This window comes from Candidatus Thiodiazotropha endolucinida, from assembly GCF_001715975.1.
GTDB lineage: Bacteria > Pseudomonadota > Gammaproteobacteria > Chromatiales > Chromatiaceae > Thiodiazotropha > Thiodiazotropha endolucinida.
Genome location: NZ_MARB01000010.1, coordinates 1 through 164,003, shown reverse-complemented (window position 1 = coordinate 164,003; position 164,003 = coordinate 1). Strand labels below are relative to the sequence as shown.

The window sequence follows — 164,003 nt, the reverse complement described above, 5'->3', positions numbered from 1 at the left end:
CTCTGTCAGGGAGCTATGGATTAAGTTTCACTATGCTTGATGAACCGCCTAGTGCGGACCCGCATGCTAGGTGGTGTGGGGAGGGCGGGTTAGAGACCCGCCCTTACCCGATTCATCAAATAATTAAAACCAGCCGAATAAGTAGTCAATTCCATATTAAATTCGCTTGTATTGGCCTCAAGATTCTATTTCCCGACTCTATTATTCTGTCCTTATCTGTAAATGGCGGCTATTTAGCTCATCCTTTTGTTTTCTCGACCATCATGACATACTTGGAAAGCTTTTTTGCTACTTGCATGGGTAATAAATATGTATAGCATAATCAGTATGTTAGCAGGAAATGAGAATGAATAGGCGCTACAAAATTCTGATTACGATCAGTGAATTAATTCATAGTTCGCAGGTACGCAATTTATACGATCTTTTATCAATTATTGATACGGATGTTTTTGATGTCGAGGTTGGTGCGCTAGCTACAGGCAATGAAGCTCAGGCGGATATTGAGAATTTGGGGTTTGAGGTGTTTCGCCTGAGACTCCAGCCCACACGTGGTTTTACATTAGAGAAATTAATGGATCTAATTAAAGGTCCATTTATTATTAGAAATAGAAAGTATGACTTAGTACATTCATTTTTATACCAATCTCTTTTTACCGAACCATTCTTTTTTAAACTCCTGACAAACTCAAAGTATATTTATACTAAATCCAATTTGGAGTGGAATAATCACCCCAAAAACTGGCATAAAAAATCGCAACTTGCCGACAGGATAATCAGTATCTCAAAGGCTACGGATGAATTATTGATAGATCAGGGGTTTGCTGAAAAAATTAAAAAAATATATTTAGGAATAGATACTGAGTACTTTAAATACTCAAAGGAAAAAGGAGTTAAATTTCGTTTGGATAATGATATACCCGATAATGCGGTTGTCTTCGGTTGTGCTGCACAGTTTATTGAGTTGAAAGAGCATTTAACATTACTCAAGGCATTTGAGAGTTTAGCGGGAGTAAACAAGAATATATATCTTATCTATTGCGGGCCGAATCATAGGAACGACTATTACAACAAATTTAAATCCGAAATGGAGCAGTCCAAATATAGTGATCGTATCAGGGAGTTGGGTTCATTAAGTGATATGCCAAGCTTTTATTCCGCGATTGATTGTTTTGTTCTTCCGAGCAGATTCGAAGCGTTCGGTTACGTTTATGTAGAGGCAATGAGTTGCGGTATTCCTGTGATTGCATGTAGGGCGGGTGGTCCGTTGGAAATTGTTATTGATGGTGAAACCGGTTATTTTTCAGAGGTGTCTGATCCATCGGATTTAGCAAGAAAAATGCTGATTTATCTGGAGAGTGAAGAACTTTTAGAAAAACACGGCAAACAAAGCAGGCAGAGAGCTGTAGAAATATTTTCAAAAGAAACAATGGCAAGAAAAATGATGGAACTATACATAGAGACAATCGAACAATAGAAATCCATCTATCGATTATCCTGCTTTAAAATATTTCTGCAATGATAGATAAAAAAAAGCTATTCAAGAATATCTTTTCAAACTGGGCCAATCTCGGTGTAAATATAGTTATATCGTTTTTTTTAGCGCCATTTATCGTCCATAAACTGGGAAACATTTACTACGGTGTTTGGGTAATTGTTATGCAGTTTACAGGTTATCTGTATCTTTTGGATTTTGGTGTCAGGGAATCAATCATTCGCTATGTGTCAAAGTATAAAACTCAAAGGAATATTGACGAGCTAAATGAGGTACTCAGCTCAGGTCTGATTTTGTATGGTGGAATTGCAGTACTGTGCCTATTGATATCCATTATTTTCTCTTATTCATATCCATATATTTTCGAAGTTGAGAACGTAGATCTATCAACAATAAGCATAGTGGTAATTATTTGTGGCCTGACTATCGCTCAAACAATAGCTTTCAATGTCTTCAATGGCATTTTGATGGGTCTTCAAAGGTATGACATATTCAATAAAATTGGAATAATCTTTGCATTTGTCAGGTTGGGTCTGATTCTCTATTTCCTGAATTTGGGATATGGAATTATTGCACTTTCACTAATACAGTTAATAATCGGGCTTGCAAATAACATAAGTATCTATTTTTACTCAAAACACTTACTTGAAAAAAACAATATCCCGTTTCGCTATTCCAGAACACCGCTAAAAACCAAACTGCCTATTCTTAAAAAATTATACAATTACAGCGTATACGTTTTAATAAACAATCTGGGTCAAAAAGCAATATTTTATACAGATGCGTTGGTCATTGGCGCCTTCTCTTCCGTTGTGTCGGTTACCTTTTATGCTATTGCAGGAAATTTAATTGAGTATCTCCGTCGCTTAATTATGATGAGCAATAGTGTTTTAAATCCGGTGGCAAGTGAGCTGGAAGCAAGCAGCAAAATAGAAAACATAGACAGTTTAATTATAAATGGCAGTAAATTTTCCCTGCTACTGGCCCTTCCGATATGTATTGTATTTTTCTTGCTGGGCGATATGTTTATTGGTATTTGGATGGGGGAGGAGTATGTTGAACGGTCATCAATTGTACTATATATACTTGCATTCAGTACTTTAATAGCGGTACCTCATACAACCATAAGCAGTATATTGTATGGAATAAACAAGCATAAAATAATTGCGAATCTGCGAATATATGAAGCGGTATCAAATCTGGCTTTGAGTGTAGTGTTGATCCACTACTTGGGAATAGCGGGTGTTGCATTGGGGACTGCAATTCCGCAGGCTTTGTTTATGGTGATAGCACTTCCAATTTTGACTAAAAGAGAAGTGAATTTTGATTATAAAAAATATTTAAAGAATGTATATCTATTGCCGTTTATAGCATCTTTGCCTTTTACTGGGTCTATCTATTATATAAGTACAAATTACGCAACCGATTCTATGATTATATTTTTCACTTGGATATTGGTATTATTGCCGATATATATTCTTTCTGTATTTTTAATTTGTTTTAACAACAGTGAGAGAAGTCTGTTCACGAGTTATTTAAATAGAGTGATGATGAGCAGATTTTCCAGAAGAAACAGTTAACAGATTGACAATGATGGGAAATGTAAAAAAAATAATGTATTGCGAGGGTAATACAGACGGTACTGTAGGGGGATCGTTTTATAGCTTGTTGTACCTAACCAGTGGACTTGATAGAACAAAATATGATCCGATGGTTGTTTTCCATGACGAACACTCTCTTTTACCAGAATATCAAAAAGCAGGTGTAAAGACACTTATAGTACCGCCATATAAACCAATAAGTTTAGTCTCAGACAACAAGTATCTAGCCAGGTTGAAAACTATCTTTACAATATTACAGAAACCAGTTAATTTGCTTGGTTACCTGTTGGTTTCAAGTATCAGGAAAAAAAGACTTCTAATAAAAAATAATATCGATCTATTACACTTGAATAATTCCGTTTTACGGAATAATGATTGGATGATTGGCGCATACTTGGCAGGAATACCGTGTATAACACATGAACGGGGTATCAATGATCGTTATCCCCTGATACCAAGGTTATTGGCGGCTAAGCTGAAAGCCATAATAAGTATATCCAAGTCTGTGACTGAGACTTTGAAAAGAAATGGCGTAACCAATGAGAATATTGTAACTATACACAATGGTATTGATCCAAAAGCAGTTAGTGAAAAAATTACAAATCAGGATATTCTAGAAAAACTTGGCTTAAATGAAGATCAACCAATAATTGGCGTGATGGGTAACATCAGGGAGTGGAAAGGGCAGGAGGTCGCTGTCAGGGCAATGCGAAAAATCGTGGATGAGTATCCGAACACTGTATGTCTGCTTATTGGCGATACAGCTAAAGAGGATAATTATTATAAGGATAGATTACATGTACTAATCAGGGAATTAGATTTAGAATCTAACATTATATTTACAGGATATATAAATAATGTATCGGATTATCTCAACATATTGCAGATAGTACTACACACATCCATCAAACCCGAGCCTTTTGGACGAGTTCTGATAGAAGCCATGTCTCTTTCAAAACCATTGGTCGCGGCTGCTGATGGGGCGGTGCCGGAGATCGTCGTAAATGAGAAAACAGGATTAACTTTCACGCCTGGTGACCATGAGTGTCTTGCCGAGTTGGTTATTAAGCTGTTACAGGACAAACAGTATGCAGAAAATCTTGGAAAAGCGGGATATAAAAGATTGCTGGATTATTTTCATATTAATGTGAATGTAGAAAAGACACAATTACTTTATGATAAGATACTGTTAAATCAAATTTAATTCAGATATTGTATGGTCTTAGTGAAAAAACTTTCTGTTTTTAATAGCATGCCACAGAATCACTTTAATCCAAACGGGCGTTGACAGATGTTAGTAAATGCGATGACGGTAGATGTGGAAGACTACTATCAGGTGTCTGCGTTTGCAAAAAATATAGATAAAAGTGAATGGGATAAATACCCTTCCAGGGTTAATACAAATACTAATTGGTTGTTAGAGCATTTTGATGAACACAATATTAAAGCCACTTTTTTTGTGTTGGGATGGGTTGCAGAAAGAGAACATCAGCTAATAAAGCGTATTTCAGATTTAGGCCATGAAGTGGCATGTCACGGTTACAGGCATGACTTAATATATAACCAGACAAAGCAGGTATTCAAAGAAGAAACTATTAAGTCCAAGTCTATACTGGAAGATCTGATTGGTAAGCCGGTGAATGGCTACAGAGCCGCAAGCTACTCAATAACGGCAGATTCGGTCTGGGCAATCGATATTTTGTGCGAGGCCGGGTTTACCTACGATTCAAGTATTTTTCCGATAGTTCATGATCGATATGGTATCCCCAATGCTGAGACCGTTCCACATAAATATTGTACAGATTCAGGAAATGAGATAATTGAATTCCCGCTTTCTACAGTCGGCATTGGTAACAAGAGATTACCAATCAGTGGTGGAGGTTATTTCAGACTTTTTCCCTATTGGATGACGCTGCAAGGATTGAGGATGGTTAATAAAAAGAATATTCCCTTTATATTTTATATGCACCCATGGGAAATCGATGTTGACCAGCCAAGGATTAAGTCCTCACTGCTTTCAGAATTCAGGCACTATCAAAATTTAAATAAGTTTAAGCCAAGGCTTACACGCCTGATAAACCAATTCGAATTTAGCACTGTAGAAGAAGTACTTTATAAATATGGACTACTGAGTAAAGGTTAATATGATATAAAAGACTGGATAATGCATAATTTCGCAACAAGAATAATCAACTCTATCATCAGAAGAGCACAGCATATCATTATATTAATGCGTGCAAGAAAAAAGAGCAGAGAATCCATAAGTAAAAGGGAAGGAAACAATATTCTCGTACTTTGTTACGGTAATATATACCGCAGTCCACTCGCCGAAAATTTACTCAAGAAATATTTTTCATCAGAAACATATAATATTATGTCCGCCGGATTTCATAAGAAAGAGAACAGAACTTGTGAGCCTGAATACCTGCAGATACTTGAAGAGTATGGTTACGATTTGTACGAACACAGATCAAAAACCGTCAAGCCTTCTGATTTGAAATGGGCAGATATCATTCTAATTATGGATAGATACAATTTGGATATGCTAAAAAAAATGGATAGTGATTGTATAAGTAAGACGATATGGATTGGCGCATTTTCAAAAAGAAAAAGTGTAGAAGTGCAAGATCCATATGATAAGGGATACGGCTTTACTCGAGATGTGATAAGCGATATTGAGTTGTGTATTAAGGATATATCTCTAGAGCTATCAAACAATCAGGCAGTTTCTGATAATCGTGCAATAAAAAATCACAATATCTGATGAATTGTCCGATAATAAGTGTTGAGTTGCTGGATTGTTAGATGAATTACATGAATTTTAAAACAAACACCAGTGAACATTATGTAAGACAGTGAATTTGTGACTTTTTTAATTTGTTCATTATATTAAAATACAACCTATAAATATCAACCCAGGCAAATTGTGACGCTGACTACTATGGAAGAAAAGATTGATTTCATTCATATAAAGAATGAAAAAATATTCACGGTTTTCCATATTCCTGATACAACAGATGTTAAAAAGGCATTTGTTTTTATTCATCCGTTTGCAGAAGAAAAATTATGGAGCCACAGAGTTTATGTAAGTTTTGCACGAGAACTTGCCAGCCAAGGCTACTATGTGGCCAGATTCGATTTTAGAGGACATGGTGATAGTGATGGTGATTTTGTAGATTCTACATTTGAAAAGCATATTCAAGACATAGATGGTGTAATCAACCACCTTAAAGTTAAGTATCAAATTAATGACATTAGTCTGTTTGGACTCAGACTTGGTGCTTCACTGGCAACGGCTTATGCCTCTTCTAAAGATGAAATCACAAATCTTATTCTATGGGATCCAGTGCTGAATGGTGAAAGGTATATGCAAGAAATTTTACGTAGTAATCTTGCAGCACAGATGGCATTGAAGGGTAAAGTAGAAATAACCAGAGATGACCTGGTTGAGCAAATGAAATCAGGAAGTCCAATTAACATTGAGGGTTATTTATTGACATATAATTATTACAATCAGCTGTCAGGGCTCGATCTGCTTAGGCTGGATCATAGGAAGTCAATTAACTGCCTGATTAACCAAATAGTACGGAACCCTAAACAACCTCAGAACAAAGCATATGCTGAATTCATTGAAAAATTCAGTGTGAAATCGGAGTTAGTGAAATCACACGAGGAGCAATTCTGGAAGGAAATAAAGACTTTCTATCAATCTGCTGACAATCTGAACTCTTCAACACTATCCTGGATGCATGATTTAAAATGATCTCAACTCCGGTAACCATAAAAAATAGGAACGGTTTAAAATTATACGGAATTCTTGAACAACCTGAAACGACAGTCAAGGATACTGCCATATTGTTACTTTCGCCCGGCATAAAGATGCGGGTCGGACCTCATAGAATGTACAATAAATTATCGAAAGTCCTCGTAGACAAGGGATTTACTGTCTTAAGATATGATTTTTATGGATTAGGGGATTCAGAAGGAGCTTTGGATCAAAAAATCCTTGTCGATGTTTATAACAGTATTCAGAATGGACGGTATATCGATGACACGATAGATGCAATGGACTGGCTTGGGGCTACATATAATATAGATAAGTTCGTCCTAGGTGGTCTCTGTGGAGGAGCTATTACTGGAATGCTTGCGGGAAGTGCGGATGAACGGGTGAAAGGCCTGATAGCGCTTGGCCTAATCAACGTTTTTGAGGGTGGAGAGGATAATTTCTCGAAGTTCGTGACCGAAGGTCAGCTGGAGGATTTGAAAAAAGGTTACATAAGCAAATTAACAGACATAGATTCATGGAAACGTATCATAACACTCAAAAGTGATTTTAGAACAATATTTAAAATATTATTCAAACCGATCAGGGTGATTTCCAATAGTATAAGAGAGAATTTGACCGCCAGCTCGAAGAACAAAATAGAATTTGTACATGATGAATCCAGCAACACAAATCCAAGGTTTGCACCAACGTTCTTTTCAATGTTACAACAATCGAAGAAGATGCTTTTAGTCTATAGTGGAGGCGATAGATTGCTCTGGGAGTTTAAGGAAAAATTCGAAAATATATATAAATCTCATTTATCAGATTATTCACATATATATGAACTACATACTATTCCGGATGCGAATCATATTCTTTCACTATCTGAGTGGGAGGAATCTATGCATAAACTTGTCGAAGAATGGTTACAGAAGAACTTTTAAAAATATATATATTTGAATTTATGCATTCTAGCCAAATTAAGAAATTATATTTATTCTTCCTAAGCGGGGCATGATATCTGATCTTATTTGAGATGAGGTAGGAAAGGGAGGGTATTATTTATAAAGCTTCATCAATCCTTGTCAATTGTGTTTTGTAATATTTGAAACTATCCTTAAAGAATTCTGTAAGGATGCGCCTTGTAGTGTCAAGGTCGGTGCTTATGGGCGAAGAAATAATAAAAACAGTTTCGCTTTTTCGTCCAGATAGCGAGTTCGCTATACCTAGTAATTTGGCAGACAGTTCTTCATGCGTCAATTTGCCATCTATATAAAACCAATTCCAAATAACTCGCTTTTGCAAATACTGATTGGAAACTATAGTTTCAGCAACAGTATATGTTTTACCGCTGTCTAATAATATATCTATTGCACGTGTTTTCACTAGTTCCCAGTTGTCCATATCATATGGAATATTTAAATCACTAATTAACTCTTTACCCTGCGACTGTTTTACGAAAGTGCCGATAAACAAATCTACATTTCCAGATTTATTTGAGTAACTTGTAAATAGATCAAAATCTGATTGTTGCCAGATGGGTCGCCATGATTGAGTTGTTTTAGTCCGATTCCAACCCTGTATTGATGGATTTAATTCGATGGCATTAGTGTCAATATCAGAGTCTGGAGTGGCATAAAGAGGAATTAATAATGGTCCTGTGCTGGAAGCTAGTAGTGACAATACAAATATTGAAATTATTTTAGCCTGACTGGCTGAATTGAAATTTGAACTATTGGCTCGTTTTCGATTTTTCACAACAGAATCACTTGTGTGATTGTCCATATCGATCCTGCCTAAAAAAATCAGGTATGTCATAAAGAAAATGCCAAAAACAGCCCATCCTAGCCAAATATGGTCCTCTAATAGGGAGTGCGTCATATTCGTATAATGACCAGAGAGTACGACGATATATATTCGAATTGAGTTAGACAAAAAGGCTATTAAAGAGGCAAAAAGAATGCATAGAATTGACGCTTTTATTGAGTAGTTGTAATAAAATATATAAAGTGCTGCAGTGGTCACGGCAGCAATTTGATAACGAAGTCCACTACATGTATCTCCTACCTCAAAAATACCCTCGGGAATATGTATATAGTATCCCTCCTGATAGGATGTGTAGCCCGTTAATTTAAGCAGCTTATCAACTAATATGGCGGTTGGTGTTTGTAGAGGCTCAGAAAATAAAAACCATAAGGGTACGGAGCTTAGTAGGATTAATACCGGGAATGAAAGCCGTAGAGTTTGTTTAAAACCAAAAAGGCTATATATATAGAATGATATTATAAGAATAAAAAGAATCTGAGATGCTATTTGTATATATATGGATTCTGAAATATACCAGAATATCCCGAGAAAAATTAAAATCAATGTTGGGAAAGGTCGAAATTCAATATTTAATGTATATCGTTTTAATTTCCACTCATGTAAGAAAAGGTAAAAAGATATAGGAAGTAGCAATAGACCGTGAGAATAGAGACTGTTTTCAGCTATCCAATTATTATAAATACTAATAGTAGTAGTATGATAAAGGATAAATAGTACTAATATTCCCAAAAAAAGCGATAAATCATAAATATAATATTTGCTAGGCGTCGATTTAGACATTTTGAGGACTTACTTTACGGCATTTAATGATTGCACAGTTAGCATGCATATTCGTATTGTAATATTAAAACTTTTTGTTGATCTATTCCAGGCATAATATTAAATGCTGAATATTGTATATGGTTCTTCTTGTAAAATTATAATGGAGGGATCATATTTAAATCTGACTTATTTTCACTATATAATAATTACAAAAAAGGCGTATTGTATTATGTGAATTATAATTCATAGCCGCAGATATCAATTTATGAGACTATATATTCATAAATAAGCAGATATTATTTAACCACAATTAATTTATTGATATGAATATTGACCACATTTGTATAGCTGTTAGATCTATAGACAGGGCTATTCCAAGAATTGCAGATATGTTTGGATATACTCAAAAAACAAGCAAAATCACAAATACACGGCAAAAAGTAAATGTCGTTTTTTTAGAGAAGCAGGAATCGCTTGACATTAAACTGATAGAGCCTTCGAGTCCCGATTCCCCTTTAATTGAAAGTTTAAAAAAGGGAGAAGGGCTACACCACATCTGTTTTAAAACTGAAAAGAGTGTGCCTTTGGATGTGGATATTTTAAAACAGAAGGGGCTTAGAGTGTTGGCGGATGCGGAAAAAGGCGAGGCTTTTGATGATGAGCTGATAGCATTTATGTACGCTGGTTTCGGTTTGAATATAGAGCTTATCGATACTGAGAAAAGAAGGGGGTTAATAAATACTCTAAATAATGATGGGTAAACTTAGCCTAAAATATAATGGTAGTGAGCGAAATAGATAAGTAATAAAATATAATTTCATTCATGATTCTATTTGTTGATTCAAATATGAGATATATTGCACCTAACAATAACTATTTGAATCTTAATATATCAACTTGGAATAATAAATAATGATCACACTTTTCTGGTTATTATTTGTATGTGTTATTTATGCATATTTCCTTTATCCGTTACTCCTGATTGTTGTGGGTAAATATCGCAATAATGAGATTTTAATTAATGATCAGGAATATGAGTTACCAAGTGTTACATTATTATTGCCTGTGCATAATGAATCCGATGTTATTGAGGCAAAATTATCTAATATAGAGAGCCTGGAATACCCAGATAATTTACTAAAAGTCATACTCGTGTCGGATGGTTCCACTGACAACACTGTTGAAATAATCAAAAACTATGAGACTGATTTAAATTTAAAAGTCATAGTTATAGAAAACCAGCAAGGTAAAGCTAATGCCCTCAATCAGGGAATGAATGAGGTTAATTCATCAATTGTGGTGTTTACGGATGCTTCAATAATGCTTGATAAACAATCAATTCATAAAATTGTTGAGCCATTTTCCGATAATAACGTAGGTTGTGTATCTGGCGAGGATCATATCCCTGCGAATCAAGGAGGAGAAGGTCTTTATGGAAAGTATGAATTGTTCCTGCGTAATAAGGAATCAAAAATAGATTCTATAGTAGGAGCAAGCGGTTCATTTTATGCTCAAAGAACACAGCTGATTAAGCCATTTGAGGAAGGTTTGGCACCTGATTTTTTATCTGTTTTAAATACAGTCAATGCGGGTTACAGGGCAATTACTCAACCTCGGGCAATAGGAATAATGAGTGCCTCCAAAAGTACAAGTAATGAATATAACAGGAAAGTTAGAACCCTTTTAAGAGGGATGGCGGCCCTGTTTTCTAACTTAAAGTTATTAAATGCGTTTAAATACGGTTGGTTTTCTGTTTTTTTATTTTCGCATAAATTAATGAGGTGGTTAGTGCCATTTTTTCTGTTAATATTATTGATTAGTAATTATTTCTTAATAGATCAGTTTGTGTATAAATTATTATTTTCAGGTCAGTTATTATTTTATTCATTAGCAATTGTTGCTTTACCACAAAATAGCAAATTAAATAATACGGTAATTGGTAAAATACCTCTATTTTTTACGATCGTAAATTTAGCAATTCTCAAAGCATGGTTCTTGTTTTTTCAGGGTAAACGTCAGGAAATATGGAACCCGACGAAAAGAGAAGAGAATTAACACATCAGAAACCCAAAAATATATATGGCACAATTTCTTTAAAATCTGTAAGGAATTATTTCATTGTAGGTATAAATTATGAAGAGAGAAATACAATAATTGGTAATATTTCATATATGTCTGTTCTGAAAACTTTTAAAGTATTGTTTTTTTACCGACGTTCAGAAAGTATCCTTAAATAGTATAAAGTAATGTAGATATTGAACGCTATGCCTGAGAAGATACTACAAATATTAGATTTGCGAGATTCGCCATGGGTTGACGGACCAGGCAGGACCATCCTGCAGTGTGCTGACATGATAGATCGAAACAAATGTAATATACATATTGGTGCATTTTCCGGAGAAAGTCACAACGATCATGCTTATATGAAAAAGGCAGTCGAACTAGGCTTGGATGTGGTCGCTATAAAAGAAAATAGATCATTTGACAGGACTGTAATAGATCAGATTAAACAGGTGGTGCGAAAAAGGGCGATAGATATAATTCATACCCATGACTTTCGTTCAAATATATACGGACTTATATGTGCGCGAAGTCAGAGACTGCCATTGGTTTCAACATGTCATGGCTGGATATCTAATAATTGGAAGGGAAGACTATATACAGCTATTGATAAATACTTATTGAGATATCATGATCAGATTATAGTGGTATCTGATGTTATGAAAAAGCGTCTTGAAAGGAGTGGAATACAGTCAGATAAGATTCATGTGATTAATAATGCTTTGGTGATAAATGACTACGAAATTAAACGCGAAAATAGTAAATTCAGGAATGAATTAAATATTTCAAAAGATAAAAAAATAATTGCAAGTATTGGAAGGTTGAGTCCCGAAAAAAGACAAGATATTTTTTTAAGTGCTGCTAAGTATCTTGTCGGTAAGAATAGAGATCTGATCTTTCTTATCGTTGGAGTAGGACCGGAAGAAGATGAGCTAAGGGCGCTTGCGAATGAATTGGGTATTTCAGACAAGGTTATATTTTCAGGCTACAGGAATGATATGGTAGACATATATAACGGCATAGATTTGGTCGTTCAAAGCTCAAATACTGAAGGTATGCCAAATGTTGTGCTTGAGTCACTCTTGATGGGTGTTCCAGTGATTGCGACAAACGTAGGTGGCACTGCGCAGATTGCTCAGCATAATGTGAACGGGGTGCTTATAGAATCTGAAGATTTAAGTGCTTTGGAATATGCATTGGAAGAGTATATAAATAATGTAGCAAAGCATAATGAAATGGCATTGGTAGGGAGGAACCATGTCATAGAGAACTTTAACCAGGATGCCAGGGTTAAAAAATTATTCAGTGTGTATGAGAGACTGGCTGAAGAAAATAATAAATAATCATGTTGTATTTAGGCCTGTTATTATCATTATTTCTAGATTACGTTCGGCCCGCTTCGTATGTGCCGATAATTGGTCTGCTTAAAATCAATACAATAATTCCGCTGATTGTTACAATTGGAGCTATATTTTATAATGGCGCGAATGATAATAATAAAATATTCAAGCATCACAACTCTAAGTTGTTTCTTTTTTTTCTGTTTTTGCTTGCGATATCAGTAATAGTTGCTGATGTAACAGAATTTTCATTTAAAATATTTAAACTCGTTTTCGGCTTTATTCTGTGATATTACATCATAATCAAAATAGTAACAGATATCGATAAGATTAAAGGCATATTTATCGTTTTTGTTTTCAGTCATATACTTTTAGTAATTCTCAATCCTGATGTTGTTCTGGATCCCGCGACGAGAACATATATCTCAGGTAATGCATTTCTTGGTGATGGTAACGATTTTTCTCTGTCAGTGTCACTTACTGTACCAATGTGCTTATTCCTTATTATGGATTCAAAGAAAACATTACATAAGGTGATATATATATTAGCGTTATTGGTATTGATATTTGCTATTGTTGGAACTCAGTCAAGAGGTGCATCCCTGGCGTTAATGGGGACGTTCGCTTATCTGTGGTGGATGGGACGCCAAAAATTTCTCGGTATTCTACTGATCGGGGGCGTTTTGATCTCAATACTCGCTTTTGCTCCACCCGTGTATTTTGAGAGGATGAATACGATTCGAAATTATGAATCGGAAGGTTCTGCAATGGGGCGAATAGTAGCATGGAAAACGGCAATCAGGATGGCGACAGCACATCCGATTACGGGAGTGGGAGCAGGACATTTTCCTGTAAAACTAGGTACAGATTTTAGACCGCCTGAGTTCGGCTATGAAAATTTTCCCTGGTTGACGGCGCACTCATCGTATTTCCTGATTCTAGGTGAACTTGGCTTGCCGGGAATAATCTTTTTTCTTGCATTATTGATAGGGAATTACAGAAGAAACAGTAAAATATACGTTTTATCAGGAAAAAGTCCGATTCTATAGAGGATGGTGAAGTATACAATAAATTGTTTTTAATGCTTAATTCAAGCTTGGTTGCATTTGCAATCGGTGGTGCATTTTTATCTGTTACGTACTACCCACATATTTTTGTACTTACGGGATTGTTTGTTTCTACGGAATTTATGTTTAAATCTCATCTTGACAAAATGAGCGAAAATGAAAACCACAAGAAAGAGTAGAATATAAAATAGAGTAAAGATTATGACAGTAAATAATAAAAAGATTAAATTATGTCTACTTCACTCCACTTTACATATAGGAGGAGCGGAAGAGGTCACGGCAAATATCTGTAAAACTATAAACAAAGATGTATTTGATGTAACTGTTTGCTATCTCAAGGAAATGGGAACTATAGGTAATAAAATAGTTAATCAAGGAACGGATGTAATCGGTTTAACAAGGGAAATAAAGAAAAGTAATAAGACGGATTATTTTACCTCTTTGCGGCTTAGAAGTTATCTAAATAGAAAAAATATCGACTTGATTCATTCACACGATGTCCATTCATTGGTAGATGCTTCTTTGTGCAGGTTAACATTGCCATCCATACGTTTTATACATACATTCCATTTTGGTAACTATCCACACAGAGAGCCTGAAATGGCGAAGTTTGAAAGACTTTTCTGGCGAGTTCCAGATATGTTGGTTGCAGTAGCAGAAAAGCAAAAAAATGATGTTTGCAACTTCTATAAAATACCAAGTGAACGGATAACTACAGTATGGAATGGTGTGGATGTTACAAAAATAGAGAAAAACATAGATATCATTGATGAGTACAAAAAAGAAGGGAAAGTAATTATAGGATGTGTAAACACGCTTATAGAACAAAAAGGTATGTTCGACTTGATAAAGGTTTCTAAAATACTCAGGGATAAACTGCCTAATAGATTTGTATTTGTGGTGGCTGGTGATGGGTCACTTAGGACACAATTAGAAGAAAAGATAAAGAAAGACAATCTTGGAAGTTATGTTAAATTGTTGGGATGGGTCGATTCAGCCTCAGCTGTAATTCTCCCAAAAGTGGATATATTTTTTCAGCCTTCACTTTGGGAAGCAATGTCGATGGTCTTGCTGGAAGCTATGGCAGCTAAAAAAGCGATAGTCACAACAAGCGTAGGAGAAACACCAAAAATTATTTGCAGTGCAGACCAGGGAATCGTGGTTGAACCGGGGAATATTGAAAAAATGGCATCATCATTGCAGTTATTGATAGAGCGGGTGTCTATTCGTGAAAAATATGGTTTATCGGCCGGGCTTAGATACCAAGACAATTTTACAGCAGCAAAAATGGCCGCTCGGTATGAAACCCTGTATCAGAAAATAATAAACAAATAGGTATCAGTAATGAAAATTCTCTTTTTGTCGCAAATCATACCTTATCCACCTCATGGTGGAGTTTTGCAAAGGGGGTATAACATCATTCGTGAGATTGGTAAAGATAATGATGTATATCTTCTTGCATTTCACCACCCAGATACAATTGCAAGTCAGTCACTACTCGATGAGAGCATGGTCGAACTGAAAAAGATATGCACTGAAGTACACTATTTTAAATTGTGGCCTAAGCAATCAAAAATGCATAAGTTATTGGCATTTTTCATCTGCTTCTTTTATCCACTGCCTTTTAGTGTTCTTGCCCACAAAAGCAGTGGTTTCAGAGATAAAATGCTCGAAATTATAGAAAAGAACAATATTGATATTGTACATATTGATACGGTTGGACTCTCAAAATACAGGGATTTGGTACAAGACATTCCATGTATTGTAACTCACCATAATATTGAGTCATCTTTGATGGCAAGAAGATCGAAAGTCGAGTCGAATTGGTTTGCAAGATATTACGTTGCAAAACAGTCAGAAAAATTGAGGAATTATGAAGCTCAGGGGAGTTCTAAATACCCTGTCAATGTAATGATGTCCAGCACTGACGCAGACGAATTAAAGGAAATGTCACCTGGTGTAAAGACAGCAATCGTTCCGAATGGAGTCGATATTAATTATTTTGAAGACCGCCGGGAAGTGGAAGAACAGGCAATAATATATACCGGTGGTATGAATATGTTTGCGAATAAAGATGCGGTCATGTACTTGATTAGTGACATTTGGCCTTTGGTAAAAATGAAGATACCCGATATTAAATTTTATATCATTGGGCAGGATCCACCTAGAGAACTGATCAATATTGCTTCTGAGGATAATGGAATTAAAGTCCTGGGGTATGTCGACGACATCAGACCGTTCGTCGCTAAATCTGCCATCTATGTGGTGCCACTAAGGGTGGGCGGCGGTACACGACTCAAAGTGTTAGATGCCCTGGCCCAGGGAAAGGCTATTGTGTCGACATCAATAGGTAGTGAAGGTATAGAGGTTACTGACCGTACAAACATATATTTAGAGGATACATCTGAAGGATTTGCGTCCAGTATCATAGAACTAATCAATGATGATGAAAAAAGAAAAGAATTAGGCTGTCAGGCAAGAAAACTTGCTGAAGAGAGGTATGCCTGGCCTTCTATTGCTGAAGAATTGATTAAGGCGTACAAAAATATAATTCATTAGGTTTAATTGAATCGATATTATGGATACGCCATTCAAGAATCTATATGACGCACTACCAGCCTCAGTGCAGAGTCTTGCGGTAACCGGGTACAGTATACTGTTAGATAGAAAGAGGTATGGAGGTGAATATGAAAAAGTAAAAAGATTTCTTCAAGAAAGTCAGTGGTATAGTGAACAACAACTAATAGAATATCAAAACAAAATGCTTACTCAGCTCATACAATATAGCTATGAGCATGTCGAGTATTACAGAAATTTAATGAGAAACTATAAGCTGAAGCCGTCTGACATAAAAACGACAGATGATCTACAGAAATTACCGGTATTGACAAAGGAACTGATCAAGGAAAAATTTAATTCTTTATTATCTGATGAATTTAAATTTAATAAGGTTGAGAAAGGGCATACGAGCGGTACTACAGGTTCTCCGCTTGAGATTTGCTACAGTAAAAATCTCGTCAATTTTAACTATGCTATGTTAGACAGGCAGTATAGCTGGGCGGGTGTTAATCTTGGGAAGTTTGGTGATAGGGTAGCCGTAATCAGGGGAAATATTATAGTTCCTCTAAATAAATTAAAACCACCATTCTGGAGATATAATTACTACCATAACCAGCTATTGTTATCCTCCTTCCACTTAAAACCTGATAATATCCCGCATTATCTGGATGAGCTTCGCAGGTTTTCACCGAAGACGCTTGATGGTTACCCATCAACTGTTTATATATTGGCAAAATACCTGAAAAACATTGGTGAAAAATTAAAATTAGATACAGTATTAACTTCTTCAGAAACTTTGTACGATTTTCAAAGAGAAACAATCGAAGAGAGCTTTGATTGTAAAGTGTATGATTATTACGGATCAGCAGAACGTGTATTGTTTACCACTGAATGCGATCACCACGCCGGTGGCCACATCGGGATGGAGTATGGTATTACAGAAATATGTGACAGTGGGGGCGGAAAACTAGAGTTCGGAGAAACCGGGGCAATTGTAGCAACATCACTTCACAACTATGCAATGCCCCTTATCCGTTATAAAACTAATGATATGTCTGCCATAAAAAATGATCAATGTGCTTGTGGTAGAGCACACTACCTATTGCATGATGTGACAACAAAAGCTGAAGATACATTGGTTCTTAAGGATGGAAGACTGATATCTCCCTCCGTTCTCACACACCCGTTCAAACCATTAACCTCCATTTTGGAATCGCAAATAGTACAAAAAGATCTGAGTGGTATCACTGTAAAGTTGAGAGTGGATGCGACATTTACTGATGACGATAAGAATGCATTGGTACGTGGCCTGTCAGAACGTTTAGGTAAGGACACTTCAATTAATATACAAACCGTAGACGAACTTGAGCGAACGTCAACTGGAAAATTTAAGTGGGTCATATCAGAAATCGATCTGAATATATAAACAGGATTATACAGATATGTGTGGTATTGCAGGTGTACTTTACTTGGATTCGTCTAAAGCGGTCGATAAAAACAGACTGTCTTCTATGAGAGACGTTTTTACGTATAGAGGCCCTGACGATAGTGGCCTCTATATTTCCGGTGCTGTTGGCCTCGCACACAGAAGGCTTAGTATTATTGGTTTGTCAACCGGACACCAACCGATGGCTGACAACACCAGGAAATACTGGATAGTATTTAATGGAGAAATATACAATTATAAAGAATTGAAGATAGAATTAGAACGGAAGGGTTATAAATTCAATACTACATCAGATACAGAAGTCATTGTTTATTTGTATAAAGAGTATGGTTATGAATGCGTGAATCACCTAAATGGAATGTTTGCTTTTGCTATCTATAACGAAAATGATAAATCACTTTTTCTAGCAAGAGACAGAATGGGCATAAAACCACTCTACTACAGTAAAACAAAAACAGGTTTCTACTTTTCATCTGAAATTAAGGCAATATTGGAATATGGTGATGTTGAGCGCCGAATAAATAATAAATCAATATATGAGTATTTTATGTTTAGGAGCGTGGCCGGTGAAAACACGATGTTTGAAAATGTGTTTTCACTGTTGCCTGGCCATTACATGGTTATTAAAGACAGTAACACACAGATAGTAAACTATTGGAATCTTTTTGATATACCGAAGGACAGCACAATTGATAGATTTGCAGCACTGGAGGGCATTGAGTCACTACTTCAGGACGCAATAAGAATCAGATTAATGAGTGAAGTACCGTTAGGTACTTTTTGTAGTGGTGGGATAGATTCAAGCCTTGTCACAGCAATAGCTGCAGGTATTGCCGGTGACAACATGAATACCTTCTCTGTCGGATTTAATGAAAAAAATTACGATGAATCTGAATACGCAAAACTGGTATCTGATAAATATGGTACAAAACACCACGAACTGGTGCTTAACAGTGATGAATTCGCTAGCCTGCTCAGGCGATCTATAATGCTTAATGACGAACCACTTCATTTCTCAAATTCCGTACATATTCTAGCATTGAGTGAACTTGCCAAGCACAACGTTACTGTTGTATTAACCGGTGAAGGCGCTGATGAGTTATTTCTTGGTTACCCCAGGTACTTGATTCCAGAATTGCTGAATAAAATACGAGGAATATCCTGGATTACATCACCCATTTTAAAAATACTGGCTTCTATAATATCCGACCATAGACTGAAAAAACTGAGTGATTTTTCGAGTTTGGATAAAAATTCGTTGCTGATGCTCAATTCTGCAGTCAATCAAAAAGACGTGGTCGACAGCGCAATGAAACGCAATGGTATAGACAGTCTTGATTACCGTAAATATGTTACCGCATCAATGATGAATTATGAAAAAACCATGGATATGGTGTCGATACAGGATCAACTGACTTACTTGGTATCAATACTCAATAGGCAAGATAAGATGAGTATGGGGGCCAGTGTGGAAGCAAGAGTCCCGTTTATAGATTATAGGCTTGTGGAATTTGCGAATTCTATACCATCACCAGTAAAAATAGAAAAAAATAATACTAAGATGTTAATAAAATTGATCGCAGAAAAATATTTACCTAGAGATCTTATCTACCGCAGAAAATCGGGATTTGGCGTTCCTATTTCCAATTGGATAAAGGAAAAGAATGGTTTAGGTAAAACTGTCAAAGATGTTCTTTACGATACAAAGAGTGATGAAAATATTGACATGGATTTTGTGAGGGATCACTATCAAATGCATGTTACAGAAAAGAAAGATGCTTCAGAGTTACTTTGGACATCTGTTAATTATTTAATGTGGCGGGATATATACAGTGTATAATTCTCGTTTTACGGCTATTTATAATAACCGATTTGAGAAATTTAATGATGAATATGCACAATTCTAATGACGCAGAAAAAACACTGCAACGTCATTCAATCCACGACGAGTGGGTAGATAATTATAGGACACCCGATAACGAAAAATTCTACAATATGGCGTTTGATTTTATAAGAGATTCGTTCGCACAGATAGAGGGTGATACTGTTTTGGATGCGGGGTGCGGTAGTTGTGCAAAATCGAAAAACCTCGTAGATAGAGGATACAAAGTAGTCGGTACTGATCTCTCAGATTCTGCCTTGGAGCTGGCAAGAAAAGGACTGATCGGAACCCGTTATGACAGCGAAATAGAACTCAAGTGTGAGAATCTTACAGAATTATCATTTGAGGATGAATCTTATTCAAAAGTTGTTTGTTGGGGTGTGCTAATGCATATTCCAGAAGTAGACAAAGCAATATCAGAACTATCTAGAATAGTAAAGAAAGGAGGGATTTTGGCAATAAGTGAAGGCAATATGAAATCTGTACAGACAAGAACATTGAGGTTTCTAAAAAATTTATTAGGAAGAGAAAGGGCCGTTGTCAACATCGAGAATGCAGGAATAGAAAATTGGGAAGAAACTGAAGATGGGCGCCTAATGACAAGGCAGGCAAATATAGAATGGCTGATTAATGAATTTCAAAAACATGGAATGGAGTTGCAATCAAGAAGAGCAGGACAGTTCAGCGAGATGTATTGGGTGGTACCTACAACAATTTTAAAAAAATCCATACATTTCATCAACAAAGTCTGGTTTAAATATATAAAATTACCAGGTCCAGCTTTTGGAAATATTTTAATATTCCGCAAAAAAGTTTAAATTTATCCTTAAGGAACATGAGAAAATTATTCTCAACCATTATCAAGCTCACAAAAAAGGTGGTTTCCTACATCTTTTACTACACGGGTGTGACAGGTTATATTCTTAAAAAAAAGCTGTCAAACAAGACCGTTATACTGACGTATCATCGTGTACTGCCCGTCAATCTACGTGATAAAAGTTTTTCACACCAAGCGATTTTGGTGGATCCTGCAAATTTCGATATGCATCTAAGTGTTATATGTGAATATTTTAAAGTCATTGACACTAGAGTGCTGCTTAATGGTGATAAGGAATGTGAGCCAAGGTGTCTCATTACTTTCGATGATGGCTGGCGGGATAACTATGAGTATGCGTATCCTATTCTTATGAAATATAATTGCCCTGCAATTGTATTTGTTCCTCTAGACTATATTTCAACAAATAAAACATTTTGGCAAGAAAAGCTAGGCTATTTAATGTGGCATGCAAGCAAGCTTGACTCAAATAAGTCAAGAGCTTTACTGAATAAATATGGGATTGATGAGATATGCAAGAGTGAAGGATCCAAAAAGCAATCGGCGATAATTGATTATGTAAGATCCTTAAAGGCAAGAACTTATAAGCAACTTGAGGAAATCAAGCAAGAGTTTTTAGAAATAGTTGACTATGGTGATGGATCTTATGTCGATAAACATATGACTTGGGATCAAATAAGGGAATTAGATAAAAACGGTATAGAAATAGGTTCACATGCCTGTAGTCATAAAATACTTACTGAACTTGCAAGGGAAGAAGTAATTTCGGAGTTAGAAAAATCTAAAACATCAATCGAAAATAATCTCCAAGCAGTTGTTAAATCCATTGCATATCCTAATGGAGACTATAATGATGTGATAGGTGATGTGACGAGGAGTGAGGGATATATGTATGGATTCGGTACTGAATTTGGCCATGTGGATGAGAGTAGCAACAGATATAATCTAAAAAGAATCAATATTAATGATACAGTTGCAGATAACAAACCGGTCTTCCTGGCAACACTTATAGGGATATTTTAAAATAATGATGAGTAACCTTCTCAGTGTATTTAAAAGAGTAAATATTGTTTATTGAATTTAAATGGTTATGACAAAGAAACAGATGTTAAGTACAGTAAAATAAAAAATGTACATACTGGAATTCTAGATAAACATGGCCACAAAATGATAAATAAGAATATATCAGTAAAAATCTATAGTACTAATGAAGAAAATTCCAATGAATGGAATGGCTATCTAAAGACCAACGATCAAGCATGCCTATATCAACTTTATGAATGGCAGATTATAAATAAGGGCTATTTCAAACATTCTGTATATAATATTGTTGCTGAAATCAATAATCAAATAGTGGGGGTGCTTCCACTGGTATCGCTAAAAAGTATGATCTTCGGCCACATATTATGTTCAATGCCTTTTGTTAATTATGGTTCCTGCTGTGCAAACTCTACTGAAATTGAAAAAAAGTTGATGGAATATGCATGTGAATTAACAAATAAAATAGGTGCGAAGTATCTTGAAGTGAGAAGTCAAAAGCCTTCTGTCATAAATATGAAGGAATCTAAAAATAAGATATCACTTACAATTAAACTCGATGACGATTATGAAACACTGTGGAATGGATTTAAATCAAAGCACAGGACAAATATACGAAGGGTATATAAGAACGGTATAACAGTTAAGAAAGGTGGAGATGAATTATTGAAGCCATTCTACGAAATACTCTCGAAGTCCTGGAGAGATCTTGGAACACCTATTTATTCTATTGAATATTTCAAAAAAATAACTCAATATTTCAAAAGTGATTATACTATATTTATAGCTTACAAAGATGCTACACCTGTAGCTGCTGCATTTAACGGCTACTATAAAGATATTGTTGAAGGCATGTGGCTTGGTTTGGATAACCAATACAGGCAATATCAACCCAGTTACGTTTTATATTGGGAAATGATAAAAGATGCCTGTGAGAGAGGTTTTAAAACATATCATCTCGGGAGATCGAGTACAGACTCAGGTGGTGAGTCATTCAAGAAAAAATGGAATGCAGATACAAAACAATTATATTGGCAATACCACTCGAATTCCATCGAAAAAATGCCAAATCTAAATCCTTCAAATCCTAAATACAAATATTTGATAAAGATTTGGAGAATATTACCATTGAAAATAACACAAATCATCGGTCCATTAATAGCTAAAAACATCCCATAAGGAATGTTAAGTGTTCAAGTATTTTCCGCCAAGTGGATCACCAATCACAACTAAAGAAATACTGTATTGGTTAGCTTGCAATGCTTTTTTTGTAGATAAGAGGAGGGACATCAATAATCAGTTGAGGGATAGGTTTAATGTTGATCACACTTATCTCTTTACTACAGGACGTGGTGCTATGACCGTACTGCTCAAGTCATTAAAGAAACTGAGAAATAAGGCAGAAATAAATGAAGTCATTATACCGGCATATACATGTTACTCTGTTGCAAGTTCCATCCAGAATGCAGGTTTAAAAGTCAGACTTTGTGATGTAGATCCAAATACATTATCTTACAATCTTACCAAATTACAAAATATGCCATTTGCAAATGTATTGTGCATTATATCAGCGAATTTATATGGCATTCCCAATCAGTTGCAGGAGATAGAGGAGATAGAGGAGATAGCTAGCGAAAATGGCGTTTATATGATTGATGATGCCGCACAATCATTCAATGCTAAATACCTAGAAAGAGAAGTTGGCACATTCGGATCAGTAGGCCTATACAGTTTTGACAAGGGAAAAAATATCACATCAATTGAAGGAGGCGGTATCATTACAAATAACTCGGAATTGGCAGAAATAATAGACAGTTATTACAGCAAAACGCTGGATAATTCTATTAGAGATAACCTGATGACCGCGATTAAGGTTATTATATACTATCTTTTTCTCAACCCATTACTCTATTGGATACCAGCCTCTCTACCTTTTCTGAACCTTGGTAAAACCAGATACGAGGAAATCATCGAGATCAAAAAATATTCACGTCTGGTAGCGCCAATAGCTTTAATGCAAATAAAAAGGTCTAATCAGATAGCAGAAAAGAGGATAGCGAACGGACGATGGTACAAAAATAATATTGTGGTGAGTAAAACAATAAGCAAAATTAATGAATCAGATCACGGCATGCCTGTTTATTTAAGATATCCAATAAAAATAACACAAAAGGAAAAAAGGGAAGCTATCCTAACTCATGCAAAAAGGTACGGAATTACGAAATCCTATCCAAAATCACTTAATCTATTGATAGAAATAGATAAGTTTCTGGTCAATCCTGGTGAGTTCGAGGGTGCTGAAGAGATTTCAAGACAGCTAATTACATTACCAACGTATGCATTTATCAATAATAACGATAGAGAAAATATTAAGAATATCATTGAAGAAATGACAGCATGACTGATGTATAAAAGGAAGTAATGTATAAGCACTTGAAACAAGATATTAGCTATTAAAATATTAATCAAAATATTATAGTAATGAAAAAAATAAAGAATATCTTAGTGACCGACGGCAACAGCAGAGCTGCGCTTGCGGTAACGAGATCATTGGGTTCTAAAGGATATAATTTATTTGTCGGAGAAAGGGTCAAGCCATCATTGGCATCTAGATCGAAGTATTGTATTGATGCAGTTCTATATCCGGACCCTGTAAATGAATATGGTAAATTCTGTCATAAAATAAAGGAAATTATCGATATCTTAAAAATAGATTTGGTAATCCCAGTTACGGATATTTGCATTTTTCCCATCTCAAATATGGTGAAGGATGGGGTAATCAAAAATATAACGCAATTGGCAAATGATAACACGATGAAGTTAGCTGCAAATAAAAGTGAGCTGACGAAGCAGGCAGTAGAGTTGGAGATTCCCGTACCGTTATCACACATAATAGTGTCAAAAAACGACATAGCATTACAGAATCTGAAAATTCCCTATCCAGTCGTCGTAAAGCCATCGCGTTCAAGGGTCATGATAGATGGGAAGTGGATATTTACCAGTGTAACTTATGCAGGCAGTCATGACGAACTGCAATCAATTTTAGAGAAAACGAATAGCGAAGTATTTCCCGTGATTTTACAAGAGAGAGTAAGGGGAAAGGGTATCGGTGCTTTCTATTGTTATGATAAAGGAAGGTGTGTCGCTAAATTTTTACATCGAAGAATTAGAGAAAAGCCACCATCTGGCGGTGTAAGTGTTCTAAGGGAAAGTGTGGAAATAGATCCGGATATAGATAGATACAGCCAAACATTATTAGAAAAAATAAAATGGCATGGCGTGGCAATGGTTGAATATAAATATGATGATGAAAAAGATATACCCTATTTTATGGAAATTAACGGCAGATTCTGGGGATCTTTACAACTGGCAATAGATGCGGGAGTGGATTTCCCAAATATCCTTGTAAATATTTTTCAGAATATAGATGTTGGTGACGCAACGAACTATAAGATAGGTGTTAAAACGAGATGGTTGTGGGGTGATATAGATTTATTGTTAATGTTACTAATAAAAAGCAGAAGCCAATTAAAACTACCCGATGATTATGGTCCCAAATGGAAAGTTATTGCTAACATACTCAAACCATTTAGTAAAAACCAGCATTATGAGGTGCTCAGCATAAAGGATATAAAGCCCTGGTTCCATGAGAGCAGGCAATGGATAAGTAATTTAGTAAAATAACAGGATAATATAAGAAGAATTAATCATCGAAGGAGATGGCATCCTTAAGTTCAATATTAGATAATTCGCCTTCTATTCCTTGTGTATCATAAGCGGCTATCGCAAAAAAATAACTTCCAGCAGTTGGCACACCAATACGGTATTCATCGATTCCAGTACCTTGAATATCAACAAGAAGCTTTAGATTATCATTATCATTGCCATAGTAGACCTTATAACCGGCAATACTGGTTGATATGAGATAACTACCATCTGTTCGTGTTTTAGGAGAAATCCATGAAAGATCTGTGTAAGCAGTAAAGGTAACCGGCTCCTGCGTACCGCCGCCAGAACTACCACCACCGCCGCCACAACCTTGAAATAAAAATGAAAAACTAAATATGCTTACGATAATAAAAAGCTTGTGATACATACGGTGAAGCTCCCTTGATTCTATAGAGACATTAATATCACATAGAATGTTCAGAAATCAGTGAAACATACCCATATAGTAAAAAAATTTCGATAAAACGTAAAAAATACAAAAAAATGGAATATTTAAAAATAAATTAGTGAATTCTAATATTCTGCCGGCCAAATTATGTGTTGATGTTACGTTGAAAATGCGCAACTTTGTTTAAAAAAAGCATATTGTAAGAAAATATAATGTAGATTGAAGAGTTATATTTCACATAACTATTGCGACATTTTCTCCACTACTGTGTTTTTCAGGCAATTCAATTTCTCTTCATCCAGGATTGGTTGATTATCCCTGTCTGTAATAAAAAATATGTCCTCTACTTGTGCTCCGAGAGTGGTTATCTTGGAGTGCTTTAGTCTAATCTTGCACTCGGCGAAAGCCTGACCAACATTCGACAAAAGGCCTGGTCGATCCAATGTGACCAGACGCATGGTTGTTCTTTGCAGTTTTGGTTCTTGGGTAAAATAGATAAACGTCTCGTGATCAAAATGCTTGTTTTTTCGGGGAATGCGCCGAGTTACTTTGAATGGCTGGGTACCTTCCAAGCGAAGGCCGTCAGTGAGTGTGTCAATGATTTCTTCGCTGCGTTGACCTATTTCCACCGGACTGCCATCCTGCTCCAGTACAAGATATGAATTAAGAGAATGACCGTCGGATGTACTCATTACCCTTGCATTGACAATTGATAGTGCCAGTTGATCAAGCAGCGTAGTCGTAACAGCAAAAAGATTATCCCTGTCCAAGCAATAAATCAGCACTTCACTTCCGCCACGCTTTTCCGTCTGGCGCATCTGTATTAAGGGCAGTGCACTTTTTGGAGTATCAATGATTGCCTTCGTATGTCGTTGTATGGCATTTGGAGAGTGAGTGAGGAAGTACTCTTTGGTAAAGGTCGCCCATAAATCACTGATAGCTTCGGTTGGAATATTCTGTAACGTTAATTGATGCAACGCGGCTGATTTTTTTTCATCTATTAACTCATCCTGTGCAAGTGGATTATCCAGTCCTCTGATCAGGGCCCGGCGTGTCGCATTGAACAGGTCACGCAATAGTGAGTCTTTCCAGGAATTCCAGGCCGCAGGGTTTGTCGCTCTACTGTCTGCAAAGGTAAGCAGGTACAAATAAGTCAATCGGTTGAGGTCACCTACAAGTGATGCGAACTCCTGTACCACCTCTGGATCGGTGATATCTTTGCGTTGGGCGGTCATAGACATAACCAAATGATTCCGTACAAGCCAACCGACCAAGTGGCTGTCATATTCACTTAAATGGTGTAACCGGCAAAAATCATAGGCATCGATAGCCCCCAGCTCTGAGTGATTGCCACCCCGTCCCTTAGCAATATCATGAAATATTGCTGCCAAATAAATAAGTTCTTCTTTGGGAAGGGTGCTCATCAACTGGCTGCAGAGTGGGTACTCTTCAGCATACTTTTCCGTGGTCAAGCGCCGCAGATTCCTAACCACCATGAGGGTGTGTTCATCAACAGTATAGACATGAAAGAGATCATACTGCATTCGGCCGACAATATTTTCGAATATCGGTATGTAGACTGCCAGTACGCCATAAATATTCATGCGCCTAAGGGCGCTGGTAATACCAAACGGTTGGCGCAGGATCTCCATAAAAAGGCTTTGTGCGCGTATATCTTGGCGGAATCTTTCGTCTATCAGATAGGTATGATTGCGTACAAGGCGAATCGTACTGGCTCTGACTCCTCTCAACTCGGGATTTTCCTGCATTAACAAGAATAACTCCAAAAGGGCGGTAGGATATTTCTTGAATATATTCTTATGGGTGACTTCGAGAAAGTAGCCGCGTTTTTGAAAGCGTTTATTGACGGAAACCGGTTCACCCAGTTCATTCTTGAAAAGAATATCCTCCTGGAAATGCTGCAGCAGCATTTCATTGAGACGGCTCAACTCCATTACGGTGCGATAGTAGTCGCGCATGAAGCACTCGACCGCCATGTTGGCATGGTCTGCATCATAGCCCAGATATGAAGCGAGTGTGCGTTGATGATCGAAAAGCAATCGGTCGTCGTGGCGGCCGGTAAGCAAGTGGAGCGCGAATCTTACCCGCCATAAATGCTCCTGTCCCTCGATCAGGGTATGATACTCGGCTTCCGTGAGGAAGGCGTGTTCCACCAAGTCATGCAAACTCTTGGTCTTGAAATGGCGTTTCGCAACCCACCCAATCATATGAATATCCCTCAAGCCTCCGGGACTCTCTTTTATGTTCGGTTCCAGGTTACTGATAGTGTCATCGTGTTTGGCGTGGCGAATGCGTTGCTCGTTCCATTTGGCCTCGAAGAAGTCATGGCTGTTCCACATCCGCCCAGGTCCGGTGGCCTCCAGCATTTGACTGAATAGACGTGCCGAACCAACCAGGCGACGGGATTCGATCAGATTGGTCATAACAGTGATGTCTTGATCAGCCTCTCGAACGCAATCGTCAATAGTTCGAACACTGTGGCCGACATCAAGGCCGATGTCCCAGAGCAGGGTAAGAAACTGTGTGAGAGGTTCTTTGAAAGATTCAAACAGATCCTCATGGTCTAGTAGGACTAACAGATCTATATCAGAAGCCGGATGTAACTCACCACGCCCATATCCCCCAACGGCAACCAGGCAGGCTTCAATGGAGATGTCCAGATAGCGATTCCATGCACGGATCAGGATTTCGTCGATTAGCTGAGCGCGTTCGGCGACTAGTTTGCTGATGGGGGTCTGTCCAGTTGAGAAGCGTTCTTCAACACCTTCCTTATAGTGCTTGAGTATGACCTTGCATGGCTGAATGGGAGAGCCATCTTCTGCGAATGCCTGATTCAGTGACGCGAAATCGATCATTATTCAGTCAGTTTGATCCCATGGACGGGATTTTCCGCGCTCTTCATCTCGCAGTGTGAGTACTTCGAAACCATTATCTTTGACCAGTATGGTGTGTTCGAATTGTGCCGAGAGACTACGATCCTTGGTTACCACTGTCCAGCCGTCAGGTTTGAGTTTCACTTGTTGTTTACCGGCATTCACCATGGGTTCGATGGTAAAACACATCCCCGGCTTAAGTTCGACACCCGTACCGGGTTGCCCATAGTGGAGAATTTGGGGGTCCTCATGAAACTCACGTCCGATACCATGCCCGCAGTACTCACGTACAATTGAGTAATTGTAGCCCTCCACATGGGTCTGGATGGCATGACCGATATCACCTAAATGGCATCCGGGTTTGACCTTGTTTATACCGATCCAGAGCGCCTGCTGCGTTACTTCAACCAAACGTTTGGCCAACACCGATGGTTGACCGATACAGAACATTTTACTGGTATCACCGTGGTATCCGTCTTTGATGACAGTGATGTCGATATTGACGATATCCCCTTTTTTCAGCTTCTTCTCTCCGGGTATGCCATGGCAGACGACTTGATTCACCGAGGTACAGATCGATTTGGGGAATCCTCGATAATTGAGCGGTGCCGGGATGGCGTCTTGTTCATTTACGATGAACTCATGACAGATGCGATCCAGTTCCTGTGTGGTCACGCCAGGTTGGACATGAGGAACGATCATCTCCAATACCTCAGCCGCCAGTCTTCCGGCGATACGCATCTTTTCGATCTCTTCGGCGGTTTTTATTGTGATACCCATTTGAAAATGCTTAAAAATCCGGGGAAATGAAGGGGCTAGGGGGGTTCGGCGCGATTGTCGCAACAAGCAGGTTATGGTATAAAACGCCCCGCCGAATCGCAAACGCTTCGGTGTACTAAATCCGCTGTAAGACTTAGGGTATTAACGGCGGCAAACGACACACACATATCGACACATGGGCCTGGGTGCCGGAAGATGTCGTGATTATAAGTAATAATTACTTATAAATCAGTCTCTTATGGTTGGGTCATGGGATATGTGGAGGTATAACCCGATACAATTAGGAGTCACTCATGAGTGAAGTATCAATGCGCCAAATGCTTGAGGCTGGCGTGCACTTCGGGCATCAGACCCGCTATTGGAATCCCAAAATGGGTTCCTACATCTTTGGTCATCGCAACAAGATTCATATCGTCAATCTTGAAAAGACCATGCCACTATTCAAGGATGCGATGAACTTCATCGGGTCCCTCTCCGCCAACGGCGGTAAAGTTCTTTTCGTAGGAACCAAGCGTGCGGCACAGAATGTGATTCGGGAAGAGTCAGATCGTTGCAGCATGCCCTATGTCAACCATCGCTGGTTGGGCGGTATGCTGACAAACTACAAGACCATCAAGCAGTCTATCAAGCGGCTGAAAGAACTGGAGGCCATGTTTGAAGACGGAAGCGTTGAGCAACGCTTCAACAAAAAGGAAACCCTGGGATTGAGCAGAGAGCTGGAAAAGCTCGAGCGGAGCCTGGGTGGAATAAAGAACATGAATGGCCTGCCTGATGCGCTTTTTATCATTGACGTTGGTCACGAGAAAAATGCCGTGGCCGAGGCGCGTAAATTGGGTATTCCTGTTATAGGTGTGGTTGATACCAACAATGACCCTAATGGTATCGATTATGTGATCCCCGGCAACGATGATGCTATTCGAGCAATTCAGCTTTATGTACAAGGGGCTTCTGCAGCCATTCTCGAAGGTCGTGCGAGTGCCGCAACCATGGTTGGCGGCAATGGCAATGAAGAGTTTGTAGAGGTATCGGAAGGCAGTTCCTGAAGCTGTGACTAAGCTCGGGGCTACCGGCTGGCGATTGGTGGATGTCCATATCCCAGCCTCCGCAATTATCAAATTTCAGCTTAATTATTTAAGGTAGACAGACTATGGCGATTACAGCCTCTCTGGTTAAGGAGCTGCGCGAACGTACAGGCGCAGGCATGATGGAATGCAAAAAGGCACTGGTTGAGACCAATGGTGATATCGATGCCGCTATTGAGCAGATGCGTAAATCCGGGCAGGCCAAAGCGGCCAAAAAGGCCGGGCGCATTGCCGCTGAAGGGGTGATTGTCATCAGCTTCAGCGAAGACTGCGGTCAGGCAGCAATGGTTGAGGTTAACTGCGAAACGGATTTTGTCGCAAAAGATGACAATTTCACTTCATTTGCAAAGGCGGTTGCCGAGCGGGTATTGGCTGGTGGGGCAGACGATGTTGCAGGATTGATGGAACTGCCGCTGCACGAGGGTGAGGACACCACAGTGAATCAAGCCCGCGAAGCGCTGGTATCGAAGCTCGGTGAGAATATGAACGTACGTCGTTTTTCCCGTATCCATGCCAGTAGCGGTAAGCTTTCGAGCTATCAACACGGTTCACGCATTGGTGTCGTACTGGAGCTTGACGGTGGGGATGAGGCACTTGGCAAGGATCTGGCTATGCATATTGCGGCTACCAATCCAATCTGTCTCTCTGCTGAGCAGATGCCACAGGATCTGCTCGACAAGGAACGCGATATCGTAACCGCTCAGGCAAAGGAGAGTGGAAAGCCGGATGAGATCGTTGCCAAAATGGTGGATGGTCGTATGCGTAAGTACCTGGCTGAAAACACATTGCTTGGTCAGGCCTTTGTCAAGGATCCGGATACTACCGTGGATAAATTGCTGAAGAGCAACGCCTCCTCGATCATCCAATATACCCGTTTCGAGGTTGGTGAGGGTATTGAGAAGAAACAGGAAAATTTTGCGGAAGAGGTTTTGGCGCAGGCAAAAATGTAACCTGGATATGGATGCAGATGACTGATCTGATTTGCCAGCGCATTCTCCTTAAACTCAGTGGCGAGGCCCTCATGGGCGGAGGGGATTTCGGTATTGACCCTGCTGTCATTCAGCGGGTTTCAGAAGAGATCATGGAGCTGGTGAATGCAGGCATTCAGATCGGATTAGTGATCGGAGGCGGCAATATATTTCGCGGTGCGGGCTTGGCGCAGGGTGGTTTTGACCGGGTACGCGGCGATCACATGGGAATGTTGGCAACTGTCATGAATTCTTTGGCGATGCAGGATGCACTGTCACGGATCGATGGCGATGCTGTGGTGTTTTCTGCGCTACAGATGCCTGATGTGTGTGAGACCTTTACTGCGAGAGGTGCGCGGTGTGCACTGGATGAAGGGAAGGTGGCGATTCTGGCGGCCGGTACAGGCAATCCCTATTTCACGACCGATTCGGCGGCCAGTCTCCGTGCTGTGGAGATAAAAGCCGACTTGATGATCAAAGCGACCAAGGTCAATGGCGTCTATTCGGCAGATCCGGTAAAGGATCCACAAGCTGTCTTTTATCCCAAATTGACTTATGATCGGGCATTAGCGGAAAACCTGCAGGTGATGGATGCCACGGCTATCGTCCTCTGTCGGGATAATGAGGTGCCACTTCGCATCATGAATATTAATGATCCAGGTGCTCTCATGCGTCTGATGCAGGGAGAAGAGATCGGTTCACTAGTGGTATAAAAGGCGGCTGACATGATAGACGACATTAAGAAAGATGCTAATACCCGTATGGGCAAGAGTGTTGAGTCTTTGGTGCATGAATTAGCCAAAGTGCGCACAGGAAGGGCTCATCCCAGTCTGTTGGATCACATTCGTGTAGATTATTACGGTTCAGAGGTTCCAATCAGTCAGGTCGCCAATATCAATGTCGAGGATGCGCGAACATTGACTGTTGTTCCTTGGGAAAAGAACATGGTGGCTGTTGTTGAGAAGGCGATTCTAACTTCCGATTTAGGCCTCAATCCCATGAGTGCCGGCACTGTCATTCGGGTACCCATGCCCCCCTTGACCGAAGAGCGGCGTAAAGACCTGATACGTGTTGTACGCCATGAGGCCGAGGGTGCCAAAGTGGCGATTCGGAACATCCGTCGTGATGCCAACCATGATCTCAAGGATTTGGTGAAGGAGAAGATGATTTCCGAGGATGACGAACGACGGGGTCAGGATGTAATCCAGGGCTTGACAGGTCAGCATATCGGACAGGTTGACGAGCTGTTGGCTGAGAAAGAGAAAGACCTCATGGAAATTTAGCCGGGGCCTGTGCAACGGTTTTTTGGCATAAATTCTGTTTAAGGTCCTAAAATTTGGTTCATCCAACAGGTGAATTCCACCTATACTGAATCAATGTTCATGATTTCAATGCGCACAGGACAGAATTTACCAATCCCAACCCTCACAAAACCTTATTCAAGGAGCCGCTGTGCGGATATCCACGGCGATACGCCAGTAGTAACACTCAACCGGGGATTCTAGGGTAATGACTAACGGCACGACAAAGGAATCTGTACCTGTCGAGAAACGACTGCCGAGGCATATCGCGATAATCATGGATGGTAACGGTCGTTGGGCTAAGAAGCGTGGCCTGCCGCGCTACGCCGGTCATCCTGCAGGGGTGGAAGCGGTTCGTGGGGTGGTTGAGGCCTGTGTCGAACTGCAGATTCCGGTACTGACTCTGTTTGCCTTCAGCAGTGAGAACTGGCAGCGGCCTGAGAAGGAGGTCAACCTCATCATGGATCTATTTCTAAGGTCACTGAAGAAAGAGGTTCGTCGTCTCGATCGGAATCATGTTAAGCTCAAAGTGATCGGTGATCGTAGCGCCTTCGCCACCAATCTGCAGGCTCAGATAGACGAGGCTGAACAGCAGACCGCATCCAATCAGGGCTTGTTGTTACAGGTGGCAGCCAACTACGGTGGTCGCTGGGACATAACACAGGCTGCAAAACGGCTGGCTGAACAGGTACAGAGTGGAGAAATATCGCCAGATCAGATCGATGAGGAGCGTTTTTCCCAAAATCTCTGTATTACCAATCTACCCGAACCGGACCTGTTTATCCGTACTGGCGGTGAACAGCGGATCAGCAATTTTCTATTGTGGCAATGTGCCTATACGGAACTCTATTTCACCGACCTGCTTTGGCCTGATTTCAACCGGAAAGCCCTGGATGAGGCGCTGCACGATTTTTCTCACCGACAGCGACGCTTCGGCCGCACAGGTGATCAGGTCCAGGATCAGACTGCAGAAGCCTCATAAGGCCTTCGATATGAGGTATCGGTCAAATGTCGCTGCCAGTTCGATATCAGGTCGACATGGGGTGCAGTCTACTGGCAACTAACAAGCAAAATGCCGTTCAATCGCCCATGCTGAAACAGCGTGTTATCACCGCCCTAATACTTGCGCCATTGGTTGTCGCAGCGGTATTACTGCTGCCCAACCATTACTTGGCGCTGATCGTCGCTCTGGTGGTTTCAGTCGGAGGCTGGGAGTGGGCTCGGCTGAGCGGCATTGAAACCTCATTCCTGCAAATAGTCTATTCAGGTTCGCTGGTTCTCTGTCTGGCTGCACTCTACTATCTGCTGCCGTCGGCATGGGTACCGGGAGTGATGTTGTTCTCCGTGGCGTGGTGGTTACTCGTCGTGTGGCGCTTGACTCGCTATCACGCCGATCAGCAACACTCCGACAGGTTATTGAAGCGGGCAACTGAAGGTTTTATCGTACTGCTACCTGCCGGGTTGGCGTTAGTCTCGATACACCGTATACCCACCACCGGTCCCGGACTTCTGCTGTTTGTGCTGATACTGATCTGGAGCGCGGATATCGGTGCCTATTTTGCCGGGCACCGCTGGGGGAAACATAAGCTTGCCTCCCAGGTGAGTCCGGGAAAAACCCGTGAAGGTGTCTATGGTGCTATGGCGAGTGCCATGCTTTGTGCGGTTTTTCTCTCTTTTTGGTTGGATGGCAGTTTGGGCCAATCCCTGTTGATCGTATTACTTTGCCTGATTACCATGCTTGCATCAGTGGTGGGGGATCTTTTTGAAAGCCTGATCAAACGTCTACAGGGTGTCAAGGACAGTGGGCAACTGCTACCCGGCCATGGAGGCATGTTGGACCGGATAGACAGCCTCACGGCAGCAGCCCCTGTTTTTCTGTTTGGATTAATCCTTCTGGGAGAAGTGTGATGAAGGGTTTAACCGTACTTGGATCCACCGGCTCAATAGGTGTGAGTACCCTGGATGTGGTTGCCAGGCATCCCGAGAAATATCGTATCATAGCCCTGACGGCCAAAAGTGATGTGGAGGGCATGCTGCGTCAGTGTGAACGTTTCAAGCCCAAAATAGCGGTGATGGCAGATACGGAATCCGCAAATCTGTTGGCTAAAGGCTTAAGTCAAAAAGGTATATCGACTGAAGTCTTATCCGGATTGCGGGGGCTGGAGATAGCAGCCGCTATACCCGATGCCGAAATCGTAATGGCAGCTATTGTTGGTGCGGCGGGGCTGTTGCCTGCACTGGCGGCGGTGCGCGCCGGAAAGCGTTTGTTGTTGGCGAATAAAGAGGCGCTGGTGGTCGCGGGTAGTCTGTTTATGGCGGAAGTGGCGGCCCATGGCGCAGAGATTTTGCCGATCGATAGTGAGCATAACGCGGTTTTTCAATGCCTGCCGCCCGGAGTCGAAGAGAAGTTGACTGCAAGCGGGGTAAAACGCATCCTCTTGACTGCCTCTGGCGGGCCTTTTCGTACCATGCCGATTGAGCAGCTGGCAAGCGTCACTCCGGCACAGGCCTGTGCCCATCCGAATTGGAGTATGGGACGGAAAATCTCGGTTGATTCCGCAACCATGATGAACAAGGGCTTGGAGGTTATAGAGGCGCACTGGCTGTTCGGTGCCGATGCGGAAGAGATTCAGGTAGTTCTGCATCCACAAAGTATCATCCACTCCATGGTCGAGTACGTCGATGGGTCGGTACTCGCTCAGCTTGGCAATCCCGATATGCGAACGCCGATCGCACATGCCTTGGCATGGCCTCAGAGAATTGAATCGGGTGTCGACAGCCTCGATCTGTTCCAGGTTGCACGGCTAGACTTTGATCAGCCTGATCTGCAGCGATACCCTTGCCTGAAACTTGCCTATCAGGCAATTCAGGCGGGCGGCACGGCGAGTGTGATCCTGAATGCGGCGAATGAGGTGGCGGTAGAGGCATTTTTATCGGAGCGCTTGGGTTTTACCGAGATTGCCTCGGTGGTTGACGAGACCTTACAGCAGATGCCGGTTGAAAATGCCGAGGATCTAGGCACATTGCTCGATATCGACAGGCAAGGGCGTGCCGTAGCGGAACAAGTCGTACATAACAGGGTCATAACCAGCGGTATAGGCTAATCATTTTTCAATGGACTCACTACTCTTCACCCTCGTTTCATTCATCGTTGCCCTGGCAATCCTGATTGCAGTGCATGAGTTCGGTCACTTCTGGGTTGCGCGAAAATTGGGTGTCAAGGTGTTACGATTTTCGATCGGTTTCGGCCGAGCCCTGTGGCGACGGACCAGTGTGGTTGATGGTACCGAATATGTGATTGCCGCCATTCCCCTGGGCGGTTATGTGAAGATGCTGGATGAACGCGAGGCGCCGGTGGAGGCAGAGGAGCAGCATCGTGCGTTTAACCGCCAATCACTGGGTGTGCGTAGCGCCATTGTTGTGGCGGGCCCACTGTTCAATTTCCTCTTTGCCATCCTGGCGTTCTGGCTCATTTTCGTCACCGGTGATACGGGCCTCAAACCCATAGTGGGTGAGGTTGAGGGCGGCTCGATCGCAGAACAGGCAGGATTTACCCGAGGTGACGAGATACTGGCGGTGGCGGATCAGCCTACACCGACCTGGGAGAGTGTCGTCTATGTGATGTTGTCAGAAGCGCTCGATACTCCCAACCTTGCGGTCAGGGTGCGTAGTCAGACGGGCATGGAGCACATCTATCGAGTGGCAAGTGATGGTCTCTCCGGGCTGGCAGAGGATGGTATGCTGTTGCAGAATCTCGGACTCACTCCCGATCGACCCACCCTGCCACCTGTCATCGGTGAGGTGCTGGATGGAGAACCGGCTGCATTGGCCGGCCTGAAATCCGGAGACCGTATCGTCACTGTCGACGGTGTCGATGTGGTGGATTGGAGTGATTGGGTCAATTATGTACGCAAGCGGCCGGGCCAGAACCTCGATCTAGAGGTTGACCGCAATGGGGATTATATTGCATTGAGCGTCACCCCTTTGATGATTGAGGGGGATGGGGAGAGCTACGGTCGTATTGGCGCAAGTGTGGATGTGCCCGATGATTTGATGGATGACTACCGGGCTGTTGTCAAATATGGACCGATCGATGCGATAGGCCAATCTCTCTATAAAACCTGGGATCTGTCCCTTTTGATGTTACGGATGCTGGGTAAGATGATCATCGGCGAGGTTTCTGTAAAGAATCTCAGCGGCCCGATTTCAATTGCGGATTATGCTGGTAAATCAGCAAGTTACGGCATCAGCTATTTTCTTAAATTCCTCGCGGTGGTGAGTGTCAGCCTGGGCGTGTTGAATCTGTTGCCGATTCCTGTTCTGGATGGCGGACATCTGTTTTTCTTCCTGATCGAAGGGATCAAAGGCCGGCCGTTATCGGATCAATTTATGGAACAAGGCCAAAAAATCGGATTATTGATCCTATTGGCGATTATGAGTCTCGCCTTCTATGTCGACATAAACCGGTTCCTTGGGTAGATGTTGGCGATTGTCGGAGAGTTTGGGCGGTACTGCCGCATAAAGGCTTTCAGTATCCTGATCAATTAAGATCACTTATACTAACGCGCTGTTTCGCCGCCGTAGTCGTTCTGAGCATGAATCACGCAGAACGGATAATATGAAAAAACACTGTTGTAATTATAGATAATGTCTCTATTTTCCCGGACTTTGATCCTCTTGGCTCTGATGGGTGGACTGCTATTATCCCAGCAGGCTTCCGCCTTCGTGGTCGAGGACATACGGGTAGAGGGTCTGCAACGGATCTCGGCCGGCACGGTATTCAATTACCTGCCAATAAAGACTGGGGATGAGGTCGATGCAGGCAATTCTTCCCATATTATCCGCACACTCTACAAAACGGGTTTTTTCAAGGATATAAGGCTCGAACAGGATGGTAATGTCCTGATTGTGTTCGTCCGTGAAAGACCTGCTATCGCAGAGATAAATATCACTGGAAACAAGGAGTTGGATACAGAGCCATTGATGGCTGGATTAAAGGATATCGGTCTTGCCGAGGGTCGGGTCTTTAAGCGGGCATTACTGGAAAAGGTCGAGCAGGAGCTCAACCGCCAATATTTCGCGCGGGGTAAATATGGGATCAAGATCCAATCAACAGTGACTCCGTTGGAGAGAAACCGTGTGGGTCTGGATATCGAGATATCAGAGGGGCTGACCGCCAGGATCAAGCACATAAACATTATCGGCAATCGGGCCTATGAAGATGACGAGTTGTTGGATAAGTTCGAATTGGGTGTGCCGTCCTGGTATGCCGTCTTCTCCAGCCGCGACAAATATTCCAAACAGGCGCTCTCAGGCGACCTGGAGACATTGCGCTCATTCTATCTTGATCGGGGTTATATCGACTTCAAGATCGAGTCCACCCAGGTATCCATAACACCGGACAAGAAGGATATATACATTACCGTGGTGATCGACGAGGGTGATGTCTTCACCCTCAGCGATATCAAGTTGGCCGGAGACCTGGAACTGAATCCGGAGGAGCTATTTCCTCTAATCCATCTCAAACGGGGGGCGGTCTTCTCCCGTAAAAAACTGACAGCCAGCGCAGACAGGCTGAACCGGCACTATTCCGATGTGGGATATGCCTTTGCCAATGTCAACACCATTCCCGATATTGATCGTGAAAAGATGCAGGTGGCCATCACATTTTTCGTTGATCCGGGAAAAAGGGTCTATGTCCGCTATATCAATATATCGGGTAATACCAACACCCGTGATGAGGTGTTGCGTCGGGAATTGAGACAGATGGAATCAGCCTGGTTTTCCGGTGAGAAGACCCGGCTCTCAAGGGAACGCCTGCAGCGTTTGGGCTTTTTCAGTGAAGTGAATATGGAGACCCCAGCAGTACCGGGCTCCACGGATCAACTCGATGTGAACCTTGCTGTGACCGAGGCTGCATCCGGGCAGTTCAGTGCCGGTGTCGGGTTTACTCAGACCCAGGGAGTGATCTTCAATGCCAGCATCAGTGAAAACAATTTTCTCGGTACGGGGAACCGCTTCAGCGCTGGCTTCGATACCAGCGATGCAACCAAAAAGCTCTCTTTGTCCTATACCAATCCCTACTACACCATTGACGGCGTAAGTCAGGGTTATGAGCTGAGTTACCGGGAGACCGATTTCTCGGAACTGAATATTTCCAGCTATTCCACCGACGTGGGGCGTCTCGGGGTCCATTTCGGCATACCCTTGACGGAATACGACCGCTTTAGATTCAGTCTGGCCTACGAGCATACGACCTTTTTTCTTGGCTCCTCCCCTTCCGATGAGATCGAGGAATTCATAGAAACCAACGGCGATAAATTCAGCGATTTCGAGTTGGTGGGCAGCTGGATTCACGACACCAGGGATCGCGCCATATTTCCCAATCGGGGTAATCGGCAGGTCTTCACCATCGAGACCAACACCCCCGGCAGTGATCTGCAGTACTACCGCGTTAGATACTCAAATGCCCTCTATTTTCAGCTCACCAACTCTCTGACCTTGAAGCTGAATGGGGAGTTGGGATATGGCGATGGTTACGGGGAAGACGATGAGCTGCCATTTTTCCGTAATTTCTACGCCGGCGGTATCGGTTCGGTCAGGGGATTTGAGGAGAATACCCTGGGACCGCAGGACTCCCAGGATGATGCTTTGGGAGCAAATGCTAGAATCGTGGGTCAGATGGAGTTACTCTTTCCCGCCTTTGGCGATGACTTTAAGGACACGGTGCGTGCCGGTTTGTTTGTCGATGTCGGCAACGTATTCGATCTGGCTGGGGATGAGAAGGTCGAGTGGGACCTGTTTAGGGCTTCCACCGGTCTGATGTTATCCTGGTTCTCGCCAGTAGGAGCCCTCTCTTTCAGCTGGGGGTATCCGATCAAAGAGGAAGAGGGTGATGATATCAAGAACCTTCAATTCAGGATTGGTAGTGGTTTCTAAACAGTTAGGGAGTGAATGGGTGAATTCGCTAAGACATATACTACTTGCTTTGACCCTTGGTTTTTTCGTGACCGGCAGTGCTGTAGCCGAGGAGTATCGTATCGGCTTCGTGAACGCCACAAAAGTCTTCGAGGAGTCGCCGCAATACAAATCTGCCAGGGAGCGGTTGCAGACTGAGTTTTCCCGGCGGGAGAAAGACCTGCTCGCTTCCCAGAAGCGGCTGAAACAGCTTGAAGAGAAGCTGCAGCGGGACGGCTCGGTGATGAGCGAGTCCGAGGTCAAACGGCTGGAGAGGGATATTCTCAGTCGCAGCCGCAAGTTGAAAAACGCCCAGACCGAGTTTCGCGAGGACCTCAACCTGCGCCAGAACGAGGAGTTCAAGAAACTCCGTCAGCAGGTGCGCGAAGTGATCCGGGAAGTGGGTAAGAGTGAGAAGATAGACCTTATCGTTTCAGATGGTGTCGTCTATTTCAGTAAAAAGATCGACATCTCAGATAAGGTGTTGGAAAAACTGCGTCAGTTAAAAGCTGAATAAGGTGGTATCAAGATCATCTGGATCCAGTCTCGGAGACCTGGCGGATGCCGTTGGGGCGAAGCTGCTGGGTGATCCAGAAACAATGATCAGAGGGGTTGGGACGCTACAGAGCGCACAATCCGGAGAGATCAGTTTTCTCAGTAATCCCGCCTATCGTAAATATCTTTCAGCGACACAGGCCTCGGCTGTGATCCTATACGAGAAGGATGCCGCCGATTGCCCGACTTCAGCGTTGGTCTCCGATAACCCCTATCTTGCCTATGCCAGAGTGGCAACAAAGCTGTTTCCCCGCAAAACCATTACCCCCGGTATCGATGCCACGGCGGTTGTGGGTCGATCATCGTCGATCGACAGCAGTGCCTGGATCGGGCCCTGTGTTGTGATTGGGGAAGGTGTGACTGTTGAATCTGGAGTCTGTATAGGTCCGGGTTGTGTGGTCGAGGACAATTGCCGGATCGGTGCCGATAGCCGGTTGGTGGCGAATGTGACCCTGTGTCACGACACCCGCCTGGGTCAGCGTTGCCTGATTCATCCAGGGGCGGTGCTGGGTGCGGATGGCTTCGGCCTGGCAAATGACGAAGGGCATTGGGTCAAAGTACCGCAACTCGGTCGGGTACGGGTTGGGGATGATGTGGAAATCGGCGCCAACACCACCATCGACCGCGGTGCGCTGGAAGATACGATCCTGCATGACGGGGTTAAGCTGGATAATCTCATTCAGATTGCCCACAACGTGGAAATAGGCCGGAATACGGCGATGGCCGGTTGCTCGGCGGTAGCCGGATCAACAAAGATTGGAAGCCATTGCACCATCGGTGGTCAAACAGGTCTGGTGGGGCATTTGACGATAGGTGATAATGTGCACTTTTCGGCGGCCACCCTGGCTACCCGCTCATTCATCGAGCCGGGGTACTACAGTGGTAACCTACCCGCCATGGAAAATGGTGCCTGGAAACGCGTGATAGCCCGGCTGCGAAATCTGGAGTCGATGGCAAAAGAGATGAAATTTCTGAAAAAAAACCTGAACAACCAATAATGAGCCGTTGAAATGAATGGCATGAGTAACTGGAGGACAGTTTGATCGCAATGGATATCAACAAGGTGCTGAGCCTGCTGCCGCACCGCTATCCTTTCCTGCTAATCGATCGGGTTCTTGAATACGAAAAGGATGCACGCCTCCTGGCGTTGAAAAATGTTACTTACAATGAACCCTTTTTCAACGGTCACTTTCCCATCCAACCGGTGATGCCGGGTGTCCTGATTGTCGAAGCGATGGCGCAGGCGACCGGTCTATTGGCGATGGAGTCCAATCCGGAAACAGTCAATGAGACGACCATCTATCTTTTCGTCGGTATCGATAAGGCTCGTTTCAAGCATCAGGTGGAGCCTGGTGATCAACTGATCATCGAAGTCGTTCAGACCAAGATGAAGCGAGGTATCGGCTTTTTCACCTGCTCCGCGAAAGTCGAGGATAAAACCGTAGCGACGGCAGATATCATGTGTACGGCACGGGAGATAGGCAGCTGATCGACCCACGCGCAGTTATCGATCCGGATGCCGAGCTCGATGAAGGTGTCAGTATTGGTCCCTTCTCCATCATTGGTGCCGGGGTCAAGATTGCAGCAGGTACCGAAGTCGGCCCCCATGTGGTGATTAAAGGGCCGACCCAAATTGGCCGGGACAACCGGATCTACCAGTTCGCCTCGGTTGGGGAGAATCCCCAGGACGTGAAATATGCCGGCGAGCCGACCATCCTGCAGATCGGCGATCGCAACGTTATCCGTGAATTCGCCACGCTGCATCGCGGAACCGTGCAGGACCAGGGTGTGACACGAATCGGCAATGACAATCTGCTGATGGCCTATATTCATGTCGCCCACGATTGCCTGCTGGAAGACCATATCATTATGGCCAATGCCGCGTCCCTGGGCGGCCATGTGAAGATCGGAAGGCACGCTATCCTGGGTGGATTCACGAAAGTGCACCAATTCTGCCGGGTGGGCGCGCACAGCTTCTCCGGGATGGGGTCGGCTATCAGTATGGATCTGCCGCCCTATGTGATGGCATCGGGGCAACCGGCGAAACCACATGGTATCAACCGGGAGGGGTTGAGCCGCCGTGGATTCAGTGATGAAACTATTCAGCAGATCAAGCGTGCCTACAAACTGCTCTACCTTTCCAAAAAACGTTTGGACGAGGCGCGGGAGGGAATCGACGGGATGCTGAATGAAACCCCGGAGCTTGAGATTCTTTCCGATTTTCTCGGACATAAGGGCCGGGGTATTTTACGTTAGGCCCTCCTACCCTGGCACAGGGGATACACCAGTAGAAAGCGAATGTCTCTATCCCCGTCTATGCAGAACACGCAACAACAGCGCCCGCTGAAGATTGGTATCCTGGCCAATGAAGTGTCAGGCGATCAGCTGGCAGCGGCATTGATCGATGCCCTGCGTGCCCAACGGGCAGATATCGAGTTTGAGGGCATGACAGGACCGTTGATGGAGGCTGCGGGATGCCGCTCCCTTGCCAAGATGGATCCGGTAATGGGGTTTGCCGAGGTGATCGGTCATCTGCCAGGATTGCTGCGCAGCCGTAGAAAACTGGTGGCCCATTTTCTTGACGATCCACCCGATCTGGTATTGGGTGTCGATGCTCCCGATTTCAACCTGGCACTGGAGGCGCAACTCAAAGCGGCCGGCATCCCGACAGCGCATTTTGTCAGCCCAACGGTTTGGGCGTGGCGGCAGGGAAGAGTGAAGAAGCTGCAAAAGGCGGTTGACCTGATGCTCTGCATCTTTGATTTCGAGGTCGATTTCCTGTTGCGACACCATGTGCCGGCAGTCTATGTGGGACACCCCCTGGCGGACCAGATCCCGTTGCAACCCGCCGACCCCGGAGTGATTCGGGATGAATTGGGCCTTGATAGGGAAAAGCCTGTCGTAGCGCTATTACCCGGAAGCCGCATGAGCGAGGTAAGCAGGCTGGCCCGGTTATTTCTGCAGACAGCGTTGTGGCTGCAACAACATAAGCCGGATCTGCAGTTTATCGCGCCGATGGTGGATCAGAAGGTCAAACAGCTTTTTCAGGAACAGATAGAATCGACCGCACCGGAACTGCCGATGATGCTGTTGAACGGCAGGCCAAGAGAGGCGATCCGTTCTGCGGATGTGGTGTTGACCGCATCGGGTACGGCTACCCTCGAGACCATGTTGTTGAAGCGTCCCATGGTGGTGGCCTACCGGCTTTCACCCCTCACGGCCGGGTTGATTCGTCGCTTTAATCTATTAAAAACGCCTCACGTGGCCTTGGCAAATCTGCTTGCGGACAAACCCTACGCGCCTGAATTTATCCAGGAGGCGTGTAAACCTGATGCCATGGGCAGGGCCTTGCTGGATTTTCTCGAAAACCCGATAAAGTGTGGGCAGATAACAAAGGCCTATACGGAGGCCCACAAGAAATTACGCCAAAACGCCGCCCATACCGCCGCCAATGCAGTTCTGGAGATGCTGGAAGATAGTTAGGATCTATCAGTCCGGGCATCACTCATCAATTGATTAGACAGAGGGAGGTTTTTTTGCTCTTATTGTCACATCCGGAAAATTATATATAGAACGCATCAATTTCCAGCGCAGGGATACCGATAGTTAGCGATGGCTGTACTACTCCATGATCTGATCTTCGAATCAGCCACCCGCACTCCGTCAAAGACGGCCTTAAAGTATAAATCGACCTCGCTGACCTATGCCGAACTGGCGCAACAGGTCGGACGCTTATCACGGGCATTCGTCGACATCGGTATCGAGAAACAGGATCGCATTGCGATCTATCTGCCGAAGTGTCTGGAGAATGTCATCGCTATCTTCGCGGCAGCTGCAGCCGGTGCTGTGTTCGTACCGATCAATCCAGCCCTTAAGTCCCACCAAGTGTCGCATATTCTGTTAGATTGCGATGCCAAGGTTCTGATTACTGTACAGGGCAAATGCAGGGCGTTGAATACGGCGCTCGGTTATTGCGTCGATCTGCAGACCGTGGTCCTGATCGATGGAGTGGACAGCGAAGAGGAAGGATTGCACGCCCAGCGTTTGCTTGCCTGGGATGAGCTGATCGCCAATCCAGTCACTCCTCACGGCCATCGCGTGATCGATTCGGATATGGTTTCTCTCATCTATACGTCAGGCAGTACCGGTGATCCGAAGGGTGTGATCCTCTCCCATCGTAATATGGTGACCGGTGCAAAAAGTGTCGCCCAATACCTGAAAAATACCTCATCAGACAGGATCCTGGCCGTATTACCTCTCAGCTTCGACTATGGTATGAGCCAGTTGACAACCGCATTTCTGGTCGGTGCCACTGTCATATTGATCAACTACCTGTTGCCTATGGAGGTACTCAACACCCTTGCCCAGGAGAAGATTACCGGGTTGGCGGCGGTACCCCCTTTATGGAATCTGTTGGTCGAGCTGCCCTGGCCGACTGAGGCCGCATCGAGCCTGCGTTATATCACCAGCTCCGGTGGCGTGGTGCCGGTTGAGACCACAGAGCTGTTACGTCAGGTACTGCCCAATACTGAGATCTTTCTCATGTATGGCCTCACAGAGGCGTTTCGATCGACCTACCTGGCACCGGATCAAATAGATAAAAGACCCACCTCCATCGGCAAAGCCATTCCGAATGTCGATGTAATGGTGTTGAGAAGTGACGGTAGCCCCTGTGCTGTGGATGAACCCGGCGAACTGGTGCATCGGGGATCGTTGGTGGCAATGGGCTACTGGAACGATGTCGAGGCTACCCGGCAGCGTTTTCGGCCTATCCCCAATCGGTTTGATGGCTTGCCCGGCGATGAGCTGGCCGTCTGGTCGGGGGACATCGTCAAGATGGACGGCGAAGGCTATCTCTATTTCTTACGAAGAGATGATGAATTGATCAAAACGATGGGCTATCGGGTAAGCCCGAATGAGATCGAAGAGGTATTCTACCGCACCGGCCTGGTATCTGAAGCGGTTGCATTGGGTATTCCCCACACCACTATGGGTCAATCGATCGTTCTGGTAGCAATCCTCAAAAACGGTTCGGAAGTGACGGAAAAACAACTACTCGATAACTGTAAGCAGCGATTGGCGAACTACATGATGCCGGCCGAAGTTATATTGCGTACCATGCTGCCGACGAATCCCAATGGCAAGGTCGATAGAAAACAGCTTAGAGTGGAGATAATGGCGTCAATATCCGAATGAAGTAAACGTCCGATCGATTTCTGTCTACACAATGAAATTGGGCCTAAGTTTGTAACTCTATATTCAGTGAGTTGGAGCATGTCAAAAGCGTTTGCCCTGGTTGCGGGTGTTGATGAGGTAGGGAGAGGGCCCCTGGCGGGACCGGTTGTCGCAGCTGCAGTGATTCTTCATCCGGAGCGACCCATCGAGGGACTGGCCGATTCCAAGAAACTGAGTGAAAAACGCCGGGAACAACTCTCCCAATTGATCAAGGAACAGGCCCACAGCTGGTGTTTGGGACGGGCTGAAGTGGAGGAGATCGATCGGATCAATATCCTGCAGGCAAGCCTGTTGGCCATGAAACGGGCTGTCGAGGGGCTTCCAAGGATGCCCGGTCTGGCAATGGTGGATGGTAAGCATGCTCCGCGACTGGCATGCAGGGTGGATACGGTCATCGGCGGGGACGCCCTTGTCGAGTCGATCAGCGCGGCATCGATTATTGCCAAGGTGGCGCGGGATCAGGAGATGGTGGAGTTGGACCGCCGCTATCCCGGTTATGGTCTCGCCCGCCACAAAGGCTATCCAACCAAGCAGCACCTGGAAGGGCTGCAAGCCCTGGGCATCACCCCCATTCACCGGCGTTCGTTCGGGCCGGTCAAGAGGCTCATGACCTGAGACCGTTTCGGGGTAGAATAGGCAACTATGGAAGTCCCCTTTGTTCATCTTCGCGTTCACTCCGAGTATTCGCTGGTAGACGGCTTGGTGCGTGTCAAACCCCTGGTCAGACAGGTGGCCGAGACAGGTATGCCGGCAGTAGCCCTGACCGATCAGTCAAACCTCTTCGCTCTTGTTCGATTTTATCAGGCCGCCCTGGCCGCCGGGGTCAAACCGATTGCCGGTGTCGACGCCTGGATTCGCAATCCTGAGGACATCAACACGCCCTTTCGTCTGGTGTTGTTGGTGCAGAACCAGGCGGGCTACAAGAATCTGACGCGTCTGGTATCACGCAGCTACCGCGAGGGTCAGCACCTTGGGCGTCCATTGATGGAGCGGGAATGGTTGAATGGCAACACGGATGGGCTGATAGCACTCTCCGCGGGTCGTCAAGGGGATGTGGGCCGTGCCCTGCTGGCCGGTAACCAGGCAGAGGCGGAGCGGCTGCTCAGTCAATGGTTGGAGCTGTTTGGTGACCGCTATTATCTGGAGCTGCATCGTACAGGCCGTACCGATGAGGAGAGCTGCCTGCATGACAGTGTCGTCCTGGCAGCCGATTACGGTGTTCCCGTCGTGGCCACCAATGATGTGCATTTCCTGCAAGCGGAGGATTTCGATGCCCACGAGGTGCGGGTCTGTATTCATGAAGGCCGCACCCTCGACGATCCGAGACGGCCGAGAAATTACAGCCAGCAGCAATATCTACGCACCCCGGAAGAGATGGCGGAACTGTTTTCCGATATCCCGGAGGCCCTGCGGAATACGGTGGAAATCGCCAAACGCTGCACCATCGAACTGACACTGGGTGAAAACTATCTCCCCGATTTTCCCATTCCCGAGGGGATGACCATCGAGGAGTTTCTGGCAGCTGAATCCCGCAAGGGGCTGGAGTGGCGGCTGCACTCCACCTTCGATACCCAGTGCGCCGACTTTCCGCAACAGAGAAAGATCTACGACGATCGTCTGCAGGTGGAGCTGGATGTCATCAACACGATGGGCTTTCCCGGCTACTTTCTTATCGTTGCCGACTTTATCCGGTGGGCCAAAGACAATGACATTCCGGTGGGTCCCGGTCGTGGCTCGGGTGCGGGTTCACTGGTCGCCTATGCCCTGAAGATCACCGATCTCGATCCCATCGAGCATGAACTGCTGTTCGAGCGTTTTCTTAATCCGGAACGTGTCTCCATGCCCGATTTCGATGTCGATTTCTGCATGGATAAACGCGATCAGGTGATCGATTACGTGGCTCAACGTTATGGACGCGATTCGGTGTCCCAAATCATTACCTATGGTTCGATGGCGGCCAAGGCGGTGGTGCGTGACGTGGGTCGGGTGCTGGGCCATCCCTACGGCTTCACCGACCGTGTGGCGAAGATGATCCCCTTCGAGATCGGCATGACCCTCGACAAGGCGCTGGTGGAGAGCGACGATCTGAAACAGGCCTACGCCACCGATGATGAGGTCAGTGAACTCATCGACATGGCGAAGAAGCTGGAGGGTTGTGCCAGAAATGCGGGCAAGCATGCCGGCGGCGTGGTCATCTCGCCCGGGTTGTTGACCGACTTCACACCCCTCTACTGTGAGGCCAACGGGGAGGGATTGGTTACCCAGTTCGATAAGGATGATGTGGAGAAGGTCGGCCTGGTGAAATTCGACTTTCTCGGTCTGCGCACTCTGACCATTGTCGACTGGGCATTGAAGACGGTGAATGGGGAACGCGCCAGGCAGGGTGAGGAGCCGATCGATATCAATGCCATTGCCATGGATGACGAGGCTTCCTTCAAATTACTCAAGAGTGCCGAGACCACAGCCGTATTCCAGTTGGAATCCCGCGGTATGAAGGAGCTGATCAAAAAACTCCAACCCGATTGCTTCGAGGATATCACCGCTCTGGTGGCGCTGTTTCGACCCGGTCCCCTGCAGTCAGGCATGGTGGATGACTTCATCAACCGTAAACACGGTCGTGCCAAGGTCTCCTACCCGCACCCGGATCTGGAACCGATCCTGAAACCGACCTACGGCGTCATTCTCTACCAGGAGCAGGTCATGCAGATTGCCCAGGTGTTGGCGGGCTATTCCCTTGGAGGAGCCGATCTGCTGCGCCGGGCCATGGGCAAGAAGAAGCCGGAGGAGATGGCGAAACAGGGTGAGATCTTTCGCAAGGGCGCCGTGGAGCGGGGGGTTGAGGAGGAGACCGCCACCTATATCTTCGACCTGATGGAGAAGTTTGCCGGGTACGGCTTCAATAAATCCCACTCCGCCGCCTATGCTTTGGTCTCCTACCAGACCATGTGGCTGAAGGCGCACTATCCAGCCGCTTTCATGGCTGCGGTCTGTTCCGCCGACATGGACAATACCGACAAGGTGGTGCCGTTGATCGAAGAGTGTCGCCGTATGCGGCTCAGGGTCGATGCGCCCCAGGTCAACCTGTCGGAGTATAAGTTTACCGCTACCGATAAAAAGACTGTGGTCTATGGTCTCGGTGCGATCAAGGGGGTGGGTGAGGCAGCCATCGAGGCGGTGATCGATGAACGCAACAGCAACGGTCCCTACCAGGATATCTTCGAATTCTGTCGCCGCATCGATCTGCGCAAGGTCAACCGGCGGGTAATCGAGTCGCTGATCCGGGCCGGCGCCCTCGACGGGCTCGGCGCCAATCGCGCCACCCTGATGATGCAGCTGCCGCTGGCGTTGAAGCTGGCCGAACAGCACAGCGCCATGCAGGCAGTGGGTCAGAACGACCTCTTCGGTATGGGAGATCCGCAACCGGAGGCGGCCAGCCATGCCCAGGTGATACCCAAGGATGTGGACGAATGGGAGGAGGAACAGCGCCTGCAGGGTGAAAAAGAGACCCTCGGTCTCTACCTTACCGGCCATCCCATCGACCGCTATGCCGAGGAGCTGAGCCATATCAGCAGCAGCCGTATAGGCGATCTCAGCCTCGATGGAACGCCGGAAACGGGTCATCGGCGTCGGGGTGTACCGGTGGTGGTGACCGGTCTGGTGGTTAGCGCCAGCCACCGGCAGACCCAACGGGGTCGCATGGGCACCCTGGTATTGGACGATCGTAGCGGACGTATCGAATGTACCCTCTTCAGTGAAGTCTATGAACAACACCGGGATCTGATCGCTGCGGATAATATACTGGTGGTTTCGGGCAGCCTGAACTATGACGAATTCCGCGGCGGACTCAGTATACGTGCCGACAATCTGCTGACCTTTGAGCAGGCACGGTCACACTACGCGGGCCTGTTGAATGTCAGAGTCTCACAAAATGGCCTCCAAGTGGCCGGATTCAGCGAGCAGTTGCAACAGATACTCTCCCCCTTCCGTGGGGGTACCACGGGGATACGGTTGCACTACCAGACAAATGATGCCTGTGGCGATATTCAGCTTGGCAAGGAGTGGCAGGTCACTCCCTCCGATGAGCTATTGCGTCGCCTTGAACAGTTCTTCGGGCCCGGTTCGGTACGGGTCGCTTACCGCCACTCTCAGCAAGTGGGCAGTACTGCAAGCTGCCGACAGGCTGTCCATTGATTTGAGACTGTTATGCAGTGGTATTTGGTTGTGACCGGCGATGTCCGCTGTTTCCTCAATCTGAGGCTGTCCTAACTAATGTGATTCCGGTATATTTCGCGCATGGATCTGAATTTTCTAGAATTTGAACAACCTATCGCCGAACTCGAAGCGAAGATCGAAGAGCTCCGCCTGGTCGGTACCGACAACGAGATCAACATCCAGGATGAGATCGCCCGGCTGGAGAACAAGTGTCAGACCTTGACCGAATCGATCTTCTCCAATCTCAAGCCGTGGGATATCTTGCAGCTCTCACGTCATCCCCAGCGGCCCTATGTGCTCGACTATATCGACCGCATCTTCGATGAGTTCCATGAGCTGCACGGTGATCGGGCCTTTGCCGACGACCATGCCATCGTCGGAGGCGTGGCACGCCTCGAAGGGCGTCCGGTGATGGTGATCGGCCATCAGAAGGGCAGAGACACCAAAGACAAACTGTTTCGTAACTTTGGCATGCCCCGTCCCGAGGGTTATCGCAAGGCATTGCGTCTGATGGAACTGGCGGAGCGTTTCAAGCTGCCGATCATGACCTTCATCGACACCCCGGGCGCCTATCCCGGTGTCGGCGCCGAAGAGCGGGGACAGAGTGAGGCCATTGCCCGCAACCTCAAGGTGATGTCGGGCCTGCGTACCCCGATCATCTGTACCGTGATCGGGGAGGGTGGATCCGGTGGCGCACTGGCGGTCGGCGTCGGCGACCGCATCCTGATGCTGCAATACAGCACCTACTCGGTGATCTCCCCCGAGGGGTGCGCCTCGATTCTCTGGAAGAGTGCGGAAAAGGCGCCTTTGGCCGCCGAAGCCATGGCGATCACCTCGGACCGGCTCAAGGAATTGGGGCTGATCGACGAGATCGTGCCGGAACCCTTGGGCGGTGCCCATCGCGATATCGAAACCATGGCTAAGAACCTCAAGCATGCACTGGTGGAGGGGATGGACAATATCACCAGCATGGCCATCGACAAACTGCTCGACACCCGTTATCAGCGGCTCATGCAGTATGGCCAGTTTTCCGGAGACTGACTATAGGAATGCCTTGTGAACCTCACGGCCACACGGCTGCTTGAGACACTCAGGCAACTACCCAGTGCATCCAGTTGTCATATAGCCCTCAGTGGCGGACTCGATTCCTGCGTTCTGCTCCATCTGCTCGCTGAACTCAGATCCCAACTCCCCTATGATCTTCATGCAATCCATGTGCACCATGGTTTGCAGTACCAGGCCGATAGCTGGCAAACCCACTGTGAAAGAGTGTGCCAGGGCTATGATATTCCTCTGGATACCGTTCGGCTGACACTCAACGTAAACAGTGGTGAAAGTTTGGAGGCAGTGGCCAGGGAGGCCCGCTACCGGGCAATGGCGGAACAGATGGGGGAGGGGGACCTGTTGCTGACGGCCCAGCACCAGGACGATCAGGCGGAGACACTCCTGTTACAACTGATGCGTGGCAGCGGCCCCGCCGGGCTTGCATCGATGCCGCCCCTGACCCACTTCGGCCCCGGCTGGCTGGCACGGCCGCTGCTGACATTTTCCCGCGAGTCGTTGGAAGCGTATGCCGAACATCACAATCTGAGCTGGCAGGAGGATCCCTCGAACAGGGATCAGCGTTTCGATCGAAACTTCATTCGCCACCAGGTCATGCCATTACTCCGTTCCCGCTGGCCGGCTGCCGCCACTACCCTGTCACGGGCGGCTCGCTTAAGCGGTGAACTGTTGATGCTGGTGAGAGAGGAGGCGGAGGAAGACCTGGCCAAGGCCCGCACAAAGGATGTCGATACCCTTTCAATCACGGCATTGAAACAATTTAATTCCATTCGACTCAGGAATCTGTTGCGTCACTGGATCAGCGCCAATGACGCACCTCTGCCAAGTTCCAAAAAACTTGCCCGCATCGTGTGCGAGGCTGTGCATGGCCGTATCGATGCAGTACCGCTGATTACTTGGGAGGATTGGGAGGTGCGCCGTTATCGCGACCGGCTTTATCTCAGTCGCGCCCGGGTTATAGACCTCCCCAACCAGCCGCTGATCTGGTCCGCTGGTGACGAGATGGTCTTGCCGGAAGGTCTGGGCCGGTTGATTGCCCGACCCGGTGAAGATGGGATCTCAGCGGTTCGTTGGCGACAAGGCGAAGTTGAAGTGCGTTTTCGCCGGGGTGGCGAGCGGTGCAAGATATCTGGACGGCCCGGTCACCGGTCTCTAAAAAAGCTGTTCCAGGAGTGGGGGGTGCCGCCTTGGGAACGTGAATATATACCGCTAATCTATCTGGATGGGGAACTGACGGTAATACCGGGGCGTTGTATCTGTAATACGACACATGTTCATCCCGGTGAGCAAACAGTTGTCATTGAATGGGAAAGTGAATCGAATTGGCTTTAATGTAAATTGCAATAAAGTCATACACAGCGTCTAAAACTTATAAACCTGAGTGCGATATTGTTGAAGGCTGTAATTCAAACCGTATACTGATTGTGCAAAGTCCGTGAAGTATGGTGCAATTTGGAGCTGGGGATGTTGTCGCGCCAATTTTTTTTTACAACGCGTAATACGTCTGATTACACTTAGGCCAATTGGACTAGTGTTAACAGGCCCTAATACTGTTTGCATCTGTTTGATGCAGGGTTTATATACATCAATCTGAGTACCTGCAGGATATGGTGATATAGTTGTCAGACTGAGTTGTAAGGTTATGAAATTTTCCAAGGATTTAGTATGGCAATAAGAAGTCATGTCGGGATACTTAAAAAAGGAAAGTCCTTCTGGAATAAATGGAGATTGGAACAAGGACATATAATACCTGACTTGTCATATTCACAATTAACTATTGGTGATTATGCAGGATATGATCTGTCAGGCTGTAATTTTCGAGGAACGAATGCCAGTAGTTCGAATTTTGCAAATGCGAATCTCAAAGACAGTAACTTTTCAAGTTCGATATTGAATCAATGCATATAAAAGCACTATTGAGAAATAAGCACACTATCCATAGCCAGACTTCATAAAGAAGTGGTGCGGAAATGACTGTTTACATAAGTTGATATGATTGAATGATCATCAGTTATTGATGCCAAGATCGGGGACTGTTACGCAAACAAAAAATCGAATAGTCATATTTATGGGCGGATATGACCAACATTACCTGAAAGTTTGGCTGACGGAGGCAATACATGAAGATCCTGGCGGTTGTTGATCTTTCTGAATCGACGGCGAATATAGTGGAAAAGGCAGAAGAGTTAGCAAATGCACTGCTCGCGAAACTATGGCTATTGCATGTTGCAGAGCCGGAACCTGACTTTGTTGGGTATGATGTGGGGCCGCAATCGGTTCGAGATACACTTTCACAGAAATTCCACGACCAACACAGACAGATACAAGAGATCGCCGAACGTATGCGTGGGAATGGCATTGACGCAACTGCACTTCTTGTTCAGGGATCAACGGTCGAAACCATTCTCCACGAGGCCTCCAGGCTTGATGTGGATATGATTGTCATAGGATCTCATGGCCGAGGCGCCATGTATCATCTGCTTATGGGGAGTGTTACAGAAGGAGTTCTTCATGCGGCAAAATGCCCGATCCTTGTTGTTCCAACGCATAATCGGAAATAACGTCAGCAAGATTGAATGAACGCAAAACCCGGGCCCTATGGCCTCGTGTTGCAGGCAGACACAGACACTGTTGTGCAGGTGGGACGTTGGGGCGCCATCGACATAAGACCCGGCTACTATATCTACATTGGCAGTGCATTCGGGCCTGGCGGCGTGCTGGCGCGGGTCTCGAGACATTGCCGGAAAAAGAAGTCAAAGCATTGGCATATCGACTATCTGCGTGAGATAGCAGCACTTGAATCGGTTTGGTACAGCCAAAGGCAGACTCGCCTGGAGCACCGATGGGCAAAGGCGCTGGCAACTTGGGGCAATACAGAACCGGTCCACGGTTTCGGCTGCAGCGACTGCAGCTGCGATTCGCATCTCTTCTATTGCAAAAAGCCCCCGACCCTGGCCGGTTTTGCCAAAATCGTTGGATGTTCGATTACATCATGGTCCTGCGATGAGACCGACCTGTTGGCTGGGGCAGATAGGATGAGTGTTAACAGGCCCTAGTGCAGGAAGTTAAACATCCTATTGCGGTAACGCTTTACCAGATCGCCCTGTCCGCCCAATAATTCGAAGATCCGCAGCATCTCTTTCTGGGCGGCATTGTCGCCATAACTGCGATCATTCTGCAACAGGGTCATGAGCAACTCCAGTGCCCCTTCGTAATCGTTTTCCATAACCTTGTGGGACGCCAGCAGGTGGATCGCCTCGCTGTCAGCCGGATTCTCCTGCAGGCGCTTTTTGAGCTCCTCGATTGGCGGGCTGTCGGCCGTTGTCCGATCGAGTTCAATCCGCGCCAGCATGGAGGCCACTTCTGGCTTGTTCCGCTCCTCATTGGGCAGGGCCCTGAGCAGTTGCTCGGCTTCGTCCAGTTTGCCCGTTGTGGCCATATAGCGGGCGTGGGAAATTTTAACCCGCGGACTTTCAGGATCGATCTCACTGGCCTGTTTGAGTAGGGCGCCGGCACCCTCGGCATCCCCCTGAAGCAGCATGGCATCCACCTGGGCCAACAGGGCGTCGGATTCACGGGGAATGTGCTTGTCGAGAAAACTGCGGATCTCCGCTTCCGGCAACGCCCCCATGAATTCATCCACCACCTGTCCCTGGTGAAACAGCTTGACACTGGGAATGCTACGGACCTGGAAATGGGCGGCCAGTTGCTGTTCCTGCTCGGTATTGACCTTCGCCACCAGGAATTTTCCCTGATATTCATCGGCCAGTTTCGCCAACGTAGGCATCAGGGTCTTACAGGGATTGCACCACTCGGCCCAGAAATCGACCAGCACAGGAACGTGCATGGAGTTCTCCAGTACCAACTGCTGAAAACGGTCTGTCGTGACATCAAAGACAAAGGATTGGTCCGCCATACTGTGAATACTCCTGTGTGTCAGCCCATTAGGGGCGCATTATACTGAATTCAGATCGAAATGGTGGACTTGAAATCTCTAATGTCACGCCCCATTTAATGGAAAAATTCAGAGCATTGGAATCAGTATCATGAGTGAAGCCCTACATATTGTCTGCCCCCATTGCGATGGCATCAACCGGGTTCCAGCCGACCGGCTGCGGGATGGGGCGAAATGCGGCAAATGCCACCAGTCACTATTCGCCGGCCAACCCCTGGCATTGGATGAAGGACGATTCCAACGCCACGCACAGAAAAGTGACATTCCCCTGCTCATCGATTTCTGGGCACCCTGGTGTGGACCCTGCCAAATGATGGCTCCCGCCTTTGAACAGGCCGCCGCTCAGCTTGAGCCGGCCGTGAGGTTGGTCAAGGTCAACACGGAAGAGGCTCAACAGCTGGGGGCCCGCTTCGGCATCCGCAGTATCCCCACACTGATGCTGATGCACGGCGGCAGAGAGGTCGCCCGCCAGGCGGGGGCTATGGATCAGGGGGGTATAGTAAATTGGACCCGTCAACATCTCACACGATAGCAAGCTGCCACAAGATCCATCAATATCATGTAAACAGGATGATGTTTTATGTTACATGATACAGGTATATGAGTATTGCCAGTTGTTATAGCGTGGCGAATAGATGATCCCCCATCTCTATTATCCTCACAAAAGTTGTTGAAAGGACAGTGCTTGATCATGGTCCTGGGCAGATGATGCGCTAAGTTGTATGCTGTACTTTTGGCTGTGCTTGATACGAGGTAAACAATGGCGAATGGTCCTGAAAACGCCAGGAATGGATTCTTCGCCAAGCTGAAATCTGCATTTTCTCAGACCTCCCAATACACGGAGCATCGACTGCAGGAGAGTTTTCTGCTACAAGGCGGCAGTATCCGTGTTCCCTATGAAGATATCCCTATCGAAATCGAATTTGGCAATGATTTTAGGCTTCTGCTCTATGCTGAACAGTCAGTGCATGGAAATAATCTACAGGAGCAACCCGGTTTCCTGCTCATCAATCCGGAACACTATTTCAAAGAGATCAGTGGATTTTTGCGTTTGAGCAAAGGCGATCATCTCATTCTTGGATATGAGGACGAACTGCAGCAGCGTATCTTCAAGTATCCACGTAACCTGGCTAAACGTCAGCTATCGATAATCCATGACGGCGATGCGTTATTGTTTAAAGACCTGGATGCCGATAAGGGAACACGGTTGATCCCGTTGTTGAATGAGAAAGAGAGGCACAGGGCCAACAGAAGACGTTTGGCGAATCTCCAGGAGATACGTCGCATCTTCGGTGGCCCCATCCAACTGCTGCCCCCCGAGGAGGCATTGGCGGACCTCAAGGCAGTTAATGAAATTCTGGAAAAAGAGCCTTTGCGACCGAGAAACGAGCGGGGTATGCCTGGTGGTGTGGTTGAACTGCCAAAAAAGATGATACCTGTCATTCTAGGCGACCTGCATGCTCAGGTGGATAATTTACTCACCATACTGAGTCATAATGAATTTCTCGAAATGATGGGTGACGGAAAGGCAGCGATGGTCTTTTTGGGCGATGCGGTCCATTCGGAAATGGACGGCAAGCTGGCGGAAATGGAGAGTTCACTACTGATCATGGATCTGATCTTTAGGCTCAAGTTATGGTTTCCTCAGCAGGTATTCTATGTGCGCGGCAATCACGACAGTTTTTCTGAAGAGATCGGTAAGGATGGCGTACCGCAAGGCTTGCTGTGGGCCAAGGAGGTGAAACGTGTTCGCGGTGAGGCTTACAAGAAGGCAATGGAGCATTTTTATAAGCTGCTTCCCTATGTTGCGGTATCGAAAGATTATGTGGCCTGTCATGCGGCACCGCCGAAGAGCAAGGTGACAATGGATATGCTGGTGAATGTACACAGTTATCCCAGCCTGATGGAGGAGTTGACCTGTAACCGGCTGTACAGGCCGAATCGACTGGCTGGTTATACCAAAGGCGACGTGAAACGCTTCCGGAGTTCACTCAGCTTGAAACCGGATGCAGAACTTTTTGTCGGACATACCCCATTAACCCGACACGATACCTTGTGGCACAACGTTGGAGGCATCGACCACCACGATGTCGTATTCAGTGGTAATTTTCCCTGGATCGGCCTGTTCACCAGCGTCGCTGGACATATGATTCCGATTCGATATCGTAGCGAACCGCTGTTGTCTGTACTTAATGAACTCCAGGATAGCGATGATTAATCCGAGGTCTTTTATCAATATGCGCAGTTTGTTTCATGAGTAGGCAGAGTGATCATTCGAAAGCGGCCAAGTCGCTTAAAGAAGGGCCTGTCATCTATCAGTCGGAAGATTCTCTGCTCGATGAGGATCGAGTGAAAAAGGACCTCGCTCTGGCTGAACTTAATCATATCTTCAAGCTTTATCTGGCGAAAAAAAGCTCACGCCTCACTGACCTGTCCATATTGGGACAGTTCTCCGTGATTTTCAACGATAGCCGCATGGCGGAATGGCATTGCCTCAATAAGCGTGAACAAAACGATGCGCTCTCGGAGCTGGTGGTATTGCCTGAAGTTTATAATGAGCTGATCGGCAAGATTGGTGAAACCGCAGGGGATGCACAAATAATAAGCTCGATCGTCAAGGATGCCTATCAGAATTCAATAGATAGCTTTTCTCACGCCGCCTATATTCAGCAGAAGTATACGAGCAGATTCCCCGGTTTTAAGGTCATTCTCTATCTCGATCAGAAAAGGAAGCATACGATTTTATTAGTTGTTGATAATGGTTACGGTAAAAATGTCGCCAAGCCAAGAAAATCATACTTGGGTGAGGACATGGACAGCAGCTTGTCCAACAGGATCATCGAGTGGTGTATCAACAAGTTCGGCAAAAGCGAAGATATGGTGGATCGCAGGATCGCCTATACCGGCGGCCAGGGTATGGCCTTGAAAAAAATCAAGATAGAATTGAATCTGGACGTCAATGTGCACTATCTGACTACTGGAGCGGTATTTGAGTTGCAGCTGTCCAATTTTTTCTGAACGATGAATAAACGTATTAAGGAGGCAGGCCTGTTTAACCTTTTTCAACGATCGTTTCGTCTTGTCAGACACCTTTTGAAACGCTCATATCCCCCTTCAAAAAAGAGACAAAAAGATACTGAGCCATCGACACAATCAACGGTGCCGATTCAAGAGAAAGAGCCGCGATCTGATGATGAATCTGTTGGAAAAAACCTCAGATGCATCGTGCTCTCCGATACTGACAATGAAATAGTCTCGGTCAAAAATACATTAGGTTACGCCGCTCTCCTCAATGACCGGGAGGAACTGGCAGATGATCTGAATGGTATCACCCTATTCCACACAGGTGACCTGGGGGATAAAAAAAGACCTGATCCTTCGGTTGTGGATTTCTGGCGTCAGATTCGACGACAAGCGAAGTTGAAAGGAGGACACGTGAAGATAATTGTCGGTAATCATGAACAGGAGATCTGGCAAAAAATCGAGGCCGGCAAGAAAATCAGTCTGGGAACGGGTCACTTGGAGGATTTGAAACTGTTTATTGAATCTATGGATCTGTTTCATCTGGAGAGAGGAATTCTTTTTATTCATGGTTATCCGACGCTGGAGTTTTTACGTACATTGCAACATTATGGTGAGGTGACGGGCAATAATCTGAATCAATTTAATTCGGACCACTATAAGAAAGCCTTCAAAAGACCTGAAGCAATGCAGCTATATGCCTATGCGCGAGACAACAAACAGAAGAATTATCTACTCTATGACGTTAAGGATGCAGCGCAGTATTATAAAAAGCACGGTAAATCGATAAATATGCTTTTCAAGACATTGAAAATAGAATGCGTAATCCACGGACACAGACCGCAACGTTCAGGTGTGCAGATTGACTATGAATTCAGTAAGTGGCTTCCGGATGTAAGAATGATCGGTAATGACACCATGGTGAGGCGTAAGGGATTGGGTGCAACCGTGATTCGATCGGGTGCAGACGGGAATACCGATATTCTGTTCATCAATACCAAAAACAAGTCTAAAAAACAGCGTAAAATCGTATCTGAATATCTTGCTGCCGATCAGAGTGAATATTCAACAGAGATCCGATAACTATCAGGGATATTTTCTCCACCAGGGTTGCTTTGCATTGATGAATTCCTCCCAACGATCATCAAAGGTATCCAGCATTTCATAATATTGACGCGTACGCCAGCCGACCAGGCCTCCGGCATACTCAAGAACTTCATGGTTGTCCTCATTTTCCATCATGATATCCAAAAGATGCTTCATGACCGATACATCGTTCAGGATGCCCAGTAGATCCTGCAATCTTTTCATGTGGCGAATAAAGTCATCCAATCCTTTCAGTACCGGAATGAAAAATTCGGCTGCGTAACGTAGTTTTTTACATTCGATGCGCAGCTTATGCATCTCGTGCGCTGATTCCTTATTCACATGACTGCCGGCTTCCAATACGCCTCGTTCCAGGCTGTCCAGCAACTTACGGGAAAAGGGGACAATATTGGTTGATAAGTTATTTCGGTGTTTAATCTTCAATTCCGCCTGTTCCCACTCCTTACCGTCAATCCATAGAGGAAAATTGTCTTTGAAGTGTTTGTATTGGTCGCTGTCGAGCATGGCGTTGACTTGCAGGTAGGCCTGTTCCCTGTGCTGGTGGGCGATTTGGGTAACCCCCTCTTCCCCCCGAAGCGGCAGTTTGCCTAGTATCGCGCCAAGTCCTTCGTCGATGAAGACATCCAGGTCCCGCGCCATCCCCAACTGACTGGCAAGGTCACGTAACTCGTTGGACCAGGGTTTACTGACTTTGCGAGGAATAGCTGCGCGAAAGGCCGACAGGGCTGAACGCATCCGTCTGAACGCGACCCGTGTTTGGTGTACACCCTCTATGTCGTCCCAGGAACGTGCGCTCTGTTCCCATGCAAGCAGATAATTGTAATTATGTTTGAGAATGATCTGGACAGCTTCGCTGACGGTTTGATCAGTATCGATGGGTGCAGGCGATTTGTTTTTTTTTGTCATTTCTAAAAAACCATTTAGAGAGCAGGTTTCATTCTATGGTGCAGTTATGAAGCAGCCGGGTAACGGCATTATGCTCAAAAGCTGACTTTAGCAGAAAAAAACAGATTAGGTAGTAAATTGTGGATGACGTCCAGATTGTCAAAAATATGTAGCATGATTACGGTTCACGCAACAGAAGAATAATCATCAAGCAGCTACAGAGCAATATCAGGTTCAGGGGAATATGATGTGTGAAATTTAAGGTTCAGCCACGTCCGTCGACGCCATATGCGCCGAACGCGAAACATCGGGTTATCGACGGGTTGAATGGAGAGCAAACCGCAACTGCGGTATGATGCTGACTGATCGATTTGCTCTCGATGACCTCGACTAGTACCGGAGATTGTATTGGCTAACTCACTACAAGATCAGCTGCTCAAGGCCGGCTTAACTGACAAGAACAAAGTTAACAAGGCGAAAAAGGCAAAACAACGCAAGGAGAAAGAGCAGCGACACCGCAAGCAGAAAGCGGAAGACGAAGCCGTGCGTTGGGCAAAACAGGCGAAAGCCAAGGATGTCGAACGGGATCGTGCGCTGAATCAGAAAAAGAATGAGCAGGCGAAGCAAAAAGCGATCGCCGCTCAGATCAGGCAGTTGATTGAGATGAATCGTCTTCCGTTGGATGAGGGCGAGGTCGTTTACCATTTCAATGACGAAAACAAGGTGCGGCGGATTTTTATCACAGACGAGATTCATGGCCAACTGATCGGCGGGCGGCTGGTGATTGTCAAAATAGATGATCGATATGACGTCATCCCTACCGCAGTGGCGGACAAAATCAGCATGAGAAAGCGTGATTGTATCGTTGTACGCAATGATCGTGAACAGCAGGATGATAGCGACGATCCCTACGCTGATTATATCGTACCCGACGATCTGATGTGGTGAGGTCCAATGCTGAGGTTTGCCGGTAAGTTGAAGTTGTAGCTTTTAAAAAAACGGGCACTTCCTGCCATGGTCCTGCCCGATTCGATAGTCGATTGTAGGTTCCAAAAATTGACTTCTTAATACCACTGCGTTTAATGTGGACTTAAACAACAGGGAAGATACCAGGCTTTTTTCATGACGAAGCCCTGATAGAAACAGAATTAACAGGGCGCAGGAAATCGTTTCACTTCTTTGTAACGAGGGCCAATGATGTGGTGGATGCAACAACTGCCGAGGAGCTTGCTCCGAGGTTGACGCTAACCCGTGAGCACATCGTGGAGATCGTCAGCGACTCCGGTGAAGGCGCACAGAAAGCCGGCCAGACCTTTGGCACGGTATCCGCCCGAATGGGCAATGGTGTCTGGACGGTGGAGATCATTCCCGCCGAGATCCAACCCCCCGCACGCTCACCGGCTGGCGCCAGCGGTATCCGGATTCGTCTGGCGTCCCATGCGGTTACCAATATGGGTGATGAAGCCGATATTGTGGTCGCCTTCAACGAACAGGTTCTCTATTCACGCATCGTCAACGGCGCATACAAGGAGGGTACCCAAGTGCTGTTGGAGGATAAATGGCGCGACGACAGCGTGCCTGAAATCCGTGAGCAGTATGCGAAGGCGGTTGCCGAGTTTCGTAGAAACGGCCTGATCGTTCACGAATTACCGATAGAAACGGCCTGTCTGGAGATTACGCCGAATCCCAGGCGTGGTAAGAATATGTTCGTGCTGGGGATGTTGTGCCATATCTATTCGCGGGATGTGGAACTTGCCAAGGGCGAGATCGCCACCACCTTCAAGCGCAAGGGCGACAAGGTGATCGATATGAATCACCGCTTGTTCGACGCCGGTTACCGGTTTGCCGAAGAGAAACTGGGCCTGAGTTACCAGGTTCCAGCGCAGCCGGCAGAGGACATGGAGGGGAAGCGGTATATCGTCACCAATGGGAATACAGCGTTGGGACTCGGGGTGATGGCATCCGGTATGGAGTTGGTTTCCATGTACCCGATTACGCCGGCGACCTCGGCATCCCACTATCTGGCGGATGTCTACCATGAAGTTGGGGGCTTTGTGCATCAGGCCGAGGATGAGATAGCCGCCGCCGGTTTCGCCATTGGATCCTCGTTTGCCGGAAAGACCGCCTGTACCATTACCTCGGGACCGGGATTGGCCCTTAAGACAGAGATGCTGGCATTGGCGGTGATGGCGGAACTCCCCCTGGTGGTGTGTGTCGTGCAGCGGGGCGGTCCATCCACCGGCCTGCCCACCAAGGTAGAGCAGGGTGACTTGCTGGCTGCGCTTTTCGGGGAACCTGGCGATGCACCCAAGGTCGTGATCGCCGCGGCCACGATTGAGGAGTGCCTGCATTTCGTGGTGATGTCGCGACGGCTTGCCGAGGCGTTCCGAACCCCGGTGATACTGCTGACAGACGCGAATCTGGCAACCGGGGTTCAGCCCTACCAGAGACCGGAGCCTAGCCTGGACTGGATGGCGCCGCCGATCGACCAATCGGACTGGGATGAGCATATTCCTCCCTACAATTGGGATTCGGAGAGTGGGCTTTCCCCTCGACCCGTGCCGGGAATGCTAGGTGGCCAATACATCCTCACCGGCCTAGCCCACACCAACCATAGCAAGGTGGCCTACGATTCCGATTCAAATCAGCACGGCGCAAATATGCGCAGCCGGAAATTTGCCGCCCTGGCCAGTACCCTGAAGCCACCCGTCGTGCACGGCGATGATTCAGGCGATCTGCTGGTGGTTGGGTGGGGATCAACCCTTGGCGCCATTGAAGAGGCGGTGGATCGTGCGCGTGCTGACGGCCATCAAGTCTCTTCCCTGCATCTTCGCTTTATTTTACCCATGGAACCCGGGCTGAAAGAGATCTTCAAAGGCTTTCGCAAAGTGATGACGGTGGAGATCAACTACAGCGATGATCCCGATTCGCCGCTGATTACCGGCGAGACGCGCCGTTACGCCCAGCTTGCCCTGCTGTTACGCGCCCATACCCTGATGGATATCGATTGCTGGTCGGTGGTATATGGACACCCGCTGCAGCCGGGAATGATCAAGCATGAACTCGTAAAAAGACTCGAAGCAATGCAAGGAGAGGGCTGATGTTCGGATTGAAAGCTGACTGGTCACTCGAAGTCTTTGAGCGCTATTTCACCATGGGCGACTATGCGGGAGGCGAGGCCCGATGGTGTCCCGGCTGTGGTGATCATGCGGTGCTGACAGCCGCACAAAAGGTCTTGCGCGACGAACAGCAGCGGCCGGAGATGTCTGTATGTGTTTCCGGTATCGGCTGCTCCAGCCGTATGCCCCATTATCTCGGCACATTCGGTTTTCATGGTCTGCATGGGCGTGCACTGCCCGTTGCCTGCGGCATCAAGGCCAGACGGCCTGAATTGGATGTGTGGGTGGCGACGGGCGACGGCGATTGTTTTTCCATTGGCACCGCTCATTGGATCCATGCTCTGCGCTACAACATGGATATGACTCTGATGGTGTTTGACAATGCCATCTACGGCTTGACCAAGGCCCAGACATCCCCCACCAGCCCCCATGGCTTCAAGACCAACACCCATCCTTTCGGTGCCATACTCGAGCCGCATAATCCGTTAACGGTAACGCTGGGTGTCACCAACGTATCTTTCGTGGCCCAGGTGGCTGACTGGAATCCCCCTTTACTCTACGAAACACTAAAAGCCGCATACCAACACAAAGGGACTGGGTTTGTTCGCATTATTCAGCGTTGCCCGGTCTATGCAGACAGTTTTTCAAAGGAGCTGCAGCAGAACCCGGACCGCTTCCTGCTGTTGCAGCATCAGCGGGGAATTCCAGTGGACAAAAGTGTCAGCCGTCAATTCCCCAATCGGACGGAACACGATCCCTCGGATCTGGCCCGGGCCTTCCAGCTCGCAGCAGACAGCGCGAGACTGCCGTTGGGACTGCTTTACCATAACCCGGATGCCCAGTGTTACGAGGATCTGTCGAGTCAGGGTGTGGAGATGACGCCTGAGAAAAGGCTGGAGGGCTTCAACGCAGTGTTGGACCGAATCACTATCTGATCACGAAATCGGGAAAGCTTGACGAACTCCTGATCGCAACGAGAGTTTTTCTGAAATGACAACGATACAAAAGGCCGCAGAGGAGCAATCGACCCAGTTGCCCAGCAATGAATCGGGGCGTGTGCCATCCCTGCCGACGGCAGTCAAGGATGCCCGGGCGACGCGTGAATTGATGTTTCTTCTGCGCCATTTCCACCTGGGTGACCCTGCGGCCAAGGCACAGTTGGAATCGATTGGCGACGACTATCTCCCGGCCTTGCTCGATCCCTATCGCGATACGTCCAGGCTACGCTATGACTACCCGCTGTTCCTTTTTCCTCCCAATACCGAAGAGACCTATCAGACAGCCGAAGAACTTGCCTGTCCCCTTGTGCAATGGCTTCAGGAGGCAGTGGCATCCAATGCACCGGAGGAGGGGAAGGCACGGATTCTGAAACACCATCTGCCCTGGCTGGAACACCATATTCGCAAGCTGTTGCAGCAACGCGAAGGTCCGGTGGATGCCGGAGCGACACTGGCGGAGTCCTGCATCGCGCTACAGACACATCTAGGTCTCGATGAACAGGAAAGAAAGAGACTGGAAGATGACCTGAACCTGTTGCTGCAGTCTGTGCCGGAGGGTGCCCAGCTGTTGGGTTATGGCCGCTATCCCTCGCTCCATCTTCTGATTCATGCGGTACGCAGTCAGTTTCTCCACATGCAACGACGTTTTCAGGAGCGGATCGATGCCTCCATACGCGGCCTGAAGGAGCTCCTCGAAGTCGAATGGATCAAATCCGATGAGTCGATCGAACCCAAGATGGCCCGAGACAGCGTCGGCCTGGGCGGTGAACGCTTCGACCCCGTGATACTCTCCGCGGTGATGGATCATTCCCGGGGCACCCGGTCTATTTCAGAGGAGCGGCGTGAGCGTATCGAACATGCGCTGGAGATCATGCAAGGTTGGCATCCCGACCCGGTGCTGGTCCGTTTCCTGCACATTGGCACGCTGACCGATCCCTGGCTTCAGGAGGTCGATTTCTGCCAGGAGATCACCGATCATGACCCCTGCGCCAAAGCGATGGAGATATTCGATCGTGAGGCTGAGAAGCTGACCTCGATCTACAGTGCGGTGCGTATCGCACAGTTGGAGATCGACGCTATCTACAACCCGGAAATTCACGACCCCTGGTTCGCCAATTTCAGCTGGGAGGCCTTTTCACAAGAAGAGTTGCGAATGGTGCCCTCGGTGATCGCGTTGGGATCGGCCGATCAGGTGGCCGGCGAGGGATTGCGTACCTTTTCCCGGCTGCTCAGCTCGGGGCGGCCTGTACAGATTCTGATCCGGGTGTTGGCGCATGCCGATCCCGGTGCCGGTCTCGAAGGCGATCCACTCAAGAGCTACCGGACCGAATTGAGTTATCTGGGCATCAGTCATCGTCAAGCCGTTGTCGACCAGTCTTCCGCTGCCCGACATCAGCACCTGTTGAAGTGTTACCTGATGGCTTTGGATGCCACCCGCACCAGTCTGCATGTCATCAATACAGGCATGCGTCCACCCGGCAGATTGCTTCCGCTGAATGCCTGGTTGGTGGCTGGCGCTGCCATCGAAAGCCGAGCCCACCCCTTTTTCCGCATCAACCCGGAAGCAGGCGATTCGGCAGCGGTGCGGATGGATTTCAGCGGTAATCCCCAGGCTGATCGGGACTGGCCTTTGCATCCGTTTCAGTACCTGGATGACAACGGCAATAGTGTCACCACAGAACTGGCATTCACCTTTGCCGATCATGCCCTGCTGATCGAGCGTCTACGAGACCATTTCCGACTGATCCCGGCCGGCTGCGATTCAGACGGGCTGTTATCGATACAGGACTATCTGGCCATGAGCCCGGAGGAAGCCTATAGACGTGTGCCGTTTGTATGGGCCATTGACGGCAACGCCATGCTGCACCGTGTGGTGATCTCAAGAGAGCTCGCGCTGGCTTGCCGTGACCGCCTCAACTATTGGCACACCCTGCAGGAGATGGCGGGCGTGCGCAACCGTTATGTCGATATGGCGGTGGAAAAAACCCGGGCGGAGGAGCGTGAGCTAGCCAGCAATGAGCTGGTTCGCGTACAGGCTGCACATGCCGAAGAGGTGGAGCGGGTGAGAAACGAAGCCGCCGGCGAGGCCATGCAGCGACTCACGGATGTGTTGCTTGGCCTGGATGTCGAGGGGGGGCTGCGTCCCGGCGACATACCCTCCGGGCCTGTCGCCATGGGCAGTGATGAAGTGATGCCGGAACAACAGCGCGATGAAGCTGAGGAGAGCGAGCCGCCTGATGAAGAAGAACAAGAGAGCCTAAGCTTTGACGATCCCTGGATCGATACCCCCCTTTGCACCAGTTGCAATGACTGCCTGCCGATCAACCCGCATCTCTTCATCTATAACGACGAGAAGCAGGCCATGCTCGGGGATCTCGGTAATGCCACTTATGCTCAGCTGGTGCAGGCGGCTGAACTCTGTCCGGCGAAATGCATTCATCCTGGGAAGCCCCTCAATCAAGATGAGCCCGATCTGGACTCATTGATTGAACGGGCGGCGCCGTTCAACCAATGAACAGCTTTGTTATCGCACCCGCCATCATGACCGGCATCGGTCTGGTTTTTGCGAGTATCCTGGCGGTGGCTTACAGATTTCTGAAAGTGCAGGAGGATCCCCGGATCGAAGAGACCGAAGATCTGCTGCCCGGTTCAAATTGCGGTGCCTGTGGGCAACCGGGGTGCCATGCATTTGCCGAGCAGCTGGTGCAACTGACGACTTCACCCAGCAAGTGCACTGTAGCAAGCCAGGAGACGATCGACGCCGTTGCTGAACTGCTGGATGTGGATCCGGGGCAGCAAGAGAAGCGGGTGGCGCGACTGCATTGTGCCGGGGGAAAAGGCCAGGCATACCAGATCGCCGAATACAGGGGATTCGAAAGCTGTCTTGCGGCATCCGTGGTTTCCGGTGGCGGCAAAGGCTGTTCCTGGGGGTGTTTCGGCCTCGGTGACTGCCAGCGAGCCTGTAGCTTCAATGCGATCACTACCAATTCAAACGGGCTGCCTGTGGTCGATATCGAGCACTGTACCGCCTGTGGTGATTGTGTGGGTGTCTGTCCAAGGGATCTGTTCGAACTGGTGCCGTTGAGCCAGCATCTCTTCGTACAATGCATGGCGCCCCTTGCCGGTGATATGGCAGTGGCGCTCTGCACCACGGCGTGCGATGCCTGTGAGCGCTGTGTGGCGGATGCGGCGCCCGGTCTGATCCACATGAAGGATAACCTGCCGGTCGTCGACTACTCAGGGGGTGGACCGGCCCATCCTGCGGCGACCTACCGCTGTCCTACCGGTGCCATTCAATGGTTGGAAGGGGGCCAGTTTGCAAACCAGACCCCTTCACGGATTCAGAGAGAGAACCGTTATGCCCGACCTGGTTAATTCGGCTTTACGGTTATTGAAACGCCTGCTTGGGACGCCCTCGCGCACGCAGGGCCCTTATGCGGGCAACAGCACACTGTTGGACGGTAATACGGCCGTGTCTGTATTGGAAGCGGGAATCAGTGAAGGGGCCGGGCTGGGAGCGTCCTATCCGGCACTGACAGCTGACCTGGCCTGGCGCAGTGAACTGAAGCAGCAACGGCTGAATTTCCTGGGTTCACCTGTCAGCATGCAGTCAACAGAAGGGGCACGTGGTGTGCTGGCTGCGAGCATCGGTATGTCAATGAGCGGCGTACGGGCAACCGGCTTTTTATCCGGGCCCGATCTGGCATGCAGCAGTGACCTGTTGACCATCGCCGCCGGTCGCAGGCTGCCGTTAGTCATACACCTCACTGCACGCAGTCTTGCCGGTCACGCACCGGCGCTGGGCAGTGGTCATGAAGCCTTTCATCTGGCGGCTGATTCCGGCTGTTTCCAGTTGATTGCAGCGAATGTCCAGGAGGCTGTGGATTTCTCCCTGATCGTGCGACGCGCAGCCGAGCAGTCACTGGTACCTGGCCTGGTTGGTATGGATGGTGAACAGACAGCGCTGGCACTGCAGGAGGTCAGCCTGCCGCCTCCGAGCTTGGTGGAGCGCTACCTGGGACGGCCGGAAGATCTGATTGCATCCCCGACTGCGGCACAGCAGTTGTTGCTGGGTGAGTCGCGCCGACGGGTAACCCGTTGGCATAACCCTGACCGACCTGTCATGCTGGGTGGACTTCAGGCCCCGGAGGTGTGGGGGCAGGCCAAAGCGTCGGGGCGTGTCTTCTTTGACGATGCGCTATCGGATTGCCTTGATGACGCCTTTGATGTTTTTTCCGAACAGACGGGCCGGCGACATCGATCACTTTCAGCTTACCGGGTTGATGACGCCAAACTGATTCTGGTTGCGCAGGGTGGGGCTATTGAGGTCCTCGAGGCACTGGCAGACTACCTGCGTACCAGCGACCGTTTAAAGGTTGGTGTGTTGGGTGTACGCTGTCTGCGTCCCTTCCCCGCAAAAGAGATAGCACGCTGTCTCGCAGGCGGCGCCAATGTTTGCGTACTGGAGCGCATGGATGTCCCGCTGGCGACAGACCCGCCGTTGATGAGGGAGGTGCGTGGTGCGTTTGACCATGCCGCGGAAAACCATCGATTCGGGCTCGAAACGCATCCGGGCTATCCATCGATAAGCGATAAACAGCGCCCCAGGTTTCTCTCAGCCATATATGGGTTGGGTGGGCTTCCCCTGCGTGGTTCGGATCTGGCTTCACTGTGCAGAAACCTGGATGGGATCAAACAGCAGCAGGTCTATCTGGGCATCAACTTTTCCCAAACATCCAGCGACTATCCGAAACGACAGGTCTTGTTGGACCGTTTACGCCGCAGCTATCCGGGGCTCGAGTCGATGGGGCTCTACGATGAAACCGTCTCACCCGACCTGCGACCGGAAGGCGCACTGACGCTGGCTCTACACCGGTTGTCGGGAGCCGCCGGAGAGGGGTTGATGGTGGAAACGGCAGCCTTCCTGCATCGAATCTTCGGTGGTGGTGTGCGTAGCCGACCGGCGTTGTTCAGCAAATCCTGGAGCGGTGTCTGTAGTGATCGGATCAGCTTCTGCAGCGATGAACTTCGAGATCCCGGAGACGACACCCCCGTGGATCTATCGATACTGGTGACAACTACCGGCATGCAGCGGTTGATGCCGCACCATGGCCTCGTGAAGGGAGGAACCCTGCTTGTGCAGAGCACGCTTCCCGATGAATCGGTTTGGACGCAGCTGCCCAGGGCGGTACGTTCCCACATCAGGGAAAACGGGATACGCCTGTTTAGAGTGGCCCCGACAGAGGAATCCGACTCCCTGCCGAATGAATATCTTTTAGGCGCTGTTTCCGCCGTATTGATCACGACTGAGCGGTTGACGATGACACCACGTCGGTTGCTGAGTCTGCGTGAAGAGCTGTTGGGAGAGTCAGTGGCCGATGTCGATGCCTGTTTGCAGCTTTTCGAAGGGGGCATGAATCAGGTCAGGGAGATCAGCCTGAAACGTCTTCCTCTGATTCCGGCGCGCTCGATTTCTGACGTCGACGATGAAGTCCCGGCCCTGGTTCGCCGATTGGGAAGCCTGGATGATGCCTATGACAGCCTGCCCCGGTTCTGGGATCAGGTCGGGGTATTGTATAAACAGGGCAAGAGCGGTGAGCTGGCGCCTGATCCCTATCTGGCGGTGGCGGCTGTGCCTCCCTTGTCAGCGGGTTTTCGTGATCTGAGCAGGTTTCGCAAGCAACTGCCGCAATTCAATCCGCTGTTATGCACTGGATGCGGCGACTGCTGGTGCGCCTGTCCCGATTCTGTCATCAAGGCCGTCTCGATTTCTCCCGTGCGCCTGATGGATGCCGCAATCCGGTACAGTGGCGCCGAGGCGCTCAGACCGGTGGCCTCGAAACTCGCTGCCGCTATAACTTCACTCTGTCGACAGCAGGAGACACGCTATTCCACACTGGAAGAGATGCTTGACATCAGCTATGACGGGATCAAAGAGAAACTGCCCTTTCCTCAAGACCGCAAACAAGCGATTGCGCAGGGTATTGAGCAATTGCGAAGTGACATGGGCAGTCTGCAGGTTGCTGTCACCAATCCCATGTTCAATGAACCTGAAACAGATAACAGGGGAAGTGGTGAATTATTGGCGCTTGCCGTGGAGCCGGATGGTTGCAAGGGTTGCGGAATCTGTATTCAAGCCTGTGGAGAGCAAGCGTTGCAGCCTATACCGCAAAGTTCGCAATCTCTATCCCGAGCGCGCCGGATTCAGAAGGCGTGGCATGGGTTGCCCGACAGTGAGCTGAATACAATTCGCAGGCTGGCAGAGGATCCGCAAGTCGGTGTGGTGGCCGCCGCCCATCTGGCGCACAGCGCAGGGTTGGCGATGGCCGGTGGCGATGGTGTCGAACCTGGAAGCGGGGCGAAATTGGCGCTGCGCCTGGCCCTTGCCATTGTCGAGGCTCAGCAGACACCGCGGTTTGAATCGTTTCTGCAACAGGTCGAGACAACCCGGGAAAAGATCACCGGATCGATCCGCAGTCTATTGGCGGACGCCCTTCCTGCCGATGACCTGGATGCACTCTCACGTGGCCTGGAAAAGAGCGACGCGAGGCAGGCTGACATGACCAGCCTGATCGGTGAAGCGGAGGATGCCATCAGCAATCAGGTGGATGCAGCCCGATTATGCCGCCTGGTGGATCTGGCGCGTGACCTGATTGATCTCGCCTGGCGACTCAGCAGTGGACGTCAGGATATGGGGCGCTCCAGGGTAAGCCTTGTGCTTTCTCCAGGTGCAGTGGTTGGCTGGGCCGGTAGTTTTCCTCACAACCCCTTCTCGACACCCGTCACACTCGATGCCACAGGTGACGGCGCACAGTTGGCCGCCGGTCTGCTGGAGGGCCAACTGCGGCAGGCGACGGAAGGTTTCGTGCTGATGCGCAAGGCGCGTGCGGAATTGGAGCAGTCCGCGGATGCGGCGCGCCTCTGGTCCGATCTCGAGACAATGACCTGGCGCGATCTCGATGATGAAGAGAGAGCGTTGTGTCCAATCCTGCTACTGGTGGGCGACAGCGGTCAGCTGGCAGGTCACGGCTTAGGCCAGCTGGTCCGGGTTTTGGGTAATGAGCTGCCGATAAAAACAGTATTGTTCGCCGACCTGGATCTGGGGCTTGCAGAACGGACGGGCCTGGAGTCGCCGCTGACCTCGGTGGATGACGTGGCTATCGATTTGGCGCTGCTGTCGCTTGTTCAGCGGGAGTCATTTATTGCCCAGACCTCAATCAGTGATCGGGGTCATTTCGCAGAATGCATCCAGTCTGCCCTGGCCCACAGGGGTCCGGCGCTGGTGCACTTGCATGCCCCGAGCCCCTCGCGACACGGTTTTGCGCCCGATCAGACACTGTATCGCGCCCGGACGGCAGTGATGAGCCGACTCTTTCCCCTGTTCCGATACGATCCGCAAGCGGAAGGTGTATTCGGTTCCCGGATCAGCCTGGATGGTAATCCGGCGCTTACGGAGCCGTGGGAAAAAGATGCCGGGATGGGGGTGTATACACCTGTCGATTGGGCACTCGGTGAGACACGCTTCAGTGGCTATTTTTCACTGCTCAATCCTGACGAGGAAGCTGTCAGGCTTGCAGAGTATCTCGATCTGTCAATCGGGGAGAGAGAAAAGAAGTCGGTTTACGTTGAACTGAACCGGCAGGGGGATGAGGTCCAGCGTTTCAGTATAGACAGGCATATGCTGGAGATCGCCGAGAAGCGGCAACGGACATGGCGCATGCTGCAGGAGCTGGCGGGATTGGTGACGCCATTTACCGCACGGGTGCGCGAGGAGGCGGAAGCAGCCGTGGCTGAAGACCATGAAGAGGCGTTGCAGATGCAGGCGGATAAGTATGAACAACGCATCAGCGATCTGACCAATCAACTCCAACAGGAGACCCGCAAAGCGATGCATGAGCGTCTGATGAGGCTTGCCGGGTATAGGGAATCGGCACAGTAAACACGATATGCCAACGCTCTCCACACTGTTCAAACGCAGCTTCTCACACGGTATTCACCCACAGGAATACAAGCACCGGACCGCCTCCCTGCATACCCAGAGAATGCCCTTTGTAGAGCGCTACATACTGCCGTTGCACCAGCACTTGGGGGCACCCGCGAAGGCGGTGGTGGAGGCAGGGCAACAGGTAGGGCGAGGTCAGCTGATTGCCGAGCCCGGGGCATTCGTATCCGCCAGTCTGCATAGTCCGGTCACCGGCTGGGTCAAGGCCATAGGTAGACGGCGTTTTCCCGGCGGACGATATGAGCAGGCCATCGAGATCGAAGCTGATCTGTATGCCACCCAGCGTCTCGATGTTGAGCAGCCGCCCGACTGGCGGGGACTGTCGCTGGAGGATTTGGTTTCCGTTATTCAACAGACGGGCATCGTGGGGTTGGGAGGGGCTTCGCTTCCCGCGCATGTCAAATACTCTCTGCGTGAAGGTGTGAAGATCAAACACCTGATTGCCAACGGCGCTGAGTGCGAACCTTATCTGACTAACGACCATCGAATCATGGTGGAGCGTCCTGAGGCACTACTGCGGGGCGTTGAGATTCTGCACACCCTGTTGGGGGCCGAGGAGTCCATTCTCGGTATCGAACTCAACAAGCCGGACGCCATCGAGGCCCTGGATAGGCGTATCCCCTCCGACAAGCCGTTCCGTGTAGCTCCCCTGAGGGTCAAATACCCACAGGGGGATTCCAAAATGATGATCAAATCCCTGCTGAATGTAGAGATACCCAAGGGACTGCATGCGGCGGACATGGGTATCATCATGAACAATGTCAGCACCCTTGTCGCTCTCGCCGACTATTTCGAGTCCGGCATGCCCTATATCGACCGTATGGTGACGGTATCAGGGCCCGGTATTGAATATCCCGCCAACCTGATCGTCCCACTGGGTACCCCCGTCCGGGAGGTGCTTCGATTCTGCGGCGGGCTCAAGGAGGATACCAAAGAGGTACTCATGGGGGGTCCCATGATGGGTACTCCCATTGCCAGTCTGGATGCGCCGATCATCAAGTCCAGCTCCGGAATACTGGCCTTTACCGCGGAACAGACAGCTCGTCCGAAGGAGTACCCCTGCATACGCTGTGGTCGGTGTGTCGAGGCATGCCCCTATTTTCTCAATCCGTCCAAACTGGCCCGTCTGGCCAGAGCGCGTCAGTTCGATCAGATCAAACAGGCCAATGTCACGGAGTGTGTGGAGTGTGGCTCCTGTACCTACTCCTGTCCCTCGGGTATTCCCATCGTGCAACTGATACGCAGCGCTAAAAGCGAGTTGCGCGGAAAGCGGGGCAGGCACTGATGAACGACAAGGATCCGAGATTACTGGTGCAGCCATCACCCCTGCTGAAACAGGAGATGACAACGGCTCAGACCATGAAGGATCTGCTGTATGCACTGTTGCCCGCCACCCTGGCTGGAATTTGGCTGTTCGGTCTGGGAGCACTTCTGGTTATTGTGGCGAGTGTCTTGGGGGCGGTGCTTACAGAATGGCTCTTCTCCCCGGGAGACCAGCGATGGCAGCGACTGCTGGATGGCAGCGGCGTGCTGACGGGTCTGTTGCTGGGTCTGACCCTGCCCCCCGCGCTACCGCTGTGGATGGCTTTTCTCGGTGGGGTAGTCTCCATTGGTATAGGCAAGGTGATCTGGGGTGGACTGGGACACAATCTGTTCAATCCGGCCCTGGTCGGGCGGGCCTTTCTGCTTGCGACCTTCCCGAATGCCATGACGACCTGGAGTGTCCAGGCAAGTGGAGAAGGCTTTCTGTTGTGGTATCCCTCCAACTTCGCACTGCCATTCATGCAACCTCACTACGATACGGTATCCGCAGCCACGCCCCTGGGATTGATGAAATTCGAGCAGCAGCCGACCCCGCTGGTCGATTTGGCGTTGGGTAATAGTGCGGGCTGTATCGGCGAGACCAGTGGGTTGTTGTTGCTGGCGGGAGGGATCTATCTGCTGTTGCGTCGAGATATCGATTGGCGTATCCCTGTGGGTATCCTGCTTTCAGCTGCACTCTTTTCGGGTGTGCTTTACGCCATCGATACAGTTCGGTATCCGGATCCTTTATTCACCCTGTTATCCGGGGGATTGTTGCTGGCGGCTTTCTATATGGCGACGGATCCGGTTACATCCCCACTGACCCCGCGCGGCGCCTGGATCTTCGCCATAGGTATCGGGTTGCTGGTTGTACTGATCCGGCTTTTCGGCGGTTTTCCCGAGGGGGTGATGTACGCCATCTTGTTGATGAATGCGGCCACGCCACTGATCGACCGCTACACTCAGCCTCGCGTGTTCGGCAAGGAGTGACATTCAGTTGAATCAGCAGAGCCGACAACAGATGAAGGTCAGTGAACCCGGATCCAGCCGTTTGGTGGCAACCCTTGGCCTTGCAGGTCTGCTATCCGGCCTGATCATTGTCTCCGTATTTGAAGCCACCCTGCCCACGATTACCGCCTATAAGGCGAAGGTTTTGCAGGAGGCGGTATTCAAGGTGTTACCCGGCTCCACGCAACTGCAGCGATTAGTCTACCGGGATGGTCGATTGACACCGGTGGAAGAAGTCGGGAAGGGTGAGGAATTCGTCTTCGGCGGCCAAGATGCACAGGGGGTGCTGGTGGGGTATGCCATTCCCGGATCAGGTCCCGGTTTCCAGGACACCATTCGTTTGCTCTATGGCTATCAGCCTAAGCAGCGCAAGGTGGTTGGCATGGAGATACTCGAGAGCCGGGAAACGCCGGGTCTGGGGGACAAGATCTACAAGGATGCCGAGTTCGTTTCGAATTTCGATGCCTTATCCGTCGAACCGGAAATCGTGACTGTAAAGCGAGGCGCTAAAGCAGCACCGAACGAGGTTGATGCCATCACCGGGGCGACTATCTCCTCCAAGGCGGTGGTGCGGATTATCAACCAGGCGAACCAACAGTGGTTACAGCGTTTCTAGGATTATTGTTCAAACAGGGTGAAGAGCATGCCTGAGAAAAAACAAGACGCTTATCAGGAGTTCATCAAGGGGCTTTGGCGCGACAACCCGGTTTTTGTTCAAGTACTGGGTATGTGTCCCATGCTTGCAGTCACCAACTCTGCGATGAATGCGCTGGTGATGGGAGGGGCGACTTTTTTTGTGCTGGTGGCCTCGAGTTTTTTCGTTTCATCATTGAAAAACTGGATACCCAAACAGGTACGTATCTCCACCTATATCATTATCATCGCCACTTTTGTCACCGTCACCGACTTTACCCTTGAGGCGCTGATGCCAAAGGTTCACAAAGAGTTGGGGGCCTTCATACCCCTGATCGTGGCCAACTGCATGATCCTGGGACGGCAGGAGGCCTTTGCCGCTCGCAACTCGGTGCGTTTCGCCGTGGTGGATGCGCTGGGCATGGCCAGTGGTTTCCTGTTTGCCCTGTTCTCCCTGGGTGCGGTTCGTGAACTACTGGGAGAGGGTGCGCTGTTCGGATACAAACTCTTCAGTGAGAACTTCGAACCCTGGGTGATCATGATCCTGCCACCCGGCGGTTTCATCACCTTGGGCCTTTTATTGCTCTTTTTCAACTGGCTGAAAGAGCGTAAGGACAGACTGGCGCAACAACTGGATCAGATGGAGATTGAAGCGCCATGAACGAACTTGTGTGGATTTTCATCAGCGCCCTGCTAATCAACAATTTTGTACTGGCCTATTTTCTCGGTTTGTGTCCTTTTTTGGGGGTATCGCAGCGATTGGAAACCGCTTTCCGATTGGGCTTGGCCACCATATTCGTGATGCTGATTACCGCATTGTGCGCCTGGCTGCTCAATACCTATATCCTGATTTATGCACCTTACCTCAGGTTGATCAGTTTTATCGTGGTGATTGCCAGCACGGTTCAATTCATCGAGATGGTGATAAAAAAGCTGAGTCCGGGTCTATTCAAGGCATTGGGGATATTCCTGCCCTTGATCACTACCAACTGCGCGATTCTCGGTCTGGCCATCTTCGCCACCAACAAAGGGTATGGATTCATACAGGGTATGACCTATGCTTTGGGAGCAGGATTGGGTTTTACCCTGGCTCTGGTGCTGATGGCCGGATTGCGGGAGGAGACCGAGCTGGCTGAAGTGCCTCGACTGATTAAAGGGACAGCCATGAACCTGATTATTGCCGGAATTCTCTCCATGGCATTCATGGGATTTGCCGGCCTGTTCAGTGCGGCATGACCATATGGATACATTTGTTCGCCATATTGGGATTAGTGGCCTTGTGTGCTGGCTGGGTGGTATTCCAATTGTGGCTGAACGGGCTGGATCCTGAGAGAGAAGCGTCCTCGGACAACTGCGCAGGATGCGGTTCCTGCGCTCATTCCACGTCAAGCCAGAAAGAGCGGGACTAACATCAAGGATCAGAAATCATCCCGCTCCATTTTTCGGTCAAACCGACAATTGTGCAGTTGATGGACTATTGTTTCAGATAAACATCATCTCATTTCGATGAGTGGTGTAGGGCCGGCATGCCGATTCAGGGACAGTATAAAAAGCAGTTACACAATAGTGGACGTCAGATGCCGGTATGGCTCAGTGTGAGGAGGCATTGGAAATTAATGACGACCAAACAATCCGATCATGATAACGATCAACAGCAGCAGGTTGAAGCCAAACCGGGCTCGAGCGATGGTCAGTTAAAGGAGATCATGTGCTGGAAAGATCCTTATAAGGTCTGTAAATGCGAGCATGCGCAGCAGGGCGTCTATTGTGGCCGCTTCCCCATTCCCACGGATTAGTGTCAACAGGCTCTAGCAGGTAAGGATTGCTGTTTCCAGGAAATACGAGGCTTTCCTTCTGTTAAGAGGCCGCGCAACTGTTACGGCACCGCCTCTGGCGGATGCCAACAATACCAAGTCGCCATGAGGAGGAGTCGATATGGGTGCCGGTGTTATACCCTTCTCTCTACATGAAGATGATGTCTGTTTCCTGTTTCAATCAACTTTCAGTGGTCGCAAGACAGGCTATCTGATCGATTTTGGCGGTGGCCTGGGTGAAGGCGAGAGTTTCAGGCAGACCGCAGTCAGGGAATTCGTCGAGGAGACGGAAACCATGTATTTCTCCGACGATCTGCAACAGGCGAGTCGGAATGCCGAAAAGGTCGATCATCAGATTCCAATAGTGGACGCCTTGTTTGAAAAAACCCTCTCGGACCATCCCGATTGGTGGCGCAACAGGGCGCCAGGCAGCCGGCTGCAGCCTAAAATGTGGAGGACCTACTTCATTGAATTTCCGTACCGGGATATCCAAGCGCTGAATCGTGAATGGCAGCAGGACTCGGTGGGCAGATTCAAGAAAAGACGTGAGCTGACGTGGGTGGCATCGGATGAATTGCTTGCCCTCTACGCGAACACACCGGAACGGTTATGGAAGCGTGTGCGCCAGCTGGAAAGTGCGCCGGCGCTCATTCGGTCGATTGTGGAATCCAAGCTTGGGGATAGCTAATCATTGCTCCAGTCCCGCTAGCAGGATGCGGGCATTATTTTCAATACAGACAAGGATACTGATATTACCGATATACTGATTGCCAACAAGATCAAATCCACTGCGGTCAGGGATTAGCAGAGACTCAGGGGGTGTTTTATCTTCGATATGGGTCACAGTCATTGCCGCAGGCCAAGGCCCCGATAGGATAGACAGCCACCTTCGCCATCAGTACAATACCCGCTCAACTATTTCGGGTGTTCTCCTCGATCGACACGCCCGGAACCTACTGATTTACGCATACATTGGGGCAGGCACTTCGTGACCTGCCCCTTTTTGCACGCCTGTAGTGGAGAGACTCTTGAGAAAACCCGCAATTCTGGTCCTGGAGGATGGCAGCCGGTTCAGGGGCGAAGCCATCGGCGCCGAGGGTGAGACCGTCGGCGAAGTGGTTTTCAATACGGCGATGACCGGCTATCAGGAGATTCTGACCGATCCCTCCTATCGCCAGCAGATCGTTACCCTGACCTATCCCCATATCGGCAACACCGGCATCAACCAGGAGGATGAGGAGTCCACCCAGATCCACGCCGCCGGCCTGGTGATACGGGATCTGCCGCTGATCACCAGCAATTGGCGCTCCGAGGAGTCCCTCGAGCACTACCTGCAGCGTCACGGCATCATCGCCATTGCCGGCATCGATACCCGCAAGCTGACCCGTATCCTGCGGGAGAAGGGCGCACAAAACGGCGCAATCATAGCGGGAGACAATATCGATCCCGCCAAGGGACTGGAGTTGGCCAAGGGTTTCCCCGGGCTGAAAGGTATGGACTTGGCGAAGGAAGTCACTACCTCATTACCCTATGAGTGGGCCCAGGGCTCCTGGTCGCTGGAAGAGGGCCATCCCGAGGCACCCCATCCGATCGACGAGAAGCTGCCGTATCATGTAGTGGCTTACGATTACGGTATCAAGCGCAATATCCTGCGTATGTTGGTCGACAGGGAGTGCCGCGTCACCGTGGTGCCGGCGCAGATGTCGGCGGAAGATGTTCTGGCGTTGCAGCCCGATGGGGTCTTTCTCTCCAATGGACCGGGTGATCCGGAGCCCTGCGACTACGCCATCGATGCCATCGGCAAGATCGTCGATACAGGCATGCCTGTGTTCGGTATCTGTTTGGGGCACCAGTTGCTGGCATTGGCCTCCGGCGCCAAGACCATGAAGATGAAATTCGGCCATCACGGCGCCAACCATCCGGTGCAGGATCTGGAGCAGGGCACGGTGATGATCAGCAGCCAGAACCACGGTTTTGCGGTTGACGAGCAGAGCCTCCCCGATCACCTGACCGCCACCCACCGGTCCCTGTTCGACGGTACGCTGCAGGGCATTCATCGCAGCGACAAACCCGCCTTCAGCTTCCAGGGCCACCCGGAGGCCAGCCCGGGACCCCATGACGTGGCGCCGGTATTCAATCATTTTATCGATTTGATGAAAGAAAGAGATTCAAGCCGCGAATAGACGCTAATCACCGCAAATGGACACAAATAGTACGAAAAGGATTTCGGAACGGGTTATTGGATGCGCCTACACCGTCGGTAATGAATTGGGACCGGGATTTCTAGAGCGTGTTTATGAGAAAGCACTATGTGTAGAGATGATTAGGAATGGTCTCGAGGTAGAGCGACAGAAACAGTTGAACGTTACCTATAAAGGGGAAGTTGTTGGGAAGTACTTTGCAGATATTCTTGTTGAAAATTGCCTGTTGCTTGAGGTGAAGGCGGTTGCAAGATTGTCACCAGAACATAAGGCACAAGTCATCAATTATTTAAAGGCAACAGATTTAACTGTTTCGCTGCTCATAAATTTCGGAACACCCAGAACCGAAATTAAACGTATCGTCTGGCGGCATGACGATTCAAAAGTGATTTAGCGAAAATTTGCGGTGATTAGCGTCCATTTGCGGCTAATTTGAGGTTCGACGGTAGATAAATGCCAAAACGTACAGACATAAACAGCATCATGATCATAGGCGCCGGTCCGATCGTAATCGGGCAGGCGTGTGAATTCGACTACTCCGGGGCGCAGGCGTGTAAGGCGTTGCGGGAGGAGGGTTTCCGGGTGGTACTGGTGAACTCCAACCCGGCGACGATCATGACCGATCCGGACATGGCGGATGCGATCTATATCGAACCGATCACTTGGAAGACCCTCGAGCGCATCATCGAAAAGGAGCGGCCGGATGTCCTGCTGCCCACCATGGGCGGACAGACCGCACTCAACTCGGCCCTCGACCTGGTGCGCGAAGGGGTGCTGGAGAAGTACGGTGTGGAGATGATCGGCGCCTCGCGGGAGGCGATCGACAAGGCGGAGGACCGGGATCTGTTCCGCCAGGCGATGCGCAAGATCGGCCTGGATATGCCCCGTTCCGCCATCGCCCACAGCATGGAGGAGGCACAACAGGTTCAGGCCCAGATCGGCTTCCCCACCATTATCCGTCCCTCCTTTACCATGGGCGGCAGCGGCGGTGGCATCGCCTATAATCCGGATGAGTTCGATGAGATCTGCGAGCGCGGACTCGACCTCTCACCCACAAATGAACTGCTGATCGAGGAGTCGATCCTCGGTTGGAAAGAGTATGAGATGGAGGTGGTGCGGGACCGCAACGACAACTGCATCATCATCTGCTCTATCGAGAACCTGGACCCCATGGGCGTGCATACCGGTGACTCCATCACCGTGGCGCCGGCCCAGACCCTGACCGATAAGGAGTACCAGATCATGCGCGACGCCTCGCTGGCGGTGTTGCGCGAGATCGGCGTGGAGACCGGTGGTTCCAACGTCCAGTTCGCGATTAATCCGGAGAACGGGCGCATGATCATCATCGAGATGAATCCCCGGGTCTCCCGCTCCTCCGCGCTGGCCTCCAAAGCCACCGGTTTCCCCATCGCCAAGGTGGCGGCCAAGCTGGCGGTGGGCTACACCCTGGACGAACTACAGAATGAGATCACCGGCGGCGCCACACCGGCCTCCTTCGAGCCCAGTATCGATTATGTAGTGACCAAGGTACCCCGTTTCGCCTTCGAGAAGTTTCCCCTGGCCGACGATCGTCTGACCACGCAGATGAAGTCGGTGGGCGAGGTGATGGCGATAGGCCGCACCTTCCAGGAGTCGCTGCAAAAGGCGCTACGTGGTCTCGAGACTGGGAAATACGGTCTCAACGAGATCCTCGATCTCAACGAAGAGGATGTACGCGACACCCTGGTCAGGGAGATCCGCCTGCCCGGTCCAGAGCGGCTCTGGTATGTGGCCGAGTGCTTTCGCTTCGGCATGAGTCTGGAAGAGATATTCGAGATATGCGCCATCGACCCCTGGTTCCTGGTGCAGATTGAGGAGCTGGTGAATATCGAACGCGAACTCTCCGGCCAGGGATTGGAGGCGCTGGACGGTGAGCGGCTACGCTTTCTCAAGCGTAAGGGATTTGCCGACCGTCGTATCGCCGAGCTGGTTGACAGCAACGAAGCCGAGATTCGTCAACGGCGTCACGATGCCGGCATCCGGCCGGTCTTCAAGCGGGTCGACACCTGCGCCGCCGAATTTGCCACCAGTACCGCCTACATGTATTCCACTTATGAGGAAGAGTGCGAGGCCGAACCTTCGAAGCGGAAAAAGATCATGGTCCTGGGTGGCGGGCCCAACCGCATCGGACAGGGTATCGAGTTCGACTACTGTTGTGTCCACGCGGCCTTCGCGATGCGCGACGACGGTTATGAAACGATCATGGTCAACTGTAACCCGGAGACGGTCTCCACCGATTACGACACCTCGGACCGGCTCTATTTTGAGCCCCTGACCCTGGAGGATGTGCTGGAAGTCATCCATAAGGAACAGCCCGCCGGCGTGATCGTGCAGTATGGCGGCCAGACCCCGCTCAAGTTGGCCAATGACCTCGAGGCGGCGGGTGCGCCGATCATCGGCACCAGCCCCGACTCGATCGATCTCGCCGAGGATCGTGAGCGTTTTCAGCAACTGGTGGAAAAGCTCAACCTCAGGCAGCCGCCCAACAGGACGGCAAGAGATACCGAGAGCGCAGTGCAACTGGCCGATGAGATCGGCTATCCCCTGGTGGTGCGCCCCTCCTATGTGCTGGGCGGACGGGCCATGGAGATCGTCTATAACGAGAACGAATTGCGGCGATACATGCGCGAGGCGGTGAGTGTCTCAAACGATTCGCCGGTACTGCTGGATCGGTTTCTGGATGACGCCATCGAGGTCGATATCGACGCCATCAGTGACGGCAAGGAAGTGCTCATCGGCGGCATCATGGAACATATCGAACAGGCAGGCGTCCACTCCGGAGACTCCGCCTGCTCACTGCCCCCCTACACCCTGTCGGCGGCGGTACAGGATCGTATGCGGGAACAGATGCGCAAGATGGCCCTGGAACTGAAGGTGATCGGGCTAATGAACGCACAGTTCGCGATCAAGGATGACATGATCTATCTGTTGGAGGTCAATCCCCGCGCCTCGCGCACCGTGCCGTTCGTCTCCAAGGCGACCGGTGTGCAGTTGGCGAAGGTCGCCGCCCGCTGCATGGCGGGAACATCCCTCAAGGACCAGGGCATAACAAAAGAGGTGATTCCGGAGAACTATTTTGTCAAAGAGGCGGTCTTCCCTTTTGTGAAATTTCCCGGCGTGGATACCGTACTCGGACCTGAGATGAAATCCACCGGTGAAGTGATGGGGGTCGGCAGGACCTTCGGTGAGGCCTACAATAAGTCGATTATGGGCGCCGGCTCCGTGCTTCCCCAGGGGGGGCGGGCACTGTTGAGTGTACGTAACGCCGACAAGGCGAGGGCCGTGCAGGTGGCGCAGGATTTGATCGATCTGGGTTTTTCCCTGATGGCAACCGGAGGCACCTGTAAAGCGATTCAGGAAGCCGGACTTGAATGCGCACGGATCAACAAGGTGATGGAGGGTAGACCGCATATCGTCGACTCCATCAAGAACCAGGAAGTCAGTTTTATCGTGAATACCACAGAAGGCGCCCAGGCGATTGCCGACTCGGCGGAGATACGTCGTACCGCGCTGCAATACAAGGTCAGCTATACCACCACAATATCCGGTGCCGAAGCGACCTGTCTGGCGCTGAAACAGCTGGATGATCTGAACGTCAACCGACTGCAGGACCTGCATCAATAGATACATTTACGAACAGGCAATACAAGCCGCAAATAGACGCTAGTCACCGCCAATTGACGCAAACATTAGACATTTGAGGGTTACGGGAAATAGATTGCTTGCAATCAAACCTTATCAAATTGATAGTGAGAGATTTCATAGTGCCTATAACCTGAGTGCCACTGAAATAGCCTAATTTTATTGACATTTGCGGATTGAGTATTAACGGTTTTTTTCTGATAGAGAAAGACAGGATTATAGAGGACAGATCCGATGAGTAAGGTACCGTTGACAGCCAAAGGCGCTGCAAAACTGCAAGAGGAACTGAAGCAGTTGAAAATCGTCGAGCGGCCGAAAGTCATCAAAGCTATTGCGGAAGCGAGAGCGCACGGCGATTTGAAGGAGAATGCGGAGTATCATGCCGCCCGTGAGCAGCAGGGTTTTGTCGAGGGACGTATAAAGGATATCGAAGGCAAACTCTCCCATGCCCAGATCATCGATGTGACAAAACTGGATGCCGGCGGGAAGGTGGTATTCGGTGCAACGGTTGTGGTGTTGGAGCTGGACAATGACGAGGAGTTCACCTATCAGATAGTCGGCGATGACGAAGCCGACATCAAGCATGGCCTGGTCTCTATCAGTTCGCCAATCGCACGTGCGCTGATCGGCAAGCAGGAGGGGGATGATGTATTCCTCGAGACCCCGGGCGGGCCGAGGGAGTTCGAGATACTGGAAGTGAGATACGAGTAATAATTAACAATTCAAAATTAAACCACGATTCTATTTTTCTTTTTCTTTGGGTTGGGGCGATAGAAGATAGCCACCCGGCCAATGATCTGCACCAGCTCCGCTGACAGGCGTGCTACGATTTCGCTGCTGAGTGCTTTCCGATCCTCCTTGTCGGCACCCGCCAGTTTGACCTTGATCAGTTCATGGGTGTTGAGTGTGGTGTCGATTTCTTTCAGCACATTTTCACTCAGGCCGTGCTGACCTATGATAACCACTGGCTTGAGGTCGTGGGCGAGTTTTTTCAATGAGCGGTTTTGTGCGGCTGTAAGCGGCATGGTGGACATCTTGTTATCAATGGGGAGGCGGATTCTATATCTTTTCCCCGTCGAGTGGAACATTGAGGCTGGATTAGTGTTAAAGGTTTCTAAGAGAAAAGCAGGCCGCAAATGGACGCGAATCACCGCAAATATGCGCAAATTAAAAAACAAAAGCTTATGAAATCCGGCGATTGAAATAGGCCAAATCCTGATTATTCCCTAAAAGTCGAGAAAAGGGTTCACCAAGCAGTCAACATCTCTCAATGCCAGGTATGCTCTTCGCTATTTTAAGCGTACATTTGCAGTGATTCGCATTCATTTGCTGCTCTAAAATAATAGGTTTTAAGGAATAGGATTCTGTTAAATTATCCAATCCATGCAATTTGTTGTGAAATGAACGCCAATTATCATCTAACCTGTAGGTTATGCAGTCATTAAGGACTCAGCAGTCTCATGAAGCGCAGTAAAAGCAGTCGCCAATGGCTGGACCGTCATTTCAAAGACGAATATGTAAAGCAGGCGCAAAAGGCGGGTTATCGTTCCCGGGCTGCATTTAAGTTACTGGAAATCCAGAAAAAAGATAATATTTTCAAGCCAGGCATGAAGGTTGTGGATCTGGGTGCCGCCCCGGGCGGGTGGTGTCAGGTGGCGCGGGAACTGGTAGGTGAGAAGGGGCGCATCGTGGCGATGGATATACTGCCAATGGACCCCATGGCCGGTGTGGAGTTTATTCAGGGGGATTTTCGTGAAGCGCAACCACTTGAAGAACTGGAAAAATCCCTGGATGGGGAGGCCGTGGACCTTGTAATTTCAGATATGGCGCCCAATGTTACAGGTATAGCAAGCGTTGATCAGCCAAGGGCTATATATCTTTGCGAGCTGGCCCTTGATTTTGCTCGCGAAGTGTTAAAGCCAGGCGGCTGTTTTGTCGTTAAGATATTCCAGGGAGAGGGATTCGACGCTTACCTGAAGGCGCTTCGTCGTGATTTTAAGCGCGTGGTGAGCCGTAAACCCAGCTCATCGCGGGCCAAAAGCCGTGAGGTCTATCTGGTAGCGGGGAACTTTAAGATGGTGTACCGTACCAACCAGTAAGTCCAAAAAATCAGTAATTTGCACAGATAATTAGGGTTTTTTCGGGGTATTATTGAGAAATCGGCCGTGCCGGATGGAGTAAAACCATCCCCCGATCTGCAAATGCCGATATGGAAGATTTAAATCCCGCACGATGACGGGATTGATAAAGAGGTTTTTTGATTTTGAACGACATGGCAAAAAATTTGATTCTCTGGGTAGTGATCGCCATCGTTTTGATGACGGTCTTCAATAATTTCTCAACTACCCAGCCGAAGGCACAACCAATGAACTACTCCGAGTTCATTGTCAATGTGAAATCGGGGCAGGTGAAAGAGGTCGAGTTCAGCGGTAATGGGCGCGATATTACCGGCACATTGACTTCAGGGCAGCGCTTCTCCACCTACAGTCCGGGTGACGACATGCTGGTCAGCGACCTGCTCAATAGTAGTGTTGAGATTAAGGCGAATCCGCCGGAGAAACCCTCTCTGTTGATGAACATTCTGATCAACTGGTTTCCGCTGTTCGTGCTGATCGGTCTGTGGATATTTTTCATGCGTCAAATGCAGGGTGGTGGGGCTGGCCGTGGCGCCATGTCATTCGGTAAGAGCAAGGCTCGGATGTTGAGTGAGGATCAGGTCAAGGTGACCTTCAACGATGTGGCGGGCGTCGAGGAGGCCAAGGAAGAGGTATCCGAGATGGTAGACTTCCTGCGTGATCCGTCAAAGTTCCAGAAACTCGGCGGCAAGATCCCCAAAGGTGTGTTGATGGTCGGTTCCCCCGGTACCGGTAAGACCCTGCTTGCCAAGGCGATCGCCGGTGAAGCCAAGGTGCCGTTTTTCACCATCTCGGGTTCAGACTTCGTGGAGATGTTTGTGGGTGTCGGTGCCTCCCGGGTGCGCGATATGTTTGAACAGGCCAAGAAGCATGCGCCCTGCATCATCTTTATCGACGAGATCGATGCCGTGGGACGGCATCGTGGCGCGGGGCTCGGCGGCGGTCATGACGAGCGCGAGCAGACCCTGAACCAGCTGTTGGTGGAGATGGACGGTTTCGAGGGTAATGAAGGGGTTATCGTGATTGCTGCGACCAACCGTCCGGATGTGTTGGATCCGGCGTTGCTGCGGCCGGGCCGATTTGACCGCCAGGTGGTGGTGCCCCTGCCCGATGTGCGCGGACGTGAGCAGATTCTCAAGGTCCATCTACGCAAGGTGGCTGCATCCGAAGATGTGAAACCCGCTATCATTGCCCGTGGAACACCCGGTTTCTCCGGCGCCGATCTGGCCAATCTTGTGAATGAGGCCGCCCTGTTTGCCGCCCGTGCCAACAAGACCCTGGTTGGCATGGAGGAGATGGAGAAGGCGAAAGACAAGATCATGATGGGTACGGAACGCCGTACCATGGTGATGAGTGAAGACGAGAAGAAACTGACCGCCTACCATGAGTCGGGTCATGCCATCGTCGGCCGACTGGTGCCGTCTCACGATCCGGTCTACAAGGTGAGCATCATTCCCCGTGGTAGGGCACTCGGCGTTACTATGTTTCTCCCTGAGGCTGATCGTTACAGCTACAGTAAAGAACATCTGGAGAGTCAGATCTCCAGTCTGTTCGGTGGGCGTATCGCCGAAGAGCTGATCTTCGGAATCGACAAGGTCACCACCGGCGCTTCCAACGATATCAAGCGTGCCACCGATCTGGCGCGCAACATGGTCACCAAATGGGGCCTGTCGGAGCGCCTCGGCCCGCTGATGTACAGTGAGGAGGAAGAGGAAGTCTTTCTCGGACGCTCGGTGACCCAGCATAAAAACGTATCCGACGATACGGCGCATACCATCGATGAGGAGATCCGCAGCTTTATTGACCGGAACTATGAGCGCGCCGAGAAGATTCTCGACGAGAATCTGGAAAAACTCCATGTCATGGCCAAGGCGTTGATGAAATACGAGACCATCGATACGGAACAGATCGACGACATCATGGCAGGCAAGACGCCACGACCGCCAAAGGATTGGGATGAAAGCGATATCGGTTCTGATGACGATACCCGCCCATCCGGCGAGTCTCCCTCTTCTGATGATGTCTCGGGAACCATCGGCGGTCCCGCCGGCCAGCACTGACAGCTGCTTCTCATTGATTCTCGATTGTGCAGGAAAACAACTGGACCTGGGCTCGCCCCAGGTCATGGGTATTCTCAACCTGACACCCGACTCGTTTTCGGATGGCGGGCGTTTCCTGAATCCTGATGTGGCTTTAAAGCACGCCCTGCACATGGTGGAGGAGGGTGCTGCCGTTATCGATATCGGCGGGGAGTCCACCCGCCCCGGTGCGCAGCCGGTATCGGTAGATGAAGAACTCGACCGAGTTATTCCCATCATAGAAAGGCTGGCGCAGGCCATTCCCGTACCGATCTCCATCGATACCAATAAACCGCTGGTGATGCGTGAAGCGGTTTCTGCCGGTGCCGGCATGATCAATGACGTTATGGCGCTGCGGGAGCTCGGCGCACTGGAGGCGGCGGCCGAGACAACAGTTCCGGTCTGTCTCATGCATATGCAGAGGAAACCGAGAACCATGCAGGATGCGCCGCATTACGGGAACGTGGTGGATGAGGTCAGGCGATTCCTGCGGCAGCGTCTGGATGCGGGCGAAGCAGCAGGTATCGCACGCCACAATATGATAGTCGATCCGGGGTTTGGCTTCGGTAAGTCACTTGAGCATAATCTGATCCTGCTGAAAGAACTGCAGGCGTTGGATGAACTCGCTGCCCCGGTACTGGTGGGGATATCAAGAAAATCGATGGTCGGGTCGATACTCGGGGATCTGCCCGTGAACGAACGACTCATGGGGAGTGTCGCGGCGGCAGTGGTTGCCGTTATGGGAGGCGCCGCTATTATCAGGGTACATGATGTACGTGAAACGGTTGATGCACTCAAGGTGGCGTCAGCGGTCAGATCCGCCATATAGCTAATTGAGGACGGTTTAGTGAGTCGGAAATATTTTGGAACAGACGGGGTGCGCGGACGATTCGGTGAGGGGCCGATCACGCCTGAATTTGTGCTGAAGCTTGGCTGGGCCGTGGGCAGGGTTCTGGGCACAGAGGCCAAAAGCAGGGTGTTGATCGGAAAAGATACCCGTATCTCCGGCTACTTGTTGGAATCGGCGCTCGAGGCCGGTCTGACGGCGGCCGGGGTGAATATCACCTTGCTGGGACCCATGCCGACGCCCAGTGTTGCCTATCTGACCCGGACCCTGCATGCCCAGGCAGGAGTCGTCATCAGTGCATCTCATAATCCCTATCAGGATAATGGTATCAAATTCTTTTCGGCCGAGGGGCTCAAACTCCCGGATGAGCTTGAGACCGCGATCGAGGCGGAGATGGAGAAGCCGTTGTTGACGGTCGACTCATCCGACCTTGGCAGGGCGGAGAAGATGGCGGCGGAAGGTCGTTATATCGAATTCTGCAAAAGCACGATTCCCCTCAAGACCCGCTTCAAAGGCATGAAGATCGTGGTCGATTGCGCCAATGGAGCTACCTATAACATTGCACCCTATGTGTTTGATGAGATGGGCGCGGATGTGATCGCCATCGGAAACCAGCCGAATGGATTCAATATCAATGATGGTGTCGGCTCGACCTATCCCGAACACCTGAAACAAGCGGTGTTGGAACACAAGGCGGACCTGGGCATTGCCCTGGATGGCGACGGCGATCGACTGATCATGGTGGATGATCAGGGCAATGAGGTGGATGGTGATGAAATTCTCTATATCATCGCCTGTTCCAGGATGAGGCATGGTGTGCTCAAGGGTGCGGTTGTCGGTACCCTGATGAGCAATCTCGGACTCGAACATGCGCTGAGGGATCATGGGGTGGTTTTCGAGCGGACCCAGGTGGGGGATCGCTACATCATGGAACGCCTCACTGAAAAAGGCTGGGTGCTCGGTGGCGAACAGTCGGGGCACATCATCTGCCTTGACCGCACAACCACCGGTGACGGGATTATTGCCGCCCTGCAGGTATTGGAAGAGATGTACGCAACAAACAGTACCTTGCGTGAGTTATGTGCCGGGATGAGTAAATACCCGCAAAAACTGACAAATGTCCATCTCGGCAGCCGAAACCCGCAGGAGATCATGGATTCGGAACAGGTGAGACGTTCGGTTCGTGAAGCTGAGGTCGAAATGGGCAGCAGTGGACGAGTTCTGCTCAGGCCCTCGGGTACGGAGCCACTGATACGTGTCATGGTGGAGGGGAATGACGGGACAATGGTTGATGACCTGTCAGACCATATCGCCACCACGGTGAAGGAACTGGTCACCAGCGAGTAAGAAGTGCGAAGCTGAGCGGGTTCGCCATCGATTGAGATTGATTTCAAACCCATTGACCGTTAAGCTAGCGCGCTTTCTTTTGATCGCAGGAGTGAAGGCATGCGTAGACCACTGGTTGCCGGAAACTGGAAGATGAACGGTTCTCTCGAGAGTGTTCGCAGCTTGCTTGACGGCATCGGTCGTGGTGTCGGTGATGTCAAGAGTGCAGAGGTGGCGGTCTGTCCACCCTATATCTATCTACCTGAGGTGGAGAAACTGCTTTCGGGCAGCGATATCGCTTGGGGCGGCCAGGATCTGTCGACAGAGTCGTCCGGCGCCTATACCGGTGAGGTTGCCGCCTCCATGCTCAACGATTTCGGATGCAAATATGTCATCGTGGGGCACTCCGAGCGTCGCACCTACCATGCCGAGAGCGATCAACTGGTGGCAAAGAAATACGCAGTGGCGCGTGCTGCCGGATTGGTACCCATCCTCTGCATCGGCGAGACGCTTGAGGAACGGGAAGCGGGCACCACTAACGAAGTCGTGGCCCGACAGCTCGATGCAGTGATTGCGCTTGAGGGTGTCGATGCCCTGGCTCACGGTGTTATCGCCTATGAGCCGGTTTGGGCCATAGGCACCGGAAAGACCGCTACCCCCGATCAGGCGCAGGAGGTGCATGCGTTCATTCGTTCCCGGGTGGCTGAGAAGAGCAGTGAAGTCGCGGAAGGGTTGCGTATACTCTATGGTGGCTCCATGAAGCCTGGTAACGCCGCAGAATTGATCGGGAAGTCCGATATCGATGGCGGTTTGATCGGGGGAGCCTCCCTGACGGCCGAGGATTTCCTGGGTATCTGTACCGCAGCGGATTGAATTCGTGATAACGGGCCCTATTAGGACATTAAGCAAATGCAAACTATATTGACCGTGTTTCATATCTTCCTAGCCGTTGGCCTGGTGGGATTGATCCTGATACAGCACGGGAAAGGTGCGGACATGGGCGCTGCCTTCGGCAGTGGTGCCTCGGGTACGGTATTTGGTGCCAAGGGGTCCGCCTCGTTTCTGACCCGGACAACAGCCTTGCTGGCGACCCTGTTTTTTATCACCAGTATGGTGATGGCCTATTTTGCTTCCCAGAGAAACGAACAGGTCGGTGTCATGGAGGCACTGGATCAGGCGCCTGCAGTTCAGGTGGAGGAGGTTCAGCAGAGCGACATACCGCCTGTGCCGGTAGAGAGCGACATACCCGCTATTGTCCCGCCAGCTGAGGAGGCGAAGCCTGCGATCGAGGCTGTGCCACCGGTCGAGCCGGTCGAGACGACGACCTCACAAACCGAGGGTGCTGCAACTGCCGAAGAGTCGAAGGAGCAACTTAAGGAGTAAGTGTCGATTAGATTTTTGCCGATGTGGTGGAATTGGTAGACACGCTATCTTGAGGGGGTAGTGGCGAAAGCCGTGCCGGTTCAAATCCGGCCATCGGTACCAACAATGAAAACGGTATTGGGTTATTTCTATCCAATACCGTTTTTTTATGGGTGCAAAAGTATAATAACTAATTGAATTCATTGGGGATATCACTTTCCTTGCTACTTGACACGATAATGCGGCAAAGGATAGACTCCGGGCCTTCCCTGAAATTCGCTTAAAAACATAACGATTGAACGACACGAGGGGGCAGCACACTGATGCTCGAAAACTATCTACCCATCTTGATTTTTCTCTCAGTTGCCTTTGTGATGGGTGGTGTCGTTATAGCACTCGGTTTTCTGTTGGGCACAAGAAAACCCGACGATGAAAAACTCTCTCCCTACGAATGCGGATTCGAAGCATTCGAGAATTCACGCATGAAGTTCGACGTGCGTTACTACCTGGTTGCCATCCTGTTCATCATCTTCGATCTTGAGATCGCCTTCCTCTTTCCCTGGGCTGTGGTATTGGATCAGATCGGTATGGTCGGATTCATCGCCATGATGGTTTTTCTCGTCATTCTCGTCATAGGCTTCATTTATGAGTGGAAGAAGGGAGCCTTGGAATGGGAATAATCGGCCCGGAATCAGGAGAGTATTCACGACTGTTTTTGGAGGTAGATTGTGGGAATTGAGGGTATTCTGGAGAAGGGTGTCATTACCACTTCTGCAGATAAATTGATCAATTGGGCGCGTACCGGTTCGATGTGGCCGATGACTTTCGGCTTGGCATGCTGTGCGGTGGAGATGATGCATGCCGCGGCGGCACGGTACGATATGGATCGCTTCGGCATCATATTCCGGCCCAGCCCCCGGCAGTCGGACGTGATGATTGTTGCGGGTACCCTGGTCAATAAAATGGCTCCCGCTCTGCGTAAGGTCTACGATCAGATGGCAGAGCCGCGCTGGGTAATCTCCATGGGCTCATGCGCCAACGGAGGTGGTTATTACCACTACTCCTACTCGGTCGTAAGAGGCTGTGACCGGGTGGTCCCGGTCGATGTCTATGTACCAGGTTGTCCACCAACCGCCGAAGCACTGCTTTATGGGGTGCTCCAACTGCAGGACAAGATTCGCCGTACCAGTACTATCGCACGCTAAGGTGGAGATAACATGAGCAGCAGTGCACAGAATGGGATGCATGATCGCCTCGATCGGCTGGCGGAGGATCTTACCCGCGCATTTGAAGAGACAGGCTGCAGCGTGGAACGCAGCTGCGGTGAAGTGACGCTGGTGGTGCCGGCAGAACAGCTGAGCGATGTGGCGTTACGACTCAGGGATGGCGAACAGTTCGGTTTTGAGGAGTTGATCGATGTCTGCGGTGTCGACTATTCCAGTTATGGTCAGTCCGAATGGCAAACCGATAGCGCCCCCAATAGCGGATTCGGACGTGGTGTGACACCGCTTGGAGAGTTGGAGTCGATGGAGTCGAATCGCTTTGCGGCCGTCTATCATCTGCTCTCCATCAGCCAAAACACACGATTGCGTTTGCGGGTATTTGTCGATACCGAACAACCGATCGTCGCCTCAGTAGTCCCAGTGTGGCAGAGTGCGGATTGGTTTGAACGAGAGGCATTCGATCTCTATGGCATCCTGTTCGACGGTCACCCCGATCTGCGACGAATTCTTACCGACTACGGCTTTATCGGTCATCCATTCCGCAAGGACTTCCCGCTTATCGGCCAGGTGGAAATGCGCTATGACCCGAATCTGAAGCGTGTCATCTATGAGCCTGTGAGCATCGATCCGCGTACGCTGGTACCGCGAGTGACACGTGATGACAACCGCTATCTCGATGTGGATAGCGCCATGCAGGATGCCAGTGATGCCTGAGATCCATAACTACACCTTGAATTTCGGTCCTCAGCACCCCGCGGCCCACGGTGTTCTGCGCCTGGTGCTTGAGATGGATGGGGAAGTGATCGAACGTGCCGACCCGCATGTCGGTCTACTCCATCGCGCCACCGAGAAACTGGCCGAGAGCAAGCCCTACAATCAAAGCATTCCCTACATGGACCGCCTCGACTATGTGTCAATGATGTGTAGCGAGCACGGATATGTCAGGGCGATTGAAAAGCTGCTGGGTATCGAGGCGCCCGTACGCGCGCAATATATCCGTACCATGTTCGACGAGATAACGCGCATCCTCAATCATCTGATGTGGCTGGGCACCCACGCGCTGGATGTCGGTGCCATGACTGTTTTCCTGTATGCCTTTCGTGAGCGAGAGGATCTGTTCGACTGTTACGAAGCCGTGTCCGGCGCACGTATGCACGCGGCCTACTACCGACCGGGCGGTGTCTATCGGGATCTGCCGGATCAGATGCCCCAATACCAGGCCAGTCAGTGGGTCACCGGACGTGATGTAGAGGCTAGAAACGAGGCCAGGCAGGGATCGTTACTCGATTTCATCGAAGACTTCAGCAACCGTTTCCCTGGGCTGGTGGATGAGTACGAAACTCTGCTGACCGACAACCGTATCTGGAAACAGCGTACAGTGGGCATCGGTGTGGTCTCGCCGGAGCGGGCGATACAGCTCGGTTTTACCGGCCCCATGCTACGTGGTTCAGGGGTGGCCTGGGACCTTCGCAAAAAGCAATCCTATGCCGCCTACGATCAGGTGGATTTCGATATCCCTGTGGGGAAAAACGGCGACTGTTACGACCGTTACCTGGTGCGGATCGAGGAGATGCGTCAATCCAACCGTATCGTCAAACAGTGCATCGATTGGCTGCGGGCGAATCCGGGTCCGGTGATGCTGGATGACAACAAGATCGTCGCACCCTCAAGGAATGACATGAAGGAGGACATGGAAGGCCTGATACACCATTTCAAGCTTTTCACCGAGGGCTACTGCCCACCCGTAGGCGAGGCTTATGCCGCGGTCGAGGCGCCCAAAGGCGAGTTCGGTTGTTACATCATCTCCGATGGCGCCAACAAACCCTATCGCCTGAAGATACGCGCACCGGGATTTCCCCATCTTGCGGCCATGGACGAGATGGTCAGGGGGCACATGCTGGCCGATGTGGTCGCGGTAATCGGCACCATGGATGTGGTGTTCGGTGAAATAGATCGTTAAGAAAGAAAATAGATGACGACAACAACTGCAAATGAAAAAAAGGAACGCTTCACCCCCGAAATCCGGGCGGAGATAGACCGTTGGATCGCCAAATACCCAGCGGAGTGGAAACAGTCCGCCGTAATGGGTGCCTTGATGGTGGTGCAGGACAGTAATGGTGGTTGGCTTACAACGGAGTTGATGGATCAGGTCGCGACTTACCTGGATATGCCGCCGATCGCCGTGTACGAAGTGGCAACCTTCTACTCGATGTACGAGCTGAAACCGGTGGGCAAGCACAAGATCTGTGTTTGCACCAATGTCTCATGCATGACCAACAAATCGGATTTGATCGTGGAGCACCTGGAGAAGAAGCTCGGTATCGGTTTCGGCGAGGTGACGGAGGATGGCCGTTTCTCTCTCAAAGAGGTGGAGTGCCTGGGTGCCTGCGGAGGCGCACCGATGATGCAGATCGGTAGGCAATATTATGAAAATCTGACCCCGGAGATCGTCGATGCGATCCTGGAAGGCCTGGAGTAAACCGGATGGCCAATGAAGTCTGTTTACGAACCTTGGATCTCGAACGCCCCTGGCTGCTTGAGCAGTACCAGAGTCGCGGCGGCTACGAGATGCTGAAGAAGATCCTCACCGAGAAGACGGCCCCTGAAGCGATTATCGAGGAGGTCAAGAAATCGGGCTTGCGAGGACGCGGTGGTGCGGGATTTCCTACCGGATTGAAGTGGAGTTTCATCTCGCGAAATGCGCCGGGACAGAAATACGTCGTCTGCAATTCGGATGAGGGTGAGCCCGGTACCTTCAAGGATCGGGATATTCTGCGCTACAACCCCCACCAATTGATTGAAGGGATGGTGATCGCCGGTTATGCCATCGGTGCGACCCGTGGTTACAACTACATCCGTGGCGAGTTCTGGGAGCCCTACGAGCGTTTCGAGCAGGCCCTGGAAGAGGCGCGGAAAGCGGGTTATCTGGGTAAGGATCTGCTGGGGTCCGGATATGACTTCGAATTGCATACCCATCTGGGTGCCGGCGCCTATATCTGCGGTGAGGAGACGGCCCTGCTGGAGTCCATTGAAGGCAAGAAGGGTCAACCCCGTTACAAACCCCCATTCCCTGCCCATTTCGGCCTCTATGGCTGCCCCACCATTATCAACAATACCGAGAGTCTGGCCTCGATTCCGATGATCATGGAGAAGGGTGGTGAGTGGTTCGCCGATATCGGGGTGAAAAACAGTGGCGGCTCAAAGCTGTTCTCCATCTCCGGCAATATCAATAATCCGGGTGTGTTTGAGATTCCCATGGGTACGCCTTTCTCTGAACTGCTAGCGATGGCCGGTGGCATGAAGAATGGGCACAAGATCAAGGCGGTCATACCCGGCGGTTCCTCCGCCCCGGTGATTCCGGGTGATCAGATGATGGAACTGACCATGGATTATGACACCATCGCCGGTGCGGGTTCGATGCTCGGTTCCGGCGCCGTCATCGTACTGGATGATACCAACTGTATGGTCAAGGTCCTGGAGCGCATGTCCTATTTCTACCACGAAGAGTCTTGCGGCCAATGCACACCCTGCCGGGAAGGCACTGGTTGGCTCTATCGGATCGTGCATCGTATCGAAACCGGCCAGGGCCGCCAGGAGGACCTGGATCTGCTGGATGACGTGGCGGATAAGATCAGCGGCAAAACAATCTGCGCCCTGGGCGATGCGGCGGCGATGCCGGTACAGGGAATGTTGCGCCATTTTCGGCATGAATTTCAGCATCACATCGACCATAAGCGTTGCATGGTCGGGCTTGGCTGAGGTCTTGAAGAGATAGAACACGAAGATGACAGATTCTACAGTCACCATTGAAGTAGACGGCCAAGCATTGCAGGCAGAGGCCGGCAGCATGCTCATCGATGTCACCGATGCGGCAGGTATCCGTATTCCGCGGTTTTGCTACCATAAGAAGCTATCTGTTTCAGCCAACTGCCGGATGTGTCTGGTCGAGGTAGAGAAGGTGCCGAAGCCACTGCCGGCCTGTGCGACGCCGGTCGCTGACGGCATGAAGGTCTTCACCCGTTCCCCCAGGGCGCTGGCCGCCCAGAAGGGGACCATGGAATTTCTGCTCATCAACCACCCGCTGGACTGCCCGATCTGCGATCAGGGTGGCGAGTGTGAACTGCAGGACGTCGCTATCGGTTATGGCCGGGATGTCTCCCGCTATAGCGAGGGCAAGCGTGTCGTGGCGGATAAGAATATCGGGCCGTTGATTGCCACTGATATGACCCGTTGTATCCACTGTACCCGCTGTGTGCGTTTCGGTGATGAGATTGCGGGTATTCGTGAGATGGGGGCCACGGGTCGGGGAGAGCATACCGTCATCGGTACCTACATCGAGAAAAGCGTGGATTCGGAACTCTCCGGCAATGTCATCGACCTCTGCCCGGTCGGCGCACTGACCTCCAAGCCGTTCCGTTTCAATGCGCGGGCCTGGGAGTTGACCCAGGTGGATGCCATAGCCCCTCATGACAGCCTGGGCTCGAATATCAATCTGCATCTGCGTGGCAACAAGGTCATGCGGGTACACCCCAGGGACAATGAGTCGATCAATGAAACCTGGATTTCCGATCGAGACCGTTTCAGCTACGAGGGGCTCTACAGCAGTGACCGTCTGACCACGCCGATGATCAAGAAGGATGGTGAATGGAAGGATGTGAGTTGGGACATGGCGCTGGAGATGGCTGCGGCGAGTCTGGGGGAGATCAAAGCGGCCGATCAGATCGGTGCGTTGGTTTCACCCACCGCGACCCTGGAAGAGCTCTATCTGACACAGAAACTGATGAACGGACTGGGTTGCAACAATATCGACAGCCGATTGCGCCAAGGTGATTTCCGTCTCGACAACAGTCTCAAACGGGTCAACTGGCTGGGTATGAAGATCGGCGAAATCGACAGCCTGGACGCCGCCCTCGTGGTAGGCGGCAACCTGCGCAAGGAGCAACCGATACTGGCTCATCGCCTGCGCAAGGCCGCACTGGCCGGTGCCGATATCCATGTCATCACACCACAGCATCTGGAACTCATTTACAAATCCCGGCAATTGATATGCACGCCGGGTGAAATGGTCAAGCACTTGGCGGCGGTCGCCAAGGCCGCTGGTGTCAAACAGGGAGGCACGATCGGTAAGCTGCTCGACGCAGCCGATGCGAATGAGGATGCCAAGGCAGCTGCCAAGGGACTTAAAGACGGTGATACATCAGCCGTGATGCTGGGGGCCATGGCTCAATCACATCCCGACTTCTCCCTGCTATATTCGCTCGCGGCCACCCTGGCGGAGGCCACTGGCGCCAAGCTATCGATCGTGCCGGCCGCGGTCAACAGTGTTGGCGCGCAGCTGGCCGGTGCAGTCCCCTACCTGCAGGCGGGCGGCAAACCGGCAGAGAGTACCGGCCTGGATGCGTTAGGCATGCTTCAGCAGCCATGCAGCGGTTATCTGTTGCTGGGCGTTGAACCCGGTATGGATTTCCATAACGGCGCACTCTCGCAAACGGCACTGCAGAGCGCAGATATGGTAGTGGCCATCAGTGCCTATACTAGCCCTGAACTGGAAGCCTGTTGCGATATCCTGTTGCCGATGGCGATATTCACAGAGACTTCCGGCACCTATGTCAATGCCGAAGGTGCCTGGCAACAGTGTCGGGGGGCGGTCAAACCGCAGGGCGAGGCGCGACCCGGATGGAAGATACTTCGTGTCCTGGGCAATTTACTGAATCAACAGGGATTCGATTATACCGATCCCGGCGAGATAGGTGAGGAGCTGCGTCTCCTTTGTGAGGATGTGTCGCTGGATAACAAGCTCTCTCCAGCAACGGATCTAGAACCAAGACTCGGCGTGGATGGTCTGCAGCGTGGCGGTGATACGCCGCTCTATGCAACCGATCCCCTGGTACGCCGGGCCACGGCACTGCAGCAAACCAAGGATGCCGGCGAGGCAGTGATTCGGCTGCATCCGATAGAGGCCGAACGCCAGGGCCTCAACTCCGCAGAAAACGCATTGATCAGGCAGAACGGCTACCAGGCAACACTCCCAGTGGCATTGGACGATTCCATTCCGGAAGGGTGTGTGTGGATTTCCACAGGACTGAGAGACACCTCAATGCTCGGCCAACCCTTTGGTGAAGTGACAGTGGAGAAGGCATAACCGATGGAATTCTTTATCAGCCTCTGGGGATCCCTTCCCGCCGAACTGCAGTATCTGATCTGGACCTTGATCAAGATCATCGTCATCATCGCGCCGATAATGCTGTCGGTCGCCTACTTCACCTATGCCGAACGCAAGATCATCGGTTATATGCAGGTTCGTATCGGCCCCAATCGTGTTGGACCTAAGGGTTGGCTGCAACCGATCGCGGATGCGGTGAAGTTGATGTTCAAGGAGATTGTGATCCCGGCAAAGGCCAATAAACTGCTGTTTGTTATTGCACCTGCGATTACCCTGGGGCCGGCATTGGCCGCCTGGGCGGTTTTTCCCTTTGATGAAGAGCTGGTGTTAGCGGATATCAATGCCGGGCTGCTCTATATCCTGGCGCTGACCTCGGTCGGTGTGTATGGGGTCATCATTGCCGGATGGGCGTCCAACTCGAAATATGCCTTTCTCGGCGCGTTGCGTTCATCGGCACAGATCGTCTCCTATGAGATCGCCATGGGTTTCGCCCTGGTCGGTGTCTTGGTGGTCGCCGGTAGCCTCAATCTGGGTGATATCGTCAGGGCGCAGGAGGGGGGGATCTTCTCCTGGTTCTGGTTGCCGCTGCTGCCCCTGTTCGGTGTCTATGTAATCTCCGGCGTTGCCGAAACCAATCGCGCGCCATTTGATGTGGCGGAGGGTGAATCGGAGATCGTCGCCGGTTTCCACGTCGAATATTCCGGTATGGTGTTTGCGGTATTCTTCCTTGCTGAATATGCCAACATGATTCTGATCTCCGCGCTGACGGCACTCATGTTTCTCGGTGGCTGGCTCTCCCCCTTCCATGGCTGGCCGCTGCTCGGTCCGTTGTTCGACTGGGTGCCGGGATTTGTCTGGCTAGTGATGAAGACGGCCATTTTCATGTTTCTCTTTCTCTGGTTGCGTGCCACCTTTCCCCGTTACCGCTATGACCAGATCATGCGCCTGGGATGGAAGGTGTTCATTCCGATAACCATTGTCTGGATTGCTGTTGTAGGTCTCGCTGTGGTCTATCAAATGCCCTGGTGGTTCGACTGAGGAGCCCTGCCATGAAAGTGCTTTCAAACTATCTTAAGAGCCTTTTCCTGCTGGAGCTGTTTCGTGGCTTGAGTGTCACCGGACGCTATCTGTTCCGTAAAAAGTTCACCGTGATGTATCCGGAAGAGAAGGCGCCGGTCTCACCCAGATTTCGTGGTCTTCATGCGTTGCGCCGATATCCAAGCGGCGAGGAGCGCTGCATTGCCTGCAAATTATGCGAGGCGACCTGTCCGGCGCTGGCCATCACCATAGAGGCCGAACCAAGTGAAGACGGCTCGCGGCGCACGACCCGTTACGACATCGACCTGTTTAAGTGTATCTACTGCGGCTATTGCCAGGAGGCCTGTCCGGTGGATGCCATTGTCGAGACCCGCATCTACGAGTATCACTTCGAGAATCGCGGTGAAAGTATAATGACCAAAGAGAAGTTACTGGCGGTGGGCGATAAATACGAGGCGCAGATTGCCGCCGATATCGAGGCCCAGTCTAAGTATCGCTAGGACCTGACAACAGGACTTAGCACAGGCAACCTTTGAAACAGACAAGGGAAACCCAATAAATGACACTTGAAAAGCTGATTTTCTATGCCCTCTCTGCGGTGATCATCGCTGCAGCGATGATGGTTGTGACCCGGCGTAATCCTGTTCATTCAGCCCTGTTCCTGATTCTTGCATTCGTCGCCTGCAGTGGCATCTGGCTGCTTGCGGAGGCGGAGTTTCTCGCCATCGTCCTGGTCCTGGTTTACGTAGGGGCGGTAATGGTGCTGTTCCTCTTCGTATTGATGATGCTGGATATCGACCTTGCTGTCTTGCGCGCGGGATTCATCAAGATGCTGCCGCTGGGTGTGATCATGGCGATCGCCATGGCTGCGGAACTGATACTGATCGTCGGCCCCGACAATTTCGGCCTGGAACAATATGCCGCACCGGCCAGGCATGCGGCGGATTACAGCAATACGGAGGAGCTGGGTAGCGTGCTCTATACGGTCTATATGTATCCGTTCGAGATTGCCGCGGTGATTCTGCTGGTCGCTATTATCGCTGCCATCGGCCTGACGATGCGCAAGCGCCCCGACACCAAGTATCTCGATCCCGCCACCCAGGTGGTGGTCAAGCGCGATGACCGGGTACGGATGGTCTCCATGGATGCTGAAAAGGGATGATGTAGACATGATTGCACTTTCCGACTATCTCATACTCGGCGCCATCCTGTTCGCAATCAGCATCGCGGGGATCTTCATCAACCGTAAGAACGTTATCGTTCTATTGATGTGTGTGGAGCTGATGCTGTTGGCGGTGAACATCAACTTTGTCGCCTTCTCCCATTTTCTTGGCGATACCGCCGGACAGGTTTTTGTATTCTTTATCCTCACTGTGGCCGCTGCCGAGGCTGCTATCGGCCTGGCTATTCTGGTGGTGCTGTTCCGCAGCAAGCGGAGCATCAATGTTGAGGATATGGATGTATTGAGAGGGTAGGGATTAATCAGTCCGCAAATGAACGTTAATGAACGCAAATGTTGTTTCTGTGAGTGGAGTTCATTTTCGGGGCATGGGTTTATCAACGAACATTTTTATCACAGGTAAAGCTGATTTGTAGATGAAGCAACAAACGAATCATTAGCGTTAATTTGCGTTCATTTGCGGATTTAAAAGAAAAACGGTTATGGAAAATATCTATCTTACAATTGTGCTGGCGCCATTGGTGGGCGCCGTCATAGCCGGCTTTTTCGGTGGTTCCATCGGCCGCAGCTGGTCTCACTGGGTGACGAGCACAGGCGTTGGCATCTCGACGTTGCTCTCGCTCTATGTACTCAAGGGCTTCATGTTCGACAATGCCGAAGTCTTCAACGGTTCTGTCTATACCTGGATGGTAAGCGACGGCATCAACATGGAGGTGGGCTTCCTGGTGGATCAGCTGACCGCAGTGATGATCAGTGTGGTCACCTTCGTCTCCTTCTGTATCCATATCTACACCATCGGCTATATGGCCGACGACGAGCACAACTGGCCCAAGACCAGCCTGGCGGGGCGCAACTCCTATCAGCGTTTCTTCAGCTACATTTCACTGTTTACCTTCTCCATGCTGATGCTGGTTATGTCCAACAACTTCCTGCAGCTGTTCTTCGGTTGGGAAGCGGTGGGCCTGGTCTCCTATCTGCTGATCGGCTTCTGGTCGGTGCGGCCGACGGCGATCTTCGCCAACCTGAAGGCCTTCATTGTCAACCGCGTGGGTGACTTCGGTTTCATCCTCGGCATCGCCGCCATCGCCATGTACACCAACAGCCTCGACTATGCAGAGGTCTTCGCCAAGGCGCCGGGGCTGGCCGACACCCAGATTCAGATCTGGGGCGACAGCAGCTGGTCGCTGATGTCGGTGATCGGCATTCTGCTGTTTATTGGTGCTATGGGAAAATCGGCGCAGGTACCGCTGCATGTCTGGCTGCCCGACTCCATGGAGGGCCCGACACCCATCTCCGCCTTGATCCACGCGGCAACCATGGTCACCGCCGGTGTCTTCATGGTGGCACGCATGTCGCCCCTCTATGAGTTCTCGGAGACCGCGCTCAGCTTCGTCCTGGTGATCGGCGCCACAACCGCTTTCTTCACCGGTCTGATCGGCATCGTGCAGAATGACATCAAGCGGGTGGTGGCCTACTCGACTCTGTCGCAGCTGGGTTACATGATGGTGGCCCTGGGCGCCTCCGCCTACGCCGCAGGTATCTTCCACCTGATGACCCACGCCTTCTTCAAGGCACTGCTGTTTCTCGCCGCCGGCTCGGTAATTATCGGCATGCATCACGACCAGGACATCCGCAACATGGGTGGCGTGCGCAAGTACATGCCGATCACCTACTGGACCTCGTTACTGGGTTCCCTGGCGTTGATCGGCTTTCCATTCTTTTCCGGATTCTTCTCCAAGGATGCCATCATCGAGGCGGTGCACCACTCTACTATCGCGGGTTCCACCTACGCCTATTGGCTGGTGCTGGCCGGTGTTTTCGTTACCGCTCTCTATAGCTTCCGCATGTTCTTCCTGGTCTTCCATGGTGAGGGTCCCCGGGACGAGCACGCCAAGGAGCATATCCACGAATCGCCCAAGGTGGTGACCGTACCGCTGATCCTGCTGGCTATTCCCTCGGTGTTCATCGGCTACCTGACCATCGATCCGATACTCTTTGGCGATTGGTTCAAGGATGTGCTCTATGTCCTGCCGGAGCACGATACGCTGGCCGCGGTACAGGCGATAGTCCACAGCGGCAATGGCATGCTGGCGCATACTTATGCGAGCCCTGCGTTCTATCTGGCCATGGCCGGCCTGGGCTTGGCCTTCTACATCTACATGTTGAACCCGGCCCTTGCCGAAAAGATCAAGTCGACCCTGTCACCCCTCCATACCCTGCTGGACAAGAAGTACTGGTTCGACGAGGCCTATCAGGCAGTCTTCGCTGCCGGCAGCCGCGGACTGGGCAAGTTTCTCTGGCTGGCGGGTGATCGCGGCCTTATCGACGGATTGGCGGTGAACGGTTCCGCCTATTCGGTGGGTTGGCTCGCTTCGGTGGTACGCCATCTGCAAAGCGGCTACCTCTACCACTATGCCATTGCCATGATTCTGGGTCTGCTGTTGCTGCTGACCTGGTTCGTTTTTTTATAAAGGGTGTCTAGCATGATTGCTGATTGGCCTATCTTAAGTCTTACGGTCTGGCTTCCGATCATCGGAGGTTTCATGGTGCTCGCCAGTGGCGACCGTGAGGCGAACGCAACCAAGTGGACCGCCCTGATTATCGCCATCCTGACCTTTATCGTCAGCCTGCCGCTCTGGTTCGCCTTCGACAGTTCGACCTCATCGATGCAGTTCGTGGAGCGGGTGCCCTGGATACCCTCCTTCGATGTAGAGTACTACATGGGCATTGACGGCATCTCCATGCCGCTGATCATCCTCACGACTTTCATTACCCCGCTGGTGGTCATCGCCGGTTGGGAGGTGATCAAGTATCGTCCTTCACAATACATGGCCGCCTTCCTGATTATGGAGGGGGTGATGGTGGGTGTCTTCTCGGCCCTGGATGCGATGCTTTTCTACGTTTTCTGGGAGGCCATGTTGATTCCGATGTTTCTCATCATCGGGATCTGGGGAGGGGCGAATCGGGTCTATGCCACCATCAAGTTCTTCCTCTATACTTTCCTGGGCTCGGTGTTCATGTTGGTCGCCCTGATCTACATGTACTTTCAGTCGGGTAGCTTTGATATCCTCGGTTACCATACCCTTAAGCTGGACCTGACCGAACAGATCCTGATCTTCATCGCTTTCCTCCTGGCCTTTGCGGTTAAGGTACCGATGTGGCCGGTGCATACTTGGCTACCTGATGCCCATGTGGAGGCGCCTACCGGTGGGTCGGTAGTCCTGGCGGCTATCATGTTGAAGATCGGCGGTTACGGTTTCCTGCGTTTCAGCTTGCCGATCACCCCGGACGCCAGTCATACCCTGGATTGGCTGATCATCGGCATGTCCTTGATTGCGGTGGTCTACATAGGTTTCGTCGCCCTGATCCAGCAGGATATGAAAAAACTGATCGCCTACTCGTCGATTGCCCATATGGGCTTCGTCACCCTGGGTTTCTTCATTGTCTTCATCATCAGCCAGAACAACGCAGGCAGCGGTGCTGCCTTGGGTGTGCAGGGTGGAATGGTGCAGATGGTCTCCCACGGCTTCATCTCGGCGGCCCTCTTCCTCTGTGTCGGCGTGCTCTATGACCGGCTCCACAGCCGCGAGATCAAGGACTATGGCGGGGTAGTGAACACCATGCCGGTCTTCGGCGCCTTCATGGTCTTTTTTGCCATGGCCAATGCGGGACTGCCTGGCACCTCCGGCTTCGTCGGCGAGTTCATGGTCATCCTGGCCAGTTTCCGCGCCGATTTCTGGTATGCCTTCCTTGCGGCCACCACCCTGATTATCGGTGCCGCCTACACCCTGTGGATGGTCAAGCGGGTGGTCTTCGGCGATGTCACCAATGAGGGCGTGGCGGCGTTGGAGGATATGAATCAACGTGAATATATCGTGCTGGGTACTCTGGCGGCGGCAGTGCTGCTGTTGGGTCTGTGGCCGGCACCCCTGGTTGAGGTAATGGATGCCTCCGTCAATAACCTGCTGCAGCATATCGCAGTGTCGAAACTTTAACTGGCGGAGCCCGACTCGGTAGCGTTCAAATGCAATTCGATACAACACAACTGATCCCGGTACTGCCGGAAATATCTCTGCTGACCCTGGCCTGCGTGGTGCTGGTGGTCGATTTGTTCATCCGCGAGAGCCAGCGTATCGTCAGTTACGGTATCACCCAGGTGGGCCTGATGATCACCGCGGCCGTTACCTTGCTCGTCTCCCAGCCGGGTACCCAGATCATTTTTGACGGTAGCTACATACGCGATCCGATGAGCGATCTGTTGAAGCTGGGGATACTGGTTATCAGCTTTCTTGCCTTTCTCTACGCAAAGGACTATCTGCGCGATCGGGATCTGTTCAAGGGCGAATTCTATACCCTGGGCCTGTTCGCGGTGCTGGGCATGATGATCATGACCTCCGCCAACAGTTTCCTGACCATCTATCTGGGCCTGGAACTGCTGGCGCTCTGCCTTTATGCCCTGGTGGCCTTTAACAGAAATTCACCCCATGGCGCAGAGGCGGCCATGAAGTACTTTGTCCTGGGCGCACTCGCCTCAGGCATGTTGCTCTACGGTATCTCGATGATCTACGGCGCCACCGGCACGCTCCGCTTTGACGAGTTGGCGCAGGTGGTGGATAAGGGCGACTTGAATCGACTGGTAATGGTGTTCGGTATCGTCTTTCTGGTGATCGGCCTGGCCTTCAAGCTGGGTGCGGTTCCGTTTCACATGTGGGTGCCCGATATCTATCACGGTGCGCCCACCGCGGTTACCCTGTTTATCGGCAGCGCACCAAAGATTGCCGCTTTCGCGCTGGCGATGCGCCTGCTGGTGGATGGTCTGGCCGATCTGCATGCCGGCTGGGAGGGTTGGCAGGGGATGCTGATCATCCTCTCGGTGCTCTCCATGGCCATCGGTAATCTGATCGCCATCGCCCAGACCAATATCAAACGCATGCTGGCCTATTCCACCATCTCCCATGTGGGTTTTATCCTGCTCGGAATCCTGGCAGGTACCAAAGAGGGTTATACCGCGGCGATGTTCTATACACTGGTCTATGCGCTGATGTCGGCTGGCGGCTTCGGTGTGGTGATCGCGCTCAGCCGTAAAGGCTTCGAGGCGGAGAACCTGGATGACTTCAAGGGGCTCAACCAGCGTAACCCCTGGTTTGCCGGCATGATGCTGCTGTTGATGTTCTCCATGGCAGGCGTGCCTCCCACCGTTGGTTTCTTCGCCAAGCTGTTTGTGCTCGACGCCGTAGTCTCGGTCAATCTGACCTGGCTGGCCGTTGTGGGGGTTTTCTTTTCCATTATCGGGGCTTTCTATTACATCCGGGTCATCAAGCTGATCTATTTCGATGAGCCGGTGGACGAATCGCCGCTGACGGTGGGTATGGATACTCAAGTGGTGCTTTCCCTAAATGGTCTGGCGATGCTGATTTTAGGCCTGTTTCCGGCCGGATTACTCTCGCTTTGCAGCAGTGCAATCGGCAACTGAGTTTTCTGCAGTAAAGGACTTGTCATCCAGCTGCAAGACGGGTAGTATGCCCCCTCCTTGATGCGGGGTGGAGCAGTCTGGTAGCTCGTCGGGCTCATAACCCGAAGGTCGTTGGTTCAAATCCAGCCCCCGCTACCAAATGAAAATTAAGAAAGCCAGGTACTTACGAGTCCCTGGCTTTTTTATTTCTTTCGATCCATCTTCTATTGCCTTACTGTGGCCCAATTTTGGCCCATCTGTAGTCCATGACATCGTCGTGTCTTCACAAAAAGTGAAGGATTTGATCTTCGGTCTCAGTAGAGTACAAGGTGTTGTAAACTGCCTGTTGTTTATGGGTTTTCACGTTCACTCATCCCGTCTCTCCACCAGCTCAGGATCGGCTGTGATTTCTCGGTAGATCTCGATTCTCGCATCCTCTTCAACGGTCGCATCCAGTTTGGTCACCTTGCCGAAGATACCTACCTTCTGCTTATCCAGGTCGATCTCCGGAAACTGCTCCAGCATGCCGGAGTGCTCGATCGCTTCGAGTACCGTGCTGCCGTCCGGTACTTCCAGTTTCAACCAGACCTGCTTGAATCGGTCGGCATAGGCGACGCCAATATTCATGTCGGGGACCTCTAGGTGGGTGCGGCAGTAGCCGAATCTTCCGGTGTTGTTACACGCTTCTGACGATTGCTTAAAATCTTATCCACAAGTCGCTTTCCGGCCAGCAAAAATCCAAGCACAACAAAGCCGCCAGGAGGCAGGATGATCAGCAGGAATCCCTTGTAGTCCGGGATCAGCGTCAACTCCATGAATGAAGCCCAGTGACCGAGCAGCAGGGCGGCATTGGCAAACAGGGTACCGCTGCCGAGTACCTCTCTCGCCGCGCCCAGCACCACCAGCACCATGGTGAAGCCGGCGCCCATCATCAAACCGTCAAACAGGGAAGGGAGTATGTTGTTGCGCGATGCGAAGGATTCGGCCCGGCCCAGGATGGCGCAGTTGGTGACTATCAGGGGGATGAACAACCCCAGCACCTTGTGTAGATCGTGCATCCAGGCATTCATGAACATATCCACCAGGGTGACCAGGACGGCGATGATCAATACGAAGACCGGGATACGCACCTGGGGGGTGATGACGCCCCTGAACAGGGAGATCAGAAGACCGGATGCGATCATCACCAACGTGGACGCCAGGCCCATTCCCAGGCCATTGCTCGCGGTGCCCGTGACCGCGAGCAAGGGACAGAGCCCAAGTGCCTGGGCAAAGACAATATTGTTATTCCAGATGCCGTCTTTGGCGATACGACCATAATCACTGCTCATGGCTGTTCACTCCGCTGTGGGTGACGGTGCTTGTGTTGATCACGGGTGGTTGCCGTAGTGCTGTGTAGTTCTCCTGGTAAAAAACCAGCCCGTCTTCAATCGCCTTTAGAACGGCACGGGGTGTGATGGTCGCACCGCTGAAGGCGTCGAATTGACCGCCGTCTTTTTTCACTTTCCACTTTTCCCGTGGGGGATTGCCGAGGGAGAGTCCGTTGAACGCCAGAATCCAGTTGTCTTTCTCCAGCTCGATCTTGTCACCCAGTCCCGGGGTTTCGGTATGTGAGAGCACGCGAACGCCCAGTACTTTTCCCTGGGCATCCAGTCCTATGATCAGGCGAATCTCTCCGGCATAGCCCTGTTCGCTGATTTCGTAGGCCATGGATGTCACCTGGTTGCCGCGGGTGCCCCGGTAGACGGACAGCGGCTTACCATCGGGGCGTTCCAGCGTCAGGGGGTTCTCCAGCAGGTTGTTATCGTAGTTGCCTGACGGTACGACTGCGCTAAGCGACGCGAGCATGTCATCTCTCTGGCGTTCGGCAATGACATCCTTGGTGGCTATGTTGCCGGCGACCAGTAGTGCCGTGGCCAGGGTGGAGAATCCGCCCAGCAGCATCGCCTGGTAGCCGATGCGCTTGCGGTACTGGGGTTCAACTGGTGTACCCATCAGGATTCGCCTCCCTTTTGCACATAACTTAAAGGCTCGCCTTTGCTGTCACGTCCGTAGATCCGGGGTTTGAAATAGTGATCGATCAACGGCGTGCAGGCGTTCATCAGCAACACGGCAAAGGCAACGCCCTCCGGGTAGCCGGCGAAAGTTCGGATGACATAGACCAGCAAGCCGCAGCCGGCGCCAAAGATCAGCTGGCCACGGATCGAGGTCGGTGAGGTGACCAGGTCGGTGGCGATGAAAAAAGCGCCGAGAATGGCTGCACCCGACATCAGGTGAGTCAGCGGGCCTAGATAGGCGTCAGGGTCGATCAGGTGAAAAAAACCTGCACAGAGGGCGAGGGTGCCGAGCATGGCGAGGGGGATATGCCAGGTGATGACACGCTTGTAGAGCAGGAACAGGCCGCCAAGCAGGAGCAGTAGCGCCGATGTTTCGCCCATGCTGCCCGCTGCCGTACCGGCCGTAAGTTGCCAGAGTGTGTCAGTGCCGCCGGCGGCTTCCATAATGCTGAGACCCCTGCTCAGCTCTGTTTTGTAATGCCCCAGCGCCGTTGCGCTACTGATGGCATCCAGATGATTGGAGTTGCCGAAAGTGATGCCGAGACTTTCCAGGAATCCCGGTGCCTGGGTGGAAAACAGCGGAACAGGTGGATTGAACAGAGTCATCTCCAGGGGGAAAGAGATCAGCAATGCGACCCGTGCCACCATGGCCGGGTTGAACAGGTTCTGCCCGATGCCACCAAAAATCTGTTTGCCCACGACAATGGCGAGCAGCGCCCCCACCACGCCGATCCACCAGGGTGCCCAGGGTGGCAGGGTCATGGCCAGCAGCCAGCCGGTGAGCAGGGCGGAGCCATCGAGTAGAAAAGGTCGTGCAGGGCGTCCTGAGATCCGCAGGGAGATCGCCTCTACGACGATTGCTGCGATCAGGGTCGTGATAAAAAGGAAAATGGCCGGCCAGCCAAACAGGTAGAGATTGAACAACGTAGCAGGTAGCAGCGCCAGCATCACCAGCCCCATGGTGCGGCTGATGCTCGACCTGGCGTGGCTATAGGGTCCCGAAATCAGTGGTGCTTCGTTCATACCTGAGCCTCTGCCGCAGCGCTTGCTTCAGCCTCTCGTTTTTTCTTGGCTTCCATCTCCTTCTTGCGCTTCATCATCGCTTCGCGTTTCGCCTTCTTGATGGCTTCCATGCGTTGGCTGCGGGCCTCGGCAAGCCGTTTGGTCTCGCCCTGTTTGTGCTGCATGCGTTGTCGCGATGCCAGTTCGCCCTTCGCATAGTTGAAGTACTGCACCAGGGGAATGTGGGAGGGGCAGATATAGGCGCAGGAACCGCAGGCAATGCAGTCGAGCAGGCCGAGATTCACTGAGTTGTCGAGACTACCCGCGCGAATATTGGCTGCCATCTCCAAAGGCACCAGGCCGCAAGGGCAGGCCTGTACGCAGCTTGCACAACGAATGCAGGGCATCTCGGGCGCGGCCTGGATCTCGTCCTGTGTGAGTGCCAGAAGCCCGTTGCTTCCCTTGACCACGGGTACGCGGGTGCTGGGCAGGGGTTGCCCCATCATTGGGCCGCCGCTGATCAGTCTGGCCGGTTCCTGCTTGTATCCGCCACAGTGCTCTATGAGATTCTCCAGGGGGGTTCCCAGTGGGACGCGAAGGTTGCGCGGCTGATTGATGGCATTGCCGCTGACGGTCACTACCCGGGAGATCAGGGGGCGGCCATGGCGCAGGGCGTCATGGACGGCCAGAGCGGTCGCCACGTTGTGCACCACGATACCGATGTCAGCGGTGAGTCCCCTCGCCGGTGTCTCTTTTCCAGTGAGCGTCTGGACCAGATGTTTTTCCGATCCCATGGGGTAGCGGGTTGGGAGTCCCACCATGGTGATATTTGGGTGTGTTTGCGTTCCCTCTGCGATAGCTGCCTGGGCTTCGGGTTTGTTGTTCTCAATCGCGAACAGCACCTGTTCCACACCCAGGGCGCTGGCCATCAGCGCCACACCATCGAGTATCTCTGACGGTTGTTCACGCATCAGGCGGTCATCGCAGGTGAGGTAGGGTTCGCATTCGGCGCCATTGATCACCAGTGTGTGAAGCGCATAGCGTTTGCGCAGGTTCAGCTTCACCGCCGAGGGAAAGGTCGCACCGCCCATACCGACGATACCCGCCTCCGCGACACGCTTTGAGATCTCTTCGGGCGAGAGGGTGAACGGGTCTTTGACAGGCGGAGTGCTATCACACCACTCGTCCTTTCCGTCGGGTTTCAAGGTGATGGTTCTAACCGACAGCCCCGAGGCGTGGTGCGCAGGATATCCGCCCACGCCCATGATGCGCCCGGAGGTGGGGGCATGTACCGGCGCGGAGATGGCGCCCTGGCTTCTGGCAAGCAGCTGTCCCTTCTTCACCATCTCGCCGCGCCGTACCATGGGAATAGCTGCTGCGCCTATGTGCTGCTGCAACGGGATATGCAGCAACTCCGGCATGGGCAGGTTTTCAATCGGCTGTTCTGCGCTTAGCAACTTGCGGTCGTCAGGGTGAACGCCGCCGCGAATCTTGAACAGTTTGGTAAATGCAGTGGCACCCATATCAAGCCGCCTTGGAGGGTTCAGGCCAGTACCAGGTCTGCAGCGTCGGTTTGATTACACGCAGTTCGATGCACTCGGTGGGGCAGACATCGACACACTTTTCGCAACCGGTACAGGCATCGGAAAACACGGCGTGTATCTGCTTGGGGCCGCCCAGAATGGCGTCGGTAGGGCAACGTTTGAAACACTTTGTGCACCCGATGCAGAAGTTTTCGTGTACAAAGGCGATCATGGGATGCTTCTCATCCACTTCGGAGAGATCAACACTGACGCCCAGCTTTTCAGCCAGTGACTCCACCAACGCTTTGCCGCCGGGAGGACACAGGGTCACAGGTGCTTCGCCGTTGGCCACCGCTTCTGCTGCAGGGGTACAGCCGGGGTAACCGCACTGACCACACTGGGATCCGGGCAGAAGTTCTTCGATCTCGACAACCAGAGGATTGCCCTCCACAGCCAGGTACCTGGCCGCAACACCCAGCATGGTTCCCATGACGATTCCCAATGTGGTGATGATCAATATTGCAGCGGTCATGCAGCAACCCCCCTTAGTTCGTTGTCAATCCGGCGAAGCCCATAAAGGCAAGTGACATCAGGCCGGCGACGACATAGGCTATAGGTGCGCCCGCAAATGCTGCGGGGACATTGGCCAGGGCCAGCCGCTCACGCAGGCCGGCAAACATCACCAGCACCAGGGTGAAGCCCATGGCGGAGCCAAAGCCGTAGAGCAGGCTTTCAAGAAAGCTGTTCTCCTGCTGCACGTTGAGCAGCGCAACACCGAGTACCGCGCAGTTGGTGGTAATCAGCGGCAGAAAGATGCCAAGCACTTGGTAGAGGGCGGGTGAGGTTTTTCGTACAGCCATCTCGGTAAACTGCACGACCACCGCAATCACCAGGATGAACGTCAGGATGCGCAGGAATCCCAGATCCAGGGGTGTGAGGACGTAGTGCTCCAGCAGCCAGCTTGCGAAGGCGGCCAGGGTCAGCACGAAGGTGGTCGCCAAGCCCATGCCCAGGGCGGAATCGAGTTTGTTCGATACGCCCATCAAGGGACAGAGCCCAAGGAACTTGACCAGTACCACGTTGTTGACCAGCGCCGTGGAGAGAATGATGAGGAAGTATTCCATTTGATCCATCGTCAACGGTTTCGATGGTAATCCCTTCAACAAGAAATATGCCAAACCCCTCCCGGTTTTTATGGTTGGCTATTTATTGCATCGGGTTGGGTGTTATATGGCACTGAAAAGAAAGATGAAATCTTGTTGATCAGCGCATAGCCCAGCGTGGTTGCAGGCTGTGCCAAACGCTTAGTCTGTTCTTGGGAGCGACAGATTTGTCGTTTTTCCTACAGTCATCGACTTCCTGCTTGTCGCATTGCCTACAGAATTTCGTGGTAAGTCGGTGACGCTCCCGCCGTCAGACCGCTTTTGGGCATGGTATGGGATTTGCAGAGGAGAGAGGCATGTTCAATTTTTCCTCTCTTTTTGCAGGTGCGAGTCGGCCATGAGCCAGCGAAATACCACCCTAGCCAATGGCGAGATCATCGATGCCATCAGCCGCTTTTTGGAGTCTCCGCCGGAAGGGACGCCTGATGAGATCATCGAGGCGTTCGATTTGGCGGGTACCCGGGAATTCCTGCCTCCGAAACTCTTCCTGGAGACCGTCGAGCAGGCCCCGGTGGCCATCTCCATCACTGATTCAACTGCCCGTATTCTCTATGTAAATTCAGCATTTGAGCGGTTGTCCGGCTATCTGCGTGACGAAGTGATCGGTCAGAATGAGTCGGTACTTTCCAGTAAATCGACCCCCATCTCCGTCTACCAGGATCTTTGGGAAACCATCAAGGATAAGCGGGTTTGGCACGGTACCCTGGTCAATCACAGAAAGAGCCGTGAGGAGTACCTGGCGGAACTCATCATCTCACCGGTGTTCAGTGCAAATGGCCAGATCGCCTATTACCTCGGTATGCACCGGGATATCACCGAGATGCACCAACTTGAACAGCGCCTCAAGTTTCAGAAGGAGCTGACGGAGGCTGCCCTGGACGCCGTGCCAATGGTGGTTGCCATGGTGGATGCGGAGCGCAAGGTGCTCATGGACAATCATGCCTATAAAGCGCTGCTTGGGGACTTCAGGGGTGTGGAGCCCGCGACACTCTTTCTGGATGCCCTGGAACAACAACTCGGTTTTGACCTGAGCAACGTCTGCCAGGTCGGTAAGGGATTTGGCAATATCGATGTGAGGCTCGACCCGCCAGGGGGGGCTTCGCCCCGCTGGTTCGCCTGTTCCGGTGTGCGTGTGGCAGAACTGGATGAAGCGGCCAACAACTACTTCAAACAGACCGGTGCATCCCGCTGCTGCCTGTTGCTGATCGCCAACGAGGTGACGTCCAGTCGCCGACGTATCAATGAAGCGCGGCTCAACATGATTCGCGCCAACATGGCCGAGCAGCAGATGGTGCAGACCATGCGGGAGGCGATATCCGGTGCAATCTTCAAGCTTCAGGTGCCATTGAATGTAATCAAGGCCGCCATCTCCATGCCGGATGGCGGTAGCGCTAAGAGCAGTCTGCGTGAAGTGCTTCAGCAGGCGTTGGAGAGTGGTAACGAGGCGATGGACAGTCTTCACGGTTCCCTGCCGAGTCCTACCCTGGAGCAGACCTCTACGGTGAATATCAATGAGATCGTTCACGAGGTTATCAAGCTGTCTACAGACAGGCTGCTGGCGACAGGCGTGGTAGTGGATTGGCGACCGACAGCCGTTCTGCCGTCTCTATCCGGCAGGGCCAACTCACTGCGGGGACTGTTCAAATACCTGATCGACAATGCGATCGAAGCGGTAAACGAGGCGGGAAGGCCTTATCGGGAGGTACGTCTGGAGACGCGTGAAGAGAATCATGAGCTGGTTGTTGAGGTGATGGATAACGGGTCGGGGATACAGCAAAGCCAACGCATCAAGGCGTTCGAACCTTTCTTCTGTGGCTGGACCCATGCCGGTGAACATGCAGGGATGGGATTGACCATGGCCCAGGAGGTCGCGATTGGTCACGGCGGATCTGTCGAGATCGATGCCGATTTCCTGGGTGGCTGTCGCGTTACAGTCAGACTCCCCGTGAATGGCACGGAAGGAGGTTGAAGTTATGGCCCTGATTGATGAAAACATAACGGAGACCGAGAGCCGGTACAGTACGATACTGGAGTGTGAACTGGAGAGCCTCTACCTGGTTAGCCAGGTATTGAGCCGTTCGCTCGATTTTCGCGATACCCTGGCGGAGGTGCTCAAGGTTCTCAATGATACATCCGGCATGCGCCACGGCATGATCTGCCTGCTGGATGCGGATAGCGGCGACCTGCTGGTCACTGCACTTCATGAGAATCCGCAGCCATTGAATGCGATCCGCTATAAGCCGGGAGAAGGTGTTGTGGGTGCCATCATGGAGAGCGGCAACCCGCTGGTTGTCGAACGGATCTCAGAGGAAGATAGATTTCTCGACCGCCTTGGTGTCTATGATGCTGACCTGTCGTTTATCGGTGTGCCTATAATGATCGGCGAGATGTCGGCAGGTGTCCTGGCAGCTCAGCCCCTTGTTGGCAGTGGCGCGTTGGATAGACACAAGCGCTTTCTGCAGATGGTGGCCAATCTCATCGGCCAGAGTGTACGACTCGCACGCAAGGTTGAGGATGAACAACTGGCCCTTAAAAGCGAGCGTGACTCACTGCGCCGCAAGGTACGTGGCGAGCACGGCTTTTCCAACATGGTCGGTCATACCTCCAGCATGCGCCTGGTATTCGATCAGGTGAGACAGGTGGCCAAGTGGAATACCACGGTACTTATCCGCGGTGAGTCCGGCACCGGTAAGGAGCTGATCGCCAATGCGATTCACTACAACTCGCCCCGTTCAAACGGTCCGTTCATCAAACTCAACTGTGCAGCACTACCGGATACCTTGTTGGAGTCTGAACTTTTCGGTCATGAGAAAGGAGCGTTTACCGGGGCAGTGAGCCAGCGCAAGGGGCGCTTCGAGCAGGCCCATGGCGGTACCATCTTTCTCGATGAGATTGGGGAGATCTCGCCCGCATTTCAGGCAAAGCTGCTACGGGTATTGCAGGAGGGGGAGTTTGAACGGGTGGGTGGCGTCAAGACCCAGGTGGTCGATGTCCGTGTCGTGGCCGCCACCAACAAGGATCTGGAGTCGGAAGTTCAGGAAGGCAGCTTTCGTGAAGACCTCTACTACCGCCTCAACGTCATGCCGATCAATACGCCGCCGCTCAGGGAGCGCAGCGAAGATATTCCTGACCTGGCACGCTTCCTGGTATCCAAGATTGCCAAGAGCCAGGGGCGCGAGTTGGCGGTGGAGGACTCTGCCCTGGGTCCGCTCATGCGTTACGACTGGCCCGGCAATGTACGCGAACTGGAAAACTGTCTTGAACGTGCGGCTGTGATGAGCAGCGACGGTAAGATCGATAAAAACGCAATCAACCTAACCGGACTACAGGGGAATCCTCCCCCGGCGGTTACACTTTCAACCGCCAATCGAGTTGATATCGATGATCCTGAACTGGACGAACGAGAGCGCGTTATCGCTGCGCTTGAACAGGCCGGGTGGGTGCAGGCCAAGGCGGCACGCCTGTTGGGTATGACTCCCCGTCAGATCGGCTATCGAATCCAGACCCTCAATATCAGAGTCAGGCAGATCTGATTCATTCATTTCCCTGCAGGCGCAGAAAGCGCTGCGCCTGCATTGCTTAAGTCGTACACCTTACACAACCCCTCAATTGTCTTGTCGACTACCTTACATATCGTTCTGTCTGTGATTATTTTGATATATAAAACAATATCATATGTTTCGAAAAATATTAGGCACGCCCTTTGCAATGTAGCCTCCATACCCAGTTATCGACCCCTGGCGGGGCACTGTTTTGGAGATGTGATGATGGAATTGACAGTAATTGGCCAGAATGCGGAAGGGGGGTGCAGTTCATCCGGCTGTGGTAGTAGTGGTGACCAGCTCTCGCACCTGCCGGATCACATCCGCGACAAGGTCAAGGATCACCCATGCTACTCGGAAGATGCCCACCACCACTTTGCCCGCATGCACGTGGCGGTAGCGCCGGCCTGCAATATCCAGTGCCACTACTGCAACCGCAAGTACGACTGCTCCAACGAGTCGCGTCCCGGCGTGGTTTCCGAACTGCTCACGCCTGACCAGGCGGTGAAAAAGGTGATGGCGGTTGCCGCCAATATTCCGCAGATGACGGTACTCGGCATCGCCGGTCCCGGCGATCCGCTGGCTAACCCGGCGCGTACCTTCGAAACCTTCAGGCAGCTCACGGAGAAGGCGCCCGACATCAAACTCTGCGTCTCCACCAACGGTCTTTCACTGCCGGAACAGGTAGATGAACTGTGCAAGCACAATATCGATCACGTCACCATTACCATCAACTGCGTCGACCCCGACATCGGCGCCAAGATCTATCCCTGGATTTTCTGGAACAACCGCCGGATTCACGGTCGCAAAGGCGCCACGATCCTGATCGAGCAGCAGCAGAAGGGTCTGGAGATGCTCACCGAGCGTGGCATCTTGGTCAAGGTTAACTCGGTGATGATTCCCGGTGTCAACGATGAGCACCTGGAGGCGGTGAGCAAGATCGTCAAGGAGAAGGGCGCGTTTCTGCATAACGTAATGCCGCTGATCGCCGAGGAGGAGCACGGCACCTTCTACGGGGTCATGGGACAGCGCGGCCCCACCCATGACGAGTTACAGGAACTGCAGGACAAGTGTGCCGGCGACATGAACATGATGCGCCACTGTCGCCAATGCCGTGCTGATGCCGTCGGCATGCTGGGCGAGGACCGGGGCGACGAGTTCACCATGGACAAGGTCGAGGAGATGCAGATCGACTACGAGGCGGCCATGGAGAAACGTGCGGCGTACCAGGAGGCGGCGTTAGCCACTCTGGAAGCGCAACGCAGTCATACCGGCGAGACCTTCGTCTCGCTCTCCTCCATCAAGACCCTGAAGAGAGAGACGCGACCCGTATTGATGGCAGTGGCGACCTCTGGCGGTGGTGTCATCAACCAGCACTTCGGTCACGCCAGGGAGTTCCTCATTTATGAGGCCTCAATGACCGACATACGCTTCATCGGTCACCGCAAGGTGGATCTCTACTGCAGTGGCGGAGATACCTGCGGCGACGCCGAGACCACGCTGCAAAAGATCATTCGTATCCTCGACGGTTGTGAGGCGGTGCTCTGTTCCAAGATCGGTTACGAGCCGTGGGAGCAGTTGGAGTATGCCGGCATACAGCCCAACGGTGAGCACGCCATGGAACCCATCGAGGATGCGGTGGCTGCGGTCTATGCGGAGATGGTGGAGAAGGGACTGCCGGAGAAGGATGTTGCCAAAACCGGGATACAGGCCAGCGCCTGAGGAGTTTGAAATGGCATACGAAATAATCGAAAGCTGTGTGAACTGTTGGGCCTGCGAACCGCTCTGTCCCAGCAAGGCAATCCACGAAGACCGACCCCACTTCCTGATCGATGCAAAGAAGTGCACCGAGTGCGAGGGTGACTATGCCGATCCCCAGTGCGTGAGCATTTGTCCCATTGAAGGGGCGATTCTCAACCCGTTCGGCGATGCGGCCAACCCGCCGGGCTCGCTGACCGGTATACCGCCGGAACGCATGGCCGAGGTCATGGCCGAGATCCAGGCAAGATAACGGGAGGCGCGACAATGGGCATCGCACTTCGATCACCGCACCGGACGACGGATAAGCCGCGAGCGTTATCAGCTCTGGCTCATCGTTGGTTATGGCGCATGGTCCGTAGCTGCAGTAAACCGGTAACCCCAGACAAACCCGAGGGTGTGCACATATCCGACCGGCTCTGGCATCGGCAATCTGCCCTATACATGTACCTGCAGGAGAGCAGGAGCAAGGCGGAACCATGAGCCTGCTGATCTTCTACGAAAAACCGGGGTGTATCGGTAACCGGCAGCAGAAGACGCTATTGGAGAGCTTCGGCCACCAGCTCGATGTTCGCGACCTGTTGCGTGAGTCGTGGACCAAGGACTCCCTGCGGCCATACTTTTTCAATACGCCGATAGCGGAGTGGTTCAACCTGAGTGCGCCGCAACTGAAGGATGGCTGGTTCAACATCCATGAACTGGATGAGGCGCAGGCGCTCTCCCTGATGCTTACCGAACCTATATTGATACGACGTCCACTGATGCAGCTGGGTGAACTCAAACAGGCGGGCTTCGTTGATGGCCCGGTGTTGGCTGCACTGGATATCCACCTGGATCCGGAAGCGGATTTCCAGTCCTGCCCTATGGAGGGAGCCGACCCCGTGTGTGAGGCATCGGCATGAACAGCCGGATCGACGTATCCGCCCATCGTGATGCCGTGGAGTTTGCCGACGGTGTCTACTGGATCGGTGCGCTCGATCCCACGCTGCGTACGTTCGATATTATTCTCAGTACCGCAAACGGTACCACCTACAACGCCTATCTGGTGAAAGGTAGTGATGGGGTGGCGGTGATCGACACCGTGAAGGAGAACTTCAGCGATGAATTTTTTGCACGGCTGGAGTCCGAAGTCGACTACAGCGAGATCAAAGCGATCGTACTTAATCATCTGGAGCCTGACCATACCGGCGCACTGCCCGAACTGATGCGCCGCGCGCCCCAGGCCAAGCTCTATATTTCCCAACGCGCCACCTCCATGCTCAAGGCGTTGCTGAAACCGACGACGGGAACGTTCGAATACACCACCGTCAATACTGGCGATACGGTAGCGCTGGGCGATCGCACGCTTCGCTTCCTGCATACCCCTTTTCTGCACTGGCCCGATACCCAGTGCACCTACCTGGAAGAGGAGGCGATACTCTTCTCCGGTGATGTGTTCGGCTGTCACTACTGCGACAAACGGCTGTTCAACGATCAGGTCGGCGACTTTCGTTTCTCGTTTGACTACTACTATGCGCACATCATGCGTCCGTTCAAAAAGCATGTCATGGACGCACTCAAATTGATCGAACCGCTCAAGCTGAAACATATCGCACCGACCCATGGGCCGATCCTGCGTGAGCGGCCCCGGCGCTATGTCACCCACTACCGGGAGCTCTCCACCTCGAGCCTCTCCGCGGAGATCGGCAGCAGCGACCAGTCGATGATCATTTTTTATATGAGCTCCTACGGCAACACCGCGCGCATGGCAGAAACGATTGCCGAGGGCGCCAGTGATATCGACGGTGTGAGGGTCTCTCTCTATGACCTGGAAGGCGGGGAGACGGAACCTTTCGTGGACCTCATTGAAGAGGCCGATGCACTGCTGTTCGGCTCCCCCACCATCAATGGTGATGCGGTCAAGCCGGTATGGGACCTGCTCTCGTCCCTGGCGGTGATCAATCTCAAGGGAAAGCTGGGTGCGGCCTTTGGGTCCTATGGCTGGAGCGGCGAGGCGGTGCGAATGATAGAGGACCGCATGCGCGGATTGAAGATGCACATCCCCAAAGAGGGATTGAGAGTCAAGTTGATTCCGACAGAGGAGGAGTTGAAGGCTTGCCGTTCATTTGGTCTGCAGATCGCCGAGGTGTTAACCGGCAAAAGCACCGAAAAGCGCATTATCGAATTTGCAGACCTTGTGTAGGTCCGGATCGGGCAAACAGTAAGTTAGCGAAGCACACAGTACAACCGCCTGGCAACACCAGGCATTCAACATAAACAGCAAGGTGAAAGAGTATGGCTAAGGCAAAAATATCATTTACCGACATCGAACAGACGGTCAACGTCCCGGCGGGCACCCGTGTCATCGAAGTCTCGGAAAAGATCGGTGCAGGCATCATCTATGGATGCCGTGAAGGTGATTGCGGTACCTGCATGATGCACGTGGAAGAGGGTTGGAACAACCTGACCGAACCTTCGGTGCTGGAAGAGAAAGTGCTGAAGGAGAACATGGCGAGCCGCCATGACCGTCTGGCCTGCCAGGCCCAGATTCTCGGCGACTGTAAAGTGAAACCGGCCTGAATGGGGAGGAGAGTTCGATGCCACTGATTACATTTTCAAATCCCGAATACAAGGACAAGACGGTCTACGCCGTAGCAGGCAGCTTTACAGAGACCGTATTGAAGATCGCCAAGACCAACAAAATACCCATCAACTTCGATTGCGGCGACGGCAATTGCGGCAGCTGTGCGATCCAGGTGACCTACCCCGACGACAAGGCACCCATGGGCTACCACCTGGAAGAGAAGGAGAAGCAGGTGCTGCGTGAACTGGGCAAGATCAGCAAGGATGAATTGGAACAGTTGATCGTGGACGACCTGCCCAGCAAATGGCGTCTGGCCTGCCAGTTCATACCCAGGGACGAGGATATCGTCGTCGAGTACGAGGCTGTGTGATGGCAGTTGCAGCCTTCGCAATAGAGAGCTCCCAAGCTGCTTTTACCCGGGTGATGGCCGCGCGTCGGGGTGATCCCCTGGAGGAGACCCTGGCGCGTATTCTGGCCTCCTGGATGGCTGGCGAGGGCGTCATGCCTGAATGGCTGGGTATGGGTGAGCATGCATTCAGGCGTATGGTGCAACACCATTTTCCAAACTTAGATACGAGCGAAATGCTAGGTATCGGTTCCGAATTCGATTCGGAGCGCGGGGCAGAGATGGATGATCTGCGCAAACTGCTTTTGGCATCTCGTACCACCCACAGCCAGTCGGAAACCTGGATGACCGACATCGTCATTGCCGGATGCCTGGGTAGCGATCACCTCTGGCAGGATCTCGGGCTCTGGGAGCGATCGGATTTGACCCGGTTGATGCTCGAAAATTTCCGTCCTCTGGCTATTCGCAATACCCAGGACATGAAGTGGAAGAAATTCCTCTACAAGCAGCTGTGTGAGACCGAAGGCATCTACACTTGTCGCGCACCCAGTTGCGAAGTCTGCGCCGACTATGCAGCCTGTTTCGGGCCTGAAGTCTAATCCATATGTTTGCTCCCGATCTCACAGCACGGCATGTAGCGGGAAAAGATATAACGTTGGAGCAGCGAGCATTTGGGGCCTACCTGGGACTTGCAGTCGGTGATGCTCTGGGTGCCACAACAGAGTTTCTCACTCCCAGGGAGATCAGGGAGAAACACGGTGTTCACGACAGGATTTGCGGAGGCGGCTGGCTGCGCCTGAAACCCGGTCAGGTGACCGACGATACCGAGATGAGCCTGGCGTTGGGTCAGTCGATCATCGAAAGCGGTAAAGTCGAGGCCAAAGCGGTTGCAGAAGCATTCAGTCAATGGATGCGCGGCAAACCGGTGGATATTGGCAACACCGTCAGACGGGGAATCGTCCACTACCGCAACAGCGGAGAAACTTCGGTCCCAGAAAATAAGTTCGATGCAGGGAACGGTGCCTGTATGCGATCATTGCCGGTGGCCATTGCCTATTGGAATGCCGGATGGGATAAACTTTTCGTTGCATCGCGTACCCAGTCCCATATTACTCACCACAATGGCCAGGCCGATGCAGGCACCGAAGCGCTTCTGCAAATGCTGTGCATGGCTTTCAAAAACGCGTCGAAACAGGCGCTGTTCGATATCGCAAATGGCTTGGTGGAAAATCACCGTGTTTACCGCTTTGACCGCAGACAGGTAGAAAATCCGAGCGGATGGATCGTTGAAACCCTGCAGGCGGTATTTCAGTCCTTTTTCAATAATGATGATTTTGAATCGGTTCTTGTCGACGTCGTTAACCGGGGAGGGGATGCCGATACCACCGGTGCCATTGCCGGTATGCTGGCTGGTGCGTTCTACGGTGTCGATGCGATTCCCGGTTACTGGTTAAAGGCTTTGAACAAGGATGTGAAAGCTGCCTGTCACGGTCAGACCCTTGCGCTTCTGAAATTGGCGGACATGTCCGGCTGATTTGGAACCATAAGGGCAGTATTCCAATGAGAATTTCAGGTTGAATGTTCAGCTGTCAATTCGATTCGTATTTTGTGGTTGGGTTTTTAGGTGTGCTGCCAACGCGCTGTCCATGGTTTGTGCATGCAGATCAAACCAGCCTGGCAGGTGATCTTTTACATAGGCACGTGGAAGCAATGTATTGCCAGAGGCCAACCGTATTTCCATTCGGTTCAGATCGCCCAGGATGCGCTCATGCTCCCCTATATGTTCTCGTATGGCGGGAAAGCCGCTTTCATACATCAGTTTGTTCTCGGCTTTGAAGTGGGCATTGGTGTGCGCCACAAGCTGCTCGAATAGAGTTTTGAACGCTTCCCTGTCAGCACTACCCAGTTTATTGACCAGCTCGATGAATTCGAGATGGGTCTTGTCCATTGAATCAAACTCGAGGTAATAACGCGGGTTGTCAGGGTCGATCAGAAGAGTCATGTAATTATCCTTGTATATAATGGATATCAGCCTGTCTGTTCGTTATCCCGCCGATAGACAATCATCTTCTCCAGCTTCCTGGCTACGTAACTGCTGTACTCATCAACATTCTCGTAGTCATAGTCAATGGCCAGTGATGCGAGCTGATCCATCAGTAGTCGAAGCTTTTCGATTTCATGTAGTCCCCGTCCACAGGTAAGGCAGCTAAGCTCATTGTCGCGACAGGCGTGCTTACCCTGACAGGGTACGAACTTCCCCATGCTCAGGCTGCTCCTTCGGCAAAGGTTTCGGCAGCCGCTGCAAGAAGATCTTCCACATCAGATTCGATGATCTCGATGCCCAGACGTTTGCAGAAACGGCGCTCCTTATCATTCGGTGCGGGGATCAATGCCCAACCCTTGGGCTCGGATGCGGCGTAGATCATGTCTGACAGCACCATGCGTTCGGTGTCACGGGTCATACGCAGACCGATGAAGAGGTACTGCTTGCCAATGCGATATTTCTTGACGAAATCGGGTATGGCGAATCCGCCCATCAGCTCGGTAATGTAATCAACGTAGTCTGCATCCGAGGCGATGTAGGTCGGATCAGGCTTGGGACTGCCCATGGGTTTGAACAGTATGGGAAGGCTGGTATCGACCTCGTCCTGTGCGATTTCGTTTTCGGAGTAGGTTTCCCCGTCGTAGTGATGGATGCAGAAACGGTAATCAGTACCACCCACGCGGGCAATGCCGCGTATCAGGGTATGGGGCGTATCGGCGTAGCTGTCCTGGAGCTGGGTGTCGCGATTGATGTCGATGACATAGGATGGCTTGATGCCAGCCAGCCAATCGTGAATCGGCGCGCGGGTCCACTGGGTCGTACTATAGGTGGATTCCAGGAAACGGTGCAGTGCGGTGCGTCCGCGTTTCAGTTCGATATCCATGGCTGCTCGAGGAAATTCATACATGAGACGTGGCGCCATGGGTTTGCCGTTGTTCATGGCGAGAATCAGGCTGTCACTGTCTGCAGGAATCGGTTCACCGGTTTCAACATTGCGCGCGCTTTTCAGGGCGCCTGGACCTAGATAGGGCACGATCTCACCTGCGGCGATACCGCTGACTAGTGCCTGCAAACTTGACTCGGGCATTTTCGGGCTCCTTTGATCGATGGTTGCCACTACCCATTGCAAGAGCCAGGCCAAGTGAAGAAAGACTATGGAAACATTCGGTTATGCGTGATTCGGTGTGTAAGGTTTCTGACAATTGCTGGGTTGTTGTTGAGTTGTCACGGAACTGTGTGCGCTCTAACTGTTGCTTTATTTATCCGAATGACCCGGTAGGCATGAATAGTGGCAGAGAATTGTTGTTTTTTAGTTATTTTAGAAGAGGTGCCAGGTGCGGAGTCGGTTTCTACGAAGTGGCTGATCAAATTATCCATTTCGATAACGAAATAAGTGATAAGTGGGTATTGCCCTTTCTCAGTACATTATTTGTGTATGCTGCAGCCTTATACAACACATTCTTTTTGGTTCTGTTACCGTGAAGTGTTGAAATTCGTGTAGCCATGTGGGTCATCAAGAACGTCAACTATGCGACCAATGGCGATGTTGACGCCGCCTTGACACGAGGTCCGGAGTTAGGCTTATAGCTGACTAAGGAAACCGTGGTCTGTCCCCGTTTATTGGTCCCCGGTTATTGCAGTTATTGAGTTTATTTTTTCAATTTCTTGCTACTTTACTTTGGTGACCGCAGACACTTGATTTACTACTCACAAGTTAACGAGATATCAATGTTATAATATGGGTGTCACCTATCTTCATCCGCCCATGGTTTTTGTTAATTCGAATGTTGAGCAATTATTTTGAAATGGTATTGTTCCTATTAGCTTACTACCTGAACTATCTATTTGTCCTTTTAAATCTAATGTGTGGTAATTTTTTGGTCTTTCAATCCATTTCTCCGCAGTAAATTTAAATCCACCCCAATTATATACAGAACCTTTCATCATAAATGAACCTACTTTAAATTTAGATTCTTTAGTTAAAGGGTAAAAATTAAATAAAGCTTCTACTTTCTTATTTTCTGTACTATAAATTCGTAACTTAAGCCCTCTTTCCTCACCTCCACACACATACACACCTTCCCAGCCACCCATCAGTGACTCTGTGTAAAGCGGAGAACCATAAAATTTTTGTTCGATTTGTATTTTTTCAAAACCAATCTGCCACTTGTTTAAGTTGTAATCTGATTTGGATATTCCGTAGATTTTAAAATTTTCACCGTATTTGTCTTTATATTTATCCCTGTGGACAAAGTCACTTTCCAAAATTGCATCAGCTGAAAATCTAGATCTAATTAAAGGCTCTACGCGACTACGTATATTTTTAGATATTTCAATATGAATATCTTTTATTTTTATATAGCCTGGTAATATATCCTCCAATGAATCTATGATCATTTTTTTGGACGGTTCATTCTCCCCCGTCGAACATCCATAAAAAGATAATAGTATTATGATTAATAAAACTGTAATTCTCATTTTGAATCCTTCAATTCGAGTTATAGTATGGTATTCATATACATTGGTAGATATTTAATACCTGTATATTTTCTGACATCTACCCATAGAAATATGCAATATATATAAAACTTTTTTTAGTTATTATTAACTCTGTTGTTGAGTTTCAATAGCTCTAACTGATTTTTACATGTCTTCCAATACCATATCAGGGCCAAAAGCAGCACTTCAAATACAGTGACTAGTAATAGAGCATTTACTCCATCACCTAATTTCCAACTAAGTAACAAACTGGAAAAATAGGAATTCTGTTGATATGCCGCCTCCCAGCATCAATGATCTAAATATATACATTATTTACAATGCGCTAGATCAAGAAATAAGGATATAGAACAAATTCACACTAAGCACCTTTAATGTAAAACTGTCCTATCCGAGTAAAATAGATCTGTGATCAGTGTACAACACGGATCCGTAAGCAGTATCCGTTTAGGTTGCCATCAAGTATTTCTCAATAGAGCGGTCTACTTTTCTCTCAAGCGTATCGGGCTATGGCTCGTGAGACTGTGGAATTTTCCATTTCACATTTAACAATTTAATTGAATTGTGTAAACCACCGGCTATGCCGGGGGCTCGCATAGGTTTTATCGAGGACGACGGTCTGGGGAGAATTCCGGTGACAGTTTACTTATTTAGTTCACTCTGTGGGTAACCTACAGTCTATTGCACTGCAAAAATTAGGTCTGCTTTTCAGCGCAAGATTTCTTATGCATATACAGTTGAATCTTCCGCTACTGGCCGTAAAGAGACAAAAAGACTTGATCTTGGTATTGCTACTGTGCAGAAAGAAAAAGATGTTCTACGGTTAGATTTGGATACCTGTCTAATGTCTTACTCCAAGCCGTGTAGTTACCTAGGTATTTGGTGACGATGCCTCGAAAAATCCCATCCATTTCTTGAATCGACCATGTCATCCATTCACATTCTGAATGTGATATGAGCCATGAAGCCATCTCGCTAAGAACAGGTGTGAGAAATACAGGCTAAAGCAAGCTCACCTTCACTTCGTAGACACCACCAATCACCAGGTACTCCTCTTCGCCCTTCAGGGCATTGGGCAGCAGTCCGGGAAAATAGAGTAGCTTTGTGAGCGGTATTTTGACCTCGAGGATATAGTCACCGAACTCATCCGCCCGTTCCCGATTGCTGCTGAAAGAATTGATGTTGTTCAGCGTTAGGATATAAACGTCCTTGGCGGGTTGATGCAGTATTTCGTGTTCATCGATACGGTTGATGCCCCGGTAGAGGGTGACGTGGTGCTCACTAGGATATTGCCTGGTCACTTCGTATTGACAGTAGCTGTAGAGCAGGTCGAGTTGTGACTCCAGGGCATTGGTGTTGTAGAGCCCTTTGGCTCGGGCCGACAGGTAGGCGTGGTAGTTGTCTTCCGCGCCAACGCCCAACGGCCCCCTGTGATTCAGGGGCAGCAGCCCGAACCGTGATTCGACCCAGCTCTTAAGCACAGCGGCCTCCTTGCCGTCAGCATCGAACAACCAGCCACGAAGTGTTCGAAGGTAGTCTGCCTTGCCTCTTTTAATGCCGCGCTTCTGTTCATCGAATCCCGCCTCATCGAGATTGTCCAGCAGGAAGCCCGAACGCATATAGTCCATGAAATGTCCGGCCCGGGTATCGGCATCCGCAACCGGATCGAGACTCTCGAACAGCGCGGCATGCAGTTGCTCCACGCCATCCAGGCGCAGCGGTGTGGGGTGGTGCTGGAAGGTGAGGCTGCCAAGGATCACCGAGGGCAGATTGCAGTGGTTGATGGGCAGACGCGCATGGGCGGGAAGGGAGGCCGATGTCGTGGTCTGTTGTCTGTTTTCATCCATACATTTAACCGGGGTTTGTCGTAAACCTGACTTCGGAAACAGCCCTGCAATAAACTGTATAAATCAATAAAAACAATAAATTAAGAAGATTATTATTTTTTGGCACACCCTTTGCTCACTGATGCTTGTCGAATGAATTCATACCATTCAGTCACAAACTGATTTGTTAAATGTGTAAGGAGAATCAACATGGCACTGCGTCAATGTGCAATCTACGGCAAAGGTGGTATCGGCAAGTCTACCACGACCCAGAATCTGGTAGCAGGTCTTGCTGAACTGGGTAAAAAGGTCATGATCGTCGGCTGCGATCCCAAGGCGGATTCCACCCGTCTGATTCTGCACTCCAAGGCGCAGAACACCATCATGGAGATGGCTGCCGAAGCAGGTACCGTTGAGGACCTGGAGCTGGAAGATGTGCTGAAAACCGGTTACGGCGATATCAAGTGCGTCGAGTCCGGCGGTCCCGAGCCGGGTGTCGGTTGTGCCGGCCGCGGCGTCATCACCGCCATCAACTTCCTGGAAGAAGAGGGCGCCTATGAAGACGACCTCGACTTCGTCTTCTACGACGTGCTGGGTGACGTTGTTTGCGGTGGCTTTGCGATGCCCATCCGCGAGAACAAGGCCCAGGAGATCTACATCGTCGTATCCGGTGAGATGATGGCCATGTATGCCGCCAACAACATCTCCAAGGGTATCGTGAAGTACGCCAACTCCGGCGGCGTGCGTCTTGCCGGCCTGATCTGTAACTCCCGTAACACCGATCGTGAAGATGAGCTGATTGAAGCGCTGGCTGCCAAGCTGGGTACCCAGATGGTCCACTTCGTTCCCCGCGATAACGCGGTACAGCGTGCTGAGATTCGCCGTATGACAGTGATCGAGTACGACCCGACTCACAAGCAGGCCGATGAGTATCGTACCCTGGCGCAGAAGGTCATCGACAACAAGATGTTGGTTATCCCAGAGCCCTGCACCATGGATGAGCTGGAAGACCTGCTCATGGAGTTCGGCATCATGGAAGAGGAAGACGAGAGCATCGTCGGCCAGACCGCGGCTGCCGAAGCCTGATCAGGTTGTCAGTAATGTACCGGCCGCCCCGGTAGCCGGTACAAACCAGTTCACTGTTATTTCCATAGCCTGTGCATCCACAGATTAGTGGTGGCAGGAGAAGGAGACCATTATGTCAGCTATGACACGCGAAGAGACCGAAGCCCTTATTCAAGAGGTGCTTGAGGTCTATCCAGAGAAAGCCAAGAAGGATCGTGCGAAGCATCTCACGGTCAACGATCAAGAGGTTGAGCAATCCAAGAAGTGCATCACCTCCAACCGTAAGTCCCTGCCTGGTGTTATGACCATCCGTGGTTGCGCCTACGCCGGTTCCAAGGGTGTGGTATGGGGTCCTATCAAGGACATGATCCATATCTCACACGGTCCCGTGGGCTGCGGCCAGTACTCCCGTGCCGGTCGTCGTAACTACTATGTTGGTACCACCGGTGTGAACACTTTCGGCACCATGAATTTCACCTCCGATTTCCAGGAGAAGGATATCGTCTTTGGCGGTGACAAGAAGCTGTCCAAGATCATGCAAGAGATCGAAGCGCTGTTTCCCCTGAACAAGGGCATTACCGTGCAGTCCGAGTGTCCCATCGGCCTGATCGGTGACGACATCGAAGCGGTCGCCAAGAAGACCACCGCAGAGATCGAAAAACCGGTTGTCCCCGTCCGTTGCGAAGGCTTCCGTGGGGTGTCCCAGTCTTTGGGGCATCACATTGCGAATGACGCCGTGCGCGACTGGGTGCTGGGCAACCGTGACGGTGACACCAGCTTCGAGTCCACTCCCTATGATGTCACCATCATCGGTGATTACAACATTGGTGGCGACGCCTGGGCATCCCGTACCCTGATGGAAGAGATGGGTCTGCGCGTGATCGCCCAGTGGTCCGGTGACGGCACCCTGGCCGAGATGGAGAACACACCCAAAGCCAAGCTGAACCTGATTCACTGCTACCGCTCCATGAACTACATCTCCCGTCACATGGAAGAGAAGTACGGTATTCCCTGGATGGAGTATAACTTCTTCGGTCCCACCAAGATCGCCGAGTCCCTGCGCAAGATTGCGGCTTTCTTCGACGAGACCATCCAGGCCAATGCAGAGAAGGTGATTGAGAAGTACCAGGCCGAGTACGAAGCGGTTATCGCTAAGTACCGCCCCCGTCTCGAAGGCAAGAAGGTGATGCTCTACGTGGGTGGTCTGCGTCCCCGTCATGTTATCGGCGCCTACGAGGATCTGGGCATGGAAGTGGTCGGTACCGGTTACGAGTTCGCCCACAACGACGACTACGACCGCACCATCAAGGAGATGGGTAACGCCACCCTGATCTACGACGACGTCACCGGCTATGAGTTCGAAGAGTTCGTCAAGAAGGTGAAGCCAGACCTGATTGGCTCCGGGATCAAGGAGAAGTACATCTTCCAGAAGATGGGCATACCCTTCCGCCAGATGCACTCCTGGGATTATTCAGGTCCTTACCACGGCTATGACGGCTTCGCCATCTTCGCCCGTGATATGGACATGACCCTGAACAACCCCTGCTGGAGCAAGATCCAGGCGCCCTGGTTGAAGACCGAGGAAACGCCTGAGGCTGCCGCTGCCGGGGCCTGATCCTGTGGAACGCAGGTTGGGCCAAGCCCAACCTGCGACCAGGAACAATCTATTCAATTCATCTGACCCGCTAGTCCACAGATTGGTGGCGCGGGAGGAGAGAGATCATGAGTCAAGTTGTAGACGACATTAAACCGAGTTATCCCCTGTTTCGTCAGGAGGAGTACACCGATACCCTGAAGAACAAACAGGAGCTGTTCGAAGAGAAGGTCCCCCAGGACAAGATCGAAGCGACTTTTCAGTGGACCACCACCGAAGAGTACAAGGAGATCAACTTCAACCGTGAAGCGCTGACCGTAAACCCGGCCAAGGCGTGTCAGCCTCTGGGTTCCGTGCTCTGTGCTTTAGGCTTTGAAAAGACCCTGCCATACGTACACGGTTCACAGGGCTGCGTGGCCTACTTCCGTACCTACTTCAACCGTCACTTCAAGGAGCCGGTGGCCTGTGTGTCTGACTCCATGACCGAAGACGCGGCGGTATTCGGCGGACAGAAGAACATGTTCGACGGCCTGGAGAATGCCAAGGCGCTCTACAAGCCCGAGATGATCGCGGTATCCACCACCTGCATGGCCGAGGTTATCGGTGACGACCTCAACGCCTTCATCGGCAACGCCAAAAAGGAAGGCCACATCGAACAGGACTTCCCCACACCTTTCGCCCATACCCCCAGTTTTGTCGGCTCTCACACCACCGGCTGGGACAACATGTTCGAGGGCATCCAGCGCTACTTCACTCTCAACCACATGGAAGACAAAGAGGTGGGCAGCAACGGCAAGATCAACATCGTGCCCGGCTTCGAGACCTACCTGGGCAACTATCGTGTGATGAAACGCATGATGGAAGAGATGGGTGTCGAGTACAGCCTGCTGTGCGATCCCAGCGAGGTGCTGGATACGCCCGCTGACGGCGAGTACCGCATGTTTGACGGTGGCACCACCATCGACGAGGTGAAGGATGCCCCCAACGCTATCGACACACTGTTCCTGCAGCCTTGGCAGTCGGTAAAGAGCCGCAAGTTCACCAAGAACACCTGGAAGCAGCCTGCTACCGACGTGCAGATCCCCATGGGTCTGGAAGCCACCGACGCCTTCCTGATGAAGGTTTCCGAACTGACCGGCAAGCCGATCTCCGAGTCCCTGACCCGCGAGCGCGGCATTCTGGTGGACATGATGACCGACAGCCACGCCTGGCTGCACGGCAAGAAGTTCGGTCTCTACGGCGATGCCGACTTCGTCATGGGTATGGCGAAGTTCCTGATGGAGCTCGGTGCGGAGCCGACACAGATTCTTTGCAACCACGCCAACAAGCGTTGGAAGAAGGCGATGGAGAAAGTTCTCTCCGAGTCTCCTTATGGTCAGAACAGCGAAGTTCACATCGGTAAGGATCTGTGGCACTTCCGTTCACTGATGTTCACCAACAAGCCGGACTTCATGATCGGTAACTCCTACGGCAAGTTCATCCAGCGCGACACCCTGCACAAGGGTAAGGAGCATGAGGTACCGCTGATACGTATCGGTTTTCCGATCTTCGATCGTCACCACATGCATCGTGACACCACCCTGGGTTACGAGGGTGCTATCTACATGCTGAAGACCCTGGTCAACAGCGTACTGGAGCGTCTCGATGAAGAGACCCGTGGCATGGGTACTACCGACTACAACTACGACCTGGTTCGTTAATCGACCTGTCAGCAGTCATGCGGGTCCGGTTACTGCCGGACCCGCAGTCCAAAGGAGCAACCTATGCCCAATGTGATGATACGTGTGAAAGACGGTGGCGCGCTTCTCTTCTACATCGCCAAGAAGGATCAGGAAGACGAGATTGCCCACGTCGAAACCGATACCGAGGACGCCTGGGGCGGTGAAGTGGAGCTGACCGATGGCTCCAAGTACTACATCGATCCCATCACTCCGCGGCCGTCGTTCCCGACAACCCTACGTTTCAAACGTGCCTGAATCTATTTGAAGGAGTCCAATCATGGCCTTAGCGATTGTAAGAGAAGTTTGTACTGCATGCGGTGATTGCGAGCCGGTGTGTCCCACCAACTCTATCAAGCCTTTCAAGGGTGTCTACATGATCGAGGCGGAAAGCTGCACCGAGTGCGAAGATGAGTTTGACGTACCCCAGTGCCTCGATGTCTGCATGGAAGACGACTGCATTATTCCAGCTTAATCATCATGATCAACCTCTCCCCAAAACAGGGGAGAGGGTTGGGGTGAGAGCTAGGAAGATAGCTTTCATTCGAACCAGATATTCAGGAGCCTCTCTATGAATGCATCCGCCATCAGTAACGACATCGCACTCCGAATTGGTTTGGCAGTCCGTGAACTGCCGGACACCAATGCCGCCAGAATGCTCAGCGTGCTGGATGATGCGATTGGTTTGCCTCCCACTGATAAGAAACTATCTGGGCTGACTGTCAAGGCGCTGAAGTCCGCTCGTGACGGTGAGCTCGCTGATGTTGATACCACCGCTTTGAAGAGTGCTCTTGGTTATCTCAAGGGAGAGACCTCACTGAGTGCGGAGCCCCTGCCAGAAGTTTCGGCCTACAGTGATGGCGACATGCCTGGCAGTATCCGTGTCGCCTGTGCTTCGAACAAGGGTGAGATGCTTGATGGCCACTTCGGCTCCTGTAAACGCTTTCTTATCTACCAGGTCTCCGATAAGGAAAACCGCCTGATAGAGATTCGCGAAATTGATGATACCCAGGCCGATGGTGACAAGAACGGCTATCGTGCCTCACTGATTGCTGACTGCCAGGTACTGTTCGTTGCCTCCATTGGTGGCCCTGCTGCGGCCAAGATGGTCAGGGTAGGCGCGCACCCAATCAAGAAACCCCAGATGGGACCAGCCATTGACGAGATCACAAAGCTGCAAGCGGTGATCGGCAGCAAGGCGCCGCCATGGCTCGCCAAGGTCATGGGGCAGAGCCCCGAAGAGCGCATCCGTTTTGAACAGGAGGAGGCGACGGCGTGATCAACCAGCAGCAATTTCAGGAGATTGGCGAGTGGCTGAGCAACCAGCCCGTCATCGCCGGCGATGTCGACCAGCAACTGCGCAAGCGCTACAGCGATATCCATTTCACCTACTGCATGGATGACGACGTCATCGGTGCACGCCCCGTATACGAGCACGCTGGATTCAACCTCTACCTGGTGGACAGCAGCAACCACTGCCTCAGATTTACTCAGGATATGGAGGTTGCGAGCGGTCTGGTGGTCGCCGAGATCGAGGACGTATGAACGCTGCCGTGATGGAGGAGAAGGATGTCACCCCCGTCGCGGATTGTGCGCGCTGTCCCCACAGGAGCGACCGCCTTCGCGCGGGACGCTGCACCCCGGGGGATGTCTGTGTCAGGGCCTCCAGCGGCAGGCAGATCGCACGTTTCTTCAACATCAACCCCGACCTGGCAGAGCACTACGCAGGCGACGAATTTTGGGAGCGGCGTGCCATCGCTGCACGCTACCTGTCCCAACAGCACCTGTTGCAGATGATCGACGATCCTGACGAGGTGGTCCGTCGTGTGTTGGCCTACCGCCTGCCGGTTGAAAACCTGGGGCCGCTGATTACTGATCCCGATCGCGAGGTCAGGATTACCGTTGCAGACAGGCTGCCCGAAAACCTGTTGGAGCAGTTGGTGACCGACGAGGACTGTCTGGTACGCCAGTATGTGGCCAAACGGCTCAAGCCGGGTCGGCTGTTCCGCATGATCAAGGATCCCGACCGTGAAGTGCGTAAAACCGTGGCCGGCAGGCTACCCGATGAGAGCCTGGGTCTGATGATCGACGACGAGGCGGTAGAGATCCGCCTGGTGGTGGCCGAGCGTGTCGACTCCGACTATCTCGAACCCTTACTGCATGACGGTGATTGGCGCGTACGGCTTACCGCTATCCAGCGCGCCCCGCTGAGCCGACTCGGTGCCTTGATCGACGACGAAGACGAGGATGTCCGGACGGCGGTTAAAGAGCGACTAAAGACGGAATGAACTGATACAGAAGGTAGCACACTTATGCATCCTTTCGCGAAATACATTCAGATCCTGGGCAAAGGCCGTAATGGTATGCAATCCCTCACCCGCGAGCAGGCCTACGAAGCGATGCAGATGATCGCTTGCTACGACGTTGAACCGGAACAGATCGGCGCCTTTCTGATGCTGATGCGGGTGAAAGAGGAGACCGCGGAAGAGATCGCAGGGTTTACCCAGGCGCTGAGAGAGAGCCTGCCAGGTTACGGTTCAGGCTCTCAACCCGCTGTGGACTGGGCCGCCTATGCAGGCAAGCGACGCCAACTGCCCTGGTTCGTGCTGGCGGCGCTGGTGATGGCCGGGCGCGGCTACCCGGTGTTGATGCACGGCATGAGCCGCAGCGATGAGAGAGTCTATGTGCCCCTGGCCCTGGATGCCCTGGACATGGATACCGCCGGGTCTCTACAGGAAGCCAGTGAGCAGATAAAGCAAACCGGCTTCAGCTACCTCCCTGTCAGCAAGCTGTCGCCGTTGACCGCAGAACTGCTCACCACGCGCGAGATCTTCGGCCTCAGGCCACCGCTGCATACGGTTGCCCGCATGCTCAACCCCTTAGCCGCTCCGCTCTCGGTGATAGGCGTATTTCACCCCAATTTTGCCGAGATCCATCAACAGGCCGCCGCCCTGTTGGAACAACCCAATCTACTCGTATGTAAAGGGGAGGGTGGTGAGTTCGAACGCATTCCCGACCGCAGCGTGGCGCTCTACGGTATCAGCGATGGCGTGTGCTGGCAGGACTCATGGGACTGCCTGTACAGGACCGGCAGTGAGGTAAAGCCGGACCGCCTCAATCTCAACCATTTCCGCGCCGTATGGGAGGGTGAGGAAGAGGACCGCTACGGCGAAGCTGCAGTGGTCGGTACCCTGGCCATGCTGATCAAGGGCCTTGGGTTGGAAACCGAAGCGACAGCAGCTCATCGCATGGCACAAGAGTGGTGGCTGAACCGTCACTATGTGGACCAGGACCGGGAGGCAGGTTGATGGAGGCTATGCTCACCCGTATCGAACAGCTTAATTTGCTCTGCAAAGCGGGTGATACCGCTGAAGGCATCGACGGCCTGAAGGCAAAACTCAAAGCGCTGATGCCTGAATTTCCATTCGAGTGTGTGTTGAGCCGTGGCAACTGGCATCGCCTGGGCGGTGTGGTGGATGGCGATTACCGGCAGGTGAGTGACAATATCTCTCACTGGGCAGAGCGAGAGTCCCAGGGTGACGTGGACAACCTGGTCAGCAAGTACCTGGGACTGGGCTATTTCGCTACCCGCCTTGCCGGCAATACCCATTACTTCACCGCACCCACCGGTAAAGACCCGCAAGCGTTCATGCAGTTGGAAATCGAAGAACTACAAGAGGTGGTCGACCGTCCCCTGGTGGAGCGCGACTGGTATCCGGACAGCATTGATGAATTTCTCGATCCTCTGGACTACCCGCGCCTCGAACCGGAACCGATCGGCAGATCCTACTACCGCTTTCGCCGTATGACACCCATAGACAAGCTGGTTACCGAGCAACCAACGGGCAACGGTACGCACCAGAAACTGCAGCGTTTTTTCAAGGACTGGATGGCAAGTAGCGCATGCGAAAGTGAACCCTTCTGTAGACACTGGGTGCTAGCCCTGCGTGAGTTTACCGATAGGGACGGTGAGACACGCATCAATACCAAACCGGTCAGTGTATTTTCGGGGCAATTGCCGGATCTGCCGTCTGCCAATCGTCTCAGTGGTGCAGAACTGGCCAATGCCGTACACGGCTACGACAGAGTCCTGGGCTATCCCTTTGCCTGGTATTTCATGATGCTGGGCAGCGCGGCATCGAACTATACCTTGGCCGATGCGGTACTGCAGGACCTGATGGGTGCTTACGACTATCTGCCCAAGCGTGATCTCAAAGTGCTGAGGGAGTGGGAGGCGAAGCCTTATGGCGTTTAGGCGCTAGAACCGGACAAGCGCCTCACAGCTTTTTTACCTCTCTCTTCTTACGCAATCGATGCTGTATTTGATGGTGAGTCATCACCCTCTGTTTCTGTTGCCCCGGTACAGGATTTACCGGAAACGATATTGAGCTGGGTAGTGGATCAGTCGGTGTCTTTTCGACAATGCGGTAATCTTGCTCACACTTGATAGGCCGATGAGCTGGTTAATCCACTCTCTTAGTCGCAGATACTTCACTCCACTCGACATTGTTACAAACACGACAAAGATAAAAACCTTAAATATATAAACAAAACAATCTGTTACATGGGTGGCATGCGCATTGCAACAGATATGGCAATGTAGACAACGAGTCATGCCATACCATGAAGCAGAAAGATATCGCGGCCCTGCTGGACGAACCGGCTTGTGCGCACAACAAGAAAGCCAAGTCGGGTTGTGCCAAGCCCAAGCCCGGGGCAACCGCCGGAGGTTGCGCCTTCGACGGGGCACAGATCGCGTTGCTGCCTGTCGCCGATGTGGCGCACATCGTTCACGGCTCCATCGCTTGTGCGGGCAGTTCCTGGGATAACCGGGGCACGCGCTCCAGCGGCAGCCGCCTGTTCCGTATTGGTATGACCACCGACCTGACCGAGCAGGACGTGATCATGGGGCGTGGCGAGAAGCGTCTCTTCCACTCCATCAAGCAGGCCATAGACAGCTATTCACCGCCAGCGGTTTTTGTCTACAACACCTGCGTCCCTGCGTTGATCGGTGACGATGTCGGTGCCGTCTGCAAGGCAGCGGAAGCGCGCTGGGGTACCCCCGTAGTGCCCGTGGACTGTGCCGGTTTTTACGGCACCAAGAACCTGGGCAATCGCATCGCGGGCGAGGCCATGGTGAAGTACGTGTGCGGTACCCGTGAACCTGATCCGTTGCCAACTTCGGTAGAGCGTGAGGGTATCGAAGTGCATGATATTGCGCTGGTTGGCGAATACAACATCGCTGGTGAACTCTGGCATGTGCTGCCCTTGCTGGATGAACTGGGGCTGCGGGTGCTCTGTACGCTCTCTGGCGATGCACGCTATCGCGAAGTGCAGACCATGCACCGATCCAAGGTCAACATGATGGTCTGCTCAAAGGCGATGATCAATGTCGCCCGCAAGTTACAGGAGGCGTTCGAGACCCCCTGGTTTGAAGGCAGTTTTTACGGCGTACGCGATGTCTCCCAGGCATTGCGAGATTTTGCCCGCTTGATCGACGACCCGGATCTTACCCGGCGCACTGAAGCGTTGATCGAGCGGGAAGAGAGACAAATCAGTGAGAAGCTCGATCCCTGGCGTGCACAGCTCAGCGGTAAAAAAGTACTGCTCTATACCGGTGGGGTGAAGTCCTGGTCGGTGATTGCGGCTTTGCAGGATCTCGGCATGGAAGTGGTCGCCACCGGCACCAAGAAGTCCACCGAAGAGGATAAGGCGCGCATCCGCGAACTGATGGGCAAGGATGCGGTGATGCTGGAAGAGGGCAATCCCCGTGCGCTGATCGATATGGTGCGAAACAACGGTGTGGATGTGCTGATCGCCGGAGGACGCAATATGTACACCGCCCTAAAGGCGCGAATTCCCTTTCTCGATATCAACCAGGAGCGCGAATTCGGCTATGCCGGATACGAGGGCATGGTGGAGCTGGCGCGCCAACTGGTGTTGACCATCGACAGCCCGGTATGGCCGGCGGTACGCCAGCCGGCCCCCTGGCATCGCAAGAAACATGCTGAGGAGATGGCGTGATGCCCGAAATCATCAAACGTAACAAAGCCCTCTCCGTCAGTCCATTGAAGGCGAGCCAGACCATCGGTGCGGCGTTGGCCTTTCTCGGTTTCAACCGTGCCATTCCAATGCTTCACGGCTCCCAGGGCTGTACCGCCTTCGGCAAGGTGTTTTTCGTGCGCCACTTCCGTGAACCGATTCCCCTGCAGACCACGGCCATGGACCAGGTGACCACGGTGATGGGCTCCGAGGAGAGTATTGTCGAGGGACTGGCAACCATTGCGGGCAAGAGTAAGCCTTCACTGCTCGGCGTGCCGACCACCGGACTTTCGGAAACCCAGGGCAGCGATGTGAACATGGCGTTGAAGATGTTCCGCAAGCAACATCCCGAGTTCGATGCCATACCCGTGGTACCCGTCTCCACCCCCGACTATACCGGCTGTCTCGAGACCGGCTTTGCTAAAGCGGTGGAGGCGATCATCACGACTACGGTCCCGGCGGCCCGGGATGCCGGTACACAACCGGGCAGACGCCGTCGGCAAGTAAACGTGCTGGTGGGATCCTTCCTGACTCCCGGAGACCTGGAGGAGTTGAAGGAGATCATCGAATCCTTCGGCCTGCGTCCGGTTGTCATTCCCGATCTGTCGGACTCCCTCGATGGTCACCTGGTTAAGCAGGATTTCTCGCCCCTGACCATCGGCGGAACGGATGTTACCGAGCTGCCGACCTTGGGAGATGCCAAGGCGACCCTGGTCATCGGACGCTCCATGTGGAAGGCGGCCGACCAACTGCACAAGCTCACCGGTGTGCCGGACCATCGACTCGACCGCCTGATGGGACTGGATGCCGTGGATCAGCTGCTCGACACCCTGCGCCAGATCTCCGGTGAGCCGGTGCCTGAGAAACTGGAACGGCAGCGTGCACAGCTGCAGGACGCCATGTTGGATTGCCACTTCATGACTGGCATGGCGCGCATTGCGGTGGCGGCCGATCCCGACCTGCTCAATGCGTTCAGTCAGATGCTTCAAGGCGTGGGGGCCGAAACGGTTACCGCTGTGTCGCCGGTCAATGCGCCGGTGCTCCAACAGGTGCCGGCCGAAAAGGTAAAGGTGGGGGACTTGGAAGACCTGGAGAGGATGGCGCAAGCTGACGGGGCGGAGCTGTTGATTGCAAATTCCCATGGTGTGGAGAGTGCACAGCGTCTGGGCATTCCGCTGCTGCGCGCCGGTTTCCCGCAGTACGACACCCTGGGCGGTTATCAGAAGTGCTGGATCGGTTATCGCGGTACCCGCCAGGCCCTGTTCGATATCGCCAACATCATACTCAGCCTGGAGAAGGGCGAGATACAGCCCTACCGCTCCATCTATGCCCAGAAACCTGAATACCGGGAGAGCACCCATGACGCTACAGCGGCGACTTCAGCTGGTGGGCTGCAACACTGAGGAGCAGTGGATGACGACGGCCCTCAAGGTGGCCTTTGCCACCAGTGACATGAAGCACGTGGATCAGCACTTCGGTGCGGCTCAGTCATTCGCCATCTATGCGGTGGACCGGGATAAGGTCTGCTTCGTCGAGGCCAGCGAGTTTGGCGCACTGGCCATGGATGGCAACGAAGACAAGCTGGCTGCAAAGATCGCGGCGCTTGATGGGTGCATCGCCGTCTATAGCCAGGCCGTGGGCGCATCGGCGATTCAGCAGTTGAAGGCCCAGGGGATACAGCCGGTGAAGGTGTCACCGGGTTCCGAGATACGGGAGCTGCTCGAAAACCTGCAGGAAGAACTGCGCCAGGGCCCCGGCAGCTGGCTGGCCAAGGCGATCGCCAGCACTATGCCTGTGGACCCGGCGCGTTTCGACAAGATGGAAGAGGAAGGCTGGGAGGAGTAGGGGCGATGCTGGAAGAGAGTGCCATGGTTGTCGAAGCCAACACTGACTATTTGTGGGTGGAGACGCGGTCGCGCACGGGTTGTTCCCAGTGTGGCAGCAGCTGCACCACTTCGGTGGTGTCGAAACTGTTCGGCATGAAGCGCAACCGGCTCAAACTGGAGAACACCCTCTGTGCCGAAGTTGGGGACAGGGTCGTCGTCGACATCCCCGACGAGTTGTTGGTGAGGGCTTCGGTTTGGGCCTACCTGTTTCCGTTGCTGGCGATGTTTGCCGTGTCGGCCACGGGTAATGTGATGGGTGTCGATGAAGGCGCTCAGGCCCTGCTTGCCATTGTCGGACTGGCTGCCGGCTTTGTGCTGGTTCGCTGGCACACCTCAAGGCAAGGAACGCGCCGGCGGTTCAGGCCCAGCCTGTTGCGTATCGTCTCAAGCGACGTGGCGTTCTCCCCAGTACAACAGATTACGGCGTTATGAATTTTAGATTGAACAGGAGTTGAACGATGAACGAAGCGGCATTGGCGATCAGCAACGAAGATCCGGTACTGGGTACCGACTTTGCCAAAGAGATGGTACGCCAGATGCGTGCTGTGGATACCTACGGTACCTACGATGAGTGGCCGGTGGAGAAAATCCTCGACCCATTCGTGCTGACCAAAGAGAAGAAGCAGGAGATTCCTGTAGTGGGTGATCCTGATGAGATCGTCATGTCACGGGTCAAGGCGTTCTACAACGCCCTCTCTGCCATGATCGAGAAAGAGTGCGGCCTGATGGCGGTGCCGATGCTCAACCTGACCCATGAAGGTTTTGGTCGCGCCATTATCACCGTGGGTAAACTGGTGGTGATGGACAGGACTCTGCGCGATGTTCACCGCTTTGGTTTTCCAACACTCTCCAAGATGAAGGACGAGGCGGACAAGCTGCTGTCGGTGGCCCTGGAGATCGTCGGGCAGTATCCGAAAGTGGCCGGTATGTAGGGAGCGGGCAGATGACTGAAGAAGAATTGAAAGCGATGCAAAAAGCGGTCAGAAAGGCCAAGCGTATCGCCACCGAGAAGGCGGGCGAGCTTCACGACCTGGTCGAGGATCGGCTGCCCGGCGCCTTTGAAGAGATCCCGGCGATGGCGCAGGCGACCTATGACGCCTGCAAGGCATGGTCGGAGGCCGACGCCGCCTTCAGGGCCGCTGAAACAGAGATGAGTTGAGGAAGTACGATGAGTTTCATTACAAGTGTGACCCGTGGCGGTGAAGAGTACACGCCGGCCTTTGTCATGGAGATCGATCAAGGCAACTGCATCGGCTGCGGTCGCTGCTTCAAGGTCTGCCCCAGAGAGGTATTCGACCTGGTCGAGCGCGAGGATGTGCCGGGACTGGAGGCCGATGAGTACGACGACTATGACGACTACGATGACGATGATGATGGCTTCTCCGATGACACCGCGATGGTGATGAGTCTGAAGAACGCCATGGATTGCATCGGTTGTGGCTCCTGTGCACGCATCTGTCCCAAGAAGTGTTTCAGTCACGAACCTCAATCAGCTGCAGCGTGAGGTGACGGTAATGGCAAAACCTGAAAAGCATGTCTTTGTCTGCACCCAGAGCCGCCCGCTGGGTCATCCCCGTCCCTCCTGCGGTCAGAAAAACTGCACCGAGGTTGCCGAGGAGTTCTTCTGGCATCTGCAGGAGAAGCAGTTGTTCGAGAAGGTACAGATCACCACGACAGGGTGCCTCGGCCCCTGTAGTGAAGGACCGTCGGTGCTGGTCTATCCCGAGGGGGTGATGTACGGCGGAGTGCAGAAGGAGGATGTGGTTACCATATTCGACGAGCACCTGCAGAACGACAAACCGGTAGCACGCCTACAGATGTCCAAGGAGTTCTGGGGCTGATTGCGTCATGACTGCTGCAATGTCCGAAGACCTCTCCATTCGTCCGGCCAAGATCAGGGATCTCTCACGGAAGATCTTTCAACGCATGTGCAGCGAAGTGGACAAGCTGGGATTTGCAGCAGATGAGGTGGCGCTGAAATCACCTGAGCAGGCGGTATACCGGCTGGAGCGAGACCCGGCCAGCTGCGAATACAGCCTGGTGGGCGACTGGCTGGATGTGCGCGGGTTCAAGTTAGGTACGCTGCTGTTTCATGCCGACGGCACCTTTTTCGTGGAGCAGGATATCGTCAGACAGCATCCGCAAAAGGAAAAGTGGTTTGTGGAAGCCGTCAACGCCTGGGGCAGGCACGAGAAGATCAAGGTGGAGGCCAGGTTGATCCCGATGCCTGAATAGGCGGGGCCCTCTCTGTCTTGTAATGGCATTCCGCGTCAGCCACTGCCACAAGATCCCGAATGACGGATTTATATGACGAAGGTGATTTCTTCGGCGTGTTCTGATGGCGTAGCATGTTTGACAGTATCTCTTAACTGGTTCCAATGAATCCGTTTGGAGTCACCGTCTTTCAAGGCTATGAGTGGTCATTATGAGTGATCGGGTTTTTGTCTACGGCACTTTGCGCCGGGGTGAAGTGAATCACCATCTCATGTCGGGTGCAGAATATTGCGGTGAGCATGTGACGCTGCCCAGGTACCGGATGATCCACCTGGGTGCCTATCCCGGCGTCGTGGAGGGTGGCAACACGGCCATCGTCGGCGAGATCTACCGGGTGAACGGTCAGCAGTTCACGCAGCTCGACCGGCTCGAAGACTACCCCAGGCTGTACAACCGTAAGCTCATCCCGACCCCATGGGGCAGTGCTTGGATCTATACCTACCGGGGAGTCCGCAACGGACGCCCCGTCATACCTGGCGGCGATTGGCTGGGACAACAGCGCCCCGGTCCATTTTCACTCTACTAGGACCGATTGGATTACTATTAACAGGGCTTAACAAGCCCCGGACGTGCTGAAATCAGTTGGCTGTTTTCAGCTCTTCAGGCCAGCAGTTCATCCGCCGGGACATCGGGTATACCCCCATCGTTAAAGATGTGGCTGGCAGCGAACACCACGTCGCCCGGTTGCAGATCTTCAAGATTCATTGTCGTGCTCCATTGTACGGTTTGTTACCAGCCAATCTCCTGCGGATTGTCGTGCTTACAACATTTCCCGGTTGTGAAGGAAATTTAAAATATTCAATTAATTCAGTGTGTAAGGCAGATTCCAATGTCGTGGCACAGGCTTTGCAACGCCTTACGTCAACTAGCGATGCAAAACATTTGCCATGGAGACAAAGATCATGCTGACACTCACTGAAAGCGCACAGAAGGCGGTGAGCCGATTCATCAAGGGTTCCGAAACACCGGTTGCCGGTCTTCGGATCTCGGTTACGGGCGGCGGTTGCTCGGGGATGCAATACGGTGTGTCTCTGGAGGCGAGCGCGAAGGATGACGACACCATTGTCGAGCTCGGTGAGCTGAAAATTTTTATCGACCCCAATAGCGCGCCGATGCTCAACGGAATCACCGTAGACTTCCTCGACACGATGGAAGGGAGCGGATTTAAGTTTGAAAACCCGAATGCAACTGCCAGCTGTGGCTGTGGCAAATCGTTTTCCGCCTGACCGGGAGAAGCACAATGTGGGACTATTCGGAAAAAGTTCAGGAACACTTTTATAACCCCCGCAATGCCGGTGCAGTGGATGATGCCAATGCCGTTGGTGACGTGGGTTCTCTTTCATGCGGCGATGCGTTGCGGTTGACACTCAAGGTGGATCCGGAGAGCGAGACCATCCTCGATGCCGGCTTCCAGACTTTCGGCTGCGGTTCCGCCATCGCCTCAAGTTCGGCGCTGACGGAGATCATCAAGGGCATGAAGATCGATGACGCTCTCAATGTCAGCAATCAGGAGATCGCCGACTTTCTCGATGGGCTGCCACCTGAAAAGATGCACTGCTCAGTCATGGGCCGGGAAGCGTTGCAGGCGGCGGTGGCCAACTACCGCGGTGAGGTGTGGAAGGATGACCATGAAGAGGGCGCCCTTGTCTGCAAGTGTTTTGCCGTGGATGAGGTGATGATTGAAGAGACGGTACGTGCCAATGACCTGCGTACCGTTGAAGAGGTGAGCAACTACACTAAGGCAGGCGGCGGCTGTTCATCCTGCCACGAAGGGATCGAGGAGATTCTTACCAAGGTGCTGGCCGAAAGGGGAGAAACCTTCGACCCCACCGCAGTGGCCGGTGAGATCAAGAAACCGAAGTCGGACCTGACCAACCTGCAGCGGATGAGGCGTATCGAGGAACTGCTCGAGGAGATCCGCCCCAACCTGCAGCGTGATAATGGTGACGTTGAGCTGATCGAGGTGGACGGACGCGACATCTTCGTCAAGATGACCGGCGCCTGTGCCGGTTGTCAGATGGCGGCCACCACCCTGGGCGGTATCCAGTCCCACCTGGCTGAAGGGCTCGGCGAGTTCATCCAGGTGCTCCCCGCTGAAGAGCTGGCACGCCGCGCGGCAATGGGAGGTTGAACCATGGCTGAAGGAATCTATCTCGATAACAACGCCACTACCATGGTGGCGCCGGAGGTGGTGGAGACGATGCTCCCCTTCTTTACCGAGCAGTTCGGCAACCCCTCTTCATTGCACCAGTTCGGCGACAAGGTGGGGCGTGCCCTGAAGCAGGCGCGTAAGCAGGTTCAGACGCTACTGGGCGCAGAACATGACTCCGAGATCATCTTTACCTCGTGCGGTACCGAGTCGGACTCCACCGCCATTCTCTCCGCATTGAAGGCGCAGCCCGATCGTAAGGAGATCATCACGACCGTGGTGGAACACCCGGCGGTCCTCACGCTATGTGAGCACCTGGAGAAGGAGGGCTACACCGTTCACTATCTCAAGGTGGACAAGAAGGGGCGCCTGGATATTCAGGCGTATTACAAGCTGCTCTCCGACAACGTGGCCATCGTCTCCGTCATGTGGGCCAACAACGAGAGCGGTACGCTCTTTCCGGTGGAGGAGATGGCTGAGATGGCCCGCTCTGCAGGGGTGATGTTCCACACCGATGCGGTGCAGGCCGTGGGCAAACTGCCTATCAACCTGAAGGAGACCAACATCGATATGCTCTCCCTTTCCGGTCACAAGCTCCACGCACCCAAAGGTATCGGCGTGCTCTACCTGCGTCGTGGCGTGCGTTTCCGTCCTCTGTTGCGGGGCGGCCACCAGGAGCGTGGACGTCGGGCAGGTACCGAAAATGCCGCATCCATTGTCGGTCTGGGCAGGGCCTGCGAGATGGCGCTGGAGGCGATGGATTATGAGAAGAGTTTTGTCAGGGCGATGCGTGACCGACTGGAGCGGGGTATCCTGGAAAAGGTGTCCCACTGCTTTGTCACCGGGGACCCCAACAACCGTCTGCCCAACACCTGCAACATCGCTTTCGAATACATCGAGGGCGAAGCGATTCTGCTGCTGCTCAATAAGATGGGCATTGCCGCTTCCAGTGGCTCGGCCTGCACCTCCGGTTCCCTGGAACCTTCCCACGTCATGCGGGCCATGGATATCCCTTTTACCGCAGCTCACGGTTCGGTGCGTTTCTCCCTCTCACGCTACAACACCATGGAAGACGTGGAACGGGTGATTGAGGCGGTGCCGCCGATCGTTGAACAACTGCGCAAGCTCTCCCCCTACTGGGGCGAGAACGGTCCTGTTGATGAGCCGGAAAAAGTTTTCGCTCCGACTTACGCATAACTCTCTCATCTTGGGTTTGTACTATGTTTGCCGTAGCAATCGCTGCGGCATTTTCTTTGACAGGATGTACTGATAGAGATCTTATCCTTCATCCCTTGTCAGGTTTCCTACAAACATCATTCAGTCGACAAACGAAAGCATTTTCTCAATCATTTAACCCATTGAAAATATTATAATAAAAATGATGGCACAGTGCTTGCTCAGTCACTCTTCAACAGGAGTGAACCATGAGAAAGCAGGTAAACAAAGTCATCATCAACGACACCACGCTGCGTGACGGTGAGCAGTCTGCGGGTGTCTCCTTTTCCCTGGAAGAGAAGTTGGCCATCGCCAAGTCGCTGGATGAGATCGGCGTTCCCGAACTCGAGGTGGGCATTCCGGCCATGGGCGTGGAGGAGCGTACTTCGATCCAGGCCGTATCCGGGGTGGTGAAGAACGCCGGGCTCATGGTCTGGTGCCGCATGCATGAGTCCGACATCGCGCAGTGCCGTGGCCTGGGTGTTCATCGCGTGGATCTCTCGATTCCTGTTTCCGATCAGCAGATCGAGAAGAAACTGGGACGTGATCGTGACTGGGTGTTGAAGCAGATCGAACGGCGGGTTGCACAGGCGCTGGAACTGGGGCTGGAGGTTTGCGTAGGCGGCGAGGACGCCTCGCGTGCTGACGCTGAATTTCTCTGGCGAGTGGTGGAGCAGGCGGAAAATGCCGGTGCAAGCCGTTTCCGCTTTGCCGATACCGTGGGCACCATGGAACCGTTTCAGGTCCATACCGTGATCGGCGATCTCCGGTCCATGACCGACATGGAGATCGAGATGCATGCCCATGATGATCTCGGCCTCGCCACGGCAAATACGCTGGCGGCGATTCGTGCCGGGGCCACTCATGTGAATACAACCGTACATGGTCTTGGTGAAAGGGCGGGCAACGCACCCCTGGAGGAGGTGGTGATGGGGCTGCGCCGTTTCTTCGATCAGGGCCGCGATATCGACATGGCAAGATACTCGATGGTTTCTGAACTGGTGGAGCTGGCATCCGGTCGTAACGTCGGCTGGCAGAAGAGCCTGGTCGGTGCCGGTGTCTTTACCCACGAGGCAGGTATCCATGTGGACGGGCTGATGAAGGACAGGTGCAACTACCAGGGTGTCGATCCGCGGGAGCTGGGTCGCGACCATCGCTTCGTCCTAGGTAAGCACTCCGGCAGTCACGCCATTATCCAGGCCTATGCCGAAATCGGCATGCAGTTGACCCGTGCACAGGCAGAGTCGGTACTGGAACGGGTGCGTCAACATGCGGTTGAGCACAAAAGCACGCCCGATTCCCATGACCTGCGAAGGTTCTATATTGAAGTGAATGGAGAGAACAAGGAATGGATGTCTCAGTGAACAGTCGTGCGGGCCTGGCGGATGAGAAGGCGCCGACAGGGAAACCGCTCTCCCTATGGAGACTCATCGGTGAGGATGTGTCTTGCGTTTTTCAGCGTGATCCGGCGGCCCGGACCCGCCTGGAGGTCACCACCACCTATCCCGGCGTTCACGCCATCCTGCTCTATCGCATGGCCAACCGTTTGTGGACCAGCGGTTGGCGTTACCTGCCACGCCTGATCTCATACCTGGGACGTATCTGGACCGGTATCGACATTCATCCCGGGGCAACCATCGGCAGACGATTCTTTATCGATCACGGCGCCGGGGTGGTGATCGGCGAAACCGCCGTGGTGGGTGATGACGTCACGCTCTATCACGGTGTCACCCTGGGTGGTGTTTCCTGGAACCGGGGGAAGCGTCATCCGACCCTGGGCGACAAGGTGGTTGTCGGTGCCGGCGCCAAGATACTCGGCCCCATAACCGTGGGGAAAGATGCAAGGGTCGGTGCCAACTCGGTGGTGATCTCACCGGTACCGGAGGGCAAGACTGTTGTCGGCATACCCGGAAAGGTGGTGCAGTCCAGCCGCGTCGCCGGTGAGACCCTGGCTGGCATCGACCTCAATCATCACTTGATACCAGACCCCGTCGCTGAGGCAGTGGGTTGTCTGCTCGAGCGTATTCGCCTGCTGGAGCAGGAGATCGGTGTGCACGGTTACCTGCCTGGCGGAAAGGTGCCTGATGACGAATGCAATCACTGTGATGCGCAGCTGGTCTGTGAGCCCGTTGCGTCCGTGGATTTGAAAGCGTCGAGGACTTAAATATGGATATGCTCGACTTCGAAGAGGGTGCCCTCTATTTCGACGAGCCTCTGCAGGCTGAGGCGAAGCGTTGTCTGGATAGCGCAGCAGAGCAGTATGGGAAGGGGTCGGCAGAGCAGCTGCTGATGCGGGCCTACTTCCTGGAACCCGAGCATCCTATAGTGCTGGTAGCGCTCTACCGTTACTTCTATTACCAACATCGCCTGGAAGAGGCATTGATCGTTGCAGACCGGGTGTTGAAGGTTTTTGCCAGCCGGCTGGAGATCTCGGAAGACTGGAATCAATTGAACGAGATGGAGATCGGTGGCGGTGTGCTGATCTCCATGACCATGACACGGTTCTACATGCTGGCGCTTAAGGGAGCCGGTTTTCTTGAACTGCGCCTGGGACTTTACGAGTCGGCGCTGGCTCGCCTTAAAAAGGTGGTCGAATTGGATAGCAAAGACCGATTGGGAGCCAGGGCACTGATCGATGTGGCACAGGATGCGCTACGTAACGGGGCAGGCCCCGAAACGGCCATGCATAGTTAGACAACGGGAGAGATGAGATGAGTGAGAGTGAGTTCGACCTGGATCTTGAGGAGCTAAGCAGTGCTGAGGACTTTCTCGAGTATTTCGAAATCGATTTCGATCCCTCGGTGGTTCATGTTAACCGCCTGCATATTCTGAAACGATTCCACGATTACATCGAAGGCGTGATGCCGATGCCCGAAGATGATGCGGAGCGCAGGGAGCTCTATGCGGGGTTTTTGAATAGCGCTTACAGCGATTTCGTCGAATCGGATGCGATCACCGAAAAGGTGTTCAAGGTTTTCCACATGTATGAGCCGGTCAGTGTCGAAATTCCGCTGATGGATCTCACAACCCAGGTCGAGAGCGGTGCTGCCAAAGTTTGAATATGGTGAAGCTGTGCGGGTGATCCGCAACCTGCGCAACGACGGTACCTATCCGGGTAAGCCCACCGGGCGTCTGCTGATACGCCGAGGCAGTGTGGGGTATGTGCGTGACGTGGGCACCTTTCTGCAGGATCAGCTGATCTACTCGGTGGATTTCATTGACGACGGGATCATGGTCGGCTGCCGTGAACAGGAGTTGCAACTGGAGACCGATCCCTGGATACCGACCCGTTTCGAGTTCAGAGACAAGGTAACGCCGAAGCTCCCGTTGAGTATCCGGGGCGATGTGATCGCACGCAGTGGGGACGAAGGGGAGATAGAGAAGGTGTTGCGCGATCACCCGGGCGGTCCTGCATACCATGCTCGGTTCAATGGGCGGATCTTGCTGGTGTTGGAGCCAGTGCTTGAGTTTCTGCACGCTGTGGATGAGGAGACGTGATGATTTTAGGCGGACAACAGAGCAAGACATCACCCGAGTTCAACTACCATCTTCTGCGTAATGCCCTGGAACGCTTCGGGAGAAACCCGGGTCAGCTGGAACCCGAGGAGTTTCAGCAGGTTTACACGACCGCGAGTAAGAGCTTCGAGCTGGAGTCGCTGGTGCTTGCCTCACCGGAAGCCAAGGGCGTGATTATCTCAGAACAACAGCTTGACCTCTCCGTTGAAGAGGTGGCTTCCCGGTACGCCAACAGGGATGAGTTTCTGCAGGATCTCGAGGCTAACGACCTGGACGAGGAGAGCCTGCGCCAGGCGCTCTATCGCGAACTGATGTTCGATAGTGTGTTGCAGATCGTTGCAGCAAATAGTCCGGATGTGAGCGATATCGACGTCAATCTTTTCTACGCCATGCATCACGAGCGATTCGAACTCCCCGAGCAGCGTCAGGGGAGACATATCCTGATTACGGTGAATCCGAACTTTCCTGAGAATACGGCGGAAACGGCGCGTGAGCGGATGGCGCAAATATTGGAGAAACTGGCCGGGCGTACCAACCGTTTTCCAGAATTTGCCAAGCGATACTCCGAGTGTCCCAGCGCGATGGAGGGAGGTAAGCTGGGTGAAGTGAAGCGCGGACAACTCTACCCGGAGCTCGATGCCATGCTCTTCAGTATGCAGGAGAATGAGATCAGTCCGGTCATAGCGTCCGAGATGGGTTACCACATTCTATTGTGTGAAATGATCCAGCCTGCCAAGCGCGTACCTATCAGCAAGGTCAAAACGAAAATCCGTGAAATCCTCGAGCAGCGTCAAAGCCGTAACTGTCAGAAAGCGTGGTTGGCATCGTTGCAGAAAGTTTCCAATGCTTGATCTGAAGCGATAGGGGGTGTGCTTGGCAACTGCAAAAGCCCATTGTTCATTTTGCGGTCAGGAACAGGGTCCTGACTTTCCCTTGATCGCGGGTGAGGCGGGACACATTTGTGAAGAGTGTGTGCGCCTTGCCTCCCAGGTCGTGGGCAGTTGGGGACGCAAGCGTGCTGCTGCCAAGCCGTTGCAGAACCTGTTGAAGCCTGCCGAACTGAAAGCGGAGCTCGACCGTTATATCGTCGGCCAGGACCTGGCCAAGGAGACGCTCGCCGTTGCAGTCTATAACCACTTCAAGCGCCTCAGCATGGAGGGCGAGAATCCCAAGATGAAGGGGGGTGAGCAGGATGTTGAGATCGAAAAGTCCAATATTCTGCTGCTCGGTCCCTCGGGCACCGGCAAGACGCTGCTGGCCAGTACGCTGGCACGGGTGGTTGGGGTGCCTATCGTGATCGCCGATGCCACTACTCTGACCCAGGCGGGTTATGTTGGCGATGATGTGGAGAGTATCTTGACCAGGCTGATGGACAGTGCTGAAGGTAATAGGGAGTTGGCCGAGTGGGGTATCGTCTATATCGACGAGATAGATAAACTGGCCCGTGCCGGGGAGAGTTCCCATGGTACCCGTGATGTATCAGGTGAAGGGGTACAGCAGGCCCTGCTTAAATTGGTTGAAGGCTCCAAGATTAAGCTGAGTGCGAAAGGCCGTAAGGAGCAGGGTGATGAACAGCAGATCGATACCCGTAATATCCTGTTTATCGTCGGTGGTGCGTTCGCCGGTCTGGAGAAGCTGCTGGCGAAGCGCCTGGATAGCAGAAGCAAGGGTATCGGGTTTCATGTTGATTTCGCCGATCCGAAGCAGGCTTATGACCAACTGCGTCTTTTCGAGGAGGTGCAGCCCGATGATCTGCGCCATTTCGGTTTGATTCCTGAATTTATCGGTCGCTTTCCCGTCATCACGGCCCTACACGACCTGGATGAATCTGCACTGGTCAAAATATTGACCGAACCCCGGAATGCACTGATCAAACAGTATCAGCGTCTGTTCGAGTTTGAAGGAGTGAAACTGGCTTTCACGACGGAGGCTTTAAACTCCATTGCCAAGCAGGCGATTGACCGGGGTACGGGCGCCCGGGGATTACGTGGCGTATTGGAGGGGTTGCTGCGCAAGGTAATGTACGATATGCCCTCCATAGAGGGGGCGAGTTGCTGCCTGGTTGATGAAGAGACGGCAAATGGGGATATTCCTGTCAGTCTTTCAAGTAAGAATTAATTGCCCATGGGCAGAGCGCACTATCCTCAATATATTGTCGATTGTGTCTAGGTGAACGCTAGTCAGTGTGGTGTAAAGTTCGTCTTGAATGTATTGGCGTTTGCTATTGATAATGGTCATCGTATAGATGGCTGGTATCTACATTACGAGGGTCGTTGGTTCAAATCCAGCCCCCCCAATCAAAAAACTTGAAAGCCAATCACTTAACGGTGGTTGGCTTTTTTGTTGCCTCAGCAAAAAAACCTCTGTGCCCAAGTTGTGCCCATCTTGTGCCCAAGAAGAAGTTTCAAATGGAAAAATTAACTCAGAATTGACCTCTGGGATCAGTGCCCAATATAACCCTCGGGTTTTGGATCACATAGCAATAATTCCTTGTCCTTTAGGCAGTGTTTCTACCCAGTGCTCTTATATTTTATTTTATGGACGTACCTGCCAGATGTGATATCCGTTATGCGTCGAAAGGAAGTACATGCCAAGCATGTTCTTTAACTTCTGCTAAAAGAAGGGAAATCATTACGTTGAAAGCATTGGAATAAATGTTCCGGCATTGGTCGCCAGGCAAACTCTGGGTCTGCCGAGGATATATTCCACACCTTAGTACTCCAGACAACGTACAAATAATTCTTGGGGGCTAAAACAGCCCCATACTAATGGTTAATCAATCTTGGGGAATGTGTATTACCACTAAACTTGGTGGACCAGGTAGTTGAAGGCGGCCAGTGCGGCCTTGGCGCCATCAGCGGCAGCAATGACCACCTGTTTATCGCGGCCGTCGTTGACGTCGCCGGCGGCGAACACACCGCGCATGCCGGTCTCCAGATCGCGGTCCACGTGGATCTCACCACGTTGGTTGGCCTCTAAAAGATCCAGTGCATAGTCGGAACTCGCCGCCAGGCCGATCTCGATAAACACACCGTCCAGGTCAAGATGGCGGTCGCTGCCGTCGGCTCGGTTAACCAGGGTAAGGCCGGTCACCCGTTCCTTACCGTGGATCTCGCTCGGATCGAAGCCCTTGAGTACCTTCACCGTGGAGGCGTTGACCTTGTCCTGGAGAATGTCGTCGCCCGACCAGTCCCCGCGCGAGACCAGCGTTACCTGAGAAGCCATGCCGGTCATCTCGATCGCCGCTTCCAGGGCCGAGTTGCCGCCGCCGACGATGGCGACGCGCTTGCCCTTGAACAGAGGGCCGTCACAGGTCGCGCAGTAGACCACGCCTTTGCCCGCCAGGGCCTTCTCTCCGGGAATATCGAGCTTACGCTTGTCGGCGCCGCTGGCGAGGATAGCGGTGCGGCCGTGGATTTCCTTGCCCGAGGCGGTTGAGACGATACGGCAGCGATCCTTCACCGACAGCCCGGTGACCCGCTCGCCGATCAGCTTGGTGATGCCGTAACTGTCCGCATGCTCCTCGAACTGTGACACCAATGCAGGCCCGGTTACCGAGGCCATGCCCGGGTAGTTCTCCACCTCGGCTGTTGTGCCGAGCTGGCCGCCGATATCGAGACTGACAACAGCCACGGACAGGTTCTTGCGCGCGGCGTACAGTGCCGCGGAAAGCCCCGCCGGCCCGGCGCCGACGATGACCACATCGAAGACCTGTTGCAACTCGGTCGTTTCGGCGATGCCAAGCTTGCGATCCAGTTCGCCAGTGGCGTTGATTTGTGCCAGATCGTCATAGCCACCGATGGACTCGTCGTTGATGAATATCTGCGGCACTGTCTGGCGTTGCGAGCGTTCGACCATCTGCCGTTCCAGCGCTTCGTCGTGTGTGGTGTCGATCTCCTTGTAGTCCAGATCCTTCGACTTCAGTAGGGCCTTGGCTTTGTTGCAGTAGGGACACCAGGATTTGGAATAGATCTCTATCTTGTTCATCGGACTCTCTGCTCCTGCTCGGATTGTTGTTGGTTGACGAGACACCGGCCGCTCTGCCTGGATCTCTATTGCATTGCTGCCCGCCGCGCCAGAAGCGTGCCGGTTTGAACCCCCCTTTCTCAATCGGGGATTTTTTTCAGTGCCACCGCGTTCATGCAGTAACGCAGGCCACTTGGAGTGGGGCCGTCCGGAAAGACATGCCCCAAGTGCGCGTCGCAGGTGTTGCAGGTGGTCTCCACCCGCTGCATACCGTGGGAGTCGTCACCGTGATAGGCGATGGCATTTTCTTGCACGGGCTGGGTGAAAGAGGGCCAACCGCTGCCTGAGTCGAACTTCTGTTGCGCATCGAATAGCAGGGTGTCGTAGCACACGCAGGCGTATCGGCCCGGTTCGAACAGGCCGCACATCTGCGAGCTGAAGGCTCTTTCCGTCCCCTTCTGCCGGGTAATACGGAACGCCTCCGGCGTCAGCTGTTTACGCCATTCCGCATCGGTTTTCTCCACCTTGCGGTCGGGTGCCGGGTTGCCTTGGTTTGCGAATTGGATGACTTCTCGCCAGGTCAACATCTGCTTGATCTCCTTCGATGGAATGCCAGGGGTGTTGGTGAAGATTGATGTACCGGCCGGTTAATCGGTAGTGCGCCACGCCATCGGCTCCGATTTCAGCGCTGAACATCAGTCGTCCATCAATATCTCCATTGACCCGGGGTTCATCGCGCACCGCTCAAGGTAGGATAGGCATGAATATAGACCAGGTCAGTTTCCTTGGCGGGGAGGTGGCAGCTCAGGCAGTCGGCCTGATAGTCCTTTGATGCGTTGACCTCGGGGGCATTCGTCTTGAATAGAGCCCAGCCCCAGCCGTCACCCCAGGTCGGATTGCCGGTAAAGCGTCCCTTGGCGTCCTTTACCATTACGAACCATTGTTTGATCCGAGTGCTGGCTGAGTGGACCCCTTTCCCGGTGGTGTAATCAGCGCTATCGGATGCTCGCAGCTCCTTCACCAGTGTGGCGCCGTCCGGAAATTTACCGCTCGCACGGTAAGCGGTTGCGGACGCCGCCTCCGTATAGACGTCGTGGAAACCGCTGGCGTCACCCTCCGGTACGAACCAGGAACCGAGATGAACCATGCGCAGGCGAAAATCCTGGGGCAGGCTTATTTTACCTTCAGTGTCGACATAGGGTGAAAAGGTCTCCGCGCTGGATGCGCCAACGGGTACAGCCAGGGCGAGTCCAAGCATGCATGCAAGAGGGATTTTGTTTGAGTTGAACATAGTGACGCCTCGTGAATTGGGATAACTGGTTAAAGTCGGTCATGGGGTAGACAACCCGTCCGGGCCTGTACCGGTGCAAAAAGGCACCGGCAGGAGACCGCCGCGGGCTGGCTTAGCGCCCAGCTGTACCATCCGCAGCCCGTAACACCGGATAGTATTGGGTGAAGACCCAGTCCGTCTTGGCGCTTGCCTGATGGCAGGCATTGCAGGCCTCGGTCGGGAAGGCCTTCGCGGTCGACTTCAGCATGCCATGCTGCGGATCGGTAAAGCTGAAATATGCCCAGTTTCCGGGTTCATTCGGGAAATGTTTGGCACTCTTGATCGTAGCCTCCAGTCCTATGAAATCACCCATGAAGTAACCCTTTCCGCTCACTGCCTGCTTGGATCCAACACTCACCAGCTCCTTAACCAGGATGGTGCCGTCACGGAATGCACCGGTCTTCTTCCAATGGTCAAAGCTCTTCGGATCAATGTAGACCGCGTGAAATTCGGGAAAGGGTGCCTTGCCGTCGTTCATGTCATTCGGGGTGACCGGGGTGCCGACATAGATCCATTCCCGATAATTCTGGGGTTGTTTCAGAGTACCGTCGTCGCTAATCTCAAATGTCATCTCTGCCTGGACCAGCGTCGAGCTTGCTAGTAGGAGAGGAAAGAATAATCGTGTCATCGTCATCATTTTGTGTGCTCCTTGGCTTATAAGAATCCTCGGCCTATTGCTCTGTAACCGAGGTGTGGCACAAGATTAGACCCTGTCTATCGGATAAACTATGCTTTTTAGTCCACAATTATTAGTTAATCGTCCAAGTTGAAGCCATGAACAACCAGATCCCCGACGACGCCCTCACACGACTGCTGGATCGCATGCAGATTGAGGCGCAACTCTTCAAGCACAGTGACTACTGCGGTTCCTGGGCCATCGATACCTCGGGTAGCGGGCTGGTGCCGTTCCATCTCATCGAAAGAGGTATGGGTTGGTTGCACATCGAAGGCCAGCCGCCCCAACACCTGCAGGCCGGGGATTTTGTACTGTTCCCGCGTGACCTCCCGCATGTGGTGACCAGCGAAGCCACACCGCCGAATCCGGATATCATCAATCTCGAGGAGAGTGGCACGAAGGATGAAAATTTTGCCAGCATCCTCTGCGGTTTCTATGTCTTCCGTAGCAGAGCGGTAACGCCGTTACTCAACGATTTACCGCAACTCGTCCTGATCAAGGACGTGCACGACAATCCCTCGACCGCAGCGATTGGCTTTGTCATCGACGCCGCACTTGTGGAGCTGGATCATGACTACCCGGGAAGAAACACGGCGCTTCGTGACCTGGCGCGACTGCTGTTTCTCAACGTCTTGAGGGACCGTATTGCCCGGGGTCTCTCGGAGCATTTTCTGGCCGCGCTCGGGGATCCTCAGATTGGTAGGGCCTTGACCGCGATCCATACCGATTTCTCCCGGAACCTCAGTCTGGACGTTTTGGCCCGGTTGGCAGGTATGAGCCGGTCTTCTTTTTCCGATAAGTTCCATACCCTGATCGGCATTACCCCGGCGAAGTATGTGACGAACTGGCGCATGCAGGAGGCGGTTGTTCTGCTTGAGACCACAGACTTGAGCGTGGAACAGATCGCCGACGCCTGCGGCTATAATTCCCACATTGCATTCCGCAAGGCGTTCAAATCCATAACCGGCACAACGCCCAGGCAGGCGCGGATGGGTAACACGCGTAAGTACGCTTAACCCGGCAACCAAATAGATGACTTTCAGGGCTTCAAGCCTGTCCTTGTTCAAGGCGTGGCTAGCAGAGAAGGGTTGTTTCCTTGTCATGAGACATAACACTGATGAAATTGGTTGTGTGTCTTGAGGTGTCGGAGAAGTGGATGCCGGAAACCCTGTATGCTAGTTAGTAAATGTGAAAATGACACCCATTGCGGCAAGGGCTATGAAGATTACAGGTTAGTCGTTGCTCGTCACCATCTCGTGGTGGGGCTGCCATCATTTGCCATGATTTCGCCCTTTTTACGCCATTCTGGGTCTGTAGGCTGACTTCTCACTGCAGAGGAGTCCGTGATGAGAGCGAAGTTCATTCTACCGTCCTTGATTGAGGCGAAAGGTCCGTTCTGGCGACCGATCAAATATTCACTTTTCCCACCACTGGGCCTGGCGACGCTGGCTGGCCATATGAATTCCGACGATGAGGTGGAACTGGTCGATGAGCATGTGGAGGAGATCAGCCTCGATGATGAGCCTGACTTGGTAGTGATCCAGGTCTATATCACCAATGCCTATCGCGCCTATGCCCTGGCCGATCACTACCGCGGCAAGGGGTGTCATGTAATACTCGGCGGTCTCCATGTGACCGCCTTGCCTCACGAGGCCAGCAGACATGCCGATACCATCGTGATAGGACCTGGAGACGGGGTCTTCTCCCAGTTCCTGGAAGACTTTCGACGTGGCAGACCACGTCGTCTCTACTACACGCTTCGACGGTCGTTTGAGCGGATCCCTGATCTGCGTCGTGATCTGATCAAGCGGGAACTCTACCTGGTGCCCAACTCCCTGGTGGTGAGCCGGGGTTGTCCACACCATTGCGATTTCTGTTACAAGGACGCATTCTTTCTCGGCGGACGCTCATTCTATACCCAGCGGGTCGACCGGGCATTGGCCGAGATCGAATCGCTGCCCGGTCGCCATCTCTATTTCCTCGACGATCACCTGTTGGGGCATCGTTACTTCGCCAGTCAGCTGTTCGAAGGTATGCGCGGCATGGGGCGTCTGTTTCAGGGGGCCGCTACCGTCGATTCTGTGTTACGTGGCGACCTGATCGATAAAGCGGTGGAGGCGGGATTACGTAGCCTGTTCGTCGGTTTTGAAACATTAAACAGTACCAATCTAAAGGCTGCGAACAAACGTCAATATTCGCTCCGGGACTACAAGGCCGCGATCCGTCGACTCTCCGGCCTTGGAGTCATGATCAACGGCAGCTTCGTGTTCGGTATGGACGAAGATGACGGGCAGGTTTTTCAACGTACCGTGGACTGGGCGCTGGAAATGGGTATGACCACCGCCACGTTTCATATCCAGACACCCTATCCGGGTACACGGCTTTTCGACAAGCTGAAAAAGGAGGGGCGCCTGCTGACGGAAAACTGGGACCGATACAACACCCGTGAGGTGGTTTTCCAGCCGAATAATATGACCGCAGAGGCGCTCAAGGCCGGTTATGACGAGGCCTACCGTTCATTCTACAAATGGAGTTCGATTCTCCGCTCCAGCCTGGCGCATATCGATAGGCCGTCCCATGCAGTCAGGCAGTTCTGTTACAGCGCCGGGTGGAAGAAATTCGAGCCGTTCTGGAACGCGGCAATCAACTTGAAACAACTGGGTGTGGCTCGTCCCCTATTGGAAACACTGCTTATGACAGAGCGGAGCGCCGCCACTCATCCGACAAAATCAAGACATTATGCACCGATAAAGCGGTGAGCGGGAAGCGGGCCTTCGATCTGGTTTTTGCGGCAATGGGATTGGCGCTCTTTGCACCGTTGCTGCTGATTATCCTGGTGTTGATACTGCTCGAAGATGGCGCTCCGGTTGTTTTTGCCCAGCAGCGTATCGGCCGGCATTTTAGACCCTTCACCCTCTACAAACTGCGCAGCATGCGCAACGGCAAGGTTACCCGGGTGGGCGGTTGGCTACGCAAGACCGGCCTCGATGAAATCCTGCAATTCATCAATGTGCTGAAAGGTTCCATGAGTCTGGTGGGTCCCCGGCCGCTGACTCGGGAGGATGCCCGTCGCCTGAATCTGTATGACGAAAATCTGCCCCGGTTCAGATTGAGACCGGGCATCACCGGCATGGCCCAGCTGTATGCCGGACAGGGTTTTCGCGTTACACAGTTTCTGGAACGAAATTACATCGAGCGTCAATCACTGTGTCTTGACCTGTTATTGGTACTGTGCTCATTACTGGTGAATCTTTTCGGCAAACAGCGGTTTCTGGTTTGGCTGCGGAGAGAACGCAACAGGAGAGTCAGAATAAGGTAGCGAAGGGACCTGATGGCCTTTCTCAAGCCTCATCATCGCTAGGCATGGAAGTCAGGACCTCCCCTATATGTAGCAGTGGACAGTCTGCAACTCAGATCCATAAACGCTCTCCCTTTTGACTCTTCGAACTGATCATCCCGTATGAACAGTCTGAATTGTTGCCGAACGGGAAAATGCTTGCCACGAGGGCCCAGGCCGCCTATATTTTCCGAACGGGAATTTTCAAGGTCGCCGCCAGGTTATTGCGTCAATACATTACCGTGCGGGAATATTCCTTCCACCGGGAAGCTGGGGTGCAACGTATCTGCCCGACACAGGGCGCAAAGTGCCGCCCAGGCTGAATTCGCCGCCCTCTGCGGGATCGGCGTCCGCTTCATCTCGGCGCTGGAAAACGTTAACCCACCATGGAGTTAGGCAAGGTTCTGCAGGTGCTTAAATGCCTGGGGCTATTTTTCCGCCCAGCGGCATTATCATTCACTCATGTGGAACAACGCCCCGCACGTGCTCTCTTGCTGGACGAATAATAGTCCCGGCAGAGCCGATTGGATGCGTGTAAACAGGCCCTATCGTCGCGGTTATTGCATAGTAGGATTTTTTGCGACAACGAATAATGCAGTCAAATGATCAAGAAAAATTCCTCTACTAGCATTAATAGACAATGGGTGACAGAGGTTAGCGGTTGGCTTTGGCTGATTGTTTTCATCCCTTTGCTCGGTTGTGAAGCGCCGCTGTTTCTTGAGGAGGTTGCGGCGCAACATAAAGAGGCCACCCATCGTTCCGACATGTTTCAGGCGGCCGCGGCCAGTGACGAAGTCATCGTGGTGGTGGGTACCATGGGTGCGGTGCTGACCTCACGGGATGGGGGTGAGACCTGGCTGCGCGAAGTCCTGACAGATAAACCCTTTCTCATCGATGTTGCGCGCTGTCCGGATGGGACCTTCGCGATCCTGGATGTCTCGCGCAAGCTTTGGCTGGGGGACGGTCTGCCGGGGCAGTGGCAAGCTGTCGCTATCGATACCCAGGAAGCGTTACAGGCCATGACCTGTGATGCCGAGGGCACTTTCTGGGTGGTAGGCGGTTTCAGCACCATTCTCAGCAGCAAGGACCGGGGCGTCTCATGGCGTACCACCTCACTGGGCGAGGATCTGCATTTTACCGGTGTCCAGATCCTGGATGGGCAGCATGCTTTTGTTTCCGGTGAATTCGGTGCCTTGGCGCACAGTCAGGATGGCGGGGAGAGCTGGCAGCCCCTGACACCACTGGCGGATGATTTTTACTCCCAGGATGCGCTATTCATTTCACCGCAAGAGGGGTGGGTGGTCGGTCTTTCCGGTACGATTCTGCATACCCGTGATGGCGGTGGGAGTTGGCAGCGGCAGGCGACCGGCACGGAGGTGCCGCTGTATGGCATCGCCCTGAACGACGGCGTCTTGTATGTCGTCGGCGGCAACGGCACGCTGTTGAGAAAGCAGCTCGAACCCGGGAGTGGTTGGCAACCAATCGATCACGGCAAACCGATACGATTCTATCTCCGGGCGGTGACGCCTTTAGCGGAGGGTAAGCTGCTGATTGGGGGAGGCTATGGCGCCTTGCATATTGTTTCAGCATAGTCCGGCTGAAGCGGGCGGCGGGGATTTCGAATCATGAACAGATTCACCGCAAGGCTGCATCGGATCGACGGTGTTATCTTTTCGTCACCGAGAGTGACGCTGGCGCTGATTCTGGCGGTGACCCTGTTTTTCGCCTTTCAGATCCCCGGTGTGCGCATGGCCTCCGATTTTGCCGACCTGTTGCCCCAGCAGCATCCCTATATCCAACTGCATAACGAGATCCGCGATACCTTCGGCGGCGCCAACAATGTCATCGTGGCAGTGCAGGTGACCGAGGGGACGATCTTCAGCAACGAGACGCTGCAACGCATTCACCGCATCACCCAGGCGGTGGATTCACTGTATGGCATCAATCACAATCTGGTGACCAGCCTGACCCATCGCAATACCCGTAAAGTCTGGCTGAACGAGGAGGGTACGGTTAAATCTGCCCCCCATTTTGATCCTTCCGTGGCTGAGTACACGGATGATGAATTGCATAAGATGCGCAGCGACGTCATTGCCAACCGCGCGGTATTCGGTCTTTTAGTCGCCCCCGATCTGAAGTCGGCATTGATCCGGGGTACCCTCAATGAGGGGGAGCTCAATTACGAAAAGGTCTTCGAGCAACTTCAGGCGATTCGCAACAAAGAGTCAGTTCCCGGTGTGACGATCTATGCCACCGGCAATCCTGTTCTGGTCGGCTGGGTATCCAGCTACACCGACCAGGTGGTGCAGATCTTTCTCTACACCGTTCTGATTATGCTGTTACTGCTGATCCTCTATTTCCGCAAGTTGTACGGTATCCTGCTACCGGCCCTGGGTATCGTGTTGACCACTATCTGGGGGCTGGGCACCCTTTCGTTACTCGGTTACAACCTGGATCCGTTAATGCTGGTGGTACCGTTCCTGATCTCCGCCCGGGCGATGTCGCACGGTATTCAACTGGTGGAACGCTACTACCATGACCTGCAGACATACCGTGACAGCAAGGCCGCAGCCCGCAGCGCCTTTGAAAACCTGTTTCGTCCCGGCGCTCTTGGTGTGATCTCGGATGCCATCGGCCTGCTGTTGATCTCCCTGGGCTCGGTGCCGATAAACGACAAGCTGGCGGTTTATGCGTCGCTATGGGCGTTGTCGGTGCTTGTGACGGTACTCATCATGGTGCCGGTATTGTTGGAGATATTGCCGGCACCCCGCAAAACGGAGATCTCGCATAATCTGATGCGGCGTATGTTGCCGATGGCTGCGGGTAGGGTTACCAGCCCTAAGGGCGTTTCGGCCATCCTTATCGGCGCGCTGCTGTTGTACGGCATCGGCGGCTATTTCGCCTCCCGGGTGCAGATCGGCGAGGCTGAACCCGGATCGCCGCTGCTCTATCCGGAGCATGATTACAATCTCTCCTCTAAAGCGGTCAATCAGGCCTTTCCCGGTTCGGAAGAGCTCTACATCATTGCCCATACCGAAGACAAAGGGGGCATCAAACGTCCTGAAGTGGTCAAGGCCCTGGCCGATTTCGAGGCCTATATGCTGACCGATCCGGAGCTTGGGGCGGCCAAGGGATTGCCCGACCTGATCATGGCAGTCAATCGGATCACCCACTATGACGATCCCCGCTGGCTGATCGTACCAGAAGACAGCCGGGTGACCGGTGGCCTGATGTTCATGTATATGATGTCGAGCCCCATTCCCGGAGCCCTGTTGGAGTTTGCCGATACCGATGAGCAGCGCGCCAATCTGGTCTTCTACTACAAGGATCACCAGGGGACGACGATTCGGCGGGCGATTCACATGGTCAAGCAGTGGATGAACTCGTCGGCGGCCCAGGTGGAGGGGTTGACGATCAAGCTGGCCGGTGGCCTGATCGGTGTGACGGCGGCGATCAACGAGGCGGCCTACGAAACCAATCTGCTGGTGATTCCCCTGGTGTTGGTCTTGATCTTCGGCTCGGTGACCTTTTTCTACTGGTCATTTCATGCCGGATGGCTGATGATGCTGGCGATGTCTTTCGCCACCATCCTGACCTATGCCTACATGGGGGTGAGCGGCATCGGCATCAACGTCAACACGGTACCGATCATCGCGGTGGGGATTGGTGTGGGGATCGACTATTCCATCTACATCATGGACCGGATCCGGGCTGAATATGGGCGGCTTGGCGATCTCAGGGCGGCGGTCAAACACGCCATCAGCACCACCGGCGTGGCGATCGGATTCACGGCAATTACGCTGATCGGTGGTGTGGTGATGTGGGTGTTCATCTCGGATCTGCGTTTTCAGGCGGACGCCGCACTGTTGTTGATCGTGATGTTGATCCTGAATGCGGTGGCGGCGATGAACCTGGTGCCGGCGTGGATTTTGAAATTCAAGCCGAAGTTCATCATGCAGGCGGCTGAAGATGCGAGCGGTGGGAACGAAACTAAACGGGAAGTCGAAAGTCCGGGGGAGACTGAGGCGAGCCTGATCGATAATCCAAGAAAGATCGTAGGGGAGACAAGATGAGTAAGCAAACAGTCCTAGGCGGTGTCAGCACTGTCATACCATGGGTCGCATTTTGTGTGGCGACGGCGCTGCCGCTGCAGACATTGGCCTGGCAATCCAAGGACGGCACACTGGTGGTGAGGGGCTTTGTCGAAGACGCCACCTACGTTCGGGACGATGTCGGTCTGACCAAGCAGCGCTTGACCGGTCAGGTGGAGTTCGCCAAGGATATGGGGGCGCGGGGCATTTTTTCCGAGTTTAGCGTCAACGGCACCTTCCGCGGCAGTTACGATGCGGTGTACGACCTGAAAGAGAAGGATTTTGGGGATGAGGCGGGGGGCGCGGTCTCTTTTCCCGCGCCGGCCAACACCCCGTTCTTTGCCTCGCTGCCCGGGTCCCCGGGATTTCCGGTGACCGACTCGCCGGTGTATGCCGGAACGTTCGGTCCCCTGGGTCTCGGTGATGGCGCCATCCCATTGCCCGGTGCCAATCCCCTGGCCGGCGGGACGGCGATCGCCGGGCCGGACAATCCCAACGACGGTCTAGTGCTGGCCGCCGAGGATGTCTACGACTATGAGGATAACGGTGTCATGTTGGCGACACCGGTGCGCCCCTGCGATACGGATGACCGGGGCTGCGAAGAGGGCATCGGGGACAAGGATCTGGATGAGCTGCGTTTTGCCGAGTTCAACGATCGTGCGGATTTTCTGCGAGAACTCTACGTGGCCGGGACCGTGCCCATGGAGAACAATGAGGAACTGACATTCACCTTCGGACGCCAACAGGTGGTGTGGGGACGCACCGATCTGTTCCGGGTGTTAGATGTCATCAACCCGGTCGATTATTCACGTAACAATATCTACGACGAGTTGGAAGACAGCCGGATTCCGATGGGCATTTTGACCGTGGAGCATCGTAAAGGAGCGACGGAGCAATTCGAGGATCTGAACTTCCAGGTGGTATGGAAGTGGGAAAAATTCCGGCCACACAGCCTGGGTCAAGGCGGTCAGCCCTATCGCATCCTCGGCATCGGCAACGCATTGCGTGCCCTGAAGAACTGCTGGGATAACGGCTGTACCGTCGGTAACTTCCCGGCCCCCGGGGTGACGGTGGATTTCCCCAGCCAGACCATCGGCATACGGGACGTCAATCTGCCGGATTGGGATGCGGGCGAGCTGGGACTGCGCATGGAAGGTGTTTACAAGGGGGTTGGGTTTTCTGTCAATGCCCTGCGTTACCGTTCTCAGCTGCCTTCACTGCGCGGTGGTATTGCATCGGACAACCCTTTCACGCCACCGGTTGAAAACCAAGTCTGGCCCTACAGCCTGGCCTTCGATGTGGAATACCCCTGGATCACCCTGCTGGGCGGTTCATTGGATATCTATTCCGAATCGATGAAATCGGCGATCCGGATCGAGGCGGCCTACACCCGGGGCGAGGAGTTCCCGGATACCCTGAGTTCAAGGCTGTTCTCGGAATCGGACGTGGTCCGATGGGTGGTCGGTATCGACCGGCCGACCTTCATTCCGTTCCTCAATGAAAGGCGGGCCTTTCTCATCTCGGCACAGCTGTTCGGACAACATCTGTTGGATCACCGCACTTCGATGTCGAACAACATTGGTCTGCCCACGACCAACGAGGTCGGCTTTGTCGACTGGGAAAACAACTACATCGCCACCCTGCTGATTCAGGGCAACTACATGAACGATCGCCTGACCCCTCAACTGCTGACCGCCTGGGACTTCAAAGCGGGCAGCGGTGTCGCCGGGCCGTCGCTGACCTATAAGCCCAGCAATAACTGGGTGATTACCGCCGGATTCAACTTCAAGTTCGGCGACGGTGCAATAGAGGCGGATGACAACCGTTCGGCAGTTCCCTATTCGCCCTTCCCGTTTCCCGCGCCGCAGATGAGCAGTACCGGCCTGAGCGGCTTCGAACCGCTGGGTCGCTTTCGCTCGGGTCCCATCGGCAGTGCGATAAACGAGGATGAGTTCCAATTGACCGTCCGTTACCAGTTCTAACTAATGTCCGCAGGAGGAGCGCGCAGATGAAAACGCTTTATACCGCCCTTATGGGTTTGTCGGTGCTGTTGTGCGGCACTGTGTACGGCGCCATGGACGATGCCGTGATCGAACAATCCTTTTATCCCTACAAAAACGGCCTGCCCACGGCCGAAGGCTATCAACCGGGTGTAGAGATCACCCAGAAGAATGTTGATGGTTATAAGGCGATTCTCGATGATTTTGTCTACCGCTATATCAAGCAGGGCTGGTACACGATAAAAACCACGCCCACCACCTCCTTCGATCTGCACCCTGGCTATGTGGCGGCGACCCGCGCCCATTCCGCCAGCGTCAAACTGACAGAGCGGGGGCTGTTGCAGGGCTTCGTGGCCGGACGGCCGTTTCCCCAGGAACCCGATGTCGATGACCCCGATGCGGGGCTGAAGGTGGTATGGAATTTTCAGCGGGGCTTCAATGCCGGCGACAGCGAGACCATCAAACCCTTCTGGTGGACCTTTCGTAATATGAAAAATGATAAGGTAGAGCGAGTGCTCAAGTTCGACTGGCACTTTCTCAACTGGAAGCATCGCTCCCAGTTCGATCCCAAACCCGATATCGAGCCGAACCCGGGTCAGATTTTTCGTTCCATCTACAGCAAGGTCCTGGAACCGTTCGATCTGGCCAACACCCAGTTGCTGATCCATCGCTATGAGGATGATCTGAAACGTGACGACGCCTGGCTCTATCTGGGTTTTCAGCGTCGGGTCCGCCGTCTGGCCACCGGTCAGATCACAGACGCCTTCCTGGGTACCGATGCCATGATCGAGGATTTCGAGGGCTATAACGGGCGGGTCTCGGACTACGAATGGAAATACCTCGAGACCAAGAACGTGCTGTTACCCTTTTACAACCATAATGAGATGGCGCTCTCCAGCGAGCCGGCGAATGACCCCGATGGATTCCGCTTCGTCGACGTCACCGGCAAGGGCGGCTGCTTCCCCAAGGTGACCTGGCAGCTGCGCAAGGCCTATGTGGTGGAGGGACGTCCCAAGGATTCGAATCATCCCCTGAGCAAGCGGATCATCTATCTCGATGCCCAGACCGGCATCATGTCTGTGCTGCTCTCCTATGACAAGAAAGGCGATCCCTGGAAGTACTTTCCGATCGGTAAAACCCACTCCGACAATCACATCGAGCGCAATAAGGGAACCGGTGTGGCGATCGATGACTTTGCGGTGTTTCTCGACGAGCAAGCCATGCACTGCACCACCTTGCAGTTCAAGAGCGTAATCAATCCGGAGGAGAACCCGCCGGGTATTTTTAGTGTGCAGAATTTGCGTAAACAGGGTCGTTGAAGACTCAGCCATTCACACCGCCTGGCTGGCGACAACAGCCAGGTGGTGCGAGTTTTTGTGTACGCCCAGCATGGGCATGAACTGATGGGGTGGAAGTCCCCTGTAGGAGAACCACAGTCGATGATCGATGAA

General features: G+C 51.7%; 155 protein-coding genes and 2 tRNA genes. 133 read left to right on the top strand and 24 right to left on the bottom strand.

The window, feature by feature from the left end; genetic code table 11:
* The 8 genes from CODIS_RS21385 to CODIS_RS10440 form a co-directional block, all read left to right on the top strand.
* Positions 1-317: hypothetical protein (locus tag CODIS_RS21385; RefSeq protein ID WP_235615193.1), on the top strand; the 317-nt coding region annotated here is incomplete at its 5' end.
* A 29-nt stretch (positions 318-346) separates the two neighbouring features.
* Positions 347-1,474: a glycosyltransferase family 4 protein gene (locus CODIS_RS10470; RefSeq protein WP_069124758.1), complete on the top strand. Its 1,128-nt coding sequence runs from the start codon at positions 347-349 to the stop codon at positions 1,472-1,474.
* Between the two features lie 41 nt (positions 1,475-1,515).
* Positions 1,516-3,072 (top strand): lipopolysaccharide biosynthesis protein, encoded by a 1,557-nt coding sequence (locus CODIS_RS10465; protein ID WP_069124757.1) that lies wholly within the window; start codon positions 1,516-1,518, stop codon positions 3,070-3,072.
* A 10-nt stretch (positions 3,073-3,082) separates the two neighbouring features.
* Complete coding sequence (locus CODIS_RS10460; RefSeq protein WP_069124756.1) at positions 3,083-4,297, top strand: glycosyltransferase family 4 protein; 1,215 nt, start codon at positions 3,083-3,085, stop codon at positions 4,295-4,297.
* A gap of 87 nt (positions 4,298-4,384) precedes the next feature.
* The gene (locus CODIS_RS10455; protein ID WP_069124755.1) at positions 4,385-5,236 is read left to right on the top strand and encodes an XrtA system polysaccharide deacetylase; all 852 of its coding nucleotides are present in this window, start codon (positions 4,385-4,387) and stop codon (positions 5,234-5,236) included.
* A 21-nt stretch (positions 5,237-5,257) separates the two neighbouring features.
* Complete coding sequence (locus CODIS_RS10450; protein ID WP_083220681.1) at positions 5,258-5,857, top strand: arsenate reductase/protein-tyrosine-phosphatase family protein; 600 nt, start codon at positions 5,258-5,260, stop codon at positions 5,855-5,857.
* 177 nt (positions 5,858-6,034) lie between these two features.
* Positions 6,035-6,856, top strand: a complete 822-nt coding sequence (locus CODIS_RS10445) for an alpha/beta fold hydrolase (RefSeq protein WP_069124753.1) — start codon at positions 6,035-6,037, stop codon at positions 6,854-6,856.
* A complete protein-coding gene (locus CODIS_RS10440; RefSeq protein ID WP_069124752.1) occupies positions 6,853-7,803 on the top strand; it encodes an alpha/beta fold hydrolase in 951 nt (316 codons plus the stop codon). Before CODIS_RS10445 ends, CODIS_RS10440 begins: the two co-directional genes overlap by 4 nt.
* Before the next feature lie 118 nt (positions 7,804-7,921).
* Here CODIS_RS10440 and CODIS_RS10435 read toward each other — a convergent pair whose 3' ends face one another.
* Positions 7,922-9,466, bottom strand: coding sequence for an exosortase C-terminal domain/associated protein EpsI (locus CODIS_RS10435; RefSeq protein WP_069124751.1), 1,545 nt, complete (start codon positions 9,464-9,466; stop codon positions 7,922-7,924).
* 305 nt (positions 9,467-9,771) lie between these two features.
* Between CODIS_RS10435 and CODIS_RS10430 the strand changes: the two genes are divergently transcribed.
* The 13 genes from CODIS_RS10430 (at position 9,772) to CODIS_RS10365 (ending at position 25,361) form a co-directional block, all read left to right on the top strand.
* On the top strand, positions 9,772-10,209 hold the full coding sequence (locus CODIS_RS10430) for a VOC family protein (RefSeq protein WP_069124750.1): 438 nt from the start codon (positions 9,772-9,774) through the stop codon (positions 10,207-10,209).
* A gap of 151 nt (positions 10,210-10,360) precedes the next feature.
* Entirely contained in the window at positions 10,361-11,503 is a 1,143-nt protein-coding gene (locus CODIS_RS10425; RefSeq protein ID WP_069124749.1) for a glycosyltransferase family 2 protein, read from the top strand.
* Positions 11,504-11,712: 209 nt separating this feature from the next.
* Positions 11,713-12,852, top strand: coding sequence for a glycosyltransferase family 4 protein (locus CODIS_RS10420; protein ID WP_083220680.1), 1,140 nt, complete (start codon positions 11,713-11,715; stop codon positions 12,850-12,852).
* Between the two features lie 503 nt (positions 12,853-13,355).
* On the top strand, positions 13,356-13,898 hold the full coding sequence (locus tag CODIS_RS10410; protein ID WP_162420189.1) for an O-antigen ligase family protein: 543 nt from the start codon (positions 13,356-13,358) through the stop codon (positions 13,896-13,898).
* A gap of 219 nt (positions 13,899-14,117) precedes the next feature.
* A complete protein-coding gene (locus CODIS_RS10405) occupies positions 14,118-15,251 on the top strand; it encodes a glycosyltransferase family 4 protein (RefSeq protein WP_069124745.1) in 1,134 nt (377 codons plus the stop codon).
* Between the two features lie 9 nt (positions 15,252-15,260).
* Positions 15,261-16,475, top strand: coding sequence for a glycosyltransferase family 4 protein (locus tag CODIS_RS10400; protein ID WP_069124744.1), 1,215 nt, complete (start codon positions 15,261-15,263; stop codon positions 16,473-16,475).
* A 19-nt stretch (positions 16,476-16,494) separates the two neighbouring features.
* Positions 16,495-17,901, top strand: coding sequence for a phenylacetate--CoA ligase family protein (locus CODIS_RS10395; RefSeq protein WP_069124743.1), 1,407 nt, complete (start codon positions 16,495-16,497; stop codon positions 17,899-17,901).
* A 16-nt stretch (positions 17,902-17,917) separates the two neighbouring features.
* Positions 17,918-19,762, top strand: coding sequence for an asparagine synthase (glutamine-hydrolyzing) (gene asnB, locus CODIS_RS10390; RefSeq protein ID WP_069124742.1), 1,845 nt, complete (start codon positions 17,918-17,920; stop codon positions 19,760-19,762).
* Between the two features lie 44 nt (positions 19,763-19,806).
* Positions 19,807-20,622 carry a class I SAM-dependent methyltransferase gene (locus CODIS_RS10385; protein WP_069124741.1) on the top strand — a complete coding sequence of 272 codons (816 nt, stop codon included), beginning with the start codon at positions 19,807-19,809 and terminating at the stop codon, positions 20,620-20,622.
* A gap of 17 nt (positions 20,623-20,639) precedes the next feature.
* Positions 20,640-21,662: a polysaccharide deacetylase family protein gene (locus CODIS_RS10380; protein WP_069124740.1), complete on the top strand. Its 1,023-nt coding sequence runs from the start codon at positions 20,640-20,642 to the stop codon at positions 21,660-21,662.
* 51 nt (positions 21,663-21,713) lie between these two features.
* Positions 21,714-22,856 (top strand): FemAB family XrtA/PEP-CTERM system-associated protein, encoded by a 1,143-nt coding sequence (locus CODIS_RS10375; protein WP_069124739.1) that lies wholly within the window; start codon positions 21,714-21,716, stop codon positions 22,854-22,856.
* 10 nt (positions 22,857-22,866) lie between these two features.
* Entirely contained in the window at positions 22,867-24,078 is a 1,212-nt protein-coding gene (locus tag CODIS_RS10370; RefSeq protein WP_083220679.1) for a DegT/DnrJ/EryC1/StrS family aminotransferase, read from the top strand.
* A gap of 80 nt (positions 24,079-24,158) precedes the next feature.
* A complete protein-coding gene (locus CODIS_RS10365; RefSeq protein ID WP_069124737.1) occupies positions 24,159-25,361 on the top strand; it encodes a carboxylate--amine ligase in 1,203 nt (400 codons plus the stop codon).
* A 19-nt stretch (positions 25,362-25,380) separates the two neighbouring features.
* Here the strand turns inward: CODIS_RS10365 and CODIS_RS10360 are convergent, their stop codons facing one another.
* The 3 genes from CODIS_RS10360 to map form a co-directional block, all read right to left on the bottom strand.
* Positions 25,381-25,773 (bottom strand): hypothetical protein, encoded by a 393-nt coding sequence (locus CODIS_RS10360; RefSeq protein WP_069124736.1) that lies wholly within the window; start codon positions 25,771-25,773, stop codon positions 25,381-25,383.
* Positions 25,774-26,036: 263 nt separating this feature from the next.
* Entirely contained in the window at positions 26,037-28,670 is a 2,634-nt protein-coding gene (glnD, locus tag CODIS_RS10355) for a [protein-PII] uridylyltransferase (protein WP_069124735.1), read from the bottom strand.
* 3 nt (positions 28,671-28,673) lie between these two features.
* On the bottom strand, positions 28,674-29,468 hold the full coding sequence (gene map, locus CODIS_RS10350) for a type I methionyl aminopeptidase (protein WP_069124734.1): 795 nt from the start codon (positions 29,466-29,468) through the stop codon (positions 28,674-28,676).
* A 308-nt stretch (positions 29,469-29,776) separates the two neighbouring features.
* Between map and rpsB the strand changes: the two genes are divergently transcribed.
* The 22 genes from rpsB (at position 29,777) to CODIS_RS10245 (ending at position 53,896) form a co-directional block, all read left to right on the top strand.
* Positions 29,777-30,511 carry a 30S ribosomal protein S2 gene (gene rpsB / locus CODIS_RS10345; protein ID WP_201259024.1) on the top strand — a complete coding sequence of 245 codons (735 nt, stop codon included), beginning with the start codon at positions 29,777-29,779 and terminating at the stop codon, positions 30,509-30,511.
* 104 nt (positions 30,512-30,615) lie between these two features.
* Positions 30,616-31,500: a translation elongation factor Ts gene (tsf, locus tag CODIS_RS10340; protein ID WP_069124732.1), complete on the top strand. Its 885-nt coding sequence runs from the start codon at positions 30,616-30,618 to the stop codon at positions 31,498-31,500.
* 17 nt (positions 31,501-31,517) lie between these two features.
* Positions 31,518-32,231 carry a UMP kinase gene (gene pyrH, locus CODIS_RS10335; protein ID WP_069124772.1) on the top strand — a complete coding sequence of 238 codons (714 nt, stop codon included), beginning with the start codon at positions 31,518-31,520 and terminating at the stop codon, positions 32,229-32,231.
* A gap of 12 nt (positions 32,232-32,243) precedes the next feature.
* Entirely contained in the window at positions 32,244-32,801 is a 558-nt protein-coding gene (frr, locus tag CODIS_RS10330) for a ribosome recycling factor (protein WP_069124731.1), read from the top strand.
* A 226-nt stretch (positions 32,802-33,027) separates the two neighbouring features.
* On the top strand, positions 33,028-33,801 hold the full coding sequence (locus CODIS_RS10325; protein WP_069124730.1) for an isoprenyl transferase: 774 nt from the start codon (positions 33,028-33,030) through the stop codon (positions 33,799-33,801).
* 26 nt (positions 33,802-33,827) lie between these two features.
* Positions 33,828-34,727: a phosphatidate cytidylyltransferase gene (locus CODIS_RS10320; RefSeq protein ID WP_235615192.1), complete on the top strand. Its 900-nt coding sequence runs from the start codon at positions 33,828-33,830 to the stop codon at positions 34,725-34,727.
* A complete protein-coding gene (gene ispC, locus CODIS_RS10315) occupies positions 34,727-35,923 on the top strand; it encodes a 1-deoxy-D-xylulose-5-phosphate reductoisomerase (RefSeq protein WP_069124729.1) in 1,197 nt (398 codons plus the stop codon). Before CODIS_RS10320 ends, ispC begins: the two co-directional genes overlap by 1 nt.
* Positions 35,924-35,933: 10 nt before the next feature.
* The gene (gene rseP, locus CODIS_RS10310) at positions 35,934-37,298 is read left to right on the top strand and encodes a sigma E protease regulator RseP (protein WP_069124728.1); all 1,365 of its coding nucleotides are present in this window, start codon (positions 35,934-35,936) and stop codon (positions 37,296-37,298) included.
* A gap of 168 nt (positions 37,299-37,466) precedes the next feature.
* Positions 37,467-39,758 (top strand): outer membrane protein assembly factor BamA, encoded by a 2,292-nt coding sequence (bamA, locus tag CODIS_RS10305; RefSeq protein ID WP_069124727.1) that lies wholly within the window; start codon positions 37,467-37,469, stop codon positions 39,756-39,758.
* 19 nt (positions 39,759-39,777) lie between these two features.
* Entirely contained in the window at positions 39,778-40,293 is a 516-nt protein-coding gene (locus CODIS_RS10300) for an OmpH/Skp family outer membrane protein (RefSeq protein WP_069124726.1), read from the top strand.
* A gap of 1 nt (position 40,294) precedes the next feature.
* Positions 40,295-41,329 carry a UDP-3-O-(3-hydroxymyristoyl)glucosamine N-acyltransferase gene (gene lpxD, locus CODIS_RS10295; RefSeq protein WP_069124725.1) on the top strand — a complete coding sequence of 345 codons (1,035 nt, stop codon included), beginning with the start codon at positions 40,295-40,297 and terminating at the stop codon, positions 41,327-41,329.
* 41 nt (positions 41,330-41,370) lie between these two features.
* Positions 41,371-41,820 (top strand): 3-hydroxyacyl-ACP dehydratase FabZ, encoded by a 450-nt coding sequence (gene fabZ, locus CODIS_RS10290; RefSeq protein WP_305782107.1) that lies wholly within the window; start codon positions 41,371-41,373, stop codon positions 41,818-41,820.
* Entirely contained in the window at positions 41,793-42,587 is a 795-nt protein-coding gene (gene lpxA / locus CODIS_RS10285) for an acyl-ACP--UDP-N-acetylglucosamine O-acyltransferase (protein WP_305782106.1), read from the top strand. Before fabZ ends, lpxA begins: the two co-directional genes overlap by 28 nt.
* Positions 42,588-42,629: 42 nt before the next feature.
* Positions 42,630-43,814 (top strand): lipid-A-disaccharide synthase, encoded by a 1,185-nt coding sequence (lpxB, locus tag CODIS_RS10280; protein WP_069124723.1) that lies wholly within the window; start codon positions 42,630-42,632, stop codon positions 43,812-43,814.
* 129 nt (positions 43,815-43,943) lie between these two features.
* Positions 43,944-45,527 carry an acyl-CoA ligase (AMP-forming), exosortase A system-associated gene (locus CODIS_RS10275; RefSeq protein WP_069124722.1) on the top strand — a complete coding sequence of 528 codons (1,584 nt, stop codon included), beginning with the start codon at positions 43,944-43,946 and terminating at the stop codon, positions 45,525-45,527.
* Between the two features lie 78 nt (positions 45,528-45,605).
* Positions 45,606-46,181, top strand: a complete 576-nt coding sequence (gene rnhB / locus CODIS_RS10270; RefSeq protein WP_069124721.1) for a ribonuclease HII — start codon at positions 45,606-45,608, stop codon at positions 46,179-46,181.
* Positions 46,182-46,208: 27 nt separating this feature from the next.
* Entirely contained in the window at positions 46,209-49,757 is a 3,549-nt protein-coding gene (gene dnaE, locus CODIS_RS10265; protein ID WP_069124720.1) for a DNA polymerase III subunit alpha, read from the top strand.
* Positions 49,758-49,859: 102 nt separating this feature from the next.
* Entirely contained in the window at positions 49,860-50,819 is a 960-nt protein-coding gene (accA, locus tag CODIS_RS10260) for an acetyl-CoA carboxylase carboxyl transferase subunit alpha (RefSeq protein ID WP_069124719.1), read from the top strand.
* 15 nt (positions 50,820-50,834) lie between these two features.
* The gene (gene tilS, locus CODIS_RS10255; protein ID WP_069124718.1) at positions 50,835-52,172 is read left to right on the top strand and encodes a tRNA lysidine(34) synthetase TilS; all 1,338 of its coding nucleotides are present in this window, start codon (positions 50,835-50,837) and stop codon (positions 52,170-52,172) included.
* Between the two features lie 333 nt (positions 52,173-52,505).
* Positions 52,506-52,748, top strand: coding sequence for a pentapeptide repeat-containing protein (locus CODIS_RS21725; protein WP_083220677.1), 243 nt, complete (start codon positions 52,506-52,508; stop codon positions 52,746-52,748).
* A 212-nt stretch (positions 52,749-52,960) separates the two neighbouring features.
* Positions 52,961-53,401: a universal stress protein gene (locus CODIS_RS10250; RefSeq protein ID WP_069124717.1), complete on the top strand. Its 441-nt coding sequence runs from the start codon at positions 52,961-52,963 to the stop codon at positions 53,399-53,401.
* A gap of 15 nt (positions 53,402-53,416) precedes the next feature.
* Positions 53,417-53,896, top strand: a complete 480-nt coding sequence (locus CODIS_RS10245; protein WP_069124716.1) for a GIY-YIG nuclease family protein — start codon at positions 53,417-53,419, stop codon at positions 53,894-53,896.
* Here CODIS_RS10245 and trxA read toward each other — a convergent pair.
* Positions 53,893-54,756 (bottom strand): thioredoxin, encoded by an 864-nt coding sequence (gene trxA / locus CODIS_RS10240; RefSeq protein ID WP_069124715.1) that lies wholly within the window; start codon positions 54,754-54,756, stop codon positions 53,893-53,895. The genes CODIS_RS10245 and trxA overlap by 4 nt on opposite strands.
* Before the next feature lie 130 nt (positions 54,757-54,886).
* Between trxA and trxC the strand changes: the two genes are divergently transcribed.
* The 4 genes from trxC (at position 54,887) to CODIS_RS10220 (ending at position 58,899) form a co-directional block, all read left to right on the top strand.
* Positions 54,887-55,327 carry a thioredoxin TrxC gene (trxC, locus tag CODIS_RS10235; protein ID WP_069124714.1) on the top strand — a complete coding sequence of 147 codons (441 nt, stop codon included), beginning with the start codon at positions 54,887-54,889 and terminating at the stop codon, positions 55,325-55,327.
* Between the two features lie 228 nt (positions 55,328-55,555).
* Positions 55,556-57,013 carry a metallophosphoesterase gene (locus tag CODIS_RS10230; RefSeq protein WP_069124713.1) on the top strand — a complete coding sequence of 486 codons (1,458 nt, stop codon included), beginning with the start codon at positions 55,556-55,558 and terminating at the stop codon, positions 57,011-57,013.
* Between the two features lie 131 nt (positions 57,014-57,144).
* The gene (locus tag CODIS_RS10225) at positions 57,145-57,813 is read left to right on the top strand and encodes a hypothetical protein (RefSeq protein WP_154723085.1); all 669 of its coding nucleotides are present in this window, start codon (positions 57,145-57,147) and stop codon (positions 57,811-57,813) included.
* Positions 57,814-57,888: 75 nt separating this feature from the next.
* The gene (locus CODIS_RS10220; protein ID WP_162420188.1) at positions 57,889-58,899 is read left to right on the top strand and encodes a metallophosphoesterase; all 1,011 of its coding nucleotides are present in this window, start codon (positions 57,889-57,891) and stop codon (positions 58,897-58,899) included.
* Positions 58,900-58,902: 3 nt separating this feature from the next.
* Here CODIS_RS10220 and CODIS_RS10215 read toward each other — a convergent pair whose 3' ends face one another.
* Positions 58,903-59,829 (bottom strand): CHAD domain-containing protein, encoded by a 927-nt coding sequence (locus tag CODIS_RS10215; protein ID WP_069124710.1) that lies wholly within the window; start codon positions 59,827-59,829, stop codon positions 58,903-58,905.
* Between the two features lie 387 nt (positions 59,830-60,216).
* Here CODIS_RS10215 and CODIS_RS10210 point away from each other — a divergent pair, with 387 nt between their 5' ends.
* The 17 genes from CODIS_RS10210 (at position 60,217) to greA (ending at position 83,277) form a co-directional block, all read left to right on the top strand.
* Complete coding sequence (locus tag CODIS_RS10210) at positions 60,217-60,756, top strand: DUF2058 domain-containing protein (protein WP_069124709.1); 540 nt, start codon at positions 60,217-60,219, stop codon at positions 60,754-60,756.
* A gap of 251 nt (positions 60,757-61,007) precedes the next feature.
* Positions 61,008-62,909: a 2-oxoacid:acceptor oxidoreductase subunit alpha gene (locus CODIS_RS10205; RefSeq protein WP_235615191.1), complete on the top strand. Its 1,902-nt coding sequence runs from the start codon at positions 61,008-61,010 to the stop codon at positions 62,907-62,909.
* Positions 62,909-63,862, top strand: coding sequence for a thiamine pyrophosphate-dependent enzyme (locus CODIS_RS10200; protein WP_069124708.1), 954 nt, complete (start codon positions 62,909-62,911; stop codon positions 63,860-63,862). The genes CODIS_RS10205 and CODIS_RS10200 overlap by 1 nt, the downstream gene beginning before the upstream one ends.
* Before the next feature lie 55 nt (positions 63,863-63,917).
* Complete coding sequence (locus tag CODIS_RS10195) at positions 63,918-66,440, top strand: ferredoxin (protein WP_083220675.1); 2,523 nt, start codon at positions 63,918-63,920, stop codon at positions 66,438-66,440.
* Positions 66,437-67,300, top strand: coding sequence for an RnfABCDGE type electron transport complex subunit B (locus CODIS_RS10190; protein ID WP_235615190.1), 864 nt, complete (start codon positions 66,437-66,439; stop codon positions 67,298-67,300). The genes CODIS_RS10195 and CODIS_RS10190 overlap by 4 nt, the downstream gene beginning before the upstream one ends.
* Entirely contained in the window at positions 67,284-71,864 is a 4,581-nt protein-coding gene (locus CODIS_RS10185) for a hypothetical protein (protein ID WP_069124707.1), read from the top strand. The genes CODIS_RS10190 and CODIS_RS10185 overlap by 17 nt, the downstream gene beginning before the upstream one ends.
* Positions 71,865-71,871: 7 nt before the next feature.
* Entirely contained in the window at positions 71,872-73,212 is a 1,341-nt protein-coding gene (gene rsxC / locus CODIS_RS10180; protein ID WP_069124706.1) for an electron transport complex subunit RsxC, read from the top strand.
* Complete coding sequence (locus CODIS_RS10175) at positions 73,212-74,219, top strand: RnfABCDGE type electron transport complex subunit D (protein WP_069124705.1); 1,008 nt, start codon at positions 73,212-73,214, stop codon at positions 74,217-74,219. The genes rsxC (CODIS_RS10180) and CODIS_RS10175 overlap by 1 nt, the downstream gene beginning before the upstream one ends.
* A gap of 7 nt (positions 74,220-74,226) precedes the next feature.
* Positions 74,227-74,853, top strand: a complete 627-nt coding sequence (locus tag CODIS_RS10170) for an RnfABCDGE type electron transport complex subunit G (RefSeq protein WP_154723082.1) — start codon at positions 74,227-74,229, stop codon at positions 74,851-74,853.
* A gap of 27 nt (positions 74,854-74,880) precedes the next feature.
* A complete protein-coding gene (gene rsxE, locus CODIS_RS10165) occupies positions 74,881-75,531 on the top strand; it encodes an electron transport complex subunit RsxE (protein WP_069124703.1) in 651 nt (216 codons plus the stop codon).
* Positions 75,528-76,106 carry an electron transport complex protein RnfA gene (locus CODIS_RS10160; protein WP_069124702.1) on the top strand — a complete coding sequence of 193 codons (579 nt, stop codon included), beginning with the start codon at positions 75,528-75,530 and terminating at the stop codon, positions 76,104-76,106. Before rsxE ends, CODIS_RS10160 begins: the two co-directional genes overlap by 4 nt.
* A gap of 380 nt (positions 76,107-76,486) precedes the next feature.
* Complete coding sequence (locus CODIS_RS10155) at positions 76,487-76,666, top strand: hypothetical protein (RefSeq protein WP_069124701.1); 180 nt, start codon at positions 76,487-76,489, stop codon at positions 76,664-76,666.
* A 139-nt stretch (positions 76,667-76,805) separates the two neighbouring features.
* Positions 76,806-77,372: an NUDIX hydrolase gene (locus tag CODIS_RS10150; RefSeq protein WP_069124700.1), complete on the top strand. Its 567-nt coding sequence runs from the start codon at positions 76,806-76,808 to the stop codon at positions 77,370-77,372.
* A 340-nt stretch (positions 77,373-77,712) separates the two neighbouring features.
* A complete protein-coding gene (gene carA, locus CODIS_RS10145) occupies positions 77,713-78,867 on the top strand; it encodes a glutamine-hydrolyzing carbamoyl-phosphate synthase small subunit (protein WP_069124699.1) in 1,155 nt (384 codons plus the stop codon).
* Between the two features lie 16 nt (positions 78,868-78,883).
* Complete coding sequence (locus tag CODIS_RS10140) at positions 78,884-79,279, top strand: GxxExxY protein (protein ID WP_069124698.1); 396 nt, start codon at positions 78,884-78,886, stop codon at positions 79,277-79,279.
* A gap of 59 nt (positions 79,280-79,338) precedes the next feature.
* Positions 79,339-82,548, top strand: a complete 3,210-nt coding sequence (gene carB, locus CODIS_RS10135) for a carbamoyl-phosphate synthase large subunit (RefSeq protein ID WP_069124697.1) — start codon at positions 79,339-79,341, stop codon at positions 82,546-82,548.
* Positions 82,549-82,800: 252 nt separating this feature from the next.
* Complete coding sequence (gene greA / locus CODIS_RS10130; protein WP_069124696.1) at positions 82,801-83,277, top strand: transcription elongation factor GreA; 477 nt, start codon at positions 82,801-82,803, stop codon at positions 83,275-83,277.
* Positions 83,278-83,294: 17 nt separating this feature from the next.
* On the opposite strand, the gene yhbY is transcribed toward greA, so the two are convergent.
* Entirely contained in the window at positions 83,295-83,591 is a 297-nt protein-coding gene (gene yhbY / locus CODIS_RS10125) for a ribosome assembly RNA-binding protein YhbY (protein ID WP_069124695.1), read from the bottom strand.
* Between the two features lie 435 nt (positions 83,592-84,026).
* Here yhbY and rlmE point away from each other — a divergent pair, with 435 nt between their 5' ends.
* The 22 genes from rlmE to CODIS_RS10015 all read left to right on the top strand — a co-directional run bounded on the left by rlmE (position 84,027) and on the right by CODIS_RS10015 (position 105,529).
* On the top strand, positions 84,027-84,665 hold the full coding sequence (gene rlmE, locus CODIS_RS10120; protein WP_069124694.1) for a 23S rRNA (uridine(2552)-2'-O)-methyltransferase RlmE: 639 nt from the start codon (positions 84,027-84,029) through the stop codon (positions 84,663-84,665).
* 173 nt (positions 84,666-84,838) lie between these two features.
* A complete protein-coding gene (gene ftsH / locus CODIS_RS10115; protein ID WP_201259022.1) occupies positions 84,839-86,761 on the top strand; it encodes an ATP-dependent zinc metalloprotease FtsH in 1,923 nt (640 codons plus the stop codon).
* Positions 86,721-87,608, top strand: coding sequence for a dihydropteroate synthase (folP, locus tag CODIS_RS10110; protein ID WP_069124693.1), 888 nt, complete (start codon positions 86,721-86,723; stop codon positions 87,606-87,608). The genes ftsH and folP overlap by 41 nt, the downstream gene beginning before the upstream one ends.
* Positions 87,609-87,626: 18 nt before the next feature.
* Positions 87,627-88,973, top strand: coding sequence for a phosphoglucosamine mutase (glmM, locus tag CODIS_RS10105; RefSeq protein ID WP_069124692.1), 1,347 nt, complete (start codon positions 87,627-87,629; stop codon positions 88,971-88,973).
* Between the two features lie 99 nt (positions 88,974-89,072).
* Positions 89,073-89,825 carry a triose-phosphate isomerase gene (tpiA, locus tag CODIS_RS10100; RefSeq protein WP_069124691.1) on the top strand — a complete coding sequence of 251 codons (753 nt, stop codon included), beginning with the start codon at positions 89,073-89,075 and terminating at the stop codon, positions 89,823-89,825.
* A 36-nt stretch (positions 89,826-89,861) separates the two neighbouring features.
* On the top strand, positions 89,862-90,335 hold the full coding sequence (gene secG / locus CODIS_RS10095) for a preprotein translocase subunit SecG (protein ID WP_069124690.1): 474 nt from the start codon (positions 89,862-89,864) through the stop codon (positions 90,333-90,335).
* A 17-nt stretch (positions 90,336-90,352) separates the two neighbouring features.
* Positions 90,353-90,437 (top strand) — tRNA-Leu (locus tag CODIS_RS10090).
* Positions 90,438-90,637: 200 nt separating this feature from the next.
* Positions 90,638-90,994: an NADH-quinone oxidoreductase subunit A gene (locus tag CODIS_RS10085; RefSeq protein WP_069124689.1), complete on the top strand. Its 357-nt coding sequence runs from the start codon at positions 90,638-90,640 to the stop codon at positions 90,992-90,994.
* A 48-nt stretch (positions 90,995-91,042) separates the two neighbouring features.
* Entirely contained in the window at positions 91,043-91,519 is a 477-nt protein-coding gene (locus CODIS_RS10080) for a NuoB/complex I 20 kDa subunit family protein (RefSeq protein WP_069124688.1), read from the top strand.
* Positions 91,520-91,555: 36 nt separating this feature from the next.
* Entirely contained in the window at positions 91,556-92,251 is a 696-nt protein-coding gene (locus CODIS_RS10075; protein WP_201259023.1) for an NADH-quinone oxidoreductase subunit C, read from the top strand.
* Positions 92,244-93,497, top strand: a complete 1,254-nt coding sequence (locus tag CODIS_RS10070) for an NADH-quinone oxidoreductase subunit D (RefSeq protein ID WP_069124686.1) — start codon at positions 92,244-92,246, stop codon at positions 93,495-93,497. Before CODIS_RS10075 ends, CODIS_RS10070 begins: the two co-directional genes overlap by 8 nt.
* Positions 93,498-93,509: 12 nt before the next feature.
* Entirely contained in the window at positions 93,510-94,016 is a 507-nt protein-coding gene (nuoE, locus tag CODIS_RS10065; protein ID WP_069124685.1) for an NADH-quinone oxidoreductase subunit NuoE, read from the top strand.
* A 5-nt stretch (positions 94,017-94,021) separates the two neighbouring features.
* Positions 94,022-95,296, top strand: a complete 1,275-nt coding sequence (gene nuoF, locus CODIS_RS10060; protein WP_069124684.1) for an NADH-quinone oxidoreductase subunit NuoF — start codon at positions 94,022-94,024, stop codon at positions 95,294-95,296.
* 25 nt (positions 95,297-95,321) lie between these two features.
* Entirely contained in the window at positions 95,322-97,679 is a 2,358-nt protein-coding gene (gene nuoG / locus CODIS_RS10055; RefSeq protein WP_069124683.1) for an NADH-quinone oxidoreductase subunit NuoG, read from the top strand.
* Positions 97,680-97,682: 3 nt separating this feature from the next.
* A complete protein-coding gene (gene nuoH, locus CODIS_RS10050; RefSeq protein ID WP_069124682.1) occupies positions 97,683-98,738 on the top strand; it encodes an NADH-quinone oxidoreductase subunit NuoH in 1,056 nt (351 codons plus the stop codon).
* Positions 98,739-98,749: 11 nt separating this feature from the next.
* Positions 98,750-99,238, top strand: a complete 489-nt coding sequence (gene nuoI / locus CODIS_RS10045; protein ID WP_069124681.1) for an NADH-quinone oxidoreductase subunit NuoI — start codon at positions 98,750-98,752, stop codon at positions 99,236-99,238.
* A 59-nt stretch (positions 99,239-99,297) separates the two neighbouring features.
* Positions 99,298-99,900 (top strand): NADH-quinone oxidoreductase subunit J, encoded by a 603-nt coding sequence (locus CODIS_RS10040; RefSeq protein ID WP_069124680.1) that lies wholly within the window; start codon positions 99,298-99,300, stop codon positions 99,898-99,900.
* A gap of 7 nt (positions 99,901-99,907) precedes the next feature.
* A complete protein-coding gene (gene nuoK, locus CODIS_RS10035; RefSeq protein WP_069124765.1) occupies positions 99,908-100,213 on the top strand; it encodes an NADH-quinone oxidoreductase subunit NuoK in 306 nt (101 codons plus the stop codon).
* A 187-nt stretch (positions 100,214-100,400) separates the two neighbouring features.
* Positions 100,401-102,389: an NADH-quinone oxidoreductase subunit L gene (nuoL, locus tag CODIS_RS10030; protein ID WP_069124679.1), complete on the top strand. Its 1,989-nt coding sequence runs from the start codon at positions 100,401-100,403 to the stop codon at positions 102,387-102,389.
* A gap of 12 nt (positions 102,390-102,401) precedes the next feature.
* The gene (locus tag CODIS_RS10025) at positions 102,402-103,913 is read left to right on the top strand and encodes an NADH-quinone oxidoreductase subunit M (protein ID WP_069124678.1); all 1,512 of its coding nucleotides are present in this window, start codon (positions 102,402-102,404) and stop codon (positions 103,911-103,913) included.
* Between the two features lie 29 nt (positions 103,914-103,942).
* A complete protein-coding gene (gene nuoN, locus CODIS_RS10020; RefSeq protein WP_069124677.1) occupies positions 103,943-105,391 on the top strand; it encodes an NADH-quinone oxidoreductase subunit NuoN in 1,449 nt (482 codons plus the stop codon).
* A 61-nt stretch (positions 105,392-105,452) separates the two neighbouring features.
* A tRNA-Met gene (locus CODIS_RS10015) sits at positions 105,453-105,529 on the top strand.
* 207 nt (positions 105,530-105,736) lie between these two features.
* Here the strand turns inward: CODIS_RS10015 and CODIS_RS10010 are convergent.
* From CODIS_RS10010 to rsxA, 7 genes are read right to left on the bottom strand one after another with little or no spacing between them, the layout of a single operon-like run.
* The gene (locus CODIS_RS10010; RefSeq protein ID WP_069124676.1) at positions 105,737-105,997 is read right to left on the bottom strand and encodes an RnfH family protein; all 261 of its coding nucleotides are present in this window, start codon (positions 105,995-105,997) and stop codon (positions 105,737-105,739) included.
* A gap of 11 nt (positions 105,998-106,008) precedes the next feature.
* Positions 106,009-106,701 carry an electron transport complex subunit E gene (locus CODIS_RS10005; protein ID WP_069124675.1) on the bottom strand — a complete coding sequence of 231 codons (693 nt, stop codon included), beginning with the start codon at positions 106,699-106,701 and terminating at the stop codon, positions 106,009-106,011.
* Positions 106,691-107,365: an electron transport complex subunit RsxG gene (rsxG, locus tag CODIS_RS10000; RefSeq protein WP_069124674.1), complete on the bottom strand. Its 675-nt coding sequence runs from the start codon at positions 107,363-107,365 to the stop codon at positions 106,691-106,693. Before rsxG ends, CODIS_RS10005 begins: the two co-directional genes overlap by 11 nt.
* Positions 107,365-108,450 carry an RnfABCDGE type electron transport complex subunit D gene (locus CODIS_RS09995; RefSeq protein WP_069124673.1) on the bottom strand — a complete coding sequence of 362 codons (1,086 nt, stop codon included), beginning with the start codon at positions 108,448-108,450 and terminating at the stop codon, positions 107,365-107,367. Before CODIS_RS09995 ends, rsxG begins: the two co-directional genes overlap by 1 nt.
* Positions 108,447-109,952 carry an electron transport complex subunit RsxC gene (rsxC, locus tag CODIS_RS09990; protein ID WP_069124672.1) on the bottom strand — a complete coding sequence of 502 codons (1,506 nt, stop codon included), beginning with the start codon at positions 109,950-109,952 and terminating at the stop codon, positions 108,447-108,449. The genes CODIS_RS09995 and rsxC (CODIS_RS09990) overlap by 4 nt, the downstream gene beginning before the upstream one ends.
* Position 109,953: 1 nt before the next feature.
* Positions 109,954-110,484, bottom strand: coding sequence for an electron transport complex subunit RsxB (gene rsxB / locus CODIS_RS09985; protein ID WP_069124671.1), 531 nt, complete (start codon positions 110,482-110,484; stop codon positions 109,954-109,956).
* A gap of 13 nt (positions 110,485-110,497) precedes the next feature.
* Positions 110,498-111,076, bottom strand: a complete 579-nt coding sequence (gene rsxA, locus CODIS_RS09980) for an electron transport complex subunit RsxA (RefSeq protein ID WP_069124764.1) — start codon at positions 111,074-111,076, stop codon at positions 110,498-110,500.
* 376 nt (positions 111,077-111,452) lie between these two features.
* Between rsxA and nifL the strand changes: the two genes are divergently transcribed.
* The 10 genes from nifL (at position 111,453) to draG (ending at position 120,858) form a co-directional block, all read left to right on the top strand.
* On the top strand, positions 111,453-113,084 hold the full coding sequence (gene nifL / locus CODIS_RS09975) for a nitrogen fixation negative regulator NifL (protein ID WP_069124670.1): 1,632 nt from the start codon (positions 111,453-111,455) through the stop codon (positions 113,082-113,084).
* 4 nt (positions 113,085-113,088) lie between these two features.
* Entirely contained in the window at positions 113,089-114,648 is a 1,560-nt protein-coding gene (nifA, locus tag CODIS_RS09970; RefSeq protein WP_069124669.1) for a nif-specific transcriptional activator NifA, read from the top strand.
* Between the two features lie 231 nt (positions 114,649-114,879).
* Entirely contained in the window at positions 114,880-116,379 is a 1,500-nt protein-coding gene (nifB, locus tag CODIS_RS09960; protein ID WP_305782104.1) for a nitrogenase cofactor biosynthesis protein NifB, read from the top strand.
* A gap of 10 nt (positions 116,380-116,389) precedes the next feature.
* Complete coding sequence (locus CODIS_RS09955; protein ID WP_069124666.1) at positions 116,390-116,668, top strand: 4Fe-4S dicluster domain-containing protein; 279 nt, start codon at positions 116,390-116,392, stop codon at positions 116,666-116,668.
* 226 nt (positions 116,669-116,894) lie between these two features.
* Positions 116,895-117,317 carry an ArsC/Spx/MgsR family protein gene (locus tag CODIS_RS09950; RefSeq protein ID WP_069124665.1) on the top strand — a complete coding sequence of 141 codons (423 nt, stop codon included), beginning with the start codon at positions 116,895-116,897 and terminating at the stop codon, positions 117,315-117,317.
* Positions 117,314-118,597 carry an FprA family A-type flavoprotein gene (locus tag CODIS_RS09945; protein WP_069124664.1) on the top strand — a complete coding sequence of 428 codons (1,284 nt, stop codon included), beginning with the start codon at positions 117,314-117,316 and terminating at the stop codon, positions 118,595-118,597. The genes CODIS_RS09950 and CODIS_RS09945 overlap by 4 nt, the downstream gene beginning before the upstream one ends.
* Before the next feature lie 92 nt (positions 118,598-118,689).
* Positions 118,690-118,974 carry a 2Fe-2S iron-sulfur cluster-binding protein gene (locus tag CODIS_RS09940; protein ID WP_069124663.1) on the top strand — a complete coding sequence of 95 codons (285 nt, stop codon included), beginning with the start codon at positions 118,690-118,692 and terminating at the stop codon, positions 118,972-118,974.
* Positions 118,975-118,991: 17 nt separating this feature from the next.
* The gene (locus CODIS_RS09935; RefSeq protein WP_069124662.1) at positions 118,992-119,348 is read left to right on the top strand and encodes a 2Fe-2S iron-sulfur cluster-binding protein; all 357 of its coding nucleotides are present in this window, start codon (positions 118,992-118,994) and stop codon (positions 119,346-119,348) included.
* A complete protein-coding gene (locus tag CODIS_RS09930; protein ID WP_069124661.1) occupies positions 119,348-119,923 on the top strand; it encodes a nitrogen fixation protein NifQ in 576 nt (191 codons plus the stop codon). Before CODIS_RS09935 ends, CODIS_RS09930 begins: the two co-directional genes overlap by 1 nt.
* Positions 119,924-119,979: 56 nt before the next feature.
* Positions 119,980-120,858, top strand: coding sequence for an ADP-ribosyl-[dinitrogen reductase] hydrolase (gene draG, locus CODIS_RS09925; RefSeq protein WP_305782103.1), 879 nt, complete (start codon positions 119,980-119,982; stop codon positions 120,856-120,858).
* A 48-nt stretch (positions 120,859-120,906) separates the two neighbouring features.
* Here draG and CODIS_RS09920 read toward each other — a convergent pair whose 3' ends face one another.
* From CODIS_RS09920 to CODIS_RS09900, 5 genes are all read right to left on the bottom strand, one after another.
* Positions 120,907-121,326 carry a bacteriohemerythrin gene (locus CODIS_RS09920; RefSeq protein WP_069124659.1) on the bottom strand — a complete coding sequence of 140 codons (420 nt, stop codon included), beginning with the start codon at positions 121,324-121,326 and terminating at the stop codon, positions 120,907-120,909.
* 26 nt (positions 121,327-121,352) lie between these two features.
* Positions 121,353-121,586, bottom strand: coding sequence for a hypothetical protein (locus tag CODIS_RS09915; RefSeq protein ID WP_069124658.1), 234 nt, complete (start codon positions 121,584-121,586; stop codon positions 121,353-121,355).
* A 2-nt stretch (positions 121,587-121,588) separates the two neighbouring features.
* Positions 121,589-122,455 (bottom strand): SIR2 family protein, encoded by an 867-nt coding sequence (locus CODIS_RS09910; protein WP_069124657.1) that lies wholly within the window; start codon positions 122,453-122,455, stop codon positions 121,589-121,591.
* 668 nt (positions 122,456-123,123) lie between these two features.
* Positions 123,124-123,846, bottom strand: a complete 723-nt coding sequence (locus CODIS_RS09905; protein ID WP_069124656.1) for a hypothetical protein — start codon at positions 123,844-123,846, stop codon at positions 123,124-123,126.
* Between the two features lie 1,022 nt (positions 123,847-124,868).
* Complete coding sequence (locus CODIS_RS09900; RefSeq protein WP_069124655.1) at positions 124,869-125,714, bottom strand: NAD(+)--dinitrogen-reductase ADP-D-ribosyltransferase; 846 nt, start codon at positions 125,712-125,714, stop codon at positions 124,869-124,871.
* 189 nt (positions 125,715-125,903) lie between these two features.
* On the opposite strand from CODIS_RS09900, the gene nifH reads away from it, so the two are divergent.
* The 20 genes from nifH to CODIS_RS09800 all read left to right on the top strand — a co-directional run bounded on the left by nifH (position 125,904) and on the right by CODIS_RS09800 (position 140,798).
* Complete coding sequence (nifH, locus tag CODIS_RS09895) at positions 125,904-126,779, top strand: nitrogenase iron protein (RefSeq protein ID WP_069124654.1); 876 nt, start codon at positions 125,904-125,906, stop codon at positions 126,777-126,779.
* Between the two features lie 112 nt (positions 126,780-126,891).
* A complete protein-coding gene (gene nifD / locus CODIS_RS09890) occupies positions 126,892-128,373 on the top strand; it encodes a nitrogenase molybdenum-iron protein alpha chain (RefSeq protein ID WP_069124653.1) in 1,482 nt (493 codons plus the stop codon).
* A 107-nt stretch (positions 128,374-128,480) separates the two neighbouring features.
* Positions 128,481-130,052: a nitrogenase molybdenum-iron protein subunit beta gene (gene nifK / locus CODIS_RS09885; protein WP_069124652.1), complete on the top strand. Its 1,572-nt coding sequence runs from the start codon at positions 128,481-128,483 to the stop codon at positions 130,050-130,052.
* Positions 130,053-130,115: 63 nt separating this feature from the next.
* A complete protein-coding gene (gene nifT, locus CODIS_RS09880; RefSeq protein ID WP_069124651.1) occupies positions 130,116-130,328 on the top strand; it encodes a putative nitrogen fixation protein NifT in 213 nt (70 codons plus the stop codon).
* Between the two features lie 22 nt (positions 130,329-130,350).
* Positions 130,351-130,545: a 4Fe-4S binding protein gene (locus CODIS_RS09875; protein WP_069124650.1), complete on the top strand. Its 195-nt coding sequence runs from the start codon at positions 130,351-130,353 to the stop codon at positions 130,543-130,545.
* Between the two features lie 96 nt (positions 130,546-130,641).
* Positions 130,642-131,349, top strand: coding sequence for a dinitrogenase iron-molybdenum cofactor biosynthesis protein (locus CODIS_RS09870; RefSeq protein WP_069124649.1), 708 nt, complete (start codon positions 130,642-130,644; stop codon positions 131,347-131,349).
* A complete protein-coding gene (locus CODIS_RS09865) occupies positions 131,346-131,615 on the top strand; it encodes a DUF6129 family protein (RefSeq protein ID WP_069124648.1) in 270 nt (89 codons plus the stop codon). The genes CODIS_RS09870 and CODIS_RS09865 overlap by 4 nt, the downstream gene beginning before the upstream one ends.
* On the top strand, positions 131,612-132,358 hold the full coding sequence (locus CODIS_RS09860; protein ID WP_235615189.1) for a 4Fe4S-binding leucine-rich repeat protein: 747 nt from the start codon (positions 131,612-131,614) through the stop codon (positions 132,356-132,358). Before CODIS_RS09865 ends, CODIS_RS09860 begins: the two co-directional genes overlap by 4 nt.
* A 24-nt stretch (positions 132,359-132,382) precedes the next feature.
* Positions 132,383-133,378 (top strand): glycosyl transferase family protein, encoded by a 996-nt coding sequence (locus CODIS_RS09855; protein ID WP_069124647.1) that lies wholly within the window; start codon positions 132,383-132,385, stop codon positions 133,376-133,378.
* Complete coding sequence (locus tag CODIS_RS09850) at positions 133,378-134,325, top strand: hypothetical protein (RefSeq protein WP_069124646.1); 948 nt, start codon at positions 133,378-133,380, stop codon at positions 134,323-134,325. Before CODIS_RS09855 ends, CODIS_RS09850 begins: the two co-directional genes overlap by 1 nt.
* Positions 134,326-134,693: 368 nt before the next feature.
* The gene (nifE, locus tag CODIS_RS09845) at positions 134,694-136,094 is read left to right on the top strand and encodes a nitrogenase iron-molybdenum cofactor biosynthesis protein NifE (protein ID WP_069124645.1); all 1,401 of its coding nucleotides are present in this window, start codon (positions 134,694-134,696) and stop codon (positions 136,092-136,094) included.
* Positions 136,094-137,515, top strand: a complete 1,422-nt coding sequence (gene nifN, locus CODIS_RS09840; protein WP_069124644.1) for a nitrogenase iron-molybdenum cofactor biosynthesis protein NifN — start codon at positions 136,094-136,096, stop codon at positions 137,513-137,515. The genes nifE and nifN overlap by 1 nt, the downstream gene beginning before the upstream one ends.
* On the top strand, positions 137,472-137,957 hold the full coding sequence (locus tag CODIS_RS09835; protein ID WP_083220674.1) for a NifB/NifX family molybdenum-iron cluster-binding protein: 486 nt from the start codon (positions 137,472-137,474) through the stop codon (positions 137,955-137,957). Before nifN ends, CODIS_RS09835 begins: the two co-directional genes overlap by 44 nt.
* Positions 137,958-137,962: 5 nt before the next feature.
* Positions 137,963-138,430 (top strand): SoxR reducing system RseC family protein, encoded by a 468-nt coding sequence (locus CODIS_RS09830; RefSeq protein WP_069124642.1) that lies wholly within the window; start codon positions 137,963-137,965, stop codon positions 138,428-138,430.
* A gap of 26 nt (positions 138,431-138,456) precedes the next feature.
* Entirely contained in the window at positions 138,457-138,930 is a 474-nt protein-coding gene (locus CODIS_RS09825) for a NifX-associated nitrogen fixation protein (protein ID WP_069124641.1), read from the top strand.
* Positions 138,931-138,941: 11 nt separating this feature from the next.
* Positions 138,942-139,157 carry a CCE_0567 family metalloprotein gene (locus CODIS_RS09820; protein ID WP_069124640.1) on the top strand — a complete coding sequence of 72 codons (216 nt, stop codon included), beginning with the start codon at positions 138,942-138,944 and terminating at the stop codon, positions 139,155-139,157.
* 9 nt (positions 139,158-139,166) lie between these two features.
* Positions 139,167-139,502 carry a ferredoxin III, nif-specific gene (fdxB, locus tag CODIS_RS09815; protein ID WP_069124639.1) on the top strand — a complete coding sequence of 112 codons (336 nt, stop codon included), beginning with the start codon at positions 139,167-139,169 and terminating at the stop codon, positions 139,500-139,502.
* Positions 139,503-139,512: 10 nt separating this feature from the next.
* Complete coding sequence (locus tag CODIS_RS09810; protein ID WP_069124638.1) at positions 139,513-139,839, top strand: (2Fe-2S) ferredoxin domain-containing protein; 327 nt, start codon at positions 139,513-139,515, stop codon at positions 139,837-139,839.
* 7 nt (positions 139,840-139,846) lie between these two features.
* The gene (locus CODIS_RS09805) at positions 139,847-140,233 is read left to right on the top strand and encodes a hypothetical protein (protein WP_154723080.1); all 387 of its coding nucleotides are present in this window, start codon (positions 139,847-139,849) and stop codon (positions 140,231-140,233) included.
* A 190-nt stretch (positions 140,234-140,423) separates the two neighbouring features.
* Positions 140,424-140,798, top strand: a complete 375-nt coding sequence (locus CODIS_RS09800; protein WP_069124636.1) for a gamma-glutamylcyclotransferase family protein — start codon at positions 140,424-140,426, stop codon at positions 140,796-140,798.
* 74 nt (positions 140,799-140,872) lie between these two features.
* Here the strand turns inward: CODIS_RS09800 and CODIS_RS20950 are convergent, their stop codons facing one another.
* Positions 140,873-140,977, bottom strand: coding sequence for a nitrogen fixation protein NifZ (locus CODIS_RS20950; protein WP_154723079.1), 105 nt, complete (start codon positions 140,975-140,977; stop codon positions 140,873-140,875).
* Between the two features lie 197 nt (positions 140,978-141,174).
* Between CODIS_RS20950 and CODIS_RS09795 the strand changes: the two genes are divergently transcribed.
* From CODIS_RS09795 to clpX, 10 genes are all read left to right on the top strand, one after another.
* On the top strand, positions 141,175-141,498 hold the full coding sequence (locus CODIS_RS09795) for a HesB/IscA family protein (RefSeq protein WP_069124762.1): 324 nt from the start codon (positions 141,175-141,177) through the stop codon (positions 141,496-141,498).
* Between the two features lie 14 nt (positions 141,499-141,512).
* Positions 141,513-142,403 carry a Fe-S cluster assembly protein NifU gene (gene nifU / locus CODIS_RS09790; protein WP_069124635.1) on the top strand — a complete coding sequence of 297 codons (891 nt, stop codon included), beginning with the start codon at positions 141,513-141,515 and terminating at the stop codon, positions 142,401-142,403.
* Positions 142,404-142,406: 3 nt separating this feature from the next.
* Positions 142,407-143,618, top strand: a complete 1,212-nt coding sequence (gene nifS, locus CODIS_RS09785) for a cysteine desulfurase NifS (RefSeq protein WP_069124634.1) — start codon at positions 142,407-142,409, stop codon at positions 143,616-143,618.
* A gap of 227 nt (positions 143,619-143,845) precedes the next feature.
* The gene (gene nifV, locus CODIS_RS09780) at positions 143,846-145,000 is read left to right on the top strand and encodes a homocitrate synthase (protein WP_069124633.1); all 1,155 of its coding nucleotides are present in this window, start codon (positions 143,846-143,848) and stop codon (positions 144,998-145,000) included.
* Complete coding sequence (gene cysE / locus CODIS_RS09775; RefSeq protein ID WP_083220673.1) at positions 144,985-145,800, top strand: serine O-acetyltransferase; 816 nt, start codon at positions 144,985-144,987, stop codon at positions 145,798-145,800. Before nifV ends, cysE begins: the two co-directional genes overlap by 16 nt.
* A 2-nt stretch (positions 145,801-145,802) precedes the next feature.
* Positions 145,803-146,330 (top strand): hypothetical protein, encoded by a 528-nt coding sequence (locus CODIS_RS09770; protein ID WP_069124632.1) that lies wholly within the window; start codon positions 145,803-145,805, stop codon positions 146,328-146,330.
* A 17-nt stretch (positions 146,331-146,347) separates the two neighbouring features.
* Positions 146,348-146,695: a nitrogenase-stabilizing/protective protein NifW gene (gene nifW, locus CODIS_RS09765; RefSeq protein ID WP_069124631.1), complete on the top strand. Its 348-nt coding sequence runs from the start codon at positions 146,348-146,350 to the stop codon at positions 146,693-146,695.
* The gene (locus tag CODIS_RS09760; protein WP_069124630.1) at positions 146,679-147,134 is read left to right on the top strand and encodes a nitrogen fixation protein NifZ; all 456 of its coding nucleotides are present in this window, start codon (positions 146,679-146,681) and stop codon (positions 147,132-147,134) included. Before nifW ends, CODIS_RS09760 begins: the two co-directional genes overlap by 17 nt.
* Positions 147,134-148,003 (top strand): nitrogen fixation protein NifM, encoded by an 870-nt coding sequence (gene nifM, locus CODIS_RS09755; protein WP_069124629.1) that lies wholly within the window; start codon positions 147,134-147,136, stop codon positions 148,001-148,003. Before CODIS_RS09760 ends, nifM begins: the two co-directional genes overlap by 1 nt.
* A gap of 22 nt (positions 148,004-148,025) precedes the next feature.
* Positions 148,026-149,270 (top strand): ATP-dependent Clp protease ATP-binding subunit ClpX, encoded by a 1,245-nt coding sequence (gene clpX, locus CODIS_RS09750; protein ID WP_069124760.1) that lies wholly within the window; start codon positions 148,026-148,028, stop codon positions 149,268-149,270.
* Between the two features lie 684 nt (positions 149,271-149,954).
* Here the strand turns inward: clpX and grxC are convergent.
* The 4 genes from grxC to CODIS_RS09730 all read right to left on the bottom strand — a co-directional run bounded on the left by grxC (position 149,955) and on the right by CODIS_RS09730 (position 153,085).
* Positions 149,955-151,139, bottom strand: a complete 1,185-nt coding sequence (gene grxC, locus CODIS_RS09745) for a glutaredoxin 3 (protein WP_069124628.1) — start codon at positions 151,137-151,139, stop codon at positions 149,955-149,957.
* A 119-nt stretch (positions 151,140-151,258) separates the two neighbouring features.
* Positions 151,259-151,705, bottom strand: a complete 447-nt coding sequence (msrB, locus tag CODIS_RS09740; protein ID WP_069124627.1) for a peptide-methionine (R)-S-oxide reductase MsrB — start codon at positions 151,703-151,705, stop codon at positions 151,259-151,261.
* Between the two features lie 143 nt (positions 151,706-151,848).
* Positions 151,849-152,409 carry a cytochrome P460 family protein gene (locus CODIS_RS09735; RefSeq protein ID WP_069124626.1) on the bottom strand — a complete coding sequence of 187 codons (561 nt, stop codon included), beginning with the start codon at positions 152,407-152,409 and terminating at the stop codon, positions 151,849-151,851.
* Positions 152,410-152,521: 112 nt separating this feature from the next.
* Positions 152,522-153,085, bottom strand: a complete 564-nt coding sequence (locus CODIS_RS09730) for a cytochrome P460 family protein (RefSeq protein WP_069124625.1) — start codon at positions 153,083-153,085, stop codon at positions 152,522-152,524.
* A gap of 137 nt (positions 153,086-153,222) precedes the next feature.
* Between CODIS_RS09730 and CODIS_RS09725 the strand changes: the two genes are divergently transcribed.
* The 7 genes from CODIS_RS09725 (at position 153,223) to CODIS_RS09695 (ending at position 163,871) form a co-directional block, all read left to right on the top strand.
* The gene (locus CODIS_RS09725; protein WP_069124624.1) at positions 153,223-154,140 is read left to right on the top strand and encodes an AraC family transcriptional regulator; all 918 of its coding nucleotides are present in this window, start codon (positions 153,223-153,225) and stop codon (positions 154,138-154,140) included.
* A 330-nt stretch (positions 154,141-154,470) separates the two neighbouring features.
* Positions 154,471-155,883, top strand: a complete 1,413-nt coding sequence (locus tag CODIS_RS09720; protein WP_069124623.1) for a B12-binding domain-containing radical SAM protein — start codon at positions 154,471-154,473, stop codon at positions 155,881-155,883.
* Positions 155,880-156,443, top strand: coding sequence for a sugar transferase (locus CODIS_RS09715; RefSeq protein WP_069124622.1), 564 nt, complete (start codon positions 155,880-155,882; stop codon positions 156,441-156,443). The genes CODIS_RS09720 and CODIS_RS09715 overlap by 4 nt, the downstream gene beginning before the upstream one ends.
* A gap of 662 nt (positions 156,444-157,105) precedes the next feature.
* Positions 157,106-158,053: a WD40/YVTN/BNR-like repeat-containing protein gene (locus CODIS_RS09710; RefSeq protein WP_069124759.1), complete on the top strand. Its 948-nt coding sequence runs from the start codon at positions 157,106-157,108 to the stop codon at positions 158,051-158,053.
* A 33-nt stretch (positions 158,054-158,086) separates the two neighbouring features.
* Entirely contained in the window at positions 158,087-160,534 is a 2,448-nt protein-coding gene (locus CODIS_RS09705; protein ID WP_069124621.1) for an efflux RND transporter permease subunit, read from the top strand.
* Positions 160,531-162,534 carry a DUF1302 family protein gene (locus CODIS_RS09700; RefSeq protein ID WP_069124620.1) on the top strand — a complete coding sequence of 668 codons (2,004 nt, stop codon included), beginning with the start codon at positions 160,531-160,533 and terminating at the stop codon, positions 162,532-162,534. The genes CODIS_RS09705 and CODIS_RS09700 overlap by 4 nt, the downstream gene beginning before the upstream one ends.
* Before the next feature lie 26 nt (positions 162,535-162,560).
* Positions 162,561-163,871, top strand: coding sequence for a DUF1329 domain-containing protein (locus CODIS_RS09695; RefSeq protein ID WP_069124619.1), 1,311 nt, complete (start codon positions 162,561-162,563; stop codon positions 163,869-163,871).
* Positions 163,872-164,003: the final 132 nt, after the last annotated feature.

What these genes read in the sequence shown, in the direction of transcription:
- CODIS_RS10470 (WP_069124758.1), top strand. Translation starts at nt 347, where the DNA reads ATGAATAGGCGCTACAAAATTCTGATTACGATCAGTGAATTAATTCAT.
- CODIS_RS10465 (WP_069124757.1), top strand. Translation starts at nt 1,516, where the DNA reads ATGATAGATAAAAAAAAGCTATTCAAGAATATCTTTTCAAACTGGGCC.
- CODIS_RS10460 (WP_069124756.1), top strand. Translation starts at nt 3,083, where the DNA reads ATGATGGGAAATGTAAAAAAAATAATGTATTGCGAGGGTAATACAGAC.
- CODIS_RS10455 (WP_069124755.1), top strand. Translation starts at nt 4,385, where the DNA reads ATGTTAGTAAATGCGATGACGGTAGATGTGGAAGACTACTATCAGGTG.
- CODIS_RS10450 (WP_083220681.1), top strand. Translation starts at nt 5,258, where the DNA reads ATGCATAATTTCGCAACAAGAATAATCAACTCTATCATCAGAAGAGCA.
- CODIS_RS10445 (WP_069124753.1), top strand. Translation starts at nt 6,035, where the DNA reads ATGGAAGAAAAGATTGATTTCATTCATATAAAGAATGAAAAAATATTC.
- CODIS_RS10440 (WP_069124752.1), top strand. Translation starts at nt 6,853, where the DNA reads ATGATCTCAACTCCGGTAACCATAAAAAATAGGAACGGTTTAAAATTA.
- CODIS_RS10435 (WP_069124751.1), bottom strand. Translation starts at nt 9,466, where the DNA reads ATGTCTAAATCGACGCCTAGCAAATATTATATTTATGATTTATCGCTT.
- CODIS_RS10430 (WP_069124750.1), top strand. Translation starts at nt 9,772, where the DNA reads ATGAATATTGACCACATTTGTATAGCTGTTAGATCTATAGACAGGGCT.
- CODIS_RS10425 (WP_069124749.1), top strand. Translation starts at nt 10,361, where the DNA reads ATGATCACACTTTTCTGGTTATTATTTGTATGTGTTATTTATGCATAT.
- CODIS_RS10420 (WP_083220680.1), top strand. Translation starts at nt 11,713, where the DNA reads ATGCCTGAGAAGATACTACAAATATTAGATTTGCGAGATTCGCCATGG.
- CODIS_RS10410 (WP_162420189.1), top strand. Translation starts at nt 13,356, where the DNA reads ATGGATTCAAAGAAAACATTACATAAGGTGATATATATATTAGCGTTA.
- CODIS_RS10405 (WP_069124745.1), top strand. Translation starts at nt 14,118, where the DNA reads ATGACAGTAAATAATAAAAAGATTAAATTATGTCTACTTCACTCCACT.
- CODIS_RS10400 (WP_069124744.1), top strand. Translation starts at nt 15,261, where the DNA reads ATGAAAATTCTCTTTTTGTCGCAAATCATACCTTATCCACCTCATGGT.
- CODIS_RS10395 (WP_069124743.1), top strand. Translation starts at nt 16,495, where the DNA reads ATGGATACGCCATTCAAGAATCTATATGACGCACTACCAGCCTCAGTG.
- asnB (WP_069124742.1), top strand. Translation starts at nt 17,918, where the DNA reads ATGTGTGGTATTGCAGGTGTACTTTACTTGGATTCGTCTAAAGCGGTC.
- CODIS_RS10385 (WP_069124741.1), top strand. Translation starts at nt 19,807, where the DNA reads ATGATGAATATGCACAATTCTAATGACGCAGAAAAAACACTGCAACGT.
- CODIS_RS10380 (WP_069124740.1), top strand. Translation starts at nt 20,640, where the DNA reads ATGAGAAAATTATTCTCAACCATTATCAAGCTCACAAAAAAGGTGGTT.
- CODIS_RS10365 (WP_069124737.1), top strand. Translation starts at nt 24,159, where the DNA reads ATGAAAAAAATAAAGAATATCTTAGTGACCGACGGCAACAGCAGAGCT.
- CODIS_RS10360 (WP_069124736.1), bottom strand. Translation starts at nt 25,773, where the DNA reads ATGTATCACAAGCTTTTTATTATCGTAAGCATATTTAGTTTTTCATTT.
- glnD (WP_069124735.1), bottom strand. Translation starts at nt 28,670, where the DNA reads ATGATCGATTTCGCGTCACTGAATCAGGCATTCGCAGAAGATGGCTCT.
- map (WP_069124734.1), bottom strand. Translation starts at nt 29,468, where the DNA reads ATGGGTATCACAATAAAAACCGCCGAAGAGATCGAAAAGATGCGTATC.
- rpsB (WP_201259024.1), top strand. Translation starts at nt 29,777, where the DNA reads ATGCGCCAAATGCTTGAGGCTGGCGTGCACTTCGGGCATCAGACCCGC.
- tsf (WP_069124732.1), top strand. Translation starts at nt 30,616, where the DNA reads ATGGCGATTACAGCCTCTCTGGTTAAGGAGCTGCGCGAACGTACAGGC.
- pyrH (WP_069124772.1), top strand. Translation starts at nt 31,518, where the DNA reads ATGACTGATCTGATTTGCCAGCGCATTCTCCTTAAACTCAGTGGCGAG.
- frr (WP_069124731.1), top strand. Translation starts at nt 32,244, where the DNA reads ATGATAGACGACATTAAGAAAGATGCTAATACCCGTATGGGCAAGAGT.
- CODIS_RS10325 (WP_069124730.1), top strand. Translation starts at nt 33,028, where the DNA reads ATGACTAACGGCACGACAAAGGAATCTGTACCTGTCGAGAAACGACTG.
- CODIS_RS10320 (WP_235615192.1), top strand. Translation starts at nt 33,828, where the DNA reads ATGTCGCTGCCAGTTCGATATCAGGTCGACATGGGGTGCAGTCTACTG.
- ispC (WP_069124729.1), top strand. Translation starts at nt 34,727, where the DNA reads ATGAAGGGTTTAACCGTACTTGGATCCACCGGCTCAATAGGTGTGAGT.
- rseP (WP_069124728.1), top strand. Translation starts at nt 35,934, where the DNA reads ATGGACTCACTACTCTTCACCCTCGTTTCATTCATCGTTGCCCTGGCA.
- bamA (WP_069124727.1), top strand. Translation starts at nt 37,467, where the DNA reads ATGTCTCTATTTTCCCGGACTTTGATCCTCTTGGCTCTGATGGGTGGA.
- lpxB (WP_069124723.1), top strand. Translation starts at nt 42,630, where the DNA reads ATGTCTCTATCCCCGTCTATGCAGAACACGCAACAACAGCGCCCGCTG.
- CODIS_RS10275 (WP_069124722.1), top strand. Translation starts at nt 43,944, where the DNA reads ATGGCTGTACTACTCCATGATCTGATCTTCGAATCAGCCACCCGCACT.
- rnhB (WP_069124721.1), top strand. Translation starts at nt 45,606, where the DNA reads ATGTCAAAAGCGTTTGCCCTGGTTGCGGGTGTTGATGAGGTAGGGAGA.
- dnaE (WP_069124720.1), top strand. Translation starts at nt 46,209, where the DNA reads ATGGAAGTCCCCTTTGTTCATCTTCGCGTTCACTCCGAGTATTCGCTG.
- accA (WP_069124719.1), top strand. Translation starts at nt 49,860, where the DNA reads ATGGATCTGAATTTTCTAGAATTTGAACAACCTATCGCCGAACTCGAA.
- CODIS_RS21725 (WP_083220677.1), top strand. Translation starts at nt 52,506, where the DNA reads ATGGCAATAAGAAGTCATGTCGGGATACTTAAAAAAGGAAAGTCCTTC.
- CODIS_RS10250 (WP_069124717.1), top strand. Translation starts at nt 52,961, where the DNA reads ATGAAGATCCTGGCGGTTGTTGATCTTTCTGAATCGACGGCGAATATA.
- CODIS_RS10245 (WP_069124716.1), top strand. Translation starts at nt 53,417, where the DNA reads ATGAACGCAAAACCCGGGCCCTATGGCCTCGTGTTGCAGGCAGACACA.
- trxA (WP_069124715.1), bottom strand. Translation starts at nt 54,756, where the DNA reads ATGGCGGACCAATCCTTTGTCTTTGATGTCACGACAGACCGTTTTCAG.
- trxC (WP_069124714.1), top strand. Translation starts at nt 54,887, where the DNA reads ATGAGTGAAGCCCTACATATTGTCTGCCCCCATTGCGATGGCATCAAC.
- CODIS_RS10230 (WP_069124713.1), top strand. Translation starts at nt 55,556, where the DNA reads ATGGCGAATGGTCCTGAAAACGCCAGGAATGGATTCTTCGCCAAGCTG.
- CODIS_RS10215 (WP_069124710.1), bottom strand. Translation starts at nt 59,829, where the DNA reads ATGACAAAAAAAAACAAATCGCCTGCACCCATCGATACTGATCAAACC.
- CODIS_RS10200 (WP_069124708.1), top strand. Translation starts at nt 62,909, where the DNA reads ATGTTCGGATTGAAAGCTGACTGGTCACTCGAAGTCTTTGAGCGCTAT.
- CODIS_RS10195 (WP_083220675.1), top strand. Translation starts at nt 63,918, where the DNA reads ATGACAACGATACAAAAGGCCGCAGAGGAGCAATCGACCCAGTTGCCC.
- CODIS_RS10190 (WP_235615190.1), top strand. Translation starts at nt 66,437, where the DNA reads ATGAACAGCTTTGTTATCGCACCCGCCATCATGACCGGCATCGGTCTG.
- CODIS_RS10185 (WP_069124707.1), top strand. Translation starts at nt 67,284, where the DNA reads ATGCCCGACCTGGTTAATTCGGCTTTACGGTTATTGAAACGCCTGCTT.
- rsxC (WP_069124706.1), top strand. Translation starts at nt 71,872, where the DNA reads ATGCCAACGCTCTCCACACTGTTCAAACGCAGCTTCTCACACGGTATT.
- CODIS_RS10175 (WP_069124705.1), top strand. Translation starts at nt 73,212, where the DNA reads ATGAACGACAAGGATCCGAGATTACTGGTGCAGCCATCACCCCTGCTG.
- rsxE (WP_069124703.1), top strand. Translation starts at nt 74,881, where the DNA reads ATGCCTGAGAAAAAACAAGACGCTTATCAGGAGTTCATCAAGGGGCTT.
- CODIS_RS10160 (WP_069124702.1), top strand. Translation starts at nt 75,528, where the DNA reads ATGAACGAACTTGTGTGGATTTTCATCAGCGCCCTGCTAATCAACAAT.
- CODIS_RS10155 (WP_069124701.1), top strand. Translation starts at nt 76,487, where the DNA reads ATGACGACCAAACAATCCGATCATGATAACGATCAACAGCAGCAGGTT.
- CODIS_RS10150 (WP_069124700.1), top strand. Translation starts at nt 76,806, where the DNA reads ATGGGTGCCGGTGTTATACCCTTCTCTCTACATGAAGATGATGTCTGT.
- CODIS_RS10140 (WP_069124698.1), top strand. Translation starts at nt 78,884, where the DNA reads ATGGACACAAATAGTACGAAAAGGATTTCGGAACGGGTTATTGGATGC.
- carB (WP_069124697.1), top strand. Translation starts at nt 79,339, where the DNA reads ATGCCAAAACGTACAGACATAAACAGCATCATGATCATAGGCGCCGGT.
- greA (WP_069124696.1), top strand. Translation starts at nt 82,801, where the DNA reads ATGAGTAAGGTACCGTTGACAGCCAAAGGCGCTGCAAAACTGCAAGAG.
- yhbY (WP_069124695.1), bottom strand. Translation starts at nt 83,591, where the DNA reads ATGCCGCTTACAGCCGCACAAAACCGCTCATTGAAAAAACTCGCCCAC.
- rlmE (WP_069124694.1), top strand. Translation starts at nt 84,027, where the DNA reads ATGAAGCGCAGTAAAAGCAGTCGCCAATGGCTGGACCGTCATTTCAAA.
- ftsH (WP_201259022.1), top strand. Translation starts at nt 84,839, where the DNA reads ATGGCAAAAAATTTGATTCTCTGGGTAGTGATCGCCATCGTTTTGATG.
- folP (WP_069124693.1), top strand. Translation starts at nt 86,721, where the DNA reads ATGTCTCGGGAACCATCGGCGGTCCCGCCGGCCAGCACTGACAGCTGC.
- tpiA (WP_069124691.1), top strand. Translation starts at nt 89,073, where the DNA reads ATGCGTAGACCACTGGTTGCCGGAAACTGGAAGATGAACGGTTCTCTC.
- secG (WP_069124690.1), top strand. Translation starts at nt 89,862, where the DNA reads ATGCAAACTATATTGACCGTGTTTCATATCTTCCTAGCCGTTGGCCTG.
- CODIS_RS10085 (WP_069124689.1), top strand. Translation starts at nt 90,638, where the DNA reads ATGCTCGAAAACTATCTACCCATCTTGATTTTTCTCTCAGTTGCCTTT.
- CODIS_RS10075 (WP_201259023.1), top strand. Translation starts at nt 91,556, where the DNA reads ATGCATGATCGCCTCGATCGGCTGGCGGAGGATCTTACCCGCGCATTT.
- CODIS_RS10070 (WP_069124686.1), top strand. Translation starts at nt 92,244, where the DNA reads ATGCCTGAGATCCATAACTACACCTTGAATTTCGGTCCTCAGCACCCC.
- nuoE (WP_069124685.1), top strand. Translation starts at nt 93,510, where the DNA reads ATGACGACAACAACTGCAAATGAAAAAAAGGAACGCTTCACCCCCGAA.
- nuoF (WP_069124684.1), top strand. Translation starts at nt 94,022, where the DNA reads ATGGCCAATGAAGTCTGTTTACGAACCTTGGATCTCGAACGCCCCTGG.
- nuoG (WP_069124683.1), top strand. Translation starts at nt 95,322, where the DNA reads ATGACAGATTCTACAGTCACCATTGAAGTAGACGGCCAAGCATTGCAG.
- nuoH (WP_069124682.1), top strand. Translation starts at nt 97,683, where the DNA reads ATGGAATTCTTTATCAGCCTCTGGGGATCCCTTCCCGCCGAACTGCAG.
- nuoI (WP_069124681.1), top strand. Translation starts at nt 98,750, where the DNA reads ATGAAAGTGCTTTCAAACTATCTTAAGAGCCTTTTCCTGCTGGAGCTG.
- CODIS_RS10040 (WP_069124680.1), top strand. Translation starts at nt 99,298, where the DNA reads ATGACACTTGAAAAGCTGATTTTCTATGCCCTCTCTGCGGTGATCATC.
- nuoK (WP_069124765.1), top strand. Translation starts at nt 99,908, where the DNA reads ATGATTGCACTTTCCGACTATCTCATACTCGGCGCCATCCTGTTCGCA.
- nuoL (WP_069124679.1), top strand. Translation starts at nt 100,401, where the DNA reads ATGGAAAATATCTATCTTACAATTGTGCTGGCGCCATTGGTGGGCGCC.
- CODIS_RS10025 (WP_069124678.1), top strand. Translation starts at nt 102,402, where the DNA reads ATGATTGCTGATTGGCCTATCTTAAGTCTTACGGTCTGGCTTCCGATC.
- nuoN (WP_069124677.1), top strand. Translation starts at nt 103,943, where the DNA reads ATGCAATTCGATACAACACAACTGATCCCGGTACTGCCGGAAATATCT.
- CODIS_RS10010 (WP_069124676.1), bottom strand. Translation starts at nt 105,997, where the DNA reads ATGAATATTGGCGTCGCCTATGCCGACCGATTCAAGCAGGTCTGGTTG.
- CODIS_RS10005 (WP_069124675.1), bottom strand. Translation starts at nt 106,701, where the DNA reads ATGAGCAGTGATTATGGTCGTATCGCCAAAGACGGCATCTGGAATAAC.
- rsxG (WP_069124674.1), bottom strand. Translation starts at nt 107,365, where the DNA reads ATGGGTACACCAGTTGAACCCCAGTACCGCAAGCGCATCGGCTACCAG.
- CODIS_RS09995 (WP_069124673.1), bottom strand. Translation starts at nt 108,450, where the DNA reads ATGAACGAAGCACCACTGATTTCGGGACCCTATAGCCACGCCAGGTCG.
- rsxC (WP_069124672.1), bottom strand. Translation starts at nt 109,952, where the DNA reads ATGGGTGCCACTGCATTTACCAAACTGTTCAAGATTCGCGGCGGCGTT.
- rsxB (WP_069124671.1), bottom strand. Translation starts at nt 110,484, where the DNA reads ATGACCGCTGCAATATTGATCATCACCACATTGGGAATCGTCATGGGA.
- rsxA (WP_069124764.1), bottom strand. Translation starts at nt 111,076, where the DNA reads ATGGAATACTTCCTCATCATTCTCTCCACGGCGCTGGTCAACAACGTG.
- nifL (WP_069124670.1), top strand. Translation starts at nt 111,453, where the DNA reads ATGAGCCAGCGAAATACCACCCTAGCCAATGGCGAGATCATCGATGCC.
- nifA (WP_069124669.1), top strand. Translation starts at nt 113,089, where the DNA reads ATGGCCCTGATTGATGAAAACATAACGGAGACCGAGAGCCGGTACAGT.
- nifB (WP_305782104.1), top strand. Translation starts at nt 114,880, where the DNA reads ATGATGGAATTGACAGTAATTGGCCAGAATGCGGAAGGGGGGTGCAGT.
- CODIS_RS09955 (WP_069124666.1), top strand. Translation starts at nt 116,390, where the DNA reads ATGGCATACGAAATAATCGAAAGCTGTGTGAACTGTTGGGCCTGCGAA.
- CODIS_RS09950 (WP_069124665.1), top strand. Translation starts at nt 116,895, where the DNA reads ATGAGCCTGCTGATCTTCTACGAAAAACCGGGGTGTATCGGTAACCGG.
- CODIS_RS09945 (WP_069124664.1), top strand. Translation starts at nt 117,314, where the DNA reads ATGAACAGCCGGATCGACGTATCCGCCCATCGTGATGCCGTGGAGTTT.
- CODIS_RS09940 (WP_069124663.1), top strand. Translation starts at nt 118,690, where the DNA reads ATGGCTAAGGCAAAAATATCATTTACCGACATCGAACAGACGGTCAAC.
- CODIS_RS09935 (WP_069124662.1), top strand. Translation starts at nt 118,992, where the DNA reads ATGCCACTGATTACATTTTCAAATCCCGAATACAAGGACAAGACGGTC.
- CODIS_RS09930 (WP_069124661.1), top strand. Translation starts at nt 119,348, where the DNA reads ATGGCAGTTGCAGCCTTCGCAATAGAGAGCTCCCAAGCTGCTTTTACC.
- CODIS_RS09920 (WP_069124659.1), bottom strand. Translation starts at nt 121,326, where the DNA reads ATGACTCTTCTGATCGACCCTGACAACCCGCGTTATTACCTCGAGTTT.
- CODIS_RS09915 (WP_069124658.1), bottom strand. Translation starts at nt 121,586, where the DNA reads ATGGGGAAGTTCGTACCCTGTCAGGGTAAGCACGCCTGTCGCGACAAT.
- CODIS_RS09910 (WP_069124657.1), bottom strand. Translation starts at nt 122,455, where the DNA reads ATGCCCGAGTCAAGTTTGCAGGCACTAGTCAGCGGTATCGCCGCAGGT.
- CODIS_RS09905 (WP_069124656.1), bottom strand. Translation starts at nt 123,846, where the DNA reads ATGAGAATTACAGTTTTATTAATCATAATACTATTATCTTTTTATGGA.
- CODIS_RS09900 (WP_069124655.1), bottom strand. Translation starts at nt 125,714, where the DNA reads ATGGATGAAAACAGACAACAGACCACGACATCGGCCTCCCTTCCCGCC.
- nifH (WP_069124654.1), top strand. Translation starts at nt 125,904, where the DNA reads ATGGCACTGCGTCAATGTGCAATCTACGGCAAAGGTGGTATCGGCAAG.
- nifD (WP_069124653.1), top strand. Translation starts at nt 126,892, where the DNA reads ATGTCAGCTATGACACGCGAAGAGACCGAAGCCCTTATTCAAGAGGTG.
- nifK (WP_069124652.1), top strand. Translation starts at nt 128,481, where the DNA reads ATGAGTCAAGTTGTAGACGACATTAAACCGAGTTATCCCCTGTTTCGT.
- nifT (WP_069124651.1), top strand. Translation starts at nt 130,116, where the DNA reads ATGCCCAATGTGATGATACGTGTGAAAGACGGTGGCGCGCTTCTCTTC.
- CODIS_RS09875 (WP_069124650.1), top strand. Translation starts at nt 130,351, where the DNA reads ATGGCCTTAGCGATTGTAAGAGAAGTTTGTACTGCATGCGGTGATTGC.
- CODIS_RS09870 (WP_069124649.1), top strand. Translation starts at nt 130,642, where the DNA reads ATGAATGCATCCGCCATCAGTAACGACATCGCACTCCGAATTGGTTTG.
- CODIS_RS09860 (WP_235615189.1), top strand. Translation starts at nt 131,612, where the DNA reads ATGAACGCTGCCGTGATGGAGGAGAAGGATGTCACCCCCGTCGCGGAT.
- CODIS_RS09855 (WP_069124647.1), top strand. Translation starts at nt 132,383, where the DNA reads ATGCATCCTTTCGCGAAATACATTCAGATCCTGGGCAAAGGCCGTAAT.
- CODIS_RS09850 (WP_069124646.1), top strand. Translation starts at nt 133,378, where the DNA reads ATGGAGGCTATGCTCACCCGTATCGAACAGCTTAATTTGCTCTGCAAA.
- nifE (WP_069124645.1), top strand. Translation starts at nt 134,694, where the DNA reads ATGAAGCAGAAAGATATCGCGGCCCTGCTGGACGAACCGGCTTGTGCG.
- nifN (WP_069124644.1), top strand. Translation starts at nt 136,094, where the DNA reads ATGCCCGAAATCATCAAACGTAACAAAGCCCTCTCCGTCAGTCCATTG.
- CODIS_RS09835 (WP_083220674.1), top strand. Translation starts at nt 137,472, where the DNA reads ATGACGCTACAGCGGCGACTTCAGCTGGTGGGCTGCAACACTGAGGAG.
- CODIS_RS09830 (WP_069124642.1), top strand. Translation starts at nt 137,963, where the DNA reads ATGCTGGAAGAGAGTGCCATGGTTGTCGAAGCCAACACTGACTATTTG.
- CODIS_RS09825 (WP_069124641.1), top strand. Translation starts at nt 138,457, where the DNA reads ATGAACGAAGCGGCATTGGCGATCAGCAACGAAGATCCGGTACTGGGT.
- CODIS_RS09820 (WP_069124640.1), top strand. Translation starts at nt 138,942, where the DNA reads ATGACTGAAGAAGAATTGAAAGCGATGCAAAAAGCGGTCAGAAAGGCC.
- fdxB (WP_069124639.1), top strand. Translation starts at nt 139,167, where the DNA reads ATGAGTTTCATTACAAGTGTGACCCGTGGCGGTGAAGAGTACACGCCG.
- CODIS_RS09810 (WP_069124638.1), top strand. Translation starts at nt 139,513, where the DNA reads ATGGCAAAACCTGAAAAGCATGTCTTTGTCTGCACCCAGAGCCGCCCG.
- CODIS_RS09805 (WP_154723080.1), top strand. Translation starts at nt 139,847, where the DNA reads ATGACTGCTGCAATGTCCGAAGACCTCTCCATTCGTCCGGCCAAGATC.
- CODIS_RS09800 (WP_069124636.1), top strand. Translation starts at nt 140,424, where the DNA reads ATGAGTGATCGGGTTTTTGTCTACGGCACTTTGCGCCGGGGTGAAGTG.
- CODIS_RS20950 (WP_154723079.1), bottom strand. Translation starts at nt 140,977, where the DNA reads ATGAATCTTGAAGATCTGCAACCGGGCGACGTGGTGTTCGCTGCCAGC.
- CODIS_RS09795 (WP_069124762.1), top strand. Translation starts at nt 141,175, where the DNA reads ATGCTGACACTCACTGAAAGCGCACAGAAGGCGGTGAGCCGATTCATC.
- nifU (WP_069124635.1), top strand. Translation starts at nt 141,513, where the DNA reads ATGTGGGACTATTCGGAAAAAGTTCAGGAACACTTTTATAACCCCCGC.
- nifS (WP_069124634.1), top strand. Translation starts at nt 142,407, where the DNA reads ATGGCTGAAGGAATCTATCTCGATAACAACGCCACTACCATGGTGGCG.
- nifV (WP_069124633.1), top strand. Translation starts at nt 143,846, where the DNA reads ATGAGAAAGCAGGTAAACAAAGTCATCATCAACGACACCACGCTGCGT.
- cysE (WP_083220673.1), top strand. Translation starts at nt 144,985, where the DNA reads ATGGATGTCTCAGTGAACAGTCGTGCGGGCCTGGCGGATGAGAAGGCG.
- CODIS_RS09770 (WP_069124632.1), top strand. Translation starts at nt 145,803, where the DNA reads ATGGATATGCTCGACTTCGAAGAGGGTGCCCTCTATTTCGACGAGCCT.
- nifW (WP_069124631.1), top strand. Translation starts at nt 146,348, where the DNA reads ATGAGTGAGAGTGAGTTCGACCTGGATCTTGAGGAGCTAAGCAGTGCT.
- nifM (WP_069124629.1), top strand. Translation starts at nt 147,134, where the DNA reads ATGATTTTAGGCGGACAACAGAGCAAGACATCACCCGAGTTCAACTAC.
- grxC (WP_069124628.1), bottom strand. Translation starts at nt 151,139, where the DNA reads ATGAACAAGATAGAGATCTATTCCAAATCCTGGTGTCCCTACTGCAAC.
- msrB (WP_069124627.1), bottom strand. Translation starts at nt 151,705, where the DNA reads ATGTTGACCTGGCGAGAAGTCATCCAATTCGCAAACCAAGGCAACCCG.
- CODIS_RS09735 (WP_069124626.1), bottom strand. Translation starts at nt 152,409, where the DNA reads ATGTTCAACTCAAACAAAATCCCTCTTGCATGCATGCTTGGACTCGCC.
- CODIS_RS09730 (WP_069124625.1), bottom strand. Translation starts at nt 153,085, where the DNA reads ATGATGACGATGACACGATTATTCTTTCCTCTCCTACTAGCAAGCTCG.
- CODIS_RS09725 (WP_069124624.1), top strand. Translation starts at nt 153,223, where the DNA reads ATGAACAACCAGATCCCCGACGACGCCCTCACACGACTGCTGGATCGC.
- CODIS_RS09720 (WP_069124623.1), top strand. Translation starts at nt 154,471, where the DNA reads ATGAGAGCGAAGTTCATTCTACCGTCCTTGATTGAGGCGAAAGGTCCG.
- CODIS_RS09705 (WP_069124621.1), top strand. Translation starts at nt 158,087, where the DNA reads ATGAACAGATTCACCGCAAGGCTGCATCGGATCGACGGTGTTATCTTT.
- CODIS_RS09700 (WP_069124620.1), top strand. Translation starts at nt 160,531, where the DNA reads ATGAGTAAGCAAACAGTCCTAGGCGGTGTCAGCACTGTCATACCATGG.
- CODIS_RS09695 (WP_069124619.1), top strand. Translation starts at nt 162,561, where the DNA reads ATGAAAACGCTTTATACCGCCCTTATGGGTTTGTCGGTGCTGTTGTGC.